Here is a 226936-nt window from a genome sequence, read left to right on the forward strand (position 1 = left end):
ATCGAAAAGTGATGACAGCAGCAAAAAAGACTCTGATTCAAGCGATCCTTTTAAAGGCGCAAAAATAACAGAGGGCGGCTCATCAAGCGATGTCGAGAAAACAATTGTTAACCCAAAATGGAAAGCGGTCGGCACAAAGCAGACGGGAGAACATGCGGCGACGTATGACTCAAGCTCTGAAGACTGGTCCGAAATGCTTGACGCCATCTCTTACGCCACAGGCGTGTCAAAAGATCATATGACAGTGCTGTGGCTCGGAAACAATGGAAGCCCGCAAGATGCGAAGGGTAAAGTTTTAGACAAAACGAACGGCAAAAAGTATCAGGTCACCATCACTTGGAAAGACAAAAAAGGCTGGAAGCCGACAAAAGTAGAAACCTTAAAATAACCGCAAAAAAGCAGCTGATTATTCAGCTGCTTTTTTCTGTCATACGTCAGCTGAAAAATGCACCGACGCGCTGTAAAGGATTCTGCCGTCAACGGCCGTCACCTGATGGGATACGGAACGGACGCGAAGCATAATCGCCTGGTTGTTTTCAATCTGAACGTTTATTTTCTTTTCAAGCTCCTGCAAAGATGCCGCTTCGAAAAATTCTACTTTATCTTTGATTAAATCCAATTGAAAATTCATCAGTACAGATCCTCCTGATTTTTCTTCTGAGTCAATGAAAGTATAAGCCTTTCTGCCGTAATTGCGCAATAATCCCAAAGTATTTTAGTACCCTTCCATTCTTTTTTGTGATAGGATAGGAACTGTTCCACGATTAATCCATACTATACTCATAGGAATTATAAAATATGGAGAGTGAAAAATATGGGCCGTGAATTTATTCCTTTATTTGAAGATTGGGCAGCGACTTATGATGCCACAGTGCACGGGGCTGACAAACAATATGCCGCTGTTTTTAAAGGATATGACAGCATTCTTGACAGCATTGTCGCACTTTCAGGTTCAAACGTTTTAGAGTTCGGACCGGGAACGGGGAATTTAACGGCGAAATTAGCCGCTGCGAACAAAAAGGTGTTTGGTGTAGAACCGTCTCCGTCAATGAGAAAACTGGCGGCTGACAAGCTTTCTGACAAAGCCGTGTTCAGTGACGGAGATTTTCTGGAGTTTCCCGCTCCGCCTTTTCAAATAGATACCATCGTCAGCTCGTACGCCTTTCATCATTTAACCGATGAAGAAAAGCGAACGGCTGTAAAGCAGTATGGCGCAATCCTTCAGAAGCATGATAAAATAGTGTTTGCCGATACAGTCTTTAAAGATCATGAAGCTTATGATGAAGCCATTAAAAAAGCAATCCGAAACGGCTATCATCAATTAGCGGACGATTTAAAGACGGAACATTATCCGACACTCGGGACAATGAAAAACATCTTTTCAGAAGAGGGATTTGCCGCTCGGTTTACGCAGCAAAATGACTTTGTCTGGATAATGGAGGCGATTAAACGGTAAATCGAAGGGATTGTGTATAAATGAAACTGGCAGTCATCGGAGCAATGGAAGAGGAAGTTACGATTTTAAGAAGCAAACTGAAAGACGCAAAACAAGAGATGATCGCTCACTGTGAGTTTACAACTGGCAGCTATGAAGGCGTCGAAGTCATCTTGCTGAAATCAGGTATCGGGAAAGTCAACGCGGCGATCAGCACGACGCTTCTGCTTGACCGTTTCAAACCTGATTATGTGATTAACACAGGCTCAGCGGGCGGTTTTCATCATACATTGAATGTAGGCGACGTCGTCATCTCAACAGATGTCCGCCATCATGACGTGGATGTGACGGCGTTTGACTATGAATACGGACAGGTGCCGGGTCTTCCGGCAGCATACAAAGCTGATGAAAAGCTGATCAGTATTACTGAGGAAGCGGTTTCTGAACTGAACGGCATTCAAGTCGCCAAAGGCACAATCGCAACGGGAGATTCTTTTATGAATGATCCGAAGCGGGTTGAAGACGTACGCGCCAAATTTGCGGATTTGTACGCGGTTGAGATGGAAGCTGCGGCTGTCGCACAGGTGTGCCACCAGTTCAAAACGCCTTTTGTTGTCATCAGAGCTTTATCTGATATTGCCGGAAAAGAATCTGACGTTTCATTTGATAAATTTTTAGAACAGGCTGCCGTTCATTCAACTGAGCTTGTCCTGAATGTCATCAAACGAATTCACTAAGCGGGGGATTCTCGTTCTCCTCCGCTTTTCCAGGAGGAGGACATATATTGAACGTGATAACAGATATTACAGAACTAATCGGAAATACACCGCTGCTCCGTCTCAAGCATTTTGATATACCGGAGGGAACAGCGGTTTATGCTAAGCTTGAGATGATGAATCCGGGCGGAAGCATTAAAGACAGGCTGGGCGGGATGCTCATTGAAGATGCGCTTCGCACGGGAAAGGTGAAACCGGGCGGCGTTATCATTGAGGCGACTGCCGGAAACACCGGGATCGGACTCGCTCTGTGCGCCAGAAAGCATCAGCTTCGCGCCATTTTTTGCGTCCCGGAGCATTTCAGCAGAGAAAAGCAGCAAATTATGAAAGCTCTCGGAGCGGACATCGTGCATACGCCGAGAGAAGAAGGCATGCAGGGAGCCATCCGAAAAGCGCTTGAACTGGAGAGAGAGATTAATAATTCTTATGCCGTTCTGCAATTTAAAAACCGAGTAAATCCATTGACTTACTACAAAACGATCGGACCTGAAATATGGAACGCGCTCGGCGGGGATATCCACGCTTTTGTCGCAGGAGCGGGTTCCGGCGGCACCTTTGCCGGTACGGCAGCTTATTTAAAGGAGAAAAATCCTGCCGTCAAAACGGTGATCGTTGAACCGGAAGGCTCGATCCTGAACGGAGGAGAGCCGCATGCCCATAAAACGGAAGGCATCGGCATGGAGTTTATCCCGGATTATATGGACGAGAACCATTTTGACGCCATTTACACGGTGGAAGACGATACGGCGTTTTCGCTTGTCAGAGAAGCGGCTGAGAAAGAAGGCCTCTTAATCGGAAGCTCTTCAGGGGCGGCTCTTTATGCAGCGCTTGAAGAAGCGAAAAAAGCGCCCGCCGGATCAAATATCGTCACTATTTTCCCTGACGGCAGCGATCGATATATAAGCAAAAACATTTTTCAAGGAGGCCAGTAAGATGAAGAAAAAAACGCTGATGGTGCACGGAGGAATTACGGGAGATGAAAAAACAGGAGCGGTTTCCGTACCGATTTATCAAGTAAGCACGTACCAACAGCCGAAAGCGGGCGAGCACACGGGTTATGAATATTCAAGAACGGCCAATCCGACGCGGACGGCGCTTGAAAGCTTAATTGCGGAGCTTGAAGGCGGCGCGGCAGGATATGCGTTCGGCTCAGGCATGGCTGCGATTACTGCCGTCATGATGCTGTTTGACAGCGGCGATCATGTTATTATGACGGATGATGTATACGGCGGCACTTACCGGGTGATGACAGGCGTGCTGAACCGCTTCGGCATTGAAGCGGACTTTGTCGATACGAGCAGCAAAGAAAAAGTCCAAAAAGCCATCCGTCCGAATACGAAAGCCATTTATATCGAAACACCGACAAACCCACTATTGAAAGTGACTGACCTCAAACTGATGTCTGACATCGCAAAAGAAGCGGGCGTATTGCTTATCGTCGATAATACGTTTTACACGCCGTATTTCCAACAGCCGCTCAGCTTCGGCGCGGACATCGTGCTTCACAGCGCGACAAAATATCTCGGCGGCCACAGCGATGTCGTCGGCGGCTTAGTCGTCACGGCTGATAAAGAACTGGGCGAAAAGCTTCATTATGTGCAAAACTCAACGGGCGGCGTTTTAGGACCGCAGGATTCATGGCTTTTGATGAGAGGCATTAAAACGCTGGGACTCAGAATGGATGCCATCAATCACAGCGCCGGAAAAATCGCCGAGCTGCTTGAAGCACATGATGCCGTTCAGACGCTCTACTATCCCGGATCAGCGAAACACCCGGGCCATGAGCTGACAAAAGCGCAAAGCTCCGGTTTCGGCGGAATGATTTCCTTTGATGTCGGCAGCAGCGAACGCGTCGACGCGTTTTTAGAAAAATTGAACCTGTTTACGATCGCGGAAAGTTTAGGAGCGGTTGAAAGCTTAATCTCCGTGCCGTCCAGAATGACGCACGCATCGATCCCGCGCGACCGCCGGCTTGCGCTTGGCATTACCGACGGGCTCGTGCGGATCTCGGTCGGTATTGAGGATACTGAGGATTTAACGGCGGATGTGAAACAGGCGCTTGATTCACTTTTATAAAGAATGGATAGATTTACATTCTCTGTCGGCTGTCAGCTTGTATTATAATGTTGGTAGACTATAAAACTGGCAGGTGACCTTATATGGAGAAGAAAAGACTGAAATCATTAATAGAAGATCTTAAGCATTACGCATTTATTCTGCTTGCAGTCAGCACCTTCATTTATATCGGCGCGGTTCTTCCCGGACAAGGGCTGACTGCGGGCCAGAAAATGCTGATGTTTGTAACGGATTGTGTATTTTTAGCGGGCGCTTATTTCTGCGTTGACCGTTCACTTATTTATAAAAAGAGGCTGGAAGAGGCCGATGAATAAAAAAAAGCCATTGTCTTTTGACAATGGCTTTTTCGTTTCTTATTCAGACGGGGTTTCGCGTAATTCTTTTCCCATTCCTTTTAAAAACTGCAGCCCGAAGCCGAGCGCGCGGTTAATATCAGGATCACCGACGGCTTTCATCAGTTCAAACATACTGACTTTCCTGTCCTCTTTTAAAAATCTTTGCGCCTGATCCGTCCCGGCCATGGCGCTTTCTAAAAGTCTGCCCATAAATTCGGGATCAGCTTTTGACAGCGCGCCTCCCGCGGCCATCATCGTATTCAGGAGATTGGTGACAGGTTCCCGGGAAATCTGTCCGAGTGCGATTTTGGCAATCTCCTCTTTTGCCTGGAGCATATAGCCGGCGGCATCAAAAATGCCCAAGCCATTCAGCTCTGCCATGATGGACATCGTTTTCGCGACGGCTTCTTCATTTTCTGCGAGAAGCGTCTTCAGCTCTTCCAGTTTTTCAGCTTTCAGCTGTTCCTCTGTTTTCGTTTCTTTTTGAATTTCAGTAATTGGGCTTGCCATAATGTTTCCTCCTTTCCTTAATCAGTTAAGTGCACATAGCCCGGACGGTTCCATTTTCGCTGAGCTTCCACACCGTTTTGCGGATGACGTTTTTTGTTCCGCGGATTCGTTTTCGGAAGCGGCGGAGTATCACAGGAACCGAGCACTTCCATGCGGACTTTTGTCTGCTTATAGGCAGGTGTATGTGTCCGTGAATCATACGCAGGCCCGGTCAGGAAATTAATCGCAGAATCTTTATCTGTAGAGTTCATCGGCAGATAAAGCTCATTTGCGCGGACGCGGTCTGTCACAAGCGCGTTCAATTTAACCGCCCCAAAAGGAGAGACGAGCCGGATCATTGTCCCGTCGCAAATTCCGCGTTCAGCCGCGAGCTCCGGCGATACTTCAACAAATACATCCGGAACTTTAGACTGAATGCCTTTTGACTTGTTTGTCATGTTTCCTTCGTGGAAATGTTCAAGCATCCGTCCGTTGTTAATATGCAGGTCATATTCTTCAGGGAATACGGCAGGCTCCACCCAATCGCTCAGCGCAAAACGGGCTTTTTTGTCCGGGAAGTTAAAGCCGTCTTCATAAAGAAGCGGAGTGCTTTCTCCCGTAAAACTTCCCCACAAGAAGCTGTTCCAGCCGCTAAGAACGTCGTAACTTGCTTTTCCGAACAGCGGAGAAAGGCTCGCCATTTCTGAGAAAATGTCGCTAGGATGCGTGTAATTCCAATCAGCGCCTAAACGATTGGCGACTTCCTGAATAATCCACCAGTCGGGTTTTGCATCGCCGAGTGTCGGAAGCGCCTGATACAATCTTTGCACACGCCGCTCTGTGTTTGTAAATGTTCCGTCTTTTTCAAGAGATGGAACCGCAGGCAGGATGACATCCGCGTATTGCGCCGTTCTTGAAAGGAAAATATCCTGCACAACAAAGAAATCAAGGCTGGATAAAATGTTATGAACATGGTTGGCGTTTGAATCGACGAGCGCCATATCTTCACCGACGAGATACATGGCTTTCATGTTTCCTTCTTCAATCGCATGGAGCATTTCGATATTATCAAGACCCGGCTTGCCGTCAATTTCAACACCGTAAGCTTTTTCGAATTTAGCGCGTGCCGCATCATCGGTAATATGCTGATACCCCGGAAGCCAGCCTGGAAGAGTTCCCATATCGCAAGCGCCTTGAACGTTGTTATGTCCCCGCAGCGGATAGGCTCCGGCGCCCGGACGGCGGTAGTTTCCTGTGGCAAGCAGCAGGTTGGAAATCGCCGCTGATGTATCAGAGCCGCCTGTATTTTGAGTAACGCCCATGCCCCAAAGAACACAAGTGCCGTCTGCATCACGAATCATTTCGGCAATGCGGATGATCGTATCCTGAGAAAGTCCGGTGATGCGCTCCGCATATTCCAATGTGTATTTTTCCAGCGTTTCTTTATAATCATCAAAGTAGTTGACATTTTCATCAATAAACGCTTGATCGTGCCAGCCTTGGTCAATCATATATTTCGTTACTGCCATGAGCCAGACCTGGTCAGTCCCTTGTTTCGGGCTGATAAAGAGGTCGGACCGTTCAGCCATTTCATTTCTGCGCAGATCGGCAACAATCAGTTTTTGGCCGTGCAGTTTATGGGCGCGTTTCACGCGTGTGGCCAGAACCGGATGTCCTTCCGCCGGATTGGCGCCGACGATGAGCACGAGGCCCGCTTTTGCGATATCTTTAATTGTGCCGGCGTCTCCGCCCATACCGACGGTGCGGAATAAGCCGTCCGTTGCCGGTGACTGGCAGTAGCGTGAGCAGTTATCCACGTTGTTGGTTTCAAATACTTGACGTGCCAATTTTTGAATGACGTAGTTGTCTTCATTCGTAATTTTAGAAGAAGAAATAAAACCGACAGAACCATTTCCGTGTTCGTCCTTGATCGAACCGAGTCTTGAAGCGACAAGATCAAGAGCTTCTTCCCATGACGATTCAACAAATGCGCCGTTTTTCCGGATAAGCGGTTTTGTAATCCGTTCTTCCGAATTCACGAAGTCCCAGCCGAATTTCCCTTTCACACAAGTGGAAATCGCGTTAACCGGAGCATCGGAAACAGGCTGAATTTTAAGGATGTCACGTCCTTTTGTCCATACTTCAAAAGAGCATCCGACGCCGCAGAACGTGCAGACTGTTTTTGTTTTTTTCGTCCGTTTATCGCGCATAGCCGCTTCCACTTCAGACACGGCGAAGATGCTTGTATAGTCGGGTTCAACATTTTTCACTAAATCAATCATCGGTTCCATGACATCTTCTTTTATTCCTGTCATAAATCCGGCTTGGCCGAGCATTGATTTTTCCATCAGTGCGTTACAAGGACAGACAGTGACACACTGGCCGCAGCTGACGCAGGAAGATTCATTAATGGCGACGCCTTCATCCCAAATGACCCGCGGGCGGTCGCGCTCCCAATCAATTGAAAGGGTCTCATTCACCTGAAGGTTTTGACACACTTCCACACATTGGCCGCAGGCGATGCATTGGTTCGGATCATAGCGGTAAAACGGGTGAGACATATCAACCGCGCACTTTGAATCATCTTTCGGCGTATACGGATATTTCTGATGCTCAATTCCCATCATTTCCGCTGTATTATGCAGTGTGCAATTGCCGTTGTTGTTATCGCATACCGTACAGTAAAGCAGGTGATTCTCGAGCAGGCGGTCCATGGCCTCTGTCTGAGCCTCTTTTACCCTTCCCGACGTAAGCGAGATGGACATCCCGTTTTCTGCAGCCGTGGAACAAGAGCGCTGCAATTTCCCGTTTACTTCAACAATACAGGTGTCACATGTTTGAATCGGATCCACTTCCGGTACATGGCATATTTGCGGAATCTCAATTCCGTTTTGGTTTAAAATATCTAAAATCTTAGACCCCTCTGGTGCTTCATACTCCGTGCCGTCAATTTTGACACGGATAGACTGAACGTCTGTCACTTCCAATTCCCCTCCATCTTTTAAACTCGAAAAAAAGCCATGCACATAGATACCGGCCTCCTGTACGGAGAACGGTATAAATACGCATGGCGGAATAGTTCACTAGCAAGTCTTACTAACAGACCAATCCTATTTGTATAAAACGATAGACTCATAACACGTTTCCTATTACAAATCCATCTTCACTGCTTTTATTATAAGGTGATATTTATTATAATACAATACGAAAGGAAAACTTTAACCAGGTGAAATGTCACAAAGGGGAACCGGGAATGTCTTTCATAGGCTAAAATCGGAGGGGACAATATGTCTAAAAAAATTCATGAATTTAACGATATTATCCGGAAATTGCGCAAAGAATTATTTGGAAAGGGGCCTGAACGAATTCACACCGTTTTTGTGGATAACATGGCGGTATCTACACTTTACGGCAATCTAAGCGCAAGTGAGCAGTTTATCGCACGCACGCCTGAAGGAAGAGAAATGGTTCATGCGGCGCGTACCAGCTTAATTCAGGAACTGTATTCAAAACAAACGCCTGACGGAATGGAAGAGCTCATCGGAGCAAAGCTGGTGCATCTGTTTTCAGATATAAAAATAGAGGAAAATATTGCTGTATCGGTGTTTGTCTTTGACCGCTCAATTGAAGAGCATAAAGAAGAAATCAAAAGCTGACAATATTCAATTGACACGAAATTGTCACATTTGATATGATATGAACTGCCAGCAGTGGCCTAAGGACGATTTTTTATGGAATGTGTGCATGATCTGTACATATTCTATACCGCATATTTTCATTCTGCTTGATATTGTTGTATGGGTATGCATACAAGTTAGGCAGCATTCAAACCCCGTTTTTTCAGACGGGTTAGTTGAATGCTGCCTTTTTTGTTAGGCGTCTTTGGAAACTGCGGGCTGAAATGATAAATGGAGGGGTTATTATGGCTTTTCGTAAACCGGACGAAATAGCGGAGCTTGCGGTCGAATCAGGGGTAAAAAAGGTGCATTCACCGCTTTCAGCACTGATTGTATTAGGATTTTTGGGAGGAGCGTTTATCGCACTCGGTTATTTGCTTGATATCCGTGTCATCGGCGACCTTCCGAAAGAATGGGGAAGCCTGTCGAGTTTAATCGGGGCGTCCGTGTTTCCCATCGGATTGGTGCTCGTCGTTCTTGCCGGCGCGGAGCTGATTACGGGAAATATGATGTCGGTATCCATGGCGCTGTTTTCCAGAAGAATATCCGCCGGTGCATTAGTGAAAAATTGGGTGATCGTGACGTTGATGAATCTTGTCGGCGCACTGTTTGTCGCTTACTTTTTCGGACATGTTGTCGGATTAACCGAAACAGGACCTTACTTGGAAAAAACGATTGCGGTCGCACAAGGCAAATTGGATATGCCGTTTGGAAAAGTCATTGTTTCGGCGATCGGCTGTAACTGGCTTGTCTGTTTGGCTGTCTGGCTTTCTTTCGGCGCAGAAGACGGAGCCGGAAAAATCGCGGGTATATGGTTTCCGATTATGGCGTTTGTCGCAATTGGTTTTCAGCACGTTGTAGCCAATATGTTTATCATCCCGGCTGCGATATTTGCAGGTTCTTTTTCGTGGGGTGATCTGATTGGCAATCTCATTCCGGCCTTTATCGGGAATGTCATCGGCGGGGCAGTGTTTGTCGGCCTTATTTATTTTATTGCATATTCAAAAAAAGATCAGAAAAAGCAAGGGATGAAAAGAGTTTCCTGAGGTAAGAAAGATGCCGGAAAACACGGACAATTGAAGCGGAATGCCAGCACATTTTCCGTCCAAATCTTGAAAAAAATGTTTACAAAATGGAAGCTGATGGATATACTTACAAAGTAAGAAAAAAGCAAAGGGAGGTTGAATCACATGACGACGTTAAACGGCAATCAAAATCTACAATTGAACCGATTCAGCCTGTGGAAGAGTTCGTGTCCTTCCTTAACCTCTGCCCGTCAAGCACGTTAATTTCGGAGTATCAGGACATTCGCAGCTCCCCGCAGGGAAAGAAGCACCGTCTTCTTTTGTCTGCGGATTTAGTCTGCCCGCAGCGCATATGAACTTTGCTGCGGGTTATTTTCGCTTGTGCGGATATTGAAAGGGGGTGAGCGATAATGACCATTAATCTTTTCTTTTTAACACTGACCATTTCAAAGCGTTTTAAAAGTGCGGAAGAGTATGAACGAGAACAGCAGGTCGAAGAGTTTTATAATGAAGCGAAAGAACGCCAGCTGAAACACTTTTATATGAACTAACGGACACGAAGGGCCAAAACGGAGGAGAAGGAGGAGATCATCATGTTCAGAATTGAACTGCTGAATCATTACACAATGGAGAAGGACCAGGTTTAGCGAGGATGTTGCTGTCACGTCGCAGACGGCCTGCATACCATGGTAAAGAAAGAAAAACTGGTAAGCGGGTGATAGCATGCAAGGCGGTCAGAACAGAATTCCATCCATCGGGCACGGGTATGCGTCAATGCCCCATTCATTTAAACACGGCTACGGCAACCCGTATCGCCGGCAGAGAATGGCGGCGCTTTCCCGGCACACAAGATATATAGCACCGTATTATTGGTACTAGAGCAGGCGGAAAACCTACGTTTTCCGTCTTTTTTTATGAAAACAAATATAAATTTCAAATAAATCGAAACGTTCATGAAGAGAAGTGCGTCTAGTTAGTACCTCATACTAATACGAGGTAATATTATTTCTGAATAATAAATCACAGGAATGGAAAAGCGGGTGTTATACAATGTTGCAACATACATCTTCAGCATTAAAACGAATGCGCGCGAAATACTTTGCTGCATCAGAACCGGCAGAGTCAGTCATTCAGCAAATTTTGATGGACATACAGGAATACGACCGCATTTTGGAAATCGGGACCGGAAACGGCTCAATGTTTAAACAAATCATCGGACAGCTTGAAAAGGGCAGTCTTAAAAGCATAGAAACATCGAAACGTAAAATACGGAAAACACAGCGCGCAAACCGTTCGGTTATAAAAGCCGGGCTCGGAAACATTCAGCAGGGGAGACCGGAAAGCATACCGTTCCGCGACCGCAGTTTTCATAAAGTCTTCTCGTTACATACTGCTGAAACAGTCAGCGATTACCGGACGGCATGTAAAGAAGTGTACCGCGTTCTTCAAATTGACGGGTGTTTCTATATGGTTTTGAAACCTTCGCGGATGAGTGAAAAGGATGTGATTGAGGTGCTCTATGATCAGCATTTCAGAGACATTTCAGTTGTCAGCAGAGATTCATTCCATTTTATTACTGCCATTAAATAGAATATTTCTTGGGAAATAAAAAGAGCTGCTTAAGTCACTGCAGCTCTTTTTGTGGAATTGGGCATATTTCCTTATTTTTGGTTATTTCACATATATTTTATATTAAAAAAAGTTTTTTTCTTATACAATGGTAATCAGATGACCGTACATTTTAAATATTTTGAACAAACGGAATGAATATTCATTCCGTATTTAGAAAGGGGGATGAAATGACAGCTTCAAATAAGGTTGAACTCATTATGAAAGCGTCGCTTACTTTGTTTACAGATAGAGGATTTGACGCCACGACGATTCCGATGATTGCCGCTCAGGCCGATGTTGGAACCGGCACAATTTACCGTTACTTTGACAGTAAAGAGACACTTGTGAACGTACTGTATCAGGAAAGTGCGCAGCGTTTTATGAAAAAAGTCAAAACGGACTTTCAGGGGATATCTGTAAGAGAAGGGTTTCATCACCTGTTTTATTGTCTGATTGATTTTACGAAGGAAAGTGAGTATGCATTGTTTTTTCTTGAAACGAATAAGGACGCCTACTTTCTGAATGAAACGAGCCGTAAGCTTCTTGATGAAATAACACAGATGCTTGACGTCTTTTTTCAGCGCGGCAAGTCTGAAGGTGTGCTCCGCAATCTGCCGTCCAATGTGCTGATGGCGCTGCTGCTCGGGGCATATCTCAAACTCTATCAGCTTATCCGGACGGGAAGCGTCGAAATAACAAAACCGTTTTTGAAAGAATTGGAACAATGTTCTTGGGATGCCATCAGAACTCATTAATTATTCGCCGAAGGAAGGAAGATCGATATGAAACAGCTAAGCGCTATACCGCAGCCGAAAACATACGGGCCTCTGAAAAATCTCCCTCACTTGGAAAAAGAAAAACTGTCACAATCGCTTTGGAAAATTGCCGAAGAATACGGCCCGATCTTTCGTTTTGAATTTCCGAGCTCTGTCGGGGTCTTCGTATCAGGCCGCGAGCTCGCGGCAGAAGTCTGTGATGAAAAGCGATTTGACAAAAATCTCAGCAAAGCCTTGCTGAAAGTCCGTGAGTTTGGCGGTGACGGACTATTTACGAGCTGGACTCACGAAAAGAATTGGCAGAAAGCGCATCGGATTTTATTGCCGAGCTTCAGCCAGAAGGCGATGAAAGGCTATCATTCAATGATGCTGGATATTGCCATGCAGCTCGTGCAGAAGTGGAGCAGATTAAATCCGAATGAAGAAATTGACGTTGCCGAAGATATGACGCGCCTGACGCTGGATACAATCGGCCTGTGCGGATTTCATTACCGCTTTAACAGCTTTTACCGCGACACACAGCATCCTTTTATCACAAGTATGCTTCGTGCGCTGCAGGAGGCAATGCGCCAATCACAGAGACACAGCCTGCAGGACAAGCTGATGATCAAAACGAGACATCAGTTCCAGCAGGATATTGAAGAGATGAATTCGCTTGTAGACCGGATCATCGCTGAGCGGAGGGAAAATCCGGATGAGAATCTGTCTGACCTTTTAGCATTGATGCTTGAAGCGAAAGACCCTGTAACGGGGGAAAGGCTGGATGATGAAAATATCCGTTATCAAATCATTACTTTTTTGATCGCGGGGCATGAAACCACAAGCGGGCTGCTTTCTTTTGCGATATACTGCCTGCTGAAAAATAAAGATAAATTGAAAAAAGCCGTTCAGGAAGCCGAGCGGGTGCTGACGGGAGAGACCCCTGAATATAAGCAGATTCAGCAGCTGACATATATCCGCATGGTGCTAAACGAGACTTTGCGGCTGTATCCGACTGCCCCGGCATTTTCTCTGTACGCGAAAGAAGATACGGTTCTCGGCGGGAAATATCCGATTGCGAAGGGACAGCCGGTGACGATTCTGACTCCGCAGCTGCACCGGGATAAAAGCGCGTGGGGAGAAGATGCCGAGTTATTCCGCCCGGAAAGGTTCAGCGATCCCGCGGCAATTCCGGCTGACGCGTATAAGCCGTTTGGAAACGGACAGCGCGCATGCATCGGGATGCAGTTTGCCCTGCAGGAAGCGACAATGGTGCTCGGCCTTGTCCTGAAACATTTTGAACTGATTGATCATACTGATTATGAGCTTACGATTAAAGAAGCTCTAACCATTAAGCCCGGTGATTTTAAAATCCGTGTGAAAAACAAGGACGTGTCCAATCAGCAGTCCGCACAAAACCATAAAGCTGCAGGCAGCGGTCACAAAGAAGAAACGAAAGAAATCCCGTCCCACGGAACGCCGCTTCTCATTCTTTACGGATCAAATTTAGGAACTGCGGAAGGAATCGCGGAAGAGCTGGCTGATATCGGAAGAAGCAAAGGATTTTCAACTGAAACCGGCCCGCTCGATGATTATGCCGGGAAACTGCCTGTAAAAGGCGCGGTCGTTATTGTTACGGCTTCTTATAACGGGGCGCCGCCTGATAATGCGGCGGGTTTTGTGAAATGGATGGAAACCCTTGAAGATCAGGAATTAAAGGGTGTTTCTTACGCCGTCTTCGGCTGCGGAGACCGCAACTGGGCCGCCACTTACCAAAGGATCCCCCGCCTGATAGACAAAGTGCTTGAAGAAAAAGGGGCAAAACGGCTGACCTCTATCGGGGAGGGCGACAATGCCGATGATTTTGAGTACAGTCAGGAAGCCTGGGAAGACTCATTCTGGAAGGACATCATGAAGGCTTTTCATATAGAGGCCGCTCCAAAACAGACAAACAAATCACAGTTATCAATCGAATACGTAAGTGAAGCAGCCGAGACGCCGATTGCCAAAACGTACAAAGCATTTGAGGCGGAGGTCATCACGAACAAAGAGCTTCATACCGAAAGCAGCAAGCGCTCAGTCCGGCATATTGAGCTGCGTCTCCCCGAAACAGAAACGTATCAGGAAGGAGATCATCTCGGGGTGCTTCCGCAAAACAGCGGGGAACTGATCAGCCGTGTCATTCGCCGATTCGGTCTTGATCCGAACCAGCACTTTAAGATCAAGGGCCGGCAGCTGCCTCATCTGCCGATGGACCGGCCGGTTAATGCGCCGGAGCTTTTGGCATCCTATGTAGAGCTGCAGGAGCCGGCAACGAGAGCCCAGCTTCGCGAACTTGCCGCACATACCGTGTGCCCGCCGCACCAAAAAGAATTGGAGCATCTTTATTCTGATGATGCGGCATATAAAGAAAACGTGCTGAAAAAACGAATGACCATGCTGGACCTGCTGGAAGATTATCCTGCATGTGAACTGCCGTTTGAGCGCTTTTTAGAACTTCTGCCGTCCTTAAAGGCGCGCTATTATTCAATCTCAAGCTCACCGAAGGCAACCAGCGGGGAGCTCAGTATCACGGTCGGCGTTGTGACGGCTCCGGCATGGAGCGGCCGTGGGCAATACCGGGGCGTGGCTTCGAACTATTTAGCCGGATTACAAAAAGGCGATTCTGCTGTCTGTTTCATCCGCTCGCCGCAGTCGGGTTTCGCATTGCCTGAAAATCCGAAAACGCCTCTCATTATGGTCGGAGCAGGCACAGGAATTGCGCCGTTCAGGGGATTTATCCAGGCGCGGGCTGCCGAAAAAATGTCCGGTAACAGCCTGGGCGAAGCTCATTTATACTTCGGCTGCCGGCATCCTGAACAAGACGATCTGTACAAAGATGAATTCGACCATGCGGAGAAAAACGGCCTTGTCACCGTGCATCGGGCGTATTCCAGGTTAGATCAGGACTGTAAAGTATATGTACAGGATGTTCTGCTTCGCGAGGCTGCACAAATTATTGCCCTTCTTGACCAAGGCGGCCATCTCTATATATGCGGTGACGGAAGCAAAATGGCTCCGGCTGTCGAAAATGTACTGCTTCAGGCGTATGAAAAGGTGCATAACACTGATTCAAAAGTTTCCTTGAATTGGCTTGAACAGCTGCAGGCGGAAGGAAGATATGCGAAAGATGTTTGGGCAGGTATGTAACAGAAGAGTGAGACAACTGAAGAATGTTTTTTAATTGAAGAAAGCCGGCACGATATTTGAAATCTACTGAATCAAAAGGAATAGTTATAGGGAGTATCGTGCCGGCCTTATCTTTAGTATCGGACAAAAGGCACAAATCTTTAATGTTTTTATTGATTCACATGCAGGCGGCTATGTCCCTTTTTTCTGAATTCCGCCAGAAATAAAATCGGATAAGACAGCAATAGCAAAACCGAAATAAATGAAATGATACCGATCCAATGAAAATGCGTCCAAAAGAAACCGCCGCAAGACCCGGCCACGCTTGAACCGATATAGTATGCAAGCAGATATAATGAAGAGGCTTGCGCGCGATGATCACCGGCTGCGCGGCCGACCCAGGCGCTTGCGATCGAATGCGCGCCGAAAAAGCCGAAGGTAAAGACGGCAATCCCCGCGATTTTAAGCGCAAGCTGGGGCAAAAGTGTCACCGCTGCGCCGGCAAGCATAACAAAAATCGCAATCTTAATCATTTTCGCGCTTCCGAAAAGATCTGCTTTTTTCCCCATATAGACAGAGCTGAACGTTCCCGCGAGATAGACAATAAAAATAAAACCGATCACAGTCTGCGACAAATGATAAGGAGCCGCCATTAAATGAAAGCCGATATAATTATATAATGTCACAAAACTCCCCATTAATATAAATCCCAGAGATATTAACAAAAGCAGCCGTTTGCGGTGCAGGACCGCTCCGTATTCCTTACATGCCGCTTTTACGCCCGCATGCCGCTCAGATGAATGGCGCGGAGCCGGAAGAAAACGCCAAAACAAATAGCTTAATACAATAGAAAGAATGCCGATGATGGCAAGCGCCGGCCGCCAGCCGAATACATCGGTCAGAAGCCCCGTTAACAGCCTGCCGCTCATTCCCCCGATGCTTGTGCCGCTGATATACAAGCCCATCATTTTCCCGAGGCCCTTCGGATCAAACTCCTCGCCTACATATGTCATAGCGACAGCCGGAACGCCTGCCAGGAAAATACCGAGCAGCGCCCTCATCGCCAAAAGCGCGGGAAAAGCCGGACTGAACGCTGTTAATAGACCTAAAACAGAAGTAGCTGTTAACGACAGCACCATTAATTTTTTTCTGCCGAATCCGTCAGACAACGAAGCGGCGGCCAATAATGAAAATGCCAAAACGGCTGTTGAGATGGATAAAGTTAAGCTGGCAGCCGCAGCGGAAATATGAAACTCTTCCGAAAACAAAGGCAGAAGCGGCTGTGTCGTGTAAAGGGTGGCGAAGGTCACAAAGCCGCTGATAAACAGAGCCAAGCTGGCCTTTCTGTAAGCCTTTGTATGAGGCTGAATAAACGTCATGAATGTCCCTCTTTTCTCACTGTTGGTTATATATGTATCGTACGCTTTTCATTTCAATGTGTCTAATTTATAATAACTATAGAATTAATGCGTGTAGGTTATGAAGAAAGGGGAGAAGGAGAAAATGGAGCTTCATCAAATTGACAACTTCATTGCGGCGGCAGCTCATCAGCATTTCACAAATGCGGCAAAAGAAAGAATGATTTCTCAGCCGGCATTAAGCCGATCGATTATCAGGCTCGAAGAAGAATTAGGCGCGCCGTTATTTTACAGAGAGACAAAAGCCGTCCGGCTGACAAGGCACGGAGAGCAGTTCTTAATAAAAGCAAAACAAGCGAGACGAGCTTTAAATGAAGGCGTTGAACAAGTGAAAAAGAATATGAGCCTGGAGCACGGCGAAATATCTGTATCTTTTCTTCATACGCTCGGGCTGCGCTTAATGCCTCAGCTGATTGCCGAATTTAAAAAGCTATACCCAAACGTGACCTTCCGGCTTTATCAAGGTGCAAATGAAACGCTTCGCAAAATGGTGGAAACGGGAGATGCGGATATCTGTCTCAGCTCCCCGCCGCTTCCCAGCGAGCTTTTACAATGGACAGTGCTGGAGAAAGAGCCTCTTTATGCGGTGCTACCTGAGAACCACCCGCTTGCAGGAAATAAAAGCATTCAAATGAAAGAGATGCAGGACGAGGATTTTGTGGGTTTTAAACCGGGATACGGGCTGAGGTATATGTTTGATCTGATGTGCCGGGATTTGAATATACACCCGCATCTCGCATTTGAAGGAGAGGAAGTGTCAACCATATTAGGGCTGACCGCCGCGGGTCTGGGGGCTGCAGTGCTGCCGAAAACCGCGGAGCATTCATACTTTCCGGTCGTTTTTCTACCGGTTGCAGATTACCAATGCGAACGCACCATAGCGCTAGCCCAGCTGAAAAACCATGCTCTTTCTCCCGCTGCTGAGTGTTTTAAACAGTTTGCACTTGAGTATTACAAAGCACGCAACTGAGCGGTCATTTTATTAAAATCGAAGTTGAAAATAAAGCAGAAAGAAATACAGAAAACGGAGGAAAACCATGGCGAAAAAAACAGTGAAAACAAATGCTGTCCGTATAATTGAGCAGCAAAACATTCCCTATGAGCTATTAGGTTACAAAACAGAAGGGGGACAGCCCGCAGACGGTCTTTCCGTTTCACAAAAAATCGGATACGCTGCCGAATATGTTTATAAAACCTTAGTGGCATCTGCAGGTACTGATCGTTATTACGTCTTTGTCGTTCCCGTTGCAAAAGAACTGAATCTGAAAAAAGCTGCGAAGGCGGCAGGTGAGAAGAAAATAGAAATGATTGCCATGAAGGACCTTTTGGGAGTAACCGGCTATATGCGCGGCGGCTGCTCTCCGATCGGCATGAAAAAAAGGTTTCCGACTTTTATTGATAGATCCGCTGAAACACTGGAGTTTATGATTGTCAGTGCGGGGAAAATCGGAATGCAGCTGAAAGCAGCGCCTCAAGATTTAGCCGAAGCAAGCGGGGCGGTATTTACAGACATTGTATAAATGTCCGATGAATCTAATAGAACACGTGTCAAGGGAGAATGATAATGAAAAAAAGATATGAAAACTTGAATGGCGTGAAGAATGAACATGGATTCAGGGACATGTGGAAATGGATGAAAGAACGAAGAGAAAAAAGTAAAGACTTAAGCGAGAACATTCCGAAAGCGGTCACAAGGGATGTCCGTGATGTTGCCGTCAATCGGACGGAAACCGCCATAACTTGGATCGGCCATTCTTCATTTCTGATCCAAATACAGGGGCTTAACATAATGACCGACCCTGTATGGGCGCGGCGGATGGGTTTTCAAAAACGGCTGACAGAGCCGGGATATGAATTGAGCGAACTGCCTGACATTGATGCCGTGCTCATTTCACACGGGCATTATGATCATCTTGATTTTCCGAGTATAAAAAAACTGAGAGGAAACCCGGATTTTTACGTGCCTGCGGGATTGAAAAAGCTGTTCAACAAAAAAGGCCGCAAAAACGTTCATGAAATGAATTGGTGGGATCGTTTTGAGATGCGGGGGGTGAATATATCATTTGTTCCGGCCCAGCACTGGACACGGAGAACGCTTTGGGATACCGATACCTCTCATTGGGGAGGCTGGGTCATAGAAAGCAAAAACGGCGAGTCCATCTATTTTGCAGGAGATACAGGCTATTTTGAAGGCTTTAAAGAAATCGGAGAGAGGTTTCGTATTAAGGCGGCTCTGATGCCGATCGGAGCATACGAACCGGAATGGTTTATGCAAGTGTCACATATCAATCCGGAAGACGCCGTAAAAGCGTTTTTGGAGCTGAAGGCTGACAGCTTCATTCCCATGCATTACGGGGCATTCCGGCTTGCTGATGATACAGGCCGGGAAGCATTAAGCAGACTGCACGGCGAGTGGGATCGGCTTGCATTATCTCCTGAAAACCTGAAAGCATTAGCGCTTGGCGAAACATTTTGGCTGTAACAGCAGGTTTTCGCTGCCGACACCAATCGTTTAAAAACGGTTGGTGTTTTGACGTCAATCAAAGGTGAATTGTCTCTGTATAAAACATGATTTTTCCGGAACCTGCGGTAAAAAACAAAACTTTTTACTCTTTTGTTTCACTATAAAATGAAAACGGTTTCGTATGCGCAGTATATTTAACCTATCACAATTGCTCCAGCAGAAACGGACAGGAAGGATAGAAAAACAGATGAAATACATGAATTCAAGGCAGAAAAAGATTTTGTATCTGTTGTTATCTGAACCTGATGACTACTTAGTTGTGCAAGATTTCGCAGACAGGGTCCGCTGTTCTGAAAAAACGATCAGGAATGATTTGAAAACGATTGAAGATTTCCTGAATGAACATGCTCAAGCTCAGCTGATCCGCAAACCGGGATTAGGCGTCTATTTACATATATCTGAACAGGAAAGGTCACGGTTAAGCCGGCAAATTTATAATGAGCACTTTACGTGCGGGCACAAGACCGATGAAGAAAGAATACTTCACATCGCTTATGATTTATTAATGAATTCAAAGCCCGTTTCCGCAAAAGAAATTGCCGCACAGCATTTTGTAAACAGAGCTTCCATTAAAAAGGATGTAAGTGCGGTTGAGGAGTGGCTGAAGCGATTTGATCTCATACTGGTTTCTAAACAGCGGCTTGGCTTAAAGATTGAAGGGGACGAAAAAAACAAAAGAAAAGCATTGGCGCGAATTTCAGATTTGATTGATAATGCGGAATTTACAAGCCAATTTATAAAAAGTAAGTTTTTAAGTTATGAAGCGGACTTTGTGAGAAAAGAAATCAAGTTATTACAAAAAAAACATTCTATCTATTTTACGGATGAAACATTTGAAAGTTTGCTGCTGCATACATTGCTGACTATCCGCCGTATCAAAATGAAACAGCCGGTCGCCATTTCTGCAAGACAGCTGGACGCGGTAAAAAAGAAGAAAGAATATGAATGGACACTGGCTTGTTTAAAACGGCTTGAGCCGGTATTTGCCATCCGGTTTCCTGAGGAAGAAGCCGTCTATTTAACTTTACATATAATAGGCGGGAAAGTCCGCTATCCATCGCAGCAAGAAAAGAAGCTTGATCTTGAAGATTCTGAGCTTTCCAAAGTCGTCAGGCATTTGATCAATCGTGTTTCAGAACTGCAAATGCTGGATTTTCATAAAGACCGGGAACTGATCAACGGATTGAACATTCATCTCGATCCGGTGTTGAAGCGGCTGAGCTATGATCTCTCTGTTTCAAACCCCATGCTTCACGACATCAAAAAAATGTACCCTTATTTGTTTCATCTTATCATTGACGTTTTAGAAGACATCAATCAAACATTTGATCTTTATATTCCTGAAGAAGAGGCGGCCTATTTGACGCTGCATTTTCAGGCAGCGATCGAACGGCTGCGCCGAAGCAGTCATAACCCTAAAGGGACGATCATCGTCTGCCATATGGGCATTGGCATGTCACAATTGCTGCGGACTAAAATTGAACGCAAATTTCATCACATTACGGTAAAAGACTGTATCGCAAAAGCGGAGCTGACAGAGTATATCAAAAAGCATAAAGATATAGATTTCGTCATTTCTACGATAGGGCTTGGAAATGTAACGATCCCTCATATTGTCGTATCACCGCTTTTGGAGTCTGCTGATGAAAAGAAGCTCAGCGCATTTATGCAACAGCTTGATACATCACATCGCCGGGAGCAAAAAACGTTTAAAATGCTGAACGACACGACTCCGTTTCTCGTTTTTTTACAGCAAGAGACAGAGCACCGTTATCAGGTCATTGAAAAGCTGGCGCAGGCTTTGTATGAAAAAGGCTATGTAGAAAAAGAGTATGGCATTCATGCAGTAATGAGAGAAAAAATGTCGGCGACAAATATTGGGGCGGGTATTGCCATCCCTCACGCGAACTCTAAATATATCAAACAATCAGCCATTGCAATCGCCACCTTAAAAGAGCCGATTGAATGGGGGACAGAAAAGGTGTCGCTCGTTTTTATGCTTGCTGTCAAACACGAAGATCAAAACAAGGTAAAGCAATTATTCAGTGAGCTTTCCTATCTTAGCGAGCAGCCGGCATTTATTCAAAAACTGACGGAAGAAAAAAATGTGATGACGTTTTTATCGTATTTAAACTATTAAAAGCAGGGAATGGCTCCCTGCTTTTTTTCTGTTTATAGGGAAAAATGCCGTTATTTCCGGAACTTATGGTAAAAAAACGTGCTTATCACAGGCTGATTTCAGTATAAAGTTGAGACAAGATCTTGAAATTCAGACTGCAAAGGAGGATTTATATGAAACTGTTAGCGATTACTTCATGTCCGAACGGCATTGCCCATACGTATATGGCTGCTGAAAATTTACAAAAAGCAGCCGGCAGATTAGGCGTTGAGATCAAAGTGGAAACCCAGGGCGGAATCGGGGTGGAAAATAGGCTGACCGAAGAGGAAATCCAGGAAGCAGACGCAATCATTATCGCGGCGGACCGTTCGGTGAACAAAGACCGATTCGCGGGAAAAAAGCTGCTGGCTGTCGGGGTTCAGGAAGGCATCCGCAAACCGGAAGAATTAATTCAAAAAGCGCTTAGCGGTGAAGTGCCGGTCTATCAATCTGCTTCAAAAGCTGAATCCGCAAGTCAGCAGGGCAAAAAACAAAACCCGATTTACCGTCATTTAATGAACGGCGTTTCTTTTATGGTTCCTTTCATTGTCGTCGGCGGATTATTGATAGCGGTTGCATTGACGCTTGGAGGAGAAAAAACACCAAAGGGCTTAGTCATTCCGGACGAGTCTTTTTGGAAAACGATTGAACAGATCGGCAGTGCTTCTTTTTCATTCATGATCCCGATTTTAGCCGGGTACATCGCGTTCAGCATCGCTGATAAGCCGGGTCTTGTCCCCGGAATGATCGGCGGATATATTGCGGCATCCGGCAGCTTTTACGACAGTGCAAGCGGCGCAGGATTTCTTGGAGGAATCATTGCGGGATTTTTGGCGGGATATGCGGCGCTTGGAATCAAAAAATGTAAAGTTCCTAAAGCAATACAGCCGATTATGCCGATCATTATTATTCCGGTGTTTGCCTCACTGATCGTCGGTTTGGCGTTTGTCTTTCTGATCGGCGCCCCCGTCGCTCATATTTTCGCATCATTAACGGTTTGGCTTGCGGGAATGAAAGGTTCGAGCTCAATTCTTCTGGCATTGATTTTAGGAGCGATGATCTCCTTTGATATGGGAGGACCCGTAAACAAGGTGGCCTTTCTTTTCGGATCGGCAATGATCGGAGAAGGAAATTATGAAATCATGGGCCCGATTGCCGTTTCCATTTGTATACCGCCGATAGGGCTTGGGATTGCAACGTTTTTAGGGAAAAGAAAATTCGCCGCCGCAGAAAGAGAAATGGGAAAAGCATCATTTACGATGGGCCTTTTCGGTATCACGGAAGGAGCCATTCCATTTGCGGCCCAAGACCCCCTTCGTGTGATCCCGAGTATTATGGCGGGTTCTATGATCGGCTCGGTGATAGCGATGATCGGCCATGTGGGGGACAGAGTGGCACACGGCGGCCCCATCGTTGCTGTACTTGGAGCAGTAGATCATGTACTGATGTTTTTTATCGCTGTAACAGCAGGCTCTCTTGTCACCGCTCTGTTGGTTAATGTACTGAAGAAAGATATGGCGAAATCCCCCGCGCCCGGCGAGGTGCTGCCGTCTGCCGCACCAAATGAAGCTGCAGCGGCAAAAGAAACAAAGGAACCATCTCAGGCTGACAGCCGAAAAGCCGGGATGACCGAAATCAAAAAACTGACTGACATTATCAGTACGGACTTGATTGAACCGCATTTATCCGGCGAAACGAGGGATGACATTATCGATGAAATGATCGAGAAAATGTCCCGTAAAGGTATGCTGCTGTCTGACAGCGGATTTAAGCAGGCCATTTTGAGCCGGGAACAGCAGGGAACCACGGCGATAGGTATGAATATCGCCATTCCGCACGGAAAGTCTGAAGCCGTCAAAACGCCGGGTGTCGCATTCGGAATAAGACGTTCGGGTGTTGACTGGAACAGCCTTGATGGTTCTGATGCAAAACTGATTTTTATGATTGCCGTACCGAAGGAAAGCGGCGGAAATCAGCATCTGAAAATATTGCAGATGTTATCCCGAAAACTGATGGATGACAGCTATCGGGAAAGGCTGCTCTCCGTTCAGACAAAAGAAGAGGCGTATGAGCTTCTGGAAGAAATCGAATAAAGCGGGGGATGATCATGTCTACTGAACCGATATTTTTCAATCCGGTTTTCAAAGAAAGAATTTGGGGAGGCGCCGCCCTGCGTGATTTTCACTATAATATTCCGTCCGAGCGGACAGGGGAGTGCTGGGCCTTCGCCGCTCATCAAAATGGACAGAGCACAGTTCGAAACGGCATGTATAAAGGATGTACGCTCGGTGAATTGTGGGAGCATCACAGAGATTTATTCGGAAACCTTGAAGGAGACCGTTTTCCTCTTCTTACAAAAATTTTGGACGCAGACCAAGACCTGTCCGTTCAGGTGCATCCGAATGATGACTTTGCCAAAATGCATGAAAACGGGGAACTTGGAAAAACCGAATGCTGGTATATCATTGATTGTGAAAAAGATGCGGAGATCATTTTCGGCCACAACGCAACAACAAAAGAAGAACTGATATCCATGATTGAGCGCGGAGAATGGGACGGGCTTTTGAACAGAGTTAAGGTAAAGCCGGGAGATTTCTTCTTTGTCCCAAGCGGCACCGTTCACGCGATTGGAAAGAGCACACTTATTTTAGAGACGCAGCAAAATTCAGATACGACTTACAGATTGTATGATTACGGAAGAAAAGATGCGGACGGCAGGATGCGCGAGCTCCATTTGGAAAAAAGTATAGAAGTGATAGACGTTCCATCTGTCCGTGAACGGCCGACCGTTCAATATAAACAAACAGATGATCTGCTGGCAGCTGTTTTAATAGAATGTCCTTATTTTTCAGTCGAAAAGTGGGATGTAAAAGGTGAAGCAAATCTATTCCAGGATCATCCCTTCCTTCTTGTCAGCGTGATCGAAGGAGACGGAATAATGATTGCAGGCGGGCATGAATATCCCTTTAGAAAAGGAGATCATATTCTCCTGCCTTCCGGTTTGGGAGAATATAAACTGGCAGGCCATGCAAATTGTATTGTGTCTCATCTGTGATCTTCAAAACCCTTCTCTAGCATCAGAGAAGGGTTTTACAAAAAGGGCGAAATCTCCAGTGTATCAGTGTTTTCGTTCCTGAATTTATTCTCTCAATTTGTATATCTCCCGAGCCATTGATTCAAGTATGTACATAGCGGGGATTTGGGTGGTGATATTCGCATTTTCAACCCATTCTTCCGTCACGTAATATGAAATATTCACATCGGACATTTTGGCAATGGTTGAATGTTTATGATTTGTAATACTGATGACCCGGCTGCCTTCTTGTTTCAGCTGATTCAGATGAGTCACCGTAGAATCTCCTTCACCTGAAACCGATAATGCGATCGTGATGCTGTTATGACGGAAATGGGAATGGGCCGGAAAGTAAGGATCTTTAATATACATTGAAAGTTTCCCTAAGCACGAAAAATATCTGGCCCCGTATTCGGCGAGAATTCCTGAACTTCCCACTCCGATAAAAACGACGCTTTCTGCATCGGCCGCAAGGGCTGCTGCTTCCTTCAGCTTTTCTTCCATCCCTCCGCTTACTGTTCTTTCAAAAAACTCGGCAACGGAATGATGGGGACTCTTTAAAATCGTTTTTTTATTTGCCTCCGTATACATTTTCAGCTTCACCTTAAACTCCGAAAACCCTTCACAGTTTATTTTTTTGCAGAAACGTAAAATAGAAGCCGTAGATACATGGGTTTCATTTGCCAATTCACGGATTCGCATATAGACGACTTTCTCGCTGTTTTGGGAGATGTAGTTGTATAAAGAAGTTTCAAGCTCGTTAAATGAAGCAATCATTTCGTGTGTGAACATGCAGGGGGATTCTCCTTTTTATGAGAATGGTGAATGTACATCTAATCGTAACATATCATTTTTAAAAGAAACATAGTGTTATATTTATGTGACAAATCACTTTTTGTGTCATTCAAAACAAGACGTCAGCCAATGATTTACGGCGCAAAACAACTGCGGATATAATTCGTTCATACGCTTTATGCATGATCTCTTTAAGGGTCTCTGACAAAAGCGGCCGAAAAAAGGAGGACAATATGAGTATCAAACTGATAGCGGTTGATATGGACGGAACGTTTTTGAATGATGAAATGGCATATAACAAAGAGCGTTTTATGAATCAGTATCGTGAATTAAAATCGCGGGGAATTAAATTTGCCGTAGCAAGCGGAAACCAATATGCGCAGCTTACATCCTTCTTTCCGGAAATCAAAAGTGAAATCGCTTTCGTTGCTGAGAATGGCGCTTTCGTCGTGAATGCCGGAGAAGAATTATTCGCGGGTAACATGTCTGAAGACACTACAAAAGCAGTGATCCGTGCTTTAGAACAGTATGAGGTGAATAACGTCATTGTCTGCGGAAAAAAAAGCGCGTATATTCATGAAAATGCCGGTGAAGATGAATATCTGCATGCCAGTAAGTATTATTATGTGTTAAAAAGGGTGCCGCATTTTGAAAACATCGATGATGACATTTTGAAATTTTCCATCAGCTTTCCCGCTGAACATTGTTCCGCACTACTGAGCCATTTGAAAAACGCCATCGGGTCTTTCGTCACGCCTGTATCAAGCGGGCACGGTGACATAGATCTGATCATACCGGGGCTTCATAAAGCGAGCGGGATTAAGCTTCTCCAGAAACAATGGGGGATGGGTGATGAAGAGTGTGCGGCCTTCGGAGACAGCGGCAATGATCTGGAGATGGTGTCCGCCGTGAAATACGGGGTCGCCATGGATAATGCGCAGGAAAGCATTAAACAGGCTGCCGCGCATATCACGCAATCAAACAATGAAGAAGGGGTCTTAAATGCGATTGATTCCATTCTAAAATGTGAAAAACCCTTTGTCTGAAAAAGACGTTTTAACTGCGGAGGTGCTGAACGATGATTAAATTAGTGATTACGGATTTAGACGGTACATTTTTAAATAATCAAGGCGATTTTGACAGAACGTTATTTGAAAAGACAAAACGAGTAATGGAGGAACAGCATGTCGCTTTCGCCATCTGCACCGGGAAGCAGTGTGAAAGAGTGGAAGCTTTATTCGGAGAAGATGCGAAAGATTTTTGGATTTTAGGAGACAGTGCCACACGTATAAAAAAGAACGGCAAGTTCGTATATGAATCTTTGATCAGCAATGAAGCGGGACTGTCAATTATAGGCGCTTTAGAAAAAATCAGCTGCGGGCATAGCATTATCGCATGCACAAAAAATGGTGCGATCGTAAAAGAAAATCTGTCTGAAAGTGAGATGAAATATGTAAATGCCTCTTATGCACATGTAACGAAAATAACTGATTTTACTGAGATAAAAGATGATTTTATCAAGATTACGGTTCATGATCCCGACGCCAACTGTCCGGAAACGAGAGAAAAGCTGCATGAATTTTTTCACCAATTATATATCGTAGCATCAGAGGATACCTGGATGGACATAGCAAATATCGGAATACATAAAGGAACAACAGTACAAGAACTGCAGCGATTATTAGGGGTTTCGGCTGATGAAACAATGGCGTTCGGAGACGGCCGCAATGACAAAGAATTGATGGAAGCGGCATCCTACAGCTTTGCGGTTAAGAATGCCATTGACGAAATAAAAGATGCGGCGCACTTTGTCATCAAATCAAATGAGGAAAGCAGCGTTATGCACACGATTATGAGAATATTAGCGCTGCAAAAACAATGAGCTAAAATCAATGCGGCAGGACTTACTAGGGATAGAAAAAGCGGGCTATCCTCAGACTTTAATTCACTCCTGATTTTCCTAAAGTATGTTAAAAATGAATAAATATCTATATTTGACTCGATGGTATTGGTATAATATGTATAAAATGAATGAAGCGGTTTAATATCAAGATGAAAAAAATCACTTCATATCAGACAAAAAGCAGGAACTGCCTCGTTTTGAAATTGGGAGGTGTTTGTATTAGCCCGCTGTTGAGCCCCGCGTATATCATTCTTATTTTTCTTCCGGCAGCTTCTTTTCTGTTAGGGATTTTAGGATATTTCATCTTTAAAAAAGTATGGATGATGGTTGTTATTGTATTCTTTTTGTCCTTGATATTCATGTTTATTGTAATAGGTGCCGAACCGACATTTTTCATTTGGGTGGCTATGATGACGGGGAGCTGTTTTGTCTCCGGTTCAATCACTAAGACGATATGGACTTTCGCAAAGAGAAAATATTAGACAGAAGAATCCTGTTTGAACAGCTATCCTTTTTTTGTCGATTGAAGAAAAAGAAGTATAGAGTTATCCGTTATGTTCTTATATTTTGTCTGTTGTTGTCAGATCGGGCTTTCTGTTGAAAATGTCTGTCTATCGTTTTGTTCTTTTTTAACTAAACGGAGCACTATAATTGAACTGTAGATACATAGAAAAACAAAAAAGGATAAGGAGGATTTTTATGTTTCAAACCTTAGACCATTTTTTGAAATCTTGGGAATTCGAAGCCGATGCGACACAAAAACTGCTGAATCATCTGACTGATGAATCACTTAAACAAGAAATCACTTCACAACATTGGACTTTGGGCCGTATTGCATGGCATACTGTCGCTGCCATTCACATCATTACCTCAAACACAGATTTAACGTTTCACGCTCCGGCCGAAGATTATCATGTTCCTGCATCGGCGCGGTTTATTGCTGAGAGTTATCATCAAGCCAGTAATGCATTTGTACAGGCGTTAAAAACGCAATGGACTGACGATACACTTCAAGAATGTGTCAACTTTATTGGTCAGCAATTGCCAAATGGTTCACTTTTGATGTTTTTAATTCAACATCAAAACCATCATCGAGGACAAATGACTGTCCTTATGAGACAAGCAGGTTTACCTGTTCCGGGTATTTACGGTCCGGCAAAAGAGGAATGGACTAAATTCGGTTTGGAAGCTCCGAAATAGGATATTGTTGTAAGGGCTCGAATGAATAGATGATACCAATCGATGTTAGTATCTTTTTTGTTTTTTAGAGTTATTAAACCGGTATCCATGACATGCAGACGAATCAACAGTTCAAAAGATGTAAATTAAGGTCAATAAATACAGAAAGGTGATTATGATGATAACTAAAATGACGCGATTCAATATGAAAGACTTCAATAAACCAAACGAATCTTTCGTTGTTTCAGGGAGAATCATCCCTTCATTTGAAAACAATGTTTGGACATATACAGAGGAGAAATTTGCTGAACCTTATGTCAAAAAATATGATGATGAAGACATTGATGTCAGTTATATTGAAGAAGAGGATAAAGTTGTCTTTTTTTATTACGCAGAGAACGACTGTGTCGGCCGGAGTAAGCTTCGTTCTAATTGGAATGGATACGCACTGATTGAAGACATTGCCGTTGCAGAAGATTATAGAAAAAATGGTGTCGGGACGGCTTTATTGCATAAAGCGGTTGAGTGGGCAAAGGAGAATCATTTATGCGGTCTTATGCTTGAAACACAAGATATTAATGTTTCAGCTTGTCATTTTTATGCCAAAAATAACTTTGTCATAGGAGCGGTCGATACAATGCTATATTCCAATTTTTCAACAGCAAATGAAATTGCGGTTTTTTGGTACTGTAAATTTTAGATGTTTCGTCATTTAGCGGGTGTGTGTCGCAAAGTATTCAAAACATCGGCTTGAGGATTTATAATAAGGTATATCAATCAATGCAGGGGGAGTTATGGATGAAGTGCAAAATCCTTTGTTGACCCTGCACTGTGGAAAAATGTCTTGTTTATGATGGGCGTCCTTTGCTGAGGCCTGATACTCGGCACTGCAGCAGGATGTGTGTCTATGGTTCCTTATATGATGAAAGATGTTCACATTTAAGTACTGCGGCAATTGGAAGCGGGATTATGTTTTCCCGGAACGATGAGCGTCATCATCTTCGGTTACATTGGAGGATGGCTTGTTGATCGGAAAGGTTCTTTATATGTGCTGACCATTGGGATTGCATTGATGTTTTCCAGCTTTTTAATCGCTGCCTTTTTTATAGATGCGACACCATGGCTCATGTCCGTTATCATCGTTTTTGTTTTTGGGGGGCTCTCCTTCACAAAAACGGTTATATCTACAATGGTATCTGGCAGTTTGAAACAAAAGGAAGCCGGCGCCGGAATGAGTCTGCTTAATTTTACCAGCTTTCTATCAGAGGGAACGGGTATTTCGATTGCAGGCGGTTTATTATCGATCCGCTTGCTGGATCAAAGGCTGCTGCCTGTTAACGCTGATCATTCCGCTTATTTGTACGGTAATATGCTCATTCTTTTTGCAGGAATCATCGTTATGAGCTGGTTGGTAACCGTGAATGTCTATAAACGTTCGCAAAGAAATGACTAAAAAGGGAAAAGGATCAAACTTGATAAAAGTTTTGATTCTTTTTTTGAGGAGCTTCCTTATTCCGAAACCTTTTGTCGATCAATGAAAGGGGAGTTAAAGTGAATTACATTTATAAGAAAAAGGAAAAGAAAAATGGAAATTGTATCATTTCAATCAGAGATAAATGGGAGAATGCACTTATTGAGTTTGAACAAAAAAATAATCAAATTGAGATCATGATCAATTATCGTAACGAGAAAACAACCAAGTTTTCACTGCCAATCGAGACTTTTGAGAAAGTGTATGAGGATATTAAAATAGGCCGGAGAGAAAGTTAATCATTCTGTTTGAAAATGACCATGAAGTTCGTAAGCAGTAAAGTTTTAACACGCATCTGTATTCCCTTGGCAAAGAGTAAAGGTTTTTGGGTAGTTGTGTTAAAATTGTAAGAACCTTGTGCGACGGACAGGGAGTTACGTTGCTTCATAAGGAGGGGGAACTATGAAAAAAAATATTCACATACTGGGAGCCTCCGGAGTCGGAACTTCAACATTGGGTGTTGCATTATCAAAGCATTTGCCTCATACACATCTTGATACTGATGATTACTATTGGACAGACAAATTCACTAAGAAAAGAGAAATTCCTGAAAGAAGAAAGTTGCTTGAAAAAGACTTGACAATAAATGAGAAATGGATTCTTTCTGGCGCAGTGTGCGGCTGGGGCGATGATCTAAAAAGTTACTTTGACCTTGTCATCTTCTTATGGATTCCGCAAGATATACGGCTTGAGAGATTAAGGCATAGGGAATTTCAGCGTTATGGAAACGAAGTGTTAGCCGGCGGCAGTAAATATGAACAATCAAAAACATTTTTAGAGTGGGCTTCTTTATATGATAATGCCGGAATGGAAGTTAGAAGCAAAGCTTTACACGAACATTGGATGGCGGATTTATCTTGTCCATTGCTAAAAATTGAAGGAGATTACTCAGTAAATGAAAGAGTTGATCGTGTCTTGGATTATCTGAATTCTAATTAAACTAACGGATGGAGATAACTGCAAAATCCAAAATTCAAAGACAGTTCCGGCCATTTTAACGGAGCTGTTTTTTTATACCGCTTTCAGTTTCTCTGTTGTGAAGTGATTTATTTTCGGCAGCATCCTACAATAGAGAAGTGATTTGTTCTTCGTTAAGTTCTCCGTTGGAGTATCTCTCTAAAATTCTTATAAATCGTTCATCACCTAATTAATTATTTCTTTGTTTATTTTTATTCTCCATCTCATTTTCACACCGAATTAAAGCCCTCTCATAACGAGAAGGGCTTTCCGCCTTTTAATACTTTCTCCTTAAAAAGAAGGGGAAGGCTCTATCCGTTTATCCCTCTTATCGTTTATTAATCAACTCTGTAAACATGGGGAATTATTGGTTAACTTGGAATTTTTTCGATCCAAACAAATATCTTTAAAAAATTTACCGGCAACTTTCTGGGGCATATCGCAGTGTTCGATTGTTTAGTCCCTTTTTTTCATAATCTTTACAAATCTGAAAAAGTCATCATCATCCGGCAGGGGCTTGTCATCTTCGCGTCCATTGCAATGCATATGCGGATCAGAGTGATGTTCATTGTAGAACTCTACGATATGGAATCCGCACTTATTCACATAGAAGTTGATATTTCGCTTTTCAAAATAAGGTGTCACGGTTTCCCAAAGCACAGTATCCGGATACTGTGCTTCTATGGCTTTCCAAGCAGAAAGACCAATCCCCTGGCTGTGATGTTCTGGAGATACATAGAATAAATCTAGCGAATTATGATGTGTTTCGCTGTTGATACGTACTACTGCACCACCTACCTTCTCACCATCCCGAAGAATATGATATACGACTGCTCCGGGAGCGTCGAAAGACTCCTGAACATCATTGTCCGATGGAATCGGTCCATCTTCGCAATCACCGAACGTTTCAATCACGGCGATCGCAAAGGCCTCTTGTAATTTTTTTTGGAATTCTGGCAGATCAGATTCCTTTGCTGGTTCCAGAATAACTTTTGGTTCCTTTTTTGTTTTCATGATTGCTCACTCCTTCAGTTGCTGAAATAACGAGTTCAGTCGTTCAGTGTAATTCCAGCTGCTCTGCCGCTTTTTCTTCCGCGGTAAATTTGGCGTTAAAATACTTCAAAAGCTTTCTCCTGTCTTTTTGTATTTTTTCTTTGTTTCATTGGAAAACAAGCTGCATGTAACCCTTATTTACTATCGTTCATTACCGTATTAAGTGTCGTATGCGGGATTTGTCATCATTCTCGAATTTTTCCTGCGAAAAGTTACAAAAATAGTCGAATGGGCCGCCTTTGACTATGAACATGCGTAAAAGATTCAATTTACTTTCGATCATGAGCAATGCACATTGAGTAAACTCCGGTGGATTTATTAGCCCAAAGAAGCCTAAATGATATAAAAATAACTAGTATATATATCAAATCTATCCGTTTAATGCCCGCTTCAGTCAACAACAAATTTGAAGTCATGCAATCTGTGCAAAGGGATTATTTCTGTATTGATTTTTCCGAATGCAGCGGAGTTGCTTTAGGACTCCCGTTTACTTTGCCGTACGTCAGCTTGCGCCATACTAATTCCATCGGACCGTACTTAAATCGTTTCAACCACAATGTACTAAAGCTCATAAGCACGAAGTACACGGCCAGACTGAACATGAACGTGCCGGCGGATTGAATATGATCCGCAAGCCCGAATCCGTACCTGAGGAACAGAACTGTTCCAATGATAGAGTGAAGCAGATAACAGGTCAATGACATCCGTCCGACTTTGGTGAATATCATCATAGGGCCTCGCAGCTGAGGAACATACAGAAACAGCATTGCAAAAGTGCTCATATAAAACATACTTCCGGTTAAGCCGCCATTTTGACCCAAGACAGAGGAAATGTCCTTCCACAGCATATTCTCAGAAAAATTAAACATGTCTAGTAATATACTGCTTTGTGTTATTAGAAAAGCGATTGTGCTAATGATCCAGATACGCTTCCATATGAACTTTTTCGCTTCCATGTCTTTGAAAAATTCCATCTTAACAAAGTACACGCCCAGCAGAAACATGAGAAACATGGAATAGATCATGGAGAAAGAGCCAGCAGCCATCGTGACCATATCTGTCCACCGAGTGCTGATGGATTCCATGTAGGTAAGGCTTGTGTGGCTAAACAAAGTAAACTCTGAAAAATTCGGGTTTTTTGACCCTGCAGTATTGATGACATTGTACAACATTGTGAAAACAGGAGTCAGGAATTGAAACACGATAAGTGCGATAATCCATCTAAGCACCGTTTTGGCCGTGCGTTGATAGAAGGCGAGTAACAGGAAGCCGCTTACGGCGTAAAAGGTCAATATGTCACCGACCCAAACAAATGTGATGTGCAAAATGCCAAACCCCAACAGGATAGATAACCTGCGGGCAAACAGCTTGTTGGGACTATCTACCTTCTGCGCGGCTCGATCCATAAAGATCATAAACCCAACTCCGAACAAGAAAGAGAATAATGTAACGAATTTCCCTTCGGCAAACCAGGAAACCAGATTGTGCAGGACGTCATCGGAGGCCATTTCGAATCCCTTTACTGAATCTACGATCAGAAAATAGTTGACAATAATAATGCCAAGCAAGGCAAATCCACGTACGATGTCCAGAAAATGAACCCGTTCCCGCAGACTCACTGGTTGCCCGCGTCCTTCTTTTTGTACAATCATATCAATACTCCTTTCCCATTTACCATTGCAATGTGCAGTGCGGATCTGAAAAACTTGAGCCTTACAATGGATAAATATAAAGACAGAATCTTAACAATTTATGAAGGTTCATCATTTTTTTAAAAATGTGACAAACTTGTGGCGGACATCAGCTTTCATAAACTGTTAAGATTTACGTGGTATCTTATAACGTACGTGTTACTTATGAATGATATATAGTAAGGTCACACGAGAGATAACATCAAGAATCATGAGGTGAAAGAGGCATGACCCATCGAATATTAGTCGTAGAGGATGATCATGATATTGGTGATCTTTTGGAGGAATCCCTTATGCGAGCAGGCTACGAGGTGCTAAGAGCCAAGGATGGAAAGCGAGCATTGCAACTTGTGAATGACTCGCTTGATTTGGTTATTTTGGATATTATGATGCCAGGCATCTCGGGAATCGAAACCTGTCAGCACATTAGGAAAACCTCTAACGTCCCAATTCTGTTTCTGACGGCCAGATCGAGTACACTCGATAAAACTGAGGGATTACTCGCCGGCGGCGATGATTATATGACTAAACCCTTCTCGGAAGAGGAACTTCACGCTAGAGTGATTGCTCAATTACGCAGATATACAATCTATCAGGAAAAGAAGGAACAGGAAGAAACATTTCTTATCGGGGGCAACCTGAGAGTGAGCGAAGAATTTAATGAGGTTTACAAAGAGGAGCAGCAAATCAAGTTGTCAGATCTGGAATATCGTATCTTGAAACTGCTGATGAGCAAACGCAACAAAATATTTTCTGCTCAAAATATATATGAGAGTGTGTGGGGACAGCCTTACTTTTACTGTTCTAACAATACGGTGATGGTGCATATTCGGAAACTGCGCTCCAAAATTGAGGATGATCCGGCACGTCCGGTTTATATAAAAACTGAATGGGGAAGAGGATATCGATTTGGCACATCGTAAATTCACGCTAACCAAAAAACTGGCTTTGCTGATCATGGTTGCTGCGATTGTGAGCGGTGTGTTCTTTCTGACGTTGCAAAAGATTACAGATGATCTGATCGAGGGATATTTGAGTTCGGATGAGTATTATCACAAGGAGTCAGCGAGATACATTCAAAAATTCAGTCAGTACGTTTCAGAAAATGGGTTGTCTACATCGGATAGAAAAGCGTTTGGCGAGTGGGTCAAAAAAGAAAATTACATTAACCTCACCATATTCAAGGATCAGGAGCTGCAATATGATTCCGTTTATTCCGAATCCGATTATGGAAAAGAAAAGCTGACTCAGTATGCTCGAAATCATTCACATCCTGTCAAGTTCAGCGATGGTGAAGGACGAGTCATTATCGACGGTTTCTACTCTTCCCGATATTATGATCTGGCCTTTACATTGGATTTGCTCGGTGCAACCCTCATCTTTTTAATCATTGTTCTCTTGGGCATCCGTCAAAGTCTTCGCTACCTTAAAACGCTTCACCAAGAGATTCATATTCTTGAAGGGGGCCAGCTGGACTACGAGATGACGATAAAAGGGCATGATGAATTAGCGATGATTGCAAAGAGCATTGAGGATCTGCGGAAAGCTTTCTTGGACAAACTTAAAGCTATCGAGGAATTGCAAGCAGAGAGCCGCAGCCTGGTTACCGAAATGTCGCACGATATGCGCACACCGCTGACGTCGCTGATCATGAATCTGGAGTTTGCCAAAAAAGAAGGAGGCGAAGCGGGTACCAGCAAAGATCGTTATGTAGCCAATGCTTATGGTAAAGCACTGCAATTAAAAAACTTGTCTGACAATCTGTTTGCGTATTTCCTGCTGAATAAGGAACATGGGGCCGACCTGGAGACCGTTGCAGTGAAAGAAGTGATCTACGATCTAATATCAGATCAGATTGCTATCCTTCATCAGGAGCATTTCCGGGTCCATATTTCAGGCGAGCTGCCGGAAACCTATATTAACGTGAATTTGGAGGAGCTTGGTCGTGTATTTGATAATGTGATGTCAAACTTATTTAAATACGCAGATCCGGAAGAAGAAATCAGCATCACGTTTGTATCGGATCAAGAAATATTTGAGATTCATGTTAGCAATACGATTAAACTTGCGGATGTAACACCGGAAAGCAACGGACTCGGTGAAAGAAGCATTGCGCGAATGATGTCCCGCATGCAGGGGCAGTTTCACAGTATACAAAAGAATTCCAAGTACTGCATCGTGCTGCGATTTTGGAACAGAAAGATGTAGGCTGCGAATCAAAACGACGAAAATATTGAAATAGGAGACAACAAGATGAGATTTTCCAACAATTTCAAAAAAGCACCTTACCTGTTACAAGCGCTTCTCAATGTCTGCCTGTTCTTCCTGGCCATAGCCTTAAGCGGACTTCTGATCAGCGAGACATGGTACATTGTGCAATTCGTATACAAGTCACTGTTCAACAAAGTGGACAGCTATTATGAGATGCTTGGGGAACTGCTTATATTCTTCATGTAGTTTGAGTTCATTGCTTTGATTATCAAATACTTCAAATCAGACTTTCATTTCCCGCTTCGCTACTTTATTTATATTGGCATCACGGCTGTCATTCGTTTGATTATCATCGATCATGATCAGGCGATCTCAACGTTCTGGTGGGCGATGGCCATTCTTGCAATGATTTGTGCATTCTTTATTGTCAATAGACGAAATTCTGTTGTTGAACATTAATAAATTAGTTCACTTTATACCGATACGCCACTGAAATGTCCTATGACTTACTTGAATACTAAATAGGTGTAAAAAGTGGTTATTCATACGGATTGAAAAAGAAGAACACGCAGCAGACTCACTTGCTCTTGTTGGGGGCAAGTGTTGACAACCCCATTACTGGTTTAATTAAAAGAAGGAGTATAAAACCTGTATCAATGGTGTTACTAGATATCTGCGACACAGGTTTTATATGTAGGTAACTAATATTCTGATATATGTAACATTGCATTTTTTATTATGCAATAGTTCACTCTATTTCTGCTTTCAATTTTTCGAACCACTCTAAATTAACCAAGTGATGTGAACGGGAATTTTCGTTCATACGGCGAAAGTAATTGATTGTGCTGGGAATTTCTTGAGTGATGGACAGGTATTCGTCAAGGAGCTCGATTCGAGTTTTAGTCTGATCGATTTGTGATTGGATCAGATCCAGTAATTTATTTTTGTCGAATTCATCGGCAAAGAGTAACGCCCCATAAAATTGCAGGTTCACATATTCCGATTTGGTGCCGTATTTGATCATTAATTTTTCGAATTCTGCCCTTCCCGAATCTGTGACTTTAAAGTTACGGATTTCACGCCCGCCGGTTGAGGGTTTCTGCTGAATCTGTTCAATCAAACACTTTTCTTCAAGTTGCTGCAGATTGTAATAAAATGAACCTTTCGTGAAGTTAACGATGTACTTGTAATGACGTTTTTCCATTAAGGCCAGAAGTTCATAGCCGTGAGCTCCGGGGTTTTGGATGAGCAAGCCAAGGATAAGTAAGGGAATCATGGTTTCATCACCTTCGCCATCCGCGCCTCAAATTCCGCGTACGTAATTTTACCCGAAGCCAAATCCATACTATGAAGGTAAATCTGTTCTGTTTTAGAATAGTCACCATTCACTTTCAGTGATTGCTCCTCTCCCGAAATGGGTTTCAGGATATGGTGCTTTTTCGAAAGAGCCTCGAAATAGCGGTAACCGAATTTGCGTTGTGAAGCTGCGTCTAAATGAATGCCATCAGGATTCGCAGTCAAACCTGCCGCAGTAACAAAATAACAATTCTGTTGTTCATTAGCAAAACGCAGCAATTGTTCATTAACCTGTCGAAATTCAGTCGCGTGCTGTCCAAAACCAGTCTTCCCAAGAAAGTCACCAAGCCCTCCAATAATCAACGGTACCTCATCAAGTTTCAACTCGTTTCTTAGCGTCCCGATGATAAGAGTTAATTTCTCGTAATAAGTTTCATGCAGCGAACGATAACTGTCACTCTCACCTTGGTGCCAAAGGATTCCGCAAATTTGACTGGATCGGAGGGCGAAGCGGGTTTCGGACAAAGCATGCTGAAAAAGGATGCCTTCCGGATGCCAGTCATTCAATGAACTGCCACCTTCCGCACACGGGATCAAGCCAATTTCTTCATCGGGATGAGCTTTCGACCATGCATCTGCAAAAGATGCGGCCAGGCCAACGCCGGAAACCGGACGGTCGTAATTAATCGGCTCTGTCATCATCTGCCACTGTCCATTGCGCAGCATTTTTATTTTTTCATTATAGATAGGGTCTACTTCATTCAAAAATCCACGGCCCGCCATATTCGACTGCCCCAACATTAAAAAAGACTTTATCATCTAATTTTTCACTTCTTTACATCAATATTTTAGTCTAATTAGACTATAGTCAATTCAGCTTGTCTTGTAAAGTTTCAACTAGGTTTTATTTTTTTATTAGTATGTATGAAAAACAAACTAACATTGAAAATTTGGTGGATGTATTTGAGAATTAGCAAGTTCTTTTGCTTTAGGTCTTGATAAACAATGAAAAAACAACAAAAACCCTGTCATGTAAGGGTTCCTATGAGGTTCAAAATCATTTTTCATAGGAAATACATTCAATGTTGGGGGTGTAGCCCAAATGAAATGGATTGTTAAAAAGGGAGGGCTATGTTGAAGGGGTAAAATATCAATGAAAAATTATTAAAAAGGTTAACGATTGTACCAATTCTATTCATTTGTTATGTTTTATTTTTAAATCCTGAAGTTATACTTGAAGAGCAATGTCCTAAAATGCAGAAAAAGCCGGGATGTCAGATCCGGCTTTTCGCTCACTTTCCCTTCTTCTTCCGCTTCTCCTTCTCCGCCCGATAAAACTCATGGAACATCTTCATCAATGCGCGTTTTTCAATCCGCGACACGTAACTCCTTGAAATGCCGAGCTCCTTTGCGATCTCGCGCTGCGTTTTTTCTTTTTTTAAATCAAGCCCGAAGCGGCCGACGATGACTTCTTTTTCGCGGTCGTCTAAAATATCGATATATTTTTTGACCTTTTCAAGTTCCATGTTCAGCTGAATAGTGTCGATCACATCTTCGCTTTCCGACTTGAGGACATCGATCAGGCTTATTTCATTCCCTTCTTTATCCTGGCCGATCGGATCATGAAGGGAGACGTCTTTTTTCGTTTTTTTCAATGCGCGCAGATGCATTAAAATCTCATTATTAATTACAAAAGGGGGGTGCACAGATTTCCCGTAACTGTTTGATTAAATAAATGTTGAGTCAGTTTTCTGTAATAAATGCTCAAACGCTTCTTGGCGAACGAAGGGGATACTTTAAATAGCCATGCCACATTTTCAATTGCATGTGATTGTATGTACGAAAGATTAATATTACGCAACATGAAAGTTGGAATGCAAAAGTGGTATGTAAAATAAGTGGACTGCCACTCTAAATAATCTGTCCAAGTTGCAGGCATTGTTTTTTTATCACCTTCATGTCTATATATATGGCAAAATTCATGAGCGAAATCATACCATTGTTCAGTTCGGCTCTTTCGGCTATCCAAGCATATATTATGAATTCCACTGTGTTTAAGTGCGAAGCTTGTAACAGGTTTAAATGAAAGCCTGATATCTAAAGCCTCGGCAATCCGTTCAAAATTAATTTGTTCAGGCTCTGTAATATCAATCTTCCTGTATAAGTTTTCAATCCAATCCTCTAAATGACTGTTTGTATACCTCAAGATGAAAAACCTCCTTAAAGACGACAATCTAAAAATTGGATTCATTAAATATTATAGGGAAACCAAGACTATTTTCATAGGAAAATGCGTCTAGGTGAGGGGGTATCCTGTTGCATGGATACTTGCAAATGATGGTTTGTTTCTAGGGGGTTATCTAAAAAAAGTTCATTTAAAGTAATTGCAATATACAAAAGAACCGCCAGTCGCTGTTCTTTTGTATTCAGATTCAAACCGATTTAAGAGCAGATTTTTCTTTTCTTACAAATACCATGATCCCGGGGATAATCATAAGTATAGCTGGTATTAAATAGAACCAATCAATACATATAAGTCCTCCCCCTGAGACAAATAGTAGAACACTGCTCAACTTTGGCTTAAATAAGACAACAATTGAAGCTGTAAACCCAATACATGAAAGGATCAAAGATACCCATGCCTCAACAAGAAGGTCGCTTGTCATTTCAAAGTATCTAATTAAATGAAAAAATAAATCAAGATAGGCGATAACTAAAGCAAAAATAGATGCTACAACACCCAATAGGCTCCCTGTCAAACTTAAAAAAAACTCAATGGTTCTCTTCACAATAAACGCTCCTTATGTAATCAGGCCACTTCATTTTTATATATGAAAATGTAAAAGAAACATAAATGAAAATATAAATGAGAAAAACAACAAAAACCCTTGCCATGTAAGGGTTTGTATGGGATTCAAAAGTCAATTTATAAATGAGGGTATGATTGAGATATGAATGAGAATCTAAATCTTATTAGTAAACAGAATTAAACATAATAAACAGAAATAAATAATAATAAACTAACTGCGTTTATTTATCTGATTTCCGTCTTTCCTTTAATTGCTCCGTTATAATCTCTAAAGCAGCCTGTAAGATCTCATCTGTTACTTCACCGTCTTTTGCTGCAAGGAACGTTTCAGGATCGTTTAACACTTTTTTTGCATCGTCAGTGATTATATTGGATGATTTATCTTTTCCTCTTAAAAGGTAGTCTGTAGATACATCAAAAAAGTCGGCTATTTTGATTAATGTTTCGTAATCAGGTTCGCGAGTGCCTTGTTCATAATTAGCAAGTTTTCCTCTTGAAAAGCCTAATCTGTCTGCGAGTTCATATTGGCTTAGACCTTTTTCTTTTCTTAAAGCTGCTATCCTTTTACCTAACATATACACTCACTCCTTGTTATTAATTATAACTTGGAAACTAAGCGTTTCTACATTTGGAAACAAAAAGTTTCTAAAAACACTTGACGGACACGTTTTGTTTCCTGTATATTATAAATTGTGGAAGGAAACAAAACGTTTCTAAGGGGGTGTTATAAGTGGAAAGGGAAGTTTTGTTTTCCTTACGTGGAAACACGTCAAGAACAGTTGTTGCTAATGACTTAAACATAACTCCACAGATGCTAGGGGCAATTGAAAGAGGGGATAGAACTCCCTCCTTAAGTCTGGCCAAAAAGATTGCAGACTATTATGGAACAACTGTAGATGAAATTTTTTTTGTTCAAAGTAGACACAAAATGTGTCCTTGATATGAGACAAGTACAGATAAGGGGGCTTAATTATGAAAGTCATCTTGAAAAAAGGACCACTGTTTGAACAGGCAGAGGCCAAAGCTTACAAATACCTCAGAGGTATACTTGTTCAGCGTATGAATGAGCACCAAGAGAAGCTTGCGCAACAAAATAAAAAGGAATCAGCCTAAGTCATGTATAAACAGCATTGTCTATTAACTTTAATTTTAAAACTGAAATTCCAATATATCAGGAGGCAAACATATGGAGAACAACCCATACAACATGCGGAATTTACCGCAGATTATGCGTAGTGCCCGAAAGGCTGCAGGTCTTTCCCAATACCAAATCGGCAAGTTAATCGGAGATAAGGATCAACGGTATGTTTCAGATGTTGAAAATGGACTTGCCAAACTCACTCCAGAATTATGTATTAAATGGTTTGAGAAATGCGATGCCTATGAACATATCGATCTTGTACATTACTTATTTAAACTCCATCCAACAGCGGCTGCTCCGATTGATCCGGCACTTAATGAATGTGCAAGTAATGCGGTGATTAATATGGTTCACCAATTGGAGGAAGCATTACAAGCTACCAAACATTTAGCCCGTTGGCTTACAGATAATCGACCAGGTAAAACAGAGGAGCTGCCGATGGCTGATATTAAACAGATTTTTGATTTGATTGCGGCTAATAAAACATTGATTTATTCACTTGTTCGTACCCACGGTTTGAAAATGCAGGAGCTAGCCGATAGATGGACGAGGAAAGCTCTAGTTGATCAAGTTGCTATGGCAAAACAAGAAGGAAGGCAGGCGGTTTCAATATGAATACTAACCATTTCTTGAAATCAGATGTTCCTATTGCAAAAAGAAAAATTGAATCAGCAGAAGAGCTATCAATCATGCTGTCAGAGGCACTGCGTGATGGTGATTATGAAGAAGCTATTAGTCTTGCTGGAAGTATCAAGGTTCTTACTGAGGATATCAGCCGACTGGCAAACAAAGGACAGCTTTATGAAACAGCATTGAAAATGCAACAGCGAGGCATCAACTTAACAGTAGTGAGCAGGTGTATAGGATGATGGTTCATTTTGTTCATAAGCCGGCAACTGCTCTGGAAATTCGTAAATGGTGTGCGATGATTCGTAACAATAATGAATTCCATCTGTTATGGGATAGACGTGCAGACAAATTCAGAAAGGAGAATATGAATGGTCGAAAATCCAATGGTTATAAACAACTGGCACGATAAGCTGACTGAAACAGATATGCAAATAGATTTTTACGGTGATGAAGTAACACCAGTTGATGATTATGTAATAGATGGTGACGAAATCATTCTGAGAGAGAACTTGGAAAGATATCTTAAGGAGCAACTTGGATTTGAATTTAAAAATGCGCAATAAAAAAGCCCACTCGGACAAAGTGGACTTCTTTAAAGGCTATCTAAAAAACTCATGTGCAAATATTTTATCATATAGCCTCAATAAAAACAATGGGGGTTAGTGGTATGACAAGCAAAAGGGCTGAGGTTCTTGCTAAGACTTCTGAAATGAGCCGCGATGAATGGCTTATTGAAAGGAGAAAAGGAATTGGCGGCTCAGATGCATCCATTATCTTGGGGCTGAACAAGTGGAAGACACCTTTCGAATTATGGTTAGACAAGACAGGACAGGTCTCTGTAAGTGAATCGCAAAGTGAAGCTGCTTACTTTGGATCATTGCTTGAAGACATTGTTGCAAAAGAATTTGAGATACGTAGTGGCAAGAAGGTTAGACGTAAAAAAGCAATACTCAGACATCCGGAACATGATTTCATTTTGGCTAATGTAGATCGGATGATTGTTGGTGAAAAAGCGATTCTTGAATGTAAAACAACATCAGCCTACAACTTAAAGGAATGGGAAGACTTAGAAATCCCCGAGAGCTATATCGTTCAGGTTCAGCATTATCTTGGTGTACTTGGACCTGAATATCAGAAAGCTTACTTTGCTGTGCTGATCGGCGGGAATAAATTTGTCTGGAAAGAGATTGAGAGAGACGACGAGTTAATTGACATGATCTTTGAGGCAGAGATTGAGTTCTGGAATGACAGGGTCTTAGGCGGACGAGCTCCAACTTTAGATGGTTCAAGTGCTGCGGAGGAATACCTCAAAAAACGATATGCCGAATCGGAAAATAACAAAGCTATTGATTTAACTGGGGCTAATCGAGAACGTATTCAACAATACTTGCTTCTTAAAGAACAGATCTCAGAGCTTCAAAGTCAGGCAAAAGAATTAGAAAATCAGATCAAACATGAAATGAAGGATGCAGAGTATGGGTTTATTGGAAACTATCAAGCTTGTTGGAAGCCAGTTGTCTCAAATCGAGTTGACACGAAAAAGCTGAAAGAGCAGTTTCCGGATATTTACGAAAAGGTCAAAAAGGAAACTCATTTCAGACGTTTTGGAATCAAGGAGGTTAGCTGATTATGGCTACTAATCAATCAATTAAGAACAACATCCAAAAGAAACAAAAAAGCGCACCTATGCAATCTCAAGGAGCAACCATGAAAGGCTTACTTTCCTCACCATCCGTTATTAAGCGATTCGAGGAAGTGTTAGGGAAGAGGGCTACACAGTTTACTGCCTCTATCTTAAGCCTTTATAACAGCGAACAAATGTTACAGAAAACAGATCCTATGAGCGTTATTTCATCTGCAATGGTTGCAGCTACACTCGACCTCCCTATAGATAAAAACTTAGGGTATGCCTGGATTGTTCCTTATGGAGGAAAGGCTCAATTCCAGCTTGGATACAAAGGATATATACAGCTTGCCTTGCGAACAGGCCAATATAAGTCCATCAATTGCATACCGATTCATGAAGGCGAATTGCAGAAGTGGAATCCGCTGACTGAGGAGGTCGAGATTGATTTTGAAAAACGAGAATCAGATGCGGTAATTGGTTATGCAGCTTATTTTGAGTTGATAAATGGTTTCAGAAAAACAGTGTACTGGACAAAGGCACAAGTAGAAAAGCACAAAAAGAAATTCAGTAAGTCTGATTTTGGATGGAAAAATGACTGGGATGCGATGGCTCTTAAGACTGTATTAAAAGCAGTTTTGAGCAAGTGGGGGATTCTCTCTGTTGAAATGCAAAAAGCCGTTATTGAGGAAGATGAAATCAGGGAACGGATTGACATTACCAATGAAGCGGATAGTTCAGAAATTATCGATTCCGAGCCTTCAAACAAAGAAAAAACAGAAAAAACAATCGCGCAAGAAGTCGATCCTTTTGACGGTAAGCCTGTAGATATAAAAGACGATGAACTTCCGTTTGATTGAGGTCGGCATCTGTGACATAGCTGCACTCTGTGAAAAGGAAGTAGGTGAGTGACTTGGACATAAAAGCAATGGGGTATGTGATTATACCCCGACTACCATTCAAAGAGTTTAGAGATGAAAAAATTTATGATCACTTGTTCAAAAGAGCTGAATACAGGCCAAATCAAGAGCTAGAACTTGGGCAGACCATTATCAAAGTTGTGGAACTTGCAAAAGATTTTAATTGGTCAGCTGCTCAGATTAAATACTCACTAGACCGAATGGAGAAACAGGGATATATCAAATTGGACCGCCTTCCACAAAAAAGAGGGTTCATCGTCACCATACTTCATTATGCAGACTACATACAGATAGGAAATTACATGAAGAAAAAAGCTTTGGAACCAGCTGAGATTGAACATCAGGAGGTCGATGACAAAATGAAAAATGCCTTTGAGCTATATGAAAACAAAGTTGCTCGGTCAGTCGGCCCGATTGAGGCACAGCGGATCGGCTACATGGTCGATGACTATGGTGAAGAAAAAGTGATGGAGGCTATCAAGACAGCGTTTCAGCTAAAGGGGAAATCAGCTAGTTTGTCATACGTTCAAGCCATTTTATCCAATCCATTCACTCAAAAGAGAAAGGAGAAACAATATGGCTATAAACAAAGCAGTCAGTATAGACACCGCATTTCAAACGATCATGCAGGAGCTTCGGGAAAAGTCAGCCCGCTTTTTGGGAACAAAACAGGCCGCATCCGAAGAAAAGGCTGAATTTGATTGTCCTTATTGTAAGGATCGTGGAATTGTCGTTTATCGGGTCCATAAAGATACTCCTTGGCATTTAGATAATCAGTTAGATCTTATGGTTCCAGAAGATATGGTATCGGAAGATGATTTTCTTTTGGGGAAGGTTTGCACGCCGGACAAAGCTTGTGAATGGAAAGATACATATTCAAAACAATGTGAGTGTGTGAGACGAAAGAAAATAGCCAGACTCATGTCAGCTAGTGGCATTACAGAAGAGTTTGAAAAGCTTCTCTTTGGTAACTTCATCACGGACGGTAAGCCAGACATGATCAAAGATGCTTATGAATGTGCAGTGGAATACTATAAAGATTTTCAAAAAATCAAAGGAGAACGGCAAAACAGTATCGCATTACTTGGACAGCCTGGCAGCGGCAAAACTCATTTGCTCACGGCGATTATGAATAATCTGATCAAGAAAAAATCAGTACACTGCATGTATTTCCCTTACGTAGAGGGCGTGGGTGATTTGAAAGCTGACTTTGACAATTTAGAAGCAAAACTCAATGCAATGAGAAAGGTCGAAGTTCTATTCCTTGATGACTTATTTAAACCAATAAACGGTCAACCAAGGGCAACCGACTGGCAGGTTGAACAAATCCAGTCAGTCTTGAACTACCGGTATTTAAATCATAAACCTTTGCTGATTTCTTCGGAGTTAACAATCGATGAGATTTTAGATATAGACGAGGCTCTTGGTTCACGAATTCACCAGATGTGCCGTGATTACATAGTGATTATTAAAGGCGATCGAATGCAATTAAATCATAGGTTAGGTGATTGGGAATGAAGGAGAAAATGAATGTAAAAGCAGCTGGTGGACTTTATAGATTCGGACCTCTAAGTTCTACAGAAGGTAAAGATCTTACACCAACTATCCGTTTACTTGAGGAAAAAATAAAGCAAATGGAGCGGATGCTGAGTGCTTAAAGCAGTCTTGTCTCTGCTGGCAATTTTGCTCTCCGCACCGAGAATAGAAAAAGAAATTCAGCTATGGGAACAGCTTGACGGGAGGTAAGAGCAGTTGGATTACATTAAGTTCACTGTTTATGGTGAGCCAGTCGCACAGGGGCGGCCGCGTGGATCAATACGAAATGGGAAGGTGCATATGCGAGATCCAGCGAAATCAAAGTACTTTAAGCAGTATGTAGCATTGGTTGCGTCTCAGCATCGACCAGAAACAATTATTACTGGTCCTGTCTCATTGGATGTCAAAGTGTATAGACCTATGCCAAAATCAGTTTCAAACTCATCAAAGAAGAAAGAAAAAGCTGAAAATGGTCTTCTGCGGCCTATTACAAAGCCTGACGTTGATAACTATGTAAAGGGTCTGAAAGATGCTTTGAATCATCTGATATACAAAGACGATAGCCAGGTTGTGGATCTGAAAGTTAGCAAGTTTTATAGCGAAGAGCCGAGGGTGGAAGTCATGATAAAAGAGATTTCTGCCTAAAAATAAAAAACACCGAAGCGCTTAGCCTCAGTGTCTTGATATGAACTGGTACTTCTATCATAACACAGGAGGCGCTTTGAGTGTACAATCCAAGAGAAATAAACATCAAAAAAGACTTCACTATTCAGCAGAGAATTGACCCAGGAAAAGTTCAGATCATTGTTTTAGATGGAAATCAAGGTACAGCACATGTCTTAGATGCTCCTGAACACGGTAAGACTGTTATTCAAACTGTAAAGGGAAGCTTTGCAAGGGTTGATCATGAGATAGGGTTTAAGGTGAAATAAACAACAAGAAGCTTTCTTCTTTTATTAGATGAAAGCTTCTAAGCTAAATTATAATTGAAGTTCTTTTATGATGAATTCATTTTTAGTGTATCCTAGTTTTGCTAATTGCAAAAGGGCTCTAAGATAGTATGGAAATACTTCAAATTCAGTAGCTTTAACTTCAATACACAAATTTTCTGTACTATTGTTATAAATAACTTTAAAAGTTATATAAGGAACAGTATCGAAATGATAACTAATTCTTAGAAATTTGAATTTCTCAAGGTTATTAGATTCGATTTCGATTTCATTATAAAAGAAAAAAAATGTTGTGGTGGCTTCAAGTACTGTTATAAAGGCGCACGCTAAATCGTAATAGACTTCAATTTCAACAATATCTGGTATCTTATATTCATGTTCGAGCTTATTTCTTATCTGGTTTAATCTAGCTATAGAATTTGCTTCAATAATGCCTGCATCTTTTAAGAAATTTAATTTTTTTTCAAACTTTAAATTCTGTTCTTTAATCAAGCTATATAGGCTTACTTGAGAAAGAAATACATCAAGTTGGCAATCAATTGCCCTTTTTAAATGAGATACACAATTAATAATATGAATTGGTGAACCTGGGTTGTTTACTGAATGTTGTAATTCAATTTTAGCATACTCTAAAAAGTCTCTCGGAGTTAAATCAAATTCAGGATAAGAAAGGTGTGTACCAGATCCTCCACTTGGTTCCATTATATCAATGTTTTCAATCAAAAAATTCTTTAAAAGTTTAATTTTTTCTTTCACTACTATTGCTCACCTTCACTTTATTTAAAAACTCTATCATAAAAAGGGTTGAAGGGTAAATGTTTTTATAGTGTGAAAATATTAAAAAATCGGTAGTTAACTAGGAATAGACAAATGAGGTTAAAAACATTAATTAGTAAAACTCTGTAAAATCCTTTATAATTTGAGGGGGATGAAATATTTTGGAATTGAGGGATTTTAATGAAATCAACATTCAAAGAATTTTATTTTGATAATAAGAATTCGGATATATGGATAAATTCAATAGTCATTTTAGATGCTAATGTTTTATTAAACCTTTATAGATACTCAAAGGAAACTTCAAAAAAGCTGCTATCATTATTAAAAAAATCACAAGAGTGTCTTTGGCTACCTCACCAAATAGCTTTAGAGTTTCATTTAAATAGAACGAATGTAATTTTAGATCAGCAGACTTCTTATGAGAAAATTGAATCGATTTTAAGTAAAAAGTCACTCGATATAGAGAGTAGTCTAAAAACTGAGTTATCATCATATAGGAAAAAGCATGCAACTTTAAGTATTGACTCAATAATAGAGCAGGTTAAGGAATCAATTAATACTTTAATTTCTGAGATAAAACAGGAAAAGGAAGACCATCCAAAGTTGCTTAGAAATGATCACATTAAAGCTGAAATAACCGATATATTTGAAGATAAAGTAGGAAAACCTTACGAAAAAAAGAGGCTTGACGACTTATCAAAAGAGGCAGAGCAAAGATATAAGCTAGAGATTCCACCAGGATATAAGGATGCATCTAAAAAGGGAGCTAAATTTTACAATGGCGAAATCATATTAGAGAAATATGGCGATTACATTCTATGGAAACAAATTATGGATTTTGCAAAAGAAAGACAAACAAATATTATCTTTATAACGGATGATGAGAAAGAAGATTGGTGGTATAAATCTAAAGGAAAAACAATTGGGCCAAGAAGTGAGTTGTTAAATGAATTTAATTTTAATACAGGCAAGGAATTTTATATGTTTAAACCTGAAGTATTTATGAAAGAAGCGGGAAATATTTATAGTGAGAGCTTTTCCGATAACTTGATATCAGAGGTTAAAGAAGTAAGAAGACATTACTTTAACTTCCTAGATCCTTCTTCTGGTAAAATGCTTGGGGTAAATGAAAAAAAAATAACGAAAATTCATCTGTTTTTTCAAACCAGAGATTTATTAACTGAAAGCAAAGCTATAGATATACTGGATGAATTTTTTCATCAAAAGTTACTTTCACTTGAAACTCTAGAGTATAGCGTTATCAATGGTTATTTGGATATTGAAATGCTATTAACAATCGATGAGTTATATGACACTGAAGATAGAATAAATATTGATGAAGAATTAATAGATCATTTTGATGTTGAAAATATAGAGTTGACAACACTTCGAGTGGTATTTTTAAATTAATTTTGTCCAAGATGGAAAGCCTGCGGACACTAAACTTACAGTATTTATGCTGTTGGTTTGGTGTCCGTTTTTTATTTGCTTAAAAAGGAGGACACAACCGTGAATCGAAAAGACATTGAAAATCTAGTATGTAGCTATCACTGGATAGTGAAAGAGGTTTATCGATTGCAAAAAGTGCTTTATGGCTTGACCATTCCAATGAAAAATTGGGGAGTTGCTCAATACGGATTAGAAGCTGCTATGCCAAAAGGAAGTCCTGGGAAGAGTCAGGCTGAATTGCGGCAAATGGATATGAGAGAGGAACGTCTTTTCAAACGTCTTAAGTACTATGAGGAACGAGTATATGCAGTTGAGTTGGGGGCAGAAAAGGTCAAAGGAGAGCAGCACAAAGTTATTTATGATTGCATGATGGAGGGGATGAGTTATCGTGCGATAGGTCTTCACCTTGGCATTTCAAGGGAAACTGTACGTAAAATGAAAGACGAATTGATCAGCCAATTATGCCAAGATTGCCACTTTGAGCGTTTGTTGAATCTGAAAAAATCTGTGGTGTAAAATGGGAGGCAGGTCGGTGCGGTAAAATTATTATGGAGCCACCTAAAACATATATTACATAGGATAATAAATCATTCGACAAATTTTGCAAATTGTTCCTTTGTCCTTTTCTTTCAACGATAATAAGGATGGAGGGGATTAAATGAGTAGTCAAAAAAAATGGGGAGATCTTTCATTAAGAGACATAGGGATACAAAAGCTTAATATTCAGCCGCCTGCACTTAACCATCCATTGCCTGATACCAGTTATCTTAGGGAATTTAATGAGCAAAGAGCTTTAGAAAAAGAACGAAATGAGCAAGCTAGCATAAAAAAAGAAAAAGATGAGCAAGAATATCGAGAGCAAACTCTTCAACTTCTTGCGGGTATTGAAAGGAACACGGCTATACTTCATGAAATATCCTCATTAATGAAAAAAAACAATGATAAGCAAAACGAAACTTTTGATATTATCGTTGAAATCCTAGAGATAATGAAGAGTAAATCAAATGAAGAAGTTGTTAGCAGGTATCAAAAGGTCATGAGTAAAATTAATCAATTTACAAATGATGTCGAGACAATTAAGTCTTTATATACAATAGGCGCAACAATATATAGTACAGCTTCAAATATGTTTACCTAAAGCATCCTTCGGGGTGCTTTTTTATATTCTCTGTAAACTGCTACCGGAATATCTTAGAATAGACAATGGCGGTTTGTTTAAGAATGGAGGCGGTTTAGAGGGAATATCATTTCCAAAACAACTCAATCCAAAAGGGGGCGGCGGTGGATGTAGATGGCTAAAAAGTACATTCAAGCGCATAAAGACTACCTTAAAGGTATGAAATACAAGGACCTTGCCGAGAAGTACGGAGTGTCAGTGAACACCATTAAATCGTGGAAACAACGTCATGGTTGGCAAAGAAAAAAAGGTGCACCTTCTAAGAAAGGTGTGCACACAAAAAAAGTAGGTGCACCATTCGGCAACAAAAATGCATTAGGCAACACCGGGGGAGCACCGCAGAGAAATCAAAACGCTGTGACACACGGATTTTTCGCTAAATTCTTACCTAAAGACACACTCTCTATCATGGAAGAGATTCAGGAGCGATCCCCTGTCGATATGATATGGGACCAAATTCAGATTCAATATGCCGCAATTATAAGAGCGCAAAAAATCATGTTCGTTTCCGATAAGCAGGAAATGATTAAGGAACTGAAAAAGAAAAAGTCTATCCTATCTGAGGTGAACGAAGTCGAAGAGGAAGAGTATGAATTCCAATTTTCTTGGGATCGTCATGCAACGTTCTTGAACGCTCAATCTCGGGCAATGGCAGAGCTCAGGAACCTAATAAAACAGTTTGACGAATTAGCCCATTCGGAAGACGAACGACGCCTTAAATTGGAGCATATCCGTTTAAATATCAACAAGAAAAAAATAGAGATCGAAGAACTTACAGAAGAAGATAAACCTTTTGAGATCACCATTGTGAACAAAGGTGATGACAGTGATTAAACAAGTAAATCCCCATTTTAAAGAATTTCTCTTTGATTGGAATCAAAAGTTTCAGTTTCTTGTGGGGGGTTATGGGTCATCTAAAAGTTATCATGTTGCACTGAAGATTGTTCTGAAATTGCTTATTGAAAAACGGACTGCACTCGTTATCAGAGAGGTGTATGACACACATAGGGACTCAACATTTTCTCTTTTTGATGAACTTGTAAGTGATCTGAAATTAGATCATATTGTTAGGTGTGTTGCATCCCCTATGCAGATTCGGTTTTCAAATGGCAGCAGAATCATCTTTAAAGGGATGGATAAGCCAGCCAAACTGAAATCAATCAATAATATTTCGCTTATTTGGGTTGAGGAATGTTCTGAAGTGAAGTATGAGGGATTCAAGGAGCTGTTAGGACGTCTTCGTCACCCGACTTTGCCGCTTCACATGATACTATCAACAAATCCAGTTGGAGAGGACAATTGGACTTTTAAACATTTCTTTAAAGATGATAGAGAGAAACGATTTGTACTGGATGATAAGGAGCTTTATGAAAAGCGGATAATCGTTAACAACGACACCTATTATCATCACTCAACGGCGGATGATAATCTTTTTCTGCCAGAAAGCTATGTCCAGCAACTTGAAGAATTGAAGGAATATGACCCCGACCTTTACCGGATTGCGCGGAAAGGTCATTTTGGCGTGAATGGAATTCGGGTTCTGTCGCAGTTTGAAGAATGGCCTCATGAAGAGGTTATGGCTGCAATCGCTGATATTAACCGCCCGCTTAAACGGGTTGGCATGGACTTTGGTTTTGTGGAATCGTATAACGCCGTCGTTAGGGTTGCTGTGGATCATGAAAAGAAATATCTCTATATCTACTGGGAGTATTACAAAAATGGATTAACGGACGATAAGACGGCCGAAGAACTCAAGGAATTTGCAGAGACTAAGGAATTAATAAAGGCGGATTCTGCGGAGCCTAAAACAATCCGATATTTTCAACAGCATGGGTTTAATATGGTGGGCGCCCGTAAGTATCAGGGTTCACGCCTCCAATACACAAAGAAGATCAAACGGTTCAAGAAGATCATTTGCTCTGATAGTTGCGAGAACACGATTTATGAACTTAAGCCGCTCACTTATGCTACCGATAAGCTGGGGAACATCATAGAAGACGAATTCACCATAGATCCGCATACACTATCAGCTATTTGGTATGCGCTTGATGATTACGAGGTAACTGATCTGAAAGAAGAATCTAAAGGAAGACCGCAAAGAACAAGACCAGGGAGGAGGTAAAGGATGTCAAAACAATCTGTTAAAGCACGAGTGATCAAAGCTACTCCACCTACTGAATCAACGAAACAAATTTATGAGGATGAATTTGCGGACACCTATGACAGCAATATTTTACCGCCTCCGTATAACCTAAAAGAATTGAAAATGATTGCTGAGTACTCAACGATCTTACAGCAATGCGTTGATGCTTACAGAACAAATATCGTAGGCTTTGGATTTGATTTTGAGTATTCGTTTGATGTGAATTCGCCAGATGTGACAAATGAAGAAAAAACAGAAGCTGAAAGTGAATGGACAAAGCTTGAAGAGTTCGCTAAATATCTTCACTTTGATGAGTCAGCTGAGACTTTGCTCGGCTTTGTTATTGAAGATCGAGAAAAGACAGGGAATGGATTTATCGAGGTCATTCGAAACGGTGAAAATAAGCCAGCTGGCATTGAATACATGGATGTTCAAAATGTTCGGGTTTGTAAATTGTCTGAACCAATTGAAGTTGATTTTACATACTTCGAACAAGGACAAATGAAATCAATCAAAAGAGAGAAACGATTTCGAAAGTATGTTCAGATGATTGACGGTCGTATGGTTTACTTTAAGGAATATGGAGATCCTCGTACTTTAAATTTAGAGACAGGCCAATATGATGAACAGACTCCATTCGAAAAACAAGCAAATGAAGTGGTTCATTTCAAGATAGGAAGCGGTACATATGGAAAGCCTCGATGGATCGGCCATATTGTTAATCTGTACGGAGCACGTAAAGCAGAAGAGCTGAACTTCATGTACTTCAAGCAAGGTAGACATATTCCCGCTGCCATTACAATTGAAAATGGTATGTTGTCAGAGGATTCATACACACAATTGCAGGATTACATGAATGGGCTTGAAGGAGTGGAGAATGCACATAAGTTTCTTTTACTTGAAGCGGAAGGCATAGCGAAGGGGAAAAACATTCATGGCGATGAAGAGATTGCTCCAGTGAAAGTCGATATTAAATCACTTGCTGAAATCCTCCAAGAAGATGCTTTGTTTCTTGAATATGACCAAAAGAGCCGAGATAAAATTAGATCGGCTTTTCGTTTGCCTCCACTTTATACAGGTGAAGCTCAAGATTACAATAGAGCGACTGCGGATACAGCAAGAAAGATTACTGAGGAACAAGTCTTTCAGCCTGAACGAAAGTTAATCACAGGTAAACTGAACGCTTTATTTCTAAATGATCTTGAGATTCATAAGGTTCGTCTTCAGCTAAAAGGACCTGACTTTAGAGATCCACTTGAGATTGCTAAGGTTCTAACACCGTTTATAACAGCTGGTGCAGTTTCTCCGAATGATCTACGTGATTTAGCTGGGAGAGTTCTTGGTAAGACGCTTGAGGAATGGCCTGAAGAAGAATATAACAGGCCGCTTGGTAAGAATAGCACTGAGTCCGCTTCCGATCCTTTGGCTAGGCTGTTTAAATCTAAGAACGGTACTCCTGATATGATCGGTTTATTAAAAGATATGCGGGATGTTCTGGAGGATCTCAGAGATGAACAAAACAGATAAACTGCTGGAAAGTCTAAATGCTTTTATTAAAAAAGCCGAGGAAGATGAGAGAGAGAAGCTCGTGGAGGTCGTACCTGATTTCCCCGGCCTTTCTAAGATACCCGGCTTTGTAGAAGAATATGAAAAAGGCATTGCCAGATTGCTCAGACGCCAGCGTAAGAAGTTTTTAGATGGTCTTAAAGGTTTTGTGAGCAAAGATTCGAATGAGACGTTAGAAGCCCTTCTAGTGTTTTTTACTCAGAACCTATTCGCGGAAGATGACTTCGAGGAAGAATTTCATGAGCTTACCGAGGGATTTCTGCAGCAGACCGTTGAGGAACTGGCCGAAGTGATCATGGATTCATTGGATCCAGATGTCCCATTTGAAGCTTTATCTACCAGGGCAGCGGATTGGATCAAAGGTTGGTCGGAAAAGCTGGCCAAGATCATGAAGCTGAATACTCATGAGGCAGTGGAAAACGTCCTTACAGATGCAATAGAAAACGGCTCTTCCATCCAGGACATTGAGCTGACTCTTAAAGACATGCCGCAGTTTTATAGGGAGCGGGCCCGGACCACGGCCATTACTGAAGTGCTTGCCGCTTCCTCTGCCGCTCAGCATGAATCATATGCACAATCGCCCGCAGTAAAGAAAAAGAAATGGCGGCACAGCGGAAGTAAGAAAAACAATCTGCGTGAGAATCACATCGATCTTGACGGCACAGTCATTGGAGTAGATGAAGAATTTCAGATGCCAGGGAGTAGCGAGAGATGCATGTTTCCAAGGGACCCTAATCTTTCAGCAGGCGAACGAATTCATTGCCATTGCGTTCTATCGCCTGTGATTGATAATGAAATTTTAGGATTATCAGCAGAGGAAAAAGAAGAGATTCGGGGAGAAGCCTTAGCAAATATGGAATAAAGTAGTATAATATCCTCATTACTTTTGGGAATGAGGGAATTTTATGAATTGGCTTGAATTTGTGTCGTCTATAATCAATTACTTAGCATGGCCATCTGTTGTTTTAATGATATTTTTCTTCTTAAAGGATCCAATTTCAAAAAGAATCTTAGGGTTATTAAATTTAAAATATAAAGATTTTGAGCTTGTTTTTAATGAGAAAATGTCGACATTGGAGGATAAAATTGAAGCAAGTTATGAGGAAGAAATTCCTTCTTCTGTACCCATTACCGTTAATGACCAACCAGAAAATAATGAGTTAAAAGAAAAAAAGATTGAAAATAATTTTATTAGTAAAGCTGAAAGTTATATGTATAACTATAACAAAAGGGCTAAATTGATATTAGAAAAATCAATTGATGATTTAAGTGACGAGGTTATAAACTTATTTGTTGCTGCGAAGGCAAATGGTTGGGTTGGAACCGAGTATAACCCCGATAAAAATACAATTAGAACAAATATATCTATCCTTCGGGATAATAAAGTCATAAGCAATGATTTTGCTGAACTACTTTTTGAATTAGTAAAGGTGGTAGATTCCTTGTTTCCTAACTTCTTTGAATTTATGGATGAAAAAACGGCAAAAAAGTATGAACAATTGATTCAGAAAGCAATTAAGCGTTTGAAAGCATTAGAGGAAGCACTCAATTTAGACTCAAAATGATAAAATGCTTTTGCCTTTTGAAAGGAGGTGACCATATGCCAAGAGAATTGGTAAACGCAAAAATCACACATGTTTCTTACGTAGACAAGGCTGCTAATCAAAAGCAGTTCTTTTTTATGAAATCGGAAAAACAGCCAGACTTCCAAAAGGAAGTAAAGGTCCTTACGAAAGAAACGGCTGAACAAAAACTTGTTTATGGAATCGTATATGAGCCAGATACAGTGGACGCCCACGGGGATTTCATGACAGCTGCAGAAATTGAAAAGGCCGCTCATGGATTTCTAAAAGATGCCCGAGAAATTGATAAACAGCACGATTTTCAGGGCGGTGTTGGTGAGGTGGTTGAATCCTATGTAGTGCCTGCAGACTTTGAAATGAATGGGGAAACCATCAAAAAGGGTTCATGGGTCCTTGTCACAAAGGCTTCTGAGGAAGTATGGGAGCAAATCAAAAAAGGCGAAATTACCGGTTATTCAATGGCAGGGACTGCTGAGACAATTGAAAAACAAGAAGAAAAGCCCGTTTCTCAAGAGAAAACTGATGAGAAAGGGCTTTTTAATTTGCTCAAAAACTTTTTCATAGGCAAACAACAGCAATCGTATGAAGAGCCAGTTGAAAAGGCGGGCAGAAAGTTTTCTGCTTCAAACCTGCAAGAAATTAAGAATGCTCATGCAGCCCTTGGTAATTTACTGAGTCAGGTAGAAACAAAAGAGGAGGAAGAAGAAATGACTTCGGAGGAAGTAACGAAATCCATTCAAGAAGCATTAGAGCCAATTAAGAAACGACTCGAGACAGTGGAAAAAGAGGAAGAGCTTAAAAAGATAGATAAAGAAAAAACAGAGGAAGAGGTTGAAAAAGAGGGCGAGAAGTTGAAAAAGGCAATTTCAGAAGCTGTTCAACCGCTCGCTGATCGTATTGAAGCCATTGAAAAAAGCCGCGGAACATCTAAGCAAACTGAAGAATCGGGTTCTGAACAAGTTCAAAAATCAATCTGGTCAGGGTTGTTTTAATGTATAAGGAGGATAAGAATGAGAAATCAAGAGGTTATTAATAAAGCAGAAATGACGCTTTCTACTTTAGAGAGCGGCGGGATTATGAATCCTACTCAGGCTTCAACTTTTATTCGAATGGTACAAGATACGCCAACCATTTTAAGAGATGCTCGAGTTATTCAAATGGACCATGACACACAGAAAATCGAGAAGATAGGTTTTGGCCAGCGTATTTTAAGGGCAGCCCAAGAGGGAGTTGCGCTGACTAAGGATCAAAAGTCTGTTCCATCAACTAGCACAGTTAACTTAAGCACAAAAGAAGTAATTGCTGAAGTTAACATTACCTATGACACACTTGAAAACAACATCGAAAAATATGGTCTTCAAAATACAATTATGCAAATGATAGCTGAGCGTGCTGCGGTTGATATTGAAGAGTTGCTAGTAAACGGAGATACCAGTTCGTTAGATTCATACTTAGCTCAGCTTGACGGTATCCGTAAACAAGCTACATCTCATATTGTCGATGCTGCAGGTGAGGAACTGACACGGCAAACATTTAAACGAGGATACAAAGCTGTACCTTCTAAATATTTAAGAATTCCACAGGAGTTCCGCTTCTATACATCGCCTGGTATTGAGGTTGAATGGAAAGATCGTTTAGCGGATCGTCAAACGAACTTAGGGGATGCAGCTGTTCAAGGTGGTCTTTCTTCTGCGTTTGGTGTTCCGGTCAAAGGCATTGCGAATTTACAACCTTATACGATTGGAGAGGGAGATACTGCAGCCGATGTTTCTGATATCATCCTAACTCATCCGAAGAATATTATTCTTGGATTCTCTCGTAATATTCGGATTGAAGTAGATAAAGACATTCGCCGTCGTATGTTTATCATTGTTCTGACAGCCAAATTGGATAGTGTTTTTGAAGAAGAAGACGCAGTAGCCAAGATTGTGAAAGTGAAGGAGTAGGTGATCTGGCGTGTATACTGCAAAGCTTATTAAAGGCAAAACATATAATGTGATGGGAATAACCTTTCGAGCAGGTGTCAGTCAAACAGTATCGAAAAAACTCTATGAGTATTTAAATGAAAATCCATATTTTGTGCTAGATAAAGATCTTAAGAATCAAAAGGATGATCCGATAAATTATACTGAATCGGAATTGAAAGGTATGAATAAAGCAGAGCATGAATCCATTATTTCTAATCTTGGTGGCAATCCGTCTGACTTCAAAAATGCAGATGAAAGAATTGCCTACATCCTTAAGCAAATAGATAACAAAGGGGAGTGACCTATGCTGTTAATCACTCCCGATGAATTAAAGAGTTATTCAGTTTTTGAGTCTGTAAAGACCAGACATGACGAGTTGTTAAAACAGGATATCCTTGAGGCAACTGCCGATATCATTCTTAAAGTTGGACATGATTTTTCAGATGCAGAGTATATCCCTTTGCCTGAAACGGTTCGACTGGCCCTATTAAAGTTGTCTCAGTTTTATGCTCTTATAAATGGCGACGAGTCAATTATTAAAGGATATACAACTGAAAAAATGGGTGACTATTCTTATACTCTAGGGGATGGCAGTTCTCTTCAAAAACCTGATGTGTATGCATTAATAAAAGATTATGTGAAACCGGCTGACCCTGATTTAGAAGGGATTGAAGCGAAAGTGCGGATGAGATCAATATGAGTTATCAATCCTTATTGACTCACAGATGTGACATTTATCATCTGCAGGAGAAAAAAGAAAATAGAAAGCAAAAATTCGGGGTGCCGGTTGAAGATGTTCAACCGGTTTTTTCGTACCCTGATGACCCGGACATAGAAAATCAGCCGTGTTATTTTACAGAAAAGAGTCAATCTATTATCCAACAGGAACCGAATGTAGCTATTTATCAATCATTCCTTGTACATTTCCCTGCTACTGTTGATATTCGAGTTAATGACAGGGCGGTTTGGGATGGGACTGTTTATAAATTACAGAAGCCCCGCAAAGTCAGGAATCATCATTGGGAAGTTACGGCAGTACGGGAGGTTGAATATTTGTGAAGATCAAAGGTCTTGATCAGTTCATTCAATCATTAAACCGTGCTTCTCGTGGAGAATTGAAAGGGAAATACGAGGAGTGGCTTGAAGCTATGGGTTTTGAGTTCCTAGACATTATCCAAGATGAAATTATCAGGACGAAGACGGTAGACACACGCCGTTTGCTTAATTCCTTTCAGAAAGGTGACCAAGATAATATCTTTTCAATGACAAAAGGCAGCTTAAAGTTGGATGTTGGAACAAATCTGGAATACGCCTCATACGTCAATGACGGGCACTTTACTATCGATCCGTCTAAAAATCAGGATAGACGGTGGGTTCCAGGGCGGTGGAAAGGCGACCGTTTCGAATATGACCCTGCCGAAAGAAATTCCGGTATGCTACTGAAGTTCCAATGGGTCGACGGTTCTGGCTTTTGGGATAACGCCATGGCTATATTTCAGTTGATGTTTGAGAGGAGCCTTGAGCGGAAGCTGCAGCAATGGATTGATGAAGAATTTTAAGGCGGTGTTGCCATGAATCAAGAAGTAGGTTCAATTATGGGCTATCTATACAAACTGTATCCTGTTCAAGTGTATGAAGAAGAAATACCGCAGGACTTTGCTATTCCGTCTCTTTACTTTCCACCGGCTTCCACGGTCGATGGGGCGGACACAGTATCTACGTTTCAGAAAGCCTATATTTTAAACGTAAAACTCTTTCACGAAAACGCACAGAAGGCTCATAACGAAGCAGAACGAATTGCGGATACACTTAGAAGCAAAAGGGGCATAATTCCGCTTATACAAGAATCTGGCGAGGATACAGGTGATTTTATTCGGCTATCTCGAATAGAAACGCGGGTATCAGATGATTACGCCACCATTGTCTTAAACTGGACGAGCCGCTATTGGTATGAGCTGGAAGAACAGTGTTCAATCAATGGTTTTAAATTTAAAAGTGGGGTGAAATGATGGCCACTAAAAAAGAGAAAGCAGAAAATGCTTTTTATATTAAGGATTTGCGAGAGCACAGTCGAGAGCTCTTTGGGGTAAGACCCGAGGTGTTTGACGGTGCTCTTTTTCATGTTCATAAAACGAGTATTACAAAATCGGAAGCGAAGAAGTTGATTACTCAGTTTCTTCAAAAGGAGGTCAAATAGATGAACGGCGGAACATTCACACCCGGCAAGGAAAAAGAGCGTGCCGGTATTTACTTTAACTTTAAAACGACCGCGGAAAACCGAGTTTCTGCCGGAGAACGCGGGACAGTTGCGCTGCCGATAGCGTCTAGCTGGGGTGAGGTTAAGAAATTCATTTCTATCTCTTCCATTGAGGACTTGAATAAGAAGATCGGATTAAACATTGATAATCCTTCGCTCCTTCTGCTGCATGAAGCAATGAAGAAGGCAAAAACAGTATTGCTTTATCGGTTGACTGAGGGTCTTCGCGCTTCTGCAGAAATCAGTGAAGGCGTTAAGGCAACCGCTCTTTATGGCGGGACCAAAGGGAATGACATCATTATCCGGATCACTGAGAATGTCATTGATTCAAAAAAGGTTGATGTCATTACGTATCTCGATGAGTCAGAAGTTGATAAGCAGACGGTAGCGGCCGCGGAGGAATTGAAGGCAAACAGCTATGTATCCTTTACTGGAAAAGGAGATTTGACCGTATCCATCCCGCTTACCGGTACATCACCTGCTGATGCAAGCGGAGACTTACCGGCATCCGCCGGCACCCGTCTTTCCGGCGGTACAGATAAGGTCCCGACGAACGCTGACTATATGGATTTCTTAGATGCAGCTGAAACGGAATACTTCGACACCATTGCTCTGCCAGTAGAAGACAATGAACAGCTTAAAGCCACGTTCGTGGCATTCGTGAAGCGGTTAAGAGATAACCAAGGTCAGAAGATTCAAGGCGTCCTTTCGAATTATAAAGGGGATCATGAAGGCATTATCAATGTGACAGGCGGGGTCCTGCTGGAAGACGGTACTGAGATTACGCCTGAAAAGGCTACTGCCTGGGTAGCCGGGGCCAGCGCGGGGGCTACCTTTAACCAATCCCTTACGTTTGTTGAATATGAAGGGGCTGTGGACGTTTTAAACCGCATTGACAATGATGAAATTGTTGAACGACTCGCTAAAGGTGAATTTTTGTTCACTTTCGATCCCCGCGATAAGGCTGTGGCTGTTGAAAAGGATATTAATTCCCTGACAAGCTTAACGGCTGAGAAAAACAAGGTGTTCCAGAAGAACAAAATTGTTCGGGTCCTTGATGCAATTAATAACGATCTGACATCACAGCTGAAAGCATTAATTAAATCCAGAAAAGCGAGCGGCAGCGATGTCCCGGCTTCGGATGATGGCCTGCAGTTCGTGAAAACCCTGATCACTCAATACATGGGAATCCTTCAAGATGGGGGCGGCATTACGGGGTTTGACTCTGAGTCTGATATCGCGATTGTTCTGAATGAAGATCGAGACGGCTTTATCATTGATTTGGCCGTGCAGCCTGTTGATGCAGCAGAAAAATTCTACTTTAACGTGGAGGTGAAGTAAGATGGCTTTTAAAGCGCAGAATACGATATCTGGTAAAGAGGGGCGCCTCTTTTTGGATGGTGAGGAATTGGCTTTTATTAAAACTTTTGAAGCGAACGTGGAAAAAAACAAATCAGAAGTCAACGTTATGGGCCGCCGCATGACTGGCCATAAAACGACTGGCGCGAATGGAACGGGAACAGCGACATTTTATAAAGTCACGTCTCGCTTCGTACAGCTCATGCTCAACTACGTGAAAAAAGGTGAAGATCCGTATTTCACTCTGCAGGCAGTGCTTGATGATAAATCATCTGGCCGCGGGACTGAGCGGGTTACCCTCTATGATGTGAACTTTGATTCCGCGAAGATTGCAGGGTTGGATGTGGATTCCGAAGCGTTGGAAGAGGAAGTGCCGTTCACCTTTGAAGACTTTGATCTTCCTGAAAAGCTGAAGGATACATTTTAAGGTTACACTGATGTACTGTTAAGAATAAGGGCCAGTGTAGATGCTTCAGTGAGTAGCAAATTAATTTCAGTAAATGTCACAAATAGTGACTATGAGTCCTGGTGTATGATACAATGACGTTAATGATATTGTTATTAATATTGTTAATGATATTGTTATTGATAGCAATGATGGTGTCACTGCTGATAGCATAGTTGGTATCATTCTTGTCACATTGTTTAGAGGTATTTCTTTCACAAGAAATGCATAAAATAAAAAAGACCCGGCTGCAACCGGGTCAGTGCAAATGAACAATGCCCTTGTGGGCAGCTCATTATGGGTTTTTGACTGTGAATAGACTTCATTCCTTAGTACTTTCCAGGGTCATAAGGAAGGGTCTATTTTTTCTTTTGCAATGATAACAACGCAACGATTACCGCCATAAAGCCCACGGTAAATGTACCAAAAGCAATCATTAAGGAAATCGCTTGGTAAGTTGTCATGGCAACGCCCCCTTTCAAAAGGGTGTAGCCGCCCAGCTGAAAGCTTATTCATTTGCTCAATATATATAGTATACTATAATCCTTAACTATCACCACAGAACTTACGTTCTTGTTTTTTGTGAATGCATTTCAGATACTCTTAGAAAACTCTTAGAAAACTCTAAACTTCAATGGAATCTAGTGAAATCTAACAGAATTTAGTGGAATCTAAGACATTACCACTTGATAACGCTGTGGTAAAGTGGTTAAATTATTATCAAGTAGAGATAGTATTGATACTACTATTAGTACTGATACTAACAATAGTACTGATACTAGCCATCGGTATTCATGAATACCGATGTAATGCATTTCATTTCTTTTAGTTTTCCGTGTATTTCTTTCACGAGAAATGCATAAAATAAAAAAAGACCCGGCGGCAACCGGGTCGGTATAAATGTTGGCCCATCAAGAGGGCTGGCTTAACAACTTCATGAAAGATTTACGGATAGACTTAACCCTTTAACTTTTCCACGAGCTCAAGGGTGGGTCTATTTCTTTTTTATATAAGTCAACAGGGCAATTATAAAAGAGCCGAAAGCAAACATTAGCATTAATGCTTGAAACATTGACATCATGAGCATCACCCCCCTTCATGAGGGAGTGAGCCAGACCGCCCTTGAGGTGTTGAAAGCCAATTCATTTATACTAAACCATATTGTACCATAACACTCTCAAAAACCGAGAGTGTTTTTTTATTGCCTAAAGACAACCAAAACCAAAACAAAAGGAGCTAATTAACATGACCGAAAAACAAAACGAAAAAGTATATGATCTTTCATTCTTTATGCCAGGACAAACAATCGAAGCAGAAGAGGTAAAAGTACCAATTTCAAAGCGGTTTAAAGACAAGGCGGGGAACGTGATTCCGTTTGTTTTCAAAGCAATTACGACTGAGCGCATCGATGAGTTGGAGAAAGAAAACACAACATACAAAAATGTCAAAGGGCGCGGCCGTGTGAAAGATCTGGACAGCCAGCGTTTCTATGCACGAATTGCTGTTGAAACGACTGTTTACCCGAATTTTAAATCAAAAGAGCTGCGCGAAGCTTACAAGACAGAAGATCCAGTGGAAGTGGCAAAGCGCATCCTTTCTGTCGGCGGGGAATATGCTAACTGGCTGAACAAGGCAATTGAGATCAACGGATTTGAAGATGATCTGGAAGACCTTGAAGAAGAAGCAAAAAACTAATACGGGGCGGGGATAAAGAGGCTGTGTATTTCTATTTCGCTATGCACGAGCTGAAATATTCCCCGTCTGAATTAAGAGAGCTTTATGAAGCTCCGCGTGAATATAAGGCGCTGCTGTACGGCGCCATTGCTTATAAACTTGATTTGCTTGAAAAAGAAGCGAAAAAGTCTTAGGTATTGAGCTGTTAGAAAAAGAAGCAGGGAAAGGAGGAAATAACCATGGCTAAACTAACAGCCACATTTGATCTACACGATAAGATGACCAAAAAGCTCCGCAAAATACAAGGAAATGCTGAAAGACTTCAGAGGGCCGCTAATGGCCCTCTTGTTTTTGAAGCTGATGACCGGACACAACGGACCATAAGGAGGATAGACCGCTCAGCGACCCAATTGACGCGGCGCCCCCGCTCTCTTGATGTTCGTCTCGATGATCAAGCTTCAGGAGGGTTAACTCGCATCAGGCGGCAGACTGAGGACATCACAGAAGGTGAACATGAGGTCAGGGTATCGGTGGATGACCGTGCGACCCCACGCCTACGTTTGATCAGGGGAAGTCTGTCTGATTTACAACGATCAGACGCAACGCCGACTGTCTCCGTCAGAGACCGCGCATCCGGGGATTTAAACTCTCTCCGGCATCGCGTCTCAGATTTAGATGGATCTGAGGCAACGCCGACTGTGTCTATTAAAGACAAAGCTTCCGCTGCTCTCGATGCTATCCAGAAGAGGTTGGACAGCTTAAAGACTGTCACGATTACATTAGCGGCAGCGGGTGGATTATCAGGCGGCGCAATTATGAACTCCGGAAAAAATGCAATGGCTCAGGACGCCTATGTCTCAGCAACCTCAAACGTGAGCAAAAAAGATGCAGGACGGATGACTGACGACATTTTCTACAAAAACAAAGTCGGTGGATCCCGGGAGGAAGTAAGCTCTGCGTTAAAGGGACTCTCGCAACTGACGGGGGCATCCGGCCGGGCGCTGGCGGAACTCACTGAGTCATCAAGCAAAATTGCTCAATTGATGAATGCTGACCAAGCTGAAGTAGACCGGGCATTCAGTGCCATGTATAACAACCTGAAAATGACTGGTAAAGAGAGCGGGGACACCATCGCTTACATTTACCGGAATGCCGGTGACCAAGCTGACGATTTATTGGACACGATGAATGAATACAGTTCCACCTTTAGAGACTTGAAGCTCACAGGCGGCCAAATTGCAAACGCCATGATAAAAGGAACAAAGGGTGGCGCCAGAAACTTCGATAACCTAGCCGATAGTATGCGTGAGTTTAACATCCGCCGAACCGAAATGTCTGATAGTCAAGTGGACGCATTTAAAACGCTGTTCGGGGCTAAGGAAACTAAGAAAATGTTCAAGGGCTTCAAAGATGGTTCAATAGGTGGAGAGGAAAGTTTATTTAGGGTGGCAAAAGCCCTTTCTAAAGTGAAAGATAAAACAAAGAGGGCTGCTATTGCGACTGAACTTATTGGAACACAATATGAAGACCTTAAGCAGCCGATTTTAGATATGGCTGAGGGTATTGGTACAAGTGCCAAAACAAGCGGTGAATTAGAACGTAGCTTTACGAAACTTCGGGATAATAACCCGATGACACCGGTTAATGATGCCATGAGAGATTTTGAAAGCATATCTAAGGATATGGGAACATCTCTGCTAACTGGATTAGGGCCGGCCTTTGATAAAATCAGCTCATTCATTAACAGTAAGGAAGGTCAGGAAAAACTTAAAGAGATCAAAAAAGATATTGCCGATCTTGGTGCGGAGATAGGTGATAAGTTAAACGTAGCCATTGAGTGGAGCGTCAACCATTGGGATGATTTGAAAACAGCGATTAAAGTTGTGATCCCTTCTTTAATTGGGTTGATTGGTTATTTGAAAATACTACGTCCGCTGTTAAAAGGCATAGGTACTGTCGGAAGTGATGCAGCAGGCGTAATCCGAAAGTTAATTCCAAAACGTACTCCTAAAGCTGGCACTAATACGCAAAGTGAAAGGAGGAACAGTAATCGTAATGCCAGCACAAGGGGCAGAGAATCCAAAACTGCTACAGGTCCAACGAGTTTACCTCGAAGCGGCAGCTTAACATGTTGCTGTTGTAGCGATGGAGGTAAAAATGATCGCATTCGTAGAAGACGAGGGAAAAGAGTTTTAGGACGACGGGGTAATCTAAACCGAATGAACCCTTCTGACAGTTCAATTGTTGTGTCATCTGAATGGTTGGAGAGAAGGCGTTCCGGTAGAACTGTAGGTACTAATCCAACCAGAGGATCAAGACCAGCAATAACCACTACGAGATCTGAATTATACGCAGCTGGTAGAGCTGCAGGCGGTACATCGAAGTTCGGGAAAGTCTTAAGTCCTCTGAAAAGTGTTGGCAAGTTTGCAAAGGGACTCCCTCTATTAGGAACAGCGTTAGCGGCAACTGATTTAATTAGGATGAATAAAGATAATGTTGGTGAAAAAATTGGATCAGCTGGCGGTGGCCTTGCTGGAGCGGCTACAGGAGCAGCTATTGGCAGTGTTATTCCAGGAGTGGGAACAGCCATTGGTGGAATAGTTGGTGGTATAGCAGGCACCATGGGTGGTTCAAGTTTAGGTAAAGCGTTTGATGGTTCAGAAGTAAAAAAGAAACTAGACAGTACATTATTTGATCAAAAATGGTGGTCTGAAAAATGGTCTGGCATTAAGAGTAATGCGAAAACTTCTCTCGATGGGTTAAGTGATACATGGTCTCATGTAAAAGAAAAGGTGAAGTCAACTTTATTTAATAGTGAATGGTGGTCTGAGAAGTGGTCTGGCGTTAAAAGCTGGGCACAGGACAAATGGAATAGTGCATCATCTGTTTGGGAGTCCGTAAAGGAAAAAATAAAATCCACTTTGTTTAGTGAGAAGTGGTGGTCAGGAAAGTGGGAAGGCGTAAAAGGTTGGGCTCAAAGTAAATGGGACAGCGCGTCTTCTGTTTGGCAATCTGTTAAAGGAAAACTGAAATCCACTTTATTTAGCGAGAAATGGTGGTCAGGAAAATGGGAAAGTGTAAAGAGCTGGTCAAAAAATAAATGGGACAATGCTAAATCAATATGGAAAAGTGTTAAGAGTTCCATCTCAGAAACCCTTTTTAGTAAGAAGTGGTGGTCTGAAAAGTGGCAAAGTGTAAAGGAATTGGGAAGCAGTATTTTAGGCGGAGTAAAAGAAGTTGGTGGTAAAGTAGCTTCAAGTGCGAAAAAAACTGCTGGAAAAGCGTGGGGATATGTGAAGAGTGGCGTAAATTATTTATTTGGTACGGGAAAAGAAAAGCCAAAGAAACATGCTACTGGTGGTTACATTACGAAGCCAACAATATCTTGGATTGGTGAAGCTGGTAAAGAATTCGTTATCCCTGTTGAGAATAATAAAGGTCGCGGCAAAATGCTCCTTTCTCAAGCTGCTTCAAAATTAGGGATGAGTGTGGTTGATGATATAGCGTCTGCTTCATCTGCAGGAGGTGAACCAGCAACTTCCCTGCTAATCCGTAGAGCGGCGGTGACTGCTTCTGTATCTCCTATAATTGACACATCCAGTCTGGATGAACAAGCGACTTCATTTGGTCAACAGTTCACTAAAGGCTTTGATCAAGGAATTGGAGATAATGTTGTTTCTATGGAATCTTGGAAACAGAAAAACGTTGGACAGCCAATGAACAATTTAATCTCTTATTCTCCGAATTACGGAAAGCAAGTGGTCAATGGATATGCTAAAGGTCAGAACAGCACTTCGACCGGTTCAGATGGCTTCTTGCAGACGAAGGTTAAAATGCCATTTCAGAACACTGTTAATAAATCTTCATCATGGGGAAGCGGAACGATCAAAGGTTTTGCTTCCGGACAAAATAGTTCACAAACTGGTACTGATCAATACGTCAGCACTCATATTAACAAGCCGTTTATCCGCTCTAAAGAATCATCAAACGGATGGGGAAGCGGTATGATCGGTAATTTTGTTTCAGGCATGACTTCTAAGGCAAGTGAAGTCAATGAGGCTGCCAAGGAACTGGCGAAAAAAGTTGAGAAGGCATTTCGTGAAGAGCTTGATATTCATTCACCTTCCCGTGTCATGATGAGTCTCGGTCGTTTTGCCTCTATTGGTATTGTAAAAGGTCTGGATTCAGTTGATGTGAAAAAGTTTGCTGAAAAACAAGCAGGTTCACTAGCTGCTGCTTATTCCGGAATGGGAGCAGTAAGCGGAAATGTAAAGCAATGGCTCATGGCTGCTATCATGGCCACAAAGACACCAATGAGCTGGCTTCCAGGGCTGATGACAATTGCTCAGCATGAGTCAGGCGGTAATCCGAAGGCAATCAACTTATGGGATAGTAATGCGAAAGCAGGGCATCCATCTCAGGGACTCATGCAGACAATCCTAAGTACCTTCAACGCACACAAATTGCCGGGCATGAATAACATTCTTAACCCGATTCACAACGCTGCTGCTGCGATTGGCTATATCAAAAGCAGATATGGATCAATTAATAATGTACCAGGCATTAGAAGCATGAGACATGGAGGTCCATATGTTGGCTACGCTAACGGCGGACTCATTACCAAAGAGCAGATTGCACGTGTCGGTGAGGGAAACAAACGGGAATGGATTATTCCGGAGGAGCGAGGTATCCGTGGACGCTATCTATTAGCCCAAGCAGCTAAGGCACTCGGAATGGAAGTCACAGACCCATCTCAAAAAGGTCAAACTGAACTATCTTCCGGTCAGATAACAGTAGCTACAACAGGTAGTCAGCAAACAACTGTTACAGCATCAGGAGGTAAAGAGGTTATTATTCAGTTTAATGGCGATCAGCATTTTCACAATGATCAAGACATGAACAGTCTTGTAGCTAAGATTAAGCAGGCTCTTGTCGATGAGCTTGAACAGGATATCAACATTGGAACGAAGGGAGTCGTTGCTTTTGACTAAATCCATATATGAATTCTGGATTTCACAAGGGAAGGACAAGCTGCGGCTTCCGGTCCTTCCTGAACAAATTGATATATCCAACACAATTCAAAATGAATCAGTAAAAGTTGCCAGTTTTGGGGAGATCACTTTTATAGATAAACCGGGAGCGAAAGAGATTTCGTTCTCTTCTTTTTTTCCTAAGAAACACAGTCCGCTTGCTGAGTATAAGGGATTTCCTTCTCCTGAAAATGCTATTGCAAAGATCGAGAAATGGGTGAAATCTAAAAAGCCGGTTCAATTCTTAATTACTGGAACGAAAATTAATTTAACTTGCAGTATCGAGGTTTTTTCTTATAGCGAGGGCCAAAAAGATATAGGTGATCGTGATTATGAAATAAAGCTGAAGGAATACAAAACTGCTTCGCCGCGGAAGATCAAGCAGAAGAAAAAGACGAAGAAGAAACGACCATCTAAATCAGCTCCTAAAACATACACTGTTAAGAAAGGCGATACACTGTGGGACCTTGCCGGCAAATTTTATGGAGACAGCACAAAATGGCGCAAGATCTGGAACGTCAATAAAAAGGCTATGATCAAACGAAGCAAACGGAATATAAGACAGCCAGGACACTGGATCTTTCCTGGGCAAAAATTAAAGATACCGCAGTAAGCAGGTGATGACATGATAGAACTTTTCGTCATTAAAGAAACGGAATGGCTTGAGCTGGTAACAGAAAGTGTTTCTCTTGAGGGACAACGCTATCAGGCACCCCGATCGATCACAGCAAAGATCATAACGAAACAAGGCACCCATTCATATTACAGCGTATCAGAAGGGGATACGGTTCTGTTTAAGTGGAAAGGGAAAGAGCTGTTTCGAGGTATTGTGTTTTCTCGCAATCCGGAAGAACATGGGCTGACCTTTACGGCTTATGACATGCTGCAATATCTGGTTAAGAACAAAGATGCTTATGTGTTCTCCAATAAGCGTGCAGACGAGATTATAAAACGATTGGCGAGGGATTTTCAGATCCCGACGATGTCCATTGCAAATACGGGTTACACCATTAAATCATTAGTGTTTAAAGATGATACGAGCCTTTATGACATGATTCTGAAAGCCTTGAAACAAACGAAAAGCCAAACCGGAAGGAATTATCAATTATATTCTGCGAAGGGAAAGCTTGGCCTTCGCGCTTGGCCTGATCCGTCAGAAGTATGGGTGCTGGAGACGGGTGTGAACATTACTGGTTATCAATACAGCACTTCAATTAATGACACAGCCACAAAAGTGAAGCTCCGCCGGCAGAAAGACAATAAAACATACACGGCCACCGCAAGCGACAGCGCAGGCATAAGCAAATACGGCGTCCTTCAGTATGTTGAAACAGTATCAGATAACATTAACCAAGCACAGCTTCAGCAGCGTGCGAAAGTCAAACAGGCACAGAAAAAAGGCGTCAAAAAAGAACTCAAAAGTATTCAAGCGATTGGGATTCCGGATCTTCAGAGTGGTTTGCCCGTCTATATTTCAATTCCGGAAGTTGGGGTTAAGAAGACATACTGGATCGATACAGATAAACACGAATTTAAAGGATCGACACACACGATGACCATTAATGTGGTTGAGAAAAATTCTATCCCTGATGGTGTTTCCTCATGAGATTAAGTGAAGCAATCAAACATTTGGCTGTCGGTGCAGTTGATTCTGAGTCACCGGTGGATATTATGCCGGCTGAAGTGGTTTCCGTTTCTCCTGTTGAAATTAAACTCAATGAAAATGAAAAGCTAATTATTCCGTCTGATTTGATTATTATTCCTAAACGGCTGCGCGCTGAAGGAGATGAAGAACTAAAGATGGGTGAGAATGTGATGGTTGTCTCCTTAAAAGGCGGACAATCATTTTTTATTCTCGACAAAATATAGGAGGTGTTTGGAATGGCTTTGTCTCCGGAAATCGAGTTTGAGGATATAGAAGATGACAGCGAAGTCATAGAGACCTCGCAAACCTACAAAATAGATTTTGAAAATGGCCGTATCACAAATGAAATCATCACAGGCCTTGAAGCGATCAAGCAGTTTGTATATTTGTCTCTCCATACTGAGCGATACGCATATTCTGTTTACAGTCATGACATTGGAAATGAGCTTCAAGACGTGCTGGCAGATAACGAAACAACAGACGCATATAAGAAAATGGAGATCCCTCGGCTGATAGAGGAAGCACTGATCTATGACGACCGAATTTCTGCTGTTACAGATTTTGAAATAGAAAAACAAGGCGAATCGTTCCGTGTCTCCTTTACAGTCGAGACTGACGAAGGAACATTGGAGATCGAGGAGGTGCTTGGTGAAGATGTTTGAAGATCAGACCTTTGAAGTGATCATGGACCGTATGTTAAACAGCATTTCAGCGGACATTGATACAAGAGAAGGCAGCGTGATTTATAACGCGTTAGCTCCTGCAGCTACAGAATTGGCCAAGTCTTATATTTGGCTCGATACTGTTCTGGAACTTGTCTTCTCAGACACGGCACAAGGGGAATTTTTAGATCGACGAGCTACTGAAGCAGGCATTGAGCGGACTGCTGCCACAAAAGCAGTCAGGGCAGGGGAGTTTACTGAAGGCGTGACCATTCCTGTAGGGTCTCGCTTTTATGTTGATAATCTTTATTTTCAATACACAGCTGATGGGACGCTGGAATGTGAAACAGCCGGAGAAGCGGGGAACGCAAATATATCCGGCCAGAATCTATTGTCACTAGATACTATACCAGGACTCCAAAAAGCGATTGTGAAACAGATTTTAATCCCTGGACGAGAAGAGGAGGATGATGACAGTTTAAGAGCTAGATATTTTACCCGAGTGCGTCGGGAAGCTGTCAGTGCCAATAAAGCTCATTATAAACAATGGGCTGAAGAAGTAGACGGAGTAGGGAAGGCAAAGATCTTTCCGCTTTGGAACGGGGACGGCACAGTCAAAATTGTCGTGACCAATGCTAACTTGGAACCTGCTTCCGATATTTTAATATCAAAGGTGAAAAACTATATTGATCCTGAACCTGGACAAGGTGAGGGGCAAGCGCCAATAGGTGCCTTTGTCACAGTGGAGAGTGCGGTATGGAAAGAGGTTGAGATTTCAGCCGAGGTACTTCCCGAGGTCAATAGCTCTATCGATCAGGTAAAGCAAGAAATCGAATCAGGTGTTTTAAATCTTTTTAAAAAGATTGCTTTTGAAGATAACGTCATCCGTCTATCGCAGATTAATAATATCGTCTACAATTCACCTTCAGTAAGTGATTACGCAGATATTAAAATCAACGGCGTGGCCGAAAATTTGGTTCTGAGTGACATCGAAATCCCTAAATTGGGGCAGGTGAACATCATTGAGCAAACTCGATGAAATGACTGCTTATCTGCCGCCGTTCCTTACCAAGTTAAAGGAAATGACTGAACTTCTTAAAGCGGAAGCTCCGGAATTTGAGAAGCAAAATAACAGCATCTTTGATCTGACAGATCAGCTGTTTGTTACTACGGTAACCTGGGGGCTTGAACGATGGGAAAAGATTTTGAACGTACCGCGGGAATCAGGTGACACCGATGAGATCCGTCGATTGCGTCTAATCTCTAAAATGTCCAATATACCGCCCGCAACATATAAGACCATTGAACAGGCATTAAACCGGTTCCTGAAAAATCCGTCAGCTCAGGTTCGGCTACTTCCTAGAGAGTATCGTTTCAATGTTGATATTGATATAGATGATATGCAGCATATGAGCGAGCTTATAGAAACATTGGAGAATATGAAGCCAGCTCATTTGGCATATACCTTGCGAGTTGCTTTGAATGAACCACTCCAGATAAAAGATACTGTCATTTTGAATAACAGAAGGTATCGAAAAGCAAGTGAGCTAAAGGTAGGTTATTCCGTCACGCTCAATAATAACGAGGTGGTCCTTGTATGATTACACAGCTTTATAGAGAGCGAACAGCTGCAGATTTGAAAAATAGAATATCGAAAGTGCTGCTGAATGGAAATGAAACAAAAATTGTGGAACTCACCATTCAGGGTGCCGTTGTCACGGTGCTTACTCAACGAGAAGAAGATATCGAACACATTGAGAGTGTGCAGATCCTTGATGAGCAAAACAACGTGATTACGGAAAGAACAACAGATTTAGACGTCAGTAATAATAGAACGCTAGATTTCAGGATTACTTTTGAGGTGGTGTAACAAATGGCATATGAAGCAAAAACAGACTGGCTGCCAGATGATCCTATCAATGAGGGCGATGTAAACCGTTGGGAGAAAGGTATTCAAGACGCGCATAAGAATTTAGCTGTACATAAAAATGACATGAATAACCCTCACAACACTACAAAGGCGCAAATTGGGCTGGGGAACGTCGATAATGTACAGCAGGCTTCGAAACGAGACTTTGATATTCATGTGAATGATGCTGAACTTCATATCAATAAAGTAGAGCGGGAAAACTGGAACAACAAAGAAACCCCTGAAGGAGCAAAAGAAAAAGCTAAGCAGGCATTGACTGATGCAGTCAATTATGTGAATTCCAATTTCAAAAACGAGAACTTAATTTGCATTCGTGATGGAGATGAAAGAGCGATCGTCGATGCAAGAACACCAGGCACTGATTACCCTGAAGGAATAACCTTTATGGGTATCTATGAGGGCAATGACACAGGCTACCCTCTTGGCTATGGCTTAATTAAAAATGAAAATTTAAACAAATGGCGCTTTGCTCAGTATTTCTATGGTAATGGCGATGGAACAAAGAGGAAGAATATCGGGACATGGATTCGCCATTGGTGGGATAGTACAGGCTGGACAAAATGGGAAAAGATATCAGGTTTTGCTCACGCAAGTGTGGGAGTGTCCGATGTTCAATATTTAAAGCAGATTGATCACACCAAGATAGCTTTTAATCGAAAAATAAAAGACAGTCATGATGCTTTTGATATTAAAAATAATAGATTTGTCGCGCCGAATGATGGAATGTACTTGGTGAATGTTGGGCTTTATATGATCAATTACGCTATGTATATCAACTTTCATTTGAAGGTGTATCTGAACGGAAAAGAGTATAAAACCCTTGACCACTATAGAGGATATTTTGATAACGGCAAAGAAATGAATGTAGGGTTAAACGGAACAGCCACTATCCCAATGAACAAGGGCGATTATGTGGAAATCTTCTGCTACTGTAATTATGGCGGAGATGAAACAGTCAAAAGGGGTATCACTGATAAAAATGGAGTTTACAACTTCTTTGATATCCAAGAGGTTGGCGCTTTAAACTACCCCGATGCGTAAGGAGGTAAAAAATGAATATAGGTGAAGCAATCCTTTATAAATATCCCGGTGCCGATCCGACTAAAGATTTTATCATTCAGAATAATGGCGATGGCACCCCCTCTTACATTGCACGATGGAATATCCGGGCCCCTATCCCTACAGAAGCGGATTTGCAAGCTTGGTGGGACGAATTAAAGCAAAATCCGCCATTTGAACCGCCTGATCAAATTCAATTACTGGCACAAAAGCTGTCGGAAGAAAAACTGGCCCGTAAACAGCTTGAAGAATTAAATCAAACACTTGGACGGCAACTGTCGGAACTAAAGCTCGCCATTATGTCATGGGAAGAGAGGGATGAATCAAAATGAATTATTGGGTATTGGCACTATATTATCAATGGGCCACTCCGGAGATGGTGAAAAAGGCAATGTATTACGACGATTGTTCTGCAGCTGATTTACAGCAGGGCGTTGAAAAGAAGCTCATTACCCCGCAACAGTATAAAGAGATCACAGGTAAAGCCATATAGGCTTTTTTTATTTTGCGATAAAGGGGGTGGTCACAATGTAATTTTGATCAACCACTAAATTCAACGATATCAAGGAGGGATTTGCCATGTCATCATATAGCTTTCAATTTCCAACAGATGCAACCGGTAAGCCAGGAGCGGCTAAACCTTACAGAGAAGGGAACAGGGATTTTATAGTACCCGTGGCTGCTATTTCGGGTAATGCAGAGCTGCTGGCAAACGCAGTTTTAAAAGCGACCGAAGTATACACACAATATGGTCAAGATCGATTAGGTCCTGTTTTAATTTCAAAAGTAAAAGGACATGCTTTTTCTGATCGTGAAGGTACCTTATTCATTGAAGAAAGTAACGATATGAATTCATGGACTACAGTCTCTTCGGCGGTTGTTAAAGCAAATACACTTGGCGAGACTGAATGGGTTCATTTAACTAAACGCTATTTCCGTTTCAGATACGTAAATGGTAACCTGCAACAATCTGAATTTTTACTATACCAGTCACTAGGCGCCGGTGAAGAGGATATAAATATTAACCACACTGTTCCTATTACAGCAGTTGCTCCGTTCTCAGTCCAGCTAGATAAAAGCGGCTTAACTGATGATGGTCGTTTAAAAGTTCAGACTGAAGGCCTGAACCTTAGCTCATTGGACACTCAATCAAAAACGACGGATATTGTCTTTCACGATAGAACAGAAATCATTGGTGAGGGCAACCCATTCACCGTTGGACCATTCAAAACGTTACTCATTGAGGTTTATGGGACGGCTGAGACAAGTGAATTGAAGTTCTGGGGTAAATCCTTATCTGGAACAAAAAGAGCCCTTAGAGGGCAGAAAGTGGATGACGGAACATTTGCCACTAGCACAAAAGGGAAATCAGAAGCTTGGTCTTTTAACATTATTGGTTTTAAAGAAATTGTTATGGAGCTTACAGCTTTAACAAATGGAAACTTTTCAGTTAGAGGGACGGCCGTCTCATAAGATCCGGCTGTCCCTTTTTTATTTGCCTCGGAGGAGGTGATTAGAAATGGAGGAAACCAGTTTGTTTATCAATTTTGAAACATTAGATTTAGCAAGAGTATATTTATTTGGAGGAGTGAAGTACCTTGATTTACTTCTAGTTCTTAGCATAATTGACGTTTTAACAGGAGTAATCAAGGCATGGAAATTCAAAAAGCTGCGAAGCCGGAGCGCATGGTTTGGATATGTCCGCAAACTACTCAATTTCTTTGCGGTCATTTTAGCAAATGTTATTGATACAGTCCTAAATTTGAACGGTGTCTTAACCTTTGGTACCGTTCTTTTTTATATCGCTAATGAAGGCTTGTCAATAACTGAAAACTTAGCACAGAGCGGTGTTAAAATCCCTTCAACGATAACAGATCGATTACAAGCAATTGAGAATGAAAAAGAACAGAGTAAGAATAACGCAGACAAAGCTGCTGGCTAAGCCAGTGGCTTTTTTATTATGTAGACAGAAGGAGAGAGGATATATGCCAATCAAAGTTGTTAAAAATCTAGTCTCTAAATCAAAATATGGATTGAAATGTCCTAATCCAATGAAAGCCGAATACATCACTATTCACAACACTGCGAATGATGCTTCAGCAGCCAATGAAATTTCATATATGAAGAATAATTCAAACTCAACAAGTTTTCACTTTGCAGTAGACGATAAACAAGTTATTCAAGGAATTCCAACAAATCGTAACGCTTGGCACACAGGAGATGGAACAAACGGTCCAGGAAATCGTAAGTCGATCGGTGTCGAAATTTGTTATAGCGAGTCAGGAGGGTCACGATATAAGGCAGCGGAAAAGCTCGCTATTAAGTTTGTGGCACAGCTGCTTAAAGAACGGGGATGGAGCGTTGATCGTGTCCGTAAGCACCAAGATTGGAACGGTAAGTATTGCCCGCACCGTATTTTGTCAGAGGGAAGATGGAATCAAGTTAAGGCTGCCATTGAAAAAGAATTAAAGGCGCTAGGTGGGAAAACAAGCAAGAGTAAAACAAGTGCAGCTAAAGAGAAAACAACAAACTCAAGTAACAAAAAAACGTCATATGCGCTGTCTTCCGGTATTTTTAAAGTGAAGAGCCCAATGATGAGAGGAGAAAAGGTAACACAAATTCAAAAAGCACTGGCTGCACTATACTTCTACCCGGATAAAGGATCGAAAAACAACGGCATTGACGGCGTGTATGGTCCGAAAACAGCAGATGCGATTAGACGATTCCAGTTAATGCATGGGCTTTCTGCTGATGGAATTTATGGATCTAAGACTAAAGAGAGAATTGAAGCATTATTGAGATAAAAAAAGGCCCTTCTCCTAGAAGAAGGGCAAATGTTTTAGGCTGAAGTAATCTTATTTGAAGTGGTTAGTTTTTTTATTTTAGTTAAAATCGTTTCAATTTCCTTTTGTCTATCGTAAATTGTACTTTGAGAATCTCCCTCTATTATTGAGGCGTGTTGAAGATATTCATTATCATCGAATAGATAAATAGCCTTGACAATATCTCCATTTTCTGTGAAAAATAGTTCGACTTCTAAATGATCGTTTATTTGCTTGAAGCTTACTTGTTCGTAATCAGGATCTTTGGCATTGACTAAAAGGTCTGACGGCCAAACCGGATTTAGGTGCATTGCTTTCCATAACTGGTTTCTTAACTCATTTAACAATTTTCAACTCTCCTTCTTTAAGGTTCCTCTTATTAACATCCTCAAATATTCGATTTGAGCATCCAAATCTTTGTTTGCATTTAAATAGTCATCTACCACCCAATTTTTTCTTTCACCATATTTGTTTTTAAAGAAGCTGTTTAAATATGCTGCTATTATTGCAGTATTATCAGGTTTTTGCAACGTCCATTGATGCACACGCTGTAGGGGAAGGTTTTTAAATTCAATACCTTCTTTAGTAAGATCGAATTCAAGTATTAATTGTGCAGGTATTTCATATTGAACTTTCTCATTAAATCCTTCTCGTAATACATTTCGGTATTTCTTAGGGTTTTTAAGGAGAGGATTAAACTCTGGTTCAGCTTTTTCTTTACGAGCTAAATTTGACAATTCTTTTTCAGATTTATCTGGGAATATGCTTTTGAGTTTTTCAACTGTTTCCTCAATATCTTTTTCGTATGCCTCGTATGCTTCAGCTGCACTTGTGAACTCGTAATATTCTTCTTCTGTATCAATTTCTCCATCAAAAATAACCTGACCTAAATCTGTTTCTTCTTTTTTGAAGGAGTTAATTAATTTTGATTCTTTTTTATCGTTCTTTATTACAGCTTCTAATACTTCACAAAATCTTTTTTCTTGCATGTATTCTTTCCAAAGGGGATCTAATCCCAGGTCCCTATGTGCAACAACTGTACCAATATTATCAATTGGATTTGCTGTTACTTGATCGGGGATTCTTCGTAAAATACGACCAATAAATTGTGAATATGGAGCTAAGCTTCTATAAGGTCTAAAAATAGCTGCAACCGAAAGATAAGGGTGATCATATCCTTCCCCTAACATAGCAACATGTATTACTACATCTGTTTGGTGACTTTCTATTTTTCGTAATGCTTCTATTTTCTCGTTTTTAGGGAGTTTGCTATGAACTACTACAACTCTTAAATTTGATTCCTCATACAGTAACTTTACTTTTTCTGCATGTTTAATACTACAACAAACAGCAATTATTTTATGAGGCACATCACTAACTGATAACCGTTCATTAAGTTGTTCAATACTTGCATTTACGATTTGTTGATTGCATTCTTTTGACATAGCAACACTTTTTGATATGTAGTCTTTTTCTTTTATATTTAAAAGTTCGAACTCTTTGAGTGTGTATTTTTTTGATTCGTCTCCGTTTAATGTTAAGTAAACCTTTTCAGGTTTTAACACAAAATTTTTAAGGGTTTTAACTATCCCTTCCTTCATAGCTTTTCCTAACCGGTAATTCATTATTACTTGTCCTTCAATTTGCTTCCTGTCAGTTCTGAAGGGTGTACCTGTAACTTTTAAAACTTTTGCGTCTTTAAAATATTCTAAAGCTTTTGACCAAGTTTCCGCAGGTGAATGATGTGCTTCATCAATAATTATCATGTCAAAAAAGTCACTTTCAACTTTTTTTAATAAAGAATTTCGATATCGGGTGCTTAGCTTATGAATATTAAGAATGACTATATTACTTTCTTCCAGTTCCTCCATAAATGTTTCTTTATCATATTCAACAACTTTTGGAAGGTCACTATAATCTTCAAAGACTCCGTGCTTTAGCCAAAAATTATCTGGAGACGAAGGGTCTAATGAATCTAAGACGTGATCTTTAATAACTAATTGAGGGGTTATAATTAGGACTCTTCCTCTTGAGATACCATACGGGGCTAGGCCCATAACACCAGTTTTACCAGCACCAGTGGGTAAAATTGCAACAGCATGATTTTTTGATTTATCCAATAAGAAATGATTGCAAATTTTAATATAGGCATCCTTCTGTGCTCTTCGTAATCCTTTGTTATCTAAGATACTTGGCTGAGCAGTTTTAAAGTAATTTTCTTTGTATTCATTCATTTATGATCTCCCTCTATTAAATCAAGATATTTACATCTATAATAACTGAAATCATTTTTATTTAGTGAATTTCGACAAAAATAGACTAGATTCGCATTTGAAATGTCACAATTTCTCTCAGTATCTTAAATAAGTGGTTTCAGTTAATGCATGGGCTTTCTGCTGACGGGATTTATGGACCTAAGACTAGAGCAAAAATTGAAGCGTTATTCAAGTAAAAAAGAGCTCATCTCTTTGTGAGAAGGGCTTTCCACATCTTTGGCAAGTTCATTCTATTCAAGTTTGTTCATTAACTCTGTAAATGAATCACAAACATAGCTAAGGGAACTTTTCTTATCTTCATAAGCGATCTCATGATCCCAAAAAACAATTACGGGTTCTTGAGAAGACATTCTGTAATCAAAACAAAAGAGGTTTCCCCCTGCATCTGTAGCAAAAGGTATGATCTTATCAACTAACCGATCTTTAACATTATCAAGTGTACTAAGGAGATCAATTGGTCGAGTTGGATCTCCTATACTCAGTAAATTGTTTATTGATTCTCGAGAATTTTGGAATGAAACAACCTTTTTATCTATAGGAGAGCATCCATTATGGTCTTTAATGAACTCTCTGTAATCGGTCGGGAACTTGATTTTTAATTTTTCTTCTACCTCTTCGATCTGACTGTTTGTCGCCTCTTTAAAAGTGCTTCGTTTTCTCCATTTAATACTTTGCATTGATTAACCTCCTATTTCTCATCTTTTCCCCAAATTTTATATCCGCCAGTATGACCAGTTTTAGCATGAATGACTCGATCTACTAGCTCCATTTTTCCAGGAGTTTGATGGTGGTGCCATGTGTATTTCTCTGGTGTTATTCCATCTTGAAGATCAAGTAAATCATCTTCGTTCAAATCAAGCTTCTTAATCAATGATGGATCTTCTTCAATCTGCTTATATAATTGTTTATTTAATTTGTCAAAATGCTGGTCTCTACTTTTTTTAAAGTCGGCTTTATCAAGTGTGAGTGTATGTTTTGATTCGAATATTGGAAATCCGTCTTTATCATAGGGAACTTTTGTTACTGGATGGACATCATTTTTCAAATGACCCATTCTTAAGTTAATAGTCGTTGTTTTGCCCGCGCTGTTTTCGTACGTGTATGGTGCAGCTTTAACAAATTGATCATGTTTGGATTGTATTGCTTTTTTTAATATAGACGTATTCTTTACATTATGGGTATTCTCAATATCTTGTGCTATACCTACAAGTGCTAGATCATCTTTATTTCTAGATAAAGAATTTATGTAGTTTTTCCCTACGGTAATCCCTTTGTTTACATGTCTAGTAGCTGCTTTTTCTCCAGCTTCAATCACTTTATCTACTTTGGTAGCACCGGCTTTCCCAAGTTTGCTTGTTACTTTCACAGCAGAGCCAACGCCTTTTAGTCCAACAAGGCTCCCGACCACATAGGTAATATAATGAGATCGTGAGTATGCATCTCCGTTAACCATTTTATCATTCCATGTATCCGCTATGTTTGTCCATATGATTTTTGCATAGGAAGGTGTCTTCAATACAGCTGAAAATGTTTTGGCTAATTTTTGTTCTTCGGAGAGCTGGGAAAACTCCCAAGCCCCGACAGCTAGATCTTTAACGCCAGTCACAGTATCCTTAGCGACATCGTAGAGACCGACTCCAACTCCTTTCAGGACTTCCCATGTGGTTTCACCAACTTCTTCGAGCTGTTGTGCTTGTTCAAGCTGAATCACATATTGCTGTTGGGAAGGTTCAAGGTTCTCGTAACCGATCTTCTTCGCAATCTCCAAGTATTCATCAGGATCAGTTACTTCATCAGCGAGCTTTTTATTCAAATCCTTTATTTCCCGCTCTTTCGCTTCTTCTTTTTTAATCGTCAAATAAGCATCTGAATGTCTTGCAATTTCGCCTTTTTTCTTGTGTATGTCGCTTTCCCTGTATGCCTTGGCATTGTAATGAAGCGGCGTGGCGTTTTTTCCTTGGCCTGTTGCGTTTTGAAGCTGCTGAAAATCTGCCTTAATGAAATGTTCATTCGTCTCGGTTTCTGCGTATTCTTTCGTTAGATTGTGATCAAGCTTTCCGAGCTTATGTACAGTGTCGTCCCGTTTCTTGTCTGCTGAATCCAGCTTTTGATTGACATCTTCTGTAGAGAAAACATCAAGATGAATGATATCGCTGATTTCATCAAGGATACCTTTCATTTCATTGCGCTGCTCCTGCATGATAGCTTTTGATTTATTCTTCGCATGAATCAGCTCATGTTCTAAAAATGACTCTTCCACAAACGAATCGGCCAATCCGGCATCAGCTACTATTCCTGAAATACTGTTAAGAAAAGCAATCTTCATATCGATCAGATCAAGCCAGCTGTCTGTGACACCAGCGTGATCTTGGAAAAAAGCTTTAATGTTGTCGGCGCCTTTACCTGAAAACTCACTGTCATCTAGATCAGCCATTCCTTGAAATGCTTTTCTGAGATTGATAAATTGTTCCCTGACCTGATCGTATTCTTTCGCCCGCTTTTCCGCTGCTGAAATTAACGAGTCTGCTTCAAATATCTTCATATCTGTCTCCTTTCCACTTAATTTCATCTAAATTTTACCATACTTATAGGTTATCCAATCTTCAAAATCAGATGTTTATTTAATATCCAATTTACAATCTTTGGTTCTATACTTATAATTAGGAAAGCTTGTCCGATATAGAGACAGAATATACAAATTTGGGGGAATTACATTGAAGAAATGGTTGTTAGGTATTGGCGCATTTTCTCTAAGCTTTTCTTTGGCTGCGTGTGGGTCTAATTCTGCTTCTACAGATAAATCAGATTCAGATAAAGCTAAAACAACGCAGCAAGAAGAAAAGAATGCAAAAGAGACAAAGAAAGACAATCAATCAAACGACAAAAGTAATAATGACAAGGATGAAAAAGCCGAAAATGCTTCAAAGAAGGATTCGTCGGATAAAAAGGCATCTGATAATAAGAAAAAGTTGGTCGATGTAACACTTAACAGAACAGTTGATGGAGATACGATTAAGGTTAACTATAAAGGCGAAGTGAAAACTGTTCGCTACTTGCTTGTTGACACTCCTGAAACTAAAAAGCCAAATTCTTGCATTCAACCATATGGTGAGGATGCTTCAGCAAGAAACAAACAGCTAGTTAACAAGGGGAAACTTCAACTGGAGTTTGATAAAGGAGATCGTACAGACAAGTATGGAAGAATGCTGGCTTACGTTTATGTAGATGGCAAATCAGTACAAGAAACACTTCTTAAAGAAGGATTAGCACGAGTAGCTTATGTGTATGAGCCAAACACGAAGTATTTAGACACGTATAAGAAAGATGAACAGGTTGCGAAAGATAAGGACTTGAAGATTTGGGGTAAGAATGGATATACAACTGATAAAGGATTTAATGGCTGCGTAACGAAACCGAAGAAATCAGTAAGTGTATCTAAGCCGGTTCAAAAGTCAGTGACAACACACCAATCCAAGACACATAAATCGAACTCAAGTAGTTCACATTCAAATAATTCAGCATCAAGCAGCTCTTCTAACTCTACACAAGCTACTTCCCCATCGACTGGTGGAACAGAATACTTTGCAAACTGTACAGAATTGAGAAAGAAATACCCGCATGGTGTACCAAGTACTCACCCTGCTTATTCATCTAGAATGGACCGAGATCATGACAACTTTGCATGTGAAAAGAATTAATCATTTTGAAGCCCTCAGAGGCTTCTTTTTTATTTGGATGTATTCAGTCTCAGTCTTGCTGAAAAGGTTTGTGAGAAATGGAATTTTCATATCGATTAATTCAAGCCATTCCTCAGTGATGCCTGCATGATCTCGAAATACAGCCTTGATGTTATCGGCGCTCCACCCGAAAAATCTTTGGTTAAGGTCAGCCATGCCTTGGAACGCATTTTTCAGGTTCGTCATTGGCTGCGCAATTCATTGTATTCGGTTGACGTTGCTTGGCGGCGAGAGCAGGGTAGCTGCTTCAAAAATCAAGATTATATCCTTTTGAATAGTTCTTTTAGAGTGGTTTATTTTCACCATTTGATTTCGATTTGAACTTTAAAAAATAGGTTCATTTACCCTTTCTTTTGATTGCGTAAAAACGAAATAAGAATTGCGGCATATCGAAAATTATTTCTATATATTACATATTATGCTAAACATATGCTAAAATGTTGTTTGAGAAAATTTAGAATATTTGTAGAAAGAGGGGTTTATCGTATGAGTAAACTGGCTTCTGAAAGAGTTGCAAATATATTAAATGATTGGTATATCGCGATAAAACAACAAGACGCTGAGTCTGCTGAGAAATATTTTGAAGAGATCAAACCGCTTTTAGATGAAATGGAAGAAGATCAAGAGGTTTTAATGTATTATTCTTTGTTGGAAGAGCGTCATAGAATGCTTTTGTATCAGGTGAGAGGTAAAGAACTGCCTTCCCATTCGTATTTTAATGAAAATCACGCTGATAAAATCCAAAAGACAGACCATATGATTGAATATTATTTTTATTTATTTGAAGCGCTGTACGAGTCATATAATAGGAATTTCGAGAGCGCCATAAGTTTATTTAATATCGCAGAAAAAAAACTTTCGTTAATACCGGATGAAATTGAAGCAGCAGAATTTTATTCAAAGGTTGCCTCTATGTACATGATGTTGGGCCAAAACATCGTATCGTTAAATTATATAACCAATGCAATGAATATCTATAAGAATAATGCTAATTATTTAAAGCAATTTGCGACGTCTTTAATGGTGGTTGCTCATAATTATACTGAATTGGGACAATACGAAAAATCAGAGGAATATTATTTACAAGCAATTAAAGTGGCAAAAAAATTGAACGATTCATTTTTTACGGCTATGATCCATCACAATTTAAGCATTACATATTCAGAAGCGAAGCGGTCGCAAGATTGTCTTAATGCCATTAAGCATGCATTAAGAAATAAAGATTGGTGTGGATCATCGTATTATATAAATTCATTATATATGATTGCAAAAGAGCTGGTGGTGATGGGGGAAAACAATAAGGCCTCATATTATTTGAAAAAGGGACAGGAAAATCTTAGACAAAAACAGAATAAAATATACGAAGCTAAAATAAACATTATTCATGAGCTTTCACAAAGTCCTTTAAATGAGCGCGTAGATCGGATTCACAGTCATATGAATAGATTGGCAGAACAAAACGACTTTGACAGCATTCACGATCTGGCTTTAATCACCTCAAAAAAATTTGAAGAAGGGGGACTTTATAGAGAGGCTCTAAAGTTTTCTAATAAAGCTATTTTAGCTGAGAAGAAAATGAAGCAGTTGGAGGGAATTTGATGAAAAAGAGAATCCTTTTTGCAACATTATCTGTTGCTTGTTTAAGCGGGTTAGCTTTTGCGGGTATTATGGGTTTTTCTAATAAACATGTAGCTGAAAAGCCAGTAGGTACTTATATATTAGCTGAAAAACCAGTCGGCACATAAAAAACAAAAGCCCCCAGATAGGGCTTTTGTTTTTTATTGAAGGTTCATGAATAAACGGGGTGGTATGGTGCGTCTGTTCTTTTAAAATCTCCTGTAAAGGGAGATTTTATTACAAGGAACCCCAGATGGATCGTCCACCGGTGTGCCCTGTCTTTTTATGAATGTTCTTATCTACTAGCTGAAGCCTTCCTCTGTTTTCATGATGATGCCATAAGTAGCCTCTAGGGGTCTTTCCATTTTTAATATCTTGTATTTGGTATTTGTTAAACTTTTTTGCGTGTTCCCAAGTGTTAATTGCTTGTTTCAAAGCATAATTTGCATTCTTAAACTGAACAGCGTTTGATGATTTAATTTGCCCTAATGTCAAATTATAATTATATTTTGCCGCAAAAACAGGAAAACCTTTAGAATTGAATTTCACTCCGGTTTTTGGATGCTTTTTGCCGGCCAACTTACCATTTCTTACAGTTATCTTCTTTGTTGTGGATTTGAGTGTCTGTTTAACTAATAATTTACCCCCAACACGGCTAACAATGGCAATTGCCGGAGGAAGTAACCAACCGAACTGAGCATGAAGTTCTTCATCAGTACCGGTTGCATCCACTTCGGGAGCAGTCTTTTCTTCTGTTCCGTTAACAACGTTTTCATCAAAAACTTTGTCAGATACATCCTGGGCTTCTTCAGATATAGAATCATCAGATAAATCATCTTCTACATCACCCTCATAGACGGGGGCATTAGCTAAATCCGAATAATAAGGATCTTCTATTACATCTGAATAGTCTTCGTAGTTTGTTTCTTCATAGCCAGCTTCATCATCTGAAACATCATCAGTGGAGGTATGTACCATGTCTGGACCATGATTTTCTTTGCTGTTTGTTGTTTGTGCTTCTGCAAAATTAGGAAGGACGAATGAGGTAAATAGAAGCAGTGGCAGAACAAGACTTGTAATTCTTGTTAAATTTTTCATATCTCTCCTCTTTCTGTTAGTATTTTCTTCACTTAACATCTTAATATATTTTTAGGAAGAAATAAACAGAAAGAGGATAAAAAGTAAAAAAATTAAAGGAAGTCCTTGATTTGTGTCAAAATATTATCGACATCTTCATTCTTTTGTTTGCTTAAGTTAGCTACAATCTCTTCAATACGGTCTTTAAGAATTGTTGTTTTAATATGGTTATCATACGTTGTGGCTAGTGTCATTAATAAATCTGCTAGTTCAAAAGCTTGTTCATCGTTTAAGTTATAAGATGACTCTTTAATCTGATTTATGACCCATGCTAGAGCATTTGTGTCTTTTATGGGGTAGTATGCCACCCTGTATATATCCAAAGGGTTCTTTTCTTTTAATATTTTAACAACTTCTTCACTTGTTATTGACTCAGATGCATTGTGAATTTCTGTTTCTTCATTGTTATATATTTCAGTATCCATATCGTAATGATGCGAGTACAGTTTTGACAAAAATTCGTCAAACGAGGTTGCTAGTTTGAAATCCTGATCCATTTCCACATCGAAGTAATGAATCGGAGGGTTTGAGTTAGTTTCTCGATAATCCATAGCTACCCAAGTATGTCCGTCTCCATGAATAAGGAGAATGTTTTCGGGTAAATCCCATTCCTTTATTAGGTATGAACTGTCTAAAATTCCTGGGTCTTCTCCTAACCCTAGTAGGTAATCAAACTCAATATGATCTTCTGCCCATGAATTCTGAACAGTTGTGGGGAATGCATTGTAATTTATCATTCCTCCGTTTTGCTTGAGTATAAGCTTCTTATACGACTCAGGTAGAATGATATTCAACTTGTTTTCGATGTGTTTGATCATCTCTTCAGTTACACTATCAAGTTTATAAGGATCTTCTTCAGTTGCTTCCCAAAAATTATGCACTGTTTTTCCTCCTTAAAAGCAATAACGCGGTATAGTTCGCATAACTATATATTATTCGACATTAAAGTAGATATACCTGTAATCTGTAAAGAAAAACATCTCCCTCAAAATTGTATAATTTAGGAGGAGGGGGAGTAGATATGAAACGTTTGAATTGCAGCAGTTTCCGGAAAGCAGTGATTTAGCTTCAAACACTTTCATGACCATATCATTTCATACGATAGACTCTTCAACGAAATATTACCAGAAAGAATGAAGAAACGAACATAAAATGCTGGGGTTAATCACTGAAGAAAACATTTGCGGTTTTTTTGCGGTTAAAACACTTTTTAGAAATGTTAGAATATTACATAAAAAGACGCAAAAAGGAGGGATCCTGTGAATCCGGTTTTATCATCGTCAGAGTTGGCGTGAAAATCAACGAGTGGTACAAGATGTTGATATTGAGAATGCAGAGTTTCATTTTAAGTTAGCCGAAGCTTAATATACTATGAAGCAAAATCATATCTCGATGCATCATGTTAAACAGGCAATGGACATTTATAATCAATATGATCTTTATAAAGTGCGAAAAATCCAATGTCATTTTGTGATATCGGGAAATTACGTTGATTTTAAACATTTCGAGAAAAGCTTGCCGCATCTTGAAAAAGCCGGAGAATTGTCTAAACAATTAGATCGCAATGAAAGGCTACTTAGCTCGGCTTACTACAATCTAGGAAAGAATTACGCAGACTTAGGAATAAATGATAAAGCAGATCATTTATTAAATGAGGTTGCCAAGAATATCAGAAAGTGCTAAGTTGAGCAATCTACCACATTTCCTGTTTACATACGCTAAATTTCTTTTTAAGCAGGGGAAAACAAGTGAAGCAATAAAAATGAGTAAAAAGGGTTTATCCGCTGCGATATCCTAAGGTAATAAACTTTTCGTGTCCCTGCAAAAGTACTTGGAAACACTTTATATAATGCAGTAGATCAAGCGGGAATCAAAAAAACTATTGATTACTTAGAAAGAAATAAGAATTATGCGTATGTGGAAGATATCGCAATTGAATACGGCTGAAGTTTTTGCAAAATCAAAGGAATTTGAAACATCATATGTTTATCATCAAAAAATGCTTGAAACGCAAAAACAAATTCAGAGGGGAGAATGCCTATCTGAATTTTAAAAAAGTCGTAATCATTATTCTTAGTACAGTTACTTTAAGTTTAGGTTTGGTTACTACTTTTACTGTAGAGCAAAGTGAAGTATATCATCAACTTTCTGACCGGAATCAAATATGAAAACTGATAGGTATAACCTTATTTTTTGGGGGGGAGAAAAAGGCAATAGGGCACCGCAATAACTTTTTGGTTTCTTAAAAACTCCACTTTGCAATGAGATTAATCAAAATGGAGCTTTTCGTTTCAAGTATCAAATTTTAAAAAAGTTTCTAATAGTATTGCTCTACAATGCGTATGGGCACTTCCTGGTATAAGATTAATGATAACCGATATAACGGAGGTTTTTTGGTCTACATACATCTCAACAGCTACTACTAACCATTTCTTTGTAACAAAAAATTCGCCGATTTTCTTTAATGATTTGGTGCACAGTTCAAACAAAACCCATTACCACCGTCATTTTCTGTGTTGATTTCACGAGTGCAATCCGGACATGTAGTATATGCATTAGGAACAACATCATAATCTTCATCGACAAAACAGGATTGATAGGAAGTTTCCTCAAAATCTCCAGAAATAATTTCAGACAAATCAAAATCATTTGAGTCCTCAAAATCCATAAGCATATCGACTGTTCTAACAACACTGATAGTTAGTTGCCCCATTACCCCGTGCTTATAATCGGGAGAAACAATAATTTCTTTGGTGTCATCATCTTTCCCCCAATAATCACAAGAATGACTGCTCATTTCTACATTATATATCAATTCATATATTATCTGATCATCATCACGCTCAACCATTGTAAAACTGTTTAATTCGTAATTATCAATATCCCATTCTTCAATACCTTCTGAACCTATATATGTTAATGCTGATTCATCAACGTATTCAAAGCCAGAATACTTTAGAGTATCATGTATAGAATCAAATGCTGAATACTCAATCATATTTATGTAATCTTTATCAGTAATTCTAAGTGCTTGTTCAACAACATCGGTTTTTGGAATGTTCATACTCCTAGAAACAGCTTCATAGAAATCTGCAGATACAAATGGCACGATTTTCATCGAAGGTCCGGCAACACCACCATTTTCTGATTTTCTTTTTCTTGTATCTTTGGCAAATTCCTCATAAAGTTGCGACAAAAATTCGACTGTATCATTTTTGCGATTCCACCAATCTGCCTTTGAATCATCTGTAACAAAAATGATATTCCTCTGCCTTTCCTTAGAAAATTGTAATACTTCTTTCCATAAGATCAAATCACTATATTTGCGAATACCATCTTTATTCTTACCATCTTTATACCCAGGAGGTATTTCTTTTTTATATCTTTTTTCACCTTCTTCGCAGATCTTATATATCTCATCCCGAGTAAAATCTTGCATTATCTGTTTATCGTCAATTAATTTTTGTACAAATTCCTTAACGACATCACTTGTCCAACTATCTTGTATCAGGGTTAAAACACTTCGCTGTTCAAAGTAACTTGTAAGCATAGTTTTTAATTCATCATATTTTTCATCAATTTTATCTTGAAGTTCATCTGCTCCTGGAAATTGGCGAGTAATTAAAGTAGCACAACTGTTTTTTAATTTATTTTGCTGCTTTTCAATTAAATTCATTGTATCCTCTATTGAATTTTCAATCTTACCTTGACGACGTTTGAATAGAGCATGATAGTGTTTATCATATTCGATTTTAACAGTATAAGGAATCATTATATGCGCTTGTATTTTCCGTAAACAGTCTAAGGCAAAATTGGCGAAATCTGGTGAAAAACGGTACAAACCTAAATATACATTTGTGTCACAAACGATTATATAATTATCTGCAATAAGTTTTGCAATATTAACAGAAGCATCACTGAAGCCTGATGTAATTTCATTATCATTAGCCATTAAATAATCTCCACCTAATTGTTTATAATTTATTTTTATTTAAACAGCAAAAATTATTAACCGTGTACTGCAATTTGGTTTCCTCTAGTGTGTTTCTGACTCTCGTAATGTTAATTTAACCACGATTAATTCTCTCCCATAGCATATTATTCTCCTTTAGGTCTATTATAATACAAGTTTCTTTAATAGAGTAAGTTATTTAACAAATAATGTATGTATTTTCCTAGGCTAATGATCCTTTAATGGAATACGCGTTGAAAATCACCTCATTAGGACAAACAGCTGTTACATAGCATTACCCAAGGGGTGATGCATTTTATGAAGGTAATTATCATCGAGGGACCGCAAGCTGACAAATGCATTAACGATTGCTATCATTATTTAATAAAACTTTATAGGAAGGAGATCCAGGGTGATAGCAATATATGTAAGGGTATCGACCGAGGAACAAGCGATCAAGGGATCGAGCATCGACAGCCAGATCGAGGCCTGCATAAAGAAAGCAGGGACTAAGGATGTGTTGAAATATGCCGATGAAGGATTTTCTGGTGAGCTTTTAGAACGTCCGGCTCTGAATCGTTTGAGGGAGGATGCAAGCAAAGGACTTATAAGTCAAGTCATTTGTTACGATCCTGACCGTCTTTCTCGGAAATTAATGAATCAGCTTATCATTGATGATGAACTACGAAAGCGAAACATACCCTTAATTTTTGTAAATGGTGAGTACGCCAATTCTCCAGAAGGTCAATTATTTTTCGCTATGCGTGGAGCAATCTCAGAATTTGAAAAAGCCAAAATTAAAGAACGAACATCAAGCGGCCGACTTCAAAAAATAAAAAAAGGTATGATCATTAAAGATTCCAAACTATATGGCTATAAATTTGTTAAAGAGAAAAGAACTCTTGAGATATTTGAAGAGGAAGCAAAAATCATTCGGATGATTTTCAACTATTTCACCGATCATAAAAGCCCTTTTTTCGGCAGAGTGAATGGGATTGCGCTACATTTAACCCAGATGGGGGTTAAAACAAAAAAAGACGCCAAAGTATGGCACAGGCAGGTTGTTCGACAGATATTAATGAACTCTTCTTATAAGGGTGAACATAAACAATATAAATATGACACAGAGGGTTCCTATGTTTCAAAACAGGCAGGGAACAAATCTATAATTAAAATAAGACCTGAAGAGGAGCAAATCACTATTGCAATTCCAGCGATTATTCCAACCGAACAATGGGATTATGCTCAAGAACTTTTAGGCCAAAGTAAAAGAAAACACTTGAGTATCAGTCCTCACAATTATTTGTTATCCGGCTTAGTTAGATGCGGGAAATGCGGAAACACCATGACAGGGAAGAAAAGAAAATCACATGGTAAAGACTACTATGTGTATACTTGCCGGAAAAATTATTCTGGAGCAAAGGACCGTGGCTGCGGAAAAGAAATGTCTGAGAATAAATTAAACAGGCATGTATGGAGTGAGATCTTTAATTTTATCACCAATCCGGAAAAGTATTCTGCTTTTAAAGAAGTTGAACAATCAAATCACCTGTATGATGAATTAGAGCTTATTCAAAAAGAAATAGAGAAAACAAAAAAAGGCCGCAAGCGTCTTTTAACGCTAATCAGCCTAAGCGATGACGATGATTTAGATATTGATGAAGTGAAAGTACAGATTATTGAGCTGCAAAAAAAACAAAATCAGCTTACTGGAAAGTGTAACGAAATTCAATCAAAAATGAAAGTCCTGGATGATACAAGCTCAAGTGAAAATGCTCTAAAGAGAGCAGTTGATTATTTTCAGTCTATAGGTGCAGAAAATCTAACCCTTGAAGATAAACAGACAATTGTTAACTTTATCGTGAAAGAGGTTTTAGTTGTGGATTCTGACACAGTATATATTGAAACTTATTAAAGAGGGGTGTATGCACCCCCCTTTTGTAATTACAATCTCATTTTCAATACATCGTGCAGCATATGTGGCAAGCTTCGTGCCTTTTCCGGCTGAGTAGCTTTCAATTCCTTTAATCAGCCCGATTGTACCGATGGAGATCAGATCTTCTGCGTCCTCTCCCGTGTTTTCGAATTTTTTCACAATATGGGCGACTAAACGGAGATTGTGTTCGATCAGCATGTTGCGGGCGTGTTCATCTCCTTCAGCCATAAGGTCTAAGTATTTTTTCTCCTCACTATTTGAGAGCGGTTGTGGAAAGGCATTATTTTTCACGTATGATACTAAAAACACGAGTTCTTTCACAATAAACCCGAGCGCTGCAAAAACACCTGTCACCATCCTCACCTCCACAAAGTTATGTAGGCAAAAGCCTATATGTAACTGTATGTGGCAGTCAGGCTGTTTGTGTCTGTACAGGGAAATTAATCAAAGGCAGGTTTTATTTCTTACAGCCTCTTGATTTTTGCTGATTGAGCCTGTATATTGTTAAAAAAAGTAAGGGTGAAAACAATATAACCGAAAAGCGCTGAAGAGACGAGTAGACAGATATCATTCATGACAGAGAGCTCCGGGAGCTGTGAAGGAGTATGAATGGATGTGTTGAAGCAAACCTCTTAGCTTCGCATCGGAATCATGCAACACGAGGATGATGCGGCGGATACTCCTGTTACCGAGTAAGCTTTGTACCCGGCTTAGGCCGGCACCAAACCGAATTGAGGTGGCATAGCGGGCTGTTTCCCGTCCTCAAGACTTTATTGTCTTGAGGGCGTTTTTTATTTTTAAGGGAGGGATAAGATGAAAAACCTGAAGTCTTGGCGGTACCCGATGCTTCTGTTAACCGGAATCGGGATAGCAAATATTGGTGAATGGATTTATTTTTTGTCTCTTAATCTTATTGTTTTAAAAGAAACGGAGTCTGCTTTTGCGGTTTCCATTCTTTATTTAATCAGGCCTGCGGCTGTTTTGATGACAAATGGGTGGGCGGGCAGCATCATCGACCGGTGTAACAAACGGAATATGATGATGTCGCTTGATTTCATCCGGGCTGCATTCATTGCCGTTCTGCCGCTGATGTTTACTGTACGGTCTTTGTTTTCCGTTTATAGTATCGTGTTTTTGATTCAAATGGCCAATGCGATGTTTCGTCCGAGTTCCATGGCGTATGTGACGATGCTTATTCCGGCTGAAAGGAGAAAACGATTCAATTCACTAAGGGCTTTGTCGGAATCAGGGGCTTTTCTCCTCGGGCCGGCTGCGGCCGGGCTGCTTTTTATCGCCGGCACGCCGATTTTTGCGATTTGGGTGAATGCGGGGGCTTTAGTGCTGTCCGGTTTCATCACGATGATGCTGCCGAACCTTGAAAATGAGCCTCACGTACATTCTCCCAGACAGAAGCTTTCTTTGGCAGTGTGCAAAGAAGATTGGAAGCTCGTCTATCGCTTCAGCCGAACGGCGCGAAACGTCATGATCATTTATTTTTTATTCAGTCTGGTCATGACCGTTATGCCATCAGCGCTTGATTCGCTTGAAGCCGCTTTTGCAAAAGAGGTTCTTCAGCTGACTGATGCCGATTACGGTTTTCTCGTCAGTGTCTCAGGGGCAGGCATTATCGCGGGGGCGCTTGTCAATGTGTTCTTTAATAAAAAAATGCCGGCTTCTTTATTGATGGGAATGGGCTCTTTATTCACAGCGGCCGGATATATGATTTATGCGTTTTCTGACGTTTTTTGGACGGCTGCTTTCGGATTTTTCCTTCTCGCTTTTTTTCTGGCGTTTGCCAATACAGGCTTTCTGACGTTTTATCAAAAGAATGTTCCGGTGGACATCATGGGGAGAGTGGGGAGCTTTTATTCATTAATCGAAGCCGTCTTCGTTATAGTAGTAACGGCGGTATTCGGAGCGGCTTCTGTCAGTTCTTCTGTCCGCGGCATCGTCATCGCAGGCGCTGCTGTTATGCTGGCGTTGGCAGCCGTTTTATGCTCGTTCTTATTTGCGGCCGCAAAAAGGAGGACTCCTGATGTATTTCAAGCGGATCAATTTAAACAAACATAAAGAGACGGCCGTTTCATTTCGTGAGGATTCGTTTTTCGTCAGCTTTGGCACGGCGGATCATTTTAATAAGGATGAATATCTCAGGTGGCTGTCATCCCAAATCAAATGCTTTCCCGACGGTTTTATGCCGCTTTTTCATAACGGGCAGCCGATCGGACAGCTTGAAGCTTCCATCAAATTTTACCGCAGCCAAAAAATCGGTTATGTGCACCTTTACTATATGACTGAGCAGCAGAGGGGAAGGGGTTGCGGAACGAAACTGCATCAATACGTGAGGCAGTTTTTCAGAGCGAACGGTGTTTCGGAATATCACCTGAGAGTTTCGCCGGGCAATGAAGAGGCTCTGTCATTTTACAGAAAGAAAAACATGGAAGTGATCGGTTCAGAATGTAACGGAAAAGTTCTCAGAATGAGAGGAGCCGTACCGCCGGAATAGGGGGCGGTACGCGCTTCATTTTTTCGTTGTTTTTAAAAGGCCGGGAAACTTCTTATAAATGACCGCCATTAAGATGAGCATATACATTCCGTAAATCCCGAAAGACAGCAGTTTGTTGCTTGTAAATGAAGCGCCTGCGACGGTCACGATCACAATGTTCGGAATTTTGCCGAGCACCGACGCAGAAAAAAAGATCGGCCATCGGATATTACTCAGCCCGCAGACGGTATTCATGGCAAGCGACGGTATAATCGGAATCAGCCGCCCGAAAAGCACCGCCGTAAAAGCGTGCTGATGAAATGAATCTTCATATTGGGCCGCTGCCGGGTAAGCCAGCAGCTTTTTTCTGGCCCAGTCTCTGAATCCGTACCGGACGAGAAAAAACAATGCCATTGTTCCGAGCATCGCGCCTGACAATGTAATCCACACCCCGTTTACAATCCCGAAAACCGCTCCGTTTAAGGCCGCGATAATGGCGAATGGAACGATCGGAAAAAATACGTCAGCTGCGACCAGAAGGATACTCATAAGCACGGCGTACATGCCGCCCGCGCGAATCATGCTGAGCCAGACGTCTTTTTGCATAAAGCCGATCATCACGACAGCAATGATGACGGCAAGACTGAATCCCTTTTTTATCATCTGCACGTTCACCTCTTTTCAATTAGTATACAGCACAAATCTATCTCCTTCTATTAAAATAAGCTGTCCGATAAGCGTACTTGTTTATCAGCATTTGCCGTTTGATGAGAAACGGCTGGCACCCGGATTTGGACAAAAACAAGCGGGAAGCGGGTGATGTGCATCATTTGATGCAGAGAATGATTTTTTATAAAAGGGGACACGTTAACAGTAGTGTTTACTGGAGGTGTAAACGTTGAGATGCTTTCATCTGATCATCATGATATGCGTCCTCACGAGTCTCACTGCCGTGTCCGCCGAGGCGAAATCTTTAAAAAGAAGTGACATGGAGAAGACGGGAAACGTGTACTGGGATATAAGGTCTGAAAAAAAGAAACTATCTTTAACCTTCGATGACGGCCCCCATCCTGTCTATACGGAGGCTGTGTTAGACGTGTTGAAACAGCACAATGTTAAAGCAACCTTTTTTTGTGTCGGGAGCCGTATAGATAAATACCCCATAACGGCAAAACGCATCGTTGAAGAAGGGCATGAAATCGGCAACCATACGATGAACCATGTTTATTTTCACCGACTGAAACGCAAAGACATTTTACAAGAGCTTCACAGCTCAGCGCATCATATTACATCGCTGCAGCCGGAAGGGGACAAGTTATTCCGCCCGCCGGGAGGGTCGCTGAATCATACGGCTTTCAAAAGCATCTTAAAAGAGGGCTATCATATCATCATGTGGTCATGGAACCAAGATCCGAGGGACTGGAAAAGGCCTGGGAAAGGAAAAATCGTCAGGCACGTTGTTTCACATGCCAGAGATGGAGATATCGTTCTTCTGCATGACGGCGGAGGAAACCGGCGCCAGACGGTTGAGGCTTTGAAAGAAATCATTCCCAAGCTGAAAAAGCAGGGCTACACGTTTGTTAAGGTTTCGGATTTGATCGGACAGGATTCCGGTCCTTTTCATATCCAGTAAAGAGAGCGCCGCGTTGAAAGCCGCCAAAGAGATGTGTACCATAGGAGGTAAGGTTTGGGGGGAGAGAAAATGAAGTTTGCTGTTCTTTTTATTACGATAATCTGTCTGTTATCAGGATGCGCCGCGGGCAAAGAAAAAAGTGTTGTCGCGTTCGGCGACAGCAATACGCGCGGTTCCAACTGGGATTATCGTGATTATCCGAAGGCGCAGCAGTGGGTAAACATTTTAAAAACAGCGGAACGCGGCCGTCTTACAGTTATAAATGCGGGAATAGGCGGCCAGACGACTGAGGATGCGCGCCTGCGTTTTCAAAGCGACGTGCTGGACCGTAAGCCCCAATATTTATTTATCATGTTCGGAACAAATGATGCGGGCATTTTGACGGGCGATCAGCCGCGGGTATCAAAGAAACGGTTTAAAGAAAACCTGACTTATTTCATAAACGAAAGCAGAAATCACGGCATAAAGCCGATTTTAATGACGTGCATCCCGGTTATAGAAGGAAACGGAACGCATCATCTCTATTACTATTCGAGATATAAAGCCTCAGCCTTTAAAGAAAAAGGCGGCGCGAGAAAATGGCATAATTCCTATAACGGCGTTACGAGGCAGGTTGCAGCTGAGTTGAAAGTGCCGCTGGTGGATAACTGGAAACACTTTATACGCGCGGACGGCGGCAAAGATACAGACCGGGCGCTGATCCAATCCGGACTGATAGATCCCTCCGGAAATCATATGACGCCAAAAGGCGCCAGAATCTTAATTGAAGGCATAAAAAATGGGCGGGTTTTGGAACGCTGACGCCGTCAGCTGCCTAAACCGTTTTGCTTCTGATTCATAGGCTGTAGAAAAAACATCTTTTTGGAGGCGATTGCTATGAACCGCGGTTTCCCTCCGCAATATCCTGTATGCCCGCCTCCTCGGGTGAATGCGGGGTACTGGTACGCATTTTTTGTTGTGCTGCTCGTCGTCATTCTCGTCCTGGGCGGTCTGTATTGGTTCAATATATAGCAGCCGTCCTCTTAAACACCTCTATTTTAGGGGTGTTTTTTGTTGAAAGTGGTAGTAATGCGCATAACCGAAGTGATATAATATCAGTCATCTGAGTAAAAAAAGGAAATTCGCCCGGGAATTTTTTTCTGTTTAAGAAGAAACGGAAATAATGTGTCCGAGCGATCTTCTTTTGATTTCGTTTTCAATTAACTCGATAAATTCACGGCTCAAATTCATTTCATTGGCTTTGAAATAAGATTCTATTAGTAATTCATCAGAAAGCTTTCTCATGCCGGGGACCCAATTAATGGGAGTGGCACCTCCTTATAATTGTAATCAATCATCAGACGCAAGCATATGATGGAAGGTTGCGTTTCAATCATGGTGAGGTTATCTTTAATCTACCATGAAATACAAATAAGAACAATCGTTCTGTTATCCACACTCGTAAGTGGATAACTTGTTAGTATCTTGTTTATAATTTGGATAAATCCGGATGTAATAAGAGTGGATAATGTGTGTAATTTTATCCACAACTGGTGAAGAAACCCAATTTTTGTCGAAATTTTTTTACTGAGTCCGACTTTGTTTTTAAATCTGACAGGTTTCGACATATAGATGATAGAAAGAAAAGGAAGGGTGCGGGTTTTGTTAAAAAAGTTTTTTTTACCTGACGAATTTGTGAAAAATATATTTCATATCACACCGGAAAAGCTCAAAGAACGCAATGTGAAAGGGATTATTACAGACCTTGACAACACGCTTGTGGAGTGGGACAGACCGAGTGCGACACCTCGATTAATCGAGTGGTTTGAAGAAATGAAGGAGCACGGCATTAAAGTCACGATCGTCTCCAATAATAATGAACGAAGAGTGAAATTATTCTCGGAGCCGCTTGGCATACCGTTTATTTATAAGGCAAGAAAACCGATGGGACGCGCCTTTAAAAGAGCCGTCAGCAGCATGGATCTGAAAAAAGAAGACTGTGTGGTCATCGGCGATCAGCTGCTTACTGATGTTCTCGGCGGAAACAGAAACGGGTATCATACGATCCTCGTCGTGCCTGTCGCTTCCTCTGACGGAGTCATGACGCGCTTTAACCGCCGGATTGAACGGAGAATATTGAGTTCTTTGAAACGTAAAGGCCATATTCAGTGGGAGGATTAGAAATGGAAAAGGTTGTTTGCATCGGCTGCGGAGTAACGATCCAGACCGAGAATAAACAAGGTCTCGGATACGCGCCAAAGGCATCGCTCACGAAAGAGAATGTCATCTGCCAGCGCTGCTTCAGACTGAAAAATTACAATGAAATTCAAGATGTTTCATTAACGGATGATGACTTTTTAAATATCTTGCACACAATCGGCGATACTGACTCTCTTATTGTCAAAGTCGTTGATATTTTTGATTTTAACGGAAGCTGGATAAACGGGCTGAACCGCTTTGTCGGCGGTAATCCGATCATTCTTGTCGGTAATAAGGCCGATATCCTGCCGAAATCCGTAAAACGGGAACGGCTCGTTCAATGGATGAAACGCGAAGCGAAAGAATACGGCTTAAAACCCCTTGATGTCTTTTTAATCAGCGCTTCCCGCGGACAAGGGATGAAGGAAGTCATTGACGCCATTGAACATTATCGCGAAGGGCGCGATGTGTATGTGGTGGGCTGTACCAATGTCGGCAAATCCACATTTATCAACCGGATTATTAAAGAGGTCTCAGGGGAAGAGAATATTATTACCACCTCTCAATTTCCGGGCACGACGCTTGACGCGATTGAAATCCCGCTCGATGACGGATCTGCGCTTTACGATACGCCGGGAATCATTAACCATCACCAGATGGCGCATTACGTGGACAAGCGTGACTTAAAGGTGCTGACACCGAAAAAAGAACTGAAGCCGCGCACTTTTCAGCTGAATGAAAAACAAACGCTTTATTTCGGCGGGCTTGCCCGGTTTGACTATGTATCAGGCGATAAAACGGCGTTTGTCTGCTATATGCCGAATGAATTGATGATTCACAGAACAAAGCTTGAAAATGCTGATGCCTTATACGAAAAGCATGCGGGAGAACTGCTTACCCCGCCCGGAAAAGATCATTTGGATGAATTTCCGGAGCTTACGCCCCACACGTTTACGATTAAAGAAGGAAAGACGGATATCGTTTTTTCCGGTCTCGGCTGGGTCACGGTGCAGCAAGCAGATAAAAAAATAACGGCATACGCTCCGAAAGGCGTACACGTATTTGTCCGCCGTTCATTAATATAGAGAGAAGGGGAGAGGGAGCATGAAACAATTGTACGGAGTAATCGGTAATCCGATCGGGCATTCAATGTCACCCGATATTCATAACGCGGCTTTGCAAGATAAGAACATCAACGGGCAGTATTTTGCGTTTCAGGTGGAACCTCATCATCTCAAGGACGCCGTTAACGGAATCAAGGCGCTTGGCATCTGCGGAGTGAACGTCACAGTCCCGCATAAAGTCGCGATCATGGAGCATCTGGATGAAATACATGAAAGCGCGAAAGTACTCGGGGCCGTAAATACCGTCAAAAGAGAGGGAGACAGGCTCATCGGGTATAATACTGACGGAGATGGGTTTTATAAATCCTTAGTCAAAGTATTGGACAAACCGATATCAGAGCTCTCCATCCTCATGATTGGGGCGGGAGGAGCGGCAAGAGCGATTTTTACGACGATCGTCCGCGGAGAGCCGAAACAATTTGACGTTTGCAACCGCACGCCGGAAAAAGCGGAAAGCCTGATTGCGGCTGCTCCCTCTTTTCAGCAGAAACGCGCCCTTACTTTAAAAGAAGCTGAAAATCAGCTTGAACAATATGACGTCATTATTCATACAACATCTGTCGGCATGTATCCGAAAACGGATGCCGTGCCGCTCTCATTGGAACGGGCCAAAACGGGCGCCATCGTTTGTGATATCGTATACAACCCGATTCAAACGGCGTTCTTAAAAGAAGCTGAAAAAAGAGGTTTAACAACCCTTGACGGTGTCGGCATGTTTGTGGAACAGGCCGCACTGTCTTTCAAGCTGTGGACGGAACAAGAGCCTGACAGCGGCTTAATGAGAGCGATTGTTGAAGGAAAACTAGGAGGAACACAATGTTAACAGGAAAACAAAAACGGTTTTTGCGTTCAAAAGCGCATCATTTAACGCCTATTTTTCAAGTGGGAAAAGGCGGAGTCAACGAAAACATGGTGAAACAGATTGCCGAGGCTTTAGAAGCAAGAGAGCTGATTAAAGTCAGCGTGCTTCAAAACTGCGAAGACGATAAAAATGATGTCGCAGAAGCCCTTGTGAAAGGCACCCGCTCACAATTGGTGCAGACGATCGGAAATACGATCGTACTGTATAAGGAATCAAAGGAAAATAAACAAATCGAGCTTCCGTAAGGTGGTTGACATGAAGAAAATCGGAATATTCGGGGGCACATTTGACCCTCCGCACAACGGACATCTTCTGATGGCTAATGAAGTCCTTCATCAGGCGGAGCTCGATGAGATTTGGTTTATGCCCAATAAAATCCCTCCGCATAAGCAGAATGAAGACTTTACAGACAGCCGGCACCGGGTGGAGATGCTGAAGCTTGCCATCAGCTCTAATTCCGGCTTTAAGCTTGAGCTTGCGGAAATGGACCGGAAAGGCCCTTCTTATACCTATGATACCGTCCGTTTACTGAAGGAGCGGCACCCGAACGACAAGCTTTTCTTTATTATCGGGGCGGATATGATTGAATATCTGCCGAAATGGTACAAACTGGACGAACTGCTCACGCTCATTCAATTTATCGGAGTGCGGCGCCCGGGGTATCATATTGAGACCCCGTACCCGCTGCTTTTTGCCGACGTTCCGGAATTTGACGTTTCGTCAACGATGCTGAGAGAACGTCTCAAAGCAAAAAAGCCGACGCAATACTTAATGCCGGATAAAGTGAGGCAGTATATAGAGGAGAATGATTTATATGAATCGTGAGGAAGCACTTGCCTGCGTCAAAGAACAGCTGACCGAGCATCGCTACATCCACACAATCGGCGTGACAGATACGGCGGTTATTCTCGCAGGCCGGTTCGGAGCAGACCCGAAAAAAGCAGAAATGGCTGCTATTTTTCATGATTATGCGAAATTCCGGCCGAAAGAAGAAATGAAGCAGATCATCGTGCGGGAAAAAATGCCGGCTGAGCTCTTGGATTACAATGCCGAGCTGTGGCATGCCCCTGTGGGAGCGTATTTGGCTGAGAAAGAAGCGGGGATCACTGATCCTGAGATCTTGGATGCAATCCGCTATCACACGTCAGGGCGTCCCGGAATGACCCTTTTAGACAAAGTCATTTACGTTGCGGATTACATTGAACCCGGACGCCATTTCCCCGGAGTGGAAGAGGTGCGCCGTCTGGCGGAAACAGATCTGAACGAAGCGCTCATACAAGCAATGAAAAATACAATGATATTTCTGATGAAAAAAAACCAGCCGGTCTTTCCGGAGACGTTTGCAACCTATAATTGGCTGGTGTCTCAAAATTGACAGGAGGAATTTAAAGAATGAATCAAGCTTCCGTATTAAAAATCGCGGCAAAAGCATGCGACGATAAACGTGCAGAAGATATTTTAGCGCTGGACATGGAAGGAATCTCACTTATAGCGGATTACTTTTTAATCTGCCACGGGAATTCTGATAAGCAGGTTCAGGCAATTGCGCGTGAAATTAAAGATCAGGCAGAAGAAAACGGCATTGATGTCAAAAAGATGGAAGGGTTTGATGAGGCCCGCTGGATTTTAGTTGATCTCGGCGACGTCATTGTCCACGTTTTCCATAAAGATGAAAGAAGCTACTACAATCTTGAAAAGCTATGGGGCGACGCGCCGCTCGCAGAGCTTGAACTCGGCTTGAACTCATGATTTACCAAGGCTTCGCCGGCGTATATGACGAGTTAATGTCACATGCGCCGTATGATGAATGGGCGGGCTGGATCGAAGCGTCTCTTCCGGAAAAGGGAAGGGTGCTTGATCTTGCCTGCGGAACCGGAGAAATATCCATCAGGCTTGCTGAAAAAGGCTGCGAAGTCACGGGGATTGATTTGAGTGAAGATATGCTGAGCTGTGCCCAGCAGAAAAAAACGGGAAAGCCGATTCTTTTTCTCCAGCAGGATATGAGAGAGCTTTCCGGTTTTGAAGAACAGTTTGATGCCGTTGTCATCTGCTGTGATTCCCTAAATTACTTAAAAACGAAAAATGATGTCTTAAGCACCTTCAAAAGTGTTTTTCAAGTTTTGAAGGAGGGCGGCCTGCTTCTGTTTGACGTCCATTCCCCATTTAAAATGACGGAGCTTTTTCCGGACAGCACCCATGCGGATCAGGATGAGCAGATCAGCTATATCTGGCAAAGCTTTGCCGGCGATGAAGAGCTTTCTGTCATCCATGATATGTCTTTTTTCGTATGGAACGGACAATCTTATGACCGCTATGACGAGACGCATGAGCAAAAAACATTTTACATTGAAGAATATGAACAAATGCTTGCAGAGACCGGATTTGAACTGAAGAAAGTGACGGCTGATTTTACAGACCGGCCTCCTTCAACAGAGTCTGAACGTCTTTTCTTTACGGCAGGCAAACCAAAAACCATCGTTTAAACGGAACGATGGTTTTTAAAATGCATTTTTTGCGATTGGCGCGATAAAGCTCTTTATGGCATACTCATTTACACGTGAAATTGCTTCTTCACTAACGATATATCTTCATCGTATTTGTCATGTGTACGCTGAAAGACACGGTTGAACATATCCTGAACACCGCTTTCGAGAGCCTTCAGTCCTTCTCCGGTGACGCCGCCTTTTACGCATACTTTTTCCTGCAAGGCGGGAAGCGTGTAATGCCCTGTTTCCAGAAGCTTTCCGAGACCGACAAGCATTTCCGTCGACATTATCACGGCTTCTTCTTTGGTGATGTCCGTTTCTTCCACTGCCGCGTCAATAAAGCGCTGAACGAGATAACTCATAAAAGCGGGCCCGCAGCTGACAATGTCTGACGCCGCTCTTGTAATGCCGCTGCTGATTTCCACAGGTTTTGAAATATGAGTGAACAGCGTTTGAATATCCGCTTTTGCAGCCTCGCTGCAGCTTTTGCCGAACGTAACAAGCGAGACGCCGGCCAAGGCGCGGTTCGTAATGCTCGGAATGACGCGGGCCGTCTGACACGGAACCGTATGTTCAATCTGATCCGTCTGAACGGGACTGGTAATGGAGATTAAAATGTGATCTTTCCGTAAATGCGGTGTGAGTTTCTTCAGCAAAGGATATATATCCAGCGGTTTTACACAAATGAATATTATTTCATTATCCTGTACGAGCTTTTCCTGATCCTCGGTGACATGGATGCCGCTGAAACGTTCTTTTAGTTTTAATGCTTTTTCGATTGTTCTGTTTGTGATGGTGATATGTGAGGGATCGGCAGCGTTTGATTCGATAAACGATTCAATCAGGATCGTTCCCATGTTTCCGGTGCCGATAAAGCCTATTTTCAATGAATTCCCCTCCTTTTTCCCTTAATCCTCTAAACCTTATGCGGGGAGGCAATGCAATATGACGAAAGCGATGATGACGGAGCGGCTGCGGCGGAACCTGAAAATTCTGGGCGCTTGTCTTGCGGCAGGGGCGGTTTTTATCTGTATTTGGCTGTTTCGTTCTGACAAGGAAGAGCCGGTCAAACAGCAGTCCGTGCTCGGCCAAACAGCCTCAGCATCCGTCGCGGACAAAAAAGACACCGCAGCCGACAAGATTATGATTGATGTGAAAGGCGCGGTCCGAAATCCCGGCGTATATGAAATGAAAGCGGGAGACAGGGTGACGCAAGCCATTGAAAAAGCCGGCGGCCTGAAGAAAAAGGCGGATGAATTGAATGTTAATTTAGCAGAGCAGCTGCAGGACGGGACGATTGTTTATATTCCGAGTGAAGGCGAAGAGGAGAATCGCCCGAAAACAGCGGCGGGTGAAAAGGAGAATGCAGCTGTCAATATCAATACGGCATCTCTGGACGAACTTCAGGCAATTTCCGGGGTGGGGCAGAAAAAAGCGGAAGCGATTATCGCCTACCGAGAAGAAAACGGACGGTTTCAGACTGCTGAAGATTTGATGAATGTATCAGGCTTTGGAGAGAAGTCATTTGAGCGGATAAAAACTTCCATTACGGTAAAGTGAATTGACGGTTTTGCTTAAATCTATGTAAACTTAGAAAAGCAACAAGACTTTTTGGAGGGAACACTTGTGGAACGAATCTCATGGAATCAATATTTTATGGCGCAAAGCCATTTGCTGGCGCTGAGAAGCACATGTCCGAGACTGTCAGTCGGGGCAACCGTAGTCAGAGATAAGCGGATGATTGCCGGCGGATACAACGGCTCAATCGCCGGCGGCGTCCATTGCGCTGATGAAGGATGCCTTTTAATAGATAATCATTGCCAGCGGACCATACATGCAGAGATGAATGCGATTCTGCAATGTTCTAAGTTCGGTGTTCCGACGGAGGGCGCCGAAATTTATGTGACGCATTATCCTTGTATTCAATGCTGCAAATCAATTATCCAGGCAGGCATCAAAACGGTTTATTATGCGGAAGATTACAAAACACAGCCTTATGCAAAAGAGCTGTTCAGCCAAGCCGGAGTCAAGGTGGAGCAGGTCGAACTTGATGAAATGATCATCGATCTGAAAAACCGCGAAAAATTGTCTTTTGTAGCAGGTCTGATTCAGCAATTATCTGATGCGGGGGTTAAGGCAGATGAACTGAAAAAAATTCATGAACAGGCCAATGAGCTGTTTACCAGTTACGTATAAATGAAATATAAATACCTTCTTCTGCCTCTGGCGGCGGTTTCTGCAACTGCGGGAATTGCCGCCGCTCATGTCTTCTGGGTTCTGCTCCTTTTTCTTCTGTATCTTCTCTTTATTATTGTAAAAACAAAGCAGTATGCTCCGGTTATCGTCTGCCTCGTTTCTTTTTGTCTTTATTTCTTTCTTTATACGGTTTGTGACGCTGCGAATGTAACGCGCTATCAGGCCGGCAGTTATACTGAACAGGCCGTCATCACTAATATTCCGAAGGTTGACGGAGCGAAAATGTCAGCTGTTATCCGTACACATGACAAGGAAAAATGGGCGGCTTCGTACAAAATCCGTTCTCTTGAGGAAAAAAGACTCATTGAACAGCTTGAACCGGGGATGCGCTGCACGTTTACAGGCTCTCTGGAACAGCCTGCACATGCGACGGTTCCCGGAGGTTTTGATTATAAGGAATATCTTTACTCTCAGCAGATTCACTGGTTATTTTCCGTGACTTCCATTGAGCAGTGTGAAAAATCCAAACAGCCGCTGTTTAAACTGCTGAACATCAGAAAAAATTTGATTTCGATCATTCGGAATCACGTGCCTGAATCTTCCGCCGGAATTGTTGAAGCGCTGACCTTAGGTGAAAGATTTTCTATAGAGGACGATATACTGAGTGCATATCAAAATTTGGGAGTCGTTCATTTAATGGCGATTTCCGGAATGCATGTCGGTCTTATTACGGCGGGATTATTTTATGCTCTGATCAGAATCGGGCTGACAAGAGAAAAGGCGGGAATTTTGCTGCTGCTGTTTTTGCCGGTGTATACGCTGCTGAGCGGTGCCGCCCCATCCGTATTGCGCGCATCCCTCATGCTGGGATTTTATATCGCCGGAACTCTTGTTAAACGCGGCATTCATTCCTCTGCTGCATTGTCCCTGTCTTATCTGCTGCTCCTGCTGTTTAATCCTTACTTCCTTTGGCAGGCGGGCTTCCAGCTTTCCTTTGCGGTAAGCGCCTCTTTAATTCTGTCATCCTCCATTTTAAAGAAAGCAGGGGAAAGCAGACTTGCCGGGCTTGCGATGGCTTCATTGATTGCAGAGCTCAGCTCACTTCCGTTTCTTCTCTATCATTTTCAGCAGATTTCACTTGTCAGTTTTCCGATGAATATGGTGATGGTGCCTTTTTATACGTTATTTGTCATTCCGGTTTCTGTCATCGGTTTCCTTCTTCTTTTACTCTCAAGGCAGATGGGAGAATGTTTGTTTGGTATGTTTGACCTTGTGATGAAGCCTGTGCATGATTTCATTACATATGCGGCATCCGTTGATTTATTTACTATGATTGTGTCAAAGCCTGACTTTCTTTCCCTTCTTCTGCTTGCGGTTTCCGTTTTTACGCTTTTTGCGGCTTTGGAAAAGGGAGGTTTTTTAAAACTCAGGAAGTCGGCTCTTTTTTTCTGCGCGGTTTTGGCTTATTTAATATGCCGTCCGTATTTCAGTCCATGGGGAGAAACGGATATGCTTGATATCGGGCAGGGAGACTCACTGTTTATAAGTGCGCCGTACCGCAAAGGGACCGTAATGGTTGATACAGGGGGAGTGATTGCTTATCCCGGAGAATCATGGAAAGAAAAACGTCACCCGTATTCTATCGGCGAGAAGGTTTTGATTCCATTTTTAAACGGAAAAGGGGTGAAAAAGCTGGATGCACTGATTTTAACCCATGCGGATCAAGATCACATCGGGGAAGCCGGAGTGTTAATCAAAAATCATAGAGTCAAACGGTTAATTGTCCCCGTAGGATTCGTAAAAGAACCGAAAGATCAGAACATATTAAATATGGCGAAAGAAAACAACATTCCCGTTGCCGAAGCAAAGCGGGGCGACACCATTACAGCCGGGGATCTTCAGTTTCAGGTGCTGTCTCCGGAGTCGTCTGACGGAAGGAGTAAAAATGATTCGTCACTGGTGCTTTGGACGGCTTTTGGCGGAGTGAGCTGGCTTTTAACGGGAGATTTAGAATCGGACGGCGAAACAGAAGTGCTGAAAACGTATCCGAATCTGAAGGCTGATATATTGAAGGCGGGTCATCACGGCAGCAAAAGCTCAACGAGTGAAGCCTTTTTGAAGCAGCTTCAGCCGGAAGCAGCGCTGATTTCAGCAGGAAAAGAGAATCGATACCATCATCCGCATGAAGAAGTGCTGGATCGTTTGAAGGCGTACTCTGTCAATGTGCTTCGCACCGATATCAGCGGAACGATTCAATACAGATTTAAAAAAGGCGCCGGAACGTTTTCCGTCTTCCCTCCATATGATATAGAAGAAACCAGGGCGCAAGAAGTAAAAAAGACTGCCGATTGACAGCAGCCCGGAATGCGGCTAAGAGCCGATAAGATGGATGGCTGTTGCCATCACGAACAAAAAGGCGAAAAATCCGAAGGACACGACAAAACCGACAGCTGAGTCAACAGCATCATTTCGTTTGCTTTGAACGTTTTTTTCAAAATCATTCAATTTCATCCCTCCTGACTTCCCTAAGTATACTGGAATTGTTTTGAAAAATCTAGAAGTGATGGTAACGTTTTCTGTTCTTGTGATTATCGCCTTTTTACAAGCAGACCCGGGAGCTTGTGAATCAGGCGTTTATTATAAATGAGGAAGCTGTCCTTAAAGCTTCCTCTTTACTAATTGCCGAACTCAATTTAGGATAGAAGGGGATCAAGAAAGAGAGGAAGTCATACGATCATGGTATTTGATGTTTGGAAAGCCCTGAAAAAAGGGGATGTCCGCTCCGTTTATTGTTTATACGGAAAAGAAACGTATCTGCTCCAAGAAACTGTCAGCCGGATCAGACAAGCTGTCGTTGATGAGGGGACAAAGGATTTTAACCTGTCTGTTTTTGATCTTGAAGAAGATCCGCTTGACCAGGCCGTAACCGATGCTGAAACGTTTCCGTTTATGGGAGAGAAGCGGCTGGTCATCGTAAAAAATCCGTCTTTTTTAACAGGGGAAAAAAAGAAAGAAAAAATAGAGCATAATACAGCCGCTCTGGAGACTTATCTGAAGGAGCCTGCGCCTTACACGGTCTTTGTGATTGTGGCTCCGTATGAGAAACTGGACGAACGGAAAAAGCTGACGAAAGCGCTGAAGCAAAAAGCCCTTATGATTGAAGCTAAGGAGCTGAATGCAAAGGAGACGACGGATTTTACGATTAATCTGGCGAAATCCGAAAATAAAATGATCGATACAGAAGCTGCCGAGCATTTGGTTCTGCTTGCAAACGGCCATCTGTCTTCCATATATCAGGAAATACAAAAACTCTCCGCCTACACCGGTGACAGACATGAGATCACACTTGAAGATGTCCGTGAGCTCGTCGCAAGAAGTTTGGAGCAGAATATTTTTGAGCTGATCAACAAAATCGTGAACCGAAAACGGACGGAAAGTCTTCAAATATTTTATGATCTTTTAAAACAAAACGAAGAACCGATCAAAATTATGGCGCTGATCGCCAACCAATTCCGTCTGATTATGCAGACGAAGTATTTTGCGGGACAAGGATACGGCCAAAAGCAAATCGCTTCCAACTTAAAGGTGCACCCCTTCCGGGTAAAGCTGGCGATGGATCAGGCGAGGCTTTTTTCTGAAGAAGAGCTACGGCGTATTATAGAAAGACTCGCAGTGATGGATTATGAAATGAAAACGGGGAAAAAGGACAAGCAGCTCTTGCTGGAGCTCTTTCTCCTTGAGCTTCTCCGGACTGAATGAAAAAAACGATCCCCGTTAAAGGGATCGTTTTTGTATTATGCAGAAAGTCCGTTCACTTGTTTCGCAAGTCTAGATTTGTATCGAGCTGCGGCATTTTTGTGTACAAGACCTGTTTTCACTGCTTTATCAATGCGTTTCGCTGCTTCAGAAAGAGCAGTTTTCGCTTTATCCGCTTCGTTGTTAGCAACAGAAGCTTCAACTTGTTTGATTGCAGTACGCATAGCAGATTTGATTGTCGCGTTATGAGCGCGGCGTTCGTTGTTTGTTTTTGTACGTTTAATCGCTGATTTAATGTTTGGCATGTGTTTCACCTCCTAAGATACAACCTGTAGCACAGTGTCTTAAGGTTAAATCTTCTTCACAATAGAACAAATTGTATTCTATCAAACAGAACTTTAGATTGCAATATAAATGTAAAGTATTTTTCGTTGATGGGTAAATTCGCATGATTCGTTTTGTAAATGGCCACACTATGTACCACGATGATTGAAGGAGGTCTTCCCTGTGAAAAACAACGAACTGGATGTCAATCAATTTCTGATACGGACGGATTTAGCGGTAGAAACGAAACAGGCGGTAAAAGACGGACAAGCCGGTCAGAAAAAAGAAATAAACGGGTTTATTGAAAAAGAACGCGACAAGGGCGGCATTAAAGTCAGAACCGTCGATATTACCAAAGAAGGCGCCGAGCTATCGGGGAAAAAGCAGGGACGCTATGTCACGATCGAGGCTCAAGGGGTTCGGGAACACGACTCTGACATGCAGGAAAAAGTAACGGAAGTGTTTGCCGAGGAATTTTCCGCCTATCTGTCGGCATTAAAGATTCCAAAGGATGCAAGCTGTTTGATCGTCGGTCTCGGCAACTGGAATGTGACGCCGGATGCGCTCGGCCCTCTCGTGACCGAAAACCTTCTTGTGACAAGGCATCTGTTCAGGCTTCAGCCGGAAAACGTACAGGAAGGGTACAGGCCGGTCAGCGCGCTTGCTCCCGGTGTGATGGGATTAACGGGAATTGAAACGAGCGATATTATTCAAGGTGTGATCAAAGAATCAAAGCCGGATTTTGTGATCGCGGTAGACGCTCTTGCGGCCAGAGCCGTTGAAAGGGTGAACACGACCATCCAATTTTCTGATACGGGCATTCACCCGGGATCTGGCGTCGGCAATAAGAGAAAAGAATTAAGCAAGGAAACGCTCGGCATTCCCGTCATCGCAATCGGGGTACCGACTGTCGTTGATGCGGTTACGATCGCAAGCGATACGGTGGATTATATATTAAAACATTTCGGAAGAGAGATGAAAGATGACAGCCCGTCAAGATCTCTGGTGCCCGCCGGAATGAACTTCGGCAAAAAGAAGGTGCTGACAGACGAAGACCTTCCCGGAGAAAAAGAACGCCAATCCTTTCTCGGTATTGTCGGCACGCTGGACGAAAACGAAAAACGCCAGCTGATTCACGAAGTGCTTTCTCCGCTCGGCCATAATCTGATGGTCACGCCGAAGGAGATTGACACCTTTATTGATGATATGGCGAACGTACTTGCAAACGGGTTAAACACCGCCCTTCATGAAAAAGTGTCACAAGATAACAAAGGTTCTTATAATCATTAAAATGGTTCTACCTCCTCTAGCTTGTTCATAGAGTAATTACTAGACAAGCGCTGGAGGGATTCAAATCATGAGAAAAAAACGCAGAAACCGTCAAATTGTCGTTGCAGTAAACGGTGGAAATGCGCTCAAGGGCATGTTTTTGTTTATGACAAGCCTTATCGTTATTTTCGTATTATCGGGTGTGCTCACATCGCTTCGCCCTGAACTGAGGCTTTCTTCGGATTCTCTTCACGGAATTGCCGGAGAACTTCCGGGTGACGCGTTTGCACACCTCCTCGGCATGGAAAATCATTATTTCGCCTCAGAGCTTCCTGAAAAAGACTCTTTTCAGCTGTCACGGCTTTCCTTAAAACTGGCGACAAGCATTAATATGGAAGACCCGCGGAGTTTCTTGGGACGTGAGCTGCCGGGATTTGCCCAATATGATACGGAGATCCTTCTGGCGGGGCAGGGGACGGATTATACGAATATGCCGGCTGAATCTCCGCCGCCGTCAAAGGTGATGGAAAAAGAAAAAGAAGTGAATCTGGCAGAAATCGAAAACAAAACGAAAAAAGAAGAAACGGCGCCGCCGAAACATTCAACAGGCAGCAAAAAAGTCGTTTTTATTTACCACACTCATAATACCGAATCCTATCTTCCTCTGTTAAAGGGGGAAACAAATCCGGATAACGCCCGCCATTCGAAGGCCAATGTCACGCTTGTCGGAGATATGTTCGGAAAAGCGCTTGAAGCGCAAGGTGTAGGAGCGACCGTAGATAAAACCGACATTCAGGCCCGCCTGAACAAAGACGGTTTAAATTATGCGCGAAGCTACGACGAATCAAGGCCGGTCGTAAAAAGCGCGCTCGCCAAAAATAAAAACCTGCAATATACCATAGACATTCACCGGGATTCCCGCCGCAAGAAAAATACGACAGCCGACATCAAAGGAAAAAGCTATGCCAGAGTCGCCATCGTCGTCGGCAAAAAAAGCGCTAATTTTGAAGAAAACTATAAACTCGCAAGTGAACTTCATAAGCTGATGGAGAAAAAATACCCCGGCTTAAGCGTCGGTGTTTTATCAAAAGGCTCTCCGGGAGATAATGGAGTATACAACCAAGATTTAAACGACCGGTCGCTTCTGCTGGAATTCGGGGGCGTGGATAACAATCTTGAAGAACTGAGGCGCGCATCAGATGCCGTGGCCGATGTGTTCAGCGAACTGTACTGGGATGCAGAAAAGGTCAGCTCGCAATCAGGAGAGAAGAAAAAACAATAGAAATCAGGTGATTCGAATGATCCGTTTTACCGGCAAATGCCTGCTGATCGCCATTGTCATGTTTTTCGGCGTATTGTTCGGCATGCAGCAGGCAAACAGCGGAATGCTTGATATGAAAGGATACAAAGACCCTTCCTTAAAAGGAGCATTCACGCTCGGCGGCGGAGAAGGACAGGAAAAAGAAGCTTCCATTTTGGGGCAAACCGTTACGGCGAAAGATCTGGAAGAAAAACAAAAACAGCTGGAACAGGCGGAAACCTTCAACCTGTTTTCAAAAGCCGGGGAAACCCTTTCAAATACCGTGACGGACTCGGCGCAGGCGATGTATGAGTGGGTTTCAAAACTGAACCGTTAGCATTGATGAAGAGAAAAGCGGATGATTCCTTAAAGGAAGCTTTTCTCTTTCTTGTTTTAATTGAATGTTTACAATCCTATTGATATAATCTAAGCTAGTGTATTTTGCGTTTAATAGTAGGAGTGATAGATTGTGACAGATAAAGAAAAGCGTTTAGAGAGGCAGTCAAGAATCCGGAATTTCTCCATCATCGCCCACATAGACCACGGCAAATCGACCTTGGCGGATCGGATTTTAGAAAAAACATCGGCGATCACCCAGCGGGAAATGAAAGAACAATTGCTTGATTCAATGGACCTTGAACGCGAACGGGGAATTACCATCAAATTAAATTCCGTTCAGCTGAAATACAAAGCAAAAGACGGAGAAGAATATATATTTCATCTCATCGACACGCCCGGACACGTCGACTTTACATATGAAGTATCGCGAAGCCTGGCTGCCTGTGAAGGCGCGATTCTCGTTGTTGATGCGGCTCAGGGAATAGAAGCGCAGACATTGGCGAACGTCTATCTGGCGCTTGATAATGATCTTGAGATTCTTCCTGTCATTAATAAAATCGATCTTCCGAGCGCAGAGCCAGAACGTGTGCGTCAAGAGGTTGAGGACGTTATCGGCCTTGACGCTTCAGACGCCGTCCTCGCTTCAGCGAAAGCGGGCATCGGCATCGAAGACATTTTAGAACAGATCGTAGAAAAAGTGCCGGCCCCCGCGGGAGATCCGGAAGCTCCGCTGAAAGCGCTCATCTTTGACTCGCTTTATGACGCGTACCGCGGAGTCGTCGCGTATATCAGAGTCGTAGAAGGAACGGTCAAACCGGGCCAGAAAATTAAAATGATGGCAACCGGAAAAGAGTTTGAAGTCATCGAAGTCGGCGTCTTCACGCCGAAAGCCCAGCCGGCAGACGAATTGACAGTCGGTGACGTAGGCTATTTGACAGCCGCAATCAAAAACGTCGGCGACACCCGTGTCGGTGATACGATCACGAGCGCGGTTAAGCCTGCGGCAGAAGCGCTTCCGGGCTACCGCAAACTCAATCCGATGGTATACTGCGGACTTTATCCGATTGACACAGCCAAATATAATGATTTGCGCGAGGCTCTGGAAAAACTTGAATTGAACGATTCATCTCTTCAATACGAGGCGGAGACGTCACAAGCCCTCGGCTTCGGCTTCCGCTGCGGTTTTTTAGGAATGCTTCACATGGAAATCATTCAAGAGCGGATTGAACGGGAATTTAAAATTGACCTTATCACGACCGCGCCGAGCGTTATTTATGACGTTTATATGACGGATGGCGAAAAGATCATCGTGGATAACCCGTCAAACATGCCTGACCCGCAAAAAATAGAGCGGGTGGAAGAACCTTATGTCAAAGCGACAATGATGGTTCCGAACGATTATGTCGGTGCGGTGATGGAGCTTTGCCAAGGAAAACGCGGCAATTTTATCGACATGCAATATTTAGACGCAAATCGTGTCAGCATTGTCTATGACATGCCATTAGCGGAAATCGTCTATGAGTTTTTTGATCAGCTGAAATCAAGCACAAAAGGCTACGCGTCCTTTGATTACGAACTGATCGGCTACAAACCGTCTAAACTTGTCAAGATGGACATTATGCTGAACGGAGAAAAAATCGACGCCCTTTCATTTATCGTGCATCGCGATTACGCGTACGAACGCGGAAAAGTAATTGTGGAAAAACTGAAAGAGCTTATTCCGCGCCAGCACTTTGAAGTACCGATTCAAGCGGCGATCGGACAGAAAATCGTGGCCCGCTCAACCATTAAGGCCATGCGGAAAAACGTCCTTGCAAAATGTTACGGAGGAGACATCTCGCGGAAACGGAAGCTTCTTGAAAAACAAAAAGAAGGAAAACGCCGGATGAAGCAGGTCGGCTCAGTAGAAGTGCCGCAGGAAGCGTTTATGGCCGTTCTTAAAATGGATGACAGCCCGAAAAAATAACGGAAGCCGCCGCAGTCCCGCGCTGCGGCTTCTTTCTGTAAAGAAGAAGGTGTTTCAAAATGAAATCAGCTTATATTCATATTCCGTTTTGTGAGCATATCTGCCACTATTGCGATTTCAATAAATATTTTATTCAGAGCCAGCCTGTCGATGAGTACTTAAACTCACTCGAAAAGGAAATGATAAATACAATAGAACGGACGGGACGCCCTGATCTCCGCACGATTTTTATCGGGGGAGGCACGCCGACATCGCTCTCACCCGTCCAGCTGGAAAAATTGATGGATTCCATTCACCGCGTGCTGAAGCCTTCTGACGGACTCATAGAATTTGCCGCGGAAGCGAATCCGGATGATTTGTCTCCGGAAAAATTAAAAATCCTGAAAAATGCCGGTGTCAACCGGCTGAGCTTCGGTGTTCAAACCTTTGAAGATGAGCTTTTACAAAAAATCGGAAGAGTGCATAAACAAAAGGACGTATTCACTTCCTTTGAACGTGCGAGGGCTCTCGGCTTCGACAACATCAGTCTCGATTTAATGTTCGGCCTGCCGGGTCAGACGCTGGCCGATCTTGACAATTCCGTCAAAACGGCTTTGTCTCTTGAGGCGGAGCACTATTCCGTTTACTCGCTGATCGTAGAGCCGAAAACGGTGTTTTATAATTTAATGCAAAAAGGCCGCCTGCATCTCCCCGCGCAAGAACAAGAGGCCGAGATGTATGAAACAGTCATGAGGCAGATGAGTGAAGCGGGCATCCGTCAATACGAGATCAGTAACTTTGCAAAGCCCGGATACGAGTCGCAGCATAATCTGACGTATTGGAGCAATGAAGAGTATTTCGGTTTTGGCGCAGGCGCTCACGGATATATCAGCGGCACGCGCACCGTCAACGCCGGGCCTGTGAAACATTACATGCAGCTCATCGAAGAAAAGGGGCTGCCTTACCGTGACACGCACGAGGTGACACGTGAGGAGCAGATTGAAGAAGAAATGTTCCTCGGTCTCAGAAAAATGTCCGGCGTACAAAAGCAAGCTTTTCTCGATAAATTCGGACGCTCGGTCGACGAACTGTTTCCCGATGTTCTCAAAGATTTAACCGAAAAAGGCCTGATCTGTGACACGGAAGAATCGGTTGCATTAACGCATGAGGGCAAATTATTAGGAAATGAGGTTTTTGGCGCTTTTTTGGGTGAGTTATAATTGACATTTTTCTTTTGGTTTGTTACTTTTGATATAGAATTAGCACTCGCTGACCTTGAGTGCTAACAGGGGTGATGATGATGTTAACAAATCGTCAGCTGTTGATCCTGCAAGTGATTATTAATGATTTTATACAATCAGCGCAGCCTGTAGGATCAAGAACTCTTTCAAAAAAAGACGAGATTACATTCAGCTCTGCAACGATCAGAAACGAGATGGCTGACTTGGAGGAATTGGGCTTTATTGAAAAAACCCATTCATCCTCAGGACGGATTCCGTCGGAAAAAGGGTACAGGTATTATGTCGATCATTTGCTGTCACCCGTCAAGCTGACAAAAACCGATCTGGATTTAATTCACTCGATATTTAAAGAAAAAATCTTCGAGCTGGAAAAAACAGTCCAAAAATCAGCGCAAATCCTGTCCGACCTGACAAACTACACATCGATTGTCCTCGGGCCGACGCTGAGCGAGAACTATCTTAAACAGATTCAAATCGTACCGATCCAGCCGGATAAGGCGGTCGCCATCCTCGTCACGAACACGGGGCATGTCGAAAACCGCACCATCAATTTCCCGGCTAAAGTGGATTTGGCCGATATTGAAAAACTGGTCAATATACTAAACGATCGATTGGCGGGCGTGCCGATGGACGAACTGAATGAGCGCATTTTCAAAGAGGTTGTCACATATTTAAGGCAGCATATCGCCAACTATGACAGCATACTTGAATCGCTCCGCTCCACATTCCATCCGGCGGCCCACGTTGAGAAATTGTTTTTCGGCGGAAAGATCAACATGCTGAATCAGCCGGAGTTCCATGATATTGAAAGGGTCCGCTCGCTCTTATCTTTAATTGAAAAAGAGCAGGATGTTCTGAAGCTGTTTCAGTCATCAAAAGCCGGGATTTCAATCAAAATCGGGAAAGAAAACGACTACGAAGAAATGGAAAACTGCAGCTTAATCACGGCCACCTATACAGTTGATACGAAGCAGATCGGATCAATCGCCATTATCGGGCCGACGCGTATGAATTATTCAAGAGTCGTCAGCCTGCTGCAGCACGTGACTTCGGACTTGTCAAAAGCATTCACAAGTTTGTATGATGAATAAGGGAATTTTGGCAATCATTTTCAGTCATCTTTTTACAGCATTTGAGGGAGGTGAACACAATGTCAGAAGAAAAACAAACCGCAGAACAGGTTGAAGCAGCAGAACAAGAAGAAGTGACAGAACAGGCAGAACAAGCCGCTTCACAAGAGCAGCATGAAGAAACGGCAGGTCAGGAAGAAGCCCTTCAGCACCAAATTGATGAATTGCAGGGTTTGCTTGATGAAAAAGAAAACAAGCTTTTGCGTGTTCAAGCAGACTTTGAAAACTATAAACGACGCAGCCGCCTTGAAATGGAAGCTGCTCAGAAATACCGTTCTCAAAACGTCGTAACGGAAATCCTTCCGGCGCTCGACAACTTTGAACGGGCGTTACAGGTAGAAGCTGAAAGCGAGCAGACAAAAAGCTTGCTGCAAGGTATGGAAATGGTCCGCCGCCAGCTGATGGACGCACTTGAAAAAGAAGGCGTTGAAGCCATCGAAGCTGTCGGTCAGGAATTTGATCCGAACCTTCACCAAGCCGTCATGCAGGTGGAAGATGAAAACTTCGGCAGCAATATTGTTATCGAAGAACTGCAAAAAGGCTACAAACTGAAGGATCGCGTCATTCGTCCTTCAATGGTAAAAGTGAATCAATAACTACATAGCAGGAGGTAATTCAAAGTGAGTAAAGTAATCGGAATTGACTTGGGTACGACAAACTCATGTGTGGCAGTGCTTGAAGGCGGAGAGCCTACAGTCATCGCCAACGCTGAAGGAAACCGTACGACTCCGTCAGTCGTTGCATTTAAAAACGGCGAGCGCCAAGTAGGGGAAGTGGCAAAACGCCAATCCATCACAAACCCTAACACAATCATGTCTGTCAAACGCCATATGGGTACTGACTATAAAGTGGAAATCGAAGGAAAAGACTACACGCCTCAAGAGGTGTCAGCTATTATCCTTCAGCATCTGAAAGCATATGCTGAAAGCTACCTCGGCGAAACAGTTTCAAAAGCCGTTATCACGGTTCCTGCATACTTCAACGATGCAGAGCGCCAAGCGACAAAAGATGCCGGTAAAATCGCCGGTCTTGAAGTAGAGCGTATTATCAACGAGCCGACTGCAGCAGCGCTTGCATACGGACTTGATAAAACGGACGAAGACCAAACAATTCTTGTTTACGACCTTGGCGGCGGTACGTTTGACGTATCTGTTCTTGAACTTGGCGACGGCGTGTTTGAAGTCCGTTCAACTGCCGGTGACAACCGTCTTGGCGGAGACGACTTTGACCAAGTCATCATCGATCACCTCGTAGCAGAATTCAAAAAAGAAAACGGCATTGATCTTTCAAAAGACAAAATGGCGCTTCAGCGTTTGAAAGATGCGGCTGAGAAAGCGAAAAAAGATCTTTCCGGCGTTTCATCTACACAAATTTCTTTACCATTTATCACAGCGGGAGAAGCAGGTCCTCTTCACCTTGAGCTGACACTGACCCGCGCTAAATTCGAAGAGCTTTCCGCTCACCTTGTTGAGCGCACAATGGCTCCTGTCCGTCAGGCTCTTCAAGATGCGGATCTTTCTGCGAGCGAAATCGACAAAGTTATCCTTGTCGGCGGATCAACACGTATTCCAGCCGTACAGGAAGCAATCAAAAAAGAAACGGGTAAAGAAGCGCATAAAGGCGTAAACCCTGATGAAGTTGTAGCGCTGGGTGCAGCGATTCAAGGCGGCGTCATCACGGGAGACGTAAAAGACGTTGTTCTTCTTGACGTTACACCGCTTTCTCTCGGTATTGAAACAATGGGCGGCGTGTTCACAAAACTGATCGATCGCAACACGACAATTCCGACGAGCAAGTCTCAAGTATTCTCAACTGCAGCTGACAACCAAACGGCTGTTGACATTCACGTGCTTCAAGGTGAGCGCCCGATGTCTGCCGACAACAAAACGCTCGGCCGCTTCCAGCTTACTGATATCCCGCCTGCACCGCGCGGCGTACCGCAAATCGAAGTTTCTTTCGATATTGACAAAAACGGTATCGTAAACGTAAGAGCGAAAGACTTAGGCACAGGAAAAGAACAAAACATTACAATCAAATCTTCTTCAGGTCTTTCTGATGATGAGATCGAACGCATGGTAAAAGAAGCGGAAGAAAACGCTGACGCTGATGCGAAGAGAAAAGAAGAAATCGAAGTCCGCAACGAAGCTGACCAGCTTGTGTTCCAAACGGAAAAAACATTAAAAGATCTGGAAGGCAAAGTGGACGAAGAGCAAGTGAAAAAAGCAAACGACGCGAAAGACGCGCTGAAAGCCGCTATCGAGAAAAACGAAATTGAAGACATCAAAGCGAAAAAAGATGAGCTTCAAACAATCGTTCAAGAGCTTTCTATGAAGCTTTACGAAGAAGCGGCGAAAGCGCAGCAGGCTGAAGGCGGAGCAAACGCTGAAGGCAAAAAAGCGGATGACAACGTTGTCGATGCGGAGTACGAAGAAGTAAAAGACGACGAAACGAAAAAATAAGTTCTTTCCCGCTTGGCTATAGGCGGAAGAACACACAGCATATTCTGATTCAACAGACAGAAAGTCAAAGTCAGGCATCTCTTGGCTTTGACTTTTTTTCTTGCCCGGGATAAAAGGAATTGAAAAAACATAATTCAAAATGATACAATCTAATTTATGTGAGAAATTCGGGAGAGTGAAGCGAGATGAGTAAGCGTGATTACTATGAAGTGCTTGGGGTAAGTAAGAGCGCTTCAAAGGATGAAATCAAAAAAGCCTATCGGAAGCTTTCAAAAAAATATCATCCTGATATCAATAAAGAATCCGGAGCAGATGAAAAATTCAAAGAGGTAAAAGAAGCGTACGAAGCGCTCTCAGACGACCAAAAACGCGCTCAATATGACCAATTCGGCCATACAGACCCTAACCAGGGATTCGGCGGCGGTTTCGGAGGCGGCGGAGACTTCGGCGGCTTCGGTTTCGATGACATCTTCTCAAGCATCTTCGGAGGCGGCACGAGACGCCGTGACCCGAATGCGCCGCGGCAAGGCGCGGATCTGCAGTATACAATGACCCTGTCATTTGAAGACGCGGCTTTCGGAAAAGAAACGATCATTGAAATTCCGCGCGAAGAGAATTGCGAAACATGTAAAGGGTCTGGCGCGAAGCCGGGAACAAAGCCGGATACGTGCTCGCACTGCGGAGGTTCTGGCCAGCTGAACGTCGAACAGAACACGCCGTTTGGCAAAGTGGTTAACCGAAGAGTCTGCCACCACTGTGAAGGAACAGGAAAAATCATCAAAAACAAGTGTTCTGACTGCGGCGGCACGGGCAAAGTGAAAAAACGGAAAAAAATCAATGTCACGATTCCTGCCGGTGTGGATGACGGACAGCAGCTGCGCGTTCCGGGCCAAGGTGAACCGGGCGTAAACGGAGGGCCTTCGGGAGATCTGTTTGTCGTATTCCATGTGCGCGCCCACGAGTTCTTTGAGCGCGACGGAGACGATATTTATTGCGAAATGCCGTTAACGTTTGCCCAAGCGGCACTCGGAGACGAAGTGGAAGTGCCGACGCTTCACGGAAAAGTGAAATTGAAAATACCTGCCGGCACACAAACAGGCACGAAATTCAGATTAAGAGGCAAAGGCGTTCAGAACGTCCGGGGCTACGGACAAGGCGACCAGCACATTGTCGTCCGCGTCGTCACACCGACGAATCTGACAGACAAACAAAAAGACATCATCCGCGAGTTCGCTGAAGTCAGCGGAAATCTGCCGGATGAACAAGAAATGAGTTTCTTTGACAAAGTAAAACGCGCATTTAAAGGCGAGTAATGATTGGATAGGAGTTGGTAGTTTTGAAATGGTCCGAAATCAGCATTCACACAACACATGAAGCGGTTGAACCCATCTCAAATATTTTGCATGAAGCTGGTGCGAGCGGGGTTGTCATCGAAGATCCGCTTGATTTAATGAAAGAGCGTGAGAATGTTTACGGGGAAATCTACCAGCTCGACCCCAATGATTACCCCGATGAGGGTGTCATTGTCAAAGCGTATCTGCCGATCAACAGTTTCCTCGGCGAAACGGTAGACGGCATAAAAGAGACGATTAATAATCTGCTTTTGTATGACATTGATTTGGGCAGAAACACAATCACCATTTCTGAAGTTAATGAAGAAGAATGGGCGACAGCTTGGAAAAAGTATTATCATCCTGTGAAAATTTCTGAAAAGTTCACGATCGTTCCCACATGGGAAACGTACACACCTGTTCATACAGATGAACTGATTATCGAAATGGATCCGGGTATGGCATTCGGTACGGGAACGCATCCGACAACCGTTCTGTGCATTCAGGCGCTTGAGCGTATCGTTCAAAAAGGCGACCGTGTCATTGATGTCGGCACCGGTTCAGGAATTTTAAGCATCGCGGCCGCCATGCTTGAGGCCGAATCGGTTCATGCGTATGACCTTGATCCGGTCGCTGTTGAAAGCGCGCGTCTGAATGTGAAATTGAACAAAGTGAGTGATACGGCCGAAGTGAAGCAGAACAATTTGTTAGACGGCATCACGGGCGAACATGATGTCATTGTCGCAAATATTTTGGCGGAAGTGATTCTCCGCTTTACATCACAGGCGTACGACCTGCTCAAAGACGGAGGCCATTTTATTACTTCAGGCATTATCGGCCAGAAAAAACAGGAAGTAAAAGAAGCGTTGGAAAAAGCCGGCTTTACCATCATAGAAATTCTGTCTATGGAAGATTGGGTCAGCATCATCGCGAAAAAATAACAGTTAGTAGGTGTCACAGCGTATGCAACGATATTTTATCGAGCTCACGAAGCAGGAGATGGACGAAACTCCTGATTTTCAAATCACGGGGGAAGACGTCCACCATATAGCGAACGTCATGAGAATGAGTGCGGGAGACCGGATTATCTGCTGTTCGAAAGACGGCCATGAAGCTTTATGCCTGCTTAAAGAGGTTTCTAAAGATCATATATCATGCAGCATTGCTGAATGGACGGGTGAAAACCGTGAACTGCCTTTGAAGATCAGGATCGCCAGCGGCCTCCCGAAAGGCGATAAGCTTGAATGGATTATCCAAAAAGGGACCGAGCTGGGGGCAAGTATGTTCATCCCTTTTCAGGGCGCCAGATCCGTCGTTAAGCTAGACGACAAAAAGGCAAAGAAAAAGCGGGAGAGATGGGCGAAAATCGCGAAGGAAGCGGCGGAGCAATCGTACCGCAATGAAATTCCCGAAGTGAAAACCGTTCATACGTTCCGGCAGCTGCTTGAAATGGCGGAGAATGTCGATAAATGTGTCGTTGCATACGAGGAGTCATCAAAGCAGGGAGAAACGGGCGCTTTCGCTGCGGAGCTCAAAAGCCTTCCGCAAGGTTCGTCTCTTTTAATCGTATTCGGCCCTGAAGGCGGTCTGACTGAGTCTGAAGTTCATCAGCTTTCAGAAAAAGGCGCCGTCTTATGCGGCCTCGGACCGAGAATTTTACGGACTGAAACTGCGCCTCTTTACGCGTTAAGCGCAGTTTCCTATCATACAGAGTTATTAAGAGGTGATCAGTAATGGCAACTGTTGCTTTTCATACCCTTGGCTGCAAGGTCAACCATTATGAAACAGAAGCAATCTGGCAGCTGTTTAAAGATGCGGGTTATGAACGAAAAGAATTCGAACAGACAGCAGATGTATATGTCATTAATACATGTACGGTAACAAACACGGGAGATAAAAAAAGCCGTCAAGTCATCAGACGGGCGATCCGCCAAAATCCTGACGGCGTCATCTGCGTAACAGGGTGCTATGCGCAAACCTCTCCGGCGGAAATTATGGCCATCCCGGGTGTTGACATCGTCGTCGGCACGCAGGATCGTGAAAAAATGCTCGGTTACATTGAGCAGTACAGGGAAGAGCGTCAGCCGATCAACGGCGTCGGCAATATTATGAAAGCACGCGTGTTTGAAGAGCTGGATGTTCCCGCTTTTACTGACCGCACAAGAGCGTCGTTAAAAATCCAAGAGGGCTGCAACAACTTCTGTACGTTCTGCATTATCCCTTGGGCGCGCGGCCTGCTTCGTTCCCGCGATCCGGAAGAAGTCATTAAACAGGCGCAGCAGCTGGTGGATGCCGGCTATAAAGAAATCGTCCTGACGGGGATTCATACGGGCGGCTACGGCGAAGATATGAAAGATTATAATTTCGCCAAGCTTCTCCGCGAGCTTGATACACGTGTAGAAGGACTGAAGCGGATCAGAATTTCATCTATTGAAGCAAGCCAAATCACTGATGAAGTGATTGAAGTGCTGGATGCGTCTGATAAAATCGTCCGTCACCTTCATATCCCGATTCAGTCAGGATCAAACACCGTTCTGAAACGGATGAGACGCAAATATACGATGGAATTTTTCGCAGACCGTTTAAATAAGCTGAAAGAAGCGCTGCCGGGTCTTGCCGTCACATCTGATGTCATCGTCGGTTTCCCGGGAGAAACGGAAGAAGAATTTATGGAAACATACCGGTTCATTAAAGAACATAAGTTTTCAGAGCTTCACGTATTCCCTTACAGCAAACGCACCGGAACACCTGCGGCCAGAATGGAAGACCAGGTTGACGAGAACGTGAAAAACGAACGGGTGCATAAGCTGATCGCGCTGTCTGACCAGCTTGCAAAAGAATACGCCTCCGATTATGAAGGAGAGGTTCTGGAAATCATTCCGGAAGAGGCGTTTAAAGAGTCTGATGAGGAGGGCATGTTCGTCGGCTATACGGACAATTACATGAAAGTCGTCTTCAAAGGCACGGAAGATGTAATCGGCAAACTTGTCAAAGTCAAAATTCAAAAAGCGGGCTATCCGTATAACGAAGGACAATTCGTCCGCGTCGTTGAGGATGAAATGACCCGAAACATGCGCATGTCTTCATAACTGATAAAAAAACCGGTGCCTTCCCGCATCGGTTTTTTTACGGTTTCGGAGGAATCAGCCTGTCAATCAGCCGGTAAAACAAATGTGTGAACGGCAGAAACAATAAGGCGGTGACTACGTTAAATAACAGGCTGAAATGCGCAATCATCTGCGCGGGATCATCAGACAGGCGCTCCGTAAAACCTGCTGATGCGGACAGGAAGGGAAATACGAGCAGCACGCCGAGAATATTAAACACAACGTGAGCACCGGCGGTCTGTCTGGCGGCATAACCGCCTGAAACAGCAGCCATGACGGCCGTGACGCATGTCCCGATATTAGATCCCAGAACGACGCTGACCGCTTGTTCAATGCCGATCACCCCTTCGTTCATAAAACTCATCAAAATGCCGATGCAGACGGAGCTTGAATGAATGATTGCCGTCAATATCATGCCGATAAAAAGAGCGGACCAGCTCGAATCATTCACATGTCGCAAAACCTCCGCCCCCGCCTTCATTTCTGTCAGCGGAACGGCGAGCCGGCTGAAGCATGTGATGCAAAAAAAGATGATGCCGAGACCGAGGAAGCTTATGCCGATCTGCCTGAACGGATATTTACGGAGGAGGATAAACACAAGGCCTCCGATAAAAAGCACCCAAATGAGCACATCCATCTTTATGGCTAAAAACTCCGTCGTAAACGTGGAGCCGACATTCGTGCCGAGAATCATCGGAATGGTCCGTTTAAAAGATAAAGCGCCTGCGCTGACAAAGCCGATGACAATGACCATGAAGGCTGAGCTGCTCTGAAGAAAACCAGTGAATACGATGCTTATGAGAAAAGCTTTCAAAGGGTGGTCGGTAAATAAGAGCAGGCTCTTCTCAATTTTTGAATACGTTAAGGCGATCAGCCCCTGCCTGAGCAGGCTCATTCCGAGTAAAAAAATCAGGATAAGTGCGGTAAAGAGAATCAGTATCATCAAATGAAACACCCCTTTCCATCATTATATAGACAAGCAGCTTTATTCATGACGGAAAAGTGAGCTCGCTTAGTTGACCTGACTGATGGCTTATATTATAATGTCAAAGTACATGTTTATATATGTATCTTTTTAAAGGTAGTCGATTGGTGTATTCGGAGGGAGGGAAAGAGAATGTCAAAAACGGTCGTTAGAAAAAACGAATCGCTTGAAGATGCTCTTCGTCGCTTCAAACGCAGTGTATCAAAGACAGGTACTTTGCAAGAAGCAAGAAAGCGCGAATTTTATGAAAAACCTAGCGTAAAGCGCAAGAAAAAGTCAGAAGCTGCTAGAAAACGCAAATTCTAAAAGAGGGTGGATTTATGAGTCTTCTTGAGCGACTTAACCAAGATATGAAGCTGTATATGAAAAGCCGTGAGAAAGACAAACTGACTGTCGTTCGAATGGTGAAAGCTTCACTTCAAAACGAAGCAATTAAGCTTAAGAAAGACAGTTTGACCGAGGATGAGGAACTTACTGTCCTATCTCGTGAACTTAAGCAACGTAAAGACTCCCTCCATGAATTTTCAAACGCTAATCGTTTAGATTTAGTAGATAAAGTTCAAAAAGAGCTGGACATTTTAGAAGTTTATTTACCGAAGCAGCTTTCTGAAGAAGAGCTGCAGACAATCGTAAATGAAACCATCGCTGAAGTCGGTGCGAGCTCCAAAGCGGACATGGGCAAAGTGATGAGTGCTATTATGCCTAAAGTAAAAGGTAAAGCTGACGGCAGCGTAATTAACAGACTTGTCAGCAGTCAATTATCTTAATTGACAAGAAAAAAGACATCTTTCCTTGAGAGATGTCTTTTTTTATACATAAAAAAATGAAACTAAAGTACATTTGTTACGTATATAAAGAAGAACGAAACGGGAAGGAGGGTATATTTGCCTTGTTCCGAAAAAAAACCGGAATTGCTGTTGCTCTATTGGGCTTATTTGTATTATCTTTATTAGGGGTTCAATTGAACGCGAAAGCTGATCATCCATCGGTTTATGTCATCCCGGTTGAGAAAAATGTCGAACAGGGGCTCGCCTCGTTTTTATCGCGTTCTTTCAAAGAAGCGAAGGAGTCCGGCGCGTCACACATTATTCTTGACATCAACACACCGGGAGGCGCCGTTCAATCAGCCTTGGATATTGCTGATATCATCGGCCGCGCGGATGTGCCTGTTACCGCTTACGTTAATAAACGGGCGCTTTCTGCCGGAGCGTATATAGCGCTTCAGGCAGATGAAATCTATATGGCGCCGGGCGGAAAAATGGGTGCCGCAGCCATCATCGACGGAAAGGGAAACGCGGCAGACAAAAAGGCCCAATCACTGTGGCATGCAGAAATGGAGGACGCAGCGGTTAAAAACAACCGAAATCCGAAATACGCCCTGGCCATGGCAGATCCCGCCATTAATGCAAAGGAAGCGGGCGCCCCAAAGGGAAAACTGCTGACACTGATCGCTGAAAAAGCCAAGGAAGTCGGATATTCGGAGGGCACGGTTTCAGACCTTGATGCTTTATATACAAAGCTCGGTTTTGACAAAGCGGATGTTCACCATGCAAAAGAAGGTTTCGTCGGCAAACTGGGCAGATGGCTGACAAATCCGTTTGTTGTCCCCGTCTTATTAACGCTTGCTTTGCTTGGTTTGACCATTGAATTGTTCTCGCCGGGCCTCGGGATACCGGGTGCCGTCGGACTGACGGCCATGCTGCTGTTTTTCACCGGGCATATCGCTGCCGGATTCGCCGGCTATGACAGCGTATTCTTATTTTGCGCGGGCTTGGTTTTTATCCTTTTAGAGATATTTCTGCCCGGAGGCATAATCGGTCTTATCGGTATTGCAGGCGTCATCGCGAGCCTCTTTCTCGCTGCGGGCAGCTTTACCGTAATGGCGGTTTCTCTCTTGATCGCCATTGCTGTGTCTATTACAGCCTTTATCATATTAACAAGGGTGTTGGGGAAACGAATGAAATTCTTTAAAAAATTAATATTAACTGATTCAACAAGCACGGAGAGCGGTTATGTTTCAAATCAGAACCGGACGGAGCTGTTGGGAAAAGTCGGCGTTACCGCTACAGCCCTCAGACCGTCAGGCACCGTCATTATTGATGATGAACGTCTGGATGTCGTCTCGGAAGGATCATTCACTGAAAAAGACAGACAGGTGAAAGTAGTGAAAGCGGAAGGCTCACGCATTGTCGTGAGAGAAATATAGATGATAACCTTGAGGAGGAATTAGATGGAACTGTCAAGTTTGGCGATTTTAGCATTAGTTGCTGCTGCCATTATTGTGTTAGCCATATTCTTCACCTTTGTACCGGTGATGCTATGGATTTCGGCGCTTGCGGCAGGAGTCAGAATCAGCATTTTCACTTTGGTCGGGATGAGGCTGCGGCGCGTCATACCAAGCCGCGTTGTCAATCCGTTAATTAAAGCGCACAAAGCCGGCCTGTCCGCAACAACAAATCAGCTCGAAAGCCATTATCTGGCCGGAGGTAATGTCGACAGGGTGGTCAATGCCCTGATTGCGGCACAGCGCGCCAATATTGAACTGTCATTTGAACGCTGCGCAGCCATTGACCTGGCCGGGCGTGACGTATTGGAAGCCGTACAGATGAGCGTTAATCCGAAGGTCATTGAAACACCGTTTATCGCGGGTGTCGCCATGGACGGAATTGAAGTAAAAGCAAAAGCCAGAATCACAGTAAGAGCCAATATTGAGCGCCTTGTCGGAGGAGCGGGAGAAGAGACGGTTGTCGCCCGTGTCGGAGAAGGGATTGTCTCGACAATCGGTTCTTCACACAATCATAAAAAAGTGCTTGAAAACCCTGATATGATTTCACAGACCGTACTTGGCAAAGGGCTGGATTCAGGCACCGCATTTGAAATTCTTTCGATTGACATCGCCGACGTTGATATCGGCAAAAACATTGGAGCGATTCTTCAGACGGATCAGGCAGAAGCAGACAAAAACATTGCGCAGGCCAAAGCCGAAGAGCGCCGCGCCATGGCGGTCGCCCAAGAGCAGGAAATGCGCGCTCGCGTAGAAGAAATGCGTGCAAAAGTCGTGGAAGCAGAAGCCGAAGTGCCGCTTGCGATGGCAGAAGCGTTGCGTGAAGGAAACATCGGCGTCATGGACTATATGAACATAAAAAATATCGACGCGGATACGGACATGAGGGATTCTATCGGCAAGCTGACGAATGACCAGCAAGATGAAGACCAACAATAACCTCTCTATTAAGGAGGGAGCCGCTATATGCACGAGATTCTGACAAATCCGCTCGTCATTGCCGCCGTCATCGGCATTATATCGGCAATATTCGGCAAGAAAAACAAAGATGAAAAACGTCCGCCGGGTACACGTCCCGGAAATCAGGCAAAAAAGCAGGATCAAAAACAGCCGCAGAAAGAGCATAAGCCGGAAGCGGAAGAATTGCCTGCCGTTTCAGAAGAGAACCCTTTTGAGCAAAAAAGAAGGGAAGCTGAAAAGCGCCTAGCGAAGACGGAGCAGATGTTTAACGGGCTCGAACATAAGCTGACATCCGCACGCGCACGAAACGCGTCTCTGAAGAAATCAGCCCTCAAAATAAATAAAGAAACTGCGGTCCAAGGCATTATATTCAGTGAGGTTTTGGGTCCGCCCCGTGCAAAAAAACCGCACCGGACCATGCGGAACATCGGTAAAAAATAAAGTGTTAGAACCCCTTTTCAAATCATACATATGAGATGAAAGGGGGTTCTTTTTTTATGGGGCAAAGAAAGAATCGTGTAAAGGCATGGCTGACAAGAGCATTGGAAATTCCCCCGGACGTTATGATGGATCTGCCTCGTATTACGATGGTCGGCAGACTTCATATCTACATAGAGAATCACAGAGGCCTCCTGCTGTTCAGTGAAGAAGAAGTCAGGCTGATGCTCAAGCAGGGTCAGTGTATCATATCAGGAAAAAACTTGGTCATTAAGGCAATCCTTCCTGAGGAAATCCTTTTGGAAGGCACGATAGATCACGTACGATATGTCGATTCATAAAGCCGGGGGGAAATAATGTGAAAAACAAATGGCTGTCATTTTTTTCGGGTAAAGTCCAAATGGAAGTCAAAGGAAAAGGGATTGAACGGCTGCTGAATGAATGCACGAGAAACGGAATCGCCATCTTTGCGGTGAAAAAAAAGCAAGACTGTGTTCTGCTGATGATTCAGCTTCAAGATGTACATGCTTTCAGAAGAGTCATCAGAAAACATGAATGCAAAGCAAGCTTTACAAAAAGAAAGGGTCTTCCCTTTCTGCTTCTCAAATCAAGATTAAACCTGGGCTTCACTGCAGGGTTTTTGATATTTTTTGTTATATTGTTTCTTTTGTCCAACATGATTTGGGAAATTGATATTAAAGGGGCCAAGCCAGAAACCGAGCATCAGATGGTAAAGCACCTTGAAGAAATCGGTGTGAAAAAAGGCCGTTTGCAATTTTTAATGATGACGCCGGAAAAAATTCAAAAATCATTAACAAACGGCATCGATAATATTACGTGGGTCGGTGTGGAATTGAACGGGACAGCCCTTCATATGAAAGTGGTCGAAAAGAACGAACCGACAAAAGAAAAGTACGTGAGCCCCCGTCATATCGTTGCCAAAAAGAAGGCGGTCATCAAAAGGATGTTCGTGCAAAAGGGGCAGCCGATGGCTTTTGTGAACGATCATGTTGACAAAGGACAGCTCCTCGTCTCAGGACTGATCGGAAATGAAGACCGGAAAGTCGCCTCAAAAGCGGAAATTTACGGAGAAACATGGTACAAGTCAGAAGTAACCGTGCCCCTTGAAACATCATTTACGCTATATACGGGTAAAGTAAGGACGAAGCACAAGCTGTCTTTCGGATCATGGGGCGTGCCTTTTTGGGGCTTTGAATTTAATGAGAAGCCGCTGAAACATCCGAAAACAGAGGAAGAAAAGCATCCGTTTCAATTTCTGGGGATGAAGCTTCCGGTTTCTTACGTTTCAGAACAGACAAGAGAAAGTGAAACATCCGTGCGGACTTATACGAAAGGCGAAGCGGTTCAGGCCGGTATCAAAATGGGAAGACAAGATGTAGAAAAGCGATTAAACGGCAGCGGAGAGGTGGAAAGTGAAAAAGTTTTGCACCAATCCGTTGAGAATGGTAAAGTAAAGTTGATTATTCTCTACCAAGTTATAGAAGATATCGTTCAAACCACACCTATTGTTCAGGGAGACTAAAGAATGGCAGAACATTTACTTGCGATTAATCACAAACTGAAAAGCCCGGACGAAGCACTTTCTTTGTTCGGCAGCCAAGATGCTTTTTTACATTTAATGGAGAAGGATCTGGGCATTAGCCTCATCACACGCGGTGAAACCATTTACGTTTCCGGGAATGATGAAACATTTGAGATCGCTGACAGATTATTGGGCTCGCTCCTTACTTTAATTCGCAAGGGGATCGAGATTTCGGAACGTGATGTGCTGTATGCCGTAAAAATGGCAAAAAAAGATGAACTGGACTATTTTGAAAGCATGTATGAAGAGGAAATAACGAAAACGGCAAAAGGCAAACCGATCCGTGTCAAAACCATCGGCCAAAGAGAATATGTGGCGGCGATGAAGAAAAACGACATGGTGTTCGGCATCGGGCCGGCGGGAACCGGCAAAACTTATTTGGCGGTCGTAAAAGCGGTGCATGCTTTAAAAAACGGCCACATTAAAAAAATCATTTTAACAAGACCCGCTGTGGAAGCCGGCGAGAGCCTCGGTTTTCTGCCCGGAGATTTAAAGGAAAAAGTAGATCCTTATCTGCGCCCGCTGTATGACGCGCTCCATGATGTGCTCGGAAGCGACCATACGGAGCGTCTTATGGAAAGAGGGGTTATCGAAATCGCCCCGCTTGCCTATATGAGAGGGCGGACGCTTGACGACGCGTATGTGATTCTTGATGAAGCCCAGAATACCACTCCCGCTCAAATGAAAATGTTTTTGACGAGATTGGGTTTTGGCTCTAAAATGATCATTACGGGCGACGTAAGCCAAATTGACCTGCCGAAAGGCGTCACATCGGGACTTGCAGTGGCGAAGGATATGCTGAAGGACGTAAACGGCATCTCCGTGATTGAACTTGACCAGACAGATGTGGTCAGGCATCCGCTTGTTGCAAAAATTATTGAAGCTTATGATAAGCAAAAGTAATGCAAAAATGACCCGATCTCCCGTTATCGGGTCATTTTTATATGATGTGTTCCTGATGTTTCAGGGAGGAGGTTCTTGTTTTGAAAAAGAAGGGAAAGGGCAAAAGCGCCCGGGAACGGTTCCGCAGTTTCAGACATGCCCGCTCAGCCCATGTGCTGCTGTACCTGCTGCTTTCAGCGATCATGTTTGGTTTGCTCTTTATTCATGTAAAACCTGAATCACTTAATTTGGATTTGTTTGCAGTCAGTGATAAGACGATTTACGCGCCCGCCACAGTGGAAGATCAGCAGGCGACGGAATCGAAAAAACAGGCGGCCGAAGATGCGGTGGAAGATCAATACACTCTGAAAAAAGGCTATACCGACAATCGGCTTGACCTGATCACTTCCATTTTTGACAGCATCGGCGAAGTGAAAAAAGATGCGGAAAAAGACAAAAAGTCACCTTCGGAAAAATCACTGGTAAAATCGGTGAAAAACAAGCTGACACAGGATGTCAATGAATCCGTCTCGGAAGATGCCATTAAATCGCTTCTCCATGCAAACAATGAAGATTTCTCATTTGTGAGGGATTCCGTCATTACCGCGGTGAATACGGTGATGAGCAGTGAAATTCCTTCTGAAAAGCTTGCTGAAGCGAAGGATAAGGTCGCAAAAGAGCTGAAAAGTGCTTCTGTGCCGTCAAAATATTTAGCGGCTGCGACTGAAATCGGAAAATACGCGGTCATCCCGAATTACGTTTTTGATCCGAAAGCGACCGATGAAAAACGCCAGGAAGCGTCAGACAGCGTCCAGCCGGTACAGATCAAACAGGGACAGGTTCTCGTGGAAGAGAATGATCTGATTGACCGGGAAGTATACAGGAAGCTTGAACTGACGGGTCTTTTGAATAATTCCAACCTGTTAAAACCGATCAGCGGTCTTCTTCTGATGATCGGCCTGTTTATTGCCACGCTTGTCTACTATTTTGAGAAACAGCAGCAGGAGCTTAAGCTGAAAAATAAATCTCTTTTGCTGTTTTCTATCATTACAACGCTTATTCTCGTCATTATGGAAGTCGTCAGTCTCTTTCAGAAGATTGAATACACCAATATCGGCTATCTTGTGCCGATCGCCGCCGGCGCGATTTTAATCAGGCTGCTGCTCAATGAAAGGCTCGCCATTTTAGGAAGCATCATTCTGGCGATCTGCGGCAGTATGATGTTTAATCAGGGTGTGACGGGAACATTTAATTACGTCATCGGCATTTACTATTTAATCAGCAGCATTTCAGGCATTCTGTTTTTGGGAAAACATAATGCGAGGTCAAAAATATTGCAGACGGGACTGTTCGTCTCATTTATTAATATGATTATCGTGCTGTCGCTTTTATTAATACAAAATACGGCGCTGTCACCGGTTGAAATCGGAACGCTGATGCTGATGGGGGTCGTCTCGGGACTTGCTTCATCCGTTTTGATTATCGGTCTGATGCCGTTTTTTGAGACGGGATTCGGCATTCTTTCAACAATGAGGCTGATTGAACTGTCTAATCCGAATCATCCCCTGCTTCGAAAGATTTTAACGGAAACACCCGGTACATATCATCACAGCGTCATGGTGGCAAATCTGTCGGAAGCGGCTTGTGAAGCCGTAGGGGCAAACGGTCTTTTAGCACGGGTCGGAGCGTATTATCACGATCTCGGCAAAACGAAACGTCCGCAATATTTTATTGAAAATCAGATGAATATGGATAATCCGCATGACAAGCTGTCTCCTCAGCTCAGCAAAAATATCATTATCGCACATACGACAGACGGTGCGAATATGCTCAGAAGCTATAAGTTTCCGAAAGAGCTTGTGGATATCGCGGAGCAGCATCACGGAACGTCCCTTTTAAAATTCTTTTATTATAAAGCGAAAGAAAAGGGCGACCAGATTACAGAGAAAGAGTTCCGCTACCCGGGGCCGAAGCCGCAATCGAAAGAAGCGGCTATTATCTCAGTGGCCGACAGCGTTGAAGCCGCCGTCCGTTCCATGCATAATCCCAATCCCGAGCGGATCGAAAAACTGGTGCGGGGAATTATATCCGATAAGCTTCAGGACGGACAATTCTCAGAATGTGATCTCACGTTCCGAGAACTGGATACGATCGCAAAAACACTATGTGCGACTTTAAAAGGAATTTTCCACTCCCGGATTGAATATCCGGAGGCTACGAAGAAGGTGAAATAAATGAGTTTACTCATAGATATTGTTGATGAAACGAACAGCGTCTCAGCTGATGCGCTCCAAGAAGTGGAGAAGCTGCTCCAATTCGCGGCGGAAAAAGAAGGCGTTCAGGACCAGGCTGAAGTATCGGTCACGATTGTGACAAATGAGGAAATCAGAGAAATCAACAGAGACTACCGGGGAAAAGACACTCCGACTGACGTCATTTCGTTTGCGCTTGAAGAAGAAGGCGAAGACGAGGTTGAAATCGTAGGCGCCGACATGCCGCCTGTTTTAGGAGATATTATCATCAGCGCAGACAGAACGAAAGAGCAGGCGGAAGAGTACGGCCATTCGTTTATGAGAGAGCTCGGTTTTCTGGCCGTGCACGGCTTTTTGCATTTGCTTGGCTATGATCACATGACAAAAGAAGAAGAGGAAGAAATGTTTTCAAAGCAAAAGGATTTGCTGGATGAGTATGGACTCACGAGATCATAAAAACGAGTGGAGCAGGTTCCTGAAGAGCTTTGTCCATGCATGGAGGGGAATCTGGAAAACGGCGCGGTCAGAGCGGAATTTTCAATTTCATATTACCGCGGCCTGCGCCGTTATCGTTTGCGGTTTTCTCACCGGGCTGAGCACAGCCGAATGGGCCATTGTTTTGGTGCTGATCGGAGGGATGCTTGCTTTGGAGCTTTTAAATACGGCGATAGAGCATGTTGTGGATTTAGTTACCGATCAGTATCACCCGCTCGCAAAAGCGGCAAAGGACGCGGCCGCCGGAGCCGTTTGCGTCTTTGCCGTGATATCGTGTATCATTGGTTTACTCATCTTCTTGCCGAAGATATGTTAGCAGAAGATTCTTACAATTATTTTACATTGCCAAAAATGGGCGTGAAAAACCAATCGTAATTATGTAAAATAAAAGTGACAGCGGTATCATACAGGATAAAGGTAAGAGAGGAATTAAGTACACATGAACAGACAAGAATTGATTGCAGAAGCATTAAAAGCGCGGGACACAGCGTATGTGCCGTATTCAAATTTCAGAGTGGGAGCCGCTCTTCTTACCAAAGACGGAAAAGTGTACAGAGGCTGCAACATCGAAAATGCGGCATACAGCATGTGCAACTGTGCTGAACGCACGGCGATATTCAAAGCTGTTTCCGAGGGGGATACGGAATTTGCGATGCTCGCCGTGGCTGCGGATACTCCGGGACCGGTTTCGCCGTGCGGAGCCTGCAGACAAGTAATTTCCGAGCTGTGCTCAAAGGATATGCTTGTTATTCTGACCAACTTACAAGGACAAATAAAAGAAATGACTGCGGAAGAATTATTACCGGGCGCATTTTCATCGGAGGATTTACATGACGAACGAAAGCTTTAAATCAGGATTTGTATCTATCATCGGAAGGCCGAATGTAGGAAAGTCTACCTTTTTAAACAGGGTCATCGGTCAAAAGATCGCCATCATGAGCGACAAACCCCAGACGACAAGAAATAAAGTCCAAGGGGTGCTGACAACCGGCACGTCGCAGACCATTTTTATTGATACACCGGGCATTCACAAACCAAAGCACAAGCTTGGCGACTTTATGATGAAAGTGGCGCAGAATACGCTGAAAGAAGTTGACTTGGTGTTATTTATGATTAACGCCGAAGAAGGGTACGGAAAAGGCGACGAGTTTATCATTGAAAAGCTCGGACAGACGTCTACACCGGTCTTTCTGATCGTTAACAAAATTGATAAGATCCACCCTGACCAGCTGCTTCTTTTAATTGATGAGTACCGTACGCGCTATCCGTTTAAAGAAATCGTGCCGATCTCAGCTTTGGAAGGGAACAACGTCGAAACCCTTCTCGCGCAGATTGAAGCGTATTTACCGGAAGGGCCTCAGTTCTATCCGAGCGATCAGGTGACTGACCACCCCGAGCGGTTCATTATTTCTGAACTGATCAGAGAAAAGGTGCTCCATCTGACAAGGGAAGAAGTGCCGCACAGCATCGCTGTCGCCATCGAGTCCATTAAAGGGCAGGAAAACGGCTCCGTCCATGTCGCCGCCACCATTGTGGTCGAGCGGGATTCTCAAAAAGGCATCGTCATCGGTAAAAAAGGAGCGCTTCTGAAAGAAGTCGGCAAAAGAGCGCGGGCTGATATTGAAGCTCTTTTGGGCTCACGCGTTTACCTGGAATTATGGGTGAAGGTGCAGAAGGACTGGCGGAATAAAATGTCTCAGCTGCGTGATTTCGGCTTCAAAGAGGATGAATATTAATTCATCTAAGGCGCATGTCTGAGGTGTGAGATTACCTCACAGAAGCAGGGATTCGTTAGCAAAATTTGTTTAACATGAAAAGGAGGACATCAGGTCAAGATAAGGGTAAGAATTTGGATTTGCAAGCTAGTTTAATGACGAAAGGTGGGTTTTTTGTGTTGAATTTTACCTGGAACGTATTTTCTCAAACAGGAAGTGTTGATACGTACCTTCTTTTTAAAGAACTGGAAAAAGAGAACCTGGAAAGACCCGAAGAACCGGAAGATGAGCTAGCCCGAATTGATTTTCCAATTTTGTAAACCTCTTGGCCCCTCCCATTGTTGGAAGGTGCGGAAATGCTGACTAAATGTGAAGGAATCGTGCTCCGTACGAATGACTACGGGGAGACGAATAAAATCGTGACATTGCTGACGAGGGAACACGGCAAAATCGGCGTCATGGCAAGGGGCGCCAGGAAGTCAGCCAGCCGGCTGTCAGCAGTCAGCCAGCCGTTTTTGTACGGGTCATTTTTAATGCAAAGAACATCCGGACTCGGCACGCTCCAGCAGGGTGAAATGATTCTCAGCATGAGAACGATCAGAGAAGATTTATTTTTGACGGCGTATGCCGCTTTTATCGCTGAACTCACTGACAAAGGAACGGAAGAGAAGAAACCGAACCCCTATTTATTCGAATTGATTCTCGAATCCTTTAAGAGGCTGAATGACGGGACTGACCCGGACGTGATCACCTTCATCGTGCAGATGAAAATGCTCGGCGTCATGGGGCTGTATCCGGAGCTGAATCATTGTGTCCACTGCAAAAGCGGGGAAGGGACGTTTCATTTTTCGATAAGAGATAACGGGTTTATCTGCCACCGCTGCTTTGAAAAGGATCCGTACAGAGTTCCGATGTCGCCGCAAACGGCAAGGCTGCTAAGGCTTTTTTATTACTTTGATATCGGAAGGCTCGGCAGCGTCTCGTTAAAACAGGAAACCAAAAACGAAATTAAACGGGTCATTGATCTGTATTACGAGGAATATTCAGGACTTTATTTAAAGTCAAAACGGTTTTTAGATCAGATGGAAAGCATGAAGAACCTTTTGGATGAAAACAAAAGTTGACATTCTGCCCATCTTTTTATATGATCATTTATTATAAAATATGTTGCAGTGACAGAAAGAAGTACTTGCGTCCAACTCATACAAGCGACCTTAGGGCAGTGTAAGCTAAGGATGAGCGCGCAACGAAAGGCATTCTCGAGCAACCCTTTAAAAAGAGGCTGAGTGATTCACATCCTCAGCAACTAGGGTGGAACCGCGGGAGAACTCTCGTCCCTATGTTTGCGGCCGGCAAGCATAGAGACGGGAGTTTTTTGGTTGCCGCCGCACTTGTAAAAGAATGGAGAAAGTGGAGGTGCTTGAAATGAACATTCAAGATATGATTTTAACCTTGCAGAAGCACTGGTCGAATGAAGGCTGTGTGCTCATGCAGTCGTATGATGTGGAGAAAGGCGCAGGCACAATGAGCCCGTATACATTTTTACGAAGCATCGGGCCGGAACCGTGGAGAGTGGCTTACGTTGAGCCGTCCAGACGGCCTGCGGACGGACGGTACGGTGAAAACCCGAACAGGCTCTATCAGCATCATCAATTCCAAGTCATTATCAAGCCGTCGCCTGATAACATTCAAGAGCTTTACCTTGATTCATTGCGTGCGCTCGGCATTGACCCGCTTGAACATGATATCCGTTTCGTAGAAGACAACTGGGAAAACCCGTCTTTAGGCTGTGCAGGTCTCGGCTGGGAAGTATGGCTTGACGGGATGGAAATTACTCAGTTTACATACTTCCAGCAGGTGGGCGGAATTGAATGTAAACCGGTATCCGTTGAGATCACATATGGTATTGAACGTCTCGCGTCATATATTCAGGATAAAGAAAACGTCTTTGATCTTGAATGGACGTCAGGATTTACTGTGAAAGATTTATTTATGATGGCTGAATATGAGCATTCCGTTTATACTTTTGAAACATCTGACGTGGATATGCTTTTCCATTTGTTCAGCACCTATGAAAAAGAAGCGATCAGACAAATGGATAACGGGCTCGTGCATCCGGCCTATGATTATGTGCTGAAATGCTCTCACACATTTAATCTGCTCGATGCAAAAGGCGCGATCTCGGTGACGGAGCGGACGGGTTATATCGGCCGTGTCCGCAACTTAGCGAGAAAAGTGGCAAAAACGTATTATGAAGAACGGGAAAAATTAGGGTTCCCAATGCTTAAAGAGGAGGGCTCTTCCCATGAGTAAACAAGACTTGCTTTTAGAGATCGGACTCGAGGAAATGCCGGCGCGGTTTTTACATGACAGCATGGTGCAGCTCGGTGAAAAGCTGACCGGCTGGCTGGCTGAAAAAAATATCGCCCATGGCGAAGTGAAACTTTTTAATACGCCGAGACGTCTGGCAGTATATATAAAAGACGTAGCAGAAAAACAGGCTGATATTCAGGAAGAAGCAAAAGGCCCTGCGAAAAAAATCGCTCTGGATGCTGACGGAAACTGGACAAAAGCCGCTATCGGATTTTCAAAAGGCCAAGGCGCCGGAGTGGATGACCTGTATATAAAAGATGTAAACGGCACGGAATATGTCTTCGTTCAAAAATTCCAGGCGGGACAAGAGACGAAGACACTTTTACCGCAGCTGGAAAATTTGATTGCCGGAATGCATTTCCCGAAAAACATGCGCTGGGGCACGCAGGATCTGCGCTATATCCGTCCGATCAAATGGATTATCGCTCTCTTTGGAAAAGACGTCATTCCGTTTAAAATCACAAATGTCGAGACGGGCCGGAACACACAGGGACACCGCTTTCTCGGCCAAGAAGTATCTGTTGATGCACCGTCATCATACGAAAAGCTGCTGAAAGAACAAAGCGTCATTGCTGACCCGAAAGAACGCAAACAAATGATCCAAAGCCAGCTGGACGCGCTTGCAGCCGAGAAGAAATGGAACATTCCGATAGATGAGGATCTGCTGAACGAAGTCAACCATCTGGTGGAATACCCGACGGCGCTTTACGGATCTTTTGAATCCGAGTTTCTTTCTATCCCTGAAGAAGTGCTTGTAACAACAATGAAAGAGCATCAGCGCTACTTCCCGGTAAAAGATGAAAACGGGAATCTGCTTCCTCATTTTATTACGGTAAGAAACGGGAACAGCCATGCAATTGAAAATGTTGCCCGCGGAAACGAGAAAGTGCTGAGAGCAAGGCTTTCAGATGCTGCGTTCTTCTACAAAGAAGACCAAAAGCTGAACATTGATGAAAATGTGAAGAAACTGGAAAATATCGTTTTCCATGAAGAGCTCGGCTCCCTTGGAGATAAAGTAAGAAGAGTGACCGCCATTGCGGGCAAACTTGCCGTCCGCCTGAAAGCGGATGAACAGACGCAAAAACTTGTGAAGCGCGCCGCAGAGATTTCTAAATTTGACCTGGTTACACATATGATCTATGAGTTCCCAGAGCTTCAAGGCGTGATGGGAGAAAAATATGCGCGCATGCTCGGTGAAGATGATGCCGTCGCTGCCGCTGTCAATGAGCACTATATGCCGAGAGCGGCCGGGGGAGAAGTGCCTTCAACCTTTACCGGCGCGGTCGTGGCGTTAGCTGATAAACTAGACACGATTGCTTCCTTCTTCAGCATTGACGTAATTCCGACAGGTTCTCAGGACCCGTACGGATTGCGCCGTCAGGCAAGCGGCATCGTTTCCATTCTGATCGACCGCAATTGGGGCATTTCTTTTAAAGAGCTGCTGTCATTGACAGAAACGGAAAAAGAAAATGAGCTCCTCGATTTCTTTACACAGCGTCTGAAATACGTCTTAAACGCTGAAGACATCCGTCATGACGTTATTGAAGCCGTTCTGGACAGCACAGAGCTTGAGCCGTATGCAGCCGTTCATAAGGCAAGAGTGCTTGAGAAGCACCTCGGCACACCCGGCTTTAAAGAAACGGCTGAATCACTCGGCCGGGTCATCTCCATCAGCAAAAAAGGCGAGAGCCGCGATATCAATCCGGATCTGTTTGAAAATGAACAGGAGAAAAAGCTGTTTGACGCTTATCAAAAAACAAAAGACAGTGTCGCGGAAAGCTTTGCCTCCAAAAACTATGAACAGGCGCTTGCCGTGCTCAGCGGATTAAAGGAGCCGATTGAAGACTACTTTAATCACACGATGGTAAATGCGGACGATGAAGCATTAAAAACCAACCGTTTAGCGCAAATGACCGCTCTTGCAGATGTGATCAAGTCTTTTGCTAATATGAATCATCTTATTGTAAAATAAAGAAAAAGACGGTTGCTGTGTGATCGGCAATCGTCTTTTCCCCTTTTACATAAACATCACAGAATGAAAACATAGATAAAGAAACCCTTCCATTAAGGTGGTGAGTACGATCGAATTAAATAAACGGCAAGAACAAATTTTACAGATTGTAAAGGAAAACGGCCCGATTACCGGAGAGCATATCGCAGAACAGCTCAATTTAACGAGGGCCACGCTGCGGCCGGACTTGGCCATACTCACCATGTCAGGCTTCTTAGAGGCCCGTCCGCGGGTCGGTTATTTTTATACGGGGAAAACGGGAAATCAGCTGCTTGCGGATAAATTGAAAAAGCTGCAAGTGAAAGATTTTCAATCGATCCCTGTTGTCATCAATGAAAATGTCTCGGTATACGATGCCATCTGCACCATGTTTTTAGAAGATGTCGGCACGTTATTTGTCGTAGATCGTGATGCTGTCTTAGTCGGTGTGCTGTCACGCAAAGATTTGCTGCGGGCGAGCATCGGCCAGCAGGAACTTGCCTCAATACCGGTTCATATTATCATGACAAGAATGCCGAATATCGCCGTCTGCCGGCGTGACGATTATGTGATGGACATCGCCAAGTATTTAATTGAAAAACAGATCGATGCCCTGCCCGTTATTAAAGATACGGATAAAGGCTTTGAGGTCATCGGCCGGTTTACCAAAACGAATATGACTAAGATACTTGTCAGTTTATCAGAAAATGAAATCATATAAGCTTGAAAACTAACGGGGGGATAACATGGACAATCGCATCATTTATGTAGTATCAGACTCAGTCGGAGAAACCGCCGAACTCGTTGTAAAAGCCTCGCTCAGCCAGTTTAACGGCTCAGCCGATGATACGCATATCAGAAGAATACCTTATGTGGAAGATATCGGCACCATTAATGAAGTCGTGTCTCTCGCCAAAGCGGACGGCGGCATTATTTGTTTTACGCTCGTTGTTCCTGAAATGCGCAAATACCTGGTTGAACAAGCGGAAAAAGCGAATGTGCTGTATTACGATATTATCGGTCCGCTCATCGATAAAATGGAATCGGCTTACGGTCTGACCGCCAAATATGAACCGGGCCGCGTCCGCCAGCTTGATGAAGATTATTTCAAAAAGGTCGAGGCGATCGAGTTTGCCGTCAAATATGACGATGGCAGGGATCCAAGAGGCATTTTAAAAGCCGATATCATCCTGCTCGGAGTATCCAGAACGTCTAAAACCCCATTATCACAATATCTTGCCCATAAGCGTCTGAAAGTGGCCAATGTGCCGATCGTTCCTGAGGTCGATCCGCCGGAAGAACTGTTCAGCGTTGATCCGAAAAAATGCATCGGCTTAAAAATCAGCCCTGATAAACTGAACCATATACGAAAAGAACGGTTAAAATCTCTCGGCTTAAATGACAAAGCCATTTACGCCAATATCAACAGAATTAAAGAAGAGCTGGAGTATTTTGAGAAAATCGTGGACCGGATCGGCTGCCAAGTCGTTGACGTTTCGAATAAAGCGGTCGAGGAAACAGCGAACATCATTCATCATCTCAAAACAAAGGGCCGATAACTCAGGACGCTTTATCCTGGGTTTTTGGGTATGCAAATAGGGAATAAACAAAAAGGATGGCATCTTCGCGAAGTTTGTATTATAATAAAAAATTGTGATAAAATGTTTATTTTTAGGTTTAAGCTTCGTGTGATACGAATAAACTATTATGGGTAAGATGTCAAGAATAACTCCCGGAAATTTTTCGACAAAGCTCAAAATAGATCCGCAGTCATGGAGCATATGCGATTTCGCTTGTTTTTATGCAGGAGATTGATGGAGGGATGGAGAATTAGTCTTCTAAATGAAAAAGAAAAGACGATTTTTGTCGATGCAGACGCATGCCCCGTAAAAGAGGAAATAATGCTCATTGCATCGCAATTCAGCGTTCGGGTTATTTTCGTCGCATCATTTGAACACTACCAGCTTTCCAGAAGCAAAGACGAGAACTGGGTATACGTTGATCCTCATAAAGAAGCGGCAGACTTATATATCGCAAACCATGTGAGATCGGGAGACGTCGTAGTCACGCAGGATATCGGTTTAGCCTCTCTTTTGCTGAACAGAAATATTGCCGTCTTATCGGAAAGGGGCCGTTCTTATACTGAAGACACGATTGACTTCGCTCTGATGAGCCGTCATATGTCAGGCAAAATGAGAAGAAGCGGCATTCATTCCAAAGGACCTAAAAAATTAAATAAAGAAGATCGGAATCGATTTGTTACCCTGCTTAAAAAAATCCTGTCGAATGATGAAGGGATTTCAAATCAAAACATCGAATAATGTACGACGGAGTGTTATAAGATGGGAAACCGCATACCAGATGAAGTAGTTAATCAGGTGCAGCAGTCAGCAGACATTGTTGAAGTCATAGGTGATTATGTCCAATTGAAAAAGCAAGGCCGCAACTACTTTGGGCTCTGTCCGTTTCACGGGGAAAACACGCCCTCGTTTTCCGTCTCCAGCGATAAGCAGATCTTTCATTGCTTCGGATGCGGTGCGGGCGGGAACGTTTTCTCTTTCTTACGGCAGATGGAAGGTTATTCATTTACGGAAGCTGTTTCTCACCTTGCGGATAAATATCAGATTGATTTCCCTGATGATATAACGATTCACTCTGCATCCAGGCCGGAATCTTCCGGAGAGCAGAAGATGGCGGAAGCCCACGAGCTTCTGAAGAAATTTTACCATCATTTGCTAATAAATACAAAGGAAGGCCAGGAAGCGTTAGATTACCTTTTATCAAGGGGTTTTACGAAAGAGCTCATAGATGAGTTTGAAATCGGCTACGCGCTGGATTCCTGGGATTTCATGACGAAATTCTTGAAAAAGCGCGGTTTTGAGGAAGAACTGATGGAAAAAGCGGGTCTGCTGATCAGAAGGGAAGACGGCAGCGGGTATTTTGACCGTTTCAGAAACAGAATTATGTTTCCCATTCATGATCACCACGGAGCCGTGGCGGCTTTTTCAGGAAGGGCGCTCGGAAGCCAGCAGCCGAAATATATGAACAGCCCGGAAACGCCGCTGTTTCATAAATCTAAGCTGCTGTATAACTTTCATAAGGCGCGCCTGCCGATCAGGAAAGAGGAGAGAGCCGTTCTGTTTGAAGGCTTCGCTGACGTCATATCCGCCGTCAGCTCAGGCGTAAAAGAAAGTATCGCCACAATGGGGACGTCGCTCACCGAAGAACATGTGAAAATCCTCAGAAGAAATGTTCAGGAGGTCATTCTCTGCTACGATTCGGATAAAGCCGGGTACGAAGCTACGCTGAAAGCGGCCGGCCTGCTCCAGAAAGCCGATTGTAAGGTAAGAGTAAGCATGCTGCCTGACGGACTTGATCCTGATGATTATATCAGAACCCGGGGCGGAGAAAAATTCCGGACCGATATCATTGATGCAAGCGTTACGGTCATGGCTTTTAAAATGCAGTATTTCCGCAAAGGGAAAAACTTATCTGACGAAGGAGACCGGCTCGCTTACATGAAAGAAGTGCTGAAAGAAATCAGCGCTCTTTCCGGGTCGCTTGAGCAGGAAATGTATGTGAAGCAGCTCGCCTCAGAATTTTCTCTTTCGGTAGAATCTTTGACGGAACAGCTTTCCATCTACGCCAGACAAAACGCCCCCGGCGACAAAAACGCCGAACCGCAGACAAGGCGGGCCCGGGTGACGACAAAAGCGAAACGGCGCCGTCTCCGTCCCGCCTATGAGAACGCGGAAAGACTTCTGCTCGCTCATATGCTGAGAGACCGAAACGTCATAAAGAAAGTGATTGAGCGTGTCGGCTTTGAATTTAACATTGACGGACATCGTGCGCTGGCAGCATACCTGTACGCTGTTTATGAAGAGGGCGCTGACATGACGCCGCAGCATCTTATGGCGAGAATGCAGGATGAGGAAATCAGCCAGCTGCTTTCAGATATAGGGATGCTCCAAGTAAACGAGGAGCTCTCAGAGGCCGAGTTATCCGATTACGTAAAAAAAGTGTTGGATCACCGAAAATGGTCAATGATAAAGGAAAAAGAAGCAGAAAGAGCGGATGCGGAGAGGCAGAAAGACTTCGTGAAAGCTGCGTCTCTGGCTCAAGAAATTGTTGCATTGAACCGATCATTAAAGTAACACCAAAAAGAGGCTTGCGTTCTGATTGGCAATGATTCCTTGCGGAGGAGCAAATAGATCGCTTAACCTCATCATGAATTGTCATTTATTATCCGCAGCCCTGCATGCTGAAAAAGAGAGAAGGCTTCCGGGTCGGATAAGAAACATACCGCTTTTAGAATTCGTTGCAAGCTTTGGAAGGAGGGATCCATAATGGCTGATAAACAAACCCACGAAACAGAAACAGAACTTACATTAGACCAGGTAAAAGAGCAGCTTACTGAAACTGGAAAAAAACGTGGCGTTTTAACATATGAAGAAATTGCTGAACGCATGTCCAGCTTTGAAATTGAATCAGACCAAATGGATGAGTATTATGAATTTTTAGGAGAACAAGGTGTTGAATTAATTAGTGAAAATGAAGAAACGGAAGATCCTAATATTCAACAGCTTGCCAAAGCCGAAGAAGAATTTGACCTTAATGACCTCAGCGTACCGCCTGGCGTAAAGATCAATGATCCAGTCCGCATGTACCTTAAGGAAATCGGACGGGTAAATCTTCTTTCTGCTAAAGAAGAAATCACCTACGCTCAAAAAATTGAAGAGGGTGACGAGGAATCTAAACGCAGACTGGCTGAAGCAAACCTTCGTTTAGTTGTCAGCATTGCTAAACGGTATGTCGGCCGCGGCATGCTTTTCTTAGACTTGATCCAAGAAGGAAACATGGGTCTCATGAAAGCCGTCGAGAAGTTTGACTACCGTAAAGGATATAAATTCAGTACGTATGCGACTTGGTGGATCAGACAGGCGATTACACGCGCCATCGCTGACCAGGCGAGAACAATCCGTATCCCGGTTCACATGGTGGAAACCATCAACAAATTAATCCGGGTGCAGCGTCAGCTTCTTCAGGATCTTGGCAGAGAGCCGACACCGGAAGAGATTGCTGAAGACATGGATCTTACGCCTGAAAAAGTCCGTGAAATATTAAAAATTGCTCAAGAGCCTGTTTCTTTAGAAACGCCGATCGGTGAAGAGGACGACTCACATCTCGGTGATTTCATCGAAGACCAGGAAGCGACATCTCCGTCGGATCATGCGGCATATGAGCTTTTAAAAGAACAGCTGGAAGATGTGCTGGATACGTTGACAGATCGTGAAGAAAACGTGCTGCGTCTCCGTTTCGGTCTGGATGACGGACGCACAAGAACTTTGGAAGAAGTAGGCAAAGTGTTTGGAGTAACGAGAGAGCGTATTCGCCAAATTGAAGCAAAAGCGCTTCGCAAATTGAGACATCCGAGCAGAAGCAAACGTCTGAAGGATTTTCTCGAATAGAATGGAACGGGTCTTTTTGATCCGTTCTTTTTTATGTATAAGATATATGGATAATATACCTTTATTTTACTGGATAAGCATATGTTTTGCAAATGAGTTTGGAAAAAATGCGGCATGTCCTGAAAGGGGGAAAATGAGATAAGTTTATTTATATTCTTTATTGTAAGCGTATACAATTCATTATACAATAGAATAAAGATAATTTTGTGATAAACAAAACAGTTATTTTTGCTTTTTGTATAAATTGTGAAATCAATGAAATTGCTGAGCAAGACCATTTACTTTTTGTAAAAATAAGTTAGAATTAGAAGTGTTTACATAGGGGGAGAATGAAAAAGGGGGATGGAGATATGAAGTGGAATCCGCTGATTCCTTTTTTGCTCATTGCAGTGCTGGGAATAGGGCTGACTTTCTTTTTAGCTGTAAAAGGCAATGGAGATGCGCATCAGATCGCAAGCGGCGGTGAAAGCAAAAATGCCGAGAAGGAAACTGCAAACGCTTCACCTGAAGAGATTTATAAAGCGAACTGCATCACCTGTCACGGGGAAAACTATGAAGGTGTGTCAGGGCCGAACTTAAAAGGCGTCGGCAAAAGAAAAGATGTCGCTGAGATTAAAACAAAAATTGAAAAAGGCGGCAACGGGATGCCCGCAGGCCTTGTGCCGGCCGAAAAGCTGGATGACATGGCAAAATGGGTTTCTGACATTAAATAAAGCTTTACCGGTCCCTATATAAAAGACATATGAAAAACTCTATCCGCCGCTTGGATTCCGGGCGGTTTTTTTATATGATAGTAAAGGAAAAAGAACCTGAGAAAAGTTGTGATATTGTGAATGAAATGAAGTTATCTAAAAGATTGCAGTCTGTGGCGGAATATATCCCTCCGGGTGCCCTGGTTGCTGATATCGGGTCGGACCACGCGTATCTTCCTTGCTATGCCGTTTTGAATCATTTGGCAAGCCGGGCAATCGCCGGTGAAATTACAGACGGACCGTTTCTATCCGCCAAACAGCAGGTGGAAAAACTGGACTTAAGCACTCTTATCTCCGTAAGGAAAGGTGACGGGCTGAGCGTCCTTGAAAAAGGAGAAGCCGGCGCCATTACAATCGCTGGCATGGGCGGAGCGCTGATCGCTCATATTTTGGAGTCCGGAAAAACGAAATTGACGGGGCGTGAACGGCTGATTCTGCAGCCGAATATTCATGCCGTTCATATAAGAGAGTGGCTGTATCAGGAAGGCTATGAACTGATTGATGAAGTGATTCTCGAAGAAGACGGAAAGTGTTATGAAATCCTCGTTGCGGAAACTGGCGACCGTGATGCGCCGTATCGGGACGTGCCGATGGCTGCCGGAATGCTTGCGGGTCCGTTTTTATTAAAAGAGAGGAATGAAGTGTTTCTTCGGAAATGGAGCCAGGAACTTAAGCATACTGAACAAATTTATGAACAGATCAGCCGCAGCGCAAAGCATGAAAGTCATGAAAAATTAGCTGAATTGAAAGAGCGGATTTCTCTGCTGAAGGAGGTAATCGGACATGCCTAAACATGTGAACGGACAGGAAATCATCCAGCTGTTTGAACAATTTTCACCGAAGGCTTTTGCGGTGGAAGGAGATAAAATCGGCCTGCAGATCGGTACATTGAATAAGCCGGTGAAAAATGTCATGGTGACACTGGATGTTCTGGAACAAACGGTAGATGAAGCCATTGAGAAAAAAGTTGACTTAATTATCGCCCACCATCCGCCGATTTTTCGGCCGCTTAAACAGATCACCACTGATCAGCCTGGCGGAAGACTGATTGAGAAATGTATAAAGCATGATATTGCCGTATATGCGGCTCATACGAATCTTGATGTGGCGGACGGCGGTGTGAATGATCTGCTTGCCGAAGCTCTCGGCCTGACAGACACAGAAGTGCTTGTCCCGACATATTCGGACCCGCTGAAAAAGCTTGCCGTATATGTTCCGAAAGACTATGAAGAAGCTGTAAGAACCGCACTTGGCAACGCCGGAGCGGGACATATCGGCAATTACAGCCATTGCGCGTTCTCCTCTGAGGGAATCGGCAGCTTTAAGCCGCTGGACGGGGCAGAACCGTTTATCGGACAGACGGGAGAGCTGGAACTCGTCCATGAAGTGAGACTTGAGACCGTTTTTCCGGCAAGTATGGAGAAAACCGTCGTAAAAGCGCTGAAAAAAAGCCATCCGTATGAAGAGGTGGCATATGATATTTATCCAGTGGAGCAGTCTCCGCTTGAAAAAGGGCTCGGCCGCATCGGAAAACTTCAGCAAGACATGACGCTTGAAGAGTTTGCTCTGTTTGTGAAAGAAAAGTTTGACGTTAACGGAGTCCGGATGGTCGGAGAGCGAAACAGCAAGGTGAAAAAAGTCGCGGTTCTTGGCGGTGACGGAAATAAATATATTTATCAGGCAAAGCGGAAGGGTGCAGATGTTTACGTGACGGGCGATCTTTATTTCCATGTAGCGCATGATGCGATGATGATGGGGTTAAACGTCGTGGACCCGGGGCATTATGCTGAAAAGATCATGAGAAAAGGCACGGCTGAGAAGCTTACGGCAATGGCCGGGGAGAAAAACTATGATGTGCGCATTTTCGCTTCCGAAACAGATACAAACCCATTTACTTTCTTATAAAAAAACTGAGGCCCCCGGCCTCAGTTTTTTATTTTTACTTTCGGAAGGATTTTTTTTAGCGGCACACTGTGTTCAAGCTGCCATGTCGATTCATCGTTGTGGTCAAACTGCTCTAAAAAGCGGATGACTTCCTTTGTAATCGGTGTCGGTGTTGATGCGCCTGCGGTAACGGCGACGGTATTGACGTCTTTCAGCCATTCGAGCTTCAGTTCACTGATGTCTCCGATTCGGTAGGCTTTTGTTCCGGCGATTTCTTCTGACACTTGAGCCAGTCTGTTGGAGTTATTGCTTTTCGGATCACCGACAACAATGGTTAAGTCCGCTTTTTTTGCCTGCTCTGATACAGCTTCTTGACGAACCTGTGTGGCCAGGCAGATTTCCTGATGGTATTCCACGTACGGGTACTTTTCTTTGACTGATTCCATAATATCGTGGACGTCCCACTGGGACATTGTCGTTTGGTTTGTAACGATTAATTTCTCAGCCTGAATATCGAGATTTCTCACGTCTTCCTCTGTTTCAACGAGATGAACGATTTCAGGAGCGACGCCGACGGCTCCTTCAGGCTCGGGGTGGCCTTTTTTACCGATGTATATGACGTGATAACCTTCAGCTTTTACTTTTCGGATTAAGTCATGTGTTTTCGTGACGTCCGGGCATGTGGCGTCAATCGTAACAAGCCCTTTTTCCTCAGCGGCTTTTCTTACTTCCGGAGATACCCCGTGAGCCGTGAAAATAACGGTTCCTTTTTCCACCTGCTTTAAAATCTCCAGACGGTTTGTGCCGTCAAGCGTGTAAATGCCGTCTTCCTCAAACGCATCTGTGACATGCTTATTATGAACAATCATTCCCAGTATATATATAGGTCTTGGCAGTGTTTTATCGAGTGACGCGTTTTTGGCTATGACCATGGCATCAACAACGCCGTAACAGTAGCCGCGCGGCGATATTTTGATAACGTCCAATGTAGATGTCCTCCTATCAAAAGTGAGTGTAGAGGCAATATAAAAAGCCGTAGTTAAACGGCTCAAATCTTGCATTCTTCTGATCTCATTATAGCTAATCTTTCGTGAGATATCAAAGAATGTTAAATATATAATTTCGGCTTTGATCTGCCCGATGTTCTTTTTGGACGCGGCTGTTCCGCTGAGTCTGCCTGTGCGGCGTCTTTTTCTTTTGAAGCGGATGCTTTTTCAGACGTCTTCTTTGATGTTTTGGATGAGGCGTCTGATTTGTTTTCATCTTCTGTTTCATCTGTTTCATCTGTTTTTTCAGCTTCATCCTTTTTGTTCTGTTCGTCTGTTTCTTTCGTCTCGTCAGATTCATTCTCGTCATCACTGCTGCTTAATTGGCTGTAAAGCTTCATCATGGCGGGCAGACTCCGTACTAAAGGACCGTACTGCTGAATCATCGGCGTAACCTGCTGCGCCACGCCGAGCACCTTCTGAACGTTGCCGAGCATGCTCGACAGGGATGCCGGACTTGCCAGGTTCTGTATTCCCTGCAGTCCTGCACCTGCTCCTCCGCTGGCCGCCGCCGGTGCCGACGCGGCAGCGCTTCCTCCTCCTGAACCGGGTAAAAAACGGGAAAGCATACCTTTTAAGCCCCCTCCGCCGCCCGTGCCTGCGTTTCTCAGGCCCGCTCCGGCAATCTGCTGCTGAGGGAAAAGCTGCCGTCCCTGCTGCATCAGCTGCCGTCCCGGCAATGACGGTCTTCCTCCCATCATCATACGCGGATTCATAAACGGCCGGCCCTGCTGCGCCATATTTCTCATCGGCTGCTGTGGAAACATACTTGTACCTCCTTTCTGTCTCTCTGCTATTACAATATGCATCGGAGGGGGCATTTGCTTTTCTGTCTCGAAAACAGGATTCCCCCAAGACATGGTGTTTTTAAGTAAAATCGGTTATAATGTGATGATGGACACAGAATGTGCCGCTTTAAGGAGCTGGGAAAAATGAAAGAAACTAAATTTGATGGATACAACTTAAAACCGTTTATTATAGATGCAGTTCACCGCCTTGGTTTTTATGAACCGACAGATATTCAAAAGCGTCTGATACCTGCCGTACTGAAAAACGAAAGCGTGATCGGGCAGTCCCAGACGGGGACGGGGAAAACCCACGCCTATTTATTGCCAATTTTGAATCGGATTGATCCGGGTTCTGATACGGTACAGGCTGTTATCACGGCGCCGACGAGAGAGCTTGCCAATCAGATTCATCAGGAAGCGCTCAAAATCACACAGGGTGCGGAAGATGAGCCGATCCGGACAAAATGCTTCATCGGCGGGACGGACAAGCAAAAATCAATTGATAAGCTGAAAACACAGCCTCATCTCGTCGTCGGAACGCCGGGCCGGATCGCGGATCTGATTAAGGCGCAGGCATTGAACGTCTATAAAGCGCAGTCTCTCGTCATTGACGAAGCTGATCTGATGCTTGACATGGGCTTTTTAGAAGACGTTGATTACATCGGATCGCGTATGCCGGAAGAACTGCAGATGCTTGTGTTCTCAGCTACGATTCCAGAAAAGCTGAAGCCGTTTTTGAAAAAGTATATGGAAAATCCGAAGTACGCGCATGTTGAGCCGAAAAGAATCACAGCCGAAAAGATTGAACATGTTTTGGTTCCTTCTAAACAGCGTGATAAAGACAAACTGCTTTTTGATATGATGTCTCATCTGAATCCTTATCTGGGCATTGTGTTTGCAAATACGAAAAACACGGCTGACCATATTGCGAAATACCTGACTGAAAAAGGAATGAGGGTCGGTCTTCTGCACGGGGGATTAACGCCGCGTGAGCGCAAAAAGGTAATGAAGCAGATTAATGATCTGGAGTTCACTTATGTCATTGCGACAGACCTTGCGGCTAGAGGAATTGACATTAAAGGCGTAAGCCACGTCATCAACTACGAGCTTCCGGACGATTTGGATTTTTATGTTCACCGTGTCGGAAGAACTGCACGCGCCGGTTCATCAGGCCAAGCACTGACCATTTATGAGCTTTCTGACGAAGATGCGCTCGCAAGACTTGAAAAGATGGGCATTGTGTTTGACTATGCGGAGCTTGTAAACGGGGAATGGAAGAAAGGCGATGACCGCCACCGCCGTAAAAATCGCAAAAAGACGGCAAATGAGGCTGACCAAATTGCGAAACGCCTCGTAAAAAAGCCGAAAAAAGTAAAGCCGGGCTATAAAAAGAAAATGAGCTACGAAATGGAAAAAATTAAAAAGAAGCAGAGAAGAAACCAATCTAACAGAGGAAAGTAGGGGGAATCGGGTTGCTGAAAATAGGTTCACACGTCTCAATGAGCGGAAAACATATGCTCCTTGCCGCAAGCAAGGAAGCTGTTTCGTACGGGGCGAATACATTTATGATCTATACGGGCGCTCCCCAAAACACGCGCCGCAAAAAAATTGAAGACTTGAATATTGAAGCGGGCCGCGCCCATATGAAGGAAAACGGTATCGACGAGATTGTCGTGCATGCGCCGTACATCATTAACATCGGAAATACGACAAATCCGGCAACATTTGAGCTGGGCGTTGATTTTCTGCGTTCTGAAATTGAAAGAACGGCAGCGATCGGCGCGAGACAGATCGTGCTTCATCCAGGAGCGCATGTCGGAGCCGGAGCTGAAACGGGCATCAAAAAAATCATTGAAGGTTTAAACGAAGTGATTGTTCCCGGGCAAAACGTGCAGATTGCGCTGGAGACAATGGCGGGCAAAGGATCAGAATGCGGGAGAAGCTTTGAAGAGCTGGCCGAGATCATTGCGGGAGTCACGCATAATGAACATCTATCCGTCTGCTTTGACACTTGCCACACCCATGACGCCGGGTATGATGTCGCTAATGATTTTGACGGTGTTCTTAACGAGTTTGATAAAATCGTCGGCATCGATCGGATAAAAGTCCTTCATGTTAACGACAGTAAAAATATCAAAGGCGCCCGGAAAGACCGCCATGAAAATATCGGGTTCGGAGAGATCGGTTTTGACGCTCTGCAGTACATCGTTCATCACGAGCAGCTTGCCGATATTCCGAAAATCCTCGAAACACCGTATGTAGGTGAAGACAAGAAAAATAAGAAGCCGCCGTACCGTTTTGAAATCGAAATGCTGAAAGAAAAGCAGTTTGATAAGGAGCTTCTTGAAAAAATATCAGCTCAATAAGAAAGAAAGGAGGGGCGGGTGTCCCTCCTTTTTTACCCTGAGAATTGATTGAAAAGTTCGTCAACTTTCCGCGCCGTTTCTTTTGAAGTTATCGTTTCCACTTTTTTCAGCAGGCGCAGCCGCTCCTGTTCATCAAAAATATTGATGTTTTTTCCGTGCATCAGAGCCGCTACCTCAGCCGCTTGACTTCTTGTAATGCTGATCCCGTATTGCTTGGAATATTTCAGCAGATCGTCCGCAGTGACTTGATTGAGCCGCTGCAAAATAATTCTTTGTATTAAAATCATCGATACTTTCACCTCTTTAGACATAATGTATTGAGCAGATCATTAAACTGTTACAGCTTTTAATGGTAAAATAAAGTTGCTTACTGTTTAAAATAGTTATTATAGGAAAGGAGATTTTATGACCCCAAATAAACAGCATAAAAGAGAATCATTTTTACACTTTATCTTCAGGGTCATTATGATTCTGATCGGGGCGGGTTCAGCCGCCGTAAGTATTGAATTGTTTCTGGTCCCTAATAATTTTATCGACGGAGGCATTATCGGTGTTTCATTAATTTTAGACCACCTCTTTATGTCCAATCCCCTCCTCAATTTTGCCTTATTCGTTGTGTTACTCAACATTCCATTTATGATTTTCGGATATAAATATATCGGAAAAACATTTCTCATCTCTACTGTTATCGGAATCGTCGGTTTAGCGCTGATTGAATCCTCATTGCACCATGTGGAGGCCATTACGACCCAGCCTATTTTGGCGACGGTATTCGGGGGGCTTTTGCTCGGTTTCGGGGTAGGCCTTGTCATCCGAAACGGAGGCTCGATGGACGGTACTGAAATCCTCGGTATCCTTCTCACGAAAAAGCTGCCCTTTTCAGTCGGGGAATTCGTTATGCTCATCAATGTGTTTATTTTCATTTGGGCCGGTTTTGTGTTCGGTCCGGAGCAGGCAATGTATTCTTTCATGACTTATTATATTGCCATGAAAACGATTGACGCCGTCATCCAGGGGCTTGATGAAACAAAAGCGGTCATTATTGTTGCAGAGCAATATGCTGAGATCTCAGATGCAATATTGCACCGGCTTGGGCGGGGAACCACCAAACTTCAGGGGAAAGGCGGATATACGGATGAAACCAAAGAAGTCATTTACGCGGTCGTGACAAGGCTTGAAGTGACTAAATTGAAATCCATTGTGTTTGAAATTGATAAAAACGCCTTTATTACGATCATGAATACCCATGAAACGAGGGGCGGTAAGTTCAAAACCGCGATTCACTAGGCTTTCATTTACTTTTCATCATTTTATAGGTATAATTTGATACATCATAAGAAAATGGCCTGCTGTTCAGACAGCTGCCATTTTCTTTTTGGAGCGATACCGTGTTGTAAAGGGGAGGTCCTCATGAACGTACAAGAAGCGTTGAACCTGCTGAAAGAAAAAGGGTATAAATATACGAGTAAGCGAGAAGACATGCTGCAGCTTTTTGCTGATTCTGATAAATATCTGACCGCCAAAAACGTGCTTGCCGCATTAAATGACGACTATCCGGGTCTGAGCTTTGATACCATATACAGAAATCTTTCGTTATATGAAGAACTCGGCATTTTGGAAACGACGGAGCTTTCCGGAGAAAAACTGTTCCGTTTTACATGCTCTTATACCCATCATCATCACCATTTTATCTGTTTAACCTGCGGGAAAACGAAGGAAATTGAGTCCTGTCCGATGGATAAGCTGCACGATGATTTGGAAGGGTATGAAATCAGCGGCCATAAGTTTGAAATTTACGGCACCTGTCCGGCGTGCCGATAAAAAACCTCCTGCTTATACAGGAGGTTTTTTTCAGCTTTTGACATGCTGAAAGCTATGTTTGTTTTTATTAATCCAGGCGACGGCTTCAAGCCAATTCTGCACCCTGATAATATTGGAATCGATGGGGAGCTGATTATATGGGGAGTTAAAAAGGATAACCGGAATGCCTGCTTCTTTTGCGATCATTGTCGCATTGCCGTGGTGATCTTCGAAAAATAAATCAATGCCGTGTTTTTTGACGGCTTCCACTTTGTGATGGCCTCCGACAAGCTCAATGTGATCGTAATGAATGTCCCGGTTTGCAAACCAGTCCAGCGTAACATCTTCTAAGTGGCCGCGTCTTGCCGTAATGTAGATCAGACGGTGCTCTTCTTTCAGTCCGTCCAGTGCCTGCTTGGCAAATTCCGCGAGCTTCGCTTCTTTATATATGGCTGCTTCATGAACGTTCATCCATTCCCAAAATTCCTCGTCTGTAATGTTCAAAAGCTTCGTCAGATCATAATCAGTCATATCATCCAAGGTAATGGAAAGATGAAATGAGCGGTTTAAATAAGGGACAAATGTATCCTGTGCCGTAACTGTGCCGTCAATATCTATACCTAACCGTAACATGTCCACACTCCTATAAATTCATCCCTTCAAGTGTAACATAAACAATTAACAATACCAGAAAAGTTTAGCAAACATGAATTCGTAAAAAACGCGGAAACTAAAAAAGCTCCTTTCATAAAAGAAAAAGGGGGAATTGAAGGTGGCATACGATTACGAAAATCGAAAAGGCAACGACTACTACGTGGATCATGGATCGGAAGGAACCGATATCACGCGTGATGTTTATTCAGAAGAAACAGCGGCCGAAATTTCAGAGCCATATCGTGCTTCTGACCGGGCAGCAGACCGTGATGATAACCGGGACGGAGTAAGTGAAGGCCGGGGGATAGGGTATGCAGCATTGGCTATTTCTATCATTTCCCTGTTTGTGCTCCCTGTTTTATTAGGGGCATGCGGCATTATCGTCGGCTATATCGCCAGAAGAAGAGGAGCAGGCGCTTTAGGCGGATGGGCGATGGGAATCGGTATTGTTTCCCTTGTCCTCGGCATCTTCATTACACCGTTTTTTTAACACAACGCAAAAAAAAGCTTGGCGGAATATCCGTCAAGCTTTTTGTGTTTCTTGTTCTGCTTTTGCTTTTTCCGCTTCAAGCTTTGCGTAGTGTTCTTCTGCCAGCTTGTCGATTTCTTTTTTCAGCTCTTCGACCATGGTTTCTTCAGGGACTTTGCGGACGATTTGGCCTTTGCGGAAAAGAAGTCCTTCGCCGCGCGCGCCGGCAATCCCGATATCAGCTTCTCTTGCTTCGCCCGGTCCGTTAACGGCACATCCGAGAACGGCTACTTTAATCGGCGCTTTGACTTTAGAAATGTATTCTTCCACTTCATTTGCGATGCTGATGAGATCAATTTCGATCCGTCCGCATGTCGGGCATGAAATAAGCGTAGCCGCGTTTGAAGCAAGACCGAATGATTTCAGCAGTTCTCTGGCTACTTTTACTTCTTCAACCGGGTCGGCGCTCAGAGAGATCCGGAGCGTGTTTCCGATTCCTTTGCTTAAAATCGCTCCGAGTCCGGCCGCGCTTTTTACCGTTCCGGCAAACAGCGTGCCCGATTCTGTAATTCCGAGGTGGAGCGGATAATCAAATGCTTTTGAAGCTTTTTCGTATGCTTCTATGGCTAGATTGACGTCAGACGCTTTCATGCTGACGATGATGTCGTGAAAGTCAAGGTCTTCCAGGATTTTGATATGATGAAGCGCACTCTCAACCATTCCGTCAGCAGTCGGATAGCCGTATTTTTCTAAAATGCGTTTTTCCAAAGAACCCGCGTTTACGCCGATCCGGATCGGAATTCCTTTTTCTTTCGCTGCTTTTACGACGGCTTCCACTTTTTCGCGGCGGCCGATGTTTCCCGGGTTGATTCTGATTTTGTCGGCCCCGCCCTCAATTGCTTTTAATGCAAGCTTGTAGTCAAAATGAATATCGACAACGAGAGGGATGGAAATTTGTTTTTTGATGTCGGCAATCGCGTTAGCGGCGCGTTCGTCCGGACATGCCACCCGGACAATTTGGCAGCCGGCTTCGGCTAAACGGTTGATTTCCGCAACTGTTGCTTCTACGTCGTGTGTTTTGGTCGTCGTCATACTCTGAATGACGACTTCGTTATTTCCGCCTATTGTTAAAGGTCCCACTTTGACGGGACGCGTTTTTGTACGATGTGTGATTTCACTCACTTGTCAATCGCTCCTTAATTGTAGTTACCGCTTTTGCAGGCTGAGCCTTTTACATGTCAGGCAACTTCTATTTACATGTTATATTGTAACAGTGTATTTGCCGAACTGACAAGAAATTAACGTTTAATTGCGGTAGACGGGGAATTTATAAGCGGTGCCTGCCTGAATTGCGTTTGCTTTTACATTCGGATTCAGCGCTTCAAAATCTTGCGCAATATCATCTGGCGCTTTATGTGCGCCGACTATCGACATCACCGTATCGCCTTTTTTGACCGTAACCGTTCTGTATGAAGATTCCTGTCGGGCTGGCTGTGCCGCCGCTGCGTATGCTGGAAGGTCTTGAGAAGGGATCGTGCCGATTTTAAGATCGTAAAAGATAATGAATATCACAAATAAACTGCCGAATACAAAAGTAAGCCGCTTCATTCCAACCGCCTCCCGCATACATTTTTACTTCATTGTATGCTTGTCCCATTTTGTTCATGACAAAAAAGAAGACCGCCGGGGGCAGTCTTTGTTACACAGCTGTTTTTCTTGGCGGTATCTCTTTTAAGACGAGGAAAAGGATGATAAAGTTTACAAACCAATTCACTAAAAATTCACTCGGCACTGTAATAACAAGCGCGCGCATGATCGTAAAGAATATGGTCGAAAGTGTAATGGAATAAGCCGAAAGCTTCCAGAGCTGCGGGTAATTCAATGTCTTTCTTTGCGCATTTTTCAATATCAGTCCGATGACGGCGAGAAATGATACTTCAATGAATTTTCCGGCCGCTGTCATGATGAACAGCAAAACGGACAGGACGGTGACGATCATTGTTTTATTTTGGTTTAATGCTGATATGATTTCTTTTTTTGTGATATCAGCAGGCATCAGCGAATAATTCATTTCTGTCGCCTGTCCGTCTACAGCAAGCACCATTTTATTTTTCAAAATGCCGATCGCATTTTGTTTCGCCGCTATTTGTTTAGCGCCGTAAGCATCTGTCGGATCAAACACGATGACGAACCCGTTCGCTTCCGTTTCCTTAGAGGCGGACGCTTTCGTCTGCAATTCTCCGTTTGAAATGCTGAAATCAGGGAAATCTTTCTTTAACACGGTTTTGAAACCGTTCATTGAATTTACGGTGCCGGAGCAAAGGTAATAAGCGCTTGGCAGCGTAAAAAGGACAGACAGCAAAAATACATAAAGGATCGCTTTTCCTATCCCCTGAAACCGTGTTTTTGCAATATCTGCCGGAGAGTATGTACTTTTCAATAAAGCCGTAAATATGTTCAACATCTTCACTTCCTAGCCTAAACTGGTATATGTTGCTTATTGTATCGTTCACAGGGGATGAACACAAGTGAGAGTATTTAAAGCGGTGATTAGGAATCATACATAATAAGATAATGCGGGAAGCGGTGATCGCCCGCAAAACAAAGGAGGGTGTTTTTGTCATGAGTGTTTTGTATTGGCTGATGATCATTGCGGTCTTCGTCATTGCTTTTATCGGGCTTGTATATCCGGTGATTCCAAGCGTTATTTTTATTGTGGCCGGTTTTCTTCTCTACGGATTTTTGTTTTCCTTCAGTCCTTATTCTTACCTGTTTTGGCTCATTGAGGCGGTATTTGCGGCCGTTTTATTCGCAGCTGACTATGTGTCAAATTTACTTGGCGTTAAAAGGTACGGAGGAAGCAGGGCGGCAATCTGGGGAAGCACGATCGGATTATTGATCGGGCCCTTCGTTATTCCCGTGGCGGGCATTATATTAGGCCCGTTTATCGGTGCTCTCTGCGCTGAGGTGTTTGTTCATCAAAAGGATATCAAGTCCGCGGCAAAAGTGGGGCTCGGCTCGTTAATCGGCTTTTTAACAAGCGTGGCGGCAAAAGGCGTCATTCAGCTCTTTATGATCGGATATTTCTTATGGACGGTGCTTTAGAAAGGTTTAATTTCGGCCGTGAACGGATAAAGTGTAATATGTCTGCTGGAATCGCCGGATTGTGAGCTTTTTCATTGATTACCACGCTTTCTTTTGTTACATTGAGATTAGAAAAGTTCGCGTTAAGCGGCATTTCAGTACATATATTTAAAGGAGGAAAAAATTATGGCTTACAAACTTCCAGAATTGCCTTACGCTTATGATGCTTTAGAACCTCATATCGATAAGGAAACGATGACGATTCACCATACGAAGCACCATAACACATACGTGACAAACCTCAACAAAGCGATCGAAGGATCAGCGCTTGCAGAGAAATCTGTAGATGAGCTTGTTGCTGATTTGAATGCAGTGCCGGAGGACATCCGCACGGCAGTCCGCAACAATGGCGGCGGACATGCAAACCACTCTTTATTCTGGACTCTTTTATCTCCGAACGGCGGAGGCGAACCGACTGGTGAGCTTGCTGAAGAGATCAAAAGCACGTTCGGAAGCTTCGATCAATTTAAAGAAAAATTCGCGGCAGCAGCTGCAGGCCGTTTCGGTTCAGGCTGGGCTTGGCTCGTTGTAAACAACGGCAAACTTGAAATTACAAGCACGCCAAACCAAGATTCACCGCTTTCAGAAGGTAAAACACCTGTTCTCGGCCTTGATGTTTGGGAGCACGCGTACTACCTGAACTACCAAAACCGCCGTCCTGATTACATTTCAGCTTTCTGGAATGTTGTGAACTGGGATGAAGTTGCCCGTCTTTACAGCGAAGCAAAATAATTGAGTTGAATGATCACAAGGTCTCCCGCGGGAGGCCTTGTTTTTTTATTGACTTTGATTCCTTTTACATATCTCAGTTTGAGTGAGACAAACTAATGTGTAGTAAAGGGGAGTCAATGATGAGCAAAATAAAAAAAATTATCGGCGACATCGAAATAAATAAAGGGCTGCTGCTGTTATTGACGATTGGCGGCCTTTACTCATTGGGCATCGCGCTGTCAAATACATTTGTCAACGTGTATTTGTGGAAGCAGTCGGGAAAATTTATTGATTTGGCCATATACAATTTGTCGGTCGTGACGATGCAGCCGGTTACCTTTCTGCTGGCGGGCCGGCTGGCTAAAAAAATTGACAGGGTGTTTATTCTCAGGTTCGGCGTTATCTTTTTGGCCGCTTTTTATTTAAGTGTGCTGCTTGCCGGAGAAACTGCGGCTTCCCGTCTCGTTTTGATAGGGGCCGTGCTCGGAGTTGGATACGGCTTTTACTGGCTGGCTTTTAATGTGCTGACTTTCGAAATCACGGAACCGGAAACGAGAGATTTTTTTAACGGGTTTTTAGGCATTTTGTCTTCATCGGCGGGCATGATCGGTCCGATTGTGGCCGGATATGTCATTTCAAGACTTGAAAACAATACGGGTTATACAATCATTTTCAGCCTGTCGCTCGGCTTATTTGCCCTTGCCGTGGTCATGAGCTTTTTTCTGAAGCGGAGGGAGTCGAAAGGCCGGTTTATGCTGAAAAAAGTTTTTGATGAGCGCCACACGAATCTGAATTGGCGCCGGATTACCAACGCGCACTTTTTTCAAGGCTTGAGAGAAGGGATTTTTGTTTTTTTAATCAGCGTATTTGTATTCATTGCGACAAACAGTGAGCTGGCGCTCGGAACATTCGGTCTCGTCAATTCCGCGGTTTCTTTTTTTGCCTATTATTTTGCATCAAGGCTCATCAAAAAAAGAGCGCGGAAAAAGGCGATTCTTATCGGCGGATTGATCTTGTACGGCGCCCTGTTTCTCATCATTTTTAAAATGAGCTTCACGACGCTCCTTTTGTACGGAGTGTTTATTGCGATCGGCTATCCAGTTCTGCTCGTGCCGTATGTCTCGCTTACATATGATGTGATAGGCCGGGCGCGGCTTGCCAGAAAAGCCAGAATTGAATACATTGTGCTCAGGGAGTTATTTTTAAATGCGGGCCGGATCGTTTCTATCCTTTGTTTCCTTGTCATCGTTACATTATTCAAGGAAAAAGTGGGGATACCAGCGGCGCTCGTGCTGCTCGGAGCCGGGCATCCGCTGATTTATTACTTTATAAAAGACATCAAACTGGATACGGAAACTTCTGATGAAACAGTAGAAGAAGACCGACAAAAACAGGCGGCGGAACCGAATTTTATAAAAGGAGAAAGATAAAAGGGTTATCTGTAGAAAAATATCGAAAAAACCTTTAGAATGAAAAATGGCACCTGAACAGAAGGTGTCATTTCTTTCTGTAAATAAGAAAAGGTGATGTCATGAGGAGAAATAAAAAGAAAATAGCTGTAAACAAAGAAAAGAAAAAATCACTGCCGATCCGGCTTAATTTTTTGTTTTTGGCCGCGTTTCTTATTTTCACTTGGATTATCGTCGAGCTTGGCATCAAGCAGATCGTTCAGGGTGATGATTATAAAAACGCCGCTAATAAGCAAGAGGAGTCTGATGTCAGCACGGCGGTTCCGAGAGGGAAAATATACGACCGGAACCTAAATCCCATCGTAACGAATAAAGCATTAAATGCGATTACATATACACGTTCAGCCTCAACCACCCAGGCGCAGCGTTTGAAAATCGCAAAAAAACTGTCGGGTATGATTAAGGTAAGCACCAAAAAGGTGACTGAGCGGGATAAAAAAGACTATTGGATGTTAACGAGGCCTGATGAAGCGAAAAAACTGATTACGGCCGAAGAAAAGCAAAAAGCTGAAGACAAAAAACTGTCTGACGATGATTTATATCAGCTTCAGCTGAAACGCATCACACACAAACAACTGAATGAGCTCACTTCTAAAGACATGCAGATCCTTGCGATCAAAAGGCAGATGGATTCAGGCTACTCCCTGACGCCTCAATACATCAAAAATGAAGGCGTGTCGGCAAAAGAAATGGCCGTCGTCAGCGAACATTTAGATGAACTGCCGGGAGTTGACGTGACGTCTGACTGGGAACGGTCTTATCCTTATAAAAGCCTGATCCGGACATTGCTCGGCAGTGTATCCAGTTCGAACGAAGGTCTTCCGTCCAACCTGCTGGATCACTATCTGTCACTCGGCTACAGCCGGAATGACAGGGTCGGAAAAAGCTATTTAGAATATCAATATGAAAGCCTGCTGCAGGGTCAAAAAGAGAAAGTGCAGAACTTAACCGACTCATCCGGAAATGTCACGGGCAGCAAAGTGATTTCAAAAGGACAGGCCGGCAAAGACCTTGTTTTATCCATTGATATGGACCTGCAGAAATCCGTTGAAAAAATCATTGAGAAAAATTTAAGATCGGCAAAAGCGAGACCGAGCACGAAGCTTCTTGATCGGGCCTTCGTCGTCATGATGAACCCGAAAAACGGAGAAGTGCTGACGATGGCCGGCAAACAGATTACGAATGACCATGGAAAGTACAAAATTAATGATTATGCCCTCGGCGCAATGACTTCCTCCTACGCAATGGGATCGGCGGTCAAAGGAGCGACGGTGTTGACCGGACTGCAGACGGGCGCGATTAATTTGAACACCGTTTTCCAGGATGAACCTATGTATTTCAAGGGAAGCAAAAACCCGAAAAAATCATGGACGAATTTAGGTCCCGTAGATATCCAAAAAGCGCTTCAGGAATCGTCAAACGTGTTCATGTTCAAAACGGCGATTGCCGTCGGTAAAGGGGAATACAAAAAAGGCCAGTCCCTGCCGCTTGATATGAAGGCATTCGATACTTTCAGATATTACTTCAATCAGTTCGGACTCGGAGTTAAGACGGGGATTGATCTTCCGAATGAAGCGACCGGGTACCAAGGGTCACAGCGAATTTCCGGTCTTCTGTTAGACTTTGCCATCGGACAGTATGATACGTTTACACCGCTGCAAATGGCGCAGTATGTATCTACAATTGCCAATGGAGGCTATCGTTTGAAGCCTCAGCTTGTAAAAGAGGTCAGGCAGCCTGATTCGAAAAAAGGAATCGGAGCCGTTGTAGAGTCTGTTCAGCCCCAAGTACTGAACAAGATTGATATGAATAATGCAGACATTAAAGAAGTGCAGGCAGGTTTCAGACGTGTCATGACAAAAGGGACAGCCGCAACTGATTTTGCGACGGCGACATACAGTCCTGCCGGTAAAACGGGTACGGCACAATCTTTCTATGACGGTCCGGACAAATCAGAGACGGGTGAAGGAACGTATAATACGACTCTTGTCGCTTATGCACCTGCGGATAATCCGGAAGTGGCTATTTCTGTAGTCGTTCCTTGGGCCTATATTGATTACAGCGATCGATATTCGATTACGAATGATATAGGAAGAGCAGCTCTGGACAAATACTTTGAGCTGAAAAAGAAACAAGAAGATAATAATACGAAGCAGAAAAACGAAGATAAAATTCAGGAAGACGCTGAAAACGGCAATACAAATCACTAACAGAAAAACGCTCACAACTTGTGAGCGTTTTTTTTATACAAAAAAACATCCGGATTTACAAAACCTTAACACTTGATTTATACGCATTTTACAAGAACCCTTTACTCTAGACCTGTAGGACAAATTACACATTAAATGCAGGGGGAATTCAGGAAATGAAAAAAAACAAATGGATGCTTATGCTTCTGATGGCTGCTGTTATGATTGTTGCTGCAGCATGCGGAAATGCAAAGGAAAGCGGCAAGACAGACAGTCAATCTGCAAGTGAGGATAAAAAAGCATCAGGTTCTTTAACCATTTCTGGTTCATCAGCCATGCAGCCGTTAGTACTGGCAGCGGCGGAAAAGTTTATGGAAAAACATCCGGATGCTGATGTGCAGGTGCAAGCGGGAGGTTCAGGAACAGGTCTTTCGCAAGTGTCTGAAGGGGCAGTGCAAATCGGCAACTCAGATGTCTTTGCTGAAGAAAAAGAAGGCATTGATGCAAAAGCCCTAAAAGACCACCGAGTAGCGGTAGTGGCGATGGCGGCTGCGGTCAACCCCGGTGCGGGCGTAAAGGATATAACCAAAAAACAGCTGACAGACGTCTTTACAGGCAAAATTAAAAACTGGAAAGAGCTTGGCGGTAAAGATCAAAAAATTACACTCGTGAACCGTCCTGATTCATCAGGAACGCGCGCTACGTTCGTCAAATATGCTCTTGACGGAGCAGAGCCTGCAGAGGGCATCACAGAGGATTCCTCCAATACAGTCAAAAAAATCATTGCGGAAACGCCGGGAGCAATCGGTTATCTGGCATTCTCTTATATAAACGATGACAAAGTAACGCCTTTATCGATCGGAGGCATCAAACCGGAAGAGAAAAACGTCGTCACAGGCGAGTATCCGATTTGGGCTTACGAGCACTCTTATACGAAAGGTGAAGCGTCAGGCCTTACAAAAACGTTTCTTGACTATATGAACAGCGATGAAGTACAGAAAAGTATCGTAAAAGATCAAGGCTACATTCCGATCTCTGATATGAAAGTCACACGTGACGCAAACGGCAAGCAAAGCTGAGGGGAGGGCGGGCTCCCCGCCTCTTCTTCCTTATAGGAGTGTAAACAAATGATAAATCACAGAGAAAAAGAGTCTGTAAGCGAACGCTTAATAAGCTCAAAACAAAACAGGCAAATGGATGAAGTCCGCGGAAGGGTGATTGTGTCTGTGTGTGCCGCGATTATCATTGCGGCATCAGCGGCGATCACAATTTTTCTCGGCATTAAGGGGCTGCAATCTTTTTTTGTAAATGGTGTAAGCCCGATTGAGTTCTTAACAAGTCTGAATTGGAATCCAACCCAGGCAAAACCTGAGTTCGGCGCGCTGCCTTTTATTTTCGGGTCATTTGCGGTCACGGTTCTGTCCGCTCTGATCGCAGCGCCCCTCGGTATTGCGGGTGCCGTGTTTATGACGGAAATTGCGCCGACTTGGGGAAAAAAGGTGCTGCAGCCGGTAATTGAGCTGCTTGTCGGCATTCCGTCCGTCGTTTATGGATTCATAGGTCTTACAGTATTGGTTCCGTTTATCGGCTCTTTTAAATCAAGCGGAACGGGTCACAGCCTTCTAGCGGGGACGATCGTACTCTCGGTAATGATTCTGCCGACTGTGACATCGATTTCCGCTGATGCGCTTGCGTCACTTCCGAAACACCTTCGCGACGGTTCATATGCGCTTGGTGCGACGAGGTGGCAGACAATCAGAAAGGTGCTTATCCCGGCGGCGTTTCCGACATTGATGACCGCTGTCGTGCTCGGGATGGCAAGAGCGTTCGGAGAAGCACTCGCTGTACAGATGGTTATCGGAAATACAAAGCTTCTGCCGGAAAGCCTGCTTGATACGGCGGGAACATTAACGACGATTATTACGTTAAACATGGGCCATACCACATACGGCAGTATTGAAAATAATACGTTATGGTCTATGGGGCTTGTTCTTCTTATCATGTCGTTTCTGTTTATATTGCTCATACGCTACTTGTCATCTAGGAGGAAAGTGTAATGAACCGGAAAATAACGGATAAATTGGCCACCGGTGTATTCGGGTTATGCGCCGCTGTAATCGCGGCGATTTTGGCAGGATTGTTTTTGTACATTCTTATTCACGGCGTCTCTGAAATCTCCTTGCATTTTCTTACGTCAAAATCGAGCGCCATTGCGTCAGGCGGCGGAATACGGGATCAGCTTTTTAACTCCTTTTACATTCTGTTTATCACCATGCTGATCACGATACCGCTTGGAGTGGGGGGCGGCGTCTTTATGGCTGAATATGCGCCCCAAAATAAAATCACTGATTTTATCAGAACGTGTATTGAGGTGCTGTCTTCGCTTCCGTCCATTGTCATCGGGATGTTCGGCATGCTGATGTTTGTAAACCTGACCGGATGGGGTTACACGATTATCGGGGGCGCGCTCGCGTTAACGGTCTTTAACCTTCCCGTTATGGTCCGGGTGACGGAGGGCGCGCTCACTGCAGTTCCTAAGGAGCTGAAAGAAGCTTCTCTCGCTTTAGGCGTATCGAGATGGCATACCGTCAAAACGGTGCTGGTTCCGAGTGCGATTCCTTCGATTTTGACCGGAGCCATTCTCGCATCCGGAAGAGTATTTGGAGAAGCGGCCGCATTGTTATTTACAGCGGGACTGACAACGCCGCGGCTGAACTTTACGGATTTGAACCCGTTTTCTGAATCATCTCCTTTCAACATTTTCAGGCCGGCTGAGACGCTGGCGGTTCATATATGGAGTGTCAATACGCAGGGAATCATCCCTGACGCCGAAGCGATTGCAAACGGCGGCTCCGCGGTGCTGGTGATTTCGGTGCTCTTGTTTAACCTTTGTGCAAGATGGCTCGGATCTGTCATTTATAAAAAGCTTACGGCAAATTAATCGGAAAGAGGCGAAAACATGATTGATCACATCATCAGGGAACAAGCGGAACAGACAAAGCGTTCGCCGGAGTCTTCAATTTTGGAAGTGAAGCATTTATCAATTTATTACGGTGACAAACAAGCGGTTAAAGATGTGAACATGAATATTGAAAAACATGCGGTGACGGCTCTGATCGGTCCGTCCGGCTGCGGGAAATCAACATTTTTGAGACAGATTAACAGAATGAACGATGCCATCCCTTCGGCAATAAGCGAGGGAGAGATCCTTTATGAAGGGCTGAATATTTTGGGGGAAGCGATTAATGTCGTGTCTCTCAGACGGGAGATCGGTATGGTGTTTCAAAAACCGAATCCGTTCCCGAAATCCATTTACAATAACATCACACATGCGCTGAAGTATGCGGGGGAACGCAGGAAAGCCGTTTTGGATGATGCGGTCGAGGAAAGCTTAACGAAGGCGGCGCTTTGGGATGAAGTTAAAGACCGGCTTCATTCATCGGCTCTTTCGTTATCAGGCGGCCAGCAGCAGCGTCTTTGCATCGCCCGTACGCTTGCGATGAAACCTGCCGTGCTACTTTTAGATGAACCGGCCTCAGCTCTGGACCCTATTTCAAACGCCAGAATCGAGACGCTTTTGACAGAACTGAAAAAAGATTATTCGATTATTATCGTTACGCATAACATGCAGCAGGCACTTAGGGTGTCTGACCGAACGGCTTTCTTTTTAAACGGGGAAGTGGTGGAATACGGGCAGACAGAACAAATTTTCACGAGTCCTAAAGCGCAAAAGACAGATGACTACATTAACGGAAAGTTCGGATAGGGGGAAGGACTGTGAGCCTTGTGAAGGAAGCGGTGCACACACAGAATTTATTTGATATTCACGGCATGAACGTATGGTACGGAGCCCACCAGGCTTTAAAAGACATTACGATCGGTTTTGAGGAGCGGAAGGTAACTGCGATCATCGGTCCGTCCGGCTGCGGGAAATCCACTTTTATTAAAACATTAAACTTAATGCTGCAAATGGCCCCGAATGTCAAAGTGACAGGCGACATGATCTATAACGGGCGCAATCTGCTGAAAGAAAAGACGGATGCGGCAGAATTAAGAAAACAGATCGGTATGGTGTTTCAAAAAGGCAATCCGTTTCCCCAGTCAATATTTGAGAATGTCGTGTACGGTCCGAGAATTCACGGCGAAAAAAATAAAAAGAAACTGCTTGAAATCGCCGAGGAATCTTTAAAGGCAGCTGCGCTCTGGGATGAAGTGAAAGATCGCCTTCACCAGCAGGCGCTTTCACTGTCAGGCGGTCAGCAGCAGCGGCTGTGCATCGCAAGGGCGCTCGCCACAAAACCGGACGTCCTTCTGATGGATGAACCGACGTCTGCTCTTGATCCCGTGTCCACGCGGAAAATAGAAGAGCTGATTTTGACATTGAAAGAAAAGTATACAATCGTCATTGTGACGCACAACATGCAGCAGGCTGCGAGGGTCTCTGATCAAACCGCGTTTTTCTATATGGGCGAACTGGTAGAGTGGGGCGATACGGGCAAAATATTTTCTCAGCCGGATCATCAAAAAACACATGATTATATCACCGGAAAATTTGGATAAAAAAACGGGCCCGGCCATTGACCGGGTCCGTTTTATACTGCCTATTAAAAAAGCCTGCCGGCCGTATCCATCTGAATGGACGATGCCTGCAAGCTTTTTTAGCGGGTTAATGTTTTGACGATTTTTTTAAAGCTCATATCTGAGTCGACTTTGAAATGGCCGGCGCGGATTTCTTTATGGTAGCCTGCGTCAATGACGTAATCATTAAAGTCCTTTGCTGAAGGAATAATCCCTTCTTTTTCAAGAATGGATGACACATCAGCAGTGCTCATTCCGTCTTTAATCGTCAGTTTGTATGTTACTTTTTTCTTTTTGGCGTCTGTGTTTTGGTCGTTGTTTAACGATTTTTCTTTAGAATCAAGCAGTTTTTGATAGTCATCCCGGTTGACGGAGACTTTTTGCTGATCGTCGAGGTAGCTGTTTACTTCTTTTTCTGTCAATGCTGTTTTTTCGGTTTTAACGGCGGCTGCCTGGTCATGGTCAGTCAAATAGAAGACAGCGGCGAGAACGGCCGTCGCTAAAATCATGCCTGCTGCAAAAGCCTGAATGCCCCGTTTTGTCATACGAGCACCTTCTCATTATCTTTAATAATGGTATTGACGTCCTCGACAGACACGTGCTCCGCTTTTGCGATGGCTTCCGCAGACATTCCGTTGTTATATTTTGAAATGATTTGTTTGGCGATTTTTTGGTTAATGCCGCTGCTTTTGGCTTTGCGGATCACGAGGTTGGTTTCCAGCAATTCTTCTTCAAGCACCGTCATTTTCTTTTTCAACTTGTAAATTTCCTGCATGGCGGAAAGCTGAAGCGTTTCAAGCTCCTGTTCCACGTCTTTCATCGGATCTCTTTGAGAATATGAGAATGCAATAAGCGCTATACTGACGATAAACAACGCAATAATAGCAATTTCCACGTTTCATCACCTTCTATTATTAATTTGCCCTTCTTTTTTATACCATAAAACGCCGCCATTCTAAAGGAAATAGAGAAAAAAACGGAATTTTGTCGGGAAATCTTTTTTATTCGGGGAGCAAACGGTTATTTCTCTATAGATTTCGTATCAGAAAGTCCTTTTTTGTCCTGTTTCGTCATATTTTCCCTTCATCTGACGCAAGCTCATTCAGAGGATCAGAAGCATAAACTGATGTTTTCTGCACTTAAACAACATTTCATGTAAATCACTCTAGCATTCCGTCCATTATAGTGGTATTATATATAAGTCTGAATAAGTAAATGATATTTAGTTTGGAGGGAAAATAATGCGCGTTAATATTACTTTGGCTTGCACTGAATGTGGTGAGCGTAACTATATTTCTAAAAAGAACAAACGCAACAATCCGGACCGCGTTGAATTTAAAAAATATTGCCCACGTGATAAAAAATCTACGTTACACCGTGAAACAAAATAAGCTGTTTAAAGCAGCGGAAAAAGCTGGAGCTTTCAATAAAGTTCTGGCTTTTTTGTCTTTCAGGGAGGTTTGAGAAACGTGAAAGCACAAATCAGAACCGCTATAAAAGCAAAGCTTTCTGACATGACAGAAAGTGAATGGGAGAAAAAATGCCGCAGCATGCGTGAAACGCTGTTTTCTTTAAAAGAATGGAAACAGGCCCGCGTGATCGCCGTTACCATCTCGACACGCCTGGAAATTCCGACACAGCCGATTATTGAACAGGCCTGGAAAGAGAAAAAACAAGTCTGTATCCCAAAATGCTTTCCGCAGACGGGAGCGATGGAGTTCCGTACATTTTCTGCGTATGATCAGCTGGAAACCGTATATGCGGGCCTCAGTGAACCGATCGAGAGCCTGACGGAAAAAGCCGCCCAAACAGACATTGACCTTGTGGTTGTGCCCGGCGTGGCTTTTGACCGGGAAGGCTTCAGAATCGGATACGGCGGAGGATATTATGATCGGTACCTCTCCGGTTATAAAGGCCGTACCGTGTCGCTTCTCTTTGACTGCCAGCTGACAGACCGCATTCCCCGCATGCCCCACGATATTCCGGTCGATATGATCGTGACTGAATCTGAAACCATCGCTTAATCGCATAAAAAACTTCTTGCACCGGAATAATTCTCGCTGTTTGACAAACGATAGGGGCAGGAGGGATAAGATGAAAAAATTGTTGATCTACTCATTATGCGCCGTATCTGTTTTAGCCGTTTACCAAAACCGCTACCGTCTGATGAACAGCGTGCTCAGCCAGCCGGGGATCAGACGGTCATTCATTCATTTCTTTTTAAAAATACCGTTTATCAGAAACAAATTCATTCAGCAGGCATTTTAAACAAATCCCGTTTTTCAGCGGGATTTTTTGCATAAGAAAACCTGCCGGTAAAAAACGGCAGGTTTTCTCGTATTGTCAGCTCTTTTTCAGGAAACCGAGCAGAATTGAGATCATAGGAGAAATGTACAGGAAAAAGGTAAACGGCAGGTAGTCGATGACGGAAACCCCTAATGCGCTTGCCATAAAAGCGCCGCTTACTCCCCAGGGAATCAGCGGGTTGATCAATGTTCCGCCGTCCTCAAGCGACCGCGCAAGGTGAATCCGCTTAATGCTGAGCTTGTCATATAAAGGTTTATAAGATTGACCCGGAATTAAGATCGACAAATACTGCTCACCTGTCGCAAGGTTTACGCCTATACTTGAGAAGACGGTCGCCATGACAAGACGTCCTTTCGTATGCACGCCTTTTATCAATCCTTGAAGCAGCGCCGCGATCAGGCCCGTTTTTTCCATCAGGCCGCCGAGCGCAAAGGCGATCATGATCAGAGAGACTGATCCCATCATCGATTGGAGCCCGCCTCTGTTGATAATGCTGGCCACAGCCTGGTCGCCGGTTTTAAACGCCGTCCCGCTTTGCAGGGCGGATATAAATCCTTGAATGCTGCTGTCAGGAATAAAAACAGCAGTCAGAAGCCCTGCGGAAATAATACCGGCGGTAAGCACCGGAATCACGGAAACCCGTCTCACAGCTAAAATGATCACCAGCAGAGGTGAAAGAAGCGACCAAGGCGTAACGTGCACGGCCTCTTTTATTCCGGAAATGACCGCCTCAATATTTTGCGTTGAAGCGGCATTTATTGAAACCGATGAACCGAGAATATAAAAAAGAACAATCGTGATCAGAAGTGCCGGAACGGTAGTGCCCATCATATGGCGAATATGCTTAAAAATCGGAATTTCGCCGATTCCGGCGGCAAAATTCGTCGTGTCGGACATCGGTGACATTTTATCACCGAAACAAGCCCCGCAAATGACTGCTCCCGCCGTCCATTCGAGCGGAACTCCCGCCGCGCTTGCTACCCCTAACAGCGCGACGCCGATTGTACTGACAGTTGTCAGACTTGAGCCGACAAGCGTGCTGATAATCATGCAGGAAAATAATGCAGTCAAAAGCAGCTGACTCGGCTGTATAATTGACAAAGCATAAACGGTGACGGTGGGAATGGCGCCGCTGTACATCCAGGCGCCGATCAGCACACCGATCAAAGCCAGCACGATAATCGGCTGCACACCGTTTTTCAATCCGCTGACAATTCCTTTTTCAAGACTGTCCCACGAGAAACCGAGCCACAAACCTGCCAGAGACAGAATAATGACGCAAAAGAACAGCGGCATATGCGGCTCTGTATGAAAGAAAAACAGGCAGGAAATAATGACTGCTAACATCAAGACAAATAAACTGATGGCTGAGATGAACGTCAGCCTTTTTTCTTGTTTCAAAACAACACCCCATCAAACTTTAATCCTTTTGTGCTTTTGGGCACGAAAGTATTGTAACAGAAAAACGCATAAATGAGTGTTTTTTTACAATTGTGAATATACAATTTATGAAAATAATACAAGGATATTTTCTCCAATCGTTTTTTGCTTGACGCCCGGATCAGTGATGAAATACGCTTATACTAAGAAGAATAGAAATGGTGAAGAAGATGAATTCATTTTATGACGTGCAGCAGCTGTTTAAGTCATTCGGACATATCGTTTATTTCGGTGACAGACAAGCCGAAATTGACTTTATGAAAGATGAATTAAAGGAAATGTACTTGTCAAACGTGATTGAAAGAGAATTATGGCAAAAAGCCGCCGGAGTTCTTCAGAGAGAATCGGAGCGGATCAAAGGCAGATAACACAGCAGGATTTTAATAAGAAAAGGAGATTATTATGGAAGATACATGGTTTGCGGGGATTGATCTTGGCGGAACAACCATCAAGCTGGCCTTTATCAACATGTACGGTGAAATTCAGCATAAATGGGAAGTTCCGACCGATAAATCAGGAAACACAATTACGGTCACGATCGCCAAAGCGCTTGATCAGAAGCTGGAAGAACTGAACAAGCCGAAACGGATCGTAAAATGGATCGGAATGGGAGCGCCCGGACCCGTGGAAATGGCGACGGGAATGGTCTATGAGACGACAAATATGGGGTGGAAAAACTATCCGCTGAAAGACCATCTCGAGGCGGAAACGGGTATTCCGGCCGTCATTGAAAACGATGCCAATATCGCGGCGCTCGGAGAAATGTGGAAGGGTGCAGGTGACGGGGCTAAAGATGTCATTTTAGTGACGCTCGGAACCGGAGTCGGCGGAGGCATCATCGTCAACGGAGAAATCGTTCACGGAAAAAACGGGGCCGGCGGAGAAATCGGTCATATTTGCAGTATTCCGGAAGGAGGAGCTCCGTGCAACTGCGGAAAATCCGGCTGCATCGAAACGATTGCGTCCGCAACCGGCATCGTCCGCATCGCGAAAGAAAAGCTTGCGGCGGTTTCCGACTCTTCGCTCTTACAAGTGCGCGATCTGACAGCACGTGACGTGTTCGATGCGGCTAAACAGCAGGATAAGACAGCGCTTGAAGTCGTCGATTATGTCGCAAAACATTTAGGCCTCGTGCTCGGAAATCTGGCAAGCGCCATGAATCCGACGAAAATCGTGCTCGGCGGAGGCGTGTCTAAAGCGGGTGAAATCCTGCGGTCAAAAGTGGAAGAGACTTTCAAAATCACCGCATTCCCGCGTTCTGCGGAAGCGGCGGATATTTCGATTGCGGCACTTGGAAATGACGCCGGAGTCATCGGCGGGGCGTGGATTGCCAAAAATGAATGGCTCAAACATCAAAACTGCTGAAGAAAGTCTGCCTGCCCATATCGCGGGCGGCTTTCTTTTTTTATCTCCCCTGTCATATAGTTTTTAAAAAAGGGGGATGAACATGGCGGGAATTCGTGTCAAACCTGAATTGAAACAGCATATGAAAGATATTGCAAAGGTGCTTTCAATTGATGAAAAACTGTTGAAAGCCGCTGATAAAACGGCGGAAAATGATGAATTATTTTGTCCCGGCTTTGCCGTGAGCGGGCAGTCAGAGGGTCCGCCGCTTGAGACGCTGAGCGGGCTTTCGCGATACATCCGGCACTGTGAAAGGATTCTTTCCGCTGATCAATGGGTGAAGGAAGAAAAGGTGTACGGCTCCCAATCGGTTTATGAAGAAATTGAGAAAATAACGGATGTCTTTCCGTTTGTCACGTGCCGTAAAATCGGCAGTTCCGTATTGGGAAAGCCGCTTTATGAGCTGAAAATAGGTGCGGATACGGCCGAAAGAAAAGTCCATGTAAACGCCTCATTTCATGCCAATGAATGGATCACCACCTCGGTCGCGCTTAAATGGTGTAAAGAATATTGCGCGGCATTATGCGAAAATAAAACCGTTTTCGGGCACTCTGCGCTTGATATATTCAGCCGGACATCATTGTCATTCGTTCCGCTCGTAAATCCCGACGGTGTTGATCTCGTACTTTACGGATGTGAAGATTTATCAGAAAAAAATGAATTTCTTAATGAATTAAATGAGCAGCGCCCGGATTTCCGCGAATGGAAGGCGAATATAAACGGTGTGGATTTAAATAAACATTTCCCATCCAATTGGGATATTGAACAGAGGCGCAAACCGAAAGCCCCTTCATACCGTGATTTTCCGGGGACGGCGCCGCTCACTGAACCGGAGGCGCAGGCAATGCACCGGCTGATAACGAAGCAGCCGCCTGACAGGCTGATCGCGCTTCATACGCAGGGAGAAGAGATTTATTGGGGATACGAAGGATGTGAACCGGAGCAATCATCCCGGATGATTCGGGAGTTTGAAGCGATAAGCGGAAACCGCTATCAAGGCGTTAAAACCATTGACAGCCATGCCGGTTTTAGGGATTGGTTTATACAGCAGTATGGAAAAGAGGGCTATACCATTGAGCTCGGGAAGGGAAAAAACCCTTTGCCTTTTCATCAGTTTGCTGATATTTATCAAGCGACGGAAGGTATTTTGTGGAGGTCGCTTGTTTTTTGAGACATCTGTGAAATTTCTCATTTGTTTACATAAACAAATATGGGACAATAGAAAAGAATGGAGGGAAGGCTGGTGAGATACTTGGTTTGTGTTCTGCTGTCCGCATTCGTTCTGTGTTTAGCGGCCTGTGAACCATCTCATCAGCAGCAAGACACAGGCGTTTCGGCAAAATCGGCAGAACAGAAAATCGTTCCGCTCAGTAAAAAGGAAGCGGAGAAAACGGAAGGATGGCTGGATAACAGAACGATCCTGTATACAGCACATCATCAGCTGATGAAATATGATCTTTTCAGCGGAAAATCCGAACGGCTCTATGAAACAAAGGGCAATATTGTCAATGTAAAGATCAGCCGGAAAAAACAGCTGATTCTCGTACAGGTGACAAGCAGCGGTCAGACTGAGCTTGTGCTTATGAACAAGCAGGGGAAAAGACTTTATCACAAAGCCTTTAACTCTTATGAGCTGGAGACGGCTTGGAATCCGTATGACCCGTATCAAATGATGATTACCGTTTTTACTGAAACATGGGACTTCACTGCCTATACGGCCGATATGAACAACGGCATTTTAAAAAAGAGTCCCGTTCAGGCCCCTTTTGTCCATTGGACCTCCACTGATGAATTCCAATATATCAAGCAAGGAAAAACGGAGGAAGAGGGTCCTTTATATTCTTATCACTTGCAGACAAAAAAAGAAAAAAGAGTGCTTCATCACGTCATCTGGGCCGATTCCCGCCCGGGCATGACGATTGCCGTCAGACAAACGGATCAATCGGACGGAGACGGCGAGTTCCTTTTCCAAAAGCCGGCATCCGTGACGCACCGCTTTCCTCTCCAAGAAAAGTATCAGAGCTTTGCGCCGATGGAATATGATTACGATCAGACACACAAGCGGTTTTACATATTCAAGCCTGAAGGCCGCTCTTACAATCTGATCAGCTTTGACTTAGGAGACGAACGGGAGCGGACGGTGCTCAAAAACACGGAAATGGAGCCGATTCAGATCTCTCCGAACGGGGAATACGCTTTATACGGCTTTACGTATGACCGTCTGATTTCACTGAAAACAGGCATGACAGAACCAATCATAACAAATGAAAAAGGAGTTTGAACCAAATGGCAATTGCAGATGTGACAATCATTCCGATCGGAACAAAAACACCGAGCGTCAGTGAGTATGTAGCGGATGTGCAAAACATTTTGGAGGGTTACAAAGCTGCCGGCAAAATCAAATTTCAGCTCACGCCGATGAACACTTTGATTGAAGGTGAGCTGAGCGACTTATTCGCAGTCATTCAGGACATTCACGAAGCCCCGTTCCAAAAAGGGCTGCACAGAGTGGCGACAAATATCCGCATTGATGACAGACGTGATAAAGAAACGACACTGGAGAGCAAAATCAAAAGTGTCAGCAAACATTTGCAGCAATAAAAAATAAGCCTGTATCCATTGGATACAGGCTTTTAATGTGCAGTCGGATAGCCGCTGGTTACAACGGTCATTACGGTAAACCAGCCAAACACGCCCAGCGTGGCGGCGGCTAACAAAAATCCCAGGATATTTCTCTGTCTGACAGCCCGCAGGACTCCTAATACAGCTAATAATGCGACAAGGCCGAAGATTACAACAAGTAACATCATGCTCCTCCTTTGTCATTGGAACCTGAAAATCTTTCCATTTCATTTTAACCGTTTTCATTTTGTTTGTCGATAGCGTTTTCCCGGCCGCATTCATTGAATCTTCCGCAGAAAACCTTCATAATAAGGGCATATACATAAAGAGGTGATGAAAGTGAAATGGAGACGAATGCCGGCCGGTCCGATTCAGGCAAACGCGTATTTTCTTGTCAGTGAGGATCAGTCCTGTCTTATTTTTGATCCGGGCGGAGAAGCGGACAAAATCAACAATTACATAAAAGAAAACAATCTGAAGCCGCTGGCCATCTTACTGACGCACGCCCATTTTGACCATATCGGCGCGCTTGACGAAGTAAGAGACAGATGGGATGTTCCCGTATATCTTCACAAAAATGAAGAAAAGTGGCTGGAGGACTCTTCCTTAAACGGATCGGGCATATTGCGGGGCATCGCCGTAACGGCACGGCCCGCCGAACGGCTCATCGAAGGCGACGGCATTTTGGACATCGGGCCTTTCCATTTGGAGACATTGTTTACGCCGGGACATTCACCGGGAAGCGTTTCTTATTATGTGAAGGACGCGGATCTGGTGATTTCAGGTGATGTGCTCTTTCAGGGAGGCATCGGCCGAACTGATTTACAGGGCGGAAGTCAGGACGTATTGCTTGATTCCATTCATCAAAAACTGCTCACGCTTCCCGGACATACACTTGTGTTAAGCGGGCACGGGCCGGAAACGGATATTCAGACAGAGCAGGAGCGAAACCCGTTTATCAATGGTTTTTCACTGTAAATGAAAAAAGACAGACCATAACGGTCTGTCTTTTTCTGTCAGTGGGTTCCGCCGCCCGGTGTCATAATAAAAATAGAGTAATATGTAAATCCGGCGAAAAATACGGTTAAGTAAGCTCCGAAAATATAAATATACATCCGCTCAGTCAGATTCAAATAAGAAAGAAATACGAAAAAGATCGTCTGTCCAAAAAACAAAAGTGAAGCGTCTTTCATGCCCCCTAAAAAAAACATAACTGCAAATATCCCCGTCCAAAATCCTAACACCCGGAACATGCGATTCATTCCTTATCCCCTCCCGAGAGTCTATCTGAAGTTTATTATAATAGATCGGCACTCGAAATGTAAACATTTTCATGATTATATTTATTGTGGAATTTATGTCTTTCCCTGTGTTTTATATCTTATGCCGCTCTCTGAAAAAGATCCGAAAAATCTTTTTGAAATATGTTTAATGAAAAAAAGTTCAGGGTACTTATGTTAACAAAGAGACGGATTATCCGAGGGAGGAATTTTTAAAAATGAAAGAACTTATTTTTTATTCATACCCGAGCTGCACATCATGCCGAAAAACGAAACATTGGTTAAAAGCCCACAATGTTGACTTTCAAGAGCGCCATCTATTCAGGGAGACACCGACAATTGATGAATTGAAGCAGATCTTATCATTAACGACTGAAGGAATTGATGAAATATTGGCGACGAGAAGTCAAACATTTAAAAATCTCAACCTGAACATTGAAGAAATGACTGTAAATGAAGTGCTGAAGCTTTTGACTGAGAAGCCGAAACTGCTGCGGCGTCCGATTCTGATCGATCGAAATAAGCTCGTTATCGGATACAATCCGGGAGAACTGATGAAGCTGACGAAGAAAAAAACGGTACATCAATCTGTATCATAAGAGAAAAACGAAGATCCGCTGATCAAAATTTATCAGCTAATCTTCGTTTTTTGCGGTTGCGGGACTGGGCTAGCTGGATTCGAACCAACGATCACGGAGTCAAAGTCCATTGCCTTACCGCTTGGCTATAGCCCATCGGATGTAATTACAGTATGTGCGTCCGGCGCCGATTTATACATACAAAGGAATTTGAATGGAGGAGACCCGTGAAACATTTGAGTGAAACATTATCTCGAACCTTAATTGAAGAATCAGGTGAAATCACACGCCAGTGGCTGCTCATACCAAAATCGGGGCGGCCTACAGATGATCAGAAAGCGGAAATGCAGCACCGTCTGTTAATTGAAATCGTTGCCGGCATTTTATCGGAAAAAGACGGCGGGGAAGAGGAGCTGACAAAATGGGCGCTTCAGTTCGCAAGGGACCGGGCCGTCCATGAAGTACCGGTCTATGAAAGCGTCACGAGCTTTAAAGAATTCCGGAGATTGGTCTGGAACCGCATACAGACGTGCTGTGAAACAATGTCTGAGAAGCCTGGGGCGAATGCGGTATTCCATTGGGGAGAGAAGCTGAACAAAGCAATTGACCATATGATTGAAGTATTTACAGAGGAATATTATAAAGTGACGGTTACACAATTAAACGCCCAAAAAGAAATGATTAACGAACTAAGTGCGCCGATTATGCCGATTGCCGACGGTATTGGAATTTTGCCGCTCGTCGGCGAAATTGACACCTACCGGGCAAAAATGATTTTGGAATCGGTGCTTGACCAATGTTCTTCACTCCGTCTTTCTTATTTATTTTTAGATATATCAGGTGTGCCGATTGTGGATACGATGGTCGCTTATCAGATTTTTAAAGTGATTGACAGCACAAAACTTCTTGGCATAGAAACGACAATCTCAGGCATCAGGCCGGAAATCGCGCAGACCGTCGTGAAGCTCGGCATCGATTTTTCTCAGGTGAAAACGGAGCAGAGTCTGGCGAAAGCGCTGGCAAAAAACGGATTTATCGTAAAAGAATCATTAAGATGATAAAAAGCTGAATGGCCGGGAGGGATGTCTCCCTCAGCTATTCAGCTTTTTCAGCTTCAATCGTAATGATATGATGGCTGTCGATTTCTTTTACCGTAAATGTGTAGCCTTCAAAATCAATGGTGCTCCCGGGCTTCGCGTCAATATGCTGAGTAAGAAACCAGCCCCCGAGTGTATCGACTTGATCAGCCGTAATCTCTGTTCCGAGTACATCATTGACGTCGCTGATCAGCAATTTGGCGTTCAGGAGATAGCGGTTCTTCCCAAGCTTTTGAACGGAAGGTGTTTCATCCGTATCAAATTCGTCGCGGATTTCGCCGACGATCTCTTCAATGATGTCTTCCGCCGTTACTAATCCCGCGGTTCCGCCGTACTCATCAATGAGAATGGCCATATGGGCGTGTTCCCGCTGCATTTTAACGAATAATTGATAAATCGGAATCGTCTCAATCACATGGATCGCCGGCTGGATGTAAGGGCTGAGTTCGTGTTTTGTAAACGCCGCTCCTTCTGACAGGAATCTGAATAAAACTTCTTTTATATTGATGATGCCGACTACATGATCTTTATCTCCTTTTACTACGGGATACCGGGTATATTTATTTGTTTTGATAATGTCCCGGAGCATATGTCCCGATCCGCTGTCTAACGGCAGACTCACCATTTCATTCCGGGGCACCATAATTTCTTTGGCAGTGCGCTTATCAAATGTAAAAATGTTATTTACGTAATGCAGCTCGCTTTTTTTAATCATGCCGCTTCGATAGCTTTCGGCAAGGAGCACCCGCAATTCCTCTTCCGTATAAGCCATTTCATGTTCGGAAGCAGGCTTCAAGCCGAACATGGCTGTAATCAGGCGGGCGGAATGATTGAGCAGCCAGATGAACGGAAACATTAACTTATAAAACAAAATCATCGGTCTGGCAGACAAAAGTGTAATCCGCTCGGCTTTTTGGATAGCAAAACTTTTCGGGGCAAGTTCGCCGATAACGACATTCACATATGTAACCAGCAGAAAAGCGATGATCAATGACAGGACTTGGGCAACCGCTTCGTGAACTCCGGTCTTTAAAAATAACGGCTGAAGCATCGCTTTGACTGTCGGTTCACCCAGCCAGCCGATTCCCAAAGCGGTGACGGTGATGCCCAATTGGCATGCCGATAAATATTCATCGAGGTGTGTAATGACATGCTTGGCTGCTTTTGCTCCTTTTACATCTTCCTCAATGAGCTGATTAATGCGGGAGCGCCTTGCTTTAACGATTGAAAACTCTATGGCGACAAAACACGCCGTTAATAAAATAAATAGTACGATGGCAGACAGTTTGATGATATACAATGTAACGCCTTCCGCGAAGGAAGGCTTGCACCTCCCTTTTTTCGGAATAATACCACTGTAGAAAGCTGCTCAAACATCGAACCTGGTTTAGCCTGCTTCATTTACGGTAATAAAACAAGAAAGCGATACTGGAGGATGACAAGAGATGAAGGTACATTCGGGTGCGGACTGGCTGTGGTACCAGCTCGGTCCGCATGAAAAAACGGAAGCGAAAAAAATGATCCACCACAATCACTGGCCGCAATGCGAAAAGTGGTTTGAACATGAAAATCATATAAACTTTCTGCGCTCAGATACAAATGATCAGAATAATGAAGCGGTTTTCGGTTCTTTAATCTATCATCAAGGATTAGATGATGAAAAAAACCATACCGTATTTCACTTTTATATTACGAGAGACTTCTTTTTTACAATTAATTTTGATTTTTCGCTGCTGCGCGGTGTAAAAGAAAAGCATGCCACACAGCAGATCCAAACCTGTGAAAATCCGATTGAAGGCTTTTTTGTTCTGCTGGGAGAGCTGATGAATTCCTATCTGATCGGACTGGATGAATTTGAAGTCAAGCAGCGGACGCTGAAATGGCAGATTCATGATGACAACAGCAAAGGAATCTTGGAAAATGTGCATAAACTGCGCCATGAGCTGTTCATTTGGAAAGGCCTTACACTGGGGGCTAAAAAAGTGGAAATGGCTTTAAAAGAAGCTTTTCTCCCGAAAAATGACAGGCAGAAAGATTACCTCAGAGCTCATCAAAAGATGGAAAGAGGAATTACATATATCAATGAGTTTGATCAGGAACTGAGCAATCTGCTGCACGCCGAGGAAGTCATTACCTCCCAAAGAGGAAATGAAATTGTGAAAGCCTTAACGATCTTTACAACTCTCTTTACACCGATGACGGCGCTTGGAGCTCTCTGGGGGATGAACTTTGATAACATGCCGGAGCTTCATTGGAAATATGCGTATATTTGTTCCATCGTGCTCATTATTGTATCAACCCTGCTGATTTATATTTATCTGCGGCAGAAAGGCTGGACAGGGGACATTTTGAGGGAGCATCAAAAAAAATATTTGCGGAAAGAAAAGAAACGCTAAGAAGAGCAGGCATACGCCTGCTTTTTTTGATGGCTGGCTGAAAATGGCCGAATGGTTCCCGAGTTCATTCGGTAAATCAGAGTCAGGGGGCTTATTTTTTATTTTTTTACGTTTTACACACTGTAAAACGCATAATCTCTCCTTTGCCGGCTTCTGTGTATCTGATTTACAATACGTGCGGAAGGAGGGAAGTCTTGTGAAAAATATTGAAACATACAGCAGGAACATCATAAACGAGGCCTATACGGCAAGGGCTTCAGATATACACATTGTGCCGAGAGAAAGGGATGCTTTCATTCATTTTCGCATCGGCCATGCTCTTGTGAAAAAAAGAGTCTTAAAAAAAGAGGAATGCGTAAGGCTAATTTCTCATTTTAAGTTTTTATCGGCCATGGATATAGGAGAAAGACGTAAGCCGCAAAACGGGTCATTGTCTCTGCCGCTTCCGACGGAAACCGTTCATTTGAGAATGTCAACCTTGCCGACAATGAATGATGAAAGTCTTGTCATCAGGCTTTTGCCTAAGCGGCAGATTCCCCCTCTGGATAAATTGTCCTTATTTCGGGGGGCGGGCGCCGCACTATTGTCCTTTCTGAAGCATTCGCACGGCCTGCTTCTGTTTACCGGCCCCACCGGATCTGGAAAAACGACCACTCTTTACTCGCTTGTCAACTATGCAAAACGGCATTTCAACCGGCGTATTGTCACGCTTGAAGACCCCGTAGAAACAAGAGATGAGGATGTGCTGCAAGTTCAGGTGAATGAAAAAGCCGGAGTCACATATTCCGCCGGTTTAAAAGCGATTTTAAGACATGATCCCGATATGATCATCTTAGGGGAAATCAGGGATGCCGAGACGGCTGAAATCGCAGTCCGCGCGGCCATGACGGGACACCTCGTTCTTTCAAGCCTGCATACAAGAGATGCTAAGGGCGCCATATACAGGCTGCTGGAGTTCGGCGTGAACATGACAGAAATTGAACAAACCGTCATTGCTATTGCCGCTCAGCGTCTGGTTGATTTAACATGTCCGTTCTGCAAAGAGGAAAACTGTTCCGTGTACTGCCGGATGTACAGGCAGACACGCCGTGCGGGCATTTATGAATTGCTCTACGGGAAAAACCTCACCCAATGCTTTCAGGAAGCAAAGGGAGAGCACGCGAATTTTCAATATCAGACGCTCCGCAGGCTGATCAGAAAAGGAATCGCGCTCGGCTATGTCACGACCGACAATTACGATCGGTGGGTGTATCATGAAGCGGATTAACCGAACCTGGCCCTTGAAGGATCAAGCGGCTTTTTTGAAAAGGCTCGGTGAAATGACGGAAAAAGGATACAGTCTGATTGAAGGGCTCAGACTGCTGCAACTCCAGCTGCATAAACGTCAGCTTGCAGAGCTGACGGACGGAATCCGCCGGCTGAGGGAAGGTGATGCGTTTTACCAAGTGCTTGAGGCACTGTCTTTTCATAAAGAAGCCGTCTCTATCTGCTATTTCGCTGAGAAACACGGGGAATTGCCGGGGGCGATGAAACAAAGCGGCGACTTGTTACAGAGAAAGCTCATGCAGACGAATCAAATCAAAAAAATGCTCCGGTATCCGATGTTTTTAATATCTTCCGTCTGTGTCATGTTTTATATCCTGCAAAGTTTAATTATTCCGCAGTTTTCTGGGATTTATCAATCAATGAATATGAATACATCCGGTACGACTGCTTTCATCTTTGCGTTTTTTCGGCATTTTCATGAAGCCTGCGCACTGGCGCTGTCCGCCGCTTTCTGCTTGTTTTTGTACGTTTGGTTCTTATGTAAAAAAAAATCCCCGCAAGATAAAATGCTGATTGTTGTGAAAATACCACTATTAGGAAAAGCGGCCGTTCTTTTTAACAGCTACTTTTTCTCTTTACAGCTCAGCAGTCTTCTGAAATCCGGCCTATCTATCTATGACAGCTTAACAGCTTTTAAAGAACAATCTTTTCTGCCTTTTTATCGTGAAGAAGCAGAGATGCTCATTACACGTCTGAAAGCCGGAGAAACCATAGAATCCGCTCTTTCCGGGCATCCGTGTTATGAAAAAGACCTTGCGGCTGCAGTCAGCCACGGACAGGCAAACGGCCTGCTTCACCGCGAACTTTATACGTACAGCCAGTTTATGATGGAACGTCTTGAACAAAACGCGGCGAAGTATACCGGCATTCTCCAGCCTGTCATTTACGGTGTTGTGGCCGGTATGATTTTAATTGTCTACATGTCAATGCTGATGCCGATGTACCAGATGATGAACCAAATGTAAGGGAGTGCTTCGTCTGAAAAATCAAGATGGATTTACTTTAATTGAAATGCTGATCGTTTTATTTATCGTTTCCATTCTGCTTTTAATCACCATTCCTAACGTTACAAAACATAATCAAAGCATTCAGCATAAAGGCTGTGAAGGACTGCAGAATATGGTGAAAGCCCAAGTGACGGCGTACGAAATCGATCATGAAGGTAAAATGCCGGATATGAACGATTTACAATCAGAGGGGTATATCAAAAAGAATACAGCCTGCCCGAATGGTAAACAGATCTTAATTAGTGGCGGAGAAGTTACAGTTGAACAATAACAGGCGGACAGAAAATGGGTTTACCCTTCTTGAAAGCCTGATTGTGTTAAGCCTGGCGTCCGTCCTGCTGACGGTTTTGTTCACGACGGTTCCGCCGGCCTACACCCACCTTGCCGTGCGGCAAAAAACAGAACAGCTCCAAAAAGATATTCAGCTTGCTCAGGAAACGGCTATCGCAGAACATAAAAGAACAAAAATCACTTTTCTTCCAAAAGAGCATAAATACAAACTGCAGTCAGGCGGAAGGATTGTCGAGCGTTCTTTTGACTCGCTTCACATTACACTTGTGACTTTACCGGAGAGCCTTGAATTTAACGAAAAAGGCCATCCGAATTCGGGAGGAAAGATTCAATTGAAGAGCGCCGGGTTCACCTATGAGATCACAGTTTACTTAGGGAGCGGAAATGTCCATGCTAAACGGAAATAAGGGGTTCTCTACTATTGAAACACTATCAGCAATGGCCATTTGGCTGTTCCTTATGACGTCTATCATTCCGGTCTGGACGGGCATGCTGACAGATGGTCTGAAAATAGAAGATCGCCAGGAAGCGTACCAGCTTCTTCAGAAACATATCAGCACTTATATGATGACCGGAAAAAAGCCGCCGTCTCCCGGTGTGAAGTGGAAGGAGGATGGTGAGTATTACAAAGTGTGTACGGCTGACCGCAGCGAAAAAGAAATGTGCCTCAGCATTCTCAAAACAGACTGGCTTTACGCTTCTTAATGTTTTGTTCTCCTTGGCAGTCTGTCTTTTCCTATCAGGCACCTTGGGCCCGATTTTACATCTGTTTTTATCAAACCGGGCCGATAACGGCGGATTAGACAGCCGGGAGCATCAAATTGCCGTTCAGCAGATCATGAACGAATGTAAACAGGCTGAGGCTGTGAAGCCGGCGGACGGCGGACGGGCGTTAGCATGCCGGAAAACCGGAGGCGAAGAAGTGCGTTTTGAAATTTATCATAAGATGATAAGGAAAAGAGTAAACGGAAAAGGCCACGTGCCGATCCTGCAAAACGCGGCATCATTAACGGCTGATGTGAAAAACGGCCTGCTCTTATTAGAGATCTCAAGCGTTGCAGGTCAAAAGAATCAGGCGGTCATTCCGGTTTACAGCTCTTTTAAAGGTGATTAAATGTACAAATCTGACGGTTTTATATATCCCGCGGTTCTGTTTGTTTCTGCCGCAGTTTTACTTGTCATCAGCTATACTTCGTCTGATTTCATCACCCGAAAAACATTTGCAAAAGAGGCCGGGGAGTACTGGATCGGAGAGAATCTGCTCCAAAACGGCGTGCTGCTGTCAAGCCGCCATATGACACAGGGACAAAAGGTCCAAACTGGTACACAGCGTTTTCCGTATGGCACCGTTTCTTTTCACATCACGGGGAGTGATCGCCGGGAAACGGTTCAGGTTACAATTCAGGCGGAAACAACGACAGGAACGAGACGGGAGGCTCACCTTTTGTTCGATCAGAAGAAGAAACAGCTGATTCAATGGACGGAAGTATAAAAAAGAGGCGGCGGGACAACACTTCATAGTAAAGACAGCACTATGAGGTGAGAGCCGTGAAAACAAATGATTATGTAAAATATATGACTGAGCAATTCGTTAAATATTTCGATACGCCGAAACAGGAACGGAGAGAGCGAAAAGAAGTGCGGAAAGAAAAGAAAGTGCCGGCTTCTCAGCACTGGTTCGGAATATTGCCGTATAGTTTTAAGCTGTGGATGAAGCGGAAAAAATAAAGTGAATCACACGAAAGGCCCTCCTGATACAGGAGGGCCTTATTGGTATTCCTCAATGACGGCAATTTTATTTACCTTTTGGCTGTAGGGATTAAAAGAAATCGTAACAAACACGCCAAATTCTTTTGCGCCATCCCGCAATGTCAAGTGGTATTGCTTGACTGCTTCGTCCGTTCTTTTCCGATCCCACACCTTTTGAATAAATAACGTTTGGGCGAGCGGATATCTTTTTTTAGCTTCCTTTTCTGCTAACTTTTCCCATTTTGATTTATGGTGAACAGCATAATAAGGCACCGTTTCCGCCTGAGCTGTTCCTGAAACCCCGAAAACAAGAAGAGAAAGGCAAATCAGACTTTGTTTGATCATCATTCTTCGTCCTTTCGCTGTATATACTTTCCATTTTGTTCTAGGCACCTCGTTATTTTCTCACGTTTTATTAGAAAAAATTCCAAAAAGGTGTGTAATTTGAAGCAAAACGCTGTTTTTAAAAGATACCATTCTCAAAAACGAACAATTTGACCGATTTTGACATTTTTCAAGACGATAATCCTTGATTATACTTTGTTCATACAGTTCTTTAAAGAGAACGGTTGTCATATTTATTAACAGTTTTACAGGGGGTAAGGCATGTTCCGATTGTTGCGAATGGAAAAAAAGGGCAAGGTGAGATGGCGGATGATGCTATTTTTACGGCTTTCGTTCATTTTTTGCCTGTCCGTGACGATATGTGCTCAGTTCACAGGTGATACAAGTTCCTCCTTCAATGATGTGAAAAGCTTCAGTCTCCAGGTTCAAACGTGCGGAGATTTTCAATATACGGATGACGATTGCCGTTATGACGAACGCTGGGATCAAAGTGATTTACATATAACAAATCAAACTGATACGTCAGGCACCGTGTGTGCGCCGCTTCAGCTCTATGCCGAGCTGGAGAATAAGGGAAAAGAGCGGACTGTTTCTGACTGGAAATGGGAGCTCCATAAAATCGCTTCTCAGCAGCAGCCTTTACGAAACGGCAATGTTGTGGATAAAGGGCTTATTACTGATAAAAAAAGCAAAACGATTTATAAAATTGAGTCAAAGCGGTCTTTGCAGCCGGGCATATACGCATTCAAGGTTTACAAGCCTGAAGGGTATCCGGCGGACGAAGAAAAATTTGAGTGGTCAAAACCGATGAAACTCGTCAAATGCCGGGAACAGGCGACCGTTTCCGATCTAAAGAAAACGGAGAAAGAGCCGGCTGAGCCGGTAAAAGAAAGCGGGGAAGAACATGAAAAAAACGCTGAAACTGATCAGTAATATTTTGTATGCCGTCATCTTCAGCTTGATTATTGTGCTGACGTTAACGGTGATTTCGACCCGGGCTTCCGGGGGTGAACCGGCCATCTTCGGCTATACGCTGAAATCCGTGCTGTCGGGTTCAATGGACCCGGAATTTAAGACGGGTTCGCTCATAGCGGTAAAGAAAATTTCTGACGTGAATGACTTAAAAAAAGGGGATGTGATCACCTTTACGCAAGATGACGGAACAGCCGTCACACACAGAATAATCGGGATCACAAAAAAGGACGGGAACCTGCTGTTTGAGACAAAAGGGGACCATAATGCCGCCCCGGATGCCGCACCCGTTCAAGCTGAAAAAGTGGCGGCCCAGTATACGGGATATCAGCTTCCGTATGCCGGATATGTCATCCATTTGGCCAGCCAGCCGATCGGAACGGCGATTCTGTTAATCGTTCCCGGCGTCATGCTTTTGATTTACTCAATAACAGTCATCGTCAGCGCCCTCCGCGATATTGAGCGGAAAACGAAAGCGCTGGAAGAACATGCGAAAAAGGGAACCATCTCTACATGAATACGGTTGCAACCTGGCGACAGGATTTGATAACAAAAATAAAAAGTAAGGGGAGAGTACAGACATGGGTATGAAAAAGAAATTAAGCTTGGGCGTTGCCTCAGCCGCACTCGGTTTAGCATTAGTAGGAGGAGGCACATGGGCCGCATTTAATGATGTGAAATCGACAGACGCTACATTTGCGTCAGGAACACTTGATTTATCGGCTAAAGAACAATCAGCCAATGTCAATTTGTCAAACTTAAAACCAGGTGATAAATTGACGAAAGATTTTGAATTCAGAAACAACGGTTCACTTGCCATTAAAGAAGTGCTGATGGCTTTGAATTTTACTGACTTTAAAGGAGCAAAGAAAGGAAATGAATCTGCGGAGGATTTCCTCAGTCAGTTTGAAATTACGGTTCTGACAGTCGGTAAAGAAGGGGGCAACGGCTATCCTAAAAATATCATTTTGAAGGCGGCCAGCCTGAAAGACTTATACTTAATGTCAACAAAACAGGATAAAGCAGCTGCCGAAGCGATCAGCAAGCACATTGATCCGAAATTCCTGAGTGAGAGCGGAAAAGTCAATGTAGCAACCATTAACGGCAAAACAGCTCCTGAGTACGACGGAGTTCCGAAAACGCCTGCTGATTATGACCAGGTGAGAATGGAAATCCAATTTAAAAATGACACCGCAAAAACTGCGGACGGATTAAGTGTGCAAAACAAGTTCCAAGGCAATGCGATTTCTCTTCAATTCTCTTTTGAAGCAACGCAATGGAACGGCTTGACCATTACGAAAGATCATACGGATAAAGACGGTTACGTCAAGGAAAATGAAAAGGCTCACAGTGAGGATAAAAACTAATCCGAAAGTCGGACAGTTAAAAGAGGAGTTGTGCACATATGGCGGCACTACTCCTCTTTTTGCGCTTTTCTCCATTTTTGATAATCTAAAAATTCACGAAATTGTTTTTTTGATACCCCGGATGTCATCGCATCGCGAACTAATTTCTCCCATTCACTATCTAATTGACCATCGTATTCGGTTTCATGTTTTTCATCAAGTAAAGTATGAACCGAGACGTCCAGAACAGCGGAGACTTTTTCGAGAAATTGAATGGAGGGGTTCGTCTGTAAATTTCGTTCTATTGAGCTTAAATAAGACTTCGCTACCCCAGCTTTTTCAGCTAGTTCTGATAGTGAGTAGCCTTTTTCTTTTCGGTATTGTTTAATACGCTGGCCAATCAATGTCATCACCTTCCTTGTGATATTATAGCACATTCAGAAAGGATTTACGGTATGACTTCTGGCTGCCTGGATATGTTGAGAAGACTTTTTATGCGAAAGCAGGTATTTGCGTATTTCTTCTAGGCTGATATTTGCTTTTTGGGCTTCTAATATCAGCTCAACCCATTCCTTATCTAATTGCGAAAATTCCATTTTTGCATTTTTCATGCATTTTCTCCTCCTAAAATACTTGTTTATGTATTTCAGCCAATCCGCCCATGACCTTATCTTTACATGTCTGGAAGTGATTCATCGCATGCGAAACGCCAGAAATTTTTTCTATATACTTTTATTATAATATAGAATTTCCAGAAAAAACGGGAAAGGTGTCGAATGGATAACGCTTATCCAGAAAAATTACTTTGCAGGAAAAATAAACCGCCGTTTTCAATCTGAATGTGAATTTTCGGCTGATATAAGGCTTTCAGCGCTTGTTTTTCCAAATGGTATTCCTCAGGTTTTTCCTCTGTCTGCTCATAAAACTGATCGAGCAGCCCGAGGTCCTTTTTCCATCTGGCGATCGCGCTGTCAGCCCAGGCTGACGGCTCTTTGGCGGCAGCGTCTTTTAAGTAATGCTCCATTCTTTTAATTCCGCTTTCCGGCTTAATCATCGGCGATATGGTAAAGCAATAGTCTGATATTTGCGAGGTCAGCGGAAGCGGTGCAAGCTTCTGCTGAAACCCTTCTATAATTGTTCCAGAAACAAGATGCAGGCCTAAAGACAAAAGTCTGTCTTTTTTCATGTCGGATTGGTATGAAATCACTACATTTAATCCAAGCCAGGGCTGAAGCGGCACTCTGGCTCCGGCTGATACAATTTTCTCATATATTCTTGTAAATCTCCCATTTTGTTTAACTGCTTGAAAGATTTGAAAGAGGCGCGGGGCTCCAAAGTAAATAAATTCGCCGTCCATATCCTCCGGAGCCGTTTCTTTATCAGTGATGAACGTGATCTTCATCGGGTTCGGTTCGCCGCCCGTTTTTTCACGCCAATGCCAATAAAACGGGCGGTTCATAATTTGTTTGTCCATCTCGACCGTCAACTGAACCGTCATAAAACCCGGCCCGTGTTCTGTAATCGGACAGTGGTTCGCTTCAAAAAAGCGCAGTAAAAATTCGTGAACCTCCTGCTGTCTCATGTCGCGCTTCCTCCTTTTAGATTAAGATCCTTTTTTTCTGGCGGGCTTTTCCGTATCGTACGACAGAAAAGAGGTGAGATTGTCCATTTTGATTCTCATTTCTTCCTCTGTCAGCGAATGGCATAAAATATCATGCAAATGGTCTTCAAAATTGCTCACTTTGATTTTTGTTAAAATGTCATCTAATTCTCCGACGACATTTTCAAATAAATGAATTTTGTCATACAGAAGTTTTAAAATATGCTCTTCCACCGTATGTTTTGTCGCCATATTGTAGATATGGACATCTCTTTCCTGACCGAGTCTGTGAATCCTTCCGATTCTTTGTTCAAGCCGCATCGGGTTCCACGGGAGGTCATAATTGATAATATGGTTGCAGAATTGCAGGTTGATCCCTTCGCCTCCGGCTTCTGTAGCGATCAGCACCTGCACTTTGCCGCGGAAGAGATCCTTCATCCAGTCTTTTTTTCCGCGCTTAAATCCGCCTCTGAACGGAACGGAGCTTATGCCGTTCTGCTGAAGGAACCATTGCAGGTAAATCTGTGTCGCCCTGTATTCAGTAAAAATAATGACTTTATCATTAATCTTTTGGATCAAGTCAACAACTTGAATCGCTTTTGAGTTTTGCGTGACTTGATTGATGCGGTCCATTAAATTAGCGATCGTCTGATCATCGAATGCGGGCGCTTGTTTGTCTTTTTGGTCAAGCATTTTTTTGAGCGTCATATACACGGCTTCCCTGCTTGAACAGCATTCTCTTTGCAGCGTCATAATGGAAAATGCGCTTGCGGGCTTTTCCGTGCCGTTTTTCAGTGCGGCGATGTCATCGTAAAGCGCCTGTTCCGTCGGTGAAAAGGTGATCGGTACTGTTTCCACGTGGCGCTTCGTCCATGTAAGGCCGGTGTCGCTCCGCGTGTTGCGGATCATCACTTTATTGACGAGCTCTTTCAAATGCTCATGAGCGTCAATCCCGTCCTTCTGATTGAAGGTTTCTTGAAATCCGCTTTCGTTTCCTAAATGGCCGGGCTTTAACAGTGACACTAAATTGAAGATTTCTTCGATCCGGTTTTGAATCGGCGTTGCCGTCAAAAGCAGGCAGTATTTCTTCACAAGACTTCTCGCAAATTCATAATTTTTCGTTTTGCTGTTTTTGAGCTTGTGCGCCTCGTCAATAATGACGAGATCATAAGGAATAGAAAGCACAATGTCTTTGTGAGGCGAGCGTTTGGCCGTATCAATAGAAGAAACGACGATATCGCACTGTTCCCACACATAGCTTTTCTTCTGTTCAACAGCGGGTATTAAAAACTTCTCCTGAAGCTCTTTCACCCACTGGGAAACGAGTGATGCCGGCACAAGAATCAGGATTTTTTTGGCCAGCCCGCGAATCATATATTCTTTTAAAATCAGGCCCGCTTCCACCGTTTTTCCGAGCCCCACTTCATCAGCCAAAATCGCCTTGCCGTTCATTTTTTCAACGACTTTCTGCGCGACCTCAAGCTGATGGGGAAGCGGAGTGAAATCGGGCAGGTATAAAGGAGCCCTCAACCCTTCAAATTCAGGAATGGCAAGGGTCTGCTGGACTTCAGCCGACAGTTTGTACATCTCCCAATTTGACCAGGGACCGTCCGTTTTCAGCCGCTCAGAAAACTCTCCCGGCCAGTTTGCATCAAATATGATCTCTGCTGTCATATGTAACAAAACCGCCTTTCTTTTAAAAAACTGATTTATCATAATTTTTGTTGCCGGACGTAAATGAGGGTGGTAGGATATAAGTAATGATTTCACTAAAAGATATTGCTTTAGTATGTCCATAAAATTGGTAAATATGAGCGAATGACAGCAAGGGGAGAGACTCGGACGAAAGATGGGCGTCCGGGCGCCGAAGGAGCAAACTGCGGAGTGAATCTCTCAGGCAAAAGAACTCTTGCTCGACGCAACTCTGGAGAGTGTCTGCACTTAGAAGAAGCAGGCCACCAAAGGGGACGTCTTTATGATATGTTCATAAAGTAAACTTTCAGGTGCCGGGACAGAGAAACCTTCATTTTCATGAGGTGTTTCTCTGTCCTTTTTTATATGTTTTTACAATGCGCCAATGACTGAAGGGGGAAGATGATGCTGAAACGAACACCGCTTTATGACGTGTATAAAGAATACGGCGGAAAAACGATTGATTTTGGAGGATGGGAGCTGCCGGTTCAATTTTCTTCTATTAAAGAGGAGCATGAAGCCGTCCGCACAAAAGCGGGCCTGTTTGATGTGTCCCATATGGGAGAAGTTGAAGTATCCGGTAAAGACGCCCTGTCTTTTCTGCAAAAAATGATGACAAATGACGTTGCCGATTTAAAGCCGGGAAACGCGCTTTATACCGCCATGTGTTATCCTGACGGCGGTACGGTCGATGACTTGCTGATCTATCAGAAAAGCGAGAGCTGCTATCTGCTCGTGATTAACGCGTCTAATATTGAAAAAGACATCGCCTGGCTGACGGAACATGCGGAAGGCGATGTCACGCTGACGAATCAGTCTGACGGGATTTCACTGCTTGCTGTTCAGGGGCCGAATGCTCAGTCGGTTCTTACGAAGCTGACTGAATGTGATTTGTCCTCCTTAAAGCCGTTTACATTTATTGATGAGGCGGACGTTGCCGGACGACAAGTCCTGCTTTCAAGAACAGGCTATACCGGTGAAGACGGATTTGAGTTATATTGCCGCAATGAAGATGCGGTTCATCTATTTAAGGAGATACTTGCAGCGGGAGAGCATGAAGGCCTCGTTCCGTGCGGCCTCGGCGCCCGTGATACGCTGAGATTTGAAGCGAAGCTTGCTTTATACGGTCAGGAATTGACGAAAGATATTACACCGATTGAAGCCGGAATCGGATTTGCCGTGAAACACAAGAAAGATTCCGATTTTTTCGGGAAGTCTGTATTGCGCGAACAGAAAGAAAAAGGAGCCCCGCGAAAGCTGGTCGGACTTGAGATGATTGAAAAAGGGATTCCGAGACACGGATACGCCGTGAAAAAAGACGGTGTTCCGATCGGTGAAGTCACGACAGGCACGCAATCTCCGACTTTAAAGAAAAATATCGGCCTTGCCTTAATCAAAACGGAATTCAGTGAAGTCGGAACGGAAGTAGAAGTGGAAATCCGTAAAAAAACGGTAAAAGCGAAGATTGTCCGCACACCGTTTTATAAACGTCCAAAACAGAGCTGAAAAAGGAGAGTCATATGAAGCATCGATATTTGCCCGCGACAGAACAGGATAAAAAAGAAATGCTGAAAGCCATCGGCGCAGAAACAATTGATGAACTGTTTGCCGATATTCCGGAAAATGTACGGTTTCAAAAAGACTACCAAATTAAAAAAGCAAAATCAGAAACAGAGCTGACGAGAGAGCTGACGAAGCTTGCGGCGAAAAATAAAGACGCTGTTACATATGCATCTTTTCTGGGCGCAGGAGTGTACGATCACTACCAGCCGGTTATCGTCGATCATGTGATATCCCGATCAGAGTTTTACACGGCATATACGCCTTACCAGCCTGAAATCTCACAAGGAGAGCTGCAGGCGATTTTTGAATTTCAAACGATGATCTGTGAATTAACGGGAATGGATATCGCAAACTCCTCTATGTACGACGGGGGAACGGCGCTGGCGGAAGCGGCGATGCTTGCGTCGGGACATACGAAAAAGAAAAAAATCGTCATTTCCGCAGCCGTTCATCCGGAATCGCGGGATGTTTTGAAAACATACGCAAAGGGCCAATATATTGAGGTTGTAGAGGTGCCCGTGAAAAACGGCGTCACAGATCTTGAAGCATTGGAACATGCCGTTTGTGATGAAACGGCCGCCGTGATCGTCCAGTATCCGAACTTCTTCGGACAAATCGAGCCGTTAAAGGACATTGAGCCGCTCGCACATAAAGGAAACAGCCAGCTGATTGTTTCTTCAAACCCGCTCGCGCTCGGTATTTTGACACCGCCCGGGGCATACGGAGCTGATATCGTCGTCGGGGACGCGCAGCCTTTCGGCATACCTGCGGCGTTCGGCGGCCCGCACTGCGGCTATTTTGCAGTAACGAAAAAACTGATGAGAAAGGTGCCGGGCCGGCTTGTCGGCCAAACGGAGGATGAAAACGGGCGAAGAGGTTTTGTTCTCACTCTTCAGGCGCGCGAGCAGCATATCAGAAGAGACAAAGCCACGTCTAACATTTGTTCAAATCAGGCGCTGAATGCTTTAGCGGCTTCAGCCGCGATGACGGCGCTCGGAAAAAACGGCGTCAAAGACATGGCCCGCCAAAATATATTGAAAGCTGATTACGCGAGACGCCAAGCGGAAAAAGCCGGCTTGCACGTAGCATTTGACGGCCCGATATTTAATGAATTTGCCGTCAGGCTGAATCTTCCCGTCAAGGAAGCAAACCGGCGGCTCCTGCAAGACGGCATAATCGGCGGATATGACTTAGGCCTTGCGTATCCGGAACTGAATCAGCATATGCTCATTGCCGTCACAGAGCTGAGAACAAAAGAAGAGATCGATTCGCTTATTGCGGGATTGGGGGATCAACATGAATAATCAAGATCAGGCGCTTATTTTTGAAATGTCCCGCGAAGGGCGTATCGGTTACAGCCTTCCGGAGCTTGATGTGCCGGAAACAGAGCTTGAAAGCCTTCTTCCCGGTGACTATATCCGCGATGAAGACGCAAAGCTGCCGGAAGTATCAGAGCTCGATATTATGCGGCATTATACCGCTCTTTCTAAGAGGAACCACGGAGTTGATTCAGGCTTTTATCCGCTCGGCTCCTGTACGATGAAATACAATCCGAAATTAAATGAAAAAATTGCCCGGATCGCAGGTTTTTCCGCCATTCATCCGCTTCAGGACGAGGGCACGGTTCAGGGGGCGCTTGAGCTTTTATACGATTTAAGCGGGCACTTGGAGGAGATTACGGGCATGGACGAGGTGACGCTGCAGCCTGCGGCGGGCGCTCACGGCGAATGGACCGGCCTGATGATGATCCGCGCCTATCACGAAGCGCGGGGAGACTTCGGACGGACGAAGGTGATTGTCCCTGATTCAGCCCACGGTACGAATCCGGCATCCGCCACGGTCGCCGGTTTTGAAACGATTACCGTCAAGTCAAATGAGCACGGGCTGGTTGACATTGAAGATTTGAAAAGAGCGGTAAACGAAGAAACAGCGGCGCTGATGCTGACGAATCCGAACACCCTCGGGTTATTTGAGGAAAACATTACGGAAATGGCTGAAATCGTCCATCAGGCCGGCGGAAAGCTTTATTATGACGGAGCGAATTTAAATGCCGTTTTAAGTAAAGCAAGACCGGGAGATATGGGATTTGACGTCGTTCACCTTAATCTGCATAAAACATTTACCGGGCCGCACGGCGGGGGAGGACCGGGCTCAGGTCCGGTCGGAGTGAAAAAAGAATTCATTCCGTATCTGCCGAAACCCGTTCTCACGAAAAAAGAGGGCCGTTTGACTTTTGACTATGATCGGCCGCAGTCGATCGGGCGCGTAAAACCTTATTACGGCAACTTCGGCATTAATGTCAGAGCCTACACGTATATCCGTTCCATGGGGCCTGACGGCTTAAAAGCTGTGACCGAAAACGCGGTTTTAAATGCAAATTATATGATGAGAAGACTCGCGCCTTATTATGACCTCCCGTATGACCGTCATTGCAAGCATGAATTTGTGTTATCGGGAAGAAGGCAGAAAAAGCTCGGCGTTCGAACGCTTGATATTGCCAAACGGCTTTTGGATTTCGGCTATCATCCGCCGACTGTGTATTTTCCTCTCAATGTTGAAGAAAGCATCATGATCGAACCGACGGAAACGGAATCAAAGGAAACGCTAGATGCGTTTATAGATGCCATGATTCAAATTGCGCGGGAAGCGGAGGAATCGCCTGAAATCGTTCAGGAAGCGCCGCATACAACAGTTGTCAAAAGAATGGATGAAACCAAGGCGGCAAGAAAGCCCGTTTTAAAATACGAACGTACACTTGACGGCAGCCGCTGACACGGTGTAAAAAAAAGAGCTGTCCGTTTTATACGGAAGCTCTTTTTTTATGATTAGTTTTTTGCTTTAATTTTTCCGCCCCATTTTTTAAATCCGCCTTTCAGGTTGTAAATATCTTTACAGCCGTGTTTGCGGAGCGTCTGTGCCGCGCGTCCGCTGCGGACATTGTTTTGGCAGTACAGATAAACGGGTTTATCAGGACGGATTTCACTTTTGCGCTGTTTCAGCTGTGACAGCGGAATGTTGCGCGCGCCGAGAATATGGCCGCCTTCAAATTCATTCGGTTCACGGACGTCAATCAGCTGCGCTTTTCTGTAGCCCGCGCGGAATTCCTCTTCCGTAAGTGTTTTCATTAAACGCTGCTGGTAAAAATACGACACGATCATATAAACGATAAACGCCGCAACAATAATTAAAGCAATCATATTAGACAATGCGATTCTACTCCTTTAACTTATAAAATCAAAACCCTGCTTCCTGAAAACAAGGCTTACCGGACGTTTTGGGACAAATACTATTATAGTAAAGCATGAAGCGATTGTCATCCTTAATGAAACGAAATATTTTTCATTTTCAAGGCAGTTTGTTAAACTGATTTTATTAAAACGATAAAGAAGGGTTCAGTGTATGGAAAAAGAAACATGGCGGTTTATTGACTCAGGGAATGAAAGCCCGGCATTTAACATGGCGCTGGATGAAGCGCTTTTATATTGGCACAGCCAAAAAAAAATTCCTCCGGTGATCCGTTTTTACGGCTGGAATCCGGCAACTTTGTCTGTCGGGTATTTTCAAAATATTAAGAAGGAAATTAACTTTGACGCAGTACATAAACACGGCCTCGGGTTTGTCAGAAGACCGACAGGCGGACGGGGTGTTCTGCATGATAAAGAATTGACATACAGCGTAATCGTTTCAGAGGATCACCCGGAAATGCCGGCCACGGTGACAGAGGCGTACCGGGTGATTTCAGAAGGTATTCTGCAGGGATTCAGAAACCTTGGACTTGATGCCTACTTTGCGATTCCGCGAACGGAGAAAGAAAAAGAAAGCTTGAAAAATCCGCGCTCGTCCGTCTGCTTTGATGCGCCTTCGTGGTATGAACTGGTCGTCGAAGGACGGAAAGTTGCCGGAAGCGCACAGACACGCCAAAAAGGCGTCATTCTTCAGCACGGTTCCATCCTGCTTGACATTGATGAGGATAAGCTGTTTGATCTGTTTTTATATCCGAGCGACAGAGTCCGTGAGCGCATGCAGCGGAATTTCAAAAACAAAGCGGTAGCCATCAACGCCTTAGCGCCGAAACGGGTAACGATGGATGAGGCCAGAATCGCTTTTAAAGCCGGTTTTGAGGAAGGGCTGAACATTCATCTTGAGCCTTACACACTCACGTCTGAAGAGCTTGCATTTGTCAATGAGCTGGCTGAGACGAAATACGCGTCTGATGAATGGAATTATAAGCGCTGATAAGGCTTGACAGACCGGAAGCATCCTTGTTTTTTCATGACCGTTAGTGTAAACTTGTAATGGTTTATAAAGTTAAGGTGCTTTTTGGGAGGGTTACTTATGACAACACCAAGTATGGAAGATTATATTGAACAGATTTATATGCTGATAGAAGAAAAAGGATATGCACGGGTTTCTGATATCGCGGAAGCTTTGGCAGTCCACCCCTCCTCTGTAACGAAAATGGTTCAAAAACTAGATAAAGACGAGTATTTGATTTATGAAAAATATCGCGGGCTCGTATTGACGTCAAAAGGCAAAAAGATCGGCAAACGGCTCGTATACAGACACGAATTGCTTGAGCAGTTTTTAAGAATCATTGGTGTTGATGAAGAGAAGATTTACAATGATGTTGAAGGAATCGAACATCATCTTAGCTGGAACAGCATTGACCGCATCGGCGACCTCGTTCAGTATTTCGAAGATGACGAAAGCCGGAAAAAAGAATTGAAATCCGTACAGAAAAAAACCGAAAATCCCGGTGAATAAAGGGCAGCCCGAAATGGGGCGCCCTTTTTTTAATGTCTTCATTCTTTGGTCTATTTCGCCCAGCCGTTTCTTAAAATAATAATACACCTTGAGATGGAAGGGAGAGGGCGCGCTATGCAGATTGACGGCGTATTTTCGGGCGGGGGGATAAAAGGGGTGGCGCTTGCCGGCGCTTATGAAGCGCTGGAAGAAAAGGGCTTTCGCTTTGAAAGGCTCGCCGGAACAAGCGCCGGCGCAATTATTGCCGCATTTATCGCTGCGGGCTATACGAGCAGAGAGGTTCATTCCATCATAGATGAGGTGGACGGAAGGCAATTGCTTGATCAGAGATACTCATTCCTCCCGCTGAAAATCCTGCGGTGGGTGTCGATATATTGGCGCCTCGGACTATACAGAGGCGATATGCTGGAAAAATGGATTGCGGATAAATTAAAAGCGAAGGGCATCATTGCGTTCGGCGATTTGAAAAAAGGCTCGCTCCGTCTCATCGCTTCAGATCTGACGAACGGAACGATGATCGTGCTTCCTGACGATCTTCCCCGCTACGGATTAAATCCGGAGATGTTCCCGGTTGCCAGAGCCGTCAGAATGAGCTGCAGCATTCCTTATTTTTTTGAACCGATAAAACTGAAGACCGAAAAAGGCACCTCAACGGTCGTTGACGGCGGCGTGTTAAGCAATTTCCCGATTTGGCTGTATTCAAAAGAACGCAAACGGCCGGTCATCGGAATTTCGCTTTCGCCCAACGAAAAAGAGCGCCCGAAAAAATCAATCCGCAACGCTTTTGAGCTGTTCGGGGCTTTGTTTGAAACGATGAAAGACGCTCATGATGCCAGGCATATCGCGACAAAGTACGAACAGAATATTATTTTTATTCCGGTGGAACATGTGATGGCGACGGAGTTTCATCTCACACCGCAAAAAAAACTAGCTCTCATTGAGCTAGGAAAAAGCAGAACAGAGCAATTTTTGAAGCAATGGAGCTATTAAAAAAGCGCTCTGTTTTTCTTTTTATTCTTTTTGCCTTCTATGACGGTAAGCTGGGTCTGGCTTTTTTTCTTAAGAATCATCGGCTTCGGTCTGCTGCTGCTCGGCACGCTCCGCAAATGGCTGACCCGGCCTCTGTGTCCGGCGCGGTGCTTCGCTTTTTGCTCCTTCATTCGGAGCCGCGATTGTCTGGCCGCTTTTCTGAAAGCGGTTCCGTCACGGCCGGTGCGGCGGTTCAGGACCGTCCTCACGATAAAATAAATAATGATGCCTGCGATAATAACGGTGATCGCTCTTGAAATCATCTGCCCGGGGTTGGTTACCGCTGCATAAATGAAACCGAATGCGCCAAGCGCTATCAATACAGCAAAAAAAGGTTGTACACGATGATTCATAACTGCCCACCTCCAAAATAATAACGGTAACTGTTCAGATTACGTTGTGAGACGGCTTTTCGCTCTGTTCTGAAATGTCTTCCAGTCTGAGAAGCTCGTTAAAGCTTTCTATGGCAACCTCGACCTGGTCATCCGCCGGTTCCTTTGTCGTTAAAAGCTGCAGCCACAGGCCGGGATAACCGAGCACTTTCAAAACGGGGATATTCCGCACTCTGTTCGTCAGCTGGAGCACTTCAAAGGAGATGCCGAGAACGACCGGTATAAGCGCAATCCTGTCTAAGATCCGCACCCAAAGCGGATCTGTCGGAACGAGTAAATAGATGAACATGCCGACAATGATCGTAAATAAAATAAAGCTTGAACCGCAACGGTAATGAAGCCGTGACTGCTTCTGAACATTTTCTATTGTAATTGGCAAATTCTGTTCATAACAGTTTATGACCTTATGTTCGGCTCCATGATATTGAAACACTCTTTTAATTAACGGCGTCATTGATAAAAAATAAATGTAGCCGAGAAGCAGAATAAGCTTAAACAGACTTTCGATTCCGATCTGCGCGGCGTCTGAGGAAAAGACGGGCCTTACAAGCTCCGCTAAGAAGACCGGGACGAGCGTAAAAACGAATTTGCTGAACAAAAACGACAGAACGCCGATCACCGCCAGGCTGAAAAACATCGATAAGCCCGAACCCTTCTTATCTTCCTGCTCCAGCTTGGCGTCATCTTGAGGATCAAGCCCGTAACGTTCGCTGGAAAAGTTTAAATGCTTTGTGCCGTTGGCGCTCGCCTCAATGATGGCGACGATTCCCCGCAAAAAAGGAATCTTTTTTAAAGCCGAAAGCTTGGCGTTCGGCACTCTCGGAAGCTTGAAAAAATCAATGCTTCCGTCATTCCTGCGGATGGCGGTAACATAATTTTTTCTGCCGCCGAACATGACCCCTTCAACGACAGCCTGCCCGCCGTAAGCAGGGGGCGTTTTTTGTTTGGACATTGTTTATCAACCTGCCTGTTTTTTTAGGATTTACTAACCATTTCCTTTCACTCTATTGTACAGGAAACCGCGGTAAACCTCTAGTTAGACAGCCGGAAAATCAATGCTTTTTCTACATGCAGTATACCCCGTTTCTTTAGATTTTACTCATTGAATGAAAATATGGCGCAGTTTTTTATGACTTTTCAATTTTGGGGCAGTCTATGACTGGAGGTGCCATGATGACAAGCGAAAAACATTCAGAACAGGAAGAAAAAAAGAAGCAGGATGATGATCAGCAGCCTGTTTCATTTACCGGCAGAATTTGCGGTATCGGATTTGCCGGCGGTGTATTTTGGAGTTTGATCGGCTATCTCGGGTATGTCTTTCATTTTTCAGAGATCAGCCCCAACATGATTCTTCAGCCGTTTATGATTGGAGAATGGAAAAAACAATGGCTCGGCACGATGGTCAGCATCGTTGTCATCGGATTCATTTCAATTGCCGGGGCGTTTATTTATTTCGTCTGCCTGAAACGTTTTAAAACCATGTGGCCGGGGATGGTGTACGGCGTCATTTTATGGTGTGCGGTTTTTTTCTTATTCAATCCGATTTTCGAAGATGTGAAATCCGTCACTGAATTGAAATCAGATACAATCGTGACGACGCTTTGCCTTTACATTCTGTACGGTTTGTTTGTCGGTTACTCAATTTCCTTCAACTACAATGAACTTACGTCAGACAAGCTTGCAAGGGCGCTCGGCAACAAGTGAATAAGTGTATAATCCCTGTCCGGTATGGTAAAATGTTCACGAGAAGTGAACATTTTTTATGCTGAAAACCGGGCGGGGATGCTCCCGCGTTGTCAGGCGGCAGTCAAGAATCGGCGAGGAGGAGAAAGGGAATGAAACTTGAGAAATTGCGAAATCTTTTCGGTCAGCTGGATATAGACGGAATGTTGGTGACAAGCTCCGCCAATCTGCAGTATATGACGGGATTTACGGGTTCGTCAGGCCTTGCGGTCATATCGAAAGAACGTGCGGCATTTATCACGGATTTCCGTTACACCGAGCAGGCGAAGACGCAAGTGAAGGGTTTTGACATTATCGAGCACGGCGGAAGCTTAATCCAAACGGCTGCGGATACGATTCTTGAGTACGGCATTAAAAAACTCGGCTTCGAGCAAAACAGCATGACGTACGGAACATATGCATCCTACCAAGCGGTGCTGCAGGAAGCGGAGATGGTTCCCGTCGCGGATTCCGTTGAAAAGTTGCGCTTGATTAAGTCAAGTGAAGAGATTAAGATATTAGAGGAAGCTGCGAAGATTGCGGATGATGCGTTTGAACATATTCTGACGTTTATCAAACCGGGCATCTCAGAGATTTCAGTTGCAAACGAGCTTGAATTTTATATGAGACGTCAAGGAGCAGACGGCTCTTCCTTTGATATGATTGTCGCCTCGGGAGTCAGATCCAGCCTTCCCCACGGAGTGGCAAGCGGCAAATTGATTGAAAAGGGAGACTTGGTCACGCTCGATTTCGGCGCTTATTATAAAGGCTATTGTTCTGACATCACACGCACCGTCGCGGTCGGAGAGCCAAGTGATAAACTGAAAGAGATTTATCAGGTCGTATACGATGCCCAAGCGCTTGGTGTCCTGCATATTAAACCCGGCATGACGGGAAAAGAAGCGGACGCCCTGACGAGGGATCACATCACCGCAAAAGGCTACGGACAGTATTTCGGCCATTCGACAGGACACGGGTTTGGAATGGAAGTCCATGAATCACCGGGGCTGTCTCTCAGGTCATCGGCCGTTCTTGAGCCGGGCATGGCGGTAACGGTTGAGCCGGGCATATACATACCGGAAGTTGGGGGCGCAAGAATCGAAGATGATATCATCATCACTGACGACGGCAACCGGACAATTACGCATTCCCCTAAAGAATTAATTATTTTGTGATCGGAATATAGGAGGACATCAAACATGATTTCAGTTAACGATTTTCGTACAGGACTAACGATTGAAGTAGACGGCGGCATTTGGCGCGTCGTTGACTTCCAGCACGTAAAGCCGGGAAAAGGAGCGGCATTTGTCCGTTCTAAATTGCGTAACCTGCGCACGGGCGCTATTCAGGAGAAAACATTCCGTGCAGGTGAAAAAGTCGCGAAAGCTCAAATCGAAACAAAAACGATGCAGTATCTTTATGCCAACGGCGATCAGCACGTGTTCATGGATACAAGCTCATATGAACAGCTTGAATTGAACGAAAACCAAATCGAAGAAGAATTGAAATATCTTCTGGAAAATATGTCTGTGCACATCATGATGTATCAGTCTGAAACGCTCGGTATTGAACTGCCGAACACAGTTGAACTGAAAGTTGTTGAAACAGAGCCGGGAATTAAAGGCGACACGGCGTCAGGCGGCACGAAACCTGCCAAAACGGAAACAGGTCTTGTCGTAAACGTACCGTTTTTCGTGAACGAAGGCGATACGCTGGTTGTAAATACATCAGACGGCTCTTACGTGTCAAGAGCGTAGTCAAAGAAATTCGGAGTCTGCTCCTTTTACGGGGCAGGCTTTTTTTGCGTTCTGCCTGAATCTTTCTTCTATATGAAAATAGTGAGACTACTTCCGTCAGCTAGAGCATATAGTGTAACAAAATGCTTGAAGTTGGGGGATTGCAATGAAATTTTTGTTTGGTTCAATCAATTCTACTGTTTTAACGATGGCCGGTTTACGAGTTTTGTCCTCGCTCATTGAATTATCGGCCGCTATTATCATGCTTTTGACAAACGACATCAGAAAGGCGGTTGTGGTGAATAGTATTTTGGCAATCGTCGGCCCGCTGATCTTTATCATCACAATGACGATCGGCATTTATCAGATTGCCGGACAGCTCTCATATGCAAAATTAATATTGATTTTTGCGGGAGTGGTGCTGATTTTGGCCGGTGTGCATAAATAGAGGGCCGGGGTGTCATAAAGTCTGTCCCGGATCATACATTTTAAAGAAGCCAATCGGTAAAAAAGGAGGAGACTCTATTGAATGAGATTACAGAGGTTCTCCCTGAATTATTGAGAGATGCCATCTCCGCCGTGCCCGAAGAAGCGAGGCGGGATACAGAAGAAATCAGAATCCGCGTCGACAGGCCGGTTGAACTGATCCAAAAAGGACAACCTTTGTATTTGTCATATGTCTGTACGGCCGGCGACGCACAGCTGATCCTCAGCCGGCTCAGCAATTACAGTATGTACACGCTGGAAGAAGAGCTGAAAAAAGGATATATCACAATCAGAGGAGGCCACCGCGTGGGGCTGGCCGGAAGAGTCATCGTCGAAAACGGAGCCGTCAAAGGACTCCGGGATATTACTTCTTTTAATATCCGAATCGCCCGGGAGAAGCTGGGAATCGCAGAACCGCTCATTCCTTTCTTATGGAAAGAAAACTGGCTGAATACGCTGATCATCGGTCCTCCGCAAACGGGGAAAACGACTTTGCTTCGTGATTTGGCCCGGCTTTCCAGCACCGGATCAAAACGCATTCCCGCAAAAAAGACAGGTATCGTAGATGAACGTTCGGAAATTGCCGGCTGCCTGCGGGGCATTCCCCAGCACAGTTTCGGCCGCAGAATCGATGTCCTTGATGCCTGTCCGAAGGCGGAAGGGCTGATGATGATGATTCGCTCTATGAGTCCTGATGTCATAATTGTGGATGAAATCGGGAGAATGGAAGACTCACAAGCGCTGCTGGAGGCGCTCCATGCGGGCGTATCCGTCATCGTATCTGCGCACGGGTGGAATATGAAAGACTTGGTCAAGAGGCCGTCGCTGAAAATGCTTTGGGAGGAAAACGTGTTTGACCGGTATGTTGAACTGTCAAGGCGCCGCGGTCCGGGAACGATCAGCAGGATGTACGGAAAGGATGGGGAACCTGTTCCACATGCTGAAAGCGTGATGACATGCTGAAGCTTTTGGGTGCCGTGTTTATTCTGACAGCGACGACTTGGACCGGATTTGAGATCGCCAAAATGTATATAGAAAGGCCGAGGCAGATCCGTCAGCTGCGCGCGGCGCTCCAATCGCTTGAAGCGGAAATCATGTTCGGGCATACACCGCTGCATACCGCCTCGGGACAAATTGCTGCACAGCTTTCCAAACCTGTATCGTTATTGTTTCAAGCTTTCAGCAGAAGGCTAGAGCAGGGAAGCGATTCCGCCAAAACGGCTTGGGAACAGAGCTTGAAAAATAACTGGTCGTCCATGGCGATGAAAAAAAGCGAATATGATGTACTAAAGCAATTCGGAGAGACGCTCGGGCTCCATGACCGTGTTTCTCAGCAGAAACATATCAAGCTTGCGCTTACACATTTGGAAGCGGCGGAAGCGGATGCCGGACGGGCGCAGGCGAAAAATGAAAAAATGGTGAAAAGCTTAGGATTTTTAGCCGGACTGTTACTCATTCTTCTATTGATGTAAACATGAGGGGAGCAAACATAAAATGGGAGTCGACGTAAATGTCATTTTTCAAATCGCCGGAGTCGGTATCGTGGTTGCGTTTCTGCACACCATACTTGACCAAATGGGAAAAAAAGAATACGCCCAATGGGTGACGCTGCTTGGCTTTATCTATATTTTATTTATGGTGGCGACGATTGTCGATGACCTGTTCAAAAAGATCAAAGCTGTGTTTCTATTCCAAGGATAGGGGGGCTTACAGATTGAGATTGTTCAAATTGTAGGTTTAGGCCTGATCGCCACATTTCTCTCCCTGATCGTAAAAGAACAGAAACCGACTTTCGCGTTTATGATTGTCGTCTTCAGCGGCTGCGTGATCTTTCTTTATCTCATCGACCAGATTTACGACATTATCAGAATGATAGAAAAAATAGCCGTCAATGCAAATGTCAATATGGTCTATGTGGAAACCATTTTAAAAATTATCGGCATCGCCTACATCGCTGAATTCGGAGCGCAGCTGACAAAGGATGCTGGCCAGGGAGCGATTGCTTCGAAAATAGAGCTGGCCGGAAAAATTTTGATACTGGTAATGGCCGTGCCGATACTCACCGTCATTATTGAAACGATTCTCGGACTTATTCCTTCTTGATCATAAATAAAATGGAAAGGGGGGCACAAAAAATGAAGCGCTTTCGGTGGGCGGGAGCTTTTTTGTTCATCCTCTTATTTTTTCAGACTGAATGTGTACAAGCTGCCGGAACAGACGGTGCATCGCAGGAAACCGCAGTTCACCAAGAATCCGCTGATGAAGTGGCGAAAAAGCAGGCCGAAGCGCTGAAAACAGAAGGCATCGGAAAGTTTTGGGACGACATCATGACAGAATACGGCGGTCTTCTGCCTGAAAGCCAAAAGGGAAGCATCATCGACTTTATTAACGGAGAAAAAACGTTCTCACCGGAGGCATGGCTGAAGGCTTTATTTTCATACTTGTTTCATGAAGTGCTCGCAAACGGAAAGCTTCTGGGAACTTTGATTCTTCTCACCATTTTTTGTGTCATTCTGCAGCTCCTGCAAAATGCGTTCCAGCAGAGCACCGTCAGCAAAGTGGCTTATGCAATCGTCTACATGGTGCTGATTATTCTCGCTTTAAACAGCTTTCATGTTGCCGTCAATTATGCCAGTGAAGCGATCCAGACGATGACAAGCTTCATTCTCGCGCTCATCCCGCTTTTACTCGCGCTTTTGGCGTCTTCCGGGGGAGCCGTCTCCGCAGCTTTTTTTCACCCCGTTATTTTATTTCTGATGAATACGAGCGGCCTTCTCATTCAAAACATCGTCATGCCGCTTATCTTCCTGTCAGCGATTTTAAGCATCGTCAGCACGATGACGGATCAATATAAAGTCACGCAGCTTGCCAATCTGCTCAGAAATATCGCGATCGGCGCGCTTGCCGTATTTCTCACCGTGTTTCTCGGCGTCATCTCCGTACAGGGGGCTTCGGCTGCCGTGACGGACGGGATTACGCTCAGGACTGCAAAATTTATAACAGGCAATTTTATTCCCGTACTCGGCCGGATGTTTACGGATGCGACGGATACGGTCATCAGCGCCTCGCTCCTATTAAAAAACACCGTGGGAATCCTCGGAGTCGGAATTTTGATCTGCATCTCCGCGTTTCCGGCGATCAAAGTGCTCTCGCTCGCTTTTATTTATAAGCTCGCGGCCGCTATTCTGCAGCCGCTCGGAGGCGGGCCCGTCATTACGTGCCTCGGCGTCATCAGCAGAAGCGTACTGTATATTTTCGCGGCGCTCGCCATCGTCTCTCTCATGTTTTTCCTCAGCATCACAGTCATTATTACAGCAGGCAACCTCACTATGATGATGAAATAAAGGAGGCCCATTGGATATGAGCTTTTTAACAGAATGGCTGACAAGCATTATTTTATTTATCTTATTCGCCATCGTCATCGACATGCTGCTGCCCAGCTCCAGTATGCAAAAATACGCAAAGATGGTTGTCAGCCTGCTGTTAATCATTGTCATGCTCAACCCGATATTCAAACTTTTCAAAACAGACCCGGAAATCATCTTCGATTATTTGACAAAACAAGAGCAATCTCAATCCGCTGATATAAAAAATCAAATTAAATCAGAAAAAAAAGAAATACAAGCATCAAACCGCGCATATGTTTTAGAAGAAATGGCTGTCCAACTAAAAAAGAAAGCGGAGGAGATGTTCAGTCATGACGAATACAAAATAGACGACATCCGCCTTACAGCGGAAGAACAGGTTCGTTCAGAAGAAGATGTAAAAACGATCAGCGTGTATATGGCCCCATCTTCTGAAAAAACCGTGCAAACCGTCGCACCGATCGACATCCGCACAGACCGCAAATACGAACCGGAAGGCGCAGCCGACAAAAAAGAGGCCGCAGACATCAAAGAAAAACTTGCGGATATATGGGAAATCGGCAGTGAGAAAATTACGGTTTATATGGAAGGCGGGGAGAAAAACGGCCATGAATAAAAACGGACTATGGACCATACTCAAAAAACAGCTGATGATCGGACAGGCGAAAGACGGAGAAAAACCAAAACTGACAAAATATCATTACTTTCTGTTCGTGTTTGTGCTCGGGGTATCTTTTATGCTGGTCAGCCAGCTGTTCTCTTCACCGGAGAAAACCGGGAAGGACCAAGCGGTGCAGACCGTCATGTCCGGCCGAACGGAAGACAAAAGCGGGCAAAAAAGCGCACCCGTTTTTAAGGCATCGAAAGACGGCAGCGCAAAAACCACGATCGATGATTACGAAAGAGACTATGAAAACCAGCTGAAAGAAATCCTTGAAACGATTATCGGCGTGGAGGATGTCTCAATTGTCGTAAACGTAGACGCAACATCTTTGAAAGTGTTTGAGAAAAATAAAACGAAAAAAGACACCACCACTGAAGAAACCGATAAAGAAGGCGGCAAAAGAAGCGTAACCGATCAAACCTCTGAAGAACAAATTGTCATGATTCGAAACGGGGATCAGGAAACCCCGGTCGTCGTCCAGACGAAAAAGCCCGATATCCGCGGTGTACTCGTTGTCGCTCAGGGAGTGGACAACGTTCAAATAAAAAAAACCATCATTGATGCCGTCACAAGGGTGCTTGATGTTCCGAGCTACCGTGTAGCGGTTGCCCCTAAAAAAATCAAGGAGGATTCATAAATCATGCTGAAAAAACAAACGGTTTGGCTTTTAACAATGCTCAGTCTCGTCGTGGTATTAAGTGTTTATTATATTATGTCGCCGGAAAGCAAAAATGCCGTGCAGATGAAAAGCGAAAAAAGCAGCGGAGAAGTCGCCACTGAAAAAACGCCGGCTCCTGAAACGAAAGATAAGAGCGGAAGCGGCACGGAAAAAGAAGACGGCACAAAAGGAACGAAAGATTCTAAAGGCACAAAAGAGGATAAAGAAACATCAGCCGAAGCATCGGACAAAGACGGATCGGTCGCCACAGAAACAGCTGATGAAAACTTATTTACCGCATACCGCATGGAGCTTGAAGACGCGAGAAGCAAAGAAAGGGAACAGTTAAACAGCATTGTTTCAAGCGATGATGCGACCGCAAAGGAAAAAAGCGAAGCCTACGATAAAATGACGGCGCTGAGCAATGCTGAAGGGACGGAAAAACAGCTGGAAACGCTGATTAAAACACAAGGCTACAAAGATGCGCTCGTGGATGCTGAAGGAGACAAAATCAACATTACCGTCATGTCTGACAAACATTCAAACGCAAAAGCTTCCGCTATCATTGACCTGGTGGAAAAAGAAATCAAGACGATGAAAGACGTCGCCGTCACGTTTGAACCGACAAAGTAAGAGACCTGAACCGCCCGCACCCGCTGCGGGCTTTTCTGATGTCATTTTAGATCAGTGTTGAATTTACACAAGCGCTCCTGTAAGATAAACATAGTATGTACTTTTAGTAGCAACCCATAAATTTCTATTTTTTATACATAGGAGTGGAAACTGATGTTAAAAATCAACGAAATTCATGAACTGATAAAAAGAATCGATGAATCTTCCATCGACGAATTTGTTTACGAAATTGAAGGCGTAAGCCTCAAACTGAAAAAAAATGAAGCGCCGGCAGTGAATGTAACGGGACAAGCCCAAGCCGTTCCCGCCGCTTACGCACCTGCTCCGCAGGCTGCAAAACCGGAAGCGAGTGAAGCCGCTCCTGCTCAGGAAGCGCCGAAACAAGACGAAAACCTGCACAAAATTACGTCTCCGATGGTCGGAACGTTTTATGCTTCTTCATCGCCGGAAGCCGGCCCTTACGTAAACCAAGGTTCAAAAGTGAGCGAAAATACAGTTGTTTGTATCGTAGAAGCAATGAAACTCTTTAACGAGATTGAAGCCGAAGTAAAAGGAGAAATCGTTGAAGTGTTAGTTGAAAACGGCCAGCTGGTCGAATACGGACAACCTCTATTTCTTGTAAAAGCTGAGTAAGGAGACCTGCTATTATGATTAAAAAGCTATTGATCGCCAACCGAGGAGAAATCGCCGTCAGAATCATCCGGGCCTGCAAAGAGCTGGGCATTGAAACTGTAGCCGTTTATTCTGAGGCAGATAAAGACGCCCTGCATGTCCAAATGGCCGATGAGGCTTTTTGTATCGGGCCGAAAACATCAAAAGAAAGCTATTTAAATGTAACGAACATCGTCAGCGTCGCAAAGCTGACCGGCACGGATGCGATTCATCCGGGATACGGGTTTTTAGCTGAAAACGCCGACTTTGCCGAGCTGTGCGAGGAATTAAACGTAACGTTTGTCGGCCCTACGGCGGACGCCATTTCAAAAATGGGAACAAAAGATATCGCGCGCGACACGATGCAGCTGGCGGGCGTGCCGATTGTGCCCGGTTCAAAAGGAATCATAAAAAATACGGAAGAAGCGGTTTCGCTTGCAGGTGAAATTGGGTATCCTGTCATTATAAAAGCCACTGCGGGCGGAGGCGGAAAAGGCATCCGGGTCGCACGCACAGAAGAAGAACTGATCAAAGGCATTGAGATTACCCAGCAGGAAGCCGCTACGGCATTCGGAAATCCGGGTGTGTACATCGAGAAGTACATAGAAGATTTCCGCCATGTTGAAATTCAGGTGCTTGCGGATAATTACGGAAACACGATCCATCTCGGAGAGCGTGACTGTTCTATCCAAAGACGTCTGCAAAAACTTCTTGAAGAGTCACCGTCACCTGCGCTTGATTCTGAAATCAGGGAGCAGATGGGTGAAGCAGCGGTAAAAGCAGCGAAGGCCGTCGGTTACACGGGAGCCGGCACAGTAGAATTCATCTATGACTACAGAGAACAGCGCTACTACTTCATGGAAATGAACACGCGTATTCAAGTAGAGCACCCTGTTACAGAAATGGTGACGGGAACGGATCTGATCAAAGAACAGATCAAAGTGGCATCCGGACAGGAGCTTTCGCTCAGACAGGAAGACGTTGAATTTAACGGCTGGGCGATTGAATGCCGCATCAACGCTGAAAATCCTGCGAAAAACTTCATGCCTTCACCCGGTAAAATTAACATGTACCTGCCGCCGGGCGGACTCGGTGTACGCGTGGATTCAGCCGCATATCCCGGCTACTCGATCCCGCCGTACTATGACAGTATGATTGCTAAAGTCATCACATACGGAACAACGCGTGATGAGGCAGTCGCACGGATGAAACGCGCGCTGAGCGAATTCGTGATTGAAGGTATTGAGACGACGATCCCGTTCCATTTGAAACTGCTTGAACACGAAACATTTGTCAGCGGAGAGTTTAATACAAAGTTTTTAGAAACATATGATGTAATGGGCTCATAATTTTTGCGGGAGGTGAATTGAATGGAAGACAACAGTGTGCTTAAAATGGATCATGATGAGGCTCATTTAGGCAAGGTTGAAATTGCTCCTGAGGTCATTGAAGTCATTGCCGGCATCGCCGCTTCCGAAGTTGAAGGAGTTGCTGAAATGCGCGGCAATTTCGCCACGGGCGTCGTAGAACGCTTCGGCAAAATCAATCACGGCAAAGGCGTAAAGGTCGATTTAGCCGATGACGGGATTACCATCGACGTCTATTGCGTCGTTCAATTCGGGATCTCGATCCCGAAAGTGGCGGCAAGCGTTCAGGAGAATATCCGCCAAACCTTATTAAACATGACGTCTCTGACCATTAATGAAATCAATATTCATATCGTCGGCATTCAATTTGACACGAAAGCCCAAGAAGTCGAAATCGACGAAGAAATGTAATGAGCGTATAAAAACCAAGGGGATGGGCAGCCCTTTGGTTTTTTATACGTTTCCCGTCATTTCAGGCATGAAGAAAGCCGGCTTACAAACGGCAGCCGAGTTTCTTCATGCTGTGAAATCCGAATGAAATTAATACGGTTTGTGAAAATATTCGGCATTAGGGTGAAAAAACCTAAATTTCGACATGCGATTGAGAAAAAAATATGTTATGATCTCTTTAAGCTTAACGACAAGCGGATAAAGCGGATCTGAAGGAGAAAGAAAATGAAAAGAAGAACAGCTAGAGAAAAAGCTTTGCAGGCACTTTTTCAGATTGATGTCAGCGATATTGCACCGAACGATGCCATTGAGCACGCGCTTGATGGTGAAAAAACAGATGCCTTCTTTGAACAGCTGGTGTACGGAGTGATCGAACATCAGGTTCAGCTTGATGAAATGATTTCCGGCCATCTCGTCAATTGGAAGCTTGACCGGATTGCAAACGTAGACCGCGCGATCCTGCGTCTGGCGGTGTATGAAATGGTTTATTCTGACGACATTCCTGCTAACGTGTCATTAAACGAAGCAATCGAGCTGGCAAAACGGTTCGGCGACGATAAAGCTGCAAAATTCGTAAACGGGGTTCTTTCTAACATTAAAACTGATATCGAATCATAGGAGGAAAGAAAATGACTGCAACAATCATCGACGGAAAAGAAACGGCTAAAGAAAAACGCGAACAATTGGCAAAAGAAGTAGAAGAGCTGAAAGCACAAGGCGTAGTGCCTGGATTGGCGGTCATTTTAATCGGAGACGATCCCGCTTCTGTTTCATATGTGACAGGCAAGAAAAAAGCCGCTGAAACAATGGGAATGAAATTTAAGCTTGACCGCTTTGACTCAAGCTTAACCGAGGCGGAGCTTTTAACAGTGATTGATCAGTATAATCAAAATCCCGAATTCCACGGCATTCTCGTCCAGCTGCCGCTCCCGGATCATATTTCTGAAAAAGCCGTAATCGAGCGGATCTCCCCTGATAAGGATGTTGACGGTTTCCACCCTCTCAACGTCGGGAAAATGCTGCTTGGCGAAGATACATTTCTTCCATGCACGCCGCACGGAATTGTCGAGTTATTGAAAAAGACGAACGTAGATCTTTCCGGCAAAGAAGTTGTTGTAGTCGGACGAAGCAATATTGTCGGTAAACCGGTCGGCCAGCTGCTGCTGAACGAAAACGCGACCGTCACATATTGCCATTCCCGGACGAAAAATATGTCTGAGCATACGAAAAAAGCAGATATTCTCGTGGTAGCGGTCGGTAAAGCGAACTTCATCAAAGCCGATCAAATCAAAGAGGGCGCCATTGTCATTGATGTCGGCGTCAACCGTCTCGAAAGCGGAAAACTTTGCGGAGACGTTCAGTTTGATGAAGCGAAAGAAAAAGCATCTTTCATTACGCCGGTGCCGGGCGGAGTAGGTCCGATGACCATCACAATGCTTGCGCATAATACTGTTAAATCTGCCAGACGTACGTTATCATAGATAACCGGAGACAGTCACAAAAAGTGTGACAATGAGCACGATACCCGCTTCTTAAGGCTCCTTTCAGCCAGAGCGGGTTTTCTTAGTTTAGGGCAAAAAGCCTTTATGAAAGGAGTGCAGGATGTGAGTGAAGCGGCATATGTCACGGTTTCCGCGCTGACCAAATACATTAAACGAAAATTCGATGTGGACCCTCATCTTGAAGACATTTGGATTAAGGGTGAGCTCTCCAATGTTAAAATTCATACGAGAGGCCACATCTATTTTACATTAAAAGATGAGCATGCCCGCATGCAGGCCGTCATGTTTCAGAGGCAAAGTTCGAGGCTTGCGTTTAAGCCAGAAGACGGAATGAAGGTCATCGTAAGAGGCGGCATCTCCGTCTATGAACCGAGCGGAAGCTATCAGCTGTACGCGAAAGAAATGCAGCCGGACGGTGTGGGGGCGCTCTACTTAGCATATGAAGAATTAAAGAAAAAACTTGCCGGCGAAGGGTTGTTTGATGACCGGCATAAGCAGGCCATCCCCGCTTTTCCGGCCACGATCGGGGTCGTCACGTCACCGACGGGAGCAGCCGTCAGAGACGTCATTACCACACTCAAAAGAAGATACCCCCTTGTGAAAGTCATTGTGCTTCCCGCGCTCGTTCAAGGTGAAAATGCCAGCAGATCGATTGTGAAGCGCATTGAAGAAGCCAATGCACAAAAAATGTGTGACGTCCTGATCGTCGGAAGGGGAGGGGGCTCGATCGAAGAATTGTGGGCATTTAACGAAGAAATCGTGGCCCGGGCGATTTTTGCTTCCGCCATTCCGATTATATCAGCGGTCGGACATGAAACAGATTTTACAATCAGTGATTTCGTCGCGGATATCCGGGCGGCAACGCCGACAGGAGCGGCAGAAATCGCCGTCCCCCACACGACGGACTTAATGGAACGGACAAAAACGGCGGAAGTCCGCCTGACAAGAGCGATGCAGCAGCATATCAGCAAGAAAAAAGAACGGATTCAATCGCTACAGTCATCCTACGCGTTCCGTTTTCCGAAACGATTGTATACCCAAAAAGAACAGCAGTTTGACCTTTTGTATCAGCAGTTCCAATCACAGCTCACAGGGCTTACGGACAGGAAACAAAGACAGCTGGAGCGGAATACGTACAGATTAACGGCGCTCCACCCTGAAACCCAGCTGAAACAGGCGAAAAAACGGTACGAGGAGCGCTCAAATCAGCTCGCCCGAAGCATGAATGTCCAGCTGAAGCAGCTTCATTCGCAGTTTCAGACGGTTCTTGGTAAACTGAATGCATTAAGTCCCCTTCAGGTGATGGAGAGAGGATACAGTCTGGCCTATAAAGACAAAGAGCTGATCAAAAGCGTTGATCAAGTGGAACAAAATGATACGCTTGAAGTAAAGATGACAGACGGCGTTCTGACGTGTGAAGTATTGCAAAAGAGAGGCGAACGATAATGACAGAAACCAAAAAAAGTGAAGAGCTGACATTTGAAGAGGCGATGAAAGGCCTTGAAGGCATTGTGGCAAAGCTTGAAGAAGGAGACGTGCCGCTGGAGCAGGCGATTAATTATTTTCAGGAAGGGATGGCCCTTTCAAAAATGTGCCATGAAAAGCTTCAGCATGTCGAAAAGCAAATGGACTTTATTTTAAAAGATAACGGCGAACTTGCACCTTTCAGCGTTCAGGAGGAAGACGAAGGTGACAAATAAACTGGACGCATTTTTAGCATCGCGCAAACAACTGATTGAACAGCAGCTTTCTTTGTATACAGAACGGCTTGCGATGCCGGAAACCCTCAAAAAATCTATGCTGTATTCTTTGGAAGCGGGCGGAAAGAGGCTGCGCCCCCTCGTCGTCTTAGCCGTTCTGAATGCTTACGGAAAAGATGAAAAAGACGGGATTCCGGTCGGATGCGCTGTCGAAATGATTCATACGTATTCTTTAATCCATGATGATCTGCCTTGCATGGACGATGATGATCTGCGCCGGGGAAAGCCCACAAACCATAAAGTCTTCGGAGAAGCGGCAGCCGTATTGGCCGGAGACGGGCTTCTGACAGAAAGCTTTAAACTGATCACATCTCATGTGTCTGAGGCGGTTTCAGCAGAAAAACGGCTCCGTCTCGTCGATGAGCTGATCAGCGCGGCGGGAACGGAAGGAATGGTCGGCGGACAGGCTGCCGACATGGAAGCGGAACAAAAGCGGATAACGCTTGAGGAGCTGGAATCCATCCACGAGCGGAAAACGGCCAAGCTCCTCGGTTTTTCCGTGACGGCGGGCGCCATTTTGGCAGATGCGCCGGAGGATGAAGTCGAAAAGCTGCGTCTGTTCAGCAGCCATATCGGCATCGGATTTCAAATCAGAGACGACATCCTTGATATTGAAGGACATGAGGAGAGGATCGGCAAACCGGTCGGCTCAGATACGTCGAACGAAAAATCAACGTATCCGTCGCTTTTAACGCTTGAAGGCGCGAAAGAAAAGCTTGCGTATCATATCAGCGAGGCGAAACAGATCATCAGCGGCCTTTCTCTTCAGAAGGAATTGCTGCATGACCTCTGTGATTTAATCGCGGCGAGAGATCATTAAAAACGGTCCTGATTTGAAGGGGCTGCCGCTCCTATGGTAAAATGTAAGCAGTTTCGATGAAAATACAAAGGGAGTCTTTTTCTTTTTTCAAAAAGACACTGTTTAATTTGCAGAAATTCATGCTGAAAGTGAGTTGATCCGCTTTGGATCTTTTATCAATACAGGACCCGTCATTTCTTAAGAAGATGTCAATTGAACAGCTGGAAGAGCTGAGTGAGGAGATCCGCAATTTCCTCATCACATCGCTGTCTGCATCTGGCGGCCATATCGGGCCGAACCTCGGGGTTGTCGAGCTGACAATTGCGCTTCACAAAGAATTTGACAGTCCGAAAGATAAATTTTTATGGGATGTCGGACATCAGTCCTATGTTCATAAACTGTTAACTGGGCGCGGCAAGGAGTTTGAAACCTTGCGCCAATATAAAGGGCTTTGCGGTTTCCCGAAACGCAGCGAAAGCGAACATGACGTATGGGAAACAGGCCACAGCTCAACCTCGCTCTCAGGCGCGATGGGAATGGCTGCCGCTCGTGATATTAAAGGATCGAAAGAATATATCATCCCGATTATCGGAGACGGCGCTTTAACCGGAGGAATGGCGCTTGAAGCGCTGAACCATATCGGTGATGAGAAAAAAGACATGATCGTCATCCTGAATGATAATGAGATGAGCATTGCGCCGAATGTCGGGGCGATTCATTCTATGCTTGGACGGCTTCGCACGGCCGGCAAATATCAATGGGTAAAAGACGAGCTTGAATATTTATTTAAGCGCATCCCGGCCGTCGGCGGAAAATTGGCCGCCACAGCTGAACGGATAAAAGACAGTTTGAAATATATGCTTGTGTCAGGCATGTTTTTTGAAGAGCTGGGCTTTACGTATTTAGGCCCGGTTGACGGTCATTCCTACCACGAACTGTTTGAAAACCTGCAATACGCCAAAAAAACGAAAGGCCCTGTCCTTTTACATGTCATTACGAAAAAGGGCAAAGGCTATAAACCGGCTGAGACCGACACAATCGGCACATGGCACGGAACGGGTCCGTATAAAATCAATACGGGTGATTTCGTCAAGCCGAAAGCCGCGGCGCCTTCATGGAGCGGACTTGTCAGCGGCACCGTGCAGGAGCTGGCACGTGAGGATGACAGAATTGTCGCCATTACACCGGCCATGCCGGTCGGCTCCAAACTGGAAGGGTTTGCGAAAGAATTCCCTGAACGCATGTTTGATGTCGGAATCGCAGAACAGCATGCGGCGACGATGGCGGCTGGAATGGCGCTTCAGGGTATGAAGCCGTTTCTTGCGATCTATTCGACCTTTTTGCAGCGGGCGTACGATCAGGTCGTCCATGACATCTGCCGTCAAAACGCGAATGTGTTTATCGGCATTGACCGCGCCGGTTTGGTCGGCGCTGACGGGGAGACGCATCAAGGCGTCTTTGACATCGCCTTTTTGCGGCATATACCAAACCTCGTTTTAATGATGCCGAAGGATGAAAATGAAGGCCGCCATATGGTCAATACAGCCCTTAATTATGAGGAGGGCCCGATCGCGATGCGCTTCCCGCGCGGAAACGGGCTCGGCGTAAAGATGGATAAAGAGCTGAAAACCATTCCGATCGGAACATGGGAAGTGCTCCGTCCCGGAAAAGACGCGGTCATTTTAACATTCGGTACGACCATTGAAATGGCGCTGGAAGCGGCTGAAGAACTGCAAAAAGAAGGCCTGTCCGTGCGTGTCGTGAATGCGCGGTTCATAAAACCGATTGATAAACAAATGATGAAGGCCATTCTTAATGAAGGTCTGCCGATTTTAACGATAGAAGAAGCCGTGCTTGAAGGCGGATTCGGCAGCACGATTCTTGAATACGCTCATGACCTCGGCATGTATCATACACCGATTGACAGAATGGGCATCCCAGACCGGTTTATTGAACACGGCAGCGTAACCGCCCTGCTTGAAGAAATCGGTCTCACTAAGGTTGAGGTTATGAACCGGATCAAACTGCTGATGCCGCCGAAGACACATAAAGGAATTGGATCATGACAGCAAAAAAAGAACGATTAGATGTACTTCTTGTAGAAAAAGGCCTTGCGGAAACGCGGGAAAAAGCGAAACGCGCCATTATGGCGGGCATCGTATACTCAAATGAAAACCGATTGGACAAACCGGGTGAAAAAATCGCCCGGGATCTTCCGTTAACGGTAAAAGGAAACCCTCTTAAATACGTCAGCAGAGGCGGATTAAAGCTTGAAAAAGCTCTGGAAGTGTTTCCCGTCTCGGTAAAAGGAAAAACGATGATTGACATCGGCTCGTCTACAGGGGGATTCACGGATTGCGCCCTCCAAAACGGAGCCGAGCGGTCCTACGCAGTGGATGTCGGCTATAATCAGCTTGCTTGGAAGCTCAGACAGGACGAGAGGGTCGTCGTCATGGAACGGACGAATTTCCGCTATTCCGAGCCTTCCGATTTCACAGAGGGTTTGCCGGAATTTGCGACAATCGATGTTTCTTTCATCTCACTCCGCCTCATTCTGCCGGTTTTAAAAACGCTGCTTGTACCGGGGAGCGATTGTATCGCACTGGTGAAGCCGCAATTTGAAGCCGGACGGGAATCCGTCGGAAAAAAAGGCATTGTCAGAGATCCCGGTGTTCATACTGACGTTCTCCGCCGCATGAATCAATTTGCCGCTTCTGAAGGATATACAGTGAAAGGACTGTCCTTCTCACCGATTACAGGGGGAGACGGCAATATTGAGTTTCTGCTTCATTTGGAATGGGGCGGAGAAGACGGAAACGGCGCTGAACTGCCGGAAGAAGACATTCTCCGTACCGTCCGCGAAGCACATGAGACATTAAAAGCCAAAAAGACAGATGTACCGGAATAATAGGGGGCTATTATTCCTTTTTTCTGCCATCATGTACTTTTTATCAAGAAGCGGTTAACATAATGACAAGAACAGCTTGAAAACAGAGGTGCTTACATGACAAAAGGCCAAAGGCATATAAAAATCAGAGAGCTTATTACAAGCCATGAGATTGAAACGCAGGATGACTTAGTTGACATGCTGAGAGAAGAAGGATATAAGGTAACTCAGGCGACTGTCTCCAGAGACATTAAAGAGCTGCATCTCGTAAAGGTGCCGACAAACAACGGCTCCTACAAATACAGCCTGCCGGCGGATCAGCGGTTCAATCCGCTGTCAAAACTGAAGCGTTCATTAATGGATGCGTTCGTAAAAATTGACTCAGCAAGCCATATGATCGTATTAAAAACGATGCCGGGGAATGCTCAGGCAATCGGCGCTCTGATGGATAATCTCGAATGGGAAGAAATCATGGGCACGATTTGCGGAGATGACACGATCTTAATCATCTGCAGGACGCCTGAAGATACGGAGGGCGTTCAAAGCCGTCTTTTGGAGCTGCTGTAGCGTAATTATCAGATAAAAGGTGGAATGCTGTTTGTTAGCTGAACTATCAATAAAAAACTTTGCCATTATAGAGGAACTGACGATTTCGTTTGAACGGGGGCTCACCGTCCTGACGGGAGAAACAGGGGCCGGCAAGTCAATTATTATAGACGCCGTTTCCCTATTAGTCGGCGGCCGCGGCTCGTCTGAATTTGTCCGTTACGGTGAAACAAAGGCCGAGCTTGAAGGACTGTTTCTTTTGGACAGCGGTCATCCCGTTTTTGAAGTATGCCGTGAGCAGGGAATAGACGCATCTGACGACATGATTGTCATGAGAAGGGACATTAATGCCGGAGGAAAAAGCGTCTGCCGTGTCAACGGAAAATTAGTGACGATTGCGGCTTTAAGGGAGATCGGCAGACTTTTATTAGATATTCACGGACAGCATGATAACCAGCTGTTAATGGAGGACGATAAACACTTAGAGCTGTTGGACAGGTTTGCGGGCGCTGAGGCCGAATCCGCGCTTCAGGCTTACCATGAAGGCTATGAGCGTTATATGAAGCTGCTCAAAAAAGTGAAGAAGCTGTCAGAAAGCGAGCAGGAAATGGCGCATCGGCTAGACCTGATTCAATTTCAGCTTGAAGAAATCGAGTCGGCGAAGCTTGAATTGAATGAAGACGAGCTTCTTCAGGAAGAACGGAAGCAGATATCCAATTTTGAAAAAATTTATGAATCATTGCAAAACGCCTATAATGCGCTCCGCAGCGAGCAGGGGGGGCTTGACTGGGTCGGAATGGCCTCTGCCCAGCTTGAAGATATTTCGGATATCAATGAACCGCTGCAAAAGCTGTCAGAAAGTGTGTCAAGTTCCTATTATCTGCTGGAGGATGCAACCTTTCAGATGCGCAATCTGTTAGATGATCTGGAATATGACCCGGAACGGCTGAATTTTATTGAAACCCGTTTAAATGAGATCAAACAGCTGAAGCGCAAATACGGAGCGACGGTAGAAGACATTTTGGAATACGGCTCTAAAATAGAAGAGGAAATCGATCAAATCGAGAACCGCGACAGCCACCTTGAAGCGCTGAAGAAGGAATTGGAGTCGGTCGGCAAAGATGTGGCCGTAGAAGCCGCCAATTTATCAAAAATCAGAAAAGCATGGGCTAAGAAACTGGCGGAAGCGATTCATCAGGAATTAAAAAGTCTGTATATGGGCAAATCAACGTTTGATACGGAATTTCTCGTGAAAACCGATCCGTCAGCCAGTGAAGCACCGGTTGTTAACGGGCAGCCCGTGCAGCTTACCCAAAAGGGGATTGACCTTGTGAAGTTTTTAATTTCAACAAACACCGGTGAGCCTTTAAAACCGCTGTCAAAGGTCGCTTCCGGAGGCGAGCTTTCAAGGGTGATGCTGGCGATGAAGAGTATTTTTTCTTCCCAGCAGGATGTCACCTCCATTATCTTTGACGAAGTGGACACCGGTGTAAGCGGGCGGGTTGCCCAAGCCATCGCGGAAAAAATCCATAAAGTATCGACCGGTTCACAGGTGCTCTGCATTACACACCTGCCGCAGGTTGCCGCTATGGCGGATACGCACCTTCTAATCGCAAAAGAATTCAAAGACGGCCGGACGACAACGCATGTCACGCCGCTTTCCAAACAGGACAAGGTAGCGGAAATCGGCCGCATGATTGCGGGCGTCGAAGTGACCGATCTGACAAAACGGCATGCACAAGAGCTTTTAAAACAGGCCGGACAGGTAAAAACGACAGGATAAGCTGCTGATACAGGCAGCTTATTTTTTTGTTCCATTTCTCTAACAGTGTATCCAATGTTTTTCTTCGTATGCCGGTTATAAATCAAGCGCAGGAAGGCAAAAGTATAGATGTAGCAGAAAAAGAAAGTGGTGTGGGATAGGAGCGAGGAGAGTGAAGGAATGAATGCACGATAACATGAGGAAAGCAATAGGTGTAATTCTCCTTGTTTCTTTACTAAGTGTAGGCTTTTTTAAGCCATTTAAAGAATATTTACTGATACCGTCAGAAATGAGCGTCTTTGAAAACCAGACACAGGCCGTTCCGGTCAATGCATCAATAAGCGCTGAAAAGGGCGAATTATCAGAAGCCTTTACGCTGAAAGAAGAGCACGGCCATGCAAACATAACAGGGCAAACACAAGGCCGGTCAGAAGTAGTATATAATCTTGCCGGATTTCCCATTAAAAAAACGAAAGTGCGTGTCCTTCCAGAATTGAAGGTCATTCCGGGCGGACAGTCCATCGGTGTAAAACTGCATTCAGTCGGTGTTTTGGTCGTCGGTTTTCACCAAGTGATGACAAAGGATGGAAAAAAGTCTCCGGGAGAACAAGCGGGAATTGAATCTGGCGACATCATTATTAAAATGAACGGACATAAAATTGAAAAAATGAGCGATATCGCCCCGTTTATTCAAAAAGCGGGCAAAACCGGTGAATCTTTGGATTTATTGGTGAAACGCGATAAGCAAAAAATCAAAACAAAGCTGATTCCGACAAAGGACGAAGCCGAGGGGAAATATCGAATCGGCCTTTATATCCGCGATTCGGCAGCCGGCATCGGCACCATGACATTTTTTGAACCGAAAACAAAAAAATACGGCGCATTGGGCCACGTCATCTCTGATATGGATACAAAAAAACCGATTGTTGTAGAAGACGGAGAAATCGTCCGTTCAACTGTAACATCGATTGAAAAAGGAAAAGGCGGCAATCCCGGCGAAAAACTGGCAAGGTTTTCGTCAGAACGGAAAACGATCGGCGATATTAACCGCAACAGCCCGTTCGGCATCTTCGGGACACTGCATCAGCCGATTAAAAACAACATTTCCGACAAAGCGCTTCCGATTGCTTTGTCAAATGAAGTGAAAAAAGGACCTGCGCAAATGCTGACGGTTATCGAAAACGATAAAGTAGAGAAATTTGATATTGAAATCGTCAGCACCACGCCGCAAAAATTCCCGGCGACAAAGGGAATGGTGTTGAAAGTGACAGATCCGAAACTGCTGAAAAGAACCGGCGGAATCGTTCAGGGGATGAGCGGAAGCCCGATCATCCAGAACGGAAAGGTCGTCGGAGCCGTAACCCACGTATTTGTCAATGATCCGACAAGCGGCTACGGCGTTCATATCGAATGGATGCTGTCTGAAGCGGGTGTTGATGTTTACGGGAAAGACAAAGCAAGCTGACTGCCGGATGATCCGGCAGTTTTTTTATGTGATGCGTTCTTCACTTCTTTCCTGGATTCATGTAAAATAAGACATGAAGATTTTTCGACAAATTCACGTTTCCTGATTTGTCAAACTTAATTTTTAGTCGAAAAACCTAGAAAATGCTAGAAAAACAAAGATATACCACTATTATTGGTAAATATGGATTTTTTAAAAGGGGAAGTAGTGGTTTTGTCGAATGTAACATGTAGCAGTCAAATGGGTTGCGTCCTGTTAATACATTGGGGGAGGAAGAAACGTGGAGAAAATTAAAGTTTGTGTTGCTGATGATAATCGAGAGCTTGTAAGCCTGTTGAGTGAATATATAGAGGGACAGGATGATATGGAAGTGATCGGCGTTGCTTATAACGGACAGGAATGTCTTTCTTTGTTTAAAGATAAGAATCCAGATGTGCTCGTTTTAGACATTATCATGCCGCATCTGGACGGACTTGCGGTTTTGGAGCGTCTGCGGGAATCAGAGCTCGAGAAGCAGCCGAACGTCATCATGCTGACGGCATTCGGTCAGGAAGACGTTACGAAAAAAGCCGTCGATTTAGGCGCGTCCTATTTCATCCTGAAGCCGTTTGATATGGAAAACCTTGTCGGCCATATCCGCCAGGTAAGCGGAAATGTCAGCAGTGTCACACACCGTGCCCCGTCTGCGCAAAGCAGCATTATCCGCAGCCAGCCTGAGCCGAAGCGGAAAAATCTCGATGCCAGCATTACAAGCATTATCCATGAGATCGGTGTGCCTGCCCATATCAAAGGCTATCTTTATTTGCGTGAAGCCATTTCCATGGTGTATAACGATATTGAACTCCTCGGCAGCATCACAAAAGTCCTTTATCCCGACATCGCCAAAAAATTCAACACGACCGCAAGCCGTGTAGAACGGGCCATCCGCCACGCCATTGAAGTCGCATGGAGCAGGGGAAATATTGATTCCATTTCTTCACTGTTCGGATATACGGTAAGCATGACAAAAGCAAAGCCAACCAACTCGGAATTCATCGCGATGGTTGCTGACAAGCTGAGATTAGAGCATAAAGCTTCGTAACGCAAGCTTTTGGCTAGATGTCTTTTTCACGCCTTCTATTCCGTGCATGAACGCGGAAGAGAAGGCGTTTTGAAATTTTGCTGGCGAAAACAATGGAAATCACTCACGCCGTTACTTGTTCTATACATAAATGCGGTATCTATGCTGTCTACACGTATAATACCGGAGCTGATATTTTAATGATTTTGCCGTCTCTGAAATAAAAGCGGGGGACGCGGCGGCTTAACACAGATAAGACTTCGTAGCTGATCGTACCGAGCATTTCGGCAATTTCATCAACGGAAATCTCGGCACCTTGTTGTTTACCGTAGATGACGACTTCTTCTCCTTGTTTGCCCTCATTCTCACCTAAACTGACCATGATCATATCCATTGTCACTCTCCCCGCCACCGGCACCCGTCTGCCGCGGTGAAGAATAAACCCGCGGTTGGACAGGGCGCGGGAGTAACCGTCACCATAGCCGATCGGAATCGTCGCGATGATTTCACCCGGTTCGGCGATATATGTGGCGCCATAACTGACGGTCCGGGGATCTGTCACCATAGCTTTCACATAAGCGATACGCGCCTTTAAACTTAGTGCGGGTGTGAGATCCACGAGGTTCAGTTCCTTTATCGAGGCGGACGGATATAAACCATATAACCCAATGCCTAAACGGATCATGTCGGCGCTGAATTCCGGGAATGCGATAGCGGCGGCTGTATTGCACATATGCACGGTAGGCAGCGTAATGTCTTGATTTTTTAAAAAGCGGAGAAAGCTGATAAACTTTTCGTGCTGCAGCATCGTCAGCTCAGTGTCCGGTTCATCCGCTGTTGAAAAATGTGTAAAGATGCCATCCCATGACAGATATGTACTCGACTTGAGCGCTTTCACCACTGCTAAAAGATCTTCTTCCGTACGCACACCCAGCCGGCCCATTCCCGTATCCACATTGATATGAATGGACAGCCGTTTCGAATCTGCTTCTTTTTCCAATATCCGATTCGCTTTTTTGATCCAGCTGACTTGAAACGCTGATAATGTTATGTTCCAAACGGCAGATTTTTTCACACAGCTGAGAGCTGTGAAGCCGAGCACAAGAATAGGTGCCGTAATTCCCGCTCTCCGTAACACAATTCCCTCTTCGACGCTGGCGACAGCGAGCTCGCTCGCCCCGCTTTCCAATGCCTGCCGCGCTACTTCCACAGAGCCGTGGCCATAAGCGTTCGCTTTTACGACGGCCATAATTTTAGACGTATTCGGAATATGGCGGCGGATCGCCCGTACGTTCTTTTTTATCGCATCAAGGTCAACTTCAATCCAAACTTCCCGGCAAAGTTTTTTCATCACGATTCCTTCTTTCCTTAATGAGTTTCAGTACTCATGCTTTCAATCTGCATTCTATTCACCTTGAACTGAAATCATTCAAAACAAGGGAAGGTGATCGCTGATGTTTAAAAATCAAGTTTTTGGGAAATCAGTGTGTCTGCTTTATTTATGCTGAAAGGGCTGCATGGCAGCCCTTAAATTGACTTTACAATATTCTGATCTGAAAATTGATGTTCAAACATTTTGGACTGGCTTACAGCATTGTTTTGAATGACAATGCCGATATTTCCCCCTCCGGCACCGAAAACAGTTTTTGATGCAGTCAGCGGACTGATGGATATGGCGCCGCCAACATTGACAACTCCGTTTCCTGATACGTTGTTTATCGTAATCGGGCAACCGCTCATTCTATTTTTTCTCCTTTCTCTCACAGTCTACTAACTATATGTACGCTGTGATATGGAATAAGATTAAACAAAACGGCAAAAAGAATCCGGCTGCTGCCAGCCGGAAAGGGAGGGAAATACGGATGTCATAGTGTTTTCGTTACATTTTGATCAGAGTATTGAGAGCTTGAAGATTGAGATGTACTGGATTGATTCATTTGCAGGACCATCCCTGTATTTCCCCCACCTGAGCCGTAGACGGTTTTTGATACGGTTAAAGGACTTATCGAAAACGCACCGCCGACATTGACAACCCCGTTTCCGGAAAGACTGTTAATCGTAATAGGAAAACCAGCCATCATATACGGTCTCCTTTCTATTAATCTATTTACTATATGTACGCTGTGTGTTAGAAATAGGAGTAAACAAAGCGGTAAAAACTTGTAAATCAAAAAAAACTGCCGGACATCCGGCAGTTTTTTTAGTCTACTTTTCAAACGGCACCCAGCCGCCTGTATTCTGAATCATTTCCCATAACGGTTCAGGAAGTCGGTATTTCTCAATTTCAGATGCTTGAATGGCTTTTTCGATTTCCTGTTCGCGGCCTTCTTTGACCAGCACCGCCCATTCGGGGTTAATCAAAATGACACGTCCCAGAGCCACCAGCGGAATTCCGCTTTCTAATACAGCAAGCGCTTCGTCCGCGGTATAGATGGAACCGACGGCCATCAGCGGCACTTTATGGCCGACGCGTTCGTTTAATAAATCCATCCGCGTCCGTGAAGAATCCGCCCCGCGGCGGGCTTTGGAGTTGACATCCATCAGTGAAATATGCAGATAATCCAAGTTCTCTTCCGCAAGCGCGTCGGCGAGCATGAATGTTTCTTTCATTGTAAGCCCCGGTGTTTCCGGCTCTTCCGGTGACAGGCGGTAGCCGAGAACGAATGGATTTTCAGCGTGTGTATCAATTGCCTGTTTGACAGCGTCAACGACTGCAAGCGGGAACGCAAGGCGCTTTTCATCGCTTCCGCCCCAGCGGTCTGTGCGCCGGTTTGTTTTCGGTGAATAAAATTGGTGAATCAGGTACCCGTTTGCCCCGTGAATTTCAACACCGTCAAAGCCGGCTTCAATCGCTCTGCGTGTCGCTTCGCCGAATGCTTTCACGATGTGCTCAATTTCTTGTTCGGTGAGAGCCCGGGACGTTTGTCTCCCGTCTTCTTCTGAGCCGCTCGGACTGACGACGTCGTTGTTTGGCACGAGTTCAGGAGGGCATTCCAATCCTCCGTGGTGAATCTGCACAACGGCTTTCGCTCCTTGAGACTGGATCGCCTGAGCGAGTTTTTTCAAGCCGGGAATGTGAGAATCATCATAGATGCCGGGCTGGCCTGGAAACGCTTTGCCGTCCGGCGTTACGTTTGCACATGCCGTAATGACCATGCCCATTTCTTTTGAACGGGGAGTAATGTAGCTTAATTCACGGTCGGAAATCGTTCCGTCATCATTTGATGAATAGTGTGTCATCGGTGCGACTGAAATACGGTTTGGTATGGTGACGCCGCTTTCGAACGTAAAAGGTTCAAACAGCGGTTTATAAGTTTGCTTCATCATTTCGCCTTCTTCCTTAGGAGTTTAACTCGTCCGTATTCTAGCTTATGTTTTAATTGTGTGCAATTATTTTGCTTGTTCTTCTTCCTGAGGTTATGACCGGCTGAACCATTTAAACGAATGAAACGGTTTTCTCCGTTCCTTTTCAGGATCTTTATATCCTCCTGAAATTTGATGGCCGATCGAGCTGAATATGACAGCGGCGGCGAAGAGGAGAATGATTTTTTTCATATACATATCTTCTTTCTTATCTTTTACAAGGTTATTTATAAGCATACGCTTGTGCGAAAAAACCGTCAATTTGTTTTTATTTATTCTTTTTTCCACTTTCCTGCGGCGAATATCGTTCCGATCTGAATCACAACACTTAACAGAGCGCACACTGCCACAACTGTGTTGCTGTCCATAGAAGACACCCTCCTTTTTGTTAGGTTGATGTATCATATGACAGCTGTCTCTGTTTTGACAAAACCGTAATGCGGTGTTTCATATTTTTCAACACAAAAAGGGCGCTTTTTTAAGCGCCTTTACTTTTTTTTCAGCCGGTTCAAAGCGATTTGAACGGCGATGGCGTCATCCAGGTAGCCGATCGGAAACATGTAATCCGGAATGACGTCGGTCGCTAAAATATAATACAGCAGCGCGCTCCCGAGAATCGCGCGGTCTTCAGCCGGTGTTGATTCATCCATATACTGATGATGCATGTTTTTCAAATGATCAATAAAAGGGCCGACGCTTTCTTCATTGTCCATTTTCTTTTGAAACTCATCGCAAATCAGGCGATGGCCCTGCTGGGTTTTGGCATATTGTTCATATCTGGTCAGTTCGCGCTCAATTTGCTCCCGGGAAAAAGGCTGATCAAACATCTCGGCCATATTCAGCATATCCTGAATCGCGTGCATCGGGTCTTGCGGCGCAGCTTCTTTTTCATGGCCGATGTCTATGCCTGACGCCTCAAGCAATTCCTCCAGCGGGGTGCGGAGATGTTTTGAAAATTCCTGAAGATGCTTTAAATTGGCCTTCTGCTTGCCGTTTATAATCCGGGAGATGGTGGCCGTATCAATGTTTGTTAAGGCGCCGAGTTTTCTCATGGAGAGCGAGTGCTTATCAAGCAGTGATTTTAAAAGGGGCCCCAGTGTCGTATTTTTATTTTCTGTCAAGGGTGTCACCTCGTTTCCGCCGGAATGATGATCATTAATCAATAATTTTTGCAGAATAGGTACCTTTTCTGTGCTGCTGAATAGGATAGTGTAGATTCAACGGCACAACATGTTGAAAAGACATCAAAGAATGGAGAGAAACGAACATGGCTTGGTTATTGATTTTAGGTTTGGCAGTGTCCTCGAGCATTGATAATTTAGGAGTGGGGATGTCATACGGCATCAGAAAAATCAAAATATCGCATGCGTCAAATATGATGATCGCTTTTATCTGTTTTGTATTCAGTTATATCGGAATTTATTTCGGTAAATGGATTTCAGCCGTTTTACCGGGCTTTCTTCCTGTATTACTGGCGGCGTTTATTTTATCTGTCATCGGTATCCGCATCATTCTGCTGGCTGTGCCGAGAAAAACAGCGCGTGTTGGCGCGTCAGGAAAAAAAGGCCGTTTTGCCGGTCTGCTGCAAAATCCGGAGGCAGCGGATGCCGACGGTTCGGGAGAAATCGGTATATTGGAATCCATGGTTCTCGGGGTAGCCGTATCCGCAAATGCGCTGACCAACGGATTAAGCGCGGGGTTGATCGGGCTTTCTCCCGCTGCCATTTCCATCACTGCGGCGGTCGGAAGCTTTCTGACCATATGGATCGGCTGCTCGCTTGGAAAAAAAGCCGCGTCACTGCGCATCGGTTCTTTTCACATCGGACAGTTCAGCACGGTGCTGAGCGGAGTGATTATTCTCATCATTGCCGCCAATACGCTGCTCTTTTAAGTTGTCCCGTTCATTTTATGAAAAGCTCAAAATAAATATGAATGTTTCTATTCGGGAGAGCGCATGACGCGGCTCTCTTTTTTTGCCGATCTGATATTTTTTCAAAATGAACAGAAAGTCGTCCGTTTCCGTTAAATTCTGCATATTCGGCCTTCAGACAGAACCTTTTTCATAGACTGATCAGCTTGTTTTCTTTCTAAGTTCAGGTAAACAGCAGGTCAGATAGCCTTCATTCCAAATATGGAAAAGCGCTGGAGGAATGGAGGCTCCCTTTACAAATCGGTCATTCTGTTCAAAGATAAAGCCGAATGAGAAAACGTGAGGTGATCTGTGTGAAGTCTGTCATACTTCTGATCTTCACCGCATGGCTGTTATCAGGCTGCGAGTATACCGCGGAGGCTGATGCGGCGCCGTCATTTACACAGGAAGGAACATTTATAAAAGCGGCCGGAAACGATACGATCGCGGTCGAAATTGACGGAGAAAGGCAAGAGGTGAAGGTGCCTTTCGCTAAGCGGTTTGAATGTCAGTCTCTGCCTGAACATACGGCGGTGCAAATCACCTATAAAAAAGAGAGCAACGGACAATTACGGCTTGAGGAACTGAAAAAAGAAACAGATATGTGAAAACGGGGAGGAAAAAACGTGGGTTTACTGACAAAAAGTGCTGCTGCCTTCGGTGCCGCTCTTCTTCTGCTTGCGCCGTCTGCTTATGCAGCTGAACCTTTGCAAGGGAAAACCATTTATATCGATGCCGGACATGGCGGAGAAGACAGCGGGGCCGGCGGAAATGGACTGCTTGAGAAAAACATCAATTTAGCGGTGTCAAACAAGGTGATCGCCAAATTGGAGACAGAAGGCGCAAAACCTGTTGCTTCAAGGACTGACGATACTTTTTTACGTTTGGACGAGCGGGTGGCGAAAGCAAGCGCCAGCCAATCCGATTTATTCGTCAGCCTCCATACGAATTCAGCCGTCTCAACGGCATCGGGCACGGAAACGTATTTTAATTCGACATATGAAGGAGCAGACAGCGAAAGGCTTGCTTCCGACATCCAGCAGCAGCTTGTCACGTCTTTAGGGATGAAGGACAGAGGCGTAAAAGAAGCTCCTTTTTATGTCATTACATATTCAAAGATGCCGAGTGTGCTGGCTGAATTAGGTTTTATCACAAATCCTCAAGATGCGGACAAGCTGAAAAGCGATAACGGACAAGAGCACGCCGCGGACGCCGTTGTAAACGGAATCGAAACCTATTACAGCGGACGGTAATTATAAAATATGTGTAAATAGCGCCCTCCTTATGTGCATAACGAATATAATAGAGAAAACCGATGACAAACACCTGAGGTGACACATATGACGAATATTTTTGCCCACCGGGGGGCGTCGGGCGACTGCCCTGAAAATACGATGCCCGCGTTCAAAAAAGCGATTGAGGACGGGGCTGACGGAATCGAACTTGATGTACAGATGACAAAAGACGGCCGGATCGTGGTCATTCACGATGAAACACTCGACCGCACGACGTCTTTGAAAGGATTTGTGAAAGATACGGCGTATG

The 226936-nt window shown here is 43.9% G+C and carries 260 protein-coding genes, 1 tRNA gene, 10 pseudogenes and 1 riboswitch (2 of these 272 running past the window's edge); of the genes and pseudogenes, 212 read left to right on the forward strand and 59 right to left on the reverse strand.

All coding sequences use genetic code 11. The features are described 5' to 3' along the window. Positions 1 to 388: the 3' portion of a YrrS family protein gene (locus tag V7728_RS06015; RefSeq protein WP_003152769.1), read on the forward strand. 329 nt of this gene lie to the left of the window's left edge; the window shows 388 of its 717 coding nt (coding positions 330-717); the start codon falls outside the window, past its left edge; its stop codon occupies positions 386 to 388. Between the two features lie 39 nt (positions 389 to 427). Here the strand turns inward: V7728_RS06015 and V7728_RS06020 are convergent, their stop codons facing one another. Then, complete coding sequence (locus V7728_RS06020; RefSeq protein ID WP_003152771.1) at positions 428 to 631, reverse strand: YrzA family protein; 204 nt, start codon at positions 629 to 631, stop codon at positions 428 to 430. Between the two features lie 183 nt (positions 632 to 814). On the opposite strand from V7728_RS06020, the gene V7728_RS06025 reads away from it, so the two are divergent. The 5 genes from V7728_RS06025 to V7728_RS06045 all read left to right on the forward strand — a co-directional run bounded on the left by V7728_RS06025 (position 815) and on the right by V7728_RS06045 (position 4601). Then, positions 815 to 1456 (forward strand): class I SAM-dependent methyltransferase, encoded by a 642-nt coding sequence (locus V7728_RS06025; protein ID WP_032866643.1) that lies wholly within the window; start codon positions 815 to 817, stop codon positions 1454 to 1456. Between the two features lie 20 nt (positions 1457 to 1476). Further along, on the forward strand, positions 1477 to 2172 hold the full coding sequence (gene mtnN, locus V7728_RS06030; RefSeq protein WP_003152774.1) for a 5'-methylthioadenosine/S-adenosylhomocysteine nucleosidase: 696 nt from the start codon (positions 1477 to 1479) through the stop codon (positions 2170 to 2172). Positions 2173 to 2219: 47 nt separating this feature from the next. After that, the gene (locus V7728_RS06035) at positions 2220 to 3143 is read left to right on the forward strand and encodes an O-acetylserine dependent cystathionine beta-synthase (protein WP_032866645.1); all 924 of its coding nucleotides are present in this window, start codon (positions 2220 to 2222) and stop codon (positions 3141 to 3143) included. Position 3144: 1 nt separating this feature from the next. Then, positions 3145 to 4287, forward strand: coding sequence for a bifunctional cystathionine gamma-lyase/homocysteine desulfhydrase (locus V7728_RS06040; RefSeq protein ID WP_032866647.1), 1143 nt, complete (start codon positions 3145 to 3147; stop codon positions 4285 to 4287). 83 nt (positions 4288 to 4370) lie between these two features. Beyond that, on the forward strand, positions 4371 to 4601 hold the full coding sequence (locus V7728_RS06045) for a YrhC family protein (RefSeq protein ID WP_015240275.1): 231 nt from the start codon (positions 4371 to 4373) through the stop codon (positions 4599 to 4601). A 39-nt stretch (positions 4602 to 4640) separates the two neighbouring features. Here V7728_RS06045 and V7728_RS06050 read toward each other — a convergent pair whose 3' ends face one another. Together V7728_RS06050 and fdhF are read right to left on the reverse strand one after the other, a co-directional pair. Continuing rightward, positions 4641 to 5132: a DUF1641 domain-containing protein gene (locus tag V7728_RS06050; RefSeq protein ID WP_003152780.1), complete on the reverse strand. Its 492-nt coding sequence runs from the start codon at positions 5130 to 5132 to the stop codon at positions 4641 to 4643. A 17-nt stretch (positions 5133 to 5149) separates the two neighbouring features. Continuing rightward, positions 5150 to 8092 (reverse strand): formate dehydrogenase subunit alpha, encoded by a 2943-nt coding sequence (gene fdhF / locus V7728_RS06055; protein WP_099567282.1) that lies wholly within the window; start codon positions 8090 to 8092, stop codon positions 5150 to 5152. A 306-nt stretch (positions 8093 to 8398) separates the two neighbouring features. Between fdhF and V7728_RS06060 the strand changes: the two genes are divergently transcribed. The 7 genes from V7728_RS06060 (at position 8399) to V7728_RS06090 (ending at position 15368) form a co-directional block, all read left to right on the forward strand. Continuing rightward, complete coding sequence (locus V7728_RS06060) at positions 8399 to 8767, forward strand: DUF2294 domain-containing protein (RefSeq protein ID WP_007408224.1); 369 nt, start codon at positions 8399 to 8401, stop codon at positions 8765 to 8767. Positions 8768 to 9033: 266 nt separating this feature from the next. Beyond that, positions 9034 to 9834: a formate/nitrite transporter family protein gene (locus V7728_RS06065; protein ID WP_007408225.1), complete on the forward strand. Its 801-nt coding sequence runs from the start codon at positions 9034 to 9036 to the stop codon at positions 9832 to 9834. A 389-nt stretch (positions 9835 to 10223) separates the two neighbouring features. Beyond that, positions 10224 to 10364, forward strand: a complete 141-nt coding sequence (locus V7728_RS06070) for a YrzI family small protein (protein ID WP_003152787.1) — start codon at positions 10224 to 10226, stop codon at positions 10362 to 10364. Positions 10365 to 10536: 172 nt separating this feature from the next. Next, positions 10537 to 10692 (forward strand): hypothetical protein, encoded by a 156-nt coding sequence (locus tag V7728_RS06075; protein ID WP_180305637.1) that lies wholly within the window; start codon positions 10537 to 10539, stop codon positions 10690 to 10692. A 171-nt stretch (positions 10693 to 10863) separates the two neighbouring features. Further along, a complete protein-coding gene (locus V7728_RS06080; protein WP_007408228.1) occupies positions 10864 to 11403 on the forward strand; it encodes a class I SAM-dependent methyltransferase in 540 nt (179 codons plus the stop codon). Between the two features lie 209 nt (positions 11404 to 11612). Then, entirely contained in the window at positions 11613 to 12179 is a 567-nt protein-coding gene (locus V7728_RS06085) for a TetR/AcrR family transcriptional regulator (protein WP_003152789.1), read from the forward strand. Between the two features lie 27 nt (positions 12180 to 12206). Continuing rightward, positions 12207 to 15368: a bifunctional cytochrome P450/NADPH--P450 reductase gene (locus V7728_RS06090; protein ID WP_032866649.1), complete on the forward strand. Its 3162-nt coding sequence runs from the start codon at positions 12207 to 12209 to the stop codon at positions 15366 to 15368. Between the two features lie 149 nt (positions 15369 to 15517). Here the strand turns inward: V7728_RS06090 and V7728_RS06095 are convergent, their stop codons facing one another. Continuing rightward, positions 15518 to 16726, reverse strand: a complete 1209-nt coding sequence (locus V7728_RS06095; protein WP_032866651.1) for an MFS transporter — start codon at positions 16724 to 16726, stop codon at positions 15518 to 15520. Positions 16727 to 16850: 124 nt separating this feature from the next. Between V7728_RS06095 and V7728_RS06100 the strand changes: the two genes are divergently transcribed. From V7728_RS06100 to manA, 6 genes are all read left to right on the forward strand, one after another. Then, positions 16851 to 17735, forward strand: coding sequence for a LysR family transcriptional regulator (locus V7728_RS06100; RefSeq protein ID WP_032866654.1), 885 nt, complete (start codon positions 16851 to 16853; stop codon positions 17733 to 17735). A 67-nt stretch (positions 17736 to 17802) separates the two neighbouring features. Beyond that, the gene (gene ybaK / locus V7728_RS06105) at positions 17803 to 18285 is read left to right on the forward strand and encodes a Cys-tRNA(Pro) deacylase (RefSeq protein ID WP_012118054.1); all 483 of its coding nucleotides are present in this window, start codon (positions 17803 to 17805) and stop codon (positions 18283 to 18285) included. Positions 18286 to 18329: 44 nt separating this feature from the next. Beyond that, positions 18330 to 19247, forward strand: coding sequence for an MBL fold metallo-hydrolase (locus V7728_RS06110; RefSeq protein ID WP_032866657.1), 918 nt, complete (start codon positions 18330 to 18332; stop codon positions 19245 to 19247). Between the two features lie 229 nt (positions 19248 to 19476). Then, a complete protein-coding gene (locus tag V7728_RS06115; protein WP_032866660.1) occupies positions 19477 to 21429 on the forward strand; it encodes a BglG family transcription antiterminator in 1953 nt (650 codons plus the stop codon). Positions 21430 to 21581: 152 nt separating this feature from the next. Beyond that, positions 21582 to 23540 (forward strand): fructose-specific PTS transporter subunit EIIC, encoded by a 1959-nt coding sequence (locus V7728_RS06120; protein WP_032866662.1) that lies wholly within the window; start codon positions 21582 to 21584, stop codon positions 23538 to 23540. A gap of 14 nt (positions 23541 to 23554) precedes the next feature. Beyond that, positions 23555 to 24502 carry a mannose-6-phosphate isomerase, class I gene (gene manA, locus V7728_RS06125; RefSeq protein WP_032866664.1) on the forward strand — a complete coding sequence of 316 codons (948 nt, stop codon included), beginning with the start codon at positions 23555 to 23557 and terminating at the stop codon, positions 24500 to 24502. 84 nt (positions 24503 to 24586) lie between these two features. Here manA and V7728_RS06130 read toward each other — a convergent pair whose 3' ends face one another. Continuing rightward, the gene (locus V7728_RS06130; RefSeq protein WP_032866666.1) at positions 24587 to 25312 is read right to left on the reverse strand and encodes a MurR/RpiR family transcriptional regulator; all 726 of its coding nucleotides are present in this window, start codon (positions 25310 to 25312) and stop codon (positions 24587 to 24589) included. Between the two features lie 236 nt (positions 25313 to 25548). Here V7728_RS06130 and V7728_RS06135 point away from each other — a divergent pair, with 236 nt between their 5' ends. From V7728_RS06135 to V7728_RS06170, 8 genes and pseudogenes are all read left to right on the forward strand, one after another. Beyond that, positions 25549 to 26361, forward strand: coding sequence for a Cof-type HAD-IIB family hydrolase (locus V7728_RS06135; protein WP_032866668.1), 813 nt, complete (start codon positions 25549 to 25551; stop codon positions 26359 to 26361). A gap of 32 nt (positions 26362 to 26393) precedes the next feature. Beyond that, positions 26394 to 27197: an HAD-IIB family hydrolase gene (locus V7728_RS06140; protein ID WP_025285030.1), complete on the forward strand. Its 804-nt coding sequence runs from the start codon at positions 26394 to 26396 to the stop codon at positions 27195 to 27197. A gap of 170 nt (positions 27198 to 27367) precedes the next feature. Then, positions 27368 to 27700, forward strand: coding sequence for a DUF2651 family protein (locus V7728_RS06145; RefSeq protein WP_080686311.1), 333 nt, complete (start codon positions 27368 to 27370; stop codon positions 27698 to 27700). A gap of 217 nt (positions 27701 to 27917) precedes the next feature. Then, the gene (locus V7728_RS06150) at positions 27918 to 28418 is read left to right on the forward strand and encodes a DinB family protein (protein WP_032866670.1); all 501 of its coding nucleotides are present in this window, start codon (positions 27918 to 27920) and stop codon (positions 28416 to 28418) included. A 157-nt stretch (positions 28419 to 28575) separates the two neighbouring features. Then, positions 28576 to 29097: a streptothricin N-acetyltransferase SatA gene (satA, locus tag V7728_RS06155; RefSeq protein WP_032866673.1), complete on the forward strand. Its 522-nt coding sequence runs from the start codon at positions 28576 to 28578 to the stop codon at positions 29095 to 29097. Between the two features lie 114 nt (positions 29098 to 29211). Continuing rightward, a pseudogene (locus V7728_RS06160) lies at positions 29212 to 29850 on the forward strand (MFS transporter); the annotation flags it as partial. A gap of 98 nt (positions 29851 to 29948) precedes the next feature. After that, positions 29949 to 30167 carry a hypothetical protein gene (locus tag V7728_RS06165; protein WP_031378922.1) on the forward strand — a complete coding sequence of 73 codons (219 nt, stop codon included), beginning with the start codon at positions 29949 to 29951 and terminating at the stop codon, positions 30165 to 30167. A gap of 163 nt (positions 30168 to 30330) precedes the next feature. Beyond that, a complete protein-coding gene (locus tag V7728_RS06170; protein WP_032866675.1) occupies positions 30331 to 30867 on the forward strand; it encodes an ATP-binding protein in 537 nt (178 codons plus the stop codon). Between the two features lie 474 nt (positions 30868 to 31341). Here the strand turns inward: V7728_RS06170 and V7728_RS06175 are convergent, their stop codons facing one another. Continuing rightward, positions 31342 to 31899, reverse strand: coding sequence for a GNAT family N-acetyltransferase (locus V7728_RS06175; protein WP_099566968.1), 558 nt, complete (start codon positions 31897 to 31899; stop codon positions 31342 to 31344). A 473-nt stretch (positions 31900 to 32372) separates the two neighbouring features. Then, positions 32373 to 33590: a DUF418 domain-containing protein gene (locus tag V7728_RS06180; RefSeq protein WP_099566967.1), complete on the reverse strand. Its 1218-nt coding sequence runs from the start codon at positions 33588 to 33590 to the stop codon at positions 32373 to 32375. A 266-nt stretch (positions 33591 to 33856) separates the two neighbouring features. On the opposite strand from V7728_RS06180, the gene yrkP reads away from it, so the two are divergent. From yrkP to psiE, 3 genes and pseudogenes are all read left to right on the forward strand, one after another. Beyond that, positions 33857 to 34552, forward strand: a complete 696-nt coding sequence (gene yrkP / locus V7728_RS06185; RefSeq protein ID WP_099566966.1) for a two-component response regulator YrkP — start codon at positions 33857 to 33859, stop codon at positions 34550 to 34552. Beyond that, positions 34539 to 35837, forward strand: coding sequence for a two-component system sensor histidine kinase YrkQ (yrkQ, locus tag V7728_RS06190; protein WP_099566965.1), 1299 nt, complete (start codon positions 34539 to 34541; stop codon positions 35835 to 35837). The genes yrkP and yrkQ overlap by 14 nt, the downstream gene beginning before the upstream one ends. A gap of 45 nt (positions 35838 to 35882) precedes the next feature. Next, positions 35883 to 36299, forward strand: a pseudogene (gene psiE / locus V7728_RS06195) (phosphate-starvation-inducible protein PsiE). 289 nt (positions 36300 to 36588) lie between these two features. Here the strand turns inward: psiE and V7728_RS06200 are convergent. From V7728_RS06200 to V7728_RS06225, 6 genes and pseudogenes are all read right to left on the reverse strand, one after another. Beyond that, positions 36589 to 37116, reverse strand: coding sequence for a PadR family transcriptional regulator (locus V7728_RS06200; RefSeq protein WP_099566964.1), 528 nt, complete (start codon positions 37114 to 37116; stop codon positions 36589 to 36591). Further along, positions 37113 to 37955, reverse strand: a complete 843-nt coding sequence (locus V7728_RS06205; protein WP_099566963.1) for a sialate O-acetylesterase — start codon at positions 37953 to 37955, stop codon at positions 37113 to 37115. Before V7728_RS06205 ends, V7728_RS06200 begins: the two co-directional genes overlap by 4 nt. A gap of 473 nt (positions 37956 to 38428) precedes the next feature. Further along, positions 38429 to 38824 (reverse strand): annotated as a pseudogene (locus tag V7728_RS06210) (sigma-70 family RNA polymerase sigma factor); the annotation flags it as partial. After that, positions 38824 to 39342: an ImmA/IrrE family metallo-endopeptidase gene (locus V7728_RS06215; RefSeq protein ID WP_099566962.1), complete on the reverse strand. Its 519-nt coding sequence runs from the start codon at positions 39340 to 39342 to the stop codon at positions 38824 to 38826. The pseudogene V7728_RS06210 and the gene V7728_RS06215, both read right to left, overlap by 1 nt. Before the next feature lie 226 nt (positions 39343 to 39568). Then, entirely contained in the window at positions 39569 to 39925 is a 357-nt protein-coding gene (locus tag V7728_RS06220) for a hypothetical protein (RefSeq protein ID WP_019715123.1), read from the reverse strand. 241 nt (positions 39926 to 40166) lie between these two features. Then, positions 40167 to 40520: a helix-turn-helix domain-containing protein gene (locus tag V7728_RS06225; RefSeq protein ID WP_021480133.1), complete on the reverse strand. Its 354-nt coding sequence runs from the start codon at positions 40518 to 40520 to the stop codon at positions 40167 to 40169. A gap of 155 nt (positions 40521 to 40675) precedes the next feature. On the opposite strand from V7728_RS06225, the gene V7728_RS06230 reads away from it, so the two are divergent. The 13 genes from V7728_RS06230 to V7728_RS06290 all read left to right on the forward strand — a co-directional run bounded on the left by V7728_RS06230 (position 40676) and on the right by V7728_RS06290 (position 46728). Further along, positions 40676 to 40885 carry a helix-turn-helix transcriptional regulator gene (locus V7728_RS06230; RefSeq protein WP_099566961.1) on the forward strand — a complete coding sequence of 70 codons (210 nt, stop codon included), beginning with the start codon at positions 40676 to 40678 and terminating at the stop codon, positions 40883 to 40885. A gap of 32 nt (positions 40886 to 40917) precedes the next feature. After that, on the forward strand, positions 40918 to 41058 hold the full coding sequence (locus V7728_RS06235; RefSeq protein ID WP_088679343.1) for a hypothetical protein: 141 nt from the start codon (positions 40918 to 40920) through the stop codon (positions 41056 to 41058). A gap of 73 nt (positions 41059 to 41131) precedes the next feature. Next, positions 41132 to 41701: a helix-turn-helix domain-containing protein gene (locus V7728_RS06240; RefSeq protein ID WP_099566960.1), complete on the forward strand. Its 570-nt coding sequence runs from the start codon at positions 41132 to 41134 to the stop codon at positions 41699 to 41701. Continuing rightward, complete coding sequence (locus tag V7728_RS06245) at positions 41698 to 41955, forward strand: YqaH family protein (protein ID WP_029727259.1); 258 nt, start codon at positions 41698 to 41700, stop codon at positions 41953 to 41955. Before V7728_RS06240 ends, V7728_RS06245 begins: the two co-directional genes overlap by 4 nt. Further along, complete coding sequence (locus tag V7728_RS06250; RefSeq protein ID WP_142671710.1) at positions 41952 to 42125, forward strand: hypothetical protein; 174 nt, start codon at positions 41952 to 41954, stop codon at positions 42123 to 42125. The genes V7728_RS06245 and V7728_RS06250 overlap by 4 nt, the downstream gene beginning before the upstream one ends. Next, positions 42085 to 42279, forward strand: coding sequence for a YqaI family protein (locus V7728_RS06255; RefSeq protein WP_099566959.1), 195 nt, complete (start codon positions 42085 to 42087; stop codon positions 42277 to 42279). Before V7728_RS06250 ends, V7728_RS06255 begins: the two co-directional genes overlap by 41 nt. Positions 42280 to 42383: 104 nt before the next feature. Beyond that, positions 42384 to 43343, forward strand: coding sequence for a YqaJ viral recombinase family nuclease (locus tag V7728_RS06260; RefSeq protein ID WP_099566958.1), 960 nt, complete (start codon positions 42384 to 42386; stop codon positions 43341 to 43343). A 2-nt stretch (positions 43344 to 43345) separates the two neighbouring features. Further along, positions 43346 to 44200: a recombinase RecT gene (locus V7728_RS06265; RefSeq protein WP_099566957.1), complete on the forward strand. Its 855-nt coding sequence runs from the start codon at positions 43346 to 43348 to the stop codon at positions 44198 to 44200. A gap of 77 nt (positions 44201 to 44277) precedes the next feature. Beyond that, the gene (locus V7728_RS06270; protein ID WP_142671711.1) at positions 44278 to 44955 is read left to right on the forward strand and encodes a DnaD domain protein; all 678 of its coding nucleotides are present in this window, start codon (positions 44278 to 44280) and stop codon (positions 44953 to 44955) included. Next, positions 44837 to 45778, forward strand: a complete 942-nt coding sequence (locus V7728_RS06275; RefSeq protein WP_099566955.1) for an ATP-binding protein — start codon at positions 44837 to 44839, stop codon at positions 45776 to 45778. The genes V7728_RS06270 and V7728_RS06275 overlap by 119 nt, the downstream gene beginning before the upstream one ends. After that, the gene (locus V7728_RS06280; protein ID WP_099566954.1) at positions 45769 to 45918 is read left to right on the forward strand and encodes a hypothetical protein; all 150 of its coding nucleotides are present in this window, start codon (positions 45769 to 45771) and stop codon (positions 45916 to 45918) included. Before V7728_RS06275 ends, V7728_RS06280 begins: the two co-directional genes overlap by 10 nt. A gap of 94 nt (positions 45919 to 46012) precedes the next feature. Next, positions 46013 to 46441 (forward strand): RusA family crossover junction endodeoxyribonuclease, encoded by a 429-nt coding sequence (locus V7728_RS06285; protein ID WP_099566953.1) that lies wholly within the window; start codon positions 46013 to 46015, stop codon positions 46439 to 46441. A gap of 80 nt (positions 46442 to 46521) precedes the next feature. Beyond that, positions 46522 to 46728: an XtrA/YqaO family protein gene (locus V7728_RS06290; protein WP_099566952.1), complete on the forward strand. Its 207-nt coding sequence runs from the start codon at positions 46522 to 46524 to the stop codon at positions 46726 to 46728. Between the two features lie 48 nt (positions 46729 to 46776). Here the strand turns inward: V7728_RS06290 and V7728_RS06295 are convergent, their stop codons facing one another. Continuing rightward, entirely contained in the window at positions 46777 to 47502 is a 726-nt protein-coding gene (locus V7728_RS06295) for a hypothetical protein (protein WP_099566951.1), read from the reverse strand. A 201-nt stretch (positions 47503 to 47703) separates the two neighbouring features. Between V7728_RS06295 and V7728_RS06300 the strand changes: the two genes are divergently transcribed. The 18 genes from V7728_RS06300 (at position 47704) to V7728_RS06385 (ending at position 61451) form a co-directional block, all read left to right on the forward strand. Beyond that, entirely contained in the window at positions 47704 to 48933 is a 1230-nt protein-coding gene (locus tag V7728_RS06300) for a PIN-like domain-containing protein (RefSeq protein WP_099566950.1), read from the forward strand. A gap of 99 nt (positions 48934 to 49032) precedes the next feature. After that, positions 49033 to 49488 carry a sigma factor-like helix-turn-helix DNA-binding protein gene (locus V7728_RS06305; protein WP_099566949.1) on the forward strand — a complete coding sequence of 152 codons (456 nt, stop codon included), beginning with the start codon at positions 49033 to 49035 and terminating at the stop codon, positions 49486 to 49488. Positions 49489 to 49630: 142 nt separating this feature from the next. Continuing rightward, positions 49631 to 50110, forward strand: coding sequence for a hypothetical protein (locus tag V7728_RS06310; RefSeq protein WP_099566948.1), 480 nt, complete (start codon positions 49631 to 49633; stop codon positions 50108 to 50110). A 153-nt stretch (positions 50111 to 50263) separates the two neighbouring features. Next, positions 50264 to 50983 (forward strand): phage terminase small subunit, encoded by a 720-nt coding sequence (terS, locus tag V7728_RS06315; RefSeq protein ID WP_099566947.1) that lies wholly within the window; start codon positions 50264 to 50266, stop codon positions 50981 to 50983. Beyond that, complete coding sequence (locus V7728_RS06320; protein WP_113766830.1) at positions 50976 to 52271, forward strand: PBSX family phage terminase large subunit; 1296 nt, start codon at positions 50976 to 50978, stop codon at positions 52269 to 52271. Before terS ends, V7728_RS06320 begins: the two co-directional genes overlap by 8 nt. Positions 52272 to 52274: 3 nt before the next feature. Continuing rightward, positions 52275 to 53819 (forward strand): phage portal protein, encoded by a 1545-nt coding sequence (locus V7728_RS06325; protein WP_099566946.1) that lies wholly within the window; start codon positions 52275 to 52277, stop codon positions 53817 to 53819. Next, positions 53803 to 54720: a phage head morphogenesis protein gene (locus V7728_RS06330; protein ID WP_099566945.1), complete on the forward strand. Its 918-nt coding sequence runs from the start codon at positions 53803 to 53805 to the stop codon at positions 54718 to 54720. Before V7728_RS06325 ends, V7728_RS06330 begins: the two co-directional genes overlap by 17 nt. Before the next feature lie 43 nt (positions 54721 to 54763). Beyond that, a complete protein-coding gene (locus V7728_RS06335) occupies positions 54764 to 55423 on the forward strand; it encodes a hypothetical protein (protein ID WP_099566944.1) in 660 nt (219 codons plus the stop codon). 35 nt (positions 55424 to 55458) lie between these two features. Beyond that, positions 55459 to 56433, forward strand: a complete 975-nt coding sequence (locus tag V7728_RS06340) for an XkdF-like putative serine protease domain-containing protein (RefSeq protein ID WP_099566943.1) — start codon at positions 55459 to 55461, stop codon at positions 56431 to 56433. Positions 56434 to 56451: 18 nt separating this feature from the next. After that, positions 56452 to 57387 carry a phage major capsid protein gene (locus V7728_RS06345; protein WP_099566942.1) on the forward strand — a complete coding sequence of 312 codons (936 nt, stop codon included), beginning with the start codon at positions 56452 to 56454 and terminating at the stop codon, positions 57385 to 57387. Between the two features lie 10 nt (positions 57388 to 57397). Then, entirely contained in the window at positions 57398 to 57709 is a 312-nt protein-coding gene (locus V7728_RS06350; protein ID WP_041850069.1) for a YqbF domain-containing protein, read from the forward strand. 3 nt (positions 57710 to 57712) lie between these two features. Further along, a complete protein-coding gene (gene yqbG, locus V7728_RS06355) occupies positions 57713 to 58108 on the forward strand; it encodes a protein YqbG (RefSeq protein ID WP_099566941.1) in 396 nt (131 codons plus the stop codon). After that, the gene (locus tag V7728_RS06360) at positions 58105 to 58467 is read left to right on the forward strand and encodes a YqbH/XkdH family protein (RefSeq protein ID WP_099566940.1); all 363 of its coding nucleotides are present in this window, start codon (positions 58105 to 58107) and stop codon (positions 58465 to 58467) included. The genes yqbG and V7728_RS06360 overlap by 4 nt, the downstream gene beginning before the upstream one ends. After that, a complete protein-coding gene (locus V7728_RS06365; RefSeq protein ID WP_099566939.1) occupies positions 58464 to 58967 on the forward strand; it encodes an HK97 gp10 family phage protein in 504 nt (167 codons plus the stop codon). Before V7728_RS06360 ends, V7728_RS06365 begins: the two co-directional genes overlap by 4 nt. 12 nt (positions 58968 to 58979) lie before the next feature. Beyond that, positions 58980 to 59417, forward strand: a complete 438-nt coding sequence (locus tag V7728_RS06370) for a phage tail terminator family protein (protein WP_099566938.1) — start codon at positions 58980 to 58982, stop codon at positions 59415 to 59417. Continuing rightward, positions 59414 to 59605 carry a hypothetical protein gene (locus V7728_RS06375; RefSeq protein ID WP_032679171.1) on the forward strand — a complete coding sequence of 64 codons (192 nt, stop codon included), beginning with the start codon at positions 59414 to 59416 and terminating at the stop codon, positions 59603 to 59605. Before V7728_RS06370 ends, V7728_RS06375 begins: the two co-directional genes overlap by 4 nt. Next, positions 59606 to 61006, forward strand: a complete 1401-nt coding sequence (locus V7728_RS06380; protein WP_099566937.1) for a phage tail sheath family protein — start codon at positions 59606 to 59608, stop codon at positions 61004 to 61006. A gap of 1 nt (position 61007) precedes the next feature. Continuing rightward, a complete protein-coding gene (locus V7728_RS06385) occupies positions 61008 to 61451 on the forward strand; it encodes a phage tail tube protein (RefSeq protein ID WP_019712741.1) in 444 nt (147 codons plus the stop codon). A 377-nt stretch (positions 61452 to 61828) separates the two neighbouring features. On the opposite strand, the gene V7728_RS06390 is transcribed toward V7728_RS06385, so the two are convergent. Both V7728_RS06390 and V7728_RS06395 read right to left on the reverse strand, forming a co-directional pair. Further along, positions 61829 to 61933, reverse strand: a complete 105-nt coding sequence (locus tag V7728_RS06390) for a putative holin-like toxin (protein ID WP_099566936.1) — start codon at positions 61931 to 61933, stop codon at positions 61829 to 61831. A gap of 530 nt (positions 61934 to 62463) precedes the next feature. Then, the gene (locus tag V7728_RS06395; RefSeq protein ID WP_142671712.1) at positions 62464 to 62547 is read right to left on the reverse strand and encodes a putative holin-like toxin; all 84 of its coding nucleotides are present in this window, start codon (positions 62545 to 62547) and stop codon (positions 62464 to 62466) included. 167 nt (positions 62548 to 62714) lie between these two features. Here V7728_RS06395 and V7728_RS06400 point away from each other — a divergent pair, with 167 nt between their 5' ends. The 16 genes from V7728_RS06400 to V7728_RS06475 all read left to right on the forward strand — a co-directional run bounded on the left by V7728_RS06400 (position 62715) and on the right by V7728_RS06475 (position 76273). Then, positions 62715 to 63164, forward strand: coding sequence for a phage tail assembly chaperone (locus V7728_RS06400; RefSeq protein ID WP_099566935.1), 450 nt, complete (start codon positions 62715 to 62717; stop codon positions 63162 to 63164). Positions 63165 to 63205: 41 nt separating this feature from the next. After that, entirely contained in the window at positions 63206 to 63337 is a 132-nt protein-coding gene (locus tag V7728_RS06405; protein WP_223198305.1) for a hypothetical protein, read from the forward strand. A gap of 45 nt (positions 63338 to 63382) precedes the next feature. Continuing rightward, positions 63383 to 68134 carry a transglycosylase SLT domain-containing protein gene (locus V7728_RS06410; RefSeq protein WP_099566934.1) on the forward strand — a complete coding sequence of 1584 codons (4752 nt, stop codon included), beginning with the start codon at positions 63383 to 63385 and terminating at the stop codon, positions 68132 to 68134. Continuing rightward, complete coding sequence (locus tag V7728_RS06415) at positions 68127 to 68786, forward strand: LysM peptidoglycan-binding domain-containing protein (protein ID WP_021480096.1); 660 nt, start codon at positions 68127 to 68129, stop codon at positions 68784 to 68786. Before V7728_RS06410 ends, V7728_RS06415 begins: the two co-directional genes overlap by 8 nt. Positions 68787 to 68798: 12 nt before the next feature. Further along, positions 68799 to 69779, forward strand: coding sequence for an XkdQ/YqbQ family protein (locus V7728_RS06420; protein WP_099566933.1), 981 nt, complete (start codon positions 68799 to 68801; stop codon positions 69777 to 69779). Continuing rightward, a complete protein-coding gene (locus tag V7728_RS06425) occupies positions 69776 to 70042 on the forward strand; it encodes a DUF2577 family protein (protein WP_099566932.1) in 267 nt (88 codons plus the stop codon). Before V7728_RS06420 ends, V7728_RS06425 begins: the two co-directional genes overlap by 4 nt. Before the next feature lie 12 nt (positions 70043 to 70054). Continuing rightward, complete coding sequence (locus V7728_RS06430) at positions 70055 to 70480, forward strand: DUF2634 domain-containing protein (protein WP_004398572.1); 426 nt, start codon at positions 70055 to 70057, stop codon at positions 70478 to 70480. Then, positions 70473 to 71519, forward strand: a complete 1047-nt coding sequence (locus tag V7728_RS06435) for a baseplate J/gp47 family protein (RefSeq protein ID WP_099567281.1) — start codon at positions 70473 to 70475, stop codon at positions 71517 to 71519. Before V7728_RS06430 ends, V7728_RS06435 begins: the two co-directional genes overlap by 8 nt. After that, the gene (locus V7728_RS06440) at positions 71503 to 72081 is read left to right on the forward strand and encodes a YmfQ family protein (RefSeq protein ID WP_099566931.1); all 579 of its coding nucleotides are present in this window, start codon (positions 71503 to 71505) and stop codon (positions 72079 to 72081) included. The genes V7728_RS06435 and V7728_RS06440 overlap by 17 nt, the downstream gene beginning before the upstream one ends. Next, positions 72078 to 72350 carry a hypothetical protein gene (locus V7728_RS06445; protein WP_099566930.1) on the forward strand — a complete coding sequence of 91 codons (273 nt, stop codon included), beginning with the start codon at positions 72078 to 72080 and terminating at the stop codon, positions 72348 to 72350. Before V7728_RS06440 ends, V7728_RS06445 begins: the two co-directional genes overlap by 4 nt. Before the next feature lie 3 nt (positions 72351 to 72353). Beyond that, positions 72354 to 73451, forward strand: a complete 1098-nt coding sequence (locus tag V7728_RS06450; protein ID WP_099566929.1) for a hypothetical protein — start codon at positions 72354 to 72356, stop codon at positions 73449 to 73451. Positions 73452 to 73462: 11 nt separating this feature from the next. Next, on the forward strand, positions 73463 to 73801 hold the full coding sequence (locus tag V7728_RS06455; protein WP_099566928.1) for an XkdW family protein: 339 nt from the start codon (positions 73463 to 73465) through the stop codon (positions 73799 to 73801). Then, entirely contained in the window at positions 73798 to 73962 is a 165-nt protein-coding gene (locus V7728_RS06460) for an XkdX family protein (protein ID WP_099566927.1), read from the forward strand. Before V7728_RS06455 ends, V7728_RS06460 begins: the two co-directional genes overlap by 4 nt. Positions 73963 to 74048: 86 nt before the next feature. Continuing rightward, on the forward strand, positions 74049 to 74942 hold the full coding sequence (xepA, locus tag V7728_RS06465; RefSeq protein WP_099566926.1) for a phage-like element PBSX protein XepA: 894 nt from the start codon (positions 74049 to 74051) through the stop codon (positions 74940 to 74942). Between the two features lie 46 nt (positions 74943 to 74988). After that, positions 74989 to 75411, forward strand: coding sequence for a phage holin family protein (locus tag V7728_RS06470; protein WP_099566925.1), 423 nt, complete (start codon positions 74989 to 74991; stop codon positions 75409 to 75411). 43 nt (positions 75412 to 75454) lie between these two features. Further along, entirely contained in the window at positions 75455 to 76273 is an 819-nt protein-coding gene (locus tag V7728_RS06475) for a peptidoglycan recognition protein family protein (RefSeq protein WP_099566924.1), read from the forward strand. A 35-nt stretch (positions 76274 to 76308) separates the two neighbouring features. On the opposite strand, the gene V7728_RS06480 is transcribed toward V7728_RS06475, so the two are convergent. Both V7728_RS06480 and V7728_RS06485 read right to left on the reverse strand, forming a co-directional pair. Further along, positions 76309 to 76638 (reverse strand): hypothetical protein, encoded by a 330-nt coding sequence (locus V7728_RS06480; RefSeq protein ID WP_099566923.1) that lies wholly within the window; start codon positions 76636 to 76638, stop codon positions 76309 to 76311. A 3-nt stretch (positions 76639 to 76641) separates the two neighbouring features. After that, positions 76642 to 78525, reverse strand: a complete 1884-nt coding sequence (locus tag V7728_RS06485; protein WP_099566922.1) for a DEAD/DEAH box helicase — start codon at positions 78523 to 78525, stop codon at positions 76642 to 76644. A 131-nt stretch (positions 78526 to 78656) separates the two neighbouring features. Here V7728_RS06485 and V7728_RS06490 point away from each other — a divergent pair. Continuing rightward, positions 78657 to 78743, forward strand: a pseudogene (locus V7728_RS06490) (peptidoglycan-binding domain-containing protein); the annotation flags it as partial. Between the two features lie 54 nt (positions 78744 to 78797). Here V7728_RS06490 and V7728_RS06495 read toward each other — a convergent pair. Both V7728_RS06495 and V7728_RS06500 read right to left on the reverse strand, forming a co-directional pair. Then, a complete protein-coding gene (locus V7728_RS06495) occupies positions 78798 to 79244 on the reverse strand; it encodes an SMI1/KNR4 family protein (RefSeq protein ID WP_099566921.1) in 447 nt (148 codons plus the stop codon). Positions 79245 to 79255: 11 nt separating this feature from the next. Then, a complete protein-coding gene (locus V7728_RS06500) occupies positions 79256 to 81109 on the reverse strand; it encodes a T7SS effector LXG polymorphic toxin (RefSeq protein WP_099566920.1) in 1854 nt (617 codons plus the stop codon). Between the two features lie 172 nt (positions 81110 to 81281). Here V7728_RS06500 and V7728_RS06505 point away from each other — a divergent pair, with 172 nt between their 5' ends. Then, the gene (locus V7728_RS06505; RefSeq protein ID WP_099566919.1) at positions 81282 to 82265 is read left to right on the forward strand and encodes a thermonuclease family protein; all 984 of its coding nucleotides are present in this window, start codon (positions 81282 to 81284) and stop codon (positions 82263 to 82265) included. Here the strand turns inward: V7728_RS06505 and V7728_RS20475 are convergent, their stop codons facing one another. Continuing rightward, positions 82266 to 82490: a T7SS effector LXG polymorphic toxin gene (locus V7728_RS20475; protein WP_099566918.1), complete on the reverse strand. Its 225-nt coding sequence runs from the start codon at positions 82488 to 82490 to the stop codon at positions 82266 to 82268. A 300-nt stretch (positions 82491 to 82790) separates the two neighbouring features. Between V7728_RS20475 and V7728_RS06510 the strand changes: the two genes are divergently transcribed. Further along, entirely contained in the window at positions 82791 to 83903 is a 1113-nt protein-coding gene (locus V7728_RS06510; RefSeq protein WP_099566917.1) for a Rap family tetratricopeptide repeat protein, read from the forward strand. Beyond that, positions 83903 to 84049, forward strand: coding sequence for a hypothetical protein (locus V7728_RS06515; protein WP_174532477.1), 147 nt, complete (start codon positions 83903 to 83905; stop codon positions 84047 to 84049). The genes V7728_RS06510 and V7728_RS06515 overlap by 1 nt, the downstream gene beginning before the upstream one ends. A gap of 109 nt (positions 84050 to 84158) precedes the next feature. On the opposite strand, the gene V7728_RS06520 is transcribed toward V7728_RS06515, so the two are convergent. Together V7728_RS06520 and V7728_RS06525 are read right to left on the reverse strand one after the other, a co-directional pair. Next, positions 84159 to 85019 carry an HNH endonuclease gene (locus V7728_RS06520; RefSeq protein ID WP_099566916.1) on the reverse strand — a complete coding sequence of 287 codons (861 nt, stop codon included), beginning with the start codon at positions 85017 to 85019 and terminating at the stop codon, positions 84159 to 84161. A 92-nt stretch (positions 85020 to 85111) separates the two neighbouring features. Beyond that, positions 85112 to 85939, reverse strand: coding sequence for an SMI1/KNR4 family protein (locus V7728_RS06525; RefSeq protein ID WP_099566915.1), 828 nt, complete (start codon positions 85937 to 85939; stop codon positions 85112 to 85114). Between the two features lie 442 nt (positions 85940 to 86381). Here V7728_RS06525 and V7728_RS20480 point away from each other — a divergent pair. Then, positions 86382 to 87111, forward strand: a pseudogene (locus tag V7728_RS20480) (aspartate phosphatase); the annotation flags it as partial. A 408-nt stretch (positions 87112 to 87519) separates the two neighbouring features. On the opposite strand, the gene V7728_RS06535 reads toward V7728_RS20480, so the two are convergent. Further along, positions 87520 to 89010: a PIN-like domain-containing protein gene (locus V7728_RS06535; protein ID WP_099566914.1), complete on the reverse strand. Its 1491-nt coding sequence runs from the start codon at positions 89008 to 89010 to the stop codon at positions 87520 to 87522. Positions 89011 to 89328: 318 nt separating this feature from the next. On the opposite strand from V7728_RS06535, the pseudogene V7728_RS06540 reads away from it, so the two are divergent. Together V7728_RS06540 and spoIVCA are read left to right on the forward strand one after the other, a co-directional pair. Next, positions 89329 to 89507: pseudogene (locus V7728_RS06540) on the forward strand (hypothetical protein). After that, entirely contained in the window at positions 89465 to 90925 is a 1461-nt protein-coding gene (spoIVCA, locus tag V7728_RS06545; RefSeq protein WP_223252810.1) for a site-specific DNA recombinase SpoIVCA, read from the forward strand. The pseudogene V7728_RS06540 and the gene spoIVCA overlap by 43 nt, the downstream one beginning before the upstream one ends. Before the next feature lie 27 nt (positions 90926 to 90952). Here the strand turns inward: spoIVCA and V7728_RS06550 are convergent. Then, positions 90953 to 91300 (reverse strand): annotated as a pseudogene (locus V7728_RS06550) (sigma-70 family RNA polymerase sigma factor); the annotation flags it as partial. Positions 91301 to 91759: 459 nt separating this feature from the next. On the opposite strand from V7728_RS06550, the gene V7728_RS06555 reads away from it, so the two are divergent. Together V7728_RS06555 and V7728_RS06560 are read left to right on the forward strand one after the other, a co-directional pair. Next, positions 91760 to 93016 (forward strand): MFS transporter, encoded by a 1257-nt coding sequence (locus V7728_RS06555; RefSeq protein ID WP_099566912.1) that lies wholly within the window; start codon positions 91760 to 91762, stop codon positions 93014 to 93016. After that, a complete protein-coding gene (locus tag V7728_RS06560) occupies positions 92982 to 93452 on the forward strand; it encodes a GNAT family N-acetyltransferase (RefSeq protein ID WP_025285023.1) in 471 nt (156 codons plus the stop codon). Before V7728_RS06555 ends, V7728_RS06560 begins: the two co-directional genes overlap by 35 nt. A gap of 15 nt (positions 93453 to 93467) precedes the next feature. On the opposite strand, the gene V7728_RS06565 is transcribed toward V7728_RS06560, so the two are convergent. Beyond that, on the reverse strand, positions 93468 to 94094 hold the full coding sequence (locus tag V7728_RS06565) for a TVP38/TMEM64 family protein (RefSeq protein ID WP_099566911.1): 627 nt from the start codon (positions 94092 to 94094) through the stop codon (positions 93468 to 93470). A 235-nt stretch (positions 94095 to 94329) separates the two neighbouring features. Here V7728_RS06565 and V7728_RS06570 point away from each other — a divergent pair, with 235 nt between their 5' ends. From V7728_RS06570 to V7728_RS06580, 3 genes are all read left to right on the forward strand, one after another. After that, positions 94330 to 95064, forward strand: a complete 735-nt coding sequence (locus tag V7728_RS06570; protein WP_015240250.1) for a polysaccharide deacetylase family protein — start codon at positions 94330 to 94332, stop codon at positions 95062 to 95064. Between the two features lie 69 nt (positions 95065 to 95133). Then, entirely contained in the window at positions 95134 to 95865 is a 732-nt protein-coding gene (locus V7728_RS06575) for an SGNH/GDSL hydrolase family protein (protein WP_007408253.1), read from the forward strand. A gap of 75 nt (positions 95866 to 95940) precedes the next feature. After that, on the forward strand, positions 95941 to 96075 hold the full coding sequence (locus V7728_RS06580) for a hypothetical protein (protein ID WP_003152848.1): 135 nt from the start codon (positions 95941 to 95943) through the stop codon (positions 96073 to 96075). Between the two features lie 132 nt (positions 96076 to 96207). Here V7728_RS06580 and V7728_RS06585 read toward each other — a convergent pair whose 3' ends face one another. After that, on the reverse strand, positions 96208 to 96348 hold the full coding sequence (locus tag V7728_RS06585) for a sporulation histidine kinase inhibitor Sda (protein WP_003152850.1): 141 nt from the start codon (positions 96346 to 96348) through the stop codon (positions 96208 to 96210). Positions 96349 to 96705: 357 nt separating this feature from the next. On the opposite strand from V7728_RS06585, the gene V7728_RS06590 reads away from it, so the two are divergent. Genes V7728_RS06590 through V7728_RS06625 form a run of 8 tightly spaced genes read left to right on the forward strand, consistent with a single transcriptional unit; the run spans position 96706 to position 101711 of the window. After that, a complete protein-coding gene (locus V7728_RS06590) occupies positions 96706 to 97224 on the forward strand; it encodes a YqeG family HAD IIIA-type phosphatase (RefSeq protein WP_007408254.1) in 519 nt (172 codons plus the stop codon). 2 nt (positions 97225 to 97226) lie between these two features. Further along, complete coding sequence (gene yqeH, locus V7728_RS06595; RefSeq protein ID WP_099566910.1) at positions 97227 to 98327, forward strand: ribosome biogenesis GTPase YqeH; 1101 nt, start codon at positions 97227 to 97229, stop codon at positions 98325 to 98327. Positions 98328 to 98346: 19 nt separating this feature from the next. Then, a complete protein-coding gene (gene aroE / locus V7728_RS06600; RefSeq protein WP_059368084.1) occupies positions 98347 to 99189 on the forward strand; it encodes a shikimate dehydrogenase in 843 nt (280 codons plus the stop codon). After that, on the forward strand, positions 99183 to 99473 hold the full coding sequence (yhbY, locus tag V7728_RS06605; RefSeq protein ID WP_007408257.1) for a ribosome assembly RNA-binding protein YhbY: 291 nt from the start codon (positions 99183 to 99185) through the stop codon (positions 99471 to 99473). Before aroE ends, yhbY begins: the two co-directional genes overlap by 7 nt. A gap of 10 nt (positions 99474 to 99483) precedes the next feature. After that, the gene (locus V7728_RS06610; protein WP_007408258.1) at positions 99484 to 100053 is read left to right on the forward strand and encodes a nicotinate-nucleotide adenylyltransferase; all 570 of its coding nucleotides are present in this window, start codon (positions 99484 to 99486) and stop codon (positions 100051 to 100053) included. Next, positions 100043 to 100603 (forward strand): bis(5'-nucleosyl)-tetraphosphatase (symmetrical) YqeK, encoded by a 561-nt coding sequence (gene yqeK / locus V7728_RS06615; protein WP_014418422.1) that lies wholly within the window; start codon positions 100043 to 100045, stop codon positions 100601 to 100603. Before V7728_RS06610 ends, yqeK begins: the two co-directional genes overlap by 11 nt. Before the next feature lie 17 nt (positions 100604 to 100620). Beyond that, entirely contained in the window at positions 100621 to 100977 is a 357-nt protein-coding gene (rsfS, locus tag V7728_RS06620) for a ribosome silencing factor (RefSeq protein WP_007408260.1), read from the forward strand. Further along, the gene (locus V7728_RS06625) at positions 100974 to 101711 is read left to right on the forward strand and encodes a class I SAM-dependent DNA methyltransferase (RefSeq protein WP_015417856.1); all 738 of its coding nucleotides are present in this window, start codon (positions 100974 to 100976) and stop codon (positions 101709 to 101711) included. The genes rsfS and V7728_RS06625 overlap by 4 nt, the downstream gene beginning before the upstream one ends. A 68-nt stretch (positions 101712 to 101779) precedes the next feature. On the opposite strand, the gene comER is transcribed toward V7728_RS06625, so the two are convergent. Continuing rightward, on the reverse strand, positions 101780 to 102601 hold the full coding sequence (gene comER / locus V7728_RS06630) for a late competence protein ComER (protein WP_015240246.1): 822 nt from the start codon (positions 102599 to 102601) through the stop codon (positions 101780 to 101782). A gap of 58 nt (positions 102602 to 102659) precedes the next feature. Between comER and V7728_RS06635 the strand changes: the two genes are divergently transcribed. The 3 genes from V7728_RS06635 to V7728_RS06645 all read left to right on the forward strand — a co-directional run bounded on the left by V7728_RS06635 (position 102660) and on the right by V7728_RS06645 (position 106262). Next, entirely contained in the window at positions 102660 to 103274 is a 615-nt protein-coding gene (locus V7728_RS06635; RefSeq protein WP_032866693.1) for a helix-hairpin-helix domain-containing protein, read from the forward strand. A gap of 66 nt (positions 103275 to 103340) precedes the next feature. After that, positions 103341 to 103910 (forward strand): ComE operon protein 2, encoded by a 570-nt coding sequence (locus V7728_RS06640; protein WP_003152868.1) that lies wholly within the window; start codon positions 103341 to 103343, stop codon positions 103908 to 103910. Beyond that, positions 103911 to 106262 carry a DNA internalization-related competence protein ComEC/Rec2 gene (locus V7728_RS06645; protein WP_076424994.1) on the forward strand — a complete coding sequence of 784 codons (2352 nt, stop codon included), beginning with the start codon at positions 103911 to 103913 and terminating at the stop codon, positions 106260 to 106262. Positions 106263 to 106280: 18 nt separating this feature from the next. Here V7728_RS06645 and V7728_RS06650 read toward each other — a convergent pair whose 3' ends face one another. After that, on the reverse strand, positions 106281 to 106415 hold the full coding sequence (locus V7728_RS06650; RefSeq protein ID WP_003152870.1) for a YqzM family protein: 135 nt from the start codon (positions 106413 to 106415) through the stop codon (positions 106281 to 106283). 40 nt (positions 106416 to 106455) lie between these two features. Here V7728_RS06650 and V7728_RS06655 point away from each other — a divergent pair. Both V7728_RS06655 and holA read left to right on the forward strand, forming a co-directional pair. Next, positions 106456 to 106612 (forward strand): annotated as a pseudogene (locus V7728_RS06655) (hypothetical protein). A gap of 34 nt (positions 106613 to 106646) precedes the next feature. Next, positions 106647 to 107688 (forward strand): annotated as a pseudogene (holA, locus tag V7728_RS06660) (DNA polymerase III subunit delta). Between the two features lie 16 nt (positions 107689 to 107704). Here the strand turns inward: holA and rpsT are convergent. Beyond that, complete coding sequence (gene rpsT / locus V7728_RS06665; RefSeq protein ID WP_003152876.1) at positions 107705 to 107971, reverse strand: 30S ribosomal protein S20; 267 nt, start codon at positions 107969 to 107971, stop codon at positions 107705 to 107707. Positions 107972 to 108173: 202 nt separating this feature from the next. Between rpsT and gpr the strand changes: the two genes are divergently transcribed. The 12 genes from gpr (at position 108174) to mtaB (ending at position 122093) form a co-directional block, all read left to right on the forward strand. After that, positions 108174 to 109280: a GPR endopeptidase gene (gene gpr, locus V7728_RS06670; RefSeq protein ID WP_007408268.1), complete on the forward strand. Its 1107-nt coding sequence runs from the start codon at positions 108174 to 108176 to the stop codon at positions 109278 to 109280. 67 nt (positions 109281 to 109347) lie between these two features. Next, complete coding sequence (gene spoIIP, locus V7728_RS06675) at positions 109348 to 110541, forward strand: stage II sporulation protein P (protein ID WP_007612673.1); 1194 nt, start codon at positions 109348 to 109350, stop codon at positions 110539 to 110541. A 16-nt stretch (positions 110542 to 110557) separates the two neighbouring features. Continuing rightward, a complete protein-coding gene (locus tag V7728_RS06680; RefSeq protein ID WP_007408270.1) occupies positions 110558 to 110896 on the forward strand; it encodes a YqxA family protein in 339 nt (112 codons plus the stop codon). Between the two features lie 132 nt (positions 110897 to 111028). Further along, a complete protein-coding gene (gene lepA, locus V7728_RS06685; RefSeq protein ID WP_025285014.1) occupies positions 111029 to 112864 on the forward strand; it encodes a translation elongation factor 4 in 1836 nt (611 codons plus the stop codon). A gap of 59 nt (positions 112865 to 112923) precedes the next feature. Then, positions 112924 to 114063, forward strand: a complete 1140-nt coding sequence (gene hemW / locus V7728_RS06690) for a radical SAM family heme chaperone HemW (RefSeq protein ID WP_099566908.1) — start codon at positions 112924 to 112926, stop codon at positions 114061 to 114063. 80 nt (positions 114064 to 114143) lie between these two features. Beyond that, positions 114144 to 115175, forward strand: coding sequence for a heat-inducible transcriptional repressor HrcA (gene hrcA / locus V7728_RS06695; protein WP_003152889.1), 1032 nt, complete (start codon positions 114144 to 114146; stop codon positions 115173 to 115175). 59 nt (positions 115176 to 115234) lie between these two features. Next, positions 115235 to 115810 carry a nucleotide exchange factor GrpE gene (gene grpE / locus V7728_RS06700; RefSeq protein WP_003152892.1) on the forward strand — a complete coding sequence of 192 codons (576 nt, stop codon included), beginning with the start codon at positions 115235 to 115237 and terminating at the stop codon, positions 115808 to 115810. A gap of 24 nt (positions 115811 to 115834) precedes the next feature. Next, positions 115835 to 117673: a molecular chaperone DnaK gene (dnaK, locus tag V7728_RS06705; protein WP_007408273.1), complete on the forward strand. Its 1839-nt coding sequence runs from the start codon at positions 115835 to 115837 to the stop codon at positions 117671 to 117673. Between the two features lie 185 nt (positions 117674 to 117858). Continuing rightward, a complete protein-coding gene (gene dnaJ / locus V7728_RS06710) occupies positions 117859 to 118986 on the forward strand; it encodes a molecular chaperone DnaJ (RefSeq protein WP_059368099.1) in 1128 nt (375 codons plus the stop codon). Between the two features lie 23 nt (positions 118987 to 119009). Beyond that, positions 119010 to 119945, forward strand: coding sequence for a 50S ribosomal protein L11 methyltransferase (gene prmA / locus V7728_RS06715; RefSeq protein ID WP_012118021.1), 936 nt, complete (start codon positions 119010 to 119012; stop codon positions 119943 to 119945). A 22-nt stretch (positions 119946 to 119967) separates the two neighbouring features. Continuing rightward, positions 119968 to 120738: a 16S rRNA (uracil(1498)-N(3))-methyltransferase gene (locus V7728_RS06720; RefSeq protein WP_007408275.1), complete on the forward strand. Its 771-nt coding sequence runs from the start codon at positions 119968 to 119970 to the stop codon at positions 120736 to 120738. Further along, the gene (mtaB, locus tag V7728_RS06725; RefSeq protein WP_007408276.1) at positions 120738 to 122093 is read left to right on the forward strand and encodes a tRNA (N(6)-L-threonylcarbamoyladenosine(37)-C(2))-methylthiotransferase MtaB; all 1356 of its coding nucleotides are present in this window, start codon (positions 120738 to 120740) and stop codon (positions 122091 to 122093) included. Before V7728_RS06720 ends, mtaB begins: the two co-directional genes overlap by 1 nt. A 37-nt stretch (positions 122094 to 122130) precedes the next feature. Here mtaB and V7728_RS06730 read toward each other — a convergent pair whose 3' ends face one another. Beyond that, a complete protein-coding gene (locus V7728_RS06730) occupies positions 122131 to 123057 on the reverse strand; it encodes a Na/Pi symporter (RefSeq protein WP_015240237.1) in 927 nt (308 codons plus the stop codon). 171 nt (positions 123058 to 123228) lie between these two features. Here V7728_RS06730 and rpsU point away from each other — a divergent pair, with 171 nt between their 5' ends. From rpsU to V7728_RS06855, 25 genes and pseudogenes are all read left to right on the forward strand, one after another. Continuing rightward, positions 123229 to 123402: a 30S ribosomal protein S21 gene (gene rpsU / locus V7728_RS06735; RefSeq protein WP_003152957.1), complete on the forward strand. Its 174-nt coding sequence runs from the start codon at positions 123229 to 123231 to the stop codon at positions 123400 to 123402. 14 nt (positions 123403 to 123416) lie between these two features. Continuing rightward, positions 123417 to 123863, forward strand: coding sequence for a GatB/YqeY domain-containing protein (locus V7728_RS06740; protein WP_007408278.1), 447 nt, complete (start codon positions 123417 to 123419; stop codon positions 123861 to 123863). 122 nt (positions 123864 to 123985) lie between these two features. Then, complete coding sequence (locus V7728_RS06745; protein ID WP_015240236.1) at positions 123986 to 125302, forward strand: NfeD family protein; 1317 nt, start codon at positions 123986 to 123988, stop codon at positions 125300 to 125302. A 24-nt stretch (positions 125303 to 125326) separates the two neighbouring features. Continuing rightward, positions 125327 to 126319 carry a flotillin-like protein FloA gene (gene floA, locus V7728_RS06750; RefSeq protein ID WP_007408280.1) on the forward strand — a complete coding sequence of 331 codons (993 nt, stop codon included), beginning with the start codon at positions 125327 to 125329 and terminating at the stop codon, positions 126317 to 126319. A 27-nt stretch (positions 126320 to 126346) separates the two neighbouring features. Then, a complete protein-coding gene (locus V7728_RS06755; protein ID WP_015240235.1) occupies positions 126347 to 126781 on the forward strand; it encodes a hypothetical protein in 435 nt (144 codons plus the stop codon). 56 nt (positions 126782 to 126837) lie between these two features. Then, a complete protein-coding gene (yqfC, locus tag V7728_RS06760) occupies positions 126838 to 127119 on the forward strand; it encodes a sporulation protein YqfC (RefSeq protein WP_003152966.1) in 282 nt (93 codons plus the stop codon). Positions 127120 to 127136: 17 nt separating this feature from the next. Next, positions 127137 to 128361: pseudogene (gene yqfD / locus V7728_RS06765) on the forward strand (sporulation protein YqfD). Beyond that, entirely contained in the window at positions 128325 to 129284 is a 960-nt protein-coding gene (locus tag V7728_RS06770; protein WP_007408283.1) for a PhoH family protein, read from the forward strand. The pseudogene yqfD and the gene V7728_RS06770 overlap by 37 nt, the downstream one beginning before the upstream one ends. A gap of 80 nt (positions 129285 to 129364) precedes the next feature. Further along, the gene (locus V7728_RS06775) at positions 129365 to 131497 is read left to right on the forward strand and encodes an HD family phosphohydrolase (RefSeq protein WP_007408284.1); all 2133 of its coding nucleotides are present in this window, start codon (positions 129365 to 129367) and stop codon (positions 131495 to 131497) included. Next, a complete protein-coding gene (gene ybeY / locus V7728_RS06780) occupies positions 131498 to 131971 on the forward strand; it encodes an rRNA maturation RNase YbeY (protein ID WP_012118016.1) in 474 nt (157 codons plus the stop codon). It begins immediately after the preceding gene. Next, positions 131952 to 132326, forward strand: a complete 375-nt coding sequence (locus tag V7728_RS06785) for a diacylglycerol kinase family protein (RefSeq protein WP_043021628.1) — start codon at positions 131952 to 131954, stop codon at positions 132324 to 132326. The genes ybeY and V7728_RS06785 overlap by 20 nt, the downstream gene beginning before the upstream one ends. Positions 132327 to 132449: 123 nt before the next feature. Next, positions 132450 to 132860 (forward strand): cytidine deaminase, encoded by a 411-nt coding sequence (locus tag V7728_RS06790; RefSeq protein WP_003152976.1) that lies wholly within the window; start codon positions 132450 to 132452, stop codon positions 132858 to 132860. Continuing rightward, on the forward strand, positions 132841 to 133746 hold the full coding sequence (gene era / locus V7728_RS06795; RefSeq protein ID WP_007408285.1) for a GTPase Era: 906 nt from the start codon (positions 132841 to 132843) through the stop codon (positions 133744 to 133746). The genes V7728_RS06790 and era overlap by 20 nt, the downstream gene beginning before the upstream one ends. Before the next feature lie 155 nt (positions 133747 to 133901). Next, positions 133902 to 134045 (forward strand): YqzL family protein, encoded by a 144-nt coding sequence (locus V7728_RS06800; RefSeq protein WP_007408286.1) that lies wholly within the window; start codon positions 133902 to 133904, stop codon positions 134043 to 134045. 36 nt (positions 134046 to 134081) lie between these two features. Further along, a complete protein-coding gene (recO, locus tag V7728_RS06805; protein WP_012118014.1) occupies positions 134082 to 134849 on the forward strand; it encodes a DNA repair protein RecO in 768 nt (255 codons plus the stop codon). A gap of 301 nt (positions 134850 to 135150) precedes the next feature. After that, on the forward strand, positions 135151 to 136038 hold the full coding sequence (gene glyQ / locus V7728_RS06810) for a glycine--tRNA ligase subunit alpha (RefSeq protein WP_003152984.1): 888 nt from the start codon (positions 135151 to 135153) through the stop codon (positions 136036 to 136038). Then, a complete protein-coding gene (gene glyS / locus V7728_RS06815; RefSeq protein ID WP_012118013.1) occupies positions 136031 to 138070 on the forward strand; it encodes a glycine--tRNA ligase subunit beta in 2040 nt (679 codons plus the stop codon). Before glyQ ends, glyS begins: the two co-directional genes overlap by 8 nt. 100 nt (positions 138071 to 138170) lie before the next feature. After that, positions 138171 to 138809, forward strand: coding sequence for a transcriptional regulator CcpN (gene ccpN, locus V7728_RS06820; protein WP_003152989.1), 639 nt, complete (start codon positions 138171 to 138173; stop codon positions 138807 to 138809). 25 nt (positions 138810 to 138834) lie between these two features. Then, complete coding sequence (locus tag V7728_RS06825; protein ID WP_003152991.1) at positions 138835 to 139647, forward strand: pyruvate, water dikinase regulatory protein; 813 nt, start codon at positions 138835 to 138837, stop codon at positions 139645 to 139647. Between the two features lie 255 nt (positions 139648 to 139902). Beyond that, positions 139903 to 140409 (forward strand): YaiI/YqxD family protein, encoded by a 507-nt coding sequence (locus V7728_RS06830; RefSeq protein ID WP_014418404.1) that lies wholly within the window; start codon positions 139903 to 139905, stop codon positions 140407 to 140409. A gap of 21 nt (positions 140410 to 140430) precedes the next feature. After that, the gene (gene dnaG / locus V7728_RS06835) at positions 140431 to 142242 is read left to right on the forward strand and encodes a DNA primase (protein ID WP_007408290.1); all 1812 of its coding nucleotides are present in this window, start codon (positions 140431 to 140433) and stop codon (positions 142240 to 142242) included. 192 nt (positions 142243 to 142434) lie between these two features. Next, positions 142435 to 143556, forward strand: a complete 1122-nt coding sequence (gene rpoD, locus V7728_RS06840; protein WP_003152998.1) for an RNA polymerase sigma factor RpoD — start codon at positions 142435 to 142437, stop codon at positions 143554 to 143556. A gap of 350 nt (positions 143557 to 143906) precedes the next feature. Next, positions 143907 to 144269 (forward strand): cytochrome c550, encoded by a 363-nt coding sequence (gene cccA, locus V7728_RS06845; RefSeq protein WP_003152999.1) that lies wholly within the window; start codon positions 143907 to 143909, stop codon positions 144267 to 144269. A 125-nt stretch (positions 144270 to 144394) separates the two neighbouring features. Further along, positions 144395 to 145099 carry a tRNA (adenine(22)-N(1))-methyltransferase gene (locus V7728_RS06850; protein ID WP_032866478.1) on the forward strand — a complete coding sequence of 235 codons (705 nt, stop codon included), beginning with the start codon at positions 144395 to 144397 and terminating at the stop codon, positions 145097 to 145099. Continuing rightward, positions 145092 to 146213: a Nif3-like dinuclear metal center hexameric protein gene (locus tag V7728_RS06855; RefSeq protein WP_015240228.1), complete on the forward strand. Its 1122-nt coding sequence runs from the start codon at positions 145092 to 145094 to the stop codon at positions 146211 to 146213. Before V7728_RS06850 ends, V7728_RS06855 begins: the two co-directional genes overlap by 8 nt. Before the next feature lie 20 nt (positions 146214 to 146233). On the opposite strand, the gene V7728_RS06860 is transcribed toward V7728_RS06855, so the two are convergent. Both V7728_RS06860 and vrrA read right to left on the reverse strand, forming a co-directional pair. Then, on the reverse strand, positions 146234 to 147178 hold the full coding sequence (locus tag V7728_RS06860) for a 4-hydroxy-3-methylbut-2-enyl diphosphate reductase (RefSeq protein WP_012118007.1): 945 nt from the start codon (positions 147176 to 147178) through the stop codon (positions 146234 to 146236). A gap of 122 nt (positions 147179 to 147300) precedes the next feature. Further along, on the reverse strand, positions 147301 to 148005 hold the full coding sequence (gene vrrA, locus V7728_RS06865) for a VrrA/YqfQ family protein (protein ID WP_043021624.1): 705 nt from the start codon (positions 148003 to 148005) through the stop codon (positions 147301 to 147303). Positions 148006 to 148170: 165 nt separating this feature from the next. Between vrrA and V7728_RS06870 the strand changes: the two genes are divergently transcribed. Next, entirely contained in the window at positions 148171 to 149487 is a 1317-nt protein-coding gene (locus V7728_RS06870) for a DEAD/DEAH box helicase (protein ID WP_015240227.1), read from the forward strand. A gap of 11 nt (positions 149488 to 149498) precedes the next feature. After that, positions 149499 to 150392 carry a deoxyribonuclease IV gene (locus V7728_RS06875; protein WP_012118004.1) on the forward strand — a complete coding sequence of 298 codons (894 nt, stop codon included), beginning with the start codon at positions 149499 to 149501 and terminating at the stop codon, positions 150390 to 150392. 32 nt (positions 150393 to 150424) lie between these two features. Here V7728_RS06875 and V7728_RS06880 read toward each other — a convergent pair whose 3' ends face one another. Then, positions 150425 to 150679: a DUF2624 domain-containing protein gene (locus V7728_RS06880; RefSeq protein ID WP_003153013.1), complete on the reverse strand. Its 255-nt coding sequence runs from the start codon at positions 150677 to 150679 to the stop codon at positions 150425 to 150427. A 118-nt stretch (positions 150680 to 150797) separates the two neighbouring features. Between V7728_RS06880 and V7728_RS06885 the strand changes: the two genes are divergently transcribed. Continuing rightward, positions 150798 to 151679: a YitT family protein gene (locus V7728_RS06885; RefSeq protein ID WP_007408296.1), complete on the forward strand. Its 882-nt coding sequence runs from the start codon at positions 150798 to 150800 to the stop codon at positions 151677 to 151679. A 123-nt stretch (positions 151680 to 151802) separates the two neighbouring features. Next, positions 151803 to 152213: a Fur family transcriptional regulator gene (locus tag V7728_RS06890; protein ID WP_003153018.1), complete on the forward strand. Its 411-nt coding sequence runs from the start codon at positions 151803 to 151805 to the stop codon at positions 152211 to 152213. Positions 152214 to 152243: 30 nt separating this feature from the next. On the opposite strand, the gene V7728_RS06895 is transcribed toward V7728_RS06890, so the two are convergent. Next, positions 152244 to 152825, reverse strand: a complete 582-nt coding sequence (locus tag V7728_RS06895) for a nucleotidase (protein WP_007408297.1) — start codon at positions 152823 to 152825, stop codon at positions 152244 to 152246. 133 nt (positions 152826 to 152958) lie between these two features. Between V7728_RS06895 and V7728_RS06900 the strand changes: the two genes are divergently transcribed. After that, the gene (locus V7728_RS06900; protein WP_087920773.1) at positions 152959 to 153336 is read left to right on the forward strand and encodes a DUF308 domain-containing protein; all 378 of its coding nucleotides are present in this window, start codon (positions 152959 to 152961) and stop codon (positions 153334 to 153336) included. Positions 153337 to 153369: 33 nt separating this feature from the next. On the opposite strand, the gene ispG is transcribed toward V7728_RS06900, so the two are convergent. The 3 genes from ispG to V7728_RS06915 all read right to left on the reverse strand — a co-directional run bounded on the left by ispG (position 153370) and on the right by V7728_RS06915 (position 155779). After that, positions 153370 to 154488 carry a flavodoxin-dependent (E)-4-hydroxy-3-methylbut-2-enyl-diphosphate synthase gene (gene ispG / locus V7728_RS06905; protein ID WP_169510269.1) on the reverse strand — a complete coding sequence of 373 codons (1119 nt, stop codon included), beginning with the start codon at positions 154486 to 154488 and terminating at the stop codon, positions 153370 to 153372. 132 nt (positions 154489 to 154620) lie between these two features. Further along, positions 154621 to 154923 (reverse strand): LysM peptidoglycan-binding domain-containing protein, encoded by a 303-nt coding sequence (locus V7728_RS06910; protein ID WP_007408299.1) that lies wholly within the window; start codon positions 154921 to 154923, stop codon positions 154621 to 154623. Between the two features lie 91 nt (positions 154924 to 155014). Then, positions 155015 to 155779, reverse strand: coding sequence for a DUF1189 domain-containing protein (locus V7728_RS06915; protein WP_052827649.1), 765 nt, complete (start codon positions 155777 to 155779; stop codon positions 155015 to 155017). Between the two features lie 158 nt (positions 155780 to 155937). Here V7728_RS06915 and V7728_RS06920 point away from each other — a divergent pair, with 158 nt between their 5' ends. The 9 genes from V7728_RS06920 (at position 155938) to pstB (V7728_RS06960) (ending at position 165388) form a co-directional block, all read left to right on the forward strand. Further along, positions 155938 to 156420, forward strand: a complete 483-nt coding sequence (locus V7728_RS06920) for a DUF456 domain-containing protein (protein ID WP_007408301.1) — start codon at positions 155938 to 155940, stop codon at positions 156418 to 156420. 165 nt (positions 156421 to 156585) lie between these two features. After that, positions 156586 to 157191 (forward strand): superoxide dismutase SodA, encoded by a 606-nt coding sequence (gene sodA, locus V7728_RS06925; protein WP_003153025.1) that lies wholly within the window; start codon positions 156586 to 156588, stop codon positions 157189 to 157191. A 119-nt stretch (positions 157192 to 157310) separates the two neighbouring features. Beyond that, positions 157311 to 158600 carry an MFS transporter gene (locus V7728_RS06930; RefSeq protein ID WP_012118002.1) on the forward strand — a complete coding sequence of 430 codons (1290 nt, stop codon included), beginning with the start codon at positions 157311 to 157313 and terminating at the stop codon, positions 158598 to 158600. Between the two features lie 101 nt (positions 158601 to 158701). Continuing rightward, a complete protein-coding gene (gene pbpA / locus V7728_RS06935) occupies positions 158702 to 160849 on the forward strand; it encodes a penicillin-binding protein 2A (protein ID WP_099566906.1) in 2148 nt (715 codons plus the stop codon). Between the two features lie 155 nt (positions 160850 to 161004). After that, the gene (locus tag V7728_RS06940) at positions 161005 to 161907 is read left to right on the forward strand and encodes a phosphate ABC transporter substrate-binding protein (RefSeq protein ID WP_012117998.1); all 903 of its coding nucleotides are present in this window, start codon (positions 161005 to 161007) and stop codon (positions 161905 to 161907) included. 48 nt (positions 161908 to 161955) lie between these two features. Further along, entirely contained in the window at positions 161956 to 162885 is a 930-nt protein-coding gene (gene pstC / locus V7728_RS06945; RefSeq protein ID WP_099566905.1) for a phosphate ABC transporter permease subunit PstC, read from the forward strand. Further along, a complete protein-coding gene (gene pstA / locus V7728_RS06950) occupies positions 162885 to 163769 on the forward strand; it encodes a phosphate ABC transporter permease PstA (protein ID WP_015240223.1) in 885 nt (294 codons plus the stop codon). The genes pstC and pstA overlap by 1 nt, the downstream gene beginning before the upstream one ends. 18 nt (positions 163770 to 163787) lie before the next feature. Further along, on the forward strand, positions 163788 to 164594 hold the full coding sequence (gene pstB / locus V7728_RS06955) for a phosphate ABC transporter ATP-binding protein PstB (RefSeq protein ID WP_015240222.1): 807 nt from the start codon (positions 163788 to 163790) through the stop codon (positions 164592 to 164594). Positions 164595 to 164605: 11 nt separating this feature from the next. Continuing rightward, a complete protein-coding gene (pstB, locus tag V7728_RS06960; RefSeq protein WP_003153040.1) occupies positions 164606 to 165388 on the forward strand; it encodes a phosphate ABC transporter ATP-binding protein PstB in 783 nt (260 codons plus the stop codon). Positions 165389 to 165486: 98 nt separating this feature from the next. Here pstB (V7728_RS06960) and V7728_RS06965 read toward each other — a convergent pair whose 3' ends face one another. Both V7728_RS06965 and V7728_RS06970 read right to left on the reverse strand, forming a co-directional pair. Further along, positions 165487 to 165951, reverse strand: a complete 465-nt coding sequence (locus tag V7728_RS06965) for an endolytic transglycosylase MltG (RefSeq protein WP_007408308.1) — start codon at positions 165949 to 165951, stop codon at positions 165487 to 165489. After that, on the reverse strand, positions 165948 to 166301 hold the full coding sequence (locus tag V7728_RS06970) for a hypothetical protein (protein WP_003153047.1): 354 nt from the start codon (positions 166299 to 166301) through the stop codon (positions 165948 to 165950). Before V7728_RS06970 ends, V7728_RS06965 begins: the two co-directional genes overlap by 4 nt. A gap of 346 nt (positions 166302 to 166647) precedes the next feature. On the opposite strand from V7728_RS06970, the gene rpmG reads away from it, so the two are divergent. The 3 genes from rpmG (at position 166648) to V7728_RS06985 (ending at position 167674) form a co-directional block, all read left to right on the forward strand. Then, a complete protein-coding gene (gene rpmG / locus V7728_RS06975) occupies positions 166648 to 166797 on the forward strand; it encodes a 50S ribosomal protein L33 (RefSeq protein WP_003153056.1) in 150 nt (49 codons plus the stop codon). Between the two features lie 78 nt (positions 166798 to 166875). Next, positions 166876 to 167430, forward strand: coding sequence for a 5-formyltetrahydrofolate cyclo-ligase (locus V7728_RS06980; RefSeq protein WP_025285003.1), 555 nt, complete (start codon positions 166876 to 166878; stop codon positions 167428 to 167430). A gap of 70 nt (positions 167431 to 167500) precedes the next feature. Beyond that, positions 167501 to 167674, forward strand: coding sequence for a hypothetical protein (locus V7728_RS06985; RefSeq protein WP_007408311.1), 174 nt, complete (start codon positions 167501 to 167503; stop codon positions 167672 to 167674). Positions 167675 to 167749: 75 nt separating this feature from the next. Here V7728_RS06985 and nhaC read toward each other — a convergent pair whose 3' ends face one another. After that, positions 167750 to 169114: a Na+/H+ antiporter NhaC gene (nhaC, locus tag V7728_RS06990; RefSeq protein ID WP_021494320.1), complete on the reverse strand. Its 1365-nt coding sequence runs from the start codon at positions 169112 to 169114 to the stop codon at positions 167750 to 167752. A gap of 197 nt (positions 169115 to 169311) precedes the next feature. Here nhaC and V7728_RS06995 point away from each other — a divergent pair, with 197 nt between their 5' ends. The 5 genes from V7728_RS06995 to V7728_RS07015 all read left to right on the forward strand — a co-directional run bounded on the left by V7728_RS06995 (position 169312) and on the right by V7728_RS07015 (position 173158). After that, positions 169312 to 169521, forward strand: coding sequence for a YqgQ family protein (locus V7728_RS06995; protein ID WP_007408313.1), 210 nt, complete (start codon positions 169312 to 169314; stop codon positions 169519 to 169521). A gap of 34 nt (positions 169522 to 169555) precedes the next feature. Beyond that, positions 169556 to 170518 (forward strand): glucose kinase GlcK, encoded by a 963-nt coding sequence (gene glcK / locus V7728_RS07000; protein ID WP_076424978.1) that lies wholly within the window; start codon positions 169556 to 169558, stop codon positions 170516 to 170518. A gap of 82 nt (positions 170519 to 170600) precedes the next feature. Further along, positions 170601 to 171728: a M14 family metallopeptidase gene (locus tag V7728_RS07005; RefSeq protein ID WP_025285002.1), complete on the forward strand. Its 1128-nt coding sequence runs from the start codon at positions 170601 to 170603 to the stop codon at positions 171726 to 171728. Positions 171729 to 171800: 72 nt separating this feature from the next. Continuing rightward, positions 171801 to 172838 (forward strand): hypothetical protein, encoded by a 1038-nt coding sequence (locus tag V7728_RS07010; protein ID WP_099566904.1) that lies wholly within the window; start codon positions 171801 to 171803, stop codon positions 172836 to 172838. 5 nt (positions 172839 to 172843) lie between these two features. Further along, positions 172844 to 173158, forward strand: coding sequence for an MTH1187 family thiamine-binding protein (locus V7728_RS07015; protein WP_003153073.1), 315 nt, complete (start codon positions 172844 to 172846; stop codon positions 173156 to 173158). Between the two features lie 32 nt (positions 173159 to 173190). On the opposite strand, the gene V7728_RS07020 is transcribed toward V7728_RS07015, so the two are convergent. After that, positions 173191 to 173364 carry a DUF2759 domain-containing protein gene (locus V7728_RS07020; protein ID WP_003153076.1) on the reverse strand — a complete coding sequence of 58 codons (174 nt, stop codon included), beginning with the start codon at positions 173362 to 173364 and terminating at the stop codon, positions 173191 to 173193. Positions 173365 to 173518: 154 nt separating this feature from the next. Here V7728_RS07020 and V7728_RS07025 point away from each other — a divergent pair, with 154 nt between their 5' ends. Beyond that, positions 173519 to 174157, forward strand: a complete 639-nt coding sequence (locus V7728_RS07025; RefSeq protein WP_015240215.1) for an MBL fold metallo-hydrolase — start codon at positions 173519 to 173521, stop codon at positions 174155 to 174157. Between the two features lie 38 nt (positions 174158 to 174195). Here the strand turns inward: V7728_RS07025 and V7728_RS07030 are convergent, their stop codons facing one another. Beyond that, positions 174196 to 174441, reverse strand: coding sequence for a DUF2626 domain-containing protein (locus tag V7728_RS07030; RefSeq protein WP_003153078.1), 246 nt, complete (start codon positions 174439 to 174441; stop codon positions 174196 to 174198). 236 nt (positions 174442 to 174677) lie between these two features. On the opposite strand from V7728_RS07030, the gene V7728_RS07035 reads away from it, so the two are divergent. Continuing rightward, positions 174678 to 175058 (forward strand): Spx/MgsR family RNA polymerase-binding regulatory protein, encoded by a 381-nt coding sequence (locus tag V7728_RS07035; protein WP_003153079.1) that lies wholly within the window; start codon positions 174678 to 174680, stop codon positions 175056 to 175058. 64 nt (positions 175059 to 175122) lie between these two features. On the opposite strand, the gene V7728_RS07040 is transcribed toward V7728_RS07035, so the two are convergent. Beyond that, positions 175123 to 175193: transfer RNA gene (locus V7728_RS07040), tRNA-Gln, on the reverse strand. Between the two features lie 71 nt (positions 175194 to 175264). Here V7728_RS07040 and V7728_RS07045 point away from each other — a divergent pair. Continuing rightward, complete coding sequence (locus V7728_RS07045; RefSeq protein WP_015240214.1) at positions 175265 to 176095, forward strand: STAS domain-containing protein; 831 nt, start codon at positions 175265 to 175267, stop codon at positions 176093 to 176095. A gap of 37 nt (positions 176096 to 176132) precedes the next feature. Here the strand turns inward: V7728_RS07045 and V7728_RS07050 are convergent, their stop codons facing one another. Further along, positions 176133 to 177434 (reverse strand): hemolysin family protein, encoded by a 1302-nt coding sequence (locus V7728_RS07050; protein WP_012117986.1) that lies wholly within the window; start codon positions 177432 to 177434, stop codon positions 176133 to 176135. Positions 177435 to 177579: 145 nt separating this feature from the next. Between V7728_RS07050 and V7728_RS07055 the strand changes: the two genes are divergently transcribed. The 9 genes from V7728_RS07055 to V7728_RS07095 all read left to right on the forward strand — a co-directional run bounded on the left by V7728_RS07055 (position 177580) and on the right by V7728_RS07095 (position 182882). Then, positions 177580 to 178530, forward strand: coding sequence for a magnesium transporter CorA family protein (locus V7728_RS07055; protein ID WP_007408319.1), 951 nt, complete (start codon positions 177580 to 177582; stop codon positions 178528 to 178530). 196 nt (positions 178531 to 178726) lie between these two features. Then, the gene (gene comGA, locus V7728_RS07060; protein WP_012117985.1) at positions 178727 to 179797 is read left to right on the forward strand and encodes a competence type IV pilus ATPase ComGA; all 1071 of its coding nucleotides are present in this window, start codon (positions 178727 to 178729) and stop codon (positions 179795 to 179797) included. Beyond that, the gene (comGB, locus tag V7728_RS07065; protein WP_099566903.1) at positions 179784 to 180821 is read left to right on the forward strand and encodes a competence type IV pilus assembly protein ComGB; all 1038 of its coding nucleotides are present in this window, start codon (positions 179784 to 179786) and stop codon (positions 180819 to 180821) included. The genes comGA and comGB overlap by 14 nt, the downstream gene beginning before the upstream one ends. Positions 180822 to 180825: 4 nt before the next feature. Next, positions 180826 to 181134, forward strand: coding sequence for a competence type IV pilus major pilin ComGC (gene comGC / locus V7728_RS07070; protein ID WP_003153087.1), 309 nt, complete (start codon positions 180826 to 180828; stop codon positions 181132 to 181134). After that, a complete protein-coding gene (gene comGD / locus V7728_RS07075; protein WP_012117983.1) occupies positions 181124 to 181561 on the forward strand; it encodes a competence type IV pilus minor pilin ComGD in 438 nt (145 codons plus the stop codon). The genes comGC and comGD overlap by 11 nt, the downstream gene beginning before the upstream one ends. Next, on the forward strand, positions 181545 to 181859 hold the full coding sequence (comGE, locus tag V7728_RS07080; RefSeq protein ID WP_012117982.1) for a competence type IV pilus minor pilin ComGE: 315 nt from the start codon (positions 181545 to 181547) through the stop codon (positions 181857 to 181859). The genes comGD and comGE overlap by 17 nt, the downstream gene beginning before the upstream one ends. Beyond that, positions 181768 to 182268: a competence type IV pilus minor pilin ComGF gene (gene comGF, locus V7728_RS07085; protein WP_257474763.1), complete on the forward strand. Its 501-nt coding sequence runs from the start codon at positions 181768 to 181770 to the stop codon at positions 182266 to 182268. The genes comGE and comGF overlap by 92 nt, the downstream gene beginning before the upstream one ends. Next, the gene (comGG, locus tag V7728_RS07090) at positions 182269 to 182646 is read left to right on the forward strand and encodes a competence type IV pilus minor pilin ComGG (protein WP_012117980.1); all 378 of its coding nucleotides are present in this window, start codon (positions 182269 to 182271) and stop codon (positions 182644 to 182646) included. A gap of 56 nt (positions 182647 to 182702) precedes the next feature. Then, complete coding sequence (locus V7728_RS07095) at positions 182703 to 182882, forward strand: YqzE family protein (RefSeq protein WP_059368116.1); 180 nt, start codon at positions 182703 to 182705, stop codon at positions 182880 to 182882. A gap of 39 nt (positions 182883 to 182921) precedes the next feature. Here the strand turns inward: V7728_RS07095 and V7728_RS07100 are convergent, their stop codons facing one another. Next, the gene (locus tag V7728_RS07100) at positions 182922 to 183251 is read right to left on the reverse strand and encodes a DUF3889 domain-containing protein (RefSeq protein ID WP_012117979.1); all 330 of its coding nucleotides are present in this window, start codon (positions 183249 to 183251) and stop codon (positions 182922 to 182924) included. 258 nt (positions 183252 to 183509) lie between these two features. Here V7728_RS07100 and tapA point away from each other — a divergent pair, with 258 nt between their 5' ends. The 3 genes from tapA to tasA all read left to right on the forward strand — a co-directional run bounded on the left by tapA (position 183510) and on the right by tasA (position 185587). Continuing rightward, positions 183510 to 184181, forward strand: a complete 672-nt coding sequence (tapA, locus tag V7728_RS07105; RefSeq protein ID WP_020954230.1) for an amyloid fiber anchoring/assembly protein TapA — start codon at positions 183510 to 183512, stop codon at positions 184179 to 184181. Next, complete coding sequence (sipW, locus tag V7728_RS07110; RefSeq protein ID WP_012117977.1) at positions 184153 to 184737, forward strand: signal peptidase I SipW; 585 nt, start codon at positions 184153 to 184155, stop codon at positions 184735 to 184737. Before tapA ends, sipW begins: the two co-directional genes overlap by 29 nt. A 64-nt stretch (positions 184738 to 184801) precedes the next feature. Further along, complete coding sequence (gene tasA, locus V7728_RS07115) at positions 184802 to 185587, forward strand: biofilm matrix protein TasA (RefSeq protein WP_007408329.1); 786 nt, start codon at positions 184802 to 184804, stop codon at positions 185585 to 185587. Between the two features lie 47 nt (positions 185588 to 185634). Here the strand turns inward: tasA and sinR are convergent, their stop codons facing one another. The 4 genes from sinR to V7728_RS07135 all read right to left on the reverse strand — a co-directional run bounded on the left by sinR (position 185635) and on the right by V7728_RS07135 (position 188840). Continuing rightward, positions 185635 to 185970, reverse strand: a complete 336-nt coding sequence (gene sinR, locus V7728_RS07120; RefSeq protein ID WP_003153104.1) for a transcriptional regulator SinR — start codon at positions 185968 to 185970, stop codon at positions 185635 to 185637. 33 nt (positions 185971 to 186003) lie between these two features. Continuing rightward, on the reverse strand, positions 186004 to 186177 hold the full coding sequence (gene sinI, locus V7728_RS07125) for an anti-repressor SinI (RefSeq protein WP_003153105.1): 174 nt from the start codon (positions 186175 to 186177) through the stop codon (positions 186004 to 186006). A gap of 176 nt (positions 186178 to 186353) precedes the next feature. Beyond that, positions 186354 to 187148, reverse strand: a complete 795-nt coding sequence (locus V7728_RS07130) for a YqhG family protein (protein ID WP_015240204.1) — start codon at positions 187146 to 187148, stop codon at positions 186354 to 186356. 21 nt (positions 187149 to 187169) lie between these two features. After that, entirely contained in the window at positions 187170 to 188840 is a 1671-nt protein-coding gene (locus tag V7728_RS07135; protein WP_025284995.1) for a DEAD/DEAH box helicase, read from the reverse strand. A gap of 144 nt (positions 188841 to 188984) precedes the next feature. Continuing rightward, a riboswitch (glycine riboswitch) is annotated at positions 188985 to 189085 on the forward strand. Positions 189086 to 189263: 178 nt separating this feature from the next. Here V7728_RS07135 and gcvT point away from each other — a divergent pair. The 3 genes from gcvT to gcvPB are packed head-to-tail and all read left to right on the forward strand — an operon-like array spanning position 189264 to position 193193. Further along, positions 189264 to 190364 carry a glycine cleavage system aminomethyltransferase GcvT gene (gene gcvT / locus V7728_RS07140; protein ID WP_099566902.1) on the forward strand — a complete coding sequence of 367 codons (1101 nt, stop codon included), beginning with the start codon at positions 189264 to 189266 and terminating at the stop codon, positions 190362 to 190364. Positions 190365 to 190378: 14 nt separating this feature from the next. Continuing rightward, entirely contained in the window at positions 190379 to 191725 is a 1347-nt protein-coding gene (gene gcvPA / locus V7728_RS07145; protein WP_015240201.1) for an aminomethyl-transferring glycine dehydrogenase subunit GcvPA, read from the forward strand. Further along, a complete protein-coding gene (gcvPB, locus tag V7728_RS07150) occupies positions 191718 to 193193 on the forward strand; it encodes an aminomethyl-transferring glycine dehydrogenase subunit GcvPB (RefSeq protein WP_099566901.1) in 1476 nt (491 codons plus the stop codon). Before gcvPA ends, gcvPB begins: the two co-directional genes overlap by 8 nt. Before the next feature lie 53 nt (positions 193194 to 193246). Here the strand turns inward: gcvPB and V7728_RS07155 are convergent, their stop codons facing one another. Next, complete coding sequence (locus V7728_RS07155) at positions 193247 to 193627, reverse strand: rhodanese-like domain-containing protein (RefSeq protein WP_007408335.1); 381 nt, start codon at positions 193625 to 193627, stop codon at positions 193247 to 193249. Positions 193628 to 193820: 193 nt separating this feature from the next. Between V7728_RS07155 and V7728_RS07160 the strand changes: the two genes are divergently transcribed. The 3 genes from V7728_RS07160 to V7728_RS07170 all read left to right on the forward strand — a co-directional run bounded on the left by V7728_RS07160 (position 193821) and on the right by V7728_RS07170 (position 196175). Next, positions 193821 to 194657 (forward strand): lipoate--protein ligase family protein, encoded by an 837-nt coding sequence (locus tag V7728_RS07160; protein ID WP_015240200.1) that lies wholly within the window; start codon positions 193821 to 193823, stop codon positions 194655 to 194657. 99 nt (positions 194658 to 194756) lie between these two features. Continuing rightward, on the forward strand, positions 194757 to 195185 hold the full coding sequence (gene mntR / locus V7728_RS07165) for a transcriptional regulator MntR (RefSeq protein ID WP_007408338.1): 429 nt from the start codon (positions 194757 to 194759) through the stop codon (positions 195183 to 195185). Between the two features lie 114 nt (positions 195186 to 195299). Beyond that, complete coding sequence (locus tag V7728_RS07170) at positions 195300 to 196175, forward strand: patatin-like phospholipase family protein (RefSeq protein ID WP_012117971.1); 876 nt, start codon at positions 195300 to 195302, stop codon at positions 196173 to 196175. Here the strand turns inward: V7728_RS07170 and V7728_RS07175 are convergent. Then, positions 196172 to 196567, reverse strand: a complete 396-nt coding sequence (locus tag V7728_RS07175; RefSeq protein WP_007408340.1) for an SA1362 family protein — start codon at positions 196565 to 196567, stop codon at positions 196172 to 196174. The two genes, V7728_RS07170 and V7728_RS07175, sit on opposite strands and share 4 nt — an antisense overlap. A gap of 34 nt (positions 196568 to 196601) precedes the next feature. Further along, positions 196602 to 197558, reverse strand: coding sequence for a DUF1385 domain-containing protein (locus V7728_RS07180; RefSeq protein WP_007408341.1), 957 nt, complete (start codon positions 197556 to 197558; stop codon positions 196602 to 196604). A gap of 221 nt (positions 197559 to 197779) precedes the next feature. On the opposite strand from V7728_RS07180, the gene V7728_RS07185 reads away from it, so the two are divergent. The 26 genes from V7728_RS07185 to spo0A all read left to right on the forward strand — a co-directional run bounded on the left by V7728_RS07185 (position 197780) and on the right by spo0A (position 220140). Further along, complete coding sequence (locus tag V7728_RS07185) at positions 197780 to 198310, forward strand: YqhR family membrane protein (protein ID WP_003153121.1); 531 nt, start codon at positions 197780 to 197782, stop codon at positions 198308 to 198310. Between the two features lie 131 nt (positions 198311 to 198441). Further along, positions 198442 to 199503, forward strand: coding sequence for a M24 family metallopeptidase (locus tag V7728_RS07190; protein ID WP_043020796.1), 1062 nt, complete (start codon positions 198442 to 198444; stop codon positions 199501 to 199503). Between the two features lie 24 nt (positions 199504 to 199527). Next, positions 199528 to 200085 (forward strand): elongation factor P, encoded by a 558-nt coding sequence (efp, locus tag V7728_RS07195; protein WP_003153123.1) that lies wholly within the window; start codon positions 199528 to 199530, stop codon positions 200083 to 200085. Positions 200086 to 200230: 145 nt separating this feature from the next. Beyond that, complete coding sequence (locus tag V7728_RS07200) at positions 200231 to 200512, forward strand: YqhV family protein (protein ID WP_003153124.1); 282 nt, start codon at positions 200231 to 200233, stop codon at positions 200510 to 200512. Between the two features lie 77 nt (positions 200513 to 200589). Beyond that, positions 200590 to 201513: a stage III sporulation protein AA gene (spoIIIAA, locus tag V7728_RS07205; protein ID WP_007408342.1), complete on the forward strand. Its 924-nt coding sequence runs from the start codon at positions 200590 to 200592 to the stop codon at positions 201511 to 201513. Then, the gene (gene spoIIIAB, locus V7728_RS07210; RefSeq protein ID WP_012117968.1) at positions 201507 to 202022 is read left to right on the forward strand and encodes a stage III sporulation protein SpoIIIAB; all 516 of its coding nucleotides are present in this window, start codon (positions 201507 to 201509) and stop codon (positions 202020 to 202022) included. The genes spoIIIAA and spoIIIAB overlap by 7 nt, the downstream gene beginning before the upstream one ends. 22 nt (positions 202023 to 202044) lie before the next feature. Then, complete coding sequence (gene spoIIIAC, locus V7728_RS07215; protein ID WP_003153142.1) at positions 202045 to 202251, forward strand: stage III sporulation protein AC; 207 nt, start codon at positions 202045 to 202047, stop codon at positions 202249 to 202251. A gap of 12 nt (positions 202252 to 202263) precedes the next feature. Beyond that, a complete protein-coding gene (gene spoIIIAD, locus V7728_RS07220; RefSeq protein ID WP_071392571.1) occupies positions 202264 to 202653 on the forward strand; it encodes a stage III sporulation protein AD in 390 nt (129 codons plus the stop codon). Positions 202654 to 202685: 32 nt separating this feature from the next. Then, entirely contained in the window at positions 202686 to 203894 is a 1209-nt protein-coding gene (gene spoIIIAE, locus V7728_RS07225; protein ID WP_003153145.1) for a stage III sporulation protein AE, read from the forward strand. 16 nt (positions 203895 to 203910) lie between these two features. Beyond that, positions 203911 to 204531: a stage III sporulation protein AF gene (spoIIIAF, locus tag V7728_RS07230; RefSeq protein ID WP_003153146.1), complete on the forward strand. Its 621-nt coding sequence runs from the start codon at positions 203911 to 203913 to the stop codon at positions 204529 to 204531. Continuing rightward, positions 204524 to 205216, forward strand: coding sequence for a stage III sporulation protein AG (spoIIIAG, locus tag V7728_RS07235; RefSeq protein WP_033574142.1), 693 nt, complete (start codon positions 204524 to 204526; stop codon positions 205214 to 205216). The genes spoIIIAF and spoIIIAG overlap by 8 nt, the downstream gene beginning before the upstream one ends. A gap of 3 nt (positions 205217 to 205219) precedes the next feature. Further along, entirely contained in the window at positions 205220 to 205870 is a 651-nt protein-coding gene (locus tag V7728_RS07240) for a SpoIIIAH-like family protein (protein ID WP_007408346.1), read from the forward strand. 153 nt (positions 205871 to 206023) lie between these two features. Next, positions 206024 to 206503 (forward strand): acetyl-CoA carboxylase biotin carboxyl carrier protein, encoded by a 480-nt coding sequence (gene accB / locus V7728_RS07245; protein WP_007408347.1) that lies wholly within the window; start codon positions 206024 to 206026, stop codon positions 206501 to 206503. A gap of 14 nt (positions 206504 to 206517) precedes the next feature. Next, the gene (accC, locus tag V7728_RS07250; RefSeq protein WP_007408348.1) at positions 206518 to 207870 is read left to right on the forward strand and encodes an acetyl-CoA carboxylase biotin carboxylase subunit; all 1353 of its coding nucleotides are present in this window, start codon (positions 206518 to 206520) and stop codon (positions 207868 to 207870) included. A 21-nt stretch (positions 207871 to 207891) separates the two neighbouring features. After that, entirely contained in the window at positions 207892 to 208299 is a 408-nt protein-coding gene (locus tag V7728_RS07255) for an Asp23/Gls24 family envelope stress response protein (protein ID WP_003153156.1), read from the forward strand. 264 nt (positions 208300 to 208563) lie between these two features. Beyond that, positions 208564 to 208956 carry a transcription antitermination factor NusB gene (nusB, locus tag V7728_RS07260; protein WP_007408349.1) on the forward strand — a complete coding sequence of 131 codons (393 nt, stop codon included), beginning with the start codon at positions 208564 to 208566 and terminating at the stop codon, positions 208954 to 208956. An 11-nt stretch (positions 208957 to 208967) separates the two neighbouring features. Then, a complete protein-coding gene (gene folD, locus V7728_RS07265; RefSeq protein WP_007408350.1) occupies positions 208968 to 209819 on the forward strand; it encodes a bifunctional methylenetetrahydrofolate dehydrogenase/methenyltetrahydrofolate cyclohydrolase FolD in 852 nt (283 codons plus the stop codon). Positions 209820 to 209942: 123 nt separating this feature from the next. Then, on the forward strand, positions 209943 to 211286 hold the full coding sequence (xseA, locus tag V7728_RS07270; RefSeq protein ID WP_099566900.1) for an exodeoxyribonuclease VII large subunit: 1344 nt from the start codon (positions 209943 to 209945) through the stop codon (positions 211284 to 211286). Continuing rightward, positions 211286 to 211540, forward strand: a complete 255-nt coding sequence (locus tag V7728_RS07275; RefSeq protein ID WP_007408352.1) for an exodeoxyribonuclease VII small subunit — start codon at positions 211286 to 211288, stop codon at positions 211538 to 211540. Before xseA ends, V7728_RS07275 begins: the two co-directional genes overlap by 1 nt. Next, complete coding sequence (locus tag V7728_RS07280) at positions 211530 to 212420, forward strand: polyprenyl synthetase family protein (RefSeq protein WP_007408353.1); 891 nt, start codon at positions 211530 to 211532, stop codon at positions 212418 to 212420. Before V7728_RS07275 ends, V7728_RS07280 begins: the two co-directional genes overlap by 11 nt. Before the next feature lie 143 nt (positions 212421 to 212563). Further along, positions 212564 to 214465: a 1-deoxy-D-xylulose-5-phosphate synthase gene (gene dxs / locus V7728_RS07285; RefSeq protein WP_032870616.1), complete on the forward strand. Its 1902-nt coding sequence runs from the start codon at positions 212564 to 212566 to the stop codon at positions 214463 to 214465. Then, complete coding sequence (locus V7728_RS07290) at positions 214462 to 215307, forward strand: TlyA family RNA methyltransferase (protein WP_007612503.1); 846 nt, start codon at positions 214462 to 214464, stop codon at positions 215305 to 215307. Before dxs ends, V7728_RS07290 begins: the two co-directional genes overlap by 4 nt. A 96-nt stretch (positions 215308 to 215403) precedes the next feature. Then, complete coding sequence (gene ahrC / locus V7728_RS07295) at positions 215404 to 215853, forward strand: transcriptional regulator AhrC/ArgR (RefSeq protein ID WP_003153173.1); 450 nt, start codon at positions 215404 to 215406, stop codon at positions 215851 to 215853. 31 nt (positions 215854 to 215884) lie between these two features. Then, on the forward strand, positions 215885 to 217615 hold the full coding sequence (gene recN, locus V7728_RS07300) for a DNA repair protein RecN (protein WP_007408359.1): 1731 nt from the start codon (positions 215885 to 215887) through the stop codon (positions 217613 to 217615). Positions 217616 to 217778: 163 nt separating this feature from the next. Continuing rightward, positions 217779 to 219059 carry a SpoIVB peptidase gene (spoIVB, locus tag V7728_RS07305; protein WP_099566898.1) on the forward strand — a complete coding sequence of 427 codons (1281 nt, stop codon included), beginning with the start codon at positions 217779 to 217781 and terminating at the stop codon, positions 219057 to 219059. A gap of 280 nt (positions 219060 to 219339) precedes the next feature. Next, the gene (spo0A, locus tag V7728_RS07310) at positions 219340 to 220140 is read left to right on the forward strand and encodes a sporulation transcription factor Spo0A (RefSeq protein ID WP_003153177.1); all 801 of its coding nucleotides are present in this window, start codon (positions 219340 to 219342) and stop codon (positions 220138 to 220140) included. A gap of 148 nt (positions 220141 to 220288) precedes the next feature. Here the strand turns inward: spo0A and alr are convergent, their stop codons facing one another. The 6 genes from alr to V7728_RS07340 form a co-directional block, all read right to left on the reverse strand. Beyond that, complete coding sequence (gene alr / locus V7728_RS07315; RefSeq protein WP_012117960.1) at positions 220289 to 221470, reverse strand: alanine racemase; 1182 nt, start codon at positions 221468 to 221470, stop codon at positions 220289 to 220291. A gap of 176 nt (positions 221471 to 221646) precedes the next feature. Then, on the reverse strand, positions 221647 to 221859 hold the full coding sequence (locus V7728_RS07320; RefSeq protein WP_003153181.1) for a spore germination protein: 213 nt from the start codon (positions 221857 to 221859) through the stop codon (positions 221647 to 221649). Between the two features lie 125 nt (positions 221860 to 221984). Next, positions 221985 to 222200 carry a spore germination protein gene (locus tag V7728_RS07325; RefSeq protein WP_007612497.1) on the reverse strand — a complete coding sequence of 72 codons (216 nt, stop codon included), beginning with the start codon at positions 222198 to 222200 and terminating at the stop codon, positions 221985 to 221987. 124 nt (positions 222201 to 222324) lie between these two features. Next, complete coding sequence (locus tag V7728_RS07330) at positions 222325 to 223443, reverse strand: NADH-dependent flavin oxidoreductase (RefSeq protein WP_015240192.1); 1119 nt, start codon at positions 223441 to 223443, stop codon at positions 222325 to 222327. A gap of 93 nt (positions 223444 to 223536) precedes the next feature. Beyond that, on the reverse strand, positions 223537 to 223674 hold the full coding sequence (locus tag V7728_RS07335; RefSeq protein WP_014470646.1) for a hypothetical protein: 138 nt from the start codon (positions 223672 to 223674) through the stop codon (positions 223537 to 223539). Between the two features lie 296 nt (positions 223675 to 223970). Next, positions 223971 to 224603, reverse strand: a complete 633-nt coding sequence (locus V7728_RS07340; protein ID WP_007408365.1) for a helix-turn-helix domain-containing protein — start codon at positions 224601 to 224603, stop codon at positions 223971 to 223973. 146 nt (positions 224604 to 224749) lie between these two features. Between V7728_RS07340 and ytaF the strand changes: the two genes are divergently transcribed. The 4 genes from ytaF to V7728_RS07360 form a co-directional block, all read left to right on the forward strand. Then, entirely contained in the window at positions 224750 to 225373 is a 624-nt protein-coding gene (gene ytaF / locus V7728_RS07345) for a sporulation membrane protein YtaF (RefSeq protein ID WP_076424956.1), read from the forward strand. Between the two features lie 308 nt (positions 225374 to 225681). After that, positions 225682 to 225999, forward strand: a complete 318-nt coding sequence (locus tag V7728_RS07350) for a hypothetical protein (protein WP_014721488.1) — start codon at positions 225682 to 225684, stop codon at positions 225997 to 225999. A gap of 18 nt (positions 226000 to 226017) precedes the next feature. Further along, the gene (locus tag V7728_RS07355; protein WP_017418119.1) at positions 226018 to 226644 is read left to right on the forward strand and encodes an N-acetylmuramoyl-L-alanine amidase family protein; all 627 of its coding nucleotides are present in this window, start codon (positions 226018 to 226020) and stop codon (positions 226642 to 226644) included. Positions 226645 to 226731: 87 nt separating this feature from the next. After that, a protein-coding gene (locus tag V7728_RS07360; protein WP_099566896.1) for a glycerophosphodiester phosphodiesterase crosses the window boundary here: on the forward strand, positions 226732 to 226936 show its start. The gene runs 533 nt beyond the window's last position; 205 of the gene's 738 nt are visible here — the first part of the coding sequence; its start codon is at positions 226732 to 226734; the stop codon falls past the right edge of the window.

Origin of the sequence: Bacillus sp. JHAA (assembly GCF_036961585.1) — a bacterium.
GTDB lineage: Bacteria > Bacillota > Bacilli > Bacillales > Bacillaceae > Bacillus > Bacillus velezensis.

Bases quoted from the DNA above. Each gene is read 5' to 3' on its own strand.
- spoIIIAB (WP_012117968.1), top strand. From the start codon at position 201,507: ATGCTGAAGCTTTTGGGTGCCGTGTTTATTCTGACAGCGACGACTTGG.
- V7728_RS06325 (WP_099566946.1), top strand. From the start codon at position 52,275: ATGTCAAAACAATCTGTTAAAGCACGAGTGATCAAAGCTACTCCACCT.
- V7728_RS06565 (WP_099566911.1), bottom strand. From the start codon at position 94,094: ATGATAAAAAAGGGATTCAGTCTTGCCGTCATCATTGCTGTCGTGATG.
- V7728_RS07330 (WP_015240192.1), bottom strand. From the start codon at position 223,443: ATGAAGCAAACTTATAAACCGCTGTTTGAACCTTTTACGTTCGAAAGC.
- V7728_RS07130 (WP_015240204.1), bottom strand. From the start codon at position 187,148: ATGAGACAGCAGGAGGTTCACGAATTTTTACTGCGCTTTTTTGAAGCG.
- dnaG (WP_007408290.1), top strand. From the start codon at position 140,431: ATGGGAAACCGCATACCAGATGAAGTAGTTAATCAGGTGCAGCAGTCA.
- V7728_RS07275 (WP_007408352.1), top strand. From the start codon at position 211,286: ATGACAGAAACCAAAAAAAGTGAAGAGCTGACATTTGAAGAGGCGATG.
- spoIIIAC (WP_003153142.1), top strand. From the start codon at position 202,045: ATGGGAGTCGACGTAAATGTCATTTTTCAAATCGCCGGAGTCGGTATC.
- V7728_RS06850 (WP_032866478.1), top strand. From the start codon at position 144,395: ATGAAGTTATCTAAAAGATTGCAGTCTGTGGCGGAATATATCCCTCCG.
- spoIVB (WP_099566898.1), top strand. From the start codon at position 217,779: ATGCACGATAACATGAGGAAAGCAATAGGTGTAATTCTCCTTGTTTCT.
- V7728_RS06340 (WP_099566943.1), top strand. From the start codon at position 55,459: ATGCCAAGAGAATTGGTAAACGCAAAAATCACACATGTTTCTTACGTA.
- yqeK (WP_014418422.1), top strand. From the start codon at position 100,043: ATGAATCGTGAGGAAGCACTTGCCTGCGTCAAAGAACAGCTGACCGAG.
- V7728_RS06855 (WP_015240228.1), top strand. From the start codon at position 145,092: ATGCCTAAACATGTGAACGGACAGGAAATCATCCAGCTGTTTGAACAA.
- sipW (WP_012117977.1), top strand. From the start codon at position 184,153: ATGAAAAAAACGCTGAAACTGATCAGTAATATTTTGTATGCCGTCATC.
- V7728_RS06135 (WP_032866668.1), top strand. From the start codon at position 25,549: ATGAGTATCAAACTGATAGCGGTTGATATGGACGGAACGTTTTTGAAT.
- mtaB (WP_007408276.1), top strand. From the start codon at position 120,738: ATGGCAACTGTTGCTTTTCATACCCTTGGCTGCAAGGTCAACCATTAT.
- V7728_RS07020 (WP_003153076.1), bottom strand. From the start codon at position 173,364: ATGTTACTTGTTGTAATCTTCGGCCTTGTCGCATTATTAGCTGTATTA.
- mtnN (WP_003152774.1), top strand. From the start codon at position 1,477: ATGAAACTGGCAGTCATCGGAGCAATGGAAGAGGAAGTTACGATTTTA.
- accC (WP_007408348.1), top strand. From the start codon at position 206,518: ATGATTAAAAAGCTATTGATCGCCAACCGAGGAGAAATCGCCGTCAGA.
- V7728_RS06020 (WP_003152771.1), bottom strand. From the start codon at position 631: ATGAATTTTCAATTGGATTTAATCAAAGATAAAGTAGAATTTTTCGAA.
- V7728_RS06100 (WP_032866654.1), top strand. From the start codon at position 16,851: ATGGAGCTTCATCAAATTGACAACTTCATTGCGGCGGCAGCTCATCAG.
- folD (WP_007408350.1), top strand. From the start codon at position 208,968: ATGACTGCAACAATCATCGACGGAAAAGAAACGGCTAAAGAAAAACGC.
- V7728_RS06500 (WP_099566920.1), bottom strand. From the start codon at position 81,109: ATGAAGATATTTGAAGCAGACTCGTTAATTTCAGCAGCGGAAAAGCGG.
- gcvPA (WP_015240201.1), top strand. From the start codon at position 190,379: ATGAAGCATCGATATTTGCCCGCGACAGAACAGGATAAAAAAGAAATG.
- V7728_RS06265 (WP_099566957.1), top strand. From the start codon at position 43,346: ATGGCTACTAATCAATCAATTAAGAACAACATCCAAAAGAAACAAAAA.
- V7728_RS06420 (WP_099566933.1), top strand. From the start codon at position 68,799: ATGATAGAACTTTTCGTCATTAAAGAAACGGAATGGCTTGAGCTGGTA.
- ytaF (WP_076424956.1), top strand. From the start codon at position 224,750: ATGGCTTGGTTATTGATTTTAGGTTTGGCAGTGTCCTCGAGCATTGAT.
- V7728_RS07350 (WP_014721488.1), top strand. From the start codon at position 225,682: ATGAGAAAACGTGAGGTGATCTGTGTGAAGTCTGTCATACTTCTGATC.
- V7728_RS06495 (WP_099566921.1), bottom strand. From the start codon at position 79,244: ATGCAAAGTATTAAATGGAGAAAACGAAGCACTTTTAAAGAGGCGACA.
- V7728_RS06235 (WP_088679343.1), top strand. From the start codon at position 40,918: ATGAAAGTCATCTTGAAAAAAGGACCACTGTTTGAACAGGCAGAGGCC.
- V7728_RS06390 (WP_099566936.1), bottom strand. From the start codon at position 61,933: ATGACAACTTACCAAGCGATTTCCTTAATGATTGCTTTTGGTACATTT.
- V7728_RS07180 (WP_007408341.1), bottom strand. From the start codon at position 197,558: ATGTCCAAACAAAAAACGCCCCCTGCTTACGGCGGGCAGGCTGTCGTT.
- cccA (WP_003152999.1), top strand. From the start codon at position 143,907: ATGAAGTGGAATCCGCTGATTCCTTTTTTGCTCATTGCAGTGCTGGGA.
- rpsU (WP_003152957.1), top strand. From the start codon at position 123,229: ATGTCAAAAACGGTCGTTAGAAAAAACGAATCGCTTGAAGATGCTCTT.
- accB (WP_007408347.1), top strand. From the start codon at position 206,024: ATGTTAAAAATCAACGAAATTCATGAACTGATAAAAAGAATCGATGAA.
- V7728_RS07255 (WP_003153156.1), top strand. From the start codon at position 207,892: ATGGAAGACAACAGTGTGCTTAAAATGGATCATGATGAGGCTCATTTA.
- V7728_RS06450 (WP_099566929.1), top strand. From the start codon at position 72,354: ATGGCATATGAAGCAAAAACAGACTGGCTGCCAGATGATCCTATCAAT.
- V7728_RS06145 (WP_080686311.1), top strand. From the start codon at position 27,368: ATGAAAAAAATCACTTCATATCAGACAAAAAGCAGGAACTGCCTCGTT.
- rpmG (WP_003153056.1), top strand. From the start codon at position 166,648: ATGCGCGTTAATATTACTTTGGCTTGCACTGAATGTGGTGAGCGTAAC.
- V7728_RS06225 (WP_021480133.1), bottom strand. From the start codon at position 40,520: ATGTTAGGTAAAAGGATAGCAGCTTTAAGAAAAGAAAAAGGTCTAAGC.
- yqfC (WP_003152966.1), top strand. From the start codon at position 126,838: ATGGGGCAAAGAAAGAATCGTGTAAAGGCATGGCTGACAAGAGCATTG.
- V7728_RS07335 (WP_014470646.1), bottom strand. From the start codon at position 223,674: ATGAAAAAAATCATTCTCCTCTTCGCCGCCGCTGTCATATTCAGCTCG.
- V7728_RS07055 (WP_007408319.1), top strand. From the start codon at position 177,580: ATGAAGGTACATTCGGGTGCGGACTGGCTGTGGTACCAGCTCGGTCCG.
- V7728_RS07240 (WP_007408346.1), top strand. From the start codon at position 205,220: ATGCTGAAAAAACAAACGGTTTGGCTTTTAACAATGCTCAGTCTCGTC.
- V7728_RS06345 (WP_099566942.1), top strand. From the start codon at position 56,452: ATGAGAAATCAAGAGGTTATTAATAAAGCAGAAATGACGCTTTCTACT.
- V7728_RS06985 (WP_007408311.1), top strand. From the start codon at position 167,501: ATGAAAAAATTGTTGATCTACTCATTATGCGCCGTATCTGTTTTAGCC.
- recO (WP_012118014.1), top strand. From the start codon at position 134,082: ATGCTGACTAAATGTGAAGGAATCGTGCTCCGTACGAATGACTACGGG.
- V7728_RS07160 (WP_015240200.1), top strand. From the start codon at position 193,821: ATGGAAAAAGAAACATGGCGGTTTATTGACTCAGGGAATGAAAGCCCG.
- V7728_RS06555 (WP_099566912.1), top strand. From the start codon at position 91,760: ATGAAAAACCTGAAGTCTTGGCGGTACCCGATGCTTCTGTTAACCGGA.
- grpE (WP_003152892.1), top strand. From the start codon at position 115,235: ATGTCAGAAGAAAAACAAACCGCAGAACAGGTTGAAGCAGCAGAACAA.
- pbpA (WP_099566906.1), top strand. From the start codon at position 158,702: ATGAGGAGAAATAAAAAGAAAATAGCTGTAAACAAAGAAAAGAAAAAA.
- V7728_RS06395 (WP_142671712.1), bottom strand. From the start codon at position 62,547: ATGTCAATGTTTCAAGCATTAATGCTAATGTTTGCTTTCGGCTCTTTT.
- tasA (WP_007408329.1), top strand. From the start codon at position 184,802: ATGGGTATGAAAAAGAAATTAAGCTTGGGCGTTGCCTCAGCCGCACTC.
- rpoD (WP_003152998.1), top strand. From the start codon at position 142,435: ATGGCTGATAAACAAACCCACGAAACAGAAACAGAACTTACATTAGAC.
- V7728_RS06475 (WP_099566924.1), top strand. From the start codon at position 75,455: ATGCCAATCAAAGTTGTTAAAAATCTAGTCTCTAAATCAAAATATGGA.
- V7728_RS06250 (WP_142671710.1), top strand. From the start codon at position 41,952: ATGATGGTTCATTTTGTTCATAAGCCGGCAACTGCTCTGGAAATTCGT.
- V7728_RS06610 (WP_007408258.1), top strand. From the start codon at position 99,484: ATGAAGAAAATCGGAATATTCGGGGGCACATTTGACCCTCCGCACAAC.
- V7728_RS06885 (WP_007408296.1), top strand. From the start codon at position 150,798: ATGACCCCAAATAAACAGCATAAAAGAGAATCATTTTTACACTTTATC.
- V7728_RS06150 (WP_032866670.1), top strand. From the start codon at position 27,918: ATGTTTCAAACCTTAGACCATTTTTTGAAATCTTGGGAATTCGAAGCC.
- V7728_RS06065 (WP_007408225.1), top strand. From the start codon at position 9,034: ATGGCTTTTCGTAAACCGGACGAAATAGCGGAGCTTGCGGTCGAATCA.
- V7728_RS06300 (WP_099566950.1), top strand. From the start codon at position 47,704: ATGAAATCAACATTCAAAGAATTTTATTTTGATAATAAGAATTCGGAT.
- V7728_RS06580 (WP_003152848.1), top strand. From the start codon at position 95,941: ATGAACCGCGGTTTCCCTCCGCAATATCCTGTATGCCCGCCTCCTCGG.
- V7728_RS07135 (WP_025284995.1), bottom strand. From the start codon at position 188,840: ATGACAGCAGAGATCATATTTGATGCAAACTGGCCGGGAGAGTTTTCT.
- V7728_RS07325 (WP_007612497.1), bottom strand. From the start codon at position 222,200: ATGATGGCTGGTTTTCCTATTACGATTAACAGTCTTTCCGGAAACGGG.
- hrcA (WP_003152889.1), top strand. From the start codon at position 114,144: ATGTTAACAAATCGTCAGCTGTTGATCCTGCAAGTGATTATTAATGAT.
- V7728_RS06410 (WP_099566934.1), top strand. From the start codon at position 63,383: ATGGCTAAACTAACAGCCACATTTGATCTACACGATAAGATGACCAAA.
- V7728_RS06400 (WP_099566935.1), top strand. From the start codon at position 62,715: ATGACCGAAAAACAAAACGAAAAAGTATATGATCTTTCATTCTTTATG.
- V7728_RS06460 (WP_099566927.1), top strand. From the start codon at position 73,798: ATGAATTATTGGGTATTGGCACTATATTATCAATGGGCCACTCCGGAG.
- sodA (WP_003153025.1), top strand. From the start codon at position 156,586: ATGGCTTACAAACTTCCAGAATTGCCTTACGCTTATGATGCTTTAGAA.
- V7728_RS06310 (WP_099566948.1), top strand. From the start codon at position 49,631: ATGAGTAGTCAAAAAAAATGGGGAGATCTTTCATTAAGAGACATAGGG.
- V7728_RS06785 (WP_043021628.1), top strand. From the start codon at position 131,952: ATGGACTCACGAGATCATAAAAACGAGTGGAGCAGGTTCCTGAAGAGC.
- V7728_RS06770 (WP_007408283.1), top strand. From the start codon at position 128,325: ATGGCAGAACATTTACTTGCGATTAATCACAAACTGAAAAGCCCGGAC.
- nusB (WP_007408349.1), top strand. From the start codon at position 208,564: ATGAAAAGAAGAACAGCTAGAGAAAAAGCTTTGCAGGCACTTTTTCAG.
- gcvPB (WP_099566901.1), top strand. From the start codon at position 191,718: ATGAATAATCAAGATCAGGCGCTTATTTTTGAAATGTCCCGCGAAGGG.
- V7728_RS06435 (WP_099567281.1), top strand. From the start codon at position 70,473: ATGTTTGAAGATCAGACCTTTGAAGTGATCATGGACCGTATGTTAAAC.
- V7728_RS06180 (WP_099566967.1), bottom strand. From the start codon at position 33,590: ATGATTGTACAAAAAGAAGGACGCGGGCAACCAGTGAGTCTGCGGGAA.
- V7728_RS06575 (WP_007408253.1), top strand. From the start codon at position 95,134: ATGAAGTTTGCTGTTCTTTTTATTACGATAATCTGTCTGTTATCAGGA.
- V7728_RS07015 (WP_003153073.1), top strand. From the start codon at position 172,844: ATGGCAATTGCAGATGTGACAATCATTCCGATCGGAACAAAAACACCG.
- V7728_RS06050 (WP_003152780.1), bottom strand. From the start codon at position 5,132: ATGGCAAGCCCAATTACTGAAATTCAAAAAGAAACGAAAACAGAGGAA.
- sinI (WP_003153105.1), bottom strand. From the start codon at position 186,177: ATGAAAAATGCAAAAATGGAATTTTCGCAATTAGATAAGGAATGGGTT.
- V7728_RS06560 (WP_025285023.1), top strand. From the start codon at position 92,982: ATGTATTTCAAGCGGATCAATTTAAACAAACATAAAGAGACGGCCGTT.
- ybeY (WP_012118016.1), top strand. From the start codon at position 131,498: ATGAGTTTACTCATAGATATTGTTGATGAAACGAACAGCGTCTCAGCT.
- comGF (WP_257474763.1), top strand. From the start codon at position 181,768: ATGGTGAGTATTACAAAGTGTGTACGGCTGACCGCAGCGAAAAAGAAA.
- V7728_RS06095 (WP_032866651.1), bottom strand. From the start codon at position 16,726: ATGACGTTTATTCAGCCTCATACAAAGGCTTACAGAAAGGCCAGCTTG.
- V7728_RS06425 (WP_099566932.1), top strand. From the start codon at position 69,776: ATGAGATTAAGTGAAGCAATCAAACATTTGGCTGTCGGTGCAGTTGAT.
- V7728_RS06520 (WP_099566916.1), bottom strand. From the start codon at position 85,019: ATGAAAAATTTAACAAGAATTACAAGTCTTGTTCTGCCACTGCTTCTA.
- yhbY (WP_007408257.1), top strand. From the start codon at position 99,183: ATGTTAACAGGAAAACAAAAACGGTTTTTGCGTTCAAAAGCGCATCAT.
- tapA (WP_020954230.1), top strand. From the start codon at position 183,510: ATGTTCCGATTGTTGCGAATGGAAAAAAAGGGCAAGGTGAGATGGCGG.
- pstB (WP_015240222.1), top strand. From the start codon at position 163,788: ATGATTGATCACATCATCAGGGAACAAGCGGAACAGACAAAGCGTTCG.
- V7728_RS06870 (WP_015240227.1), top strand. From the start codon at position 148,171: ATGAAAGAAACTAAATTTGATGGATACAACTTAAAACCGTTTATTATA.
- ahrC (WP_003153173.1), top strand. From the start codon at position 215,404: ATGACAAAAGGCCAAAGGCATATAAAAATCAGAGAGCTTATTACAAGC.
- V7728_RS06330 (WP_099566945.1), top strand. From the start codon at position 53,803: ATGAACAAAACAGATAAACTGCTGGAAAGTCTAAATGCTTTTATTAAA.
- V7728_RS07200 (WP_003153124.1), top strand. From the start codon at position 200,231: ATGAAATTTTTGTTTGGTTCAATCAATTCTACTGTTTTAACGATGGCC.
- era (WP_007408285.1), top strand. From the start codon at position 132,841: ATGACGAACGAAAGCTTTAAATCAGGATTTGTATCTATCATCGGAAGG.
- V7728_RS06930 (WP_012118002.1), top strand. From the start codon at position 157,311: ATGAGCAAAATAAAAAAAATTATCGGCGACATCGAAATAAATAAAGGG.
- V7728_RS06940 (WP_012117998.1), top strand. From the start codon at position 161,005: ATGAAAAAAAACAAATGGATGCTTATGCTTCTGATGGCTGCTGTTATG.
- gcvT (WP_099566902.1), top strand. From the start codon at position 189,264: ATGCTGAAACGAACACCGCTTTATGACGTGTATAAAGAATACGGCGGA.
- V7728_RS06470 (WP_099566925.1), top strand. From the start codon at position 74,989: ATGGAGGAAACCAGTTTGTTTATCAATTTTGAAACATTAGATTTAGCA.
- aroE (WP_059368084.1), top strand. From the start codon at position 98,347: ATGAAACAATTGTACGGAGTAATCGGTAATCCGATCGGGCATTCAATG.
- V7728_RS06825 (WP_003152991.1), top strand. From the start codon at position 138,835: ATGGACAATCGCATCATTTATGTAGTATCAGACTCAGTCGGAGAAACC.
- glyS (WP_012118013.1), top strand. From the start codon at position 136,031: ATGAGTAAACAAGACTTGCTTTTAGAGATCGGACTCGAGGAAATGCCG.
- V7728_RS06755 (WP_015240235.1), top strand. From the start codon at position 126,347: ATGCACGAGATTCTGACAAATCCGCTCGTCATTGCCGCCGTCATCGGC.
- yqbG (WP_099566941.1), top strand. From the start codon at position 57,713: ATGCTGTTAATCACTCCCGATGAATTAAAGAGTTATTCAGTTTTTGAG.
- V7728_RS06370 (WP_099566938.1), top strand. From the start codon at position 58,980: ATGAATCAAGAAGTAGGTTCAATTATGGGCTATCTATACAAACTGTAT.
- V7728_RS06895 (WP_007408297.1), bottom strand. From the start codon at position 152,825: ATGTTACGGTTAGGTATAGATATTGACGGCACAGTTACGGCACAGGAT.
- V7728_RS06200 (WP_099566964.1), bottom strand. From the start codon at position 37,116: ATGATTCCCTTACTTATCCTTGGCTTGCTCATCCAAAACCCCGGAGCT.
- dnaJ (WP_059368099.1), top strand. From the start codon at position 117,859: ATGAGTAAGCGTGATTACTATGAAGTGCTTGGGGTAAGTAAGAGCGCT.
- vrrA (WP_043021624.1), bottom strand. From the start codon at position 148,005: ATGTTTCCACAGCAGCCGATGAGAAATATGGCGCAGCAGGGCCGGCCG.
- V7728_RS06175 (WP_099566968.1), bottom strand. From the start codon at position 31,899: ATGAAAACAAAAAAGGAACCAAAAGTTATTCTGGAACCAGCAAAGGAA.
- mntR (WP_007408338.1), top strand. From the start codon at position 194,757: ATGACAACACCAAGTATGGAAGATTATATTGAACAGATTTATATGCTG.
- V7728_RS06240 (WP_099566960.1), top strand. From the start codon at position 41,132: ATGGAGAACAACCCATACAACATGCGGAATTTACCGCAGATTATGCGT.
- ybaK (WP_012118054.1), top strand. From the start codon at position 17,803: ATGGCGAAAAAAACAGTGAAAACAAATGCTGTCCGTATAATTGAGCAG.
- spoIIP (WP_007612673.1), top strand. From the start codon at position 109,348: ATGAGAAAAAAACGCAGAAACCGTCAAATTGTCGTTGCAGTAAACGGT.
- V7728_RS06130 (WP_032866666.1), bottom strand. From the start codon at position 25,312: ATGTTCACACACGAAATGATTGCTTCATTTAACGAGCTTGAAACTTCT.
- V7728_RS06535 (WP_099566914.1), bottom strand. From the start codon at position 89,010: ATGGCTAATGATAATGAAATTACATCAGGCTTCAGTGATGCTTCTGTT.
- V7728_RS06375 (WP_032679171.1), top strand. From the start codon at position 59,414: ATGATGGCCACTAAAAAAGAGAAAGCAGAAAATGCTTTTTATATTAAG.
- V7728_RS07170 (WP_012117971.1), top strand. From the start codon at position 195,300: ATGCAGATTGACGGCGTATTTTCGGGCGGGGGGATAAAAGGGGTGGCG.
- V7728_RS06060 (WP_007408224.1), top strand. From the start codon at position 8,399: ATGTCTAAAAAAATTCATGAATTTAACGATATTATCCGGAAATTGCGC.
- V7728_RS06515 (WP_174532477.1), top strand. From the start codon at position 83,903: ATGAAAAAGAGAATCCTTTTTGCAACATTATCTGTTGCTTGTTTAAGC.
- V7728_RS06025 (WP_032866643.1), top strand. From the start codon at position 815: ATGGGCCGTGAATTTATTCCTTTATTTGAAGATTGGGCAGCGACTTAT.
- V7728_RS06245 (WP_029727259.1), top strand. From the start codon at position 41,698: ATGAATACTAACCATTTCTTGAAATCAGATGTTCCTATTGCAAAAAGA.
- V7728_RS06085 (WP_003152789.1), top strand. From the start codon at position 11,613: ATGACAGCTTCAAATAAGGTTGAACTCATTATGAAAGCGTCGCTTACT.
- pstA (WP_015240223.1), top strand. From the start codon at position 162,885: ATGAACCGGAAAATAACGGATAAATTGGCCACCGGTGTATTCGGGTTA.
- V7728_RS07190 (WP_043020796.1), top strand. From the start codon at position 198,442: ATGAAACTTGAGAAATTGCGAAATCTTTTCGGTCAGCTGGATATAGAC.
- V7728_RS06255 (WP_099566959.1), top strand. From the start codon at position 42,085: ATGGTCGAAAATCCAATGGTTATAAACAACTGGCACGATAAGCTGACT.
- V7728_RS07005 (WP_025285002.1), top strand. From the start codon at position 170,601: ATGGCGGGAATTCGTGTCAAACCTGAATTGAAACAGCATATGAAAGAT.
- V7728_RS06645 (WP_076424994.1), top strand. From the start codon at position 103,911: ATGAAATATAAATACCTTCTTCTGCCTCTGGCGGCGGTTTCTGCAACT.
- floA (WP_007408280.1), top strand. From the start codon at position 125,327: ATGGAACTGTCAAGTTTGGCGATTTTAGCATTAGTTGCTGCTGCCATT.
- V7728_RS07185 (WP_003153121.1), top strand. From the start codon at position 197,780: ATGACAAGCGAAAAACATTCAGAACAGGAAGAAAAAAAGAAGCAGGAT.
- satA (WP_032866673.1), top strand. From the start codon at position 28,576: ATGATAACTAAAATGACGCGATTCAATATGAAAGACTTCAATAAACCA.
- V7728_RS06915 (WP_052827649.1), bottom strand. From the start codon at position 155,779: ATGTTGAACATATTTACGGCTTTATTGAAAAGTACATACTCTCCGGCA.
- V7728_RS20475 (WP_099566918.1), bottom strand. From the start codon at position 82,490: ATGACGAACCTGAAAAATGCGTTCCAAGGCATGGCTGACCTTAACCAA.
- V7728_RS06965 (WP_007408308.1), bottom strand. From the start codon at position 165,951: ATGACAAAACGGGGCATTCAGGCTTTTGCAGCAGGCATGATTTTAGCG.
- V7728_RS06430 (WP_004398572.1), top strand. From the start codon at position 70,055: ATGGCTTTGTCTCCGGAAATCGAGTTTGAGGATATAGAAGATGACAGC.
- rsfS (WP_007408260.1), top strand. From the start codon at position 100,621: ATGAATCAAGCTTCCGTATTAAAAATCGCGGCAAAAGCATGCGACGAT.
- V7728_RS06635 (WP_032866693.1), top strand. From the start codon at position 102,660: ATGACGAAAGCGATGATGACGGAGCGGCTGCGGCGGAACCTGAAAATT.
- comGE (WP_012117982.1), top strand. From the start codon at position 181,545: ATGCTAAACGGAAATAAGGGGTTCTCTACTATTGAAACACTATCAGCA.
- comGB (WP_099566903.1), top strand. From the start codon at position 179,784: ATGAAGCGGATTAACCGAACCTGGCCCTTGAAGGATCAAGCGGCTTTT.
- V7728_RS06445 (WP_099566930.1), top strand. From the start codon at position 72,078: ATGATTACACAGCTTTATAGAGAGCGAACAGCTGCAGATTTGAAAAAT.
- V7728_RS06045 (WP_015240275.1), top strand. From the start codon at position 4,371: ATGGAGAAGAAAAGACTGAAATCATTAATAGAAGATCTTAAGCATTAC.
- spoIIIAG (WP_033574142.1), top strand. From the start codon at position 204,524: ATGAATAAAAACGGACTATGGACCATACTCAAAAAACAGCTGATGATC.
- V7728_RS07100 (WP_012117979.1), bottom strand. From the start codon at position 183,251: ATGATGATCAAACAAAGTCTGATTTGCCTTTCTCTTCTTGTTTTCGGG.
- V7728_RS06830 (WP_014418404.1), top strand. From the start codon at position 139,903: ATGGAGGGATGGAGAATTAGTCTTCTAAATGAAAAAGAAAAGACGATT.
- yqeH (WP_099566910.1), top strand. From the start codon at position 97,227: ATGGAAAAGGTTGTTTGCATCGGCTGCGGAGTAACGATCCAGACCGAG.
- V7728_RS06335 (WP_099566944.1), top strand. From the start codon at position 54,764: ATGAATTGGCTTGAATTTGTGTCGTCTATAATCAATTACTTAGCATGG.
- alr (WP_012117960.1), bottom strand. From the start codon at position 221,470: ATGAAAAAACTTTGCCGGGAAGTTTGGATTGAAGTTGACCTTGATGCG.
- spoIIIAF (WP_003153146.1), top strand. From the start codon at position 203,911: ATGAGCTTTTTAACAGAATGGCTGACAAGCATTATTTTATTTATCTTA.
- V7728_RS06260 (WP_099566958.1), top strand. From the start codon at position 42,384: ATGACAAGCAAAAGGGCTGAGGTTCTTGCTAAGACTTCTGAAATGAGC.
- rpsT (WP_003152876.1), bottom strand. From the start codon at position 107,971: ATGCCAAACATTAAATCAGCGATTAAACGTACAAAAACAAACAACGAA.
- V7728_RS06275 (WP_099566955.1), top strand. From the start codon at position 44,837: ATGGCTATAAACAAAGCAGTCAGTATAGACACCGCATTTCAAACGATC.
- V7728_RS06140 (WP_025285030.1), top strand. From the start codon at position 26,394: ATGATTAAATTAGTGATTACGGATTTAGACGGTACATTTTTAAATAAT.
- V7728_RS06170 (WP_032866675.1), top strand. From the start codon at position 30,331: ATGAAAAAAAATATTCACATACTGGGAGCCTCCGGAGTCGGAACTTCA.
- V7728_RS07320 (WP_003153181.1), bottom strand. From the start codon at position 221,859: ATGAGCGGTTGCCCGATTACGATAAACAACGTATCAGGAAACGGAGTT.
- V7728_RS06385 (WP_019712741.1), top strand. From the start codon at position 61,008: ATGGCTTTTAAAGCGCAGAATACGATATCTGGTAAAGAGGGGCGCCTC.
- glyQ (WP_003152984.1), top strand. From the start codon at position 135,151: ATGAACATTCAAGATATGATTTTAACCTTGCAGAAGCACTGGTCGAAT.
- hemW (WP_099566908.1), top strand. From the start codon at position 112,924: ATGAAATCAGCTTATATTCATATTCCGTTTTGTGAGCATATCTGCCAC.
- V7728_RS06790 (WP_003152976.1), top strand. From the start codon at position 132,450: ATGAACAGACAAGAATTGATTGCAGAAGCATTAAAAGCGCGGGACACA.
- xepA (WP_099566926.1), top strand. From the start codon at position 74,049: ATGTCATCATATAGCTTTCAATTTCCAACAGATGCAACCGGTAAGCCA.
- V7728_RS06380 (WP_099566937.1), top strand. From the start codon at position 59,606: ATGAACGGCGGAACATTCACACCCGGCAAGGAAAAAGAGCGTGCCGGT.
- comGG (WP_012117980.1), top strand. From the start codon at position 182,269: ATGTACAAATCTGACGGTTTTATATATCCCGCGGTTCTGTTTGTTTCT.
- efp (WP_003153123.1), top strand. From the start codon at position 199,528: ATGATTTCAGTTAACGATTTTCGTACAGGACTAACGATTGAAGTAGAC.
- V7728_RS06890 (WP_003153018.1), top strand. From the start codon at position 151,803: ATGAACGTACAAGAAGCGTTGAACCTGCTGAAAGAAAAAGGGTATAAA.
- V7728_RS06360 (WP_099566940.1), top strand. From the start codon at position 58,105: ATGAGTTATCAATCCTTATTGACTCACAGATGTGACATTTATCATCTG.
- V7728_RS06920 (WP_007408301.1), top strand. From the start codon at position 155,938: ATGAGTGTTTTGTATTGGCTGATGATCATTGCGGTCTTCGTCATTGCT.
- V7728_RS06625 (WP_015417856.1), top strand. From the start codon at position 100,974: ATGATTTACCAAGGCTTCGCCGGCGTATATGACGAGTTAATGTCACAT.
- V7728_RS06040 (WP_032866647.1), top strand. From the start codon at position 3,145: ATGAAGAAAAAAACGCTGATGGTGCACGGAGGAATTACGGGAGATGAA.
- V7728_RS06680 (WP_007408270.1), top strand. From the start codon at position 110,558: ATGATCCGTTTTACCGGCAAATGCCTGCTGATCGCCATTGTCATGTTT.
- pstC (WP_099566905.1), top strand. From the start codon at position 161,956: ATGATAAATCACAGAGAAAAAGAGTCTGTAAGCGAACGCTTAATAAGC.
- V7728_RS07030 (WP_003153078.1), bottom strand. From the start codon at position 174,441: ATGAATCGCATGTTCCGGGTGTTAGGATTTTGGACGGGGATATTTGCA.
- V7728_RS06510 (WP_099566917.1), top strand. From the start codon at position 82,791: ATGAGTAAACTGGCTTCTGAAAGAGTTGCAAATATATTAAATGATTGG.
- terS (WP_099566947.1), top strand. From the start codon at position 50,264: ATGGCTAAAAAGTACATTCAAGCGCATAAAGACTACCTTAAAGGTATG.
- V7728_RS06485 (WP_099566922.1), bottom strand. From the start codon at position 78,525: ATGAATGAATACAAAGAAAATTACTTTAAAACTGCTCAGCCAAGTATC.
- V7728_RS06585 (WP_003152850.1), bottom strand. From the start codon at position 96,348: ATGAGAAAGCTTTCTGATGAATTACTAATAGAATCTTATTTCAAAGCC.
- V7728_RS07290 (WP_007612503.1), top strand. From the start codon at position 214,462: ATGACAGCAAAAAAAGAACGATTAGATGTACTTCTTGTAGAAAAAGGC.
- V7728_RS06205 (WP_099566963.1), bottom strand. From the start codon at position 37,955: ATGATAAAGTCTTTTTTAATGTTGGGGCAGTCGAATATGGCGGGCCGT.
- V7728_RS07035 (WP_003153079.1), top strand. From the start codon at position 174,678: ATGAAAGAACTTATTTTTTATTCATACCCGAGCTGCACATCATGCCGA.
- V7728_RS06910 (WP_007408299.1), bottom strand. From the start codon at position 154,923: ATGAAGCGGCTTACTTTTGTATTCGGCAGTTTATTTGTGATATTCATT.
- spoIIIAE (WP_003153145.1), top strand. From the start codon at position 202,686: ATGAAGCGCTTTCGGTGGGCGGGAGCTTTTTTGTTCATCCTCTTATTT.
- V7728_RS06880 (WP_003153013.1), bottom strand. From the start codon at position 150,679: ATGATTTTAATACAAAGAATTATTTTGCAGCGGCTCAATCAAGTCACT.
- V7728_RS06405 (WP_223198305.1), top strand. From the start codon at position 63,206: ATGCACGAGCTGAAATATTCCCCGTCTGAATTAAGAGAGCTTTATGAA.
- V7728_RS06740 (WP_007408278.1), top strand. From the start codon at position 123,417: ATGAGTCTTCTTGAGCGACTTAACCAAGATATGAAGCTGTATATGAAA.
- V7728_RS06110 (WP_032866657.1), top strand. From the start codon at position 18,330: ATGAAAAAAAGATATGAAAACTTGAATGGCGTGAAGAATGAACATGGA.
- V7728_RS06080 (WP_007408228.1), top strand. From the start codon at position 10,864: ATGTTGCAACATACATCTTCAGCATTAAAACGAATGCGCGCGAAATAC.
- V7728_RS06090 (WP_032866649.1), top strand. From the start codon at position 12,207: ATGAAACAGCTAAGCGCTATACCGCAGCCGAAAACATACGGGCCTCTG.
- V7728_RS06115 (WP_032866660.1), top strand. From the start codon at position 19,477: ATGAAATACATGAATTCAAGGCAGAAAAAGATTTTGTATCTGTTGTTA.
- manA (WP_032866664.1), top strand. From the start codon at position 23,555: ATGTCTACTGAACCGATATTTTTCAATCCGGTTTTCAAAGAAAGAATT.
- glcK (WP_076424978.1), top strand. From the start codon at position 169,556: ATGGAAGATACATGGTTTGCGGGGATTGATCTTGGCGGAACAACCATC.
- yrkP (WP_099566966.1), top strand. From the start codon at position 33,857: ATGACCCATCGAATATTAGTCGTAGAGGATGATCATGATATTGGTGAT.
- V7728_RS06455 (WP_099566928.1), top strand. From the start codon at position 73,463: ATGAATATAGGTGAAGCAATCCTTTATAAATATCCCGGTGCCGATCCG.
- V7728_RS07175 (WP_007408340.1), bottom strand. From the start codon at position 196,567: ATGAATCATCGTGTACAACCTTTTTTTGCTGTATTGATAGCGCTTGGC.
- V7728_RS06075 (WP_180305637.1), top strand. From the start codon at position 10,537: ATGCAAGGCGGTCAGAACAGAATTCCATCCATCGGGCACGGGTATGCG.
- V7728_RS06070 (WP_003152787.1), top strand. From the start codon at position 10,224: ATGACCATTAATCTTTTCTTTTTAACACTGACCATTTCAAAGCGTTTT.
- V7728_RS06720 (WP_007408275.1), top strand. From the start codon at position 119,968: ATGCAACGATATTTTATCGAGCTCACGAAGCAGGAGATGGACGAAACT.
- V7728_RS06995 (WP_007408313.1), top strand. From the start codon at position 169,312: ATGGTGAAGAAGATGAATTCATTTTATGACGTGCAGCAGCTGTTTAAG.
- V7728_RS06120 (WP_032866662.1), top strand. From the start codon at position 21,582: ATGAAACTGTTAGCGATTACTTCATGTCCGAACGGCATTGCCCATACG.